The 224,001-nt window shown below is 59.3% G+C and carries 212 protein-coding genes, 8 tRNA genes, 3 rRNA genes, 2 pseudogenes, 2 riboswitches and 2 other annotated features (1 of these 229 only partly in view); of the genes and pseudogenes, 119 read left to right on the forward strand and 106 right to left on the reverse strand.

Going from position 1 to position 224,001, the window contains the following annotated elements; all coding sequences use genetic code 11:
* From SE15_RS00015 to SE15_RS00060, 10 genes are all read right to left on the reverse strand, one after another.
* Positions 1-311 (reverse strand): tetratricopeptide repeat protein (locus tag SE15_RS00015; RefSeq protein ID WP_152965481.1); only part of this gene is annotated, 311 nt, incomplete at its 3' end.
* Between the two features lie 42 nt (positions 312-353).
* Positions 354-1,562 (reverse strand): glycine C-acetyltransferase, encoded by a 1,209-nt coding sequence (locus SE15_RS00020; protein WP_054520076.1) that lies wholly within the window; start codon positions 1,560-1,562, stop codon positions 354-356.
* Between the two features lie 180 nt (positions 1,563-1,742).
* On the reverse strand, positions 1,743-3,380 hold the full coding sequence (locus tag SE15_RS00025; RefSeq protein ID WP_054520077.1) for a helicase-associated domain-containing protein: 1,638 nt from the start codon (positions 3,378-3,380) through the stop codon (positions 1,743-1,745).
* Between the two features lie 10 nt (positions 3,381-3,390).
* Positions 3,391-4,311: a diacylglycerol/lipid kinase family protein gene (locus tag SE15_RS00030; protein ID WP_054520078.1), complete on the reverse strand. Its 921-nt coding sequence runs from the start codon at positions 4,309-4,311 to the stop codon at positions 3,391-3,393.
* A gap of 218 nt (positions 4,312-4,529) precedes the next feature.
* Positions 4,530-4,895, reverse strand: coding sequence for a YrdB family protein (locus SE15_RS00035; RefSeq protein WP_054520079.1), 366 nt, complete (start codon positions 4,893-4,895; stop codon positions 4,530-4,532).
* Positions 4,896-5,006: 111 nt separating this feature from the next.
* Positions 5,007-5,885, reverse strand: a complete 879-nt coding sequence (locus tag SE15_RS00040; RefSeq protein ID WP_054520080.1) for a hypothetical protein — start codon at positions 5,883-5,885, stop codon at positions 5,007-5,009.
* Between the two features lie 282 nt (positions 5,886-6,167).
* Positions 6,168-6,662 (reverse strand): YbaK/EbsC family protein, encoded by a 495-nt coding sequence (locus SE15_RS00045; protein WP_054520081.1) that lies wholly within the window; start codon positions 6,660-6,662, stop codon positions 6,168-6,170.
* Positions 6,655-7,434, reverse strand: a complete 780-nt coding sequence (gene rlmB, locus SE15_RS00050; protein ID WP_054520082.1) for a 23S rRNA (guanosine(2251)-2'-O)-methyltransferase RlmB — start codon at positions 7,432-7,434, stop codon at positions 6,655-6,657. Before rlmB ends, SE15_RS00045 begins: the two co-directional genes overlap by 8 nt.
* Positions 7,435-7,450: 16 nt before the next feature.
* Positions 7,451-8,857 (reverse strand): cysteine--tRNA ligase, encoded by a 1,407-nt coding sequence (gene cysS / locus SE15_RS00055; RefSeq protein ID WP_054520083.1) that lies wholly within the window; start codon positions 8,855-8,857, stop codon positions 7,451-7,453.
* Between the two features lie 24 nt (positions 8,858-8,881).
* Positions 8,882-9,958, reverse strand: coding sequence for a PIN/TRAM domain-containing protein (locus SE15_RS00060; protein WP_083461579.1), 1,077 nt, complete (start codon positions 9,956-9,958; stop codon positions 8,882-8,884).
* 497 nt (positions 9,959-10,455) lie between these two features.
* Here SE15_RS00060 and SE15_RS00065 point away from each other — a divergent pair, with 497 nt between their 5' ends.
* Positions 10,456-14,301 carry a right-handed parallel beta-helix repeat-containing protein gene (locus SE15_RS00065; protein WP_054520084.1) on the forward strand — a complete coding sequence of 1,282 codons (3,846 nt, stop codon included), beginning with the start codon at positions 10,456-10,458 and terminating at the stop codon, positions 14,299-14,301.
* A 60-nt stretch (positions 14,302-14,361) separates the two neighbouring features.
* On the opposite strand, the gene SE15_RS00070 is transcribed toward SE15_RS00065, so the two are convergent.
* On the reverse strand, positions 14,362-15,036 hold the full coding sequence (locus SE15_RS00070; protein ID WP_152965482.1) for a sortase family protein: 675 nt from the start codon (positions 15,034-15,036) through the stop codon (positions 14,362-14,364).
* A gap of 95 nt (positions 15,037-15,131) precedes the next feature.
* Positions 15,132-15,227, reverse strand: a riboswitch (cyclic di-GMP riboswitch).
* A 163-nt stretch (positions 15,228-15,390) separates the two neighbouring features.
* Complete coding sequence (locus tag SE15_RS00075; RefSeq protein ID WP_054520086.1) at positions 15,391-15,801, reverse strand: Fur family transcriptional regulator; 411 nt, start codon at positions 15,799-15,801, stop codon at positions 15,391-15,393.
* Between the two features lie 245 nt (positions 15,802-16,046).
* Here SE15_RS00075 and SE15_RS00080 point away from each other — a divergent pair, with 245 nt between their 5' ends.
* Genes SE15_RS00080 through SE15_RS00090 form a run of 3 tightly spaced genes read left to right on the forward strand, consistent with a single transcriptional unit; the run spans position 16,047 to position 18,502 of the window.
* Positions 16,047-16,997 (forward strand): energy-coupling factor ABC transporter permease, encoded by a 951-nt coding sequence (locus SE15_RS00080; RefSeq protein WP_054520087.1) that lies wholly within the window; start codon positions 16,047-16,049, stop codon positions 16,995-16,997.
* 9 nt (positions 16,998-17,006) lie between these two features.
* Complete coding sequence (cbiQ, locus tag SE15_RS00085; RefSeq protein ID WP_054520088.1) at positions 17,007-17,780, forward strand: cobalt ECF transporter T component CbiQ; 774 nt, start codon at positions 17,007-17,009, stop codon at positions 17,778-17,780.
* 14 nt (positions 17,781-17,794) lie between these two features.
* Positions 17,795-18,502: an energy-coupling factor ABC transporter ATP-binding protein gene (locus SE15_RS00090; protein ID WP_054520089.1), complete on the forward strand. Its 708-nt coding sequence runs from the start codon at positions 17,795-17,797 to the stop codon at positions 18,500-18,502.
* Here SE15_RS00090 and SE15_RS00095 read toward each other — a convergent pair.
* Complete coding sequence (locus SE15_RS00095) at positions 18,499-19,323, reverse strand: M55 family metallopeptidase (protein ID WP_054520090.1); 825 nt, start codon at positions 19,321-19,323, stop codon at positions 18,499-18,501. The genes SE15_RS00090 and SE15_RS00095 overlap by 4 nt on opposite strands.
* A gap of 283 nt (positions 19,324-19,606) precedes the next feature.
* On the opposite strand from SE15_RS00095, the gene lipA reads away from it, so the two are divergent.
* Together lipA and SE15_RS00105 are read left to right on the forward strand one after the other, a co-directional pair.
* Entirely contained in the window at positions 19,607-20,566 is a 960-nt protein-coding gene (lipA, locus tag SE15_RS00100) for a lipoyl synthase (protein ID WP_083461580.1), read from the forward strand.
* A gap of 34 nt (positions 20,567-20,600) precedes the next feature.
* Positions 20,601-21,980, forward strand: a complete 1,380-nt coding sequence (locus SE15_RS00105) for a cryptochrome/photolyase family protein (RefSeq protein ID WP_054520091.1) — start codon at positions 20,601-20,603, stop codon at positions 21,978-21,980.
* An 11-nt stretch (positions 21,981-21,991) separates the two neighbouring features.
* Here SE15_RS00105 and SE15_RS00110 read toward each other — a convergent pair whose 3' ends face one another.
* Together SE15_RS00110 and SE15_RS00115 are read right to left on the reverse strand one after the other, a co-directional pair.
* Positions 21,992-22,909 (reverse strand): CAP domain-containing protein, encoded by a 918-nt coding sequence (locus SE15_RS00110; protein WP_083461581.1) that lies wholly within the window; start codon positions 22,907-22,909, stop codon positions 21,992-21,994.
* Between the two features lie 115 nt (positions 22,910-23,024).
* Entirely contained in the window at positions 23,025-23,444 is a 420-nt protein-coding gene (locus SE15_RS00115) for a CBS domain-containing protein (protein WP_054520093.1), read from the reverse strand.
* Positions 23,445-23,698: 254 nt separating this feature from the next.
* On the opposite strand from SE15_RS00115, the gene SE15_RS00120 reads away from it, so the two are divergent.
* The 4 genes from SE15_RS00120 to SE15_RS00135 all read left to right on the forward strand — a co-directional run bounded on the left by SE15_RS00120 (position 23,699) and on the right by SE15_RS00135 (position 27,291).
* Positions 23,699-25,030, forward strand: coding sequence for an NfeD family protein (locus SE15_RS00120; protein ID WP_054520094.1), 1,332 nt, complete (start codon positions 23,699-23,701; stop codon positions 25,028-25,030).
* 497 nt (positions 25,031-25,527) lie between these two features.
* A complete protein-coding gene (locus tag SE15_RS00125; RefSeq protein WP_054520095.1) occupies positions 25,528-25,932 on the forward strand; it encodes a DUF4332 domain-containing protein in 405 nt (134 codons plus the stop codon).
* 238 nt (positions 25,933-26,170) lie between these two features.
* Positions 26,171-26,243 (forward strand) — tRNA-Gly (locus tag SE15_RS00130).
* 49 nt (positions 26,244-26,292) lie between these two features.
* Positions 26,293-27,291: a zinc-dependent alcohol dehydrogenase family protein gene (locus SE15_RS00135; protein ID WP_054520096.1), complete on the forward strand. Its 999-nt coding sequence runs from the start codon at positions 26,293-26,295 to the stop codon at positions 27,289-27,291.
* Positions 27,292-27,299: 8 nt separating this feature from the next.
* On the opposite strand, the gene SE15_RS00140 is transcribed toward SE15_RS00135, so the two are convergent.
* Both SE15_RS00140 and SE15_RS00145 read right to left on the reverse strand, forming a co-directional pair.
* Positions 27,300-29,483 carry a heavy metal translocating P-type ATPase gene (locus tag SE15_RS00140; protein ID WP_054520097.1) on the reverse strand — a complete coding sequence of 728 codons (2,184 nt, stop codon included), beginning with the start codon at positions 29,481-29,483 and terminating at the stop codon, positions 27,300-27,302.
* Positions 29,476-29,880 carry an ArsR/SmtB family transcription factor gene (locus SE15_RS00145; protein ID WP_054520098.1) on the reverse strand — a complete coding sequence of 135 codons (405 nt, stop codon included), beginning with the start codon at positions 29,878-29,880 and terminating at the stop codon, positions 29,476-29,478. Before SE15_RS00145 ends, SE15_RS00140 begins: the two co-directional genes overlap by 8 nt.
* A 393-nt stretch (positions 29,881-30,273) precedes the next feature.
* Between SE15_RS00145 and SE15_RS00150 the strand changes: the two genes are divergently transcribed.
* The 3 genes from SE15_RS00150 (at position 30,274) to SE15_RS00160 (ending at position 31,837) form a co-directional block, all read left to right on the forward strand.
* Positions 30,274-30,687 carry a nucleotidyltransferase domain-containing protein gene (locus SE15_RS00150; protein WP_152965483.1) on the forward strand — a complete coding sequence of 138 codons (414 nt, stop codon included), beginning with the start codon at positions 30,274-30,276 and terminating at the stop codon, positions 30,685-30,687.
* Complete coding sequence (hepT, locus tag SE15_RS00155; RefSeq protein ID WP_054520100.1) at positions 30,684-31,142, forward strand: type VII toxin-antitoxin system HepT family RNase toxin; 459 nt, start codon at positions 30,684-30,686, stop codon at positions 31,140-31,142. Before SE15_RS00150 ends, hepT begins: the two co-directional genes overlap by 4 nt.
* 224 nt (positions 31,143-31,366) lie before the next feature.
* Positions 31,367-31,837: a GNAT family N-acetyltransferase gene (locus SE15_RS00160; RefSeq protein WP_054520101.1), complete on the forward strand. Its 471-nt coding sequence runs from the start codon at positions 31,367-31,369 to the stop codon at positions 31,835-31,837.
* Here the strand turns inward: SE15_RS00160 and SE15_RS00165 are convergent.
* The 11 genes from SE15_RS00165 to SE15_RS00215 all read right to left on the reverse strand — a co-directional run bounded on the left by SE15_RS00165 (position 31,834) and on the right by SE15_RS00215 (position 43,208).
* Positions 31,834-33,513 (reverse strand): hypothetical protein, encoded by a 1,680-nt coding sequence (locus SE15_RS00165; RefSeq protein ID WP_152965484.1) that lies wholly within the window; start codon positions 33,511-33,513, stop codon positions 31,834-31,836. The genes SE15_RS00160 and SE15_RS00165 overlap by 4 nt on opposite strands.
* 85 nt (positions 33,514-33,598) lie before the next feature.
* A complete protein-coding gene (locus SE15_RS00170; protein ID WP_054520103.1) occupies positions 33,599-34,927 on the reverse strand; it encodes an ABC transporter permease in 1,329 nt (442 codons plus the stop codon).
* Between the two features lie 39 nt (positions 34,928-34,966).
* Positions 34,967-36,745 (reverse strand): COG1361 S-layer family protein, encoded by a 1,779-nt coding sequence (locus SE15_RS00175; protein ID WP_054520104.1) that lies wholly within the window; start codon positions 36,743-36,745, stop codon positions 34,967-34,969.
* The gene (locus tag SE15_RS00180) at positions 36,742-37,482 is read right to left on the reverse strand and encodes an ABC transporter ATP-binding protein (RefSeq protein WP_054520105.1); all 741 of its coding nucleotides are present in this window, start codon (positions 37,480-37,482) and stop codon (positions 36,742-36,744) included. The genes SE15_RS00175 and SE15_RS00180 overlap by 4 nt, the downstream gene beginning before the upstream one ends.
* Positions 37,483-37,495: 13 nt before the next feature.
* On the reverse strand, positions 37,496-38,284 hold the full coding sequence (locus SE15_RS00185) for a YIP1 family protein (RefSeq protein WP_054520106.1): 789 nt from the start codon (positions 38,282-38,284) through the stop codon (positions 37,496-37,498).
* Between the two features lie 213 nt (positions 38,285-38,497).
* Positions 38,498-39,220: a hypothetical protein gene (locus tag SE15_RS00190; protein WP_054520107.1), complete on the reverse strand. Its 723-nt coding sequence runs from the start codon at positions 39,218-39,220 to the stop codon at positions 38,498-38,500.
* Positions 39,221-39,250: 30 nt separating this feature from the next.
* Positions 39,251-39,811 carry an RNA polymerase sigma factor gene (locus SE15_RS00195; RefSeq protein ID WP_054520108.1) on the reverse strand — a complete coding sequence of 187 codons (561 nt, stop codon included), beginning with the start codon at positions 39,809-39,811 and terminating at the stop codon, positions 39,251-39,253.
* Between the two features lie 139 nt (positions 39,812-39,950).
* The gene (locus SE15_RS00200; protein ID WP_201778028.1) at positions 39,951-40,793 is read right to left on the reverse strand and encodes an energy-coupling factor ABC transporter ATP-binding protein; all 843 of its coding nucleotides are present in this window, start codon (positions 40,791-40,793) and stop codon (positions 39,951-39,953) included.
* 6 nt (positions 40,794-40,799) lie between these two features.
* Positions 40,800-41,675, reverse strand: a complete 876-nt coding sequence (locus SE15_RS00205) for an energy-coupling factor ABC transporter ATP-binding protein (RefSeq protein ID WP_054520109.1) — start codon at positions 41,673-41,675, stop codon at positions 40,800-40,802.
* Between the two features lie 16 nt (positions 41,676-41,691).
* Positions 41,692-42,552 (reverse strand): energy-coupling factor transporter transmembrane component T family protein, encoded by an 861-nt coding sequence (locus SE15_RS00210; protein WP_054520110.1) that lies wholly within the window; start codon positions 42,550-42,552, stop codon positions 41,692-41,694.
* Positions 42,553-42,650: 98 nt separating this feature from the next.
* Positions 42,651-43,208, reverse strand: coding sequence for a hypothetical protein (locus SE15_RS00215; protein ID WP_054520111.1), 558 nt, complete (start codon positions 43,206-43,208; stop codon positions 42,651-42,653).
* 473 nt (positions 43,209-43,681) lie between these two features.
* Between SE15_RS00215 and SE15_RS00220 the strand changes: the two genes are divergently transcribed.
* Positions 43,682-43,912 carry a hypothetical protein gene (locus SE15_RS00220; protein WP_054520112.1) on the forward strand — a complete coding sequence of 77 codons (231 nt, stop codon included), beginning with the start codon at positions 43,682-43,684 and terminating at the stop codon, positions 43,910-43,912.
* Positions 43,913-44,081: 169 nt separating this feature from the next.
* Complete coding sequence (locus SE15_RS00225; RefSeq protein WP_054520113.1) at positions 44,082-44,771, forward strand: hypothetical protein; 690 nt, start codon at positions 44,082-44,084, stop codon at positions 44,769-44,771.
* A gap of 14 nt (positions 44,772-44,785) precedes the next feature.
* Here the strand turns inward: SE15_RS00225 and SE15_RS00230 are convergent, their stop codons facing one another.
* From SE15_RS00230 to SE15_RS00250, 5 genes are read right to left on the reverse strand one after another with little or no spacing between them, the layout of a single operon-like run.
* Entirely contained in the window at positions 44,786-45,571 is a 786-nt protein-coding gene (locus SE15_RS00230; RefSeq protein ID WP_054520114.1) for an Ig-like domain-containing protein, read from the reverse strand.
* Positions 45,572-45,584: 13 nt separating this feature from the next.
* On the reverse strand, positions 45,585-46,373 hold the full coding sequence (locus SE15_RS00235; protein ID WP_054520115.1) for an ABC transporter permease subunit: 789 nt from the start codon (positions 46,371-46,373) through the stop codon (positions 45,585-45,587).
* 2 nt (positions 46,374-46,375) lie between these two features.
* A complete protein-coding gene (locus tag SE15_RS00240; RefSeq protein WP_054520116.1) occupies positions 46,376-47,314 on the reverse strand; it encodes an ABC transporter ATP-binding protein in 939 nt (312 codons plus the stop codon).
* The gene (locus SE15_RS00245) at positions 47,277-47,894 is read right to left on the reverse strand and encodes a helix-turn-helix domain-containing protein (protein WP_054520117.1); all 618 of its coding nucleotides are present in this window, start codon (positions 47,892-47,894) and stop codon (positions 47,277-47,279) included. The genes SE15_RS00240 and SE15_RS00245 overlap by 38 nt, the downstream gene beginning before the upstream one ends.
* Entirely contained in the window at positions 47,881-48,792 is a 912-nt protein-coding gene (locus SE15_RS00250; protein WP_054520118.1) for a CPBP family intramembrane glutamic endopeptidase, read from the reverse strand. Before SE15_RS00250 ends, SE15_RS00245 begins: the two co-directional genes overlap by 14 nt.
* Positions 48,793-49,009: 217 nt before the next feature.
* Here SE15_RS00250 and SE15_RS00255 point away from each other — a divergent pair, with 217 nt between their 5' ends.
* The 17 genes from SE15_RS00255 to rplL all read left to right on the forward strand — a co-directional run bounded on the left by SE15_RS00255 (position 49,010) and on the right by rplL (position 60,092).
* Complete coding sequence (locus tag SE15_RS00255) at positions 49,010-49,993, forward strand: thiamine pyrophosphate-dependent dehydrogenase E1 component subunit alpha (RefSeq protein ID WP_054520119.1); 984 nt, start codon at positions 49,010-49,012, stop codon at positions 49,991-49,993.
* Entirely contained in the window at positions 49,986-50,969 is a 984-nt protein-coding gene (locus SE15_RS00260; RefSeq protein ID WP_054520120.1) for an alpha-ketoacid dehydrogenase subunit beta, read from the forward strand. Before SE15_RS00255 ends, SE15_RS00260 begins: the two co-directional genes overlap by 8 nt.
* 14 nt (positions 50,970-50,983) lie before the next feature.
* Complete coding sequence (locus tag SE15_RS00265) at positions 50,984-52,294, forward strand: dihydrolipoamide acetyltransferase family protein (RefSeq protein WP_054520121.1); 1,311 nt, start codon at positions 50,984-50,986, stop codon at positions 52,292-52,294.
* A gap of 99 nt (positions 52,295-52,393) precedes the next feature.
* Positions 52,394-53,794 (forward strand): dihydrolipoyl dehydrogenase, encoded by a 1,401-nt coding sequence (gene lpdA / locus SE15_RS00270; RefSeq protein WP_054521289.1) that lies wholly within the window; start codon positions 52,394-52,396, stop codon positions 53,792-53,794.
* A gap of 96 nt (positions 53,795-53,890) precedes the next feature.
* A complete protein-coding gene (locus tag SE15_RS00275) occupies positions 53,891-54,307 on the forward strand; it encodes a DUF2087 domain-containing protein (RefSeq protein ID WP_054520122.1) in 417 nt (138 codons plus the stop codon).
* Positions 54,308-54,453: 146 nt separating this feature from the next.
* Positions 54,454-54,526 (forward strand) — tRNA-Thr (locus SE15_RS00280).
* Positions 54,527-54,602: 76 nt separating this feature from the next.
* A tRNA-Tyr gene (locus tag SE15_RS00285) sits at positions 54,603-54,686 on the forward strand.
* Between the two features lie 49 nt (positions 54,687-54,735).
* Positions 54,736-54,808: transfer RNA gene (locus SE15_RS00290), tRNA-Thr, on the forward strand.
* Positions 54,809-54,878: 70 nt separating this feature from the next.
* Positions 54,879-56,081 (forward strand): elongation factor Tu, encoded by a 1,203-nt coding sequence (gene tuf, locus SE15_RS00295; RefSeq protein WP_054520123.1) that lies wholly within the window; start codon positions 54,879-54,881, stop codon positions 56,079-56,081.
* A 43-nt stretch (positions 56,082-56,124) separates the two neighbouring features.
* Complete coding sequence (rpmG, locus tag SE15_RS00300) at positions 56,125-56,295, forward strand: 50S ribosomal protein L33 (RefSeq protein ID WP_054520124.1); 171 nt, start codon at positions 56,125-56,127, stop codon at positions 56,293-56,295.
* A gap of 56 nt (positions 56,296-56,351) precedes the next feature.
* Positions 56,352-56,425: transfer RNA gene (locus SE15_RS00305), tRNA-Trp, on the forward strand.
* Between the two features lie 63 nt (positions 56,426-56,488).
* Positions 56,489-56,827 (forward strand): preprotein translocase subunit SecE, encoded by a 339-nt coding sequence (gene secE, locus SE15_RS14245; RefSeq protein ID WP_054520125.1) that lies wholly within the window; start codon positions 56,489-56,491, stop codon positions 56,825-56,827.
* Between the two features lie 131 nt (positions 56,828-56,958).
* Entirely contained in the window at positions 56,959-57,540 is a 582-nt protein-coding gene (nusG, locus tag SE15_RS00315; RefSeq protein WP_054520126.1) for a transcription termination/antitermination protein NusG, read from the forward strand.
* A 79-nt stretch (positions 57,541-57,619) separates the two neighbouring features.
* Positions 57,620-58,045, forward strand: coding sequence for a 50S ribosomal protein L11 (rplK, locus tag SE15_RS00320; RefSeq protein ID WP_054520127.1), 426 nt, complete (start codon positions 57,620-57,622; stop codon positions 58,043-58,045).
* A gap of 47 nt (positions 58,046-58,092) precedes the next feature.
* Positions 58,093-58,812 (forward strand): 50S ribosomal protein L1, encoded by a 720-nt coding sequence (gene rplA / locus SE15_RS00325; protein ID WP_054520128.1) that lies wholly within the window; start codon positions 58,093-58,095, stop codon positions 58,810-58,812.
* A 44-nt stretch (positions 58,813-58,856) separates the two neighbouring features.
* Positions 58,857-59,014, forward strand: a sequence feature (ribosomal protein L10 leader region).
* A 15-nt stretch (positions 59,015-59,029) separates the two neighbouring features.
* Complete coding sequence (rplJ, locus tag SE15_RS00330) at positions 59,030-59,563, forward strand: 50S ribosomal protein L10 (RefSeq protein ID WP_054520129.1); 534 nt, start codon at positions 59,030-59,032, stop codon at positions 59,561-59,563.
* A 142-nt stretch (positions 59,564-59,705) separates the two neighbouring features.
* Positions 59,706-60,092: a 50S ribosomal protein L7/L12 gene (gene rplL, locus SE15_RS00335; protein ID WP_054520130.1), complete on the forward strand. Its 387-nt coding sequence runs from the start codon at positions 59,706-59,708 to the stop codon at positions 60,090-60,092.
* Positions 60,093-60,174: 82 nt separating this feature from the next.
* Here the strand turns inward: rplL and SE15_RS00340 are convergent, their stop codons facing one another.
* The 4 genes from SE15_RS00340 to SE15_RS00350 form a co-directional block, all read right to left on the reverse strand.
* The gene (locus SE15_RS00340; protein WP_054520131.1) at positions 60,175-61,473 is read right to left on the reverse strand and encodes an NAD(P)/FAD-dependent oxidoreductase; all 1,299 of its coding nucleotides are present in this window, start codon (positions 61,471-61,473) and stop codon (positions 60,175-60,177) included.
* A gap of 29 nt (positions 61,474-61,502) precedes the next feature.
* A complete protein-coding gene (locus SE15_RS00345) occupies positions 61,503-62,537 on the reverse strand; it encodes a lysylphosphatidylglycerol synthase transmembrane domain-containing protein (protein WP_054520132.1) in 1,035 nt (344 codons plus the stop codon).
* Between the two features lie 53 nt (positions 62,538-62,590).
* A complete protein-coding gene (locus SE15_RS14410; RefSeq protein ID WP_160316628.1) occupies positions 62,591-62,728 on the reverse strand; it encodes a hypothetical protein in 138 nt (45 codons plus the stop codon).
* Positions 62,729-62,860: 132 nt separating this feature from the next.
* Complete coding sequence (locus tag SE15_RS00350; protein ID WP_054520133.1) at positions 62,861-63,145, reverse strand: FmdB family zinc ribbon protein; 285 nt, start codon at positions 63,143-63,145, stop codon at positions 62,861-62,863.
* 328 nt (positions 63,146-63,473) lie between these two features.
* Between SE15_RS00350 and SE15_RS00355 the strand changes: the two genes are divergently transcribed.
* A complete protein-coding gene (locus tag SE15_RS00355) occupies positions 63,474-63,848 on the forward strand; it encodes a nuclear transport factor 2 family protein (RefSeq protein WP_054520134.1) in 375 nt (124 codons plus the stop codon).
* Here the strand turns inward: SE15_RS00355 and SE15_RS00360 are convergent.
* Positions 63,845-64,936 carry a GGDEF domain-containing protein gene (locus SE15_RS00360; protein WP_054520135.1) on the reverse strand — a complete coding sequence of 364 codons (1,092 nt, stop codon included), beginning with the start codon at positions 64,934-64,936 and terminating at the stop codon, positions 63,845-63,847. The genes SE15_RS00355 and SE15_RS00360 overlap by 4 nt on opposite strands.
* Positions 64,937-65,150: 214 nt before the next feature.
* On the opposite strand from SE15_RS00360, the gene SE15_RS00365 reads away from it, so the two are divergent.
* Both SE15_RS00365 and SE15_RS00370 read left to right on the forward strand, forming a co-directional pair.
* On the forward strand, positions 65,151-65,795 hold the full coding sequence (locus SE15_RS00365; protein ID WP_054520136.1) for a response regulator: 645 nt from the start codon (positions 65,151-65,153) through the stop codon (positions 65,793-65,795).
* Positions 65,796-65,821: 26 nt separating this feature from the next.
* Complete coding sequence (locus SE15_RS00370) at positions 65,822-66,664, forward strand: inositol monophosphatase family protein (protein WP_152965486.1); 843 nt, start codon at positions 65,822-65,824, stop codon at positions 66,662-66,664.
* Here the strand turns inward: SE15_RS00370 and SE15_RS00375 are convergent.
* Positions 66,633-67,229 (reverse strand): nitroreductase family deazaflavin-dependent oxidoreductase, encoded by a 597-nt coding sequence (locus SE15_RS00375; protein WP_054520138.1) that lies wholly within the window; start codon positions 67,227-67,229, stop codon positions 66,633-66,635. The genes SE15_RS00370 and SE15_RS00375 overlap by 32 nt on opposite strands.
* A gap of 187 nt (positions 67,230-67,416) precedes the next feature.
* Here SE15_RS00375 and coaE point away from each other — a divergent pair, with 187 nt between their 5' ends.
* Genes coaE through der form a run of 4 tightly spaced genes read left to right on the forward strand, consistent with a single transcriptional unit; the run spans position 67,417 to position 72,120 of the window.
* The gene (gene coaE, locus SE15_RS13925; protein ID WP_083461585.1) at positions 67,417-68,556 is read left to right on the forward strand and encodes a dephospho-CoA kinase; all 1,140 of its coding nucleotides are present in this window, start codon (positions 67,417-67,419) and stop codon (positions 68,554-68,556) included.
* Between the two features lie 36 nt (positions 68,557-68,592).
* Positions 68,593-69,477, forward strand: a complete 885-nt coding sequence (cdaA, locus tag SE15_RS00385; protein ID WP_201778030.1) for a diadenylate cyclase CdaA — start codon at positions 68,593-68,595, stop codon at positions 69,475-69,477.
* Between the two features lie 3 nt (positions 69,478-69,480).
* A complete protein-coding gene (locus SE15_RS00390; RefSeq protein WP_054520139.1) occupies positions 69,481-70,743 on the forward strand; it encodes a CdaR family protein in 1,263 nt (420 codons plus the stop codon).
* A gap of 15 nt (positions 70,744-70,758) precedes the next feature.
* Entirely contained in the window at positions 70,759-72,120 is a 1,362-nt protein-coding gene (gene der / locus SE15_RS00395) for a ribosome biogenesis GTPase Der (protein WP_054520140.1), read from the forward strand.
* On the opposite strand, the gene SE15_RS00400 is transcribed toward der, so the two are convergent.
* Positions 72,117-73,241, reverse strand: coding sequence for a VIT1/CCC1 transporter family protein (locus tag SE15_RS00400; protein WP_201778031.1), 1,125 nt, complete (start codon positions 73,239-73,241; stop codon positions 72,117-72,119). The two genes, der and SE15_RS00400, sit on opposite strands and share 4 nt — an antisense overlap.
* 146 nt (positions 73,242-73,387) lie before the next feature.
* On the opposite strand from SE15_RS00400, the gene SE15_RS00405 reads away from it, so the two are divergent.
* On the forward strand, positions 73,388-74,578 hold the full coding sequence (locus tag SE15_RS00405) for a L,D-transpeptidase (protein ID WP_160316629.1): 1,191 nt from the start codon (positions 73,388-73,390) through the stop codon (positions 74,576-74,578).
* Between the two features lie 8 nt (positions 74,579-74,586).
* Here the strand turns inward: SE15_RS00405 and SE15_RS00410 are convergent, their stop codons facing one another.
* From SE15_RS00410 to pdxS, 6 genes are all read right to left on the reverse strand, one after another.
* Positions 74,587-75,939 carry a citrate (Si)-synthase gene (locus SE15_RS00410; protein ID WP_169786532.1) on the reverse strand — a complete coding sequence of 451 codons (1,353 nt, stop codon included), beginning with the start codon at positions 75,937-75,939 and terminating at the stop codon, positions 74,587-74,589.
* A 60-nt stretch (positions 75,940-75,999) separates the two neighbouring features.
* The gene (locus SE15_RS00415) at positions 76,000-76,818 is read right to left on the reverse strand and encodes an IclR family transcriptional regulator (protein WP_054520143.1); all 819 of its coding nucleotides are present in this window, start codon (positions 76,816-76,818) and stop codon (positions 76,000-76,002) included.
* Between the two features lie 121 nt (positions 76,819-76,939).
* Positions 76,940-77,815, reverse strand: coding sequence for an amino acid ABC transporter permease (locus SE15_RS00420; RefSeq protein WP_054520144.1), 876 nt, complete (start codon positions 77,813-77,815; stop codon positions 76,940-76,942).
* A gap of 69 nt (positions 77,816-77,884) precedes the next feature.
* On the reverse strand, positions 77,885-78,769 hold the full coding sequence (locus SE15_RS00425; protein WP_054520145.1) for a transporter substrate-binding domain-containing protein: 885 nt from the start codon (positions 78,767-78,769) through the stop codon (positions 77,885-77,887).
* A gap of 254 nt (positions 78,770-79,023) precedes the next feature.
* Positions 79,024-79,641: a pyridoxal 5'-phosphate synthase glutaminase subunit PdxT gene (pdxT, locus tag SE15_RS00430; RefSeq protein WP_054520146.1), complete on the reverse strand. Its 618-nt coding sequence runs from the start codon at positions 79,639-79,641 to the stop codon at positions 79,024-79,026.
* A 19-nt stretch (positions 79,642-79,660) separates the two neighbouring features.
* A complete protein-coding gene (pdxS, locus tag SE15_RS00435) occupies positions 79,661-80,548 on the reverse strand; it encodes a pyridoxal 5'-phosphate synthase lyase subunit PdxS (RefSeq protein ID WP_054520147.1) in 888 nt (295 codons plus the stop codon).
* A gap of 115 nt (positions 80,549-80,663) precedes the next feature.
* Here pdxS and icd (SE15_RS00440) point away from each other — a divergent pair, with 115 nt between their 5' ends.
* The 5 genes from icd (SE15_RS00440) (at position 80,664) to SE15_RS00460 (ending at position 86,907) form a co-directional block, all read left to right on the forward strand.
* A complete protein-coding gene (gene icd / locus SE15_RS00440) occupies positions 80,664-82,013 on the forward strand; it encodes an NADP-dependent isocitrate dehydrogenase (protein WP_054521291.1) in 1,350 nt (449 codons plus the stop codon).
* Positions 82,010-84,721 (forward strand): aconitate hydratase AcnA, encoded by a 2,712-nt coding sequence (gene acnA / locus SE15_RS00445; protein ID WP_054520148.1) that lies wholly within the window; start codon positions 82,010-82,012, stop codon positions 84,719-84,721. The genes icd (SE15_RS00440) and acnA overlap by 4 nt, the downstream gene beginning before the upstream one ends.
* Before the next feature lie 85 nt (positions 84,722-84,806).
* Positions 84,807-85,226, forward strand: coding sequence for a secondary thiamine-phosphate synthase enzyme YjbQ (locus tag SE15_RS00450; RefSeq protein ID WP_054520149.1), 420 nt, complete (start codon positions 84,807-84,809; stop codon positions 85,224-85,226).
* A gap of 7 nt (positions 85,227-85,233) precedes the next feature.
* The gene (locus tag SE15_RS00455; RefSeq protein WP_054520150.1) at positions 85,234-86,115 is read left to right on the forward strand and encodes a DNA-methyltransferase; all 882 of its coding nucleotides are present in this window, start codon (positions 85,234-85,236) and stop codon (positions 86,113-86,115) included.
* A 21-nt stretch (positions 86,116-86,136) separates the two neighbouring features.
* Positions 86,137-86,907 (forward strand): nucleoside phosphorylase, encoded by a 771-nt coding sequence (locus SE15_RS00460; RefSeq protein ID WP_054520151.1) that lies wholly within the window; start codon positions 86,137-86,139, stop codon positions 86,905-86,907.
* Between the two features lie 227 nt (positions 86,908-87,134).
* On the opposite strand, the gene SE15_RS00465 is transcribed toward SE15_RS00460, so the two are convergent.
* The 5 genes from SE15_RS00465 to SE15_RS00485 all read right to left on the reverse strand — a co-directional run bounded on the left by SE15_RS00465 (position 87,135) and on the right by SE15_RS00485 (position 92,860).
* Positions 87,135-88,352: a DUF3048 domain-containing protein gene (locus tag SE15_RS00465; RefSeq protein ID WP_054520152.1), complete on the reverse strand. Its 1,218-nt coding sequence runs from the start codon at positions 88,350-88,352 to the stop codon at positions 87,135-87,137.
* Positions 88,353-88,524: 172 nt separating this feature from the next.
* Positions 88,525-89,526 carry a hypothetical protein gene (locus tag SE15_RS14415; protein WP_054520153.1) on the reverse strand — a complete coding sequence of 334 codons (1,002 nt, stop codon included), beginning with the start codon at positions 89,524-89,526 and terminating at the stop codon, positions 88,525-88,527.
* Complete coding sequence (locus SE15_RS00475; RefSeq protein ID WP_054520154.1) at positions 89,514-90,746, reverse strand: signal peptidase I; 1,233 nt, start codon at positions 90,744-90,746, stop codon at positions 89,514-89,516. Before SE15_RS00475 ends, SE15_RS14415 begins: the two co-directional genes overlap by 13 nt.
* Before the next feature lie 75 nt (positions 90,747-90,821).
* Positions 90,822-91,442 carry a hypothetical protein gene (locus SE15_RS00480; protein ID WP_054520155.1) on the reverse strand — a complete coding sequence of 207 codons (621 nt, stop codon included), beginning with the start codon at positions 91,440-91,442 and terminating at the stop codon, positions 90,822-90,824.
* 779 nt (positions 91,443-92,221) lie between these two features.
* Positions 92,222-92,860 carry a hypothetical protein gene (locus SE15_RS00485; RefSeq protein WP_054520156.1) on the reverse strand — a complete coding sequence of 213 codons (639 nt, stop codon included), beginning with the start codon at positions 92,858-92,860 and terminating at the stop codon, positions 92,222-92,224.
* Between the two features lie 305 nt (positions 92,861-93,165).
* On the opposite strand from SE15_RS00485, the gene SE15_RS00490 reads away from it, so the two are divergent.
* The 6 genes from SE15_RS00490 (at position 93,166) to SE15_RS00515 (ending at position 98,150) form a co-directional block, all read left to right on the forward strand.
* On the forward strand, positions 93,166-95,565 hold the full coding sequence (locus SE15_RS00490; RefSeq protein ID WP_054520157.1) for a trehalase domain-containing protein: 2,400 nt from the start codon (positions 93,166-93,168) through the stop codon (positions 95,563-95,565).
* Positions 95,562-95,915, forward strand: a complete 354-nt coding sequence (locus SE15_RS00495) for a cyclic-di-AMP receptor (protein WP_054520158.1) — start codon at positions 95,562-95,564, stop codon at positions 95,913-95,915. The genes SE15_RS00490 and SE15_RS00495 overlap by 4 nt, the downstream gene beginning before the upstream one ends.
* Positions 95,916-95,918: 3 nt before the next feature.
* Positions 95,919-96,188 (forward strand): cyclic-di-AMP receptor, encoded by a 270-nt coding sequence (locus tag SE15_RS00500; protein ID WP_054520159.1) that lies wholly within the window; start codon positions 95,919-95,921, stop codon positions 96,186-96,188.
* 98 nt (positions 96,189-96,286) lie between these two features.
* Positions 96,287-96,691 carry a hypothetical protein gene (locus SE15_RS00505; RefSeq protein WP_054520160.1) on the forward strand — a complete coding sequence of 135 codons (405 nt, stop codon included), beginning with the start codon at positions 96,287-96,289 and terminating at the stop codon, positions 96,689-96,691.
* 106 nt (positions 96,692-96,797) lie between these two features.
* Positions 96,798-97,466, forward strand: a complete 669-nt coding sequence (locus SE15_RS00510) for a DUF4013 domain-containing protein (protein WP_054520161.1) — start codon at positions 96,798-96,800, stop codon at positions 97,464-97,466.
* Positions 97,467-97,634: 168 nt separating this feature from the next.
* On the forward strand, positions 97,635-98,150 hold the full coding sequence (locus SE15_RS00515; protein ID WP_054520162.1) for a DoxX family membrane protein: 516 nt from the start codon (positions 97,635-97,637) through the stop codon (positions 98,148-98,150).
* Here SE15_RS00515 and SE15_RS14755 read toward each other — a convergent pair.
* Both SE15_RS14755 and SE15_RS14760 read right to left on the reverse strand, forming a co-directional pair.
* On the reverse strand, positions 98,139-98,813 hold the full coding sequence (locus SE15_RS14755) for a phytoene desaturase family protein (RefSeq protein ID WP_160316630.1): 675 nt from the start codon (positions 98,811-98,813) through the stop codon (positions 98,139-98,141). The two genes, SE15_RS00515 and SE15_RS14755, sit on opposite strands and share 12 nt — an antisense overlap.
* Positions 98,807-99,628, reverse strand: coding sequence for a phytoene desaturase family protein (locus tag SE15_RS14760; RefSeq protein WP_083461589.1), 822 nt, complete (start codon positions 99,626-99,628; stop codon positions 98,807-98,809). The genes SE15_RS14755 and SE15_RS14760 overlap by 7 nt, the downstream gene beginning before the upstream one ends.
* A 72-nt stretch (positions 99,629-99,700) precedes the next feature.
* On the opposite strand from SE15_RS14760, the gene SE15_RS00525 reads away from it, so the two are divergent.
* On the forward strand, positions 99,701-100,120 hold the full coding sequence (locus SE15_RS00525; RefSeq protein ID WP_054520163.1) for a hypothetical protein: 420 nt from the start codon (positions 99,701-99,703) through the stop codon (positions 100,118-100,120).
* Between the two features lie 190 nt (positions 100,121-100,310).
* Here SE15_RS00525 and SE15_RS00530 read toward each other — a convergent pair whose 3' ends face one another.
* Complete coding sequence (locus tag SE15_RS00530; RefSeq protein ID WP_054520164.1) at positions 100,311-100,565, reverse strand: isoprenoid biosynthesis enzyme family protein; 255 nt, start codon at positions 100,563-100,565, stop codon at positions 100,311-100,313.
* A gap of 406 nt (positions 100,566-100,971) precedes the next feature.
* Here SE15_RS00530 and cysK point away from each other — a divergent pair, with 406 nt between their 5' ends.
* The 4 genes from cysK to SE15_RS14420 all read left to right on the forward strand — a co-directional run bounded on the left by cysK (position 100,972) and on the right by SE15_RS14420 (position 104,344).
* On the forward strand, positions 100,972-101,931 hold the full coding sequence (gene cysK, locus SE15_RS00535; RefSeq protein ID WP_054520165.1) for a cysteine synthase A: 960 nt from the start codon (positions 100,972-100,974) through the stop codon (positions 101,929-101,931).
* 30 nt (positions 101,932-101,961) lie between these two features.
* The gene (gene cysE / locus SE15_RS00540) at positions 101,962-102,723 is read left to right on the forward strand and encodes a serine O-acetyltransferase (protein ID WP_054520166.1); all 762 of its coding nucleotides are present in this window, start codon (positions 101,962-101,964) and stop codon (positions 102,721-102,723) included.
* A 220-nt stretch (positions 102,724-102,943) separates the two neighbouring features.
* A complete protein-coding gene (locus SE15_RS00545; protein ID WP_054520167.1) occupies positions 102,944-103,396 on the forward strand; it encodes an OsmC family protein in 453 nt (150 codons plus the stop codon).
* A gap of 297 nt (positions 103,397-103,693) precedes the next feature.
* Positions 103,694-104,344: a hypothetical protein gene (locus SE15_RS14420; protein WP_054520168.1), complete on the forward strand. Its 651-nt coding sequence runs from the start codon at positions 103,694-103,696 to the stop codon at positions 104,342-104,344.
* A gap of 6 nt (positions 104,345-104,350) precedes the next feature.
* Here the strand turns inward: SE15_RS14420 and SE15_RS00555 are convergent, their stop codons facing one another.
* Positions 104,351-105,091: a class I SAM-dependent methyltransferase gene (locus tag SE15_RS00555; RefSeq protein WP_160316631.1), complete on the reverse strand. Its 741-nt coding sequence runs from the start codon at positions 105,089-105,091 to the stop codon at positions 104,351-104,353.
* A 77-nt stretch (positions 105,092-105,168) separates the two neighbouring features.
* On the opposite strand from SE15_RS00555, the gene SE15_RS00560 reads away from it, so the two are divergent.
* Positions 105,169-106,797: an elongator complex protein 3 gene (locus SE15_RS00560; protein ID WP_236689962.1), complete on the forward strand. Its 1,629-nt coding sequence runs from the start codon at positions 105,169-105,171 to the stop codon at positions 106,795-106,797.
* Here the strand turns inward: SE15_RS00560 and amrS are convergent.
* From amrS to cobS, 3 genes are all read right to left on the reverse strand, one after another.
* Complete coding sequence (gene amrS / locus SE15_RS00565; RefSeq protein WP_054520170.1) at positions 106,788-107,915, reverse strand: AmmeMemoRadiSam system radical SAM enzyme; 1,128 nt, start codon at positions 107,913-107,915, stop codon at positions 106,788-106,790. The two genes, SE15_RS00560 and amrS, sit on opposite strands and share 10 nt — an antisense overlap.
* A 57-nt stretch (positions 107,916-107,972) precedes the next feature.
* The gene (gene cobU, locus SE15_RS00570) at positions 107,973-108,521 is read right to left on the reverse strand and encodes a bifunctional adenosylcobinamide kinase/adenosylcobinamide-phosphate guanylyltransferase (RefSeq protein WP_054520171.1); all 549 of its coding nucleotides are present in this window, start codon (positions 108,519-108,521) and stop codon (positions 107,973-107,975) included.
* A 76-nt stretch (positions 108,522-108,597) separates the two neighbouring features.
* Positions 108,598-109,341, reverse strand: coding sequence for an adenosylcobinamide-GDP ribazoletransferase (cobS, locus tag SE15_RS00575; RefSeq protein ID WP_054520172.1), 744 nt, complete (start codon positions 109,339-109,341; stop codon positions 108,598-108,600).
* Positions 109,342-109,398: 57 nt separating this feature from the next.
* On the opposite strand from cobS, the gene SE15_RS00580 reads away from it, so the two are divergent.
* The 8 genes from SE15_RS00580 (at position 109,399) to SE15_RS00615 (ending at position 116,977) form a co-directional block, all read left to right on the forward strand.
* On the forward strand, positions 109,399-110,049 hold the full coding sequence (locus SE15_RS00580; RefSeq protein ID WP_054520173.1) for a hypothetical protein: 651 nt from the start codon (positions 109,399-109,401) through the stop codon (positions 110,047-110,049).
* Between the two features lie 14 nt (positions 110,050-110,063).
* Complete coding sequence (locus SE15_RS00585) at positions 110,064-111,266, forward strand: MFS transporter (protein WP_054520174.1); 1,203 nt, start codon at positions 110,064-110,066, stop codon at positions 111,264-111,266.
* 68 nt (positions 111,267-111,334) lie between these two features.
* Positions 111,335-111,982: an MBL fold metallo-hydrolase gene (locus SE15_RS00590; protein WP_054520175.1), complete on the forward strand. Its 648-nt coding sequence runs from the start codon at positions 111,335-111,337 to the stop codon at positions 111,980-111,982.
* A gap of 11 nt (positions 111,983-111,993) precedes the next feature.
* Entirely contained in the window at positions 111,994-112,296 is a 303-nt protein-coding gene (locus SE15_RS00595; RefSeq protein ID WP_152965489.1) for a hypothetical protein, read from the forward strand.
* A 9-nt stretch (positions 112,297-112,305) separates the two neighbouring features.
* A complete protein-coding gene (mutY, locus tag SE15_RS00600) occupies positions 112,306-113,391 on the forward strand; it encodes an A/G-specific adenine glycosylase (protein ID WP_083461590.1) in 1,086 nt (361 codons plus the stop codon).
* Positions 113,392-113,528: 137 nt separating this feature from the next.
* The gene (locus tag SE15_RS00605; protein WP_054521294.1) at positions 113,529-114,227 is read left to right on the forward strand and encodes a protein-L-isoaspartate(D-aspartate) O-methyltransferase; all 699 of its coding nucleotides are present in this window, start codon (positions 113,529-113,531) and stop codon (positions 114,225-114,227) included.
* A 1,227-nt stretch (positions 114,228-115,454) separates the two neighbouring features.
* Positions 115,455-115,826, forward strand: coding sequence for a hypothetical protein (locus SE15_RS14255; RefSeq protein WP_152965490.1), 372 nt, complete (start codon positions 115,455-115,457; stop codon positions 115,824-115,826).
* Between the two features lie 95 nt (positions 115,827-115,921).
* Entirely contained in the window at positions 115,922-116,977 is a 1,056-nt protein-coding gene (locus SE15_RS00615; protein ID WP_054520178.1) for an alkaline phosphatase family protein, read from the forward strand.
* A 16-nt stretch (positions 116,978-116,993) separates the two neighbouring features.
* Here SE15_RS00615 and SE15_RS00620 read toward each other — a convergent pair whose 3' ends face one another.
* Positions 116,994-118,865 (reverse strand): VanW family protein, encoded by a 1,872-nt coding sequence (locus SE15_RS00620; protein ID WP_054520179.1) that lies wholly within the window; start codon positions 118,863-118,865, stop codon positions 116,994-116,996.
* 149 nt (positions 118,866-119,014) lie between these two features.
* Here SE15_RS00620 and nfi point away from each other — a divergent pair, with 149 nt between their 5' ends.
* The 20 genes from nfi (at position 119,015) to folP (ending at position 139,965) form a co-directional block, all read left to right on the forward strand.
* The gene (gene nfi / locus SE15_RS00625) at positions 119,015-119,707 is read left to right on the forward strand and encodes a deoxyribonuclease V (RefSeq protein ID WP_054520180.1); all 693 of its coding nucleotides are present in this window, start codon (positions 119,015-119,017) and stop codon (positions 119,705-119,707) included.
* Positions 119,708-120,234: 527 nt separating this feature from the next.
* Positions 120,235-121,739: ribosomal RNA gene (locus tag SE15_RS00630) — 16S ribosomal RNA — on the forward strand.
* A gap of 145 nt (positions 121,740-121,884) precedes the next feature.
* Positions 121,885-121,958 (forward strand) — tRNA-Ile (locus SE15_RS00635).
* Between the two features lie 13 nt (positions 121,959-121,971).
* A tRNA-Ala gene (locus SE15_RS00640) sits at positions 121,972-122,044 on the forward strand.
* A gap of 364 nt (positions 122,045-122,408) precedes the next feature.
* Positions 122,409-126,029, forward strand: a 23S ribosomal RNA gene (locus SE15_RS00645).
* 93 nt (positions 126,030-126,122) lie between these two features.
* Positions 126,123-126,239, forward strand: a 5S ribosomal RNA gene (rrf, locus tag SE15_RS00650).
* The 16S, 23S and 5S rRNA genes sit together here with 2 tRNA genes alongside, the layout of an rRNA operon.
* Positions 126,240-126,341: 102 nt before the next feature.
* Entirely contained in the window at positions 126,342-127,514 is a 1,173-nt protein-coding gene (locus SE15_RS00655) for a DUF362 domain-containing protein (RefSeq protein ID WP_054520181.1), read from the forward strand.
* A gap of 117 nt (positions 127,515-127,631) precedes the next feature.
* On the forward strand, positions 127,632-129,560 hold the full coding sequence (locus SE15_RS00660; RefSeq protein ID WP_054520182.1) for a formate--tetrahydrofolate ligase: 1,929 nt from the start codon (positions 127,632-127,634) through the stop codon (positions 129,558-129,560).
* Positions 129,561-129,714: 154 nt separating this feature from the next.
* Complete coding sequence (locus tag SE15_RS00665) at positions 129,715-130,593, forward strand: N-acetylneuraminate synthase family protein (protein WP_054520183.1); 879 nt, start codon at positions 129,715-129,717, stop codon at positions 130,591-130,593.
* A gap of 12 nt (positions 130,594-130,605) precedes the next feature.
* The gene (locus SE15_RS00670; protein WP_236689988.1) at positions 130,606-132,243 is read left to right on the forward strand and encodes a capsular polysaccharide export protein, LipB/KpsS family; all 1,638 of its coding nucleotides are present in this window, start codon (positions 130,606-130,608) and stop codon (positions 132,241-132,243) included.
* Between the two features lie 26 nt (positions 132,244-132,269).
* The gene (locus tag SE15_RS00675) at positions 132,270-133,232 is read left to right on the forward strand and encodes a glycosyltransferase family 2 protein (RefSeq protein WP_054520185.1); all 963 of its coding nucleotides are present in this window, start codon (positions 132,270-132,272) and stop codon (positions 133,230-133,232) included.
* A gap of 109 nt (positions 133,233-133,341) precedes the next feature.
* Entirely contained in the window at positions 133,342-133,809 is a 468-nt protein-coding gene (gene bfr, locus SE15_RS00680) for a bacterioferritin (RefSeq protein WP_054520186.1), read from the forward strand.
* A gap of 14 nt (positions 133,810-133,823) precedes the next feature.
* Complete coding sequence (locus tag SE15_RS00685) at positions 133,824-134,534, forward strand: gamma-glutamyl-gamma-aminobutyrate hydrolase family protein (RefSeq protein WP_160316632.1); 711 nt, start codon at positions 133,824-133,826, stop codon at positions 134,532-134,534.
* Positions 134,518-135,357: a glutamate racemase gene (murI, locus tag SE15_RS00690; protein ID WP_054520188.1), complete on the forward strand. Its 840-nt coding sequence runs from the start codon at positions 134,518-134,520 to the stop codon at positions 135,355-135,357. Before SE15_RS00685 ends, murI begins: the two co-directional genes overlap by 17 nt.
* Before the next feature lie 140 nt (positions 135,358-135,497).
* The gene (locus SE15_RS00695; protein WP_054520189.1) at positions 135,498-136,025 is read left to right on the forward strand and encodes a DUF3090 domain-containing protein; all 528 of its coding nucleotides are present in this window, start codon (positions 135,498-135,500) and stop codon (positions 136,023-136,025) included.
* Between the two features lie 27 nt (positions 136,026-136,052).
* Complete coding sequence (locus SE15_RS00700) at positions 136,053-136,787, forward strand: SCO1664 family protein (protein ID WP_054520190.1); 735 nt, start codon at positions 136,053-136,055, stop codon at positions 136,785-136,787.
* Positions 136,788-136,864: 77 nt separating this feature from the next.
* Positions 136,865-137,902, forward strand: a complete 1,038-nt coding sequence (locus tag SE15_RS00705; protein ID WP_054520191.1) for a homoserine dehydrogenase — start codon at positions 136,865-136,867, stop codon at positions 137,900-137,902.
* Positions 137,903-137,908: 6 nt separating this feature from the next.
* Positions 137,909-138,541, forward strand: coding sequence for a hypothetical protein (locus SE15_RS00710; RefSeq protein WP_054520192.1), 633 nt, complete (start codon positions 137,909-137,911; stop codon positions 138,539-138,541).
* An 18-nt stretch (positions 138,542-138,559) separates the two neighbouring features.
* Positions 138,560-139,099, forward strand: a complete 540-nt coding sequence (folK, locus tag SE15_RS00715; RefSeq protein ID WP_083461593.1) for a 2-amino-4-hydroxy-6-hydroxymethyldihydropteridine diphosphokinase — start codon at positions 138,560-138,562, stop codon at positions 139,097-139,099.
* 2 nt (positions 139,100-139,101) lie between these two features.
* Entirely contained in the window at positions 139,102-139,965 is an 864-nt protein-coding gene (folP, locus tag SE15_RS00720; RefSeq protein ID WP_054520193.1) for a dihydropteroate synthase, read from the forward strand.
* 74 nt (positions 139,966-140,039) lie between these two features.
* Here the strand turns inward: folP and SE15_RS00725 are convergent, their stop codons facing one another.
* From SE15_RS00725 to SE15_RS00735, 3 genes are all read right to left on the reverse strand, one after another.
* Positions 140,040-140,810: a hypothetical protein gene (locus SE15_RS00725; RefSeq protein ID WP_054520194.1), complete on the reverse strand. Its 771-nt coding sequence runs from the start codon at positions 140,808-140,810 to the stop codon at positions 140,040-140,042.
* Between the two features lie 76 nt (positions 140,811-140,886).
* Positions 140,887-142,059, reverse strand: coding sequence for an NBR1-Ig-like domain-containing protein (locus SE15_RS00730; protein ID WP_054520195.1), 1,173 nt, complete (start codon positions 142,057-142,059; stop codon positions 140,887-140,889).
* A 300-nt stretch (positions 142,060-142,359) separates the two neighbouring features.
* Positions 142,360-142,437: transfer RNA gene (locus tag SE15_RS00735), tRNA-Pro, on the reverse strand.
* 91 nt (positions 142,438-142,528) lie between these two features.
* Positions 142,529-142,671, forward strand: a riboswitch (cobalamin riboswitch).
* Between the two features lie 240 nt (positions 142,672-142,911).
* Here SE15_RS00735 and SE15_RS00745 point away from each other — a divergent pair.
* The 7 genes from SE15_RS00745 (at position 142,912) to SE15_RS00775 (ending at position 149,370) form a co-directional block, all read left to right on the forward strand.
* Positions 142,912-143,913, forward strand: coding sequence for an ABC transporter substrate-binding protein (locus SE15_RS00745; RefSeq protein WP_054520197.1), 1,002 nt, complete (start codon positions 142,912-142,914; stop codon positions 143,911-143,913).
* A 58-nt stretch (positions 143,914-143,971) separates the two neighbouring features.
* Positions 143,972-144,973: a FecCD family ABC transporter permease gene (locus tag SE15_RS00750; protein ID WP_054520198.1), complete on the forward strand. Its 1,002-nt coding sequence runs from the start codon at positions 143,972-143,974 to the stop codon at positions 144,971-144,973.
* A gap of 1 nt (position 144,974) precedes the next feature.
* Positions 144,975-145,808: a helical backbone metal receptor gene (locus SE15_RS00755; RefSeq protein ID WP_054520199.1), complete on the forward strand. Its 834-nt coding sequence runs from the start codon at positions 144,975-144,977 to the stop codon at positions 145,806-145,808.
* Entirely contained in the window at positions 145,805-146,725 is a 921-nt protein-coding gene (locus SE15_RS00760; protein WP_054520200.1) for an ABC transporter ATP-binding protein, read from the forward strand. The genes SE15_RS00755 and SE15_RS00760 overlap by 4 nt, the downstream gene beginning before the upstream one ends.
* A 134-nt stretch (positions 146,726-146,859) precedes the next feature.
* The gene (locus SE15_RS00765) at positions 146,860-147,972 is read left to right on the forward strand and encodes a response regulator (RefSeq protein WP_054520201.1); all 1,113 of its coding nucleotides are present in this window, start codon (positions 146,860-146,862) and stop codon (positions 147,970-147,972) included.
* Positions 147,965-148,723 (forward strand): DsbA family protein, encoded by a 759-nt coding sequence (locus tag SE15_RS00770; protein WP_054520202.1) that lies wholly within the window; start codon positions 147,965-147,967, stop codon positions 148,721-148,723. The genes SE15_RS00765 and SE15_RS00770 overlap by 8 nt, the downstream gene beginning before the upstream one ends.
* Positions 148,720-149,370 carry a deoxynucleoside kinase gene (locus SE15_RS00775; RefSeq protein ID WP_054520203.1) on the forward strand — a complete coding sequence of 217 codons (651 nt, stop codon included), beginning with the start codon at positions 148,720-148,722 and terminating at the stop codon, positions 149,368-149,370. Before SE15_RS00770 ends, SE15_RS00775 begins: the two co-directional genes overlap by 4 nt.
* A 38-nt stretch (positions 149,371-149,408) precedes the next feature.
* On the opposite strand, the gene SE15_RS00780 is transcribed toward SE15_RS00775, so the two are convergent.
* From SE15_RS00780 to SE15_RS00815, 8 genes are all read right to left on the reverse strand, one after another.
* Positions 149,409-149,669 (reverse strand): stage V sporulation protein S, encoded by a 261-nt coding sequence (locus tag SE15_RS00780; RefSeq protein WP_054520204.1) that lies wholly within the window; start codon positions 149,667-149,669, stop codon positions 149,409-149,411.
* Positions 149,670-149,840: 171 nt separating this feature from the next.
* Complete coding sequence (gene icd, locus SE15_RS00785; protein ID WP_054520205.1) at positions 149,841-151,250, reverse strand: NADP-dependent isocitrate dehydrogenase; 1,410 nt, start codon at positions 151,248-151,250, stop codon at positions 149,841-149,843.
* Positions 151,251-151,419: 169 nt separating this feature from the next.
* Positions 151,420-152,619: a pyridoxal phosphate-dependent aminotransferase gene (locus SE15_RS00790; RefSeq protein ID WP_054520206.1), complete on the reverse strand. Its 1,200-nt coding sequence runs from the start codon at positions 152,617-152,619 to the stop codon at positions 151,420-151,422.
* A gap of 33 nt (positions 152,620-152,652) precedes the next feature.
* Complete coding sequence (locus SE15_RS00795; protein WP_054520207.1) at positions 152,653-152,877, reverse strand: hypothetical protein; 225 nt, start codon at positions 152,875-152,877, stop codon at positions 152,653-152,655.
* Positions 152,865-153,875: a sugar phosphate nucleotidyltransferase gene (locus SE15_RS00800; RefSeq protein ID WP_083461597.1), complete on the reverse strand. Its 1,011-nt coding sequence runs from the start codon at positions 153,873-153,875 to the stop codon at positions 152,865-152,867. The genes SE15_RS00795 and SE15_RS00800 overlap by 13 nt, the downstream gene beginning before the upstream one ends.
* 56 nt (positions 153,876-153,931) lie before the next feature.
* A complete protein-coding gene (locus SE15_RS00805; protein WP_083461598.1) occupies positions 153,932-156,784 on the reverse strand; it encodes a cation-translocating P-type ATPase in 2,853 nt (950 codons plus the stop codon).
* A 175-nt stretch (positions 156,785-156,959) separates the two neighbouring features.
* Complete coding sequence (locus tag SE15_RS00810) at positions 156,960-158,282, reverse strand: glucose-1-phosphate adenylyltransferase (protein WP_054520208.1); 1,323 nt, start codon at positions 158,280-158,282, stop codon at positions 156,960-156,962.
* Positions 158,283-158,360: 78 nt separating this feature from the next.
* A complete protein-coding gene (locus SE15_RS00815; RefSeq protein WP_054520209.1) occupies positions 158,361-158,855 on the reverse strand; it encodes an RpiB/LacA/LacB family sugar-phosphate isomerase in 495 nt (164 codons plus the stop codon).
* A gap of 52 nt (positions 158,856-158,907) precedes the next feature.
* Between SE15_RS00815 and SE15_RS00820 the strand changes: the two genes are divergently transcribed.
* Positions 158,908-159,504, forward strand: coding sequence for a DUF3109 family protein (locus SE15_RS00820; protein WP_054520210.1), 597 nt, complete (start codon positions 158,908-158,910; stop codon positions 159,502-159,504).
* 120 nt (positions 159,505-159,624) lie between these two features.
* Here the strand turns inward: SE15_RS00820 and SE15_RS00825 are convergent, their stop codons facing one another.
* From SE15_RS00825 to holB, 4 genes are all read right to left on the reverse strand, one after another.
* A complete protein-coding gene (locus tag SE15_RS00825) occupies positions 159,625-160,941 on the reverse strand; it encodes a permease (protein ID WP_054520211.1) in 1,317 nt (438 codons plus the stop codon).
* A gap of 102 nt (positions 160,942-161,043) precedes the next feature.
* Positions 161,044-161,415, reverse strand: coding sequence for an ArsR/SmtB family transcription factor (locus SE15_RS00830; protein WP_054520212.1), 372 nt, complete (start codon positions 161,413-161,415; stop codon positions 161,044-161,046).
* A gap of 133 nt (positions 161,416-161,548) precedes the next feature.
* A complete protein-coding gene (locus tag SE15_RS00835; protein ID WP_054520213.1) occupies positions 161,549-161,737 on the reverse strand; it encodes a hypothetical protein in 189 nt (62 codons plus the stop codon).
* Positions 161,738-161,821: 84 nt separating this feature from the next.
* Complete coding sequence (holB, locus tag SE15_RS00840; protein WP_054520214.1) at positions 161,822-162,832, reverse strand: DNA polymerase III subunit delta'; 1,011 nt, start codon at positions 162,830-162,832, stop codon at positions 161,822-161,824.
* A gap of 106 nt (positions 162,833-162,938) precedes the next feature.
* Positions 162,939-163,224 (forward strand) — a binding site (T-box leader).
* A gap of 43 nt (positions 163,225-163,267) precedes the next feature.
* Between holB and pheS the strand changes: the two genes are divergently transcribed.
* From pheS to SE15_RS00860, 4 genes are read left to right on the forward strand one after another with little or no spacing between them, the layout of a single operon-like run.
* Positions 163,268-164,299, forward strand: a complete 1,032-nt coding sequence (pheS, locus tag SE15_RS00845) for a phenylalanine--tRNA ligase subunit alpha (protein WP_201778062.1) — start codon at positions 163,268-163,270, stop codon at positions 164,297-164,299.
* A gap of 32 nt (positions 164,300-164,331) precedes the next feature.
* Positions 164,332-166,863, forward strand: coding sequence for a phenylalanine--tRNA ligase subunit beta (gene pheT, locus SE15_RS00850; RefSeq protein ID WP_054520216.1), 2,532 nt, complete (start codon positions 164,332-164,334; stop codon positions 166,861-166,863).
* A 14-nt stretch (positions 166,864-166,877) separates the two neighbouring features.
* A complete protein-coding gene (locus tag SE15_RS00855) occupies positions 166,878-167,501 on the forward strand; it encodes an NUDIX hydrolase (protein WP_054520217.1) in 624 nt (207 codons plus the stop codon).
* A gap of 3 nt (positions 167,502-167,504) precedes the next feature.
* Complete coding sequence (locus SE15_RS00860; RefSeq protein ID WP_083461599.1) at positions 167,505-168,920, forward strand: extracellular solute-binding protein; 1,416 nt, start codon at positions 167,505-167,507, stop codon at positions 168,918-168,920.
* Here the strand turns inward: SE15_RS00860 and SE15_RS00865 are convergent, their stop codons facing one another.
* From SE15_RS00865 to guaB, 4 genes are read right to left on the reverse strand one after another with little or no spacing between them, the layout of a single operon-like run.
* Positions 168,921-169,916 (reverse strand): NAD-dependent epimerase/dehydratase family protein, encoded by a 996-nt coding sequence (locus tag SE15_RS00865; RefSeq protein ID WP_054520219.1) that lies wholly within the window; start codon positions 169,914-169,916, stop codon positions 168,921-168,923. It lies immediately after the preceding gene.
* 3 nt (positions 169,917-169,919) lie between these two features.
* Positions 169,920-171,137 carry a thiolase family protein gene (locus SE15_RS00870; RefSeq protein ID WP_054520220.1) on the reverse strand — a complete coding sequence of 406 codons (1,218 nt, stop codon included), beginning with the start codon at positions 171,135-171,137 and terminating at the stop codon, positions 169,920-169,922.
* Between the two features lie 38 nt (positions 171,138-171,175).
* On the reverse strand, positions 171,176-172,099 hold the full coding sequence (locus tag SE15_RS00875) for a Gmad2 immunoglobulin-like domain-containing protein (protein ID WP_054520221.1): 924 nt from the start codon (positions 172,097-172,099) through the stop codon (positions 171,176-171,178).
* A 13-nt stretch (positions 172,100-172,112) separates the two neighbouring features.
* Positions 172,113-173,561, reverse strand: coding sequence for an IMP dehydrogenase (gene guaB / locus SE15_RS00880; RefSeq protein WP_054520222.1), 1,449 nt, complete (start codon positions 173,559-173,561; stop codon positions 172,113-172,115).
* Positions 173,562-173,637: 76 nt separating this feature from the next.
* On the opposite strand from guaB, the gene SE15_RS00885 reads away from it, so the two are divergent.
* Complete coding sequence (locus tag SE15_RS00885) at positions 173,638-174,339, forward strand: DNA-3-methyladenine glycosylase (RefSeq protein ID WP_083461762.1); 702 nt, start codon at positions 173,638-173,640, stop codon at positions 174,337-174,339.
* Here SE15_RS00885 and SE15_RS00890 read toward each other — a convergent pair.
* From SE15_RS00890 to SE15_RS00915, 6 genes are read right to left on the reverse strand one after another with little or no spacing between them, the layout of a single operon-like run.
* A complete protein-coding gene (locus SE15_RS00890) occupies positions 174,330-175,556 on the reverse strand; it encodes an ABC transporter permease (protein WP_054520223.1) in 1,227 nt (408 codons plus the stop codon). The two genes, SE15_RS00885 and SE15_RS00890, sit on opposite strands and share 10 nt — an antisense overlap.
* Positions 175,553-176,245, reverse strand: a complete 693-nt coding sequence (locus SE15_RS00895; protein ID WP_054520224.1) for an ABC transporter ATP-binding protein — start codon at positions 176,243-176,245, stop codon at positions 175,553-175,555. The genes SE15_RS00890 and SE15_RS00895 overlap by 4 nt, the downstream gene beginning before the upstream one ends.
* 2 nt (positions 176,246-176,247) lie before the next feature.
* A complete protein-coding gene (locus tag SE15_RS00900; protein WP_054520225.1) occupies positions 176,248-177,654 on the reverse strand; it encodes an efflux RND transporter periplasmic adaptor subunit in 1,407 nt (468 codons plus the stop codon).
* A gap of 47 nt (positions 177,655-177,701) precedes the next feature.
* Entirely contained in the window at positions 177,702-178,778 is a 1,077-nt protein-coding gene (locus SE15_RS00905) for a DUF7544 domain-containing protein (protein WP_054520226.1), read from the reverse strand.
* Between the two features lie 18 nt (positions 178,779-178,796).
* Entirely contained in the window at positions 178,797-179,432 is a 636-nt protein-coding gene (locus SE15_RS00910) for an anti-sigma factor family protein (RefSeq protein ID WP_054520227.1), read from the reverse strand.
* A complete protein-coding gene (locus SE15_RS00915) occupies positions 179,429-180,001 on the reverse strand; it encodes an RNA polymerase sigma factor (protein ID WP_054520228.1) in 573 nt (190 codons plus the stop codon). Before SE15_RS00915 ends, SE15_RS00910 begins: the two co-directional genes overlap by 4 nt.
* Before the next feature lie 545 nt (positions 180,002-180,546).
* On the opposite strand from SE15_RS00915, the gene SE15_RS00920 reads away from it, so the two are divergent.
* Positions 180,547-180,876 (forward strand): hypothetical protein, encoded by a 330-nt coding sequence (locus SE15_RS00920; protein WP_054520229.1) that lies wholly within the window; start codon positions 180,547-180,549, stop codon positions 180,874-180,876.
* Entirely contained in the window at positions 180,767-182,041 is a 1,275-nt protein-coding gene (locus SE15_RS00925; protein ID WP_152965491.1) for a hypothetical protein, read from the forward strand. The genes SE15_RS00920 and SE15_RS00925 overlap by 110 nt, the downstream gene beginning before the upstream one ends.
* A gap of 347 nt (positions 182,042-182,388) precedes the next feature.
* Here the strand turns inward: SE15_RS00925 and SE15_RS00930 are convergent, their stop codons facing one another.
* The 5 genes and pseudogenes from SE15_RS00930 to dnaA all read right to left on the reverse strand — a co-directional run bounded on the left by SE15_RS00930 (position 182,389) and on the right by dnaA (position 188,721).
* Positions 182,389-183,309 (reverse strand): DMT family transporter, encoded by a 921-nt coding sequence (locus SE15_RS00930; RefSeq protein ID WP_160316633.1) that lies wholly within the window; start codon positions 183,307-183,309, stop codon positions 182,389-182,391.
* An 85-nt stretch (positions 183,310-183,394) separates the two neighbouring features.
* A complete protein-coding gene (locus SE15_RS00935) occupies positions 183,395-185,617 on the reverse strand; it encodes a cache domain-containing protein (protein ID WP_054520232.1) in 2,223 nt (740 codons plus the stop codon).
* A 25-nt stretch (positions 185,618-185,642) separates the two neighbouring features.
* Positions 185,643-186,512: pseudogene (locus tag SE15_RS14865) on the reverse strand (sigma-70 family RNA polymerase sigma factor); the annotation flags it as partial.
* 408 nt (positions 186,513-186,920) lie between these two features.
* Positions 186,921-187,445: pseudogene (locus SE15_RS14870) on the reverse strand (sigma-70 factor domain-containing protein); the annotation flags it as partial.
* Positions 187,378-188,721, reverse strand: coding sequence for a chromosomal replication initiator protein DnaA (dnaA, locus tag SE15_RS00945; RefSeq protein ID WP_054520234.1), 1,344 nt, complete (start codon positions 188,719-188,721; stop codon positions 187,378-187,380). The gene dnaA and the pseudogene SE15_RS14870, both read right to left, overlap by 68 nt.
* Positions 188,722-189,273: 552 nt before the next feature.
* Between dnaA and SE15_RS14260 the strand changes: the two genes are divergently transcribed.
* From SE15_RS14260 to SE15_RS00960, 3 genes are read left to right on the forward strand one after another with little or no spacing between them, the layout of a single operon-like run.
* Complete coding sequence (locus SE15_RS14260; protein WP_152965493.1) at positions 189,274-189,747, forward strand: MarR family winged helix-turn-helix transcriptional regulator; 474 nt, start codon at positions 189,274-189,276, stop codon at positions 189,745-189,747.
* Positions 189,744-190,541: an ABC transporter ATP-binding protein gene (locus tag SE15_RS00955; RefSeq protein WP_152965494.1), complete on the forward strand. Its 798-nt coding sequence runs from the start codon at positions 189,744-189,746 to the stop codon at positions 190,539-190,541. Before SE15_RS14260 ends, SE15_RS00955 begins: the two co-directional genes overlap by 4 nt.
* Positions 190,498-191,361, forward strand: a complete 864-nt coding sequence (locus tag SE15_RS00960; RefSeq protein ID WP_201778032.1) for an ABC transporter permease — start codon at positions 190,498-190,500, stop codon at positions 191,359-191,361. The genes SE15_RS00955 and SE15_RS00960 overlap by 44 nt, the downstream gene beginning before the upstream one ends.
* On the opposite strand, the gene SE15_RS00965 is transcribed toward SE15_RS00960, so the two are convergent.
* From SE15_RS00965 to SE15_RS00980, 5 genes are all read right to left on the reverse strand, one after another.
* Entirely contained in the window at positions 191,358-191,687 is a 330-nt protein-coding gene (locus tag SE15_RS00965) for a FeoA family protein (protein ID WP_054520236.1), read from the reverse strand. The genes SE15_RS00960 and SE15_RS00965 overlap by 4 nt on opposite strands.
* A 23-nt stretch (positions 191,688-191,710) precedes the next feature.
* A complete protein-coding gene (locus SE15_RS14425; protein WP_160316635.1) occupies positions 191,711-191,971 on the reverse strand; it encodes a hypothetical protein in 261 nt (86 codons plus the stop codon).
* Positions 191,964-193,901, reverse strand: a complete 1,938-nt coding sequence (feoB, locus tag SE15_RS00970; RefSeq protein WP_236689963.1) for a ferrous iron transport protein B — start codon at positions 193,899-193,901, stop codon at positions 191,964-191,966. The genes SE15_RS14425 and feoB overlap by 8 nt, the downstream gene beginning before the upstream one ends.
* On the reverse strand, positions 193,864-194,388 hold the full coding sequence (locus tag SE15_RS00975) for a Fur family transcriptional regulator (RefSeq protein WP_160316636.1): 525 nt from the start codon (positions 194,386-194,388) through the stop codon (positions 193,864-193,866). The genes feoB and SE15_RS00975 overlap by 38 nt, the downstream gene beginning before the upstream one ends.
* A gap of 156 nt (positions 194,389-194,544) precedes the next feature.
* Positions 194,545-195,804, reverse strand: coding sequence for an MFS transporter (locus tag SE15_RS00980; RefSeq protein WP_054520239.1), 1,260 nt, complete (start codon positions 195,802-195,804; stop codon positions 194,545-194,547).
* Positions 195,805-195,950: 146 nt separating this feature from the next.
* Between SE15_RS00980 and SE15_RS00985 the strand changes: the two genes are divergently transcribed.
* From SE15_RS00985 to SE15_RS01010, 6 genes are read left to right on the forward strand one after another with little or no spacing between them, the layout of a single operon-like run.
* Positions 195,951-196,367, forward strand: a complete 417-nt coding sequence (locus SE15_RS00985; protein ID WP_054520240.1) for a PPC domain-containing DNA-binding protein — start codon at positions 195,951-195,953, stop codon at positions 196,365-196,367.
* Between the two features lie 2 nt (positions 196,368-196,369).
* Positions 196,370-197,326: a nucleoside hydrolase gene (locus SE15_RS00990; RefSeq protein WP_054520241.1), complete on the forward strand. Its 957-nt coding sequence runs from the start codon at positions 196,370-196,372 to the stop codon at positions 197,324-197,326.
* A 31-nt stretch (positions 197,327-197,357) separates the two neighbouring features.
* Positions 197,358-197,969 (forward strand): ECF transporter S component, encoded by a 612-nt coding sequence (locus tag SE15_RS00995; RefSeq protein WP_054520242.1) that lies wholly within the window; start codon positions 197,358-197,360, stop codon positions 197,967-197,969.
* Positions 197,970-198,002: 33 nt separating this feature from the next.
* On the forward strand, positions 198,003-198,779 hold the full coding sequence (locus SE15_RS01000) for an energy-coupling factor transporter transmembrane component T family protein (RefSeq protein WP_054520243.1): 777 nt from the start codon (positions 198,003-198,005) through the stop codon (positions 198,777-198,779).
* Complete coding sequence (locus SE15_RS01005) at positions 198,770-199,639, forward strand: energy-coupling factor ABC transporter ATP-binding protein (RefSeq protein WP_054520244.1); 870 nt, start codon at positions 198,770-198,772, stop codon at positions 199,637-199,639. Before SE15_RS01000 ends, SE15_RS01005 begins: the two co-directional genes overlap by 10 nt.
* Positions 199,623-200,459, forward strand: a complete 837-nt coding sequence (locus tag SE15_RS01010; protein WP_054520245.1) for an energy-coupling factor ABC transporter ATP-binding protein — start codon at positions 199,623-199,625, stop codon at positions 200,457-200,459. The genes SE15_RS01005 and SE15_RS01010 overlap by 17 nt, the downstream gene beginning before the upstream one ends.
* Here SE15_RS01010 and SE15_RS01015 read toward each other — a convergent pair.
* Together SE15_RS01015 and SE15_RS01020 are read right to left on the reverse strand one after the other, a co-directional pair.
* Positions 200,456-201,274 carry an HAD hydrolase family protein gene (locus SE15_RS01015; RefSeq protein ID WP_054520246.1) on the reverse strand — a complete coding sequence of 273 codons (819 nt, stop codon included), beginning with the start codon at positions 201,272-201,274 and terminating at the stop codon, positions 200,456-200,458. The genes SE15_RS01010 and SE15_RS01015 overlap by 4 nt on opposite strands.
* Before the next feature lie 22 nt (positions 201,275-201,296).
* Positions 201,297-202,088 carry a DUF364 domain-containing protein gene (locus tag SE15_RS01020; RefSeq protein WP_083461604.1) on the reverse strand — a complete coding sequence of 264 codons (792 nt, stop codon included), beginning with the start codon at positions 202,086-202,088 and terminating at the stop codon, positions 201,297-201,299.
* A gap of 27 nt (positions 202,089-202,115) precedes the next feature.
* Here SE15_RS01020 and SE15_RS01025 point away from each other — a divergent pair, with 27 nt between their 5' ends.
* The gene (locus tag SE15_RS01025; protein WP_054520247.1) at positions 202,116-203,192 is read left to right on the forward strand and encodes an LCP family protein; all 1,077 of its coding nucleotides are present in this window, start codon (positions 202,116-202,118) and stop codon (positions 203,190-203,192) included.
* 5 nt (positions 203,193-203,197) lie between these two features.
* Here SE15_RS01025 and SE15_RS01030 read toward each other — a convergent pair whose 3' ends face one another.
* The 5 genes from SE15_RS01030 to SE15_RS01050 all read right to left on the reverse strand — a co-directional run bounded on the left by SE15_RS01030 (position 203,198) and on the right by SE15_RS01050 (position 208,807).
* The gene (locus SE15_RS01030; protein WP_054520248.1) at positions 203,198-204,868 is read right to left on the reverse strand and encodes an ABC1 kinase family protein; all 1,671 of its coding nucleotides are present in this window, start codon (positions 204,866-204,868) and stop codon (positions 203,198-203,200) included.
* A gap of 83 nt (positions 204,869-204,951) precedes the next feature.
* Positions 204,952-206,058: a DUF5667 domain-containing protein gene (locus SE15_RS01035; protein ID WP_054520249.1), complete on the reverse strand. Its 1,107-nt coding sequence runs from the start codon at positions 206,056-206,058 to the stop codon at positions 204,952-204,954.
* Complete coding sequence (locus SE15_RS01040; protein ID WP_083461605.1) at positions 206,051-206,602, reverse strand: RNA polymerase sigma factor; 552 nt, start codon at positions 206,600-206,602, stop codon at positions 206,051-206,053. Before SE15_RS01040 ends, SE15_RS01035 begins: the two co-directional genes overlap by 8 nt.
* A 65-nt stretch (positions 206,603-206,667) precedes the next feature.
* Positions 206,668-208,125: a sensor histidine kinase gene (locus SE15_RS01045; RefSeq protein WP_054520251.1), complete on the reverse strand. Its 1,458-nt coding sequence runs from the start codon at positions 208,123-208,125 to the stop codon at positions 206,668-206,670.
* A complete protein-coding gene (locus tag SE15_RS01050; RefSeq protein ID WP_152965496.1) occupies positions 208,103-208,807 on the reverse strand; it encodes a response regulator transcription factor in 705 nt (234 codons plus the stop codon). The genes SE15_RS01045 and SE15_RS01050 overlap by 23 nt, the downstream gene beginning before the upstream one ends.
* Before the next feature lie 142 nt (positions 208,808-208,949).
* On the opposite strand from SE15_RS01050, the gene SE15_RS01055 reads away from it, so the two are divergent.
* The 3 genes from SE15_RS01055 to SE15_RS01065 are packed head-to-tail and all read left to right on the forward strand — an operon-like array spanning position 208,950 to position 213,135.
* Positions 208,950-211,001 (forward strand): glycoside hydrolase family 2 TIM barrel-domain containing protein, encoded by a 2,052-nt coding sequence (locus SE15_RS01055; protein ID WP_201778033.1) that lies wholly within the window; start codon positions 208,950-208,952, stop codon positions 210,999-211,001.
* Positions 210,995-211,819 (forward strand): carbohydrate deacetylase, encoded by an 825-nt coding sequence (locus SE15_RS01060; RefSeq protein WP_054520254.1) that lies wholly within the window; start codon positions 210,995-210,997, stop codon positions 211,817-211,819. The genes SE15_RS01055 and SE15_RS01060 overlap by 7 nt, the downstream gene beginning before the upstream one ends.
* Positions 211,816-213,135 (forward strand): MFS transporter, encoded by a 1,320-nt coding sequence (locus SE15_RS01065; protein ID WP_054520255.1) that lies wholly within the window; start codon positions 211,816-211,818, stop codon positions 213,133-213,135. Before SE15_RS01060 ends, SE15_RS01065 begins: the two co-directional genes overlap by 4 nt.
* A gap of 9 nt (positions 213,136-213,144) precedes the next feature.
* On the opposite strand, the gene rsmG is transcribed toward SE15_RS01065, so the two are convergent.
* A complete protein-coding gene (gene rsmG / locus SE15_RS01070; protein ID WP_054520256.1) occupies positions 213,145-213,858 on the reverse strand; it encodes a 16S rRNA (guanine(527)-N(7))-methyltransferase RsmG in 714 nt (237 codons plus the stop codon).
* Between the two features lie 304 nt (positions 213,859-214,162).
* Between rsmG and SE15_RS01075 the strand changes: the two genes are divergently transcribed.
* On the forward strand, positions 214,163-214,507 hold the full coding sequence (locus tag SE15_RS01075) for a DsrE family protein (protein ID WP_054520257.1): 345 nt from the start codon (positions 214,163-214,165) through the stop codon (positions 214,505-214,507).
* Between the two features lie 38 nt (positions 214,508-214,545).
* On the opposite strand, the gene gatB is transcribed toward SE15_RS01075, so the two are convergent.
* From gatB to SE15_RS01095, 4 genes are all read right to left on the reverse strand, one after another.
* The gene (gatB, locus tag SE15_RS01080; protein WP_054520258.1) at positions 214,546-216,018 is read right to left on the reverse strand and encodes an Asp-tRNA(Asn)/Glu-tRNA(Gln) amidotransferase subunit GatB; all 1,473 of its coding nucleotides are present in this window, start codon (positions 216,016-216,018) and stop codon (positions 214,546-214,548) included.
* Between the two features lie 87 nt (positions 216,019-216,105).
* On the reverse strand, positions 216,106-217,581 hold the full coding sequence (locus tag SE15_RS01085) for a hypothetical protein (RefSeq protein WP_054520259.1): 1,476 nt from the start codon (positions 217,579-217,581) through the stop codon (positions 216,106-216,108).
* A 56-nt stretch (positions 217,582-217,637) separates the two neighbouring features.
* Complete coding sequence (locus SE15_RS01090) at positions 217,638-218,603, reverse strand: NAD-dependent epimerase/dehydratase family protein (RefSeq protein ID WP_054520260.1); 966 nt, start codon at positions 218,601-218,603, stop codon at positions 217,638-217,640.
* A 47-nt stretch (positions 218,604-218,650) separates the two neighbouring features.
* Positions 218,651-219,997, reverse strand: a complete 1,347-nt coding sequence (locus SE15_RS01095) for an FAD-dependent oxidoreductase (protein ID WP_054520261.1) — start codon at positions 219,995-219,997, stop codon at positions 218,651-218,653.
* Between the two features lie 115 nt (positions 219,998-220,112).
* Between SE15_RS01095 and SE15_RS01100 the strand changes: the two genes are divergently transcribed.
* The 5 genes in view from SE15_RS01100 to SE15_RS01120 are tightly spaced (at most 43 nt apart) and all read left to right on the forward strand, a layout consistent with a single transcriptional unit that may run on beyond the window.
* Positions 220,113-221,411 carry a M16 family metallopeptidase gene (locus SE15_RS01100; protein ID WP_054520262.1) on the forward strand — a complete coding sequence of 433 codons (1,299 nt, stop codon included), beginning with the start codon at positions 220,113-220,115 and terminating at the stop codon, positions 221,409-221,411.
* A complete protein-coding gene (locus tag SE15_RS01105) occupies positions 221,408-222,706 on the forward strand; it encodes a M16 family metallopeptidase (RefSeq protein WP_054520263.1) in 1,299 nt (432 codons plus the stop codon). The genes SE15_RS01100 and SE15_RS01105 overlap by 4 nt, the downstream gene beginning before the upstream one ends.
* A 4-nt stretch (positions 222,707-222,710) precedes the next feature.
* Positions 222,711-223,109, forward strand: a complete 399-nt coding sequence (gene acpS, locus SE15_RS01110) for a holo-ACP synthase (RefSeq protein ID WP_054520264.1) — start codon at positions 222,711-222,713, stop codon at positions 223,107-223,109.
* A 43-nt stretch (positions 223,110-223,152) separates the two neighbouring features.
* Entirely contained in the window at positions 223,153-223,869 is a 717-nt protein-coding gene (locus tag SE15_RS01115; protein ID WP_160316637.1) for a metallophosphoesterase family protein, read from the forward strand.
* On the forward strand, positions 223,832-224,001 hold the start of the coding sequence (locus tag SE15_RS01120; protein WP_054520266.1) for a DUF4032 domain-containing protein. It continues 799 nt past the right edge of the window; only the first 170 of its 969 coding nucleotides appear in the window; the start codon lies at positions 223,832-223,834; its stop codon lies beyond the right edge, outside the window. The genes SE15_RS01115 and SE15_RS01120 overlap by 38 nt, the downstream gene beginning before the upstream one ends.

Consider the following 224,001-nt stretch of genomic DNA (forward strand, 5'->3'; position numbering starts at 1 on the left):
GCTGGGCGTGGGGGCGGAGGCGGTGGGGAAACAGGTTCCTGGGGAGGAGGGGGTGGGGAGGGGGCGGATGCCAGCCGTGCGTTGATGATGCCTAGTGCTTTGGCAATATTCACGCTGCGCGGAAGGTGTTTTTGGGCTTCGCGCAGGACGCGCAAGCGGGCAGCATCATCAGGCTGGGTATCGGCCAACCACAGCCAGGCCGCCTCGTTGGTCGGTTCGGCCCGGACAATGTCTTCCAAAATTTCGCGCGCCGCCGTTTTGTGCCCGCTACGGGCCAGGTCAATAGCGCGGATCAGACGTTCGGAGGGCATAATGCTATTATAGCCCCGTTCATCCTTACCGGGAGTTCGTGCCTAGCCGGCGATGACCCCAAGGCGCTTGCCGACGCGGGCAAAGGCTTCTAAACCGCGGTCGAGGTCCTCGCGGGTGTGAGCAGCGGAGAGCATCACACGAATGCGTGCCTTGCCCTTGGGCACGGTGGGATAACCAATGGCCATGGCAAAAACGCCTTCGCTGAAAAGTTCGCGGCTGAATTGCTGAGCTAGCGGGGCTTCGCCCAGCATGATGGGGGTGATGGGGGTGACGCTCTGACCGGTGTCGAAGCCCAGGCCGCGCATCTCGGCTTTGAAGTAGCGTGCGTTCTCCCAGAGGCGATCCACCAGTTCGGTGGATGCTTCCAGTACGTCAATGGCGGCGATGGTTGCAGCCACATCGGCGGCGGGCACTGCCGAGGAGAAGAGGAAGGGGCGCCCACGCTGACGCAGCCATTCCACCACCAGGGAATTGCCGGCTACGGCGCCGCCAACCACGCCAAATGCCTTAGAGAAGGTGCCGACCTCCACATCTACCTTGCCGTGCAGGCCAAAGTGATCCACAATGCCGCGTCCGCCGTGCCCCAAGACGCCTTCCCCGTGGGCGTCATCCACCATCAGCATCAGGTCGTACTTACTGCTGATGGCGTAAATCTGGTCCAGGGGGGCAATGTCGCCGTCCATGCTGAAGACCCCGTCGGTGACCACCAGCCCCCGGCGGTAGGTCCCCTGGGCTTCCAGAATTTTTTGTTCCAGGTCATTGGGGTCGCAGTGGGCGTAGCGAATAATGCGTGCGCCAGAGAGGCGACAGCCATCAATGATGCTGGCGTGGTTGAGTTCATCCGAGAAGATGACATCCTCTTTGCCAACCAGGGCGGGGATGGCGGCCAGGTTGGCGCAGAAGCCCGATTGGAAAGTAACCGCGGCTTCAACATGTTTGAAGGTGGCCAGACGGCGCTCCAGTTCCAGGTGCAGGTCCAGCGTCCCGGCGATGGAGCGCACCGCAGCCGGGCCGACCCCGTAACGATCGAGCACCTCTCGCGCGGCGGCAACCAGGCGGGGGTGATTGGCCAGCCCCAGGTAGTTATTGGAGCAGAAGTTTAGCACGCGTCGGCCGTCCACCTCCAGCCAGGCTCCCTGCGCGGAGGAGATGGTGCGGATGGTGTTGTACAATCCGCTGGCTTTCAGGGCTTCCAGTTCGTCCTGAATCCAGGCCAGACGTTTGGAGACCTGTGCCTCTTGAGATGCCATGAATCACCTCGGAAAGAATCAAAGGGTTGGTCGGGGCGGAAGCCGGACACGCCTCCCACGGGCTGCCGACTTGCGCCGAACGGCTATGAATGATTATAGCAAGGATTGCGGAAACCGGGTTCACGGGGCGCCTTCCTGCGGGTCGGGGGCGGCGCCTTTTCAGTGCCTGAGCGTCTTCCCCTAGCCTTCCAGGTTGACTTCGGTCAGGTAGCCACTTTCGGCCAGGGCGCGGCGCAAGCGTTCAACCTGCCCCGGTCTGACCACAGCCAGGGTGGGCGCGAGGACTTCGGCCAGACAGCGGGCAGCCGGCCCACGGCGCAGTTCGGCTAGGATTTCGGGACGGCTGACGCGCAGGAGGATCACCCGCCGGATGTGGGCGGGGGTGCCCTGACTTTCCCAGCGCCGCAGGGCTTGCACGACTGCAGGTGGGATGGGGCCTGCCGCGTACTTCTGAAGCAGGCTCAGCAGGTGCTCTACCTTCAGCCCCTGCTGGCGCGCACGTTGCAGAGAGGTGGGGGTGAGGCGGTAATGGTGTCCCTGGGCATCTGGGGGCAACCACTCGCCAAAGCGCGCAATCTGGTAGCGCAACCAACGCGGGGTCAGCGGCGGCAGGGTCAGGCGGGCGTCGCTGTGAATTACGAGGTGTCCGTTCTCCTCGGCCAGTCCCTGCGGCGGCTGTCCGGCGAGGAGGGCGCTGGCCCAGGCGGAGAAGCGGAAAGCGGTGATGGGCGCAGTAGCTTCGGGGGCTGCGGCGGCCAGGTCGAGCAGGCCCAGCCAGTGCAGTGGCCCGGTGAGGATGAAGCGTACCAGCGCGCCATCCACTTCTTCCCAGTGGGCAAAACCGCGCAGGAACTGCTCGCTCCCGGCGCGGCGGATGAACCACGAGTCATAATCCCCGGCGGGGCGCTGAAAATCGGGTTGGGTTTCGCGCACCGCGGTAATGAACCCTTCCAGCGACCACCAGGTGGGTTGTGCGGCAAGAGGGCCGAGCAGCGATAGCAAGGCCGTCCGCGCGCGTAGCGGGTCGTTTTCCCACTGACCCTCAAACGCCAGGTGGGGCAGAAGGCGCAACTCGTTGAAGGTGCGGCTTCCTTGCCATGCCTGGAAAAGGACGAGCAGGGCCTCCCCGCGCGGGGCCTGCAAAAAGCGCTGTACCCCTTCTGGCAGAGGACGGGCGTGCTCATCCAACAGTCCGGCGCTCTGCAACAACGCCTGCAAAGCCGCTGTTGGAATATCGCCGAGTGCCTCTGGCAGGGGCAAGCCGCTGCGCAGGGCAGCCAGCAGGGTGCAGGCGTGATCCAGAATGGCATCGCTGGCCAAGCGGGGGTGCGCCGCTTCGGCAGGGGTGGCCGGGCGTACGTTCAGCGTGGGAGCAGGGGCCGGGGTGGTGTTCAGCCAGGCCAACCACTCATCGGGGATGTAAGCATACTCCTGGGGTTCGGCGGGGGGCAGATCCAGGAAAGCGCGTCCGATCAGGGCGCGGTACCACAGCATCTCAGCAGGTGAAACCGGATGAAGGTCGGGGCGCTCGCGCTCGCGCCGGGCGGCGCCCATCGGGCGGATATCGCCATAGCGCCGGCTGAAAGCCGCCCAGGGCAGACGGCCGCCGCGCTGGGCCAGGTCTTCCAGTGCCTGGCGAGCGGAAGCGGGCAGGCTTTCTACCATCTCCCAAAAAAGGGCCTCATCCTGTAGCGCGGCGATCAGACTCTGGAGGACGCTGCGTTTGTCCCCTTCCCCCGGGTCCACGCCCCACAGGCCGGCCACCAGATGCAGGAAGCCCAGATCGTGACCTTGTAGCGTTTGGTGTAAATCCGGCATGGCAGATGGACTAGCGGGCGTGAATGAAACGAATCGCCCCAGGGATGGATTCTACACTCAAGCGGTGAATCGTGGAATCGAAGCCGGCATAGATCTCGCCATCGGTGTGGATGTAGAGAGGGCGGTCGGCTTCCAGAATCAGGTGGCAGAAGGCCCCGTGGCGCGTGTAGGGCAGGTGGGCGTGCCGACCGCGCATGAAAAAGGGCAGGGTGTAGAGCATTTTGGGGCGCGAGATGGTGCGCACCCCGACGTAGTCAATCTGCCCATCGGTGGGGCTGCCCTGGGGCGCCATCCAGAACATCCCGCCCTGGCGCCGGCCGTTGCACAGGGTGAGCATGAGCAGGTCGTCTTCCCAAACCCGCCCATCTTCTTCCACCCGCAGGTGGTAAGGGTGGTGATTGAGCAAAATGGTTTGCAGTGCGGCCACCAGGTAGACCCCCAGGCCGCGCAAGAAGTCGCGCACCTGGCGGGTGCGGATATTGACCACGGCGTCAAAGCCGATGCCCAGGGTATTGGTCCAGTATTCGCTGTGGCCGCGGTCGTCGTAAATGCGGGCTACATCGGTGGGGCGGGGCGTGCCTTCCAGCGCCTGGCGCAGAGCCTCGGCAGGGCGCGGGCTGATGCCCAGGCTGGCGGCAAAATCATTGCCCGAACCCACCGGCACGATCCCCAGCGCGGGGCGCTCTTCGGGCGGAAAGGCCATCAGGCCGTTGACCACCTCGTGCACGGTGCCATCACCACCCATGGCGATCAGGCGCTCGACCCCCTCGGCGGCGGCTTGCCGAGCCAGGTGGATGGCGTGCTGGTAGTAAGCGGTCTCACACCATTCGGCGCCATAGTGATTGGTTGCCAGAGGGCGCAGGGCTGCTGCCAGGCGGGCGGCGCGCCCAAAATTGGCGTGGGGGTTGCAGATAACGCGCACGGCAGGCATGATGGGATTATTTCTCCGTTATGGAATGGGGGGTTCTGCATATTATAACCCCACGTCGGTGGAGCGTTGCGCCGGCCACCGCCTGCCCCGAGGGCGCCGTGCCGGAGGAGCGCGCGGCGCAGTCTTCCCCGTTGTGGATGTATCCCTTCATTGTTGAGGCACCACCCCGGCGGGGTGAGTGCCGAGGTGGTGTGTGCATCGTTTGCAGTTAAATTTTTTTAGCCTTTGAGAAGCCGAAGGACGCGGTCAAAGGAGAGCAGGTAATGAAGGGCAATAATGACTCCGAAAATCCAACTCAGCGTTATGGCACCTGAGCGGTAAAGTGCCCAGACCGAAAAGCCGAAAAATACCAGTTCAAGCCCAAGGCGTAACATACCCGGTATGGGAACAGGCACCCTCCCGCTGGGGCGATCATTGGCGACTCCAAAAGTTACCCAAATGGCAGCAGCAATGACCGGAATGCCTAGGGCTAACACAAAGCGGAGGACACCCCTGCCCTGATTCCAGCCCCAGACGCCCATGGCGATCAGTCCTGCCACCTCAAGTAAAAAACGAACTGCCAGGTTGATCGGGTTTGAAGCCATTAAATGCTCCTTGGTGAGGAAATATGGTTTCAGTACGCAAGGCCTGGCTTGCGTGCTTTGGGGTGACGTTGAGCGAAGGGGGCCTTTTCTATCCCGATCTCATTATTTTTTCTAGCTCGTAGGTCGGGCGGGTTTGTAAACAATCGGCATCCCCACGGTGATGACCAGGGCGGGGAAGAACCCGATGAGGAGGGCCAGGGGCAACGGCATGGGGGATAGAAAAAAGAACTGGTAGCCCAGGGGGACGAGGGTATCCACAGCCCAGAAGAGGAGGAAGACCTGCCACAAAGCCATTTTGTGCGCCAACCACCTTTTGGAGACCCCGAAGATGAGGATGACGTTGACGACGAACGCCACCACAAACATCATTTGCGTTCTCCAATCGGAGGCAGCGGCTTCCATGTCTATCTGAATCCGCGCTATGGCGGCGCTCAGCAAACTGCCGGCGGCGTAGCCCATGTAGGCAAAACAGGCCACCACCACGGCTTTGAGCACCTCACTTACGCCGGTGCTCGGGCGCGGCGCAGGGGCCGGCTGGTAGCGCCTTTTTTCCCACCAGGTCAGGAGAAGCGAAAAAGCCAGGGTTTGCAACAGCATTTCGGGCAATCCGATCAGATGGTACCAGAGGGGGAGTTTGGAGTAGATTAGGCCTTCCAGCGAAGAGGGGGCCGCCGCGGGTGTGCTCAGGATGCCAAACACGATGAAAATTCCCCACAGGATGAGCCACCCGCGTTTGTTTTCCAGGAGGGTGTTGCGGATGGGCCACAGCCCGATGGCGAAGAGCAGCCCGCGGATGGGTTGAAGGAGGGGGCCCAGGAGCGTGGCTGGGGAGTCAATGGGGCGCATAAACTCTCGAATGACGTCTTGCTGGAAAATGCTGCCGTAGTCAAAAAGGTTGGACATGATCAGGCCGAACACGAAGTAGGTGACCGTCTGGATCAAGGCCGCCCGTCCCGCGAAACCAAGAAATTCTTTGAACGAGTTTTTCATCACCGACTCATCTATCTGAATGACCCCCGGGCTGCAAAGGGGCACCACCCTGCTTTGGGGCAGGCGTTCGGTCCCAGGGACGCGCTTGTACTGCCATCCGGTTGGACGGGATGGGCCGGAGCGGCGCTTAACGGCAAAAGTGGTTGCTCAATGGACGGGGGAGGATAGGTTTTCTATCCCAATTATACATCCGGACCCTGGTGAAAGTTTCTCCCCGTTAAACCTGCCACCACTTTTGTGATTGCCCGGTTGTCTGCCAGCCCAAGGGAGGGTGCCCTTTATCTACGCCGTCACACGTATCACCCGGGCCTGGGTGATGCGTTGCAGGTCGGTGGGGGCGATGGGGAAGATGGCATTGGGCGTGCCGGCGGCGGCCCAAACGGTTGGGTACTGTAGCAAATCCTCATCCATGAACGTGGGAAGCGGAGTGACGTGCCCCAGGGGCGGCACACCGCCGATGACGAACCCCGTTACTTCACGCACAAAATCCGCAGCGGCTTTTTCCAGCGGCTCGCCGATTTGAGCGGCGGCGAGGTTCAGGTCCACGCGGTTGGCGCCGCTGGTGAGGATGAGCACAGCCTGCCCACTGTGTTGGCCGCGAAACACCAGCGATTTGACAATCTGACCGACGGCACAGCCCACTGCCTGTGCGGCTTCTTGGGCGGTGCGGGTGGAGACGGATAACTCCTGTACCGCAAGGGTCAAGCCGTGCGCGTGCAAAGCCGCCTGAACGCGTTGGGCGGCAGGGCTGAGGGAGGTGGGGGAGGGTTCAGCCATTGGGCGCCTCGCCGAGTGGGGCCGAAGATGTGCCAGGGCGAGCCTGGCGGGCCAGCAAGCACAGGTAAAGCGCAATGGAACCGGCCGCCGCCGCGTTCAGCGAATCCACCTGACCGCGCATGGGCAGGCGCAGTAGAAAATCGCACTGGCGGCGCACCAGCGGGCGCATCCCCTCGCCTTCGCTGCCTACCACCAGCGCCAGCGGGGCATCCAGCGGCAGGGCTTGCGGGGGTTGGGCGTCGGGGGCCATATCCAGCCCCACGACCCACACACCGGCGCTTTTCAGGCGCTCCAGCGCCTGGGCCAGGTTGGCGCGGGCAATGTGCAGGTGTTCGCTGGCTCCGGCAGATGCGTGCACCACCGCCGGGGTCACTCCGACGCTGCGCGCCAGGGGCAAAATCACGCCGTGCGCTCCCACGGCTTCGGCGGTTCGCAGCAAGATGCCCAGATTCTGGGGGTTCTGGATCAAGTCCAGGACGAGCAAGAGCGGGGGTTCGCCGCGGCGGCGCGCCTCTTCGAGGAGGGTGGGCAAATCGCTGTAGGGGTACTCCCCCACCTGGAGGGCCACGCCCTGGGGGTTTTCACCCAACGAGTCCACTTGCGGCCGCGGGGTGGTTTCCACGGGGATACCCCCACTGCTGGCCAGGCGCACAATCTTGGCCAGGCGGCCCTTGACCTCCGCCCCCTGGGCCAGGCGCAGGCGGTAGATCGGGCGGCGGCGCGCGCGCAAGACTTCGTAAACGGGATTACGCCCGGTGATCCATTCGCGCATGGCGGCGGGCCGGGGGTCAGGAAGTCTTCCAACGCCAGGTAGTGCCCTCGCGCGAATCTTCGAGGATCACACCCAGTTCGGCCAGGCGGTCGCGAATGCGGTCGGAGAGCGCCCAAAGTTTCTGCTTACGCAGTTCGGTGCGCACCTCGACCAGCAGGTCAATGAAGGGCTCGGCGGCGCTGGGAGCGGCGGTGGGTTCGGCCAGGGTCAGGCCCAGGACGCCGGTGAGTTCGCGCAGGGTGGCTTGAGCGGGAGCAAGTTGTTCGTTGGTTGCTCCCTCACTGCGCGCCTGGTTGATGGCGCGCACCAGTTCAAAGAGCGCCGCCAGCGCGCCGGCGGTGTTGAAATCATCGTCCATGGCCTCGATGAAGCCCTGGCGGGTGGCCTCGATCTGAGCCTGCAGCGCTTTCAGGGTGGCTTCGGGGGCACCGCCGGCATCCGGCAGGGCAGGGCGCAGCGCCGAGCGCAGGCGCTCCAGGGCGCGTTCGCTCTGCTGGACCACTTCTTCGGTGTAGACCAGCGGACTGCGGTAGTTGGAATTGAGCACCATCATGCGCAGGACATCTGCGGGGTGCTGGGCCAGGAATTCTTCAATGGTGATCAGGTTGCCCAGCGATTTGGACATTTTCTCGCCGCCCAGTTGTACCATGCCGTTGTGCACCCAGTAGCGCACAAAGGGTTTGCCGGTCAGGCTTTCGCTCTGGGCAATTTCGTTCTCGTGGTGCGGGAAGATCAGGTCGTTGCCGCCGCCGTGGATGTCTATCTGCTCGCCGAGGTGGTGCAGGTTCATCGCCGAGCATTCGATGTGCCAGCCGGGGCGGCCCATTCCCCAGGGGCTGGGCCAAGCCGGCTCGCCGGGTTTGGCGGCCTTCCACAGGGCGAAGTCCATGGGGTGCTCTTTGCGCTCATCCACCTCAATCCGCGCCCCGGCCTGCATCTCCTCCAGGCGCCGCCCGGAGAGTTTGCCGTAATCGGGATCGCTGGTCACGCGGAAGTACACATCCCCGTTTACCGCGTAAGCGTGCCCCTTCTCGATCAGCCCCTGGATCATGGCAATGATCTGCTCAATTTCCTGGGTGGCGCGGGGGTTGACCGTGGCGGGTTTGACATTGAGGGCTTGCAGGTTGCGGCGGTAATCTTCGATGTACCGCTCGGCCAGGCGAAAGGGGTCTTCGCCCAGTTCCTGGGCACGGCGGATGATTTTATCGTCCACGTCGGTGAAGTTCATGACGAATTTCACCTCGTAGCCACGGTACTCGAGGTAGCGGCGGATGATATCGAATACCAGCGCCGACATGGCATGCCCGATGTGGGCCTTATCGTAAACCGTGGGCCCGCACACGTACATGCGCACCTTGCCCGGTTCCAGGGTCTCGAACGGTTCTTTCTTGCGCGTGAGGGTGTTGTAAATGCGTAAAGCCATGGGGATCTCCTGCGTGAAATGGGCTTACTCCAGGCGTGCGAAAATCATCCGTCCAGCCGAGGTCTGGAGGACTTTGGTGACCACAACCGTCACCTGTTGGTTGATATAATCTTTTCCGTTTTCGACGACCACCATCGTCCCGTCATCCAGATATCCCACGCCCTGGCCGGGCTCCTTGCCCTCCTGGATGATGCGGATGGAGAGGGTTTCGCCGGGGAGCAGGGCGGATTTGACCGCGTTGGCCAGTTCGTTGACATTGAGGACGCGCACCCCTTGCAGTTCGGCCACCCGGTTGAGGTTGTAGTCGTTGGTGAGGATGGGGCAGCGCAACTGCCGCGCCAGGATGACCAGTTTATCATCCACCTCACGCACGCCCTCGACATCAATGTCGGTGATGCGCACCGGCACGCCGCCGGGTTCCTTTTGCAGTTGGGCCAGCACTTCCAGGCCGCGCCGCCCGCGTTGCCGGCGCAGACTGTCGGAGGAGTCGGCGATGTACTGCAATTCGTTGAGCACAAAACGCGGGATGAGCAGCGTGCCGGGGATGAAACCGGTGCGGGCGATATCGGCGATGCGCCCATCAATGATGACGCTGGTATCCAGCAGGATGTTGCGGTTTTCGTACCAGGATTTGGGTGACTCGGCTTCGCGGGCTCCGCCTCTGGTAAAACCCGAGAAGAGATTGAAGAGATCGTGCTGACGCATGACGAAGACGGTCACGCCCAGGTAGCCGAAAACCAGGACACCGATGAAGGGAAGGACTTCCCCCAAAGGGGAGGGCAGACGCGAGAGCGGAAAAGCCAGCAGCGCGGCAATGATCAAGCCGGCAATAAGTCCGAAAAGTGCGGCAAAGAGGGTTTGCGCCGAGACGCGGGTCAGGGTTGAACGAATGGCGCGCATGGGGCGCGTGGTGATGTAGGGGGTGAGGATAAGACCGACCAGGGCACCGACCATCCCAAGGGTGAGCGCATACTGCTCCACGGTGAAGGTGGTGGGTGTGGGATTGAGGTTGGCCAGTTGGCCGAGTTGGGTGCCCCAAATGACACCCAGAATACAAAAGACAACCATGCCAATGAGACGAGCAATGAAATCGGCGCTCATGATGACTCCTTTCTAAATAACCTCGGTTGTTAAGGTGCGGGATGAACGACCAGATGGAAAGATACAGAGGAATAATTCCGGAAGTAATTGAATCATAGCATGCCCGCGGGCCAAAGTCAATGACGCGCAGCAGGTTGAAAACCGGGCCGGGGTGGCGATGAAAGGGAGGAGCCAGGCGCCTAAAAGGGTAAAACGGAGGTATTAGAGGGGTTTGGTTAGATATTAGGTGTAAGTTAATGTTTTAAGTTTGTTTGGCTTGACAAGTCGGGTTTTTTTATGCTAAATTAAGGCTGTCTTTACGCCGCTTTTACGCATTTTTTATGGAGGTCCTCGGGGGTGTGTAAAACGCAAAGCCAGCCATCAGCCTGTCAAATGTGAATCGGTGTGAGAAGAACCCCTTGCTCGGCGAGGGGTGTTTGGGTATTGGGTCGAAAAGGGCGCATTGCCCTTAGGGCTATTCCAAACCATTTAGGGAGGTCATTAGAAGGAGGCTCAATATGAAAGGAACTGGTTGGGTGCGTTTTCTTGTTTTGGTTGTTTTGCTGGCATCGCTGGTGCTGGGGGGAGGTCACATCTACCGGGTGCAGGCAGAGGGTGCGCCAGTTACGGTGGTTTTAGGGATTGACCGAGCCCAGTTGGCTAACGCCAGTGCCGTGCAATTGTCAGACAGCCCGCTGGGAAAGGGGGCATGGTGGTTCAATAAAAGTGCCACCAAAATGGAATTGTACATAGATCCCACAATGTCACCGTTTGATGATATCCTGGGATCATTCACAATTGATGACATTGCCAGCATTTCATACCAGACTAAAAAGCCCGGTGATGCGGGGTCTGTAGATTTCTACCTGGCTATTTACACCACGCCGGATGGGGAAGATGATACTACCGGTTGGTACGGTTACCGCCTAAATGCCGAGCCCTATCTCTCAAACAATTTGAACGCCCCTGCCAATAACTGGAATACCTGGAGCACTGACGAGGGGTCCAATCAATTGACGTTCTTCGACACCGCGAAGACGGGAGGATACGGCTTCTACGGTCAGCCGACTCTGCAGGATCTGCAAGCGGGGGCGATTAATTGGTCCTCCATCCCAAATTGTGCACCCTCCTGTGTGGATCAATCCATTGATTACGGTGCGGAGACGGTCAAGTATATTTCCATACAAACCGGGAGCAGTTGGAGTAGCACCTTCGAGGGTTATCTGGATAACCTCTCAATCCGCTTGAAGGATGGCAAGAAGGTTACCATTGATTTTGAGGTCTTTTACGACCAAACCTGGGTAGATGACGATGCGGATGACCCATGGTACCTGGTTCCGAGTCACTTTAAGACCATTCAAAGTGCGATTGATGCAACTGCTCCGGGTGGGACGGTGTACGTGCACCCGGGGGAGTATCACGAGACGGCCACTAATCGAAAACTCTTCAATAACTCGGGCCCTTACCAATTTGGCCTCTTCATCGGGCAAGATAAAGCGGGCCTAAAGGTCATGGGCGTAGATGAGGACGGTAACCCCATTGCCGATTACGGGAATGTGGGGGCCCGCGTAACAACCTATGCCACTAACTCCTTTGGTTACTCCGGCATATTCGTAGAAGCAGACAATGTGACCTTACAGGGCCTGGAAATTAAGGACAACATTGTCAACGACCAGGTTAGCAACAATAAGACCATTGAGGTCATAGGAGACAACTTTACCCTGCGCTACTGCCACATCAACGTTGGAGCAGGAGAGGAGGACGGAGGCTCGGTTTACATTGGTGATTGGCGCTTTGACAAGAACACTTCCACCTCGCATATTCGTGGTTACACACTGGAATACAACTGGTTTGATCACGGCACCAGTGTAGATATTGCCAACGGTGCGGGAATTTCGGGAGAGGTGTCACAGCGCCAGATCGTCCATAATAAGTTCACCAACGACTCGGATGACTACTGGCCCTTTATTTCATTCAACGGCTCGGGAACCGGTGTGCCTTGGTTCGTGTACTCCGTGGGCGGTGCTACCATCAAGGATAATAACTTCACTTACAATTACAAAGGAATCGGTCCTGGAGTGGCTCATATCCGTGCTCGCGGAACTTACGATAATTCGCAATTTGACTGGGCTTCTTACTGGCAGGATAACACTTTCAATCAGGCAGTGGTGGCCGGGAGCAATCCGCCTGCCGATCTAAGCACTTATAGTTATGTCTCGGGGTCCTATCAATTCGACAACGTGCGCCGAATCGGGGTTACCATTCAGAACGAAGTGGAAAAGGCTACAAACGGCGATACCGTGCTGGTCAAGCCCGGCACTTACGAGGAGCAGGTAGTCATCAGCGGCAAGGACCTGACCTTGCAGGGGGCGGGGCAAACACCAGAGGACGTGGTGATTAAATCCCCAACCACGCTGACGGCTAAATTTACTACCCCCTCGGGGGATAACAAACCGGTTGTGCTGGTGCAGAGCAATGCCGATGTAACCCTGAGTAATCTCAAAGTGGACGGCGCCGGGAATGGTGGGAATAATTATCGCTTTGTCGGCATTGGCTTCTACAACGCCGGCGGCACGGTCGAGGGGGTCACCATCACCGGCGTGCGTGATAATCCCTTATCGGGTAGCCAGCACGGATTGGGGCTCTATGCCTACAATGGGGATGGGCAATCCCGCACGCTGACCGTGCGCAACGTCGCGGTGAGCGACTTCCAAAAGAACGGCATCACCGTGGTCGGCAGTGGCCTGGAGGTTACGATCGAAAACAACGAGGTGACGGGCGCCGGCAGCACCGATAAGATTGCCCAGAACGGCATTCAGGTCTCCTCCGGGGCCGCCGGAACGGTGCGCAACAACACCATCACCGGCATTGCCTACAGCGGCAAGGACTGGGTAGCCTCGGGCATTTTGGTTTACGGCGCTGGTAGCACCACGGTGGAAGGCAACACCCTGACGAACAGCCAGGCTAATATTTATGTAGTAGATTCCGGCGCCACCATCCGGGGCAACCGCATCGGTAACCCTGCCTGTGTGGGAGATGGGTGCTACGGGATCGTCGCCAGCGATCCGCTGACGGCGCACCCCAGCCCGCTGGAGGAGGCGCTCACCACCCCCGCCCTCCCGAGCCGCAGCGGCACCTTCGCGAGCCTGAGTGCAACCAACCCACTGGATGAGGTGACCGTCACCGCGAATGAAATCCGCGGAACCGCCTACACCCCGGGTGAGAGCGTGGGGTTGGGGATCTACGAGGGTTATGCGGATCGTGACCTGAGCGTCAGCGCCAGCCAGAACGTGATTTCGGGGTGGTCCCACGGGGTTTACGTGGGGACCTGTAGTGGGGACGGCTGTAAGAGTGGTCGCTTGCGCGCCCTGCTCCTCAACGAAAATGCCATCACCGAGAACGGCGTGGGCATGGTCACCGAACTCAGCCTGGGTCTCAATGCCGAACGCAACTGGTGGGGCTCGCCGCGCGGTCCGCAGGTGGCGAGCAACCCCGGTGGGGATGGGCAGTCCCTCCAGGGGAGCGGGATTGACTACGTGCCCTGGCTGTGCGATGGCACGGACGCCCAGCCGGGTACAATCGGCTTCCAGCCCCTGAGCAATGCGGCTACCTGCACCAACATCGCCACTCGCCTGCGCTTCGTGGTGCAGCCGCCGGCCACGGCCTTCACCAACGAGCCGTTTGACCCACAGCCGGTGGTGCGGGTAGAAGATAACGCGGGCAACCTGGCGATTAATTATGATTTTCCCGTCCGCATCGAGCTGGCTGTTAACCCCCCAGCCGGCCATTTGGGCGGCACGCTCTCGGTGGTGCCGGACAATGGTCTGGCAACCTTTGCCAATCTCTTCCTTGACAAGGCCGGCGCGGGCTACCGTCTGATTGCAACCTCGACCTCGGGCGGCCTCTACCCGGCATGGAGTGAGTTCTTCTCCGTTGTAGACCCCAGCGCGGATCTGGCGGTGAGCCTGAGCGCCCCGGCCAGCGTGAACGCGGGCACGGACTTTGCCTACACCCTGATGGTGAGCAACGCCGGGCCCAAGCCCGCCAACGCTCTGACCCTCACCCTGAGCCTGCCCACGGAGGTGGCTTACCGAAGCGCGAGCGGTAGTGGCTGGACCTGCTCGCACAGCGCCGGTACGGTTACCTGCACCTTGGGCAGCCTGGCCAAAGGCGCCCCCTCAACCCTGGTGGTGAACGTCACGGCGCCGGCTCAGGCGGGCGACCTGACGGCGAGCGCCAGCCTCCAGGCGGCGACCCCTCCGGATACCAACCCGGCCAATAACAGCGCCAGCGCCTCCACCACGGTAGTGGTCCTGCCCCCGACCGGCGGTGTGCAGGTGTACCTGCCGCTGATCATGCGCTAAGCCCATCTTTTCCCCATCCCGCCTAAGCCCCGCCGCAGCCCCCGCGGCGGGGCACCCTTTTTAAGGCTCCGGCTCGGCGATGACGAAGAGCCGTCCCCAGGTGCTCAGCCCATCGCGGGCGATGCAGGTTTGCAGGGTCAGATGGGCCGGGCCCATGTAGTGGCGGGCAAACACCTCGGCGGCGGTGAGAACCTCGCCGGTGGCAAGGTCTTTGAAATCGCTGGTGGGGCTGTTGGGTTGCAGGGCCTGGTACTCGTAACGCCGGCTGACGCGGTAGGCGTGGCTGCGCCCATCGCCCTCGATGAGCCAAACCTGCGCTCCCTCTTTTAGGTCAAAGAAGCGGGCGCCGGCCAGCGTGTTGTGGGCCAGCAGACCGATCACCGGGGGGCGGGCCAGGCCGAACTGGGTGACGGTATCCGGCTGGGAGGTGATGTACGTGTAATTGTCGGCCGGCTGCTGGTCCACACGGTAAGCCAGTACGTTCTCCACGTACACCCCACGCAGGACCCCGGCCTGACCATCGCTTACCTGGGCGATAAAAGCCTGCAAGGTGAGGACGGATTCGGCGTGTCCCCCGGTAGTGGGGATTTCATCGCTGTTGAGATTGAGGATGACGGGCAGGTAGAGGCGCTGCTCCCCGCCCTCCGCAGCGTGAGCAGTCAGCGGCCAGGCCACCACCAACCCGACTGCGAACACCCATCCCGTTATTAACCACTGCGCGAGGCGCTTCATCATTTCCCTCCTGGACGACAAGAGCGCCCCGCGGCGAACGGCACGGCAGTCCGGTCGGTTTCAGGCCGGCCTGGCGCGGGCACAAAAAACCGCTCGTTTTCGGCAGCCTGGCAATCATAGGCCTGCGTTGGATGCAGACCCTTAGACCCATGGCTTTGCGTCGCCGGCTTTCGCCGGGTTTGCCCTTGTCGAACGAGTCGTTACGACGTTATACGTTTGTAGGGGCGACCCGGTTAATTCGGGAGATTAGCCGGGAAACCCTCTATTTGCACTATAGGCTGTGCAAGGCGATTCTGAAGGGGAATTTTTGTAATCGGCCTTTACACTTTTGTAAGGCAGGTCGGTTTCTAAGGCGGCCTAGGCTTCCGGGGGTAGTGGTGTGGAGGATTGTGCCTGGCACGCCCGGCACAGCCCGAAGAGGATCAGGTGGTTGGTTTGCAGGCGGAAGGCGTAGGTATTCTCGATGGCGGCGAAGAAGGGCCCTACCTGAGAGTGGTCAATGGTTAATACCTGCCCGCACCCCGTGCAGACCAGGTGGTGGTGGAGGGGCTGGCCGACGCGTTCGTAGAGGGTGACCCCCTTGCCCATGTCTGAAACCGAGACCAGACCCTGCTGGGTCAGGCGCTCCAGGGCGCGGTACACCGTGGAGGGGGCGATGGCCGGCAGACGGGCTTTGAGGCGTTCGTAGATCTCCAGCGCGCTCAAGTGGCTGTCTCCCTCACCTGCGAGCACATCTAAAATGGCCAGTTGCACTGAGGATTGTCGCATCAGGATTATTTTATCCTAAGTTACCCACGGCAATCTCAAAAGGAAGCGTGCAGGATGTCATTTGAGTTTTGTCATTAATTGCATTTGCAAATTTTTGCATTATTTTTTATACTCGAAAGAGCGTTCGGAATGCCCCCTCACGCCGGGCTTTTTCCCTGACCGGCGAAGGAAGCGCTCCCTCATGAGGATAAGGGGCACCGAATGCATACCATAAAGCCATTATTTTTCCCCTGGAGGTATCTCCCATGCTTCCTCTCATTCTTGCCATGCATATCCCGGATGGCTTCTTATCCCTGCCGGTGGTGCTGGGGTGCTGGTTGCTGGCCGGCGTTGCCATTGCCTGGGCCCTGCGCGCGCAGGATGGGGATCTGGCGGCGCAGCGCCTGCCGCTGATTGGCGTCATGGCGGCGGCCATTTTTGCCGCCCAGATGCTCAATTTCCCCATTGCCGGCGGCACCTCCGGTCATCTGCTGGGGGCGGCTCTGGCCACCCTGGTGCTGGGGCCCCGGTCGGCCATGCTGGTGATGACCACGGTGGTGGGGGTACAGGCGCTCTTCTTCCAGGATGGGGGCTTGCTGGCGCTGGGCGCCAACCTGCTTAATATGGCCGTGATCGGGGTGTGGGTCACCTATGCGGTGCAGCGCCTGCTGAACCGCTTGCTGGGACGCTTTGCCTGGGGTCACAGGATCGGCGAATTTGCCGCCGCTTGGGCCTCCATCTTCACCGCAGCGCTGGCGTGCGGGTTGGAACTGGCGCTCTCGGGTGCCTCGCCAGCGGGGCTGGTGATCCCGGCCATGGGTGGAGTACATGCCCTGATCGGGCTGGTTGAGGGTGGTATCACCGTGGGGGCGCTGGCATTTTTAAGGGCGGCCCGTCCGGCGCTGGTGCAACCGGCACCGTTTTCTGCGGCCGAGCGAGGCGGGGTGATGATTGGGGGCGTGCTGATCACCCTGGTGTTGGTCATCGCGGCACCGCTGGCTTCCACTGCGCCGGATGGCCTGGAGCGCGTAGCCGAGGACCTGGGCTTTCTGGAGCGTGCCGCCCAGCCGCTTTACCATCTCTTGCCCGATTACACCGTGCCGGGGCTGGGCGAAGGGGCGCTGAGCACCATCGTGGCCGGCCTGATTGGGGCGCTGGTGGTGCTGGGGCTGGTCTGGGGGCTGCTGGCCGCACGCGTGCACCGGGCGAAGATGTGAGCTCCACCGATGCAGCGATTATCTCCTCCTACCCCTTCACGCCTGCGCGAGGTGGACGCTCGCCTCAAAGTGCTCCTGGGGCTGGCAACCCTGCTCGGCCTAGCGCTGACCCCGTCGGGGCGCTGGGGCGCTTTAGGGGGGTATGCGGTGTTGCTTCTGCTCATCTGGCGCTGGGGCGCTCCCAATCTACCGCTCCTGCGTGCCCTTGTCTGGTTTTCGCCACTGGTGCTGGCGGTGCTGCCCTGGCTGTGGCTCACGCCCGGTGATGCCTGGCTGAGCCTGGGTGGGAGCAATTGGCATCTGGTGATCACCCGGGAGGGGGTGATGCGCTCGGCCGGCCTGATTCTGCGCCTGGTGCTCTCGGGCACCGTGGCGGTGCTTCTCGTCCACACAACCCCCTGGACGGCCCTGTTGGGGGCGTTGCGTAACCTGGGGGTGCCCCAACCGCTGGTGACCACGGCCGGGCTGGCATTGCGCTACCTGAGCAATCTGGGGGAGATGGCGCAGGCCCTGCTACGGGCGCGGACGGCGCGTTCGACAGAGTTGCCCGGGCGGCGTGCGGGTGGGAGTCTGGCCTGGCGCGCACGGACCACCGGCGGCATGGCGGGCAACCTGATCCTGCGCGCTCTTGACCGCAGTGAGCGCATCTACGGGGCCATGCTGGCGCGCGGGTTTGATGGCCGCTTGCGCTCCCTACCTGCGCCGGCACTTGGCTGGCCTGCCCGGCTGGCGGGATTTGGGCTGGGACTTTTGATCCTTCTGCTCGGGCAGATACTCCCCTGAAAAGGTGCCCCCCCATGCTTTCCCCCGCCGTTGAGATCCTTCACCTTTCCTACACCTACCCCACCGGTCAGGTGGCTTTGCGGGATATTTGCCTGCGCATCCCGGTGGGTGAACACGTGGCGCTGGTCGGGCCAAACGGCGCCGGCAAATCAACCTTGCTTCTGCACCTGAACGGGCTCCTGACCGGGCAGGGGGAGGTGCGCATTTTCGGCGTCCCCCTCTCGCCCGCCACCGTGCGCCAGATTCGCAGCCAGGTGGGGCTGGTGTTTCAATCTCCTGACGATCAGTTGTTCTGCCCAACCGTCTTTGAGGATGTCGCCTATGCGCCAATTTATGCCGGTTTGTCGCCAGCAGAGGTAGAAGCACGGGTGCGGGCAGCGCTGGCGGTTGTGGGCATGAGCGCCCATGCCGAGCGCTCTCCATTTCACCTCAGCCTGGGCGAGCAGAAGCGCGTGGCACTGGCTACCGTGTTGGTGATGCAGCCGGCCATTCTGGCGTTGGATGAACCCACTGCCGGCCTGGATCCGCGGGGACGACGCGAGTTGATGGCGCTGTTAAGAACCCTACCCCAGACCCTGCTCCTGGCGACGCACGATTTGGACCTGGTGCGCCTGATTTGCCCGCGCACGGTGGTGCTGGAGAGGGGCGAAATTGTGGCCGATGGTCCCACCGAGCACGTGCTGAGTGACCCGGCGTTTCTGGAAGCGCACGGGCTGGCTTAGCGCACGGCCAGGGCGACGGCCGCGCGGAAACCCCGATAGGCGCTGAGGGCATCCGGTGCTGTGAAGGCGATGGTACGCCCGTCCACGCGCTCTGCGCCGGGCAGCAGCATGGCGCCATCTGCCATTTGGGAGGCCATGAACTCCACCTGCACCCGCAGTGGGGTTTCCAGGCGCAGTGGGCGCGGCCCTTGGCCTTCGCGGAAGCGCCGCACAGCCCGTTCCGCGCTCCGGGCAATGCGAGCCTGGGCCTCGGCCAGTGGTAGGCATTCGGCAGCCCAGCGCCCCACCGCCTGTTTGACCTGGGCGGTTTCCACCTCAGGCACCCATTCGCGCGCTTCGGCACACACGGCCTGATCCCCGGAGACCATCAGCACCGGGACGCCGAAGTGCCCGCATACCGCGGCATTAAAGCCAAACTCCCCGCACAGGCGGCCATTCAGCCACAGGTTGGTCACACGCGTGCTGGACCAGGTATGGTCGAGAATGGCATTCGGCGTGCCCGCACGCGCATGGTAGCCGATGAAAAGTGCTGCTTCCACGCCGCTTTCAACCCCCTGCACCATGGAAAGCGGCGCCGGAGTGCCGGCGGCCAGGTAGGCCCGGGGGTCCAGGGTTTCGATGAGCAGGTTGCTGCTATCCCAGTGCCCATCGGCAACGATGAAAGCGGTGGCACCGGCCTCGGCGGCGCCCCGAATGGCAGCATTGACATCCTCGGTCATGATCTTGCGGAAACGCTGGTACTCGGCATGGTCGGGGTTGACTTGATTCCAGTTCACCACCCCGGAGATGCCTTCCATATCTACGGCAATGAGCAATTTCATGGGGTTGTTCCTCCCGTTTCAGTATGTAAAGAGGGTCAAAGCATGGAAGAAGAGGGCAAGAGGACGAACGAAAACGGGTTAGCGAAACCAGCATAAGAAACTTGCGTGAGGATGGGCTCGGGCACGAGATGTTGCAGAGCGGTTCAATCTTACTCCAGAACGGGACGCAGAGCAAGCCCGGGGAACGCGAGTAAATCGGAGTAAAATTCTCGATGAAAAGGTGTGACAAATTCCATCCTGCGGCTGTGAATCATGTATAATCGGGGCAAGGAGAGAATGAGCGATGCCGAACGAAGCAACTCGTCAACGCGTTGATCCTCAAGTGATGGATACCACGCCGCGCCGCCGCCCGGAATGGATTCGCGTGCGTGCCCCGAGCGGCGAGACGTACGAATGGCTGCAAAAATTGATGCGCCAGAAGGCGCTGCACACGGTCTGCGAAGAGGCTGCCTGCCCCAATATGGGGGAGTGCTGGGGGGCAGGAACGGCCACGTTTTTAATGATGGGCGATATCTGCACCCGCACCTGCGGTTTTTGTGATATCAAGCGCGGCCGACCTAACGCGCTGGATTGGTTGGAGCCGGAACGCGTGGCGCAGGCGGTTAAGGCGATGAACCTGCAGCACGCGGTTATTACCAGTGTCAACCGCGATGATCGCCGCGATGGGGGCGCGCCCATTTTTGCCATGGTCATCCGCCGCATCCGCGAGATTCATCCGGGGTGCTCCATTGAGGTGCTCATCCCCGATTTCAAAGGCAGCGCTGAAGCCCTGCGCATCGTCATGGAAGCACGGCCCGAAATTCTCAACCACAATGTTGAGACGGTGCCGCGGTTGTTCAAAATCGTTCAGCCGCAGGACCGCTACGAGTGGGCACGCGCCACCCTTTCCAACGCTAAAGCCATGGACCCGGAGGTGCTGACCAAGTCCGGTATCATGGTGGGCTTGGGAGAGACCATGGACGAGGTTAAGGCGGTGATGGAAGACCTGCGTTCCTGGGGGGTGGATATCCTGACCATCGGGCAGTATCTCCAACCCAGTCGGCACCATTTGCCCATTGCGCGTTACTACACCCCGGAGGAATTTGCCGAACTAAAGGCCTTTGGGCTTTCGATTGGGTTTAAGTGGGTGGAAAGCGGGCCCCTGGTGCGCTCGTCGTACCACGCCGCCGAACAGGTCCGCGCACTGAGCATCGTTCATCGTAAGTTGTACGGTACCGCGATGACACAGGCGGCAACGGTATAAAAAGGGAGCGTTGCCTCGGGTTGAGGGTCAGGAGATGCCGCTTGCCATCTGGTGGATTCGCCGCGACCTGCGCCTGAGCGATAACCCCGCCCTCGCAACCGCGCTACGCGAAGGGTATGCCCCACTGCCGCTCTTCATCCTTGACCCTCGCCTGCTCCGGAACCGCTTTACCGCCCCAATGCGCCTGGGGTTTCTCATGGCGGGCTTGCGTGCGCTGGAGGCGGATCTGCGGGCACGGGGCGCCTACCTGCTGGTGCGTCGAGGGGACCCCGGCGAGGTTTTACATCAGGTGCTGGCCGAAAGCGGTGCCGAGCGCATTTTCGCCGAGGAGGATTACACCCCCTATGCCCGAGAGCGGGATGCCCGGGTGGCACGCGCTTTGCCCTTGCAGTGTGTTCTTGGGTTGACCGTGCATCACCCCTCGAATGTGATTAAGGCGGAGGGTGAACCTTATACCGTTTTCACCCCCTTCAGCAAAGCCTGGAAGGCCCTTCCGTTGCCTCGACCGCTGGGCGAGGTGCCTGCCCGCTGGCCTACCCTGCCCCGCCTGCCGGGAGAGTCCCTACCCGTGCTTCCCCCGCCCGCTTTGTTTCCTGCCGGCGAGGCTGAGGCACGCCGTCGTTGGCGCGCTTTTCTGGAGGATAGCATTTGTGATTATGCCAGGGCACGCAACCGCCTGGACCTAGAGGGTACTTCGCGCCTTTCCCCGTATCTGCGCTTCGGGATGCTCTCGGTACGTCAGGTGGTGCATGAGGCGCTGGAGTGGGCCTTAGAGCATCCGACCGCACGGCACGGCGTAGAGGCCTTTGTCAATGAGATTATCTGGCGCGAGTTTTATCAGGCCATCCTCTACCATTTTCCCCACGTCACCCGTGAGGCGTTTCGCCCTCAGTTTCGCCATCTGCCCTGGCGCGAAGCACCGGAGGATCTGGGCGCCTGGCAAGCCGGGCGTACGGGCTACCCCATCGTGGATGCGTGCATGCGCCAGTTACAGGCCACCGGCTGGATGCACAATCGTGGGCGAATGATAGCGGCTTCGTTCCTGGTCAAAGACCTGCTAATCAACTGGCAGGCGGGAGAACGCTGGTTCATGCAGCACCTTGTGGATGGCGATGTGGCTGCCAATAACGGCGGTTGGCAGTGGACGGCGGGGGTGGGCACGGATGCTGCCCCTTATTTCCGCATCTTCAACCCCGTCCTGCAAGGCCGCAAGTTTGACCCGGAGGGACGCTTCATCCGCCGGTGGCTGCCGGAACTGGCTCGCGTGCCCGCTGCTTATGTGCATGCACCTTGGACGATGCCGCCCGATTTGCAGGCACGGTTGGGGGTGCAGGTGGGGCAAGATTACCCTCTGCCCATCGTGGATCATGCGCTGGCCAGGGCGCGCGCTTTGAGCGTTTATCGTCAAGGATAACTTGCAAGGTTTTACTTGCGCCCGCGTAAACTGGAACCGATTACCACTGCCAGCCCCAGCGCACTGATGATCAGCAATCCCCAGCCCAGGTTGTGGCGCTGATCGGGATCATTGAGCACACTCGCAGGCAACCATGGGCGGGGGGTAGGCGTTGGCGTGAGAGTGGGAGTACGGGTTGGGGTGGGTGAGAGGGTAGGGGTGAAGGAGGGGCGTACAATGAGGTCCTGCCCGGCCCAGAGGATGGGGGTTGGTGCCAAGCGGTTGAGGGCAATCAAATCCGCGATTTTGACGCCGTAGGCAATGGCAATGCTCCATGCGGATTGGCCGGGCTGGACTTTATGGATCATCGAGCCATCAGCCTGGGGAGTCACGGTCTGGACCGGGATGATGATCTGGGGTGTGCTCGCACCGGTGGCGCCCGTGGCCGGTGCGCGCGGTGTGTAACCGCTGGCGGCACCGGCAAAGTAGGCTGCGTGCAAGACGTAGTAGGTGCGTCCATCACTGGCTTGCACCACCCCCGCTCCTACGTGCACGTAATTGGCGTTGGTCATGGGCAGCATGTGGGAGGCATCTGCCCAGTCCTGGTAGACTACTTGCTCCGCCGTGCGGTTGTAACCGCAGGAGATGTTTTCGGTGGCAAAGACGGTGGCGCCGCCGCCATAGCCGGCGGCTGCCACCCGCCCGCTGACATTGCCGATGTGGGCGCAAATGCCGCTGCTTGCCATGGTCTCTGCGGTCGCCTGGGCGGTGGCCATGAGGATGGGGTCCACGATCAGGGCAGGCAGCCCGTTGGCAGTGCGTATCTGATTGACCAGGTCTATGATCGCCTGGGCACTACCGGCCTGCGCCTGTACCTGAGGAGCAGAAGCCAACCAGCCCAACAGGAGCAGGCCGGGGATGAGGAAGCGGAGAATTGCGTGCCGCATCATGCCTGATGATTATAAACGAACTGCCGGGGTTTTTATGGCAAATGGCCAACCCCGGCAGTGGGTTTTTAATCTTTTTAATCAGAGAGCCCAAGTCGTTTGGGCAGAAGTCCGTGGCTCAGGAGAAAGCGCGGTCGCTGCCTCCATGCCCCATGGTCTCGGCAATGAAGAGAAAATCTGTGGCGGATATCATGCCAATCACGTTGCCATGTTCGTCAACGACCGGAAGATGGTGAATGCGCTTTTCCATCATCAACCTGGCGCAGTCCTGCACGGTGGCGTCCTTTGGCACGGTGATGAGGGGAGTAGTCATGATCTCACGCACTTTAAGTTCGGAGGGGTTGCGCCCGTGGGCCACGATTTTATCGCAAATGTCAATGGAGGTCACAATGCCATATTCGGGGTTGGTTTCGGTCTTTCGGACGATCAGGCTGTTGACGTAACGGCGGCGCATCAATTTGAGGGCTTCGGTGACGGTCACCTCCGGATCCACAAAGACAACCAGATCGTTCATCCAATCACGGACGGTGTTCTGCATGGTAACTCCTCTCCTTGGGGTGATTCAGGGTGACCCTGTGGGTCAAAATGAGTATAGCATAGGCGAGCCGGGAGCGCAAAGCGCCGACGGCGGAGAAACTTTTGCATGTGCTGGGGGAACGGTAGGCGATTTATTGCCACCCAGCCTGCCCTTAGCCCCGGAAAGCGCATGGCGGATAGGTTCGACACAGTCGGTAGGGCTATTGGTGGTAGGGGCGTCAGCGGCTATAATTGAGATACGGAAAGGAGCAGGCAATGCGCCGATTCTGGCTTGTACTGGCTTTATGGGTGGTGGGTTGGATGGGGTTGGTGGTGATGCCCACGGCGCCGGTGGCGGCCCAACCTTCTGGGGAGCAGCCCCTGGTCCTGGTGTTGACCGCTGAAGGCCCCCTAACTCCGGTATTGGTGGGCTACATTGAGCGCGGTGTGGAGACGGCGCAGCGCGAGGGGGCAGAATTGCTGGTGCTGCAATTAAATACCCCCGGTGGCAGTATTGACCTGATGAATCGCATCATCCAGATCATTCGGGGCAGCCCGGTGCCGGTGGTGGTTTACGTGGCTCCGCGCGGTGCAATGGCCGGTAGTGCCGGCACCTTGATTACTCTGGCCGGGCATGCCAGCGCCATGGCTCCCGAAACGGCAATTGGCGCGGCCAGCCCGGTGGGTGCTCAGGGGGAGGAACTGGGCGAGACCCTGGCCACCAAAGAAAAGGAAATCCTGCGTGCTACGGCGCGTTCGCTAGCCGAGCGCCGCCCTGCCGAGGCCATTGCCCTGGCGGAGGATACGATTGAAAAAGCGCGTGCGGCATCTGCCTCAGAAGCCCTACGGGTGGGGCTGGTAGATTTCATCGCCACCGACCTGAACGACCTGCTACGCCAGTTGGATGGTTATACCGTGACCGTTCTGGATTCCCCGCGTACGCTGCGCACTCAGAATGCGGTGGTGCGCCCGCTTGGTCTGACGCTGGTGGAGCAAGCGCTGCAATTGCTCACCAATCCCAACATTGTCTTTCTGCTGCTGACCATTGGGGTGCAGGCCATCTTGATTGAGCTTTCGAATCCCGGTGGGTGGGTGGCCGGGTTTATTGGTGTGGTCTGCCTGGCGCTGGCGATTTACGGCCTAGGGTTGCTGCCGGTCAATTTGTTTGGGTTGCTCTTCATCATCATGGCGTTTGTACTATTCGTGCTGGAAGTCAAGGTGGGGTTCTCCGGTGCGCTGACGATAGCCGGCGTGGCGTCTTTCATTGCCGGAGCGTTGATTCTATTCAATTCGGTGCGTCTGCCCGGCTTTCCCCGCATTTCCATCCCTCTGGTGGTGGGAACGGCAATCATTGTGGCAGTTTCTTTCCTCACCATTGTAGGCTTTGCCCTGCGCGCCTTGCGCCTGCCGCCTGGCATGGGCAAGGAAACTCTGGTGGGCAAGCACGGTGTGGTGCGCGAGCCTCTCGACCCGGTGGGTAATATCCAGCTGGAGGGCGAGTTGTGGACGGCGGAGGTGGTGGAGGGCGAAGCGCCGGTGCCGGTGGGGGCGCGGGTGGAGGTAGTCGGCGTTGAGGGCCTGCGCCTCAAGGTGCGCCGCGTGCGTTGAGGTTTTGAGGACGCCTTTTCGCCAGAAGGCCCTTCCCCTGAAATTGGGGAAACCATGAGCCGTATTTTTTCCATAAGCACGAGCAAGGGGCTGGCTCACTATGGGCTTCTCGATGTGCTTTGTGTGGGGGCGGGAATGGGGGTGCCCATTTTTGCATTTTGTTGGGGGCGCGGTGGGATGATACCTCGCCATGCGCATCACTCACCGCTTCTTCGATCTTCAATCGGTTCTAAGGCGAGTCATGGCGGGTCTCTTCGTGCTCCGAAACCGGGGAGCCAATTGGATCCTTCCGGGATGGCTTGGGTTGATCGGGGGCTTTTTCCTGCTGAATTGGGGACTCCGGCGCAGGTAAACCGGCTTTTACCCCTGTTTGAATATATCAAATCGGATTGACTTGCTTTCTTTTAGGGCTTCACTATAATGAAAATAAGCCCCTGGATGACAGGCAGGGGGGCCTAAACCAGGAATCGCCCTTTTCAGGGGCAAAGGAGGATAAGATGGCAAAATTAATTTATGTCGAGGGCATCGGGGAAGCCTATGCCCGCAAATTGGAAGCCATAGGCATTGACACCACGGACAAACTGCTCAAGGCCGGTTCAACGCCAAAAGGGCGCAAAGAACTGGCCGAAAAAGCGGGCATTTCGGAGAAGTTGATCCTGGAATGGGTCAATCACCTGGACCTGTTTCGCATAAAGGGGATCGGTTCGGAATACGCCGATTTGCTGGAAGAGGCCGGGGTGGATAGTGTGCCCGAACTGGCCCAGCGCAATCCCGAGAATCTGTTCAATAAATTGATTGAAGTGAATAAAGAGAAGAAATTGGTGCGTCGGTTGCCCACCCTCTCACAGGTGGAAGACTGGGTGGCCCAGGCCAAGCAATTGCCGCGGGTGATAGAGTATTAGGAGGGGTCTGTGGATAAAAGCCGGGTTCTGCTCCCTGGGAGTAGTCCCGGCTTTCCTATGGGCTTGAGGGACGCCTGATCCTGCAAAAAAGCATTGAGCGGTGGCGCGCATTGTTTGCCTTGAGGGATATCGAAGGCAACCCTGCGGAGGTCTGTTGCTACGAAAGCCCATAAAAGCCCGGCGCAGAGATATTGACGATTCTTTGACTTCTTGCTATACTTTGAAGCGCAGCAGGATTGCGGGCGTGGTTCAGTTGGTAGAACGTCTCCTTGCCAAGGAGAAGGTCGTGGGTTCGAGTCCCATCGCCCGCTCTGGCCCCCAAAAGGGGGCTTTTTGTTTCCTGACTTGTGGAGGTGAGCCATGCAAGCCTGGCAAGTGGTCCGGCCCGCTCCAATTGAAACCCACCCCCTGGTAATTGCAGAAATTGCAACGCCCCAACCCGGTCCCGGACAGGTGCTGTTGCGGGTGCGTGTCTGTGGTGTGTGCCACACCGATCTGCACATTGCCGAAGGCGATCTCGTCCCCCCGGCTTATCCGGTGATCCCAGGGCATCAGGTGGTAGCCGAGGTGGTGGCACGAGGAGAGGGAGTTGAGGGGGTGCAGGTGGGTCAGCGTGTTGGGGTGCCCTGGCTGCATTGGGCCTGTGGCGAATGCGATTTTTGCCGTCGGGGGGAGGAAAATCTGTGCCCCTCGGCACGCTTCACCGGCCTACAGGTAGGGGGCGGCTTTGCCGAATGGATGGTGGCTGAAGCAGCATTCGTACTTCCACTGCCCGACGTGCTCAGTGACGTGGAAGCCGCGCCGCTCCTCTGCGCCGGAATCATCGGCTACCGGTCGCTGCGCAAGGCAGAGGTCCAGCCCGGCGAGCGCTTGGGGCTATTTGGTTTTGGGGCCAGCGCGCATCTGGTGTTGCAAGTGGCCCGTCATTGGGGGTGTGAGGTTTACGTCTTCACCCGCTCAGAGGCCCACCGCCGGCATGCCCTGGAATTGGGAGCGGCCTGGGCGGGTGGGGCCGGGGAGACGCCTCCACACCCGCTGGATCGTGCCATCACCTTTGCCCCGGTGGGTGAGATTGTCCCCCTGGCCCTGGCGAAACTGCGCCCGGGCGGCACTCTGGCGATCAATGCCGTGCATCTGACACCCATCCCGCGCCTGGATTATCCGTTGATCTACGGCGAGCGCACCTTGCGTAGTGTGGCCAATGCCACCCGTCAGGATGGCGTGGAATTCCTGCGCCTGGCTGCGGAGATTCCCATTCGCCCGGCGGTGACCCTTTACCCATTTGAGGCGCTTAATCAGGCACTGGATGACCTGAAACACAGCCGTTTCAACGGCCAGGCTGTGCTCCAGGTGGGGTGAGAATGCTTTCAGGGCTCGTCCGTGGGCATCGTCAGGCCAAGTGGGCGCATGCCGTTGATGGCCACCAGCAGTGAGACACCCATGTCGGCCAGCACGGCCATCCACAGCGTGGCCTGTCCCAGGGCGGCTAGCAGGACGAAGGCTAACTTGGTGACCAGGCTGAAAGCCACATTCTGACGTACCAGGCGGTAGGTGAGATCGGCCAGGCGAAAGAGAAACGGCAGGGGCTTGAGGGTGTCGTTCATCAGGACCACGTCGGCGGTTTCCATGGCCTGAGCACTGTGTGCACCCCCAACGGCGATCCCTACCTGAGCCGCGGCCAGGGCGGGGGTATCGTTGACGCCATCCCCGACCATGGCCACCGCGCCGTAGCGCTGGCGCAATTCGCGCAGTGCCTGCAATTTCTCTGCGGGGAGCAGCGGCGCGTGCACCTCGCCTATCCCCAGAGCGTGTGCAATCGTCCGGGCGGCGGCAGGCTGATCGCCGCTTAGCAGAGCAGTATGCCGTCCATGGCGCTGCAGCCAGGCAACCGTGGCGCGGCTTTCGGGGCGAGGGCGGTCCATGAAGGTTAGATAACCGCGCACCTGACCGTCGAATTGGAGGAGCACGGCTGTATGGCCGTGGGCTTCCAGCGTGCGGACCTCCTGGCAAAGCGTTTCGGGATGAGGATGGGCCTCATCAAACCAGCGATGGTTGCCCAGAAGCGCCTCATGGCCGTTGAAGCGGGCTTTCAGCCCCAGACCTGGCAGTAGTGTGACCGCCTGCGCGGGTGGATGCTGCCTTTCTAGACCGCGTTCCACTGCGGCCTGCAATACTGCACGTGCCAGGGGGTGGCGACTCTCACGTTCCATGGCTTCTGCCAATGCCAGTAGATCGTCACAGCGGTCGCACCGCTCGCCTCCCCGGCAGTCCACCGCGCGCACCCGGGTGAGGTGCGGCGAGCCCAGGGTGAGCGTCCCGGTTTTATCAAAAGCGACCACCCGGACCTGGTGCAGGGCTTCCAGGTGGCGGCCTCCCTTGATGAGAATGCCACGCCGGGCGGCAGCCGTGAGGGCGCTGAAGTAGGTGATGGGGGTGCTCATGACCAGGGCGCATGGGCAGGCGATGACCAGTAGAGCCAGACCGCGGTAAAGCCAGCCGCGCCCACCTTCTGGGGGATTGAGAAAGGGCTGTCTAAAGAACAGGGGGGGCAGGGTAGCGATGAGCACGGCCAAGATCACCACAGCGGGAGTGTAATAGCGTGCGAACCGGTCCACAAAGCGCTGGAAGGGCGGACGTTGCGCCTGGGCTTCCATGACGCCCGCCAGGATGCGCTGCAAGGCGCTCTCGTGGGCAGGGCGAATGACCTCAATTTCCAGGCTGCCCCGTCCATTGATGCTGCCGGCGAAGACCTCGTCGCCCGGGTGTTTTTCTACCGGCAGGCTCTCCCCGGTAATTGGCGCCTGGTTGACCTCGCTGTTCCCCGCGCGTACGCGCCCATCTACGGGGATGCGGTCATCTGGGCGGATGCGCACGCGGTCTCCCACTCGCAGACTGGTGACCGGAACGCGCTCCTCGCCTTCAGGAGTGAGGCGGAGGGCCTCTTCGGGTAGCAGGGAGCGCAGGCTGTCGAGGGTACGCCGGGTGCGCTCGGTGGTGTAGCCCTCCAGGGCCTCAGCCAACGCAAAGAGGACCACCAGGGTGGCCGCTTCGGTCATTTCCCCAATGACCACCGCCCCAACAGCCGCCAGGGTCATCAGGGCGTTGATGCCGAGTTCACGGCTGTAAAGCCATCCCATCAAGGCATGACGGGCCAGCGGATAGCCGGCCAGGAGCAGTGCCGCCGCCTGGAACCATAAGGATAGCGGGCGCAGTGTGGGCCAGAGCAGCAAGGCGAGCCCGATGATCAGCAGGAGTGCCCCCCAGAGCGTCAGACGTGTTTCAGGGGTGACAAGAAGGTAACCCAAAAAGCCACCTGACCGTTTAGGACGTGCGGCTTGTGGAGATGGGGCCATTTCAAGCCGATAACCCAAGGCGCTCACCCGCCGCTCCACTTCCGAGGTGGGGATGGTTTCTCCTTCCAGGGAGAGCCATCCACTGGCAAAATCTACCTGCACCCGATGCAGGCCGGGTAGATCATAAAGAGCATGTTCAACCTCACGAGCGCAATCAGCGCAATCTAAGCCGTAAAGACGATAGCGATGTTCAGGCATGTGGGCGCTCCTCAGCAATGGATGGGGAGGGGGTTTGGTGGCGAATGTGCTCCAGGCCGCGTTCAAGCAGATCGCGGATGTGTTCGTCATCCAGGGCGTAGAACACGGTGCGCCCTTCTTTGCGGTAGCGTACCAGGTGCAGGGCGCGCAGGAGGCGCAACTGGTGTGAGACGGCGCTCTGACTCATCCCCAGGACCGCCGCCAGATCGTGAACGCACAGCTCGGCCTCGGCCAGTGCCGCCAACAGGCGCACGCGGCTGGGATCGCTCAAGGCGGCGAAGACCTCAGCCAGGCGGGTGGCCGTCAGCCCATCCAGCAAACTAGCCTGCACCTGGCGCACCAACGATTCGTGGATTTGATTATCTTCACAGTGGGGAGAAACCCCATTTTTTCCCATGCTTTCCTCTTGTAGATACAATGAATACATGAACAATTCTTCATATATTATAGGCAGAGAAAGGCCCCTGTCAAGGGGTAATCTGATTCTTGAACCGACGTCGGGACCTTGGGAATAAACGAGCCTCAAAGCCGGAAACTTTAGTCTGCTAAACTGGCGGGAGGTTCCTCGGGCCTAAGTTGAGGTGTGAATGGCACCGCCTAAAATCGGGCTGTTCGCACAGGGCATGAAGTGGTTCAAGAGGTCCCGGAAGGACCGATTAGTCCCGACCAAAGCGGGTGCTGAGGAACCGCGCTGCTCAAAAATTCCTGGCTGGTTTTTCACTTCTCTGCGCGCCAACCGGAAAGCCGCAGATCGAAGCCCAGACCGCGTACCTGTTATATAATTATGCATATGCTCTACAAACAACAACTTGCCGATTTGTGCAGGCAATTTTCTATAGAGATTTTATATGCCTTTGGTAGCCGTGGACGCGAGGCAGGCAGATTTGTATTGGAAAACCAACCGATGTTGACCAGCGACAGCGATCTGGATATTGGTGTGTTGCCCGCCCGCTCACTCAGCGCCCGCGAGAAAGCCGAACTAACCCTTTTGCTGGAGGATTTCTTCGGGGTCAACCGCGTTGATCTGATCGTCCTGCCCGAAGCCGATCCCTTTTTGGCGGCCAATATCGTTCGCGGGGAGCGTCTGTATGAGCGCGATGTCTACCTGGCCGATGAATATGAGCTGTTCGTTTTACGACGGGCGGGGGACTTAATTCCACTGGAACGTGAACGCTTGGCCTTGATCGAGGAACGGCTTAAATGAGGCCTGGTAAAGTCTCTCGTCGAATTGTCCTTGATCGTCTTGCCATGGTGGAGCAATTGCTGGCCCGGATCCGGGCTTTGCCGTTGGAGAATCGCGAAACCTTTTTCTCTGATGAGCGCAATCTTGATGCACTCGAATCTTGCTTGCGCCGCGCGTTGGAAGCCTTGTTGGATGTGGGGCGGTACATCCTTGCCAAAGGCTTCGCGATTGGCGTGACAGAATACAAGCAAATTGCGGTTGAATTACAGCGTGTGGGTGTTCTATCCGCCGAAGAGGGGCAAATCTTGCGCATAATGGCGGGATACCGCAACCGCATGGTGCATTTCTACCATGAGATTGGGCAAGAGGAACTCTATCAAATTGCCCAGGAGAATCTGGGGGATTTTCATCGCATCATTGCGGCTTACGGGCGCTGGATGGATGAACACCCACAAGCCTTGCACGATGACCTGTGATCCTCTTGCTCAAGCGTTAACAGCCGCCCTCACCGGGTGAGTGGAAACGGGGCTTTTCCGCGGCCTGGCTGTCTTTTCTTAGGCTCGCCCTCCTCCCCAACGTTCATCCCTGCATTTTGAGTAATACGCCGGCGGGCAAAATTGAGGGGAATCTTGCGGGGGTAAATGCGCTACAATGGCGATGGGCGGGTTGTTTGGACAGGTTATCCGGGGAGGCATGGGCGATGGAAGCGACGTTAACTTTTGAACTGGCAAAGGATGAGCAAATTGACGAATTCCTGGAACTGATGCGCCAGGAGGCTGCCGACTACGTGCATCCGACATTGGAGAAACTGGGCTGGTCGTGGGAAGAATTTACCCAACGAGCCCGAGGGGTGGGTTGGGTATATTGCATCTACCGTGCGGGGAAAAAAGTCGGTGCGTACTGGATCGAAGAGCGCGAGCGGGTGGTGCACCTGCACGGCATTGTGGTGGCCCCTGCCTACCAGGGGCAGGGCATCGGCACCCAAGCGTTGAAGCATTTGATGGCACAATATCGGGGTCGGGTGGAGGCCATTGAACTGGGGGTGCATGAATCCAATCGGCGCGCCAAAGCGCTCTACGAACGGCTGGGCTTTCGCACGGTCAGGGTCCTCCCCGAGGTAGGCTTTTACATCATGCAGTGCCCACTGGAGGCCACGCCTGCGCCGGATTAGGGGGTGTGAGTGGGTGGGTGGGCTTTAAGAACGAAAGGGCACCATTTCCGTCTTTGTGATGCCACCCAATCGCCCCAGACAAGTAAGGTCAGCCATCCCATCAGGCGCAACTGGACGCCGATTTGGGTGGCATGACGCTCAATCTCGAGCGGATTCCCATGCCAGGTGATGAGCATCAAGGGGTAGAGACTGACCAGAAGCACAGACACGACCCACCCGAGCGCTCGGAGATTTTTCCCGGTCCAATACCCCACCAGGCTTGCCAGGCTTAGTCCAATGAAGATGAGCAGAACCGTCATCTGGCGGGGATAGAGGATTCGGTCAATCAGTAAGAGGCGCTGGGGCAAGGCATCCAAGGGGCGGCGATATTCCCGATTATCGCCATTGAGCAGGTGGAAGGCCTGTTGCAAGGGTTCGATCAGGGTGGGTAGAGGACGCGAAAGCAGGTAAGCCAGATAGGTGGCACGCCCTTTTTGTTCAACCCAATCGCGAACAGATTGGAGTGCGGGCTCAGTGAACATGGCTTTTTGGTAATCACGTTGGGAAAGGGATTGAATCTCTAAGAAGCGAGGGGTAAGCGGAAGGCCAGCGTTAACAAAAAACGCGCGTGCACTAGGGTTGGGTATAATGCGGACTTTGAGATTGTCGTAAATGTGAATTTGCCAACGGTTGCCGTGAATGAGTGTGAAATTTTGGAATGCGAATAGTGCCAGTATGAACAGGGTTAACCCGATAAGAGGCCAGCGTAGGTGTAAAGTGACTCTTTTCAACATTGTCAATGCTGCGAGGGCTGCCGCCCCAATTAGCAAGAAGTAAAGGTTGGTATCGCGGGTGAAACTGTAGAGCCCCATCAACACCGCAATCACCAGGGTCAGTCCTGCTGTGGCCCCATGAGGTGGGCGTTGTAGAGATTCGAGGAGTAGCAAAAGCCCTAGCCAGCCAGCCAATGTTAACGCCAGGAGCGAAAGCGAAAGCGATTCGGAGAGGAGGAGGAAATCCCACAGGCTGACTTCCAGGCTGAGGCTAAAGCAAAGGATCAAGCCGAATCCAACCAGACGCACCCAACGGTTGCGTAATGCCATGGCGACAACGCTGGCGAGTATGCTCCAGGCAACGACCGAAAACCAGCGCTGCACCAGGGCCACTCGGGCCATAATGCCGGCATCTCCGTAGTTTGCAGTGTTGACCCCCAACATCTTGTAGAAGAGCGGTAGGGTAAAGGAGCGATCAGCGATCCAGAACGCAGAAGAGGTCAGAGGCTTTTCGGCTACGGCTACGTAGGAATAGGTGTCATAAAATGCCCGGGGTGAATCACTCCACCCGTAGGTTTTTTTCAGAGCGAGAAAAGCCCCCCAGCATCCCAAATAAGCCAGCCCAAGGCAGAGGGAATCTAATATGCGGAAGGCGGCGCTATGGTGATAAGCATGGACTTCTTCAGCCGGGACGTGCCACAGAGAGATCCAGGTCCGTTGGAGCGGTGAGTAGGTCAACAGGAACGCCAGAAGTGCCAGTACCAATCCCCCGCCTCCTAAGGCTTTCCAGTTTGTGAAGGGGAGGATGTCCACTCCCGGCAAGTTTTCCAGGATTACTAAACTAATCAGCCCCAGTCCCAGTAAAAAGATCAGATGAGGCCCCATGAGGGTAAGGTGGTGGCGCATTGAAGGAGAGCGGCTCATACGATGATTCCAGGCGTGCTTTGGCCCGACCTGCGTATACCGGGCATTTGGCTCCAATTGTAATGCACTCTGGAGGCAGGGGAGGCTATTCGTATTTTAGTGCGTTGACCGGTACCAAAGTGGCGGCACGCAGGGCGGGGTAAAGGCCCGAGATCAGTCCAATGAGGGTGGCGAAGGCCAGGGCAAAGAGCGGAAGCCACAGGGGGGTGAAAGTGGCCGTTGTCGGCGGCGGTCCTCCCTGGCTCTGGCTCGCCAGGTAGGTAATGGCCACCACGTTCAGCATGGCGCTGCCCAGCCACCCGATGAGGACGCCCCCCAGCCCACCCAGGAAGCCGATTCCCGCGGCCTCACCCAGGAAGATGCTCAGCACATCACGGTTGGTGGCGCCCAGTGCCTTCATCAATCCGATTTCGCGGGTGCGTTCCAGGATGGCCATGGTCATGGTGTTGGCAATGCCGATGGCGGCCACCAGCAGGGCAATGGCGCCCACGCCACCGAAGATTAACTGCAAGACCAGGTAGAAGTTGTTAATCCCCTGGACGAAGGATTGGGGGGTGGAGGCCATGTACCCCATGGCATTGATCTGATCGGCCAGTTCCAGCACGCGATCGGGGTCGCGGGCACGGACGATCAGCATGTTGTACCCCTCCCGGTTGCGGTTGATGCGCTGTCCGCGTGCCCACTCTTCCCAGGCGGTTGCCTCGTCCATGCGCACAAAGAGGGCGCCATCGGCTTCACTGCGGCTCTCGGCCAGAATGCCCACGATGCGCAGATTGACCGTTTTGGTGACCATCTGACCGTCTTGGGTCCACTTTTGCAAGACCAGGCGCACTTGTTGGTTGAGCAGATCCGGTTGGGGAGGGGGTTCCTGGCCGGGGCGCTGGCGGGGGTCATAGAACTGGCGCGCCGCCCAACTGCCGATGATGGCTGTGCCGCGTTCAAGGCGAGTGGTGCCCGCTTCAAGGGGGTAATCGAAGATGGCCAGGTCATCCGTGTCTACCGCCAGCAGAGAGGGGTAATTTTCCAGGCGACCCACTTTGAGCACAGCACTGACGCCCACCCAGTTGCGAGGGATGGCATACTCCACCCCTTCCAACGCGCGGATCTCCTCGATAGCAGCCGGGGTCAGCAATTTTTGCCCGCTTGGGCTACTACTACCGATGGCACCCGGCCCAATGGCTACCGCAACAGGGCCACCCTCGCCACCGCCATAGTTAGGGTAAACTTCAATGCGGCGTAGATCACTGATGCCCCACAACTGACTGGTGGCGTTGCGTTGTAATCCCAGGCCCAGTGAGACCAACAAAATCACAGCGGCGGTCCCAATGATGACCCCCAGGGTGGTCAGGGCTACACGCCCTTTGCGCCGTCCCAGATTGTAAAGTACCAGATTGAGTAGATCGCCAAAGCGCATGGTTTTTTATTCCTTATCCCACACTGCGCGCTAATTTATTTATCCCTTACCACCGGGCCTGGCAGGTAGCGGTACGGGCATCTCTTCTGGCGGCATTTCCGGAACCATGGGTGTGGGCTGTGGGCGCCCGCTGCCCAGGCCAAGCAGCCCCTTAATGAAGCGCCACACGATATCCCAAAAAGTTTCCGGAGCTGAGGGTTCAGCCGGTAAGCCCCCTTCCCCGGGGAACATTGGCGTTTCCATCACCGGGGCTTCCATCACTTCGATGGGCAGGCTCTGGGTGATGGTGCGGGGTTGGTTGAAATCATCGGTGTAGGTGATTGTGACAATGATGTCCTGGGGACCAGGCTGGAAGGGGGTGAAGTTAACGTCCAGAGTGAAGTAACCGCCTGGCTCCAGGGCGCCCACCAGAGAAACGTTGTTGCTCAGGTCGGCGTTTTCGGCACTTACTTTCATATTGCCCAGCACAGCCGATTTGCGCCCCAGGTTGGTGACCTGCAGAGGCAGCACGGTGGGCATACCTGCCTGGAACGGGCCCGGATCGCGGTAGAAACCCACCTCAATCTGAGGCAGTGAGTACACCAACAACGTGATCACCTGGTCATTGACCTGGCGGTTACCCTTTTCATCGTCGTAAACGAAGGAGATTTTGAAGGGATAGGCGCCGGGGTTGGCGTTGACGTTGACGATCAGTTGCACGGTGGTCTTGAGCGTTTGTCCCAGCGGCACATCCCCCAGATAGACAATGTTGGAACTACCTAACGGGGCAAAAGTTGAGAGGTCACTCCCGCTGGCGGAGATTCCCCCTGGCCCGGGCGTCCCGCTTTGATCACTGCTGGGGGTGCCGCCCCCCAGGATCATGGCTACGTTGCGCGCATTGCTGCTGCCCAGGTTTTGAATTTCCAGATCCAACGCGAAGGTGGAACCCGGTTGTAAGGGGTCTACACTGCTCTGGTAGCCCATCACTACCAGTTGAGGGCGACTGATGGCCGTCGGGGTGGCGGTTGGTCGAGCCGGTCCTGAAGCATAATAAGGGGGTTTGAGGTCAATGGTGATGGTGAGTGTGGTGGTGTACGCTGTGCTTGCCGGGTCATTGTAAGTCACGTTCACGGTAAGGGTGGCCAGAGTGCCGCTCAGGGTGGGGCTGGCAAGAAAGCGCTGAACCACATCCTGACGCTCGTTCGGGGCCAGACCGCTCAACGTGCGCATGCCGCCCGTGTTAAGAGGCAAAAAGCCCTCTCCGCTAAAGGTGAAGATGATATCTCTCGCAGCGCCCAGGCCCACGTTGGCCATGCGCAGGCGCAGCCCGAATTCCTGTCCGGGCGTGACTGGACCGCCTTCTTCAATGCCGTAAGATTCCATGACCACCAGAGGGCGCCCGCTAGGCGGGTAGGTTGGAGTGGGCGGAACCACGGCCTGGGTGGTCAAGGCAACGCTTGCCAGGCCGGTTGCGGTGGTGGCATCCAGAAACTGGACCGTGGTGACTTCGGTAGCGCCGTTGGTGGCGGTAGCCGGCACGGCTACGGCGACGATAACGTCCTTCTGCCCCCCGATCGGGAGGGTGAAGGTGAGAGGGTCGGTAGTAACTGCCCAGGTGTTCAGCCCCTGGGTGACCACTTTCAGGTTCAGGTCGGTACCCCCTGTGTTAACAACCGTCAGGGTGTAAAAGACCACACTGCCGGTGGGGCCGCTTTTCTGCGTGGCATCGGGGGTAATGGTGAGGGGGCTGGACTGGGCAAAAATTGGGTAGGATGGTATCAACAGCATCAGGCTCAGGGCCAGTATCAGCCAGGGAGAGGATGAGAACAAACGCTTCATGTGGCAGGTCCTCCTTGAGCAAGCGCGGCGAAGTTGGCCGCGGCTTCGTAATCTTCGCGCGTCACCACCCGCCCGTCCAGTAGGTAGACCAGGTGGGTGGCAAAGCGGTGCATGCGCGTATCGTGGGTGACCACAATAATGGTGTGGCCGGCACGGTGTAGTTCAGAGAGCAACTGCATGATGCTGTAGCCACTGGCCGTATCCAGGTTGCCGGTGGGTTCGTCGGCCAAGATGATGCGCGGTGAATGTGCCAGAGCGCGGGCGATGGCGACGCGCTGCTGCTGCCCGCCGGAGAGTTCGGTGGGACGATGATGGGCGCGATTTTCCAGGCCAACCTGGCGCAGGAGATGCAGCGCCATCTGACGGCGACGCGCTGGCGGTACCCCGGAGAAGCGCAGGGGAAAGGCCACGTTTTCCAGCGCTGTCATGGAGGAAACCAGGTTGAAAGCCTGGAAGATGAAGCCAACCATTTTACGCCGGTATTCGGCCAGCTGGTTCTCATCCAGCGTTTCCAGGCGCTGTCCGTTAACCTGGATGCTGCCTGCAGTTGGCCGATCCAGCCCGCCGACCAGGTGGAGCAGGGTGGATTTGCCCGAGCCGGAAGGCCCCATGATCACGGTGAAACTGCCTGCCGGGATGTCCAGGTCTACCCCGGCCAGTGCCTGTACCGCCTGCTGTTTCCCCATTGGATAGACTTTGCGCAAACCGCGAATGGCGATCAGGATGGATTCGCTCATATCCGTGGCCCGGCTAGAAAAAGAACGGACGTGTGACAAACAAATTACTCAAGCGGGCGGAAAAGTAGCCCGGCAGGGCCTGCAAGCCCAGGGTGAGGATCACCGCCAGCAGGGTGAGCAGCCGGGCTTTGGAGCGCTGGATCCCGGCAAAAAGGGGCGTCCCGATCAGCAAAAGGCCCACCATCCACAACCAGTACAGGTCTACCTGGGCCAGAAGTGCGCGCCCGTACAGAACCAGGCCGGTAGCATCGGCGGGAAGAAAGCCGGAGAGTCCGGGGGCATTAATCGGTTGGCGGGTGATGAGGAGGGCGATTCCCTGGACCAGGAAGCGCAGAGCCAGGGGGAGACTGCACCAGGCCACCAGATTGAACGTAGTGATGCCATTGCCGCGGCTCCCACCCAGGGTCAGTGCCAGGTGGAGCAGGCTGCTCAGGATCAGCCAGGGCAGCCATACACCGGCCAGGTTGGCCAGTCCCGGAAACACAATCACGAAAAGGGGGTTAGCGCGTTGCTGTTGGGCTTGAAAATATTGCTGTTGCTGCTCCTGGGGCCAGTATTGAAAATCTGGCGGTAGTTCGGAAACCACCTGAGCCTGTTGCTGGCGCGCCGGTGCGCTGGCCAGGGTCAGGAAGAGTGCCAGCAGGGTGAGGACCACCATGGGGGTGATCCACGTGGCGTTTTCTTGCTCGCGAAGGTTTTGCAGGGTGCGGCGCGGACGGAGGAAGAGGGCGGGGATCCATTCAAAGCGCCAGCGTCGGCGTGTCGCTTCAGGCGAAGGGGGGAGGGTTTCGATTTCACTCATAGAGTCTCCTCTGGTCGAGAGGTGGGGGAAGAGTTTCTGGCCGATCACCTATTTTATATAACGCACACCCCCGCTTGAAAGTTCCCGTTTCGTGAGCTGAACTCTATTTTACCCTGGTGGGGAAAATTTCAACACACTCCCTCATAAAGTAAAAATGGAATGGCCGAGCGTGTAGGCTCGGCTACGTTAGAGAAGGAGTTTAGGGTAAACCCTCTAAGGTGACGGCAGAGTTAATTCGAATTCAAACGGCCCAATGGGTGGGGGCGCAGAGATGGGGTTGAGTATCTGCAAGCCATTATTAGAGGGGGGTGTGCTATTTTCGGATGGGATCAGGGAAACAAGCGATCTTTTTGCATACACCGAGAAGTGGAGACTGGTGGGAACCCGTCTGCATGTATTCTTGAAAATAGCCAGGTAGGCCGTTTCGTTGGAGGAAGAACGCAGATTGAGGAAATCCGATTCTCCTACAAAGCCATAGGTTCCTTCCCAGGTGTAGCATGAAGTGCCTTTCAACTGCTCACGATAGGGCTCATAACGTTCCTCCTGTGGGCTGTGCAAAAGGTATCCGATGAGCACATACTTCTCATCAGCGTAGACCCATTTCACGCTCAGGTCAACTCCTTCCCATTTCTGTTTTAAGTCAAGCTGTACCCCGCGACTGACATCAATGGTGCTTAACCGATCATCGGATTGGAAAACCCGGGTAATGAAGGGAACGGCAGCCTGGACCTTGGGGTTAGAGACGGCAAAAGCCAGCAAACCGAAGATTATCACAACAATCCCAATCCAGCCCCAACGAACGAGAAATTTGGACATTTGCCGAGATGGGGTTTCATTTTCAAGCCGCTTGCTGAGCCTGGGCCACAGGTCCACAGGTTTAGAAACCCTTTGAGAGGCTAATTTGTGAAGCGCTTTTTGTAAGGATTGATCGTTCATACTCAAATCTCCTTTCTGTCTTTCCAGTTTTTATTCGGGGTTGATTTCCTCTCGTTGTAAAAATTGGCGTAGGCGTTTGCGTGCAATATGAAGCCGCCACTTGAGGGTGCCCAGGGCAATTCCCCAATGTGAGGCAATTTCCGCTTCGCTTAAGTTCAGGTAATAGCGTTGCACAAGTGCAGTTCGCTGCTCTGGGGTGAGCGCGCCGAGGGCTTGCCACAAGGCATTGAGCAACTCTGTGTATTCGAGGGACTCTTCAGGCCGCTTAAATTCGGGGGGATTGTGTACCCGCCTTTCTTCATTACTTTCATCCTCCAAGGAGCAATAGCGTTTACGGTTGTGGGCCGCTCGCCGAGACATGTTGAGGACAATTTTCATGAACCAAGGCTCAAAAGCGCGCTGAGCGTTAAATTGGTGGATGCACCGATAGACCTGTAGAAAGGCTTCTTCAACAATGTCTTCGGCCAGGTTTACATCCCGCACGATCAAATACGCGCTGCGGATGGCCTTGGTCTGGTATTGCCTTACTAAGTACTCCAACCCGCTGATATCTCCTTGCTTCAAGCGTTGGATGGCTTCATTTTCTTCCATCAAACTCCTCGGTCAGGCTTTCTGTATTTCTATAAGTAATATACATTCTCCCCCCAAAAGGTTGGGTTGGCCTTCAAATCAGAAAAAGGGCTATCGGATTTGCCGATAGCCCTGGCACACAGAAAAATTCTCAGAGTGATCAGGCGCCGATCAGACGCTGAAACTGCTCAAGCATCTGTTCCACGGTCAGCGTGCCGGGATCGAAGCCCAGGTGTTGGCAGCGTTGGGCCAGTTGGGTAATTTGAGGCGGTTCAAGATGGGTTTGAGCCAGCACCTCGTGCTGCTTGAAGACCTCGGCGGTTGGACCATCGGCCAGGACGCGCCCCAGCCCCATGACCACCACGCGGCGGGCATAATGCGCCACAATGGGCATATCATGGGTGATGATAATGATGGTATGGCCGTGGTTTTCATTGAGGTCCTTGAGGAATTCCATGATCTCGAACGACTGACGGGCATCCTGGCCGGTGGTGGGTTCATCCACAATGATCACCTTGGGGCGCAATGCCAGGATGGAGGCAATGGCCACGCGTTGGCGCAATCCTTTGGAGAGGAAGAAGGGATGAGACTCAAAGTAAGCCTCGGGTAAACCCACCACTCGTGCGGCTTCGATGACGCGTTCTTTGACCTCGTCCTCGGGCAGTAAAATGTTGCGCGGGCCGTAGGCAATTTCATCCCAGCAGGTGCTGTTGAAGAGCTGATGATCGGGGTTTTGAAACACATACCCCACCCGTTTGACCATCTGGACAATGGGGGTGGTTTTGGAGTTTAAGCCATCTACGATGACATCTCCCTGAGTAGGTTTTAACAAACCGTTCAGACACTTAGAGAGCGTCGTTTTTCCCGATCCATTTTGCCCGATCAGAGCTAAAAATTCTCCCTCGTGAATCTCCAGGTTGACATCGGTGAGCGCACGTGTGCCATCGGGGTAATCGTAGGTGAGGTGAACAACGCGAATGTAAGGTTGAGTTGTTTCCATCATCGCCTGTTACGATCCTTGATAAGTGGAATGGCGAGGCATCAAAACGTGTTCCAGCCTCTCAGCAGCCTCGTCCAGGGTGAGCGGAAGATCGCCGTTGTACCACTGCCTTTGGACAAGGCGGTAAAAGAATTGCATGGCTTCCGGTGGGTAGATGCCCTTCTCGAGCAGGAGAGCAATTTGTTGAAAGAAGGTCCGCGTCGGTCCTTGTAGAGCCACCTGGCCTTCGGAGAGCAAAATCATGCGGTCCGCCAGGGGGATCAGGTTTTCCAGGCTGTGCTCGATGACGATGACGGTGTTGTTCTGTTCGCGCTTAAGGCGGCCCAAGACCTCAAAAATGCGCTTGCGACTGACGGGATCGAGCATTGAAGTGGGTTCATCCAGCACCATGATCTTGGGCATCATCGCCAGTACCGCCGCCAGAGCCACGCGCTGCTTCTGGCCGCCGGAGATTTCATAAGGCGGTTTGGGAAGAAGGGATTTGAGCGCTGTGAGTTCGGTTACCCATTCCAGGCGCTCCCGGATCTCGGGAATGCTCAGACCGAGGTTTTCCAGCCCAAACACCAGTTCATCCTCTACCGTCATGGCAGTGAATTGGGCCTCGGGATCTGAGAACACCACGCCAACCTGGCGTTGTAATTCCCCGCGCGGGTAGGCTTCCACTTCTTTGCCCATCACTTTGACCGTGCCTTGCTTGACCCCGTGGTATTGGCCGGGAATCAAGCCGTCCAGGGAAAGCGCCAGGGTGGTCTTGCCGGCTCCGTTAGGGCCGATGATACCGACAAACTCTCCTTCGTAGATGTCTAGATTGATGCCGTTTAATGCGGGGTTCTCAGTATTCAGATATTGCCAGGAGTAATCACGGATTTCAATGATCGCTGACACAATGGCCTCCCTCAATTCACACCAGGACGGAGTATAACCAGCGAATAAACCAGGAATCATCCAGCCCAAAATAATTAAACCCATAGCGGGCAACCAACAGGGCAATGAAGGCCAGAGTGATAATGGCCGTGAAGACAAAGTCATGGGGTTTGAACGTATAGTGGGTCAGGATGTAATCGGCGCGTTTGACCCGACTGGCTTCGCCGGTGAAGGCATAGCCGCGTGCGACCAGGGCATTGGTGAATTCTTCCGAGCGACGCAGCGAAAGCGCGAAGAGCGGGATCATGTACATAATGTACTTGCGAATTTTGTACGTCAGCGGCTTGCCGGTGGTATCGAAGCCGCGCGCTTGTTCGGCCTGGCGCACAATTTGGAAGTCTTCCAGCACCATGCCGGCAGCGCGCAGGGCCATGGCAAAGACGTAGGTGACCACGAAGGGCAAACGAATCGTGCGCATGGCCACAATAATGTCGCGCTCGCGGGAGGTGCTGAGGAAAAACACCATGGTCGCGATCATGGGCAGGATGCGAAAATAGACCACCAGGGCATCCCGAATGCGTTCCCAGTAGATGGGAAGCCCAAACAAGTTGAAAACCACCTGAAACTCGGGGTGGCGTCCTCCCAGAATGGTGTAAGAGATCAAAATAATGCTTCCCATGGAGATCGCTACCGGGATGTAGATGCGCACGATGCGGATATCTACCCGGCTGATGACCATCAGTCCCAGGATGATCACCAGCAGGAGGAAATTCCACTCCGGTGCGGCCACAAACATGGGAAACAAACTAACAATGAGGAGGAAATACAACTTGACAAAGGGGTGGACTGCGTAAATGGGGGATTCTTTGGGCACATAGCCCAGCATGGTTTTGTTCATATGGCCTTCTCGCTATGAGAGTTAATCCATCTTATTTGCCCAATAAGCTGGATGGGGCAAAAATTGCCCCATCCAGCAAGCGCTACTGAGACGGTCAACTAAGCCCACCATCGCTTCACAAACGCAGGGGTGCGAATGACCACGGGAGAGAGCGCTTTGAGCAAGATAAAGTTGAAGACAATGCCCGCGATCATGTTGCCGCCAAACCAACCCCACACAAACAGGGGCAGCGATTCGGTGGTCAGCAGGCCAAAGCCGCGCAGAACGACCAGCGGAGACCACAAGGCGCCAAAGGCATTGGCTACCAGCATCGAAAGGAAGAGGATGAGGTAGTCGCGGCCGCTCTTCAAGCGCGGATCTGCCTTAAAGCGGCGGAAGGCCCAAGCAGGGAGGAAAGCCTGGACGGCATTAGCAGGTACGTACCCCAACGAAACGTAAAAGGGGGTGCCTGCAATGGCGTTGGAGAAGAAGGGGAAGATGGCGCCCGCCAGCACGCCCCAGCCGCCGAACCAGATTCCTCCGACCTGCTGCACGGCGATGCCGGTCCAGAAGAAATTGACGCCAAAGCCCAATGGGAAGGAAATGCTACCAAAAGCGCCTACCACGAAGCCAATGCCGATCAGCAGGGCCAAAATGACGATATGGATGACGCCCACCGAACGGCGCTCACCGGGCTGAACAAGTCCAGATTTGCTCAGCGGTCAGATCTTTAGATGTAGCCATGGGAAACCTCCGTTCAGGGTATGAAGATCATGAAGATACAGCCAAAGGGGGATGGTGCGATGAGGGCAGAAACGGTGAGATATGGACCAAAATTAAAAGGTTAAATGGGGCTTTCTAGATGAGCCTATCGGAGCGTTGCACCACCTCCTCCGGGGTTGAGAATGTATGAAGAGATGTAAGGATAAACGCCCCCTAAGCAAAGTGGGACTTTCCAACGCTTATTATAACAACCTCAACTTTCTTGTTCAAGTGATAATTGTCAGATATCTGAGGTGTGGTTAGAGGGATTGGGACTTTTATCCCGTACTTTCAAGACTAAAAGATTTGCTTTCCTTCCTGGCGGGTTATATAATGAGGATGTAAAACCTCTTCTTATAAACCAGATGAGTCCTGTTGAGAGGTAGCGATGGCGGAACGGCGTTGGGAAGTCCTAAAGGTGAAGTTTTGCGAACGGGCCGGGTGCGAGGTGGCGTTAGAGGCGCAGGTGGTTTATCCGGCGGAAGTGTTGCCCGATCAGCCACCACGCTTGATCTCGAAGCGCTGTTCGCGCGGGCTGGAGTGTAACTTCTGGGAGCATATGACCTGCGTGTGGGCGGGCACCAACCCGGTGTACGACCCGTTTGAAGAGTCGCGCTAGAAAAGCGGTGCCCCTATCCCAATACCCCCCTGATAAGGGGGATTCTCCCGAAACCCCGGTTTCAGGTGATTCGGCGGTTTTTTGCTGGCTTGTCGGGCGGTTTCTGTGCTATGCTATCATTAGATCAGCGTAGGAGATTCCGTCAGGGATTGCCTAAACGGAGGTTCATATGCCCAAGACGTTCGAACAGATCCTGAGCGAATTAGCGGTGCCGTTCCACAGCACCTCTGTTGAATGGAAACCCCAGGCCATCAGTGCGGATAAGAAGCGCGCGCTGGCCGCTGCCTATGTGGATATGCGCGATTACGAAGACCGCCTGGATAAGGTCTTCCCGCAGTGGACCTCGTCGGTGCAGTTTGTGATGACGGAGAAGAAGGTGGCGGCGATTGTCTCGCTGACCATTGCCGGGATCACGCGGGTCAATGTAGGCGAGGCCTCATTGGAAGATGAGAATGCTTTCACTTCGGCCTATGCTCAGGGCTTCAAGCGCGTCTGCTCAGACTTTGGCCTGGGGCGCTATCTCTACCGCTTGCCCCAGGTATGGTGCGACTACGATGAAAAGAAGCACGCCGTTATCGGAGTCCCCGAGTTGCCGGAGTGGGCACGTCACCCGGAGGAGGGGACGGCGCCCGAAGCCGCTGCCGAAGGGGCGCCGCCGTCCCCGCCTGAAGAGGTTCTCTCACCCCGTGAGCAGGTCATCCCCTTTGGGCGCTACAAGGGCAAGCGCCTGGGCGAAGTGGACCGGAACTGGTTGGAATGGCTGGCGCACAAGTTTGAGCCGCGCTCGCCGGCGGAGGAACGCCTGAAAGAAGCCGCGCGCGAGATCCTGGCGGGCGAAAAACCTGCGGAGGGGGCATAAACGCCCGAGGCGGGCTAATCCAGAAAGCGCGAACGATCCAGCAACTCGCGCAGGTGCTCTTCATCCGCCTGCGATGCAGTCGCGGATGAGGCGGAGCGGGTGACCTGCTGACGTTCGGCTTGCTCGGCGGCTTCTAAATCCATCTGGGCGGCGCGGCGCATCACGCTCCAGCCCCCACAGGCCTCACAGCGATCCAGGCGGTACGGTCCTGCGTGGATGGACCACCAGTGCAGGGGGGTGGCACGGCCGCAACGGGGGCAGATGGCGCCACCCAGCAAGCCGTAGTGACGCGGCGCGCCCAGGGGCAGGGCTTGCCCTGGCTTGCGACCCAGTGCCAGCATCTGGAGACCGACCCCAATCAGCATGACCACCAGCACACCCCCCAGCAGGGGTACTACGATGCGTAGCATGGCCTGGCGCTCAACCTCGGCGCTAACAAATTCAATGCGGTGTGGAAGTGTCTGGAGTACGCGCCCATCGGTGGTCGTCACTTCGGCGCTCAGTTCATGCCATCCCAGGGGGTAGTTGCCAGTGTTGAAGCGAAAACGAAACGGAGGCGCGGTGAGGGTTGCCAGGGGCTGTCCATCCATGAGAAAAGTGACCTGGCTGACCCCGGTCTCGGGTATCAGGCTGAGGGTAAAATCGCCGCGAATCTGGCTGCCTCCGCCATATCCGAAATTGCGCCGCAGTCCCAGCCGGTAGCCTTCGACGGAAGGTGTGGGGGTGGCTGCCAGCGCACTTATGATCAGCCCTGCGCTCAGGATTAACCCTGTGAGTATGGCTTGAACGCGTTGAGACATGGGAAAACCTCCTTTAGCGCCAGCGGGTGAGAATGGTTTCGCGCTGGAACAGACGGGCACCCAGGTAGATCAGCGCAATATCCACCAGGATCAGGATGGCAATCATCCCCAGCATGAGGGTGGGGTTGAGGATGATGATGCCGATGATCTGGGCGAAGAAAAGAGCCAGCAGGGGAACGATCAGCACGGCAGAGAGTTGCTCGGCCACCCGGGGATCGTTAACCCGTGAGGAGACGATGACCGCAAAATTGACCGCCGCCACCGCGATCAGCGGCCCAACCACAAAAATGCCCAACAACCAGGTGGTACCCAGGGCGTGGGCCCGCGCTGCCTCCCCCGTCCCTACCAGCGGCAGCCCGAGCAGGAAAATACCGAAGAAGAGCCAGGTGACCCCAATGGCGGGGATGACGGCGGCCAGCGCTTTGCCCGCCAGCAGGGTTTCGGTGGTAATGGGGGTTGCCAGCAATGGCTCCAGGCTGCGGGTGGTCTTCTCACCGACGATGCTGTAGGCCGCGATGGTGATGGGAATGATCAGGGGCATCATCATGTAGAGGAGCATGAATTGATCAATCAGGTAAATCTGCAAGCAATCCCGCGCCGGCAGGCTACCGCAGGCCAGCAGGAAGGCCTCGGGCACATCCGCGGCATCGGCGCCCTCCGCAACGCTTCCGCTGATGAAGTGCAGGCTGATCAGCGGAAGGGCGGTCAACAGCAAGGGCAGGACCACGAGGGTGAAGAACACAATTTTGTTCTTAAAGACCTCTGACCATTCTTTATCAATGATGGTGATCAGGTGCTGCATGGTTATGCTCCGTGTTGTCCTTGAATCGTGCGCAGGTAGACATCTTCCAGGGTGTGGCGCAGTTCACCCACAAATTGGATCTCGGCACCGGCTTCGACCAGGCGGCGCACCAGTAAGGGGTTTTGCCCCTCAGGATCGGACAACCCCACTACCAGGCGGTTTTCAAAGGCGCTCACCTCTTCGACAAAGGGGAAGGTGCGCAGAAGGTCCACAAATTGGGGTTGGACGTGACGCAGGTGAAAGACCACCTTGCGTCCGAAAAGGCGCTTGCGCAAGTTTTCCGGCGTGTCCACGGCGATCAGGCGGGTTTTGAAAATGGCCACGCGCTGGCACAGGCGCTCGGCTTCATCCAGGTTGTGCGTGCAAAGGATGATGGTGCGTCCTTCCGATTCAAGTTCTTCAATGAAATCGCGTACCAGTTTGGCGGCTTCCGGATCCAGCCCGCTGGTGGGCTCATCCAGGAAAAGCACGCGCGGCTCATGGAGCAGGGCGCGGGCGATGGCCAGTTTCTGGCGCATGCCTTTGGAGAAACTCCCCACCGGGTCAAAACGGCGCTCCCACAACCCCAGCATGCGCAGGTATTTTTCCACCTGACCCTTGACATCGTGCACGTTATAAAGACGGGCGTAAATAGTGAGGTTTTTCTCGGCGCTGAGGGCTTCGTACATGCCCGGCGCTTCGGTCAGCAGGCCCACGGCCTGGCGAATGTGGCGATCATCTCGCCCCACCTTCCAGGGACCAATGTAGGCTTCTCCTGAGGTTGGAGCGATCAGGGTGGTCAACATGCGAACGGTGGTGGTTTTGCCGGCGCCGTTGGGCCCCAGCAGGCCGAAGACCTCACCCTCGTTGATCTCCAGGGTGAGGTTCTCCACGGCCACAATGGGTGGCTGTTTGCGATGAGCGTTAAAAACCTTGGTCAGATTCTCGGTGGTGATCTTCATGGTGACTCTCTTCTCTGCGGGTTTCAGCATTTTGGGCGAATGCGGTAAATTCGACCGGCATCAGGATGGCGGCAAACAGGCGGGGCGTGCGCTCCGGTGCGGGTGCTTTTTCCAGGAAGGGGAGCAGAGCCTGATTGAGCGCACGGGCAAAAGCCCGGAATTCATCCTCGCTCAAAAACAGCACGTACTTATGATACCCCACCCCGTCGGCGCGCAGGTTGGGTGTGGGGCGTGCGGCGAGGTAGCGCGCGTAGTCGGCGAGCAGACTGCTCAGGAAAGTGCTGAAAAATTCCAAATGCTCCTCGCGGCTGAGACGGTTCAAGGTGGCTTCGTCCAGACTCAAGTGCTCTGTAACCAGGGCATAAATCTTTTCTACGGTACCGCGTACCGCATATTGCGAAGCCACTTTCACCAATCCGCCCTGCACCAGGCGGTGCAGATGGCGGTACAGCGTGGCCCGTGAGACCTGCGGGATGGCAGTGTGCAAATCGTCCACGCTACGCTCACCTTTCGCCAGTTCCAGGATCAGGCGCAAGCGCACCGGGTGCAGAACCAGTTCCAAACGATCACGCCATTCCATCTTCGGGCCAACGTGCTACGAAGAAGAGATACACGGCGATGAGCAACCAACCGGCTGAGCCGATCAGTGCAACCGGTAAGGGCCCCAAAATGGGGTTGGGCTGACCCCGCACGGCCAGGATGGCGGTGCCGCTGATGCCGTTGATCACCGCGTGCGCAATCACGGCCGGCCACACACTGCGGCCGCGTAGGGTGATCCAGGTAAAGAACACGCCCAGCAGGACGCAAGCCCAGGTCATGGTCAGGATGCCGAGCCAGGGGAACCCGGGATAATCCAGGCCGTAGTTATGCCCCATGGCGATGACCGGCGCGTGCCATACTCCCCAGATTAAACCGCTGATCAGGGCCGCTCTGCGCGCGCCCAGGGGAAGCAGTTTTTGCACCAGGTAGGCTCGCCAGCCGAATTCCTCGCCGAAGGTGAACAGGCTGTTGATGACCGTGGCGATCACCATTCCCTGCAGGGTCATCAGTAAAACCACCAGCCAGGGATTGAGGGTAGCCAGGGGACCGCTACCGGCCAGCAGGACCCGTAGTTGGAGCAAGTCGGGGTCGAAGTACTTTGGGAAGAGCGCGAAGAAGATTGCGGCTCCGACCACGGTGGCTACGAGGGGGGTGAACCAGGCCAGCAGCCAGATGCGCCAATGCTGGCGAAAGTGGGGGCGCAGCCAAAGGTCCTGCCAGCCTTCACGGGTGATCAGACGGGTGAGCAGGTGGGCCAAGGCAGGGGCCCACATGTAGCCAACGGCAATAAGCACAAAGGCCAGGCTGAGCCCACCGGGGATCGGGGGGCTGTTGGCAATGCCGCCGGTGAGCGCCACCACGCCACCAACCGCCCAGGCCAGGCCGAAGGCGAAGAGAACGAAAATCAATGTGCGCCGACGATCGAATGCGGGGTTCATGAAACCTCCTTTTATGATCATTGGTGATTATATTATCAAAAATGAAAACAATCAAGAAGTTGAAAAAGAAACGCGCTGTTCCCTGCGCCTTGAGCAACGCGTTACCTGAGCGCACCGGTGGGGTTTTAGGCTAGGGAAGGCGGTGTTTATAGTACACTATTTGTAGTGAGACACTCCACTTTTTGAAGTTGGATCGCATCAAAGGAGGCCGCGAATCATGCATTTGTCGGAACCCAAGCAGGTTGAGATGTTCTGGATGATGTTGCTGGCGCGCCGGCTGGATGAGCGGGCGTGGGTGCTCCATCGCCAGGGAAAGATTGCGTTTCATATTTCCGGCATTGGGCAGGAGGCCGCACAAGTGGGTGCGGCCTTTGCTTTGCGCAGGGGGGAAGATTGGGTGGTGCCTTACTACCGCGACCTGGCGCTGATGCTTTGTCTGGGCTACACCCCACGCGAGTTCATGCTCAGCCTGATGGGGAAACGGGAAGACCCCAGTTCGGGCGGGCGGCAAATGCCCAGTCATTGGAGCCTGCGCCGCGTCAATGTGGTCAGCCACTCGGCTCCGGTGGCCACCCAAACACCGCATGCGGTGGGGGTGGCGCTGGCCATTAAGCTGCGCCGTGAGGACAAGGTGGTGCTCACCACCATTGGCGAGGGCGCCACCTCGCAGGGCGAGTGGTACGAAGCGGTCAACTGGGCAGCCGTTCACCGTCTCCCGGTGGTCTTTATGGTGGAAAATAACGGCTATGCCATCTCCGAGCCGGTTGAGAAGCAGATGGCGGTGGAGGGGGCTGCGGCCCGGGCTTGCGGCTTGGGCCTGGAGGGAGTGGCGGTGGATGGCACGGACGCGCTGGCGGTCTATGCTGCCGTAGCCCGGTCGGTAGAAAAGGCGCGCTCCGGCGAGGGCCCCACGCTGATTGAGGCGCGCATGTATCGCCTGACGCCCCATTCATCGGATGATGATGATCGGACGTACCGCACCCGGGAAGAGGTAGAAGCGGCCAAGCGTCGCGATCCCCTGCTGCGGATGCGTCAACATTTGGAAGCCCAGGGTTGGCTCACCCCCGAAGGCCTGGAGCGCATGGAGGCCGAGGCCAAAGCCCTGGTGGAAGATGCAGTGGACTACGCCACCCGTGCCCCCTATCCGGCACCTGAGGAGGCTGCCTACCCCGTCTTTTCTGCGGAGGTGCGCCGTGGCTGAGATGACTCTGGTGGAAGCCATCCGACGGGCAATGGACGAGGAGATGGCGCGGGATGAGCGTGTCTTCATCGTAGGAGAGGATGTGGGGAAGCGGGGCGGCGTTTTTCGCGCCACGTTGGGCCTGTATGAGAAGTATGGTCCGGAGCGGGTCGTTGACTCCCCTCTGGCCGAGGCCTCCATTGTGGGGGTGGGAATCGGCGCCGCGTTGTATGGCCTGCGCCCGATTTGTGAGATCCAGTTTGCCGATTTTATTTTCCCCGCTTTCAACCAGATTGTGAGCGAGGCAGCGCGGATGTGCTATCGCTCCAACGGTGAGTGGACGGTGCCCCTGGTCATTCGCGCGCCGTACGGCGGGGGAATCGGGGGCGGGCTGTATCATTCGCAGAGCGTGGAGGCGTTCTTCGCCCATGTGCCGGGGCTCAAAGTGGTCATTCCCTCCAACCCTTACGATGCCAAGGGACTGCTCAAAGCCGCCGTGCGCGATCCTGATCCGGTGCTCTTCCTGGAACCCAAGAAGGGTTACCGCCTGCTGCGCGGCGAGGTGCCGGAGGAGGATTATGTCGTCCCAATTGGCCCGGCACACATTTCGCGCCCCGGTCGGGATATCAGCCTGTTCACCTACGGGATGATGCATTACTACGCTCTGCAGGCCGCCGAGATGGTGGCTGCCGAGGGCATCGAGGTTGAAGTGGTTGATCTGCGCACGCTAGCGCCGGTGGATCGCACCACCATCCTGGAGTCGGTGCGCAGGACTGGTAAGGCGCTCATTGTGCATGAAGATAACCTGACCGGTGGTTACGGCGCGGAGGTAGCGGCGACCATTGCCGAAGGCGCGTTTGAGTTCCTGGATGCACCGGTGCGCCGCCTGTGCGGGCCGGATGTGCCCGGCGTGCCTTTCAGTCATCCGTTACAAGATTGGTTCATGCCCAACGCGCAGAAGATTGCCGATGCCCTGCGCGCGCTGGCGGCCTACTAAGGAGGACGACAGATATGGCAACTCAAGTGATCATGCCGCAATTGGGAGAATCGGTGGTGGAAGGCACCGTCCTGCGCTGGTTGAAGCAGGTTGGCGAGCCGGTAAACGAACTTGAACCCCTCCTGGAGGTGAGCACGGATAAGGTGGATACCGAGATCCCCAGCCCGGCCAGCGGGGTGGTGATGCAAATTCTGGTGCCCGCGGGGCAAACTGTGCGTGCCGGCACCACCCTGGCCTGGATTGGGGAGCCCGGTGAGGCACCACCCACTGAGAATTCGATGGAGAAGCAAGGTGCTGCTTCGGTTGTGCCTGGCGGAGCAGCGCCGGCAGTTTCTGCGACCTTGTCCGAAGGCACCGCTGCCCTCGCCCCTGGGCGCGACCGTGACCTGGGGTTCATCTCGCCGGTTGTGGCGCGCCTGGCACGGGAGCACAACCTTGACCTGCGGGAGGTGACGGGCACTGGAGAAGGAGGGCGCATTACGAAAAAAGACGTGCTGCGCTATTTGGAAGCGCGCAAAACCGCCGCTGAACCGGCCCTGGCACCCTGGGAGACGCCAGGAGAAGGCGATCTCTTCCGCCCGACCGAAATGCTGACCTCCACCGAAGTGCCTTCGGCGTCACCCACCGCCCAGCCACCGACTGAGGGGCGCCTGCTCCCCCTGACCCCTATGCGTCAGAAGATTGCTGAGCGTCTGACCCACAGCGTGCGCACCATTCCGCATGTTACGACGATCATGGAAGCCGATCTCAAGCGAGTGGTGGCTCATTACACGGCGCACAAACCCCTCTTTGCGCGCGAGGGGGTCAATCTCACCTATACGGCCTACTTTGCGCTGGCTGCTGTGGCGGCGCTGCGTACTCACCCGCTGCTCAACGCCTCCTGGACGGAAGAGGGCATACGCATTCATGAATCCATCAACCTGGGGATCGCGGTCTCTCTGGGTGAGGAGGGTCTGGTCGTGCCGGTAATTCGCCAGGCAGATGGGCTTTCGCTGCTTGGCATGGCACGGGCAATCAACGACCTGACGGCGCGGGCGCGGGGACGGCGTCTCTCGCCGGAGGATGTGCAGGGTGGCACCTTTACCCTGACCAATCATGGGGTGGGAGGCTCTCTGTTTGCCACGCCGATCATCCTGCCGCCGCAGTGTGCCATCCTGGGGGTGGGTAAGATCACTCCACGTCCGGTGGTGGTGGAAGACGCCATTGCCATTCGCCCGATGGTTTATCTTTCCCTCACTTTTGATCACCGTATCCTGGATGGCGCGGCTGCGGATGCTTTCCTGGGTACGATTGTGCAAACTTTGCAGATCTGGCCGGAGGTCTGAGACGCTTGCAGGTATAATTAGCACGATTGAGCCTGCGCTTTTCTTCACCTTCTGAGGGGTGGAGGGAGAGCGGCGAGACCATCCTGCGGAAAGGGAGTGATTATGAGCGACTACGATGTCATTGTCCTGGGCGCCGGTCCAGGTGGCTACGTGTGTGCAATTCGCGCCGCCCAATTGGGGCTGAAGACGGCAATTGTGGACAAGCAATGGCTGGGTGGGGTCTGCCTGAACGTGGGATGCATCCCCTCCAAAGCCTTGCTCAAAAACGCTGAAGTGGCCCACACCCTGCGCGAACGGGGTAAGGAATTCGGTTTCTCGTTTGAAAACCTCCGGCTGGATTACAGCGTGGCGGTTAAGCGTTCGCGCCAGGTCTCGGATCGTTTGACGCGCGGTGTAGCCTTTCTGATGAAGAAAAACAACATTGCCGTGTACATGGGGACGGGGCGCCTGACCGCGCGGGATACGGTGCGGGTCACCGACAAGGACGGCAAAGAAACCGACCTGAAGGCCAGGCACATTGTGATTGCGACCGGAGCAAGCGTGGCCGTTCCCGCTGGCTGGCCGGTGGATGGCGAGAAGGTGGTTACCTACCTGGAAGCCATTTTGCAGGAAAAGTGCCCCTCCTCGGCCGTCATCATCGGGGCTGGCGCGATTGGGGTGGAGTTCGCCACCATTTGGAGCGCCTACGGCAGTCAGGTTACGATTGTGGAGATGCTGCCGCGGCTACTGCCTCTTGAGGACGAAGAGGTCAGCGCCGAACTCAAAAAGGCCTTTGAAAAACGTGGCATCCGCTGTCTGACCGGGCATAAAGTGGAAGCCGTGGAAACCACCCCGAACGGCGCGCGGGTGACCGTCTCCACCGATGGGCAGACCCAGGTGCTGGAAGCCGAGCAGGCGCTGGTGGCGATTGGTTTTCGCCCCAATTCGAAAGGGCTGGGCCTTGAAGAGGTGGGAGTGCGCCTGGATGCGCGCGGGTTTGTGGAAGTTGACGAACGCATGGCTACCAGCGTCCCCGGCATCTGGGCCATTGGCGATGTAACCGGGAAACTGATGCTGGCGCATGTGGCTTCGGCGCAGGGGATCGTGTGCGCAGAGGCCATTGCCGGGGTTGAGACGGTCTCCTTGGATTACCGCATGATGCCCCGTGCCACTTACTGTCAGCCGCAGGTGGCTTCGTTTGGGCTGACCGAGGCCCAGGCGCGCGCCGAAGGGTACGAGGTCAAGGTAGGACGCTTCCCCTTCCAGGCCAATGGTAAGGCGCTGGGGCTGGGAGAATCGGGCGGTTTTGTCAAGATCATCACCGATGCAAAGTACGGTGAGATCCTGGGGGCGCACATGATCGGCCCGGAGGTGACGGAACTCCTGCCCGAACTGACCCTGGCGCAGCGCATGGAATTGACGCCGGCAGAGATTGCGCGTAACGTTCACGCTCACCCAACGCTGAGCGAGGTGATCATGGAAGCCGCCCACGTGGCGGAAGGGCACGCCATTCACATTTAACGTGCTGGCCAGGCGGCCAAGTACAAACTCTGGAGCGGGGGTTGGAGTCGGCAAGGCCCCCGCTATTTTCTTGCTAACCGGAAAGCGAGTTTAACCATGGAATTACTGACATCATCCCAGTTTAAGCAACGGTTTACAGCCCTGGTGCTCAGCGCCAGGGATTGGCCGCGCCGACCGCAGGATCACCACGTCCTGCTAATCAGCGCTGTGGTGGGACTGGATCCCGAACGTTCCTATACCGAGGCGGAAATAAATCAACATTTGCAGCGCTGGTGCCTGCACTTTGGGCAGAATCTGCCCATTGACCATGTGAGCCTGCGGCGCTATCTCATTGACGCGGGGTATCTGCAGCGCGACAGCGCCGGTCAAACGTACCGACGGGCGCATGGGCCGCTCAGTCAGCCGTTTGATCCTGAGATTGAGACGCTGGATCTGGAAGATTTGATCTTCCAGGCGCAACAGGAGCGCGAAGCGCGGCGACGTGAGCACACAGGTGGAGCGGGTTCGCGCTGAATCCAGGCGTTAAATCCTTGACGTTTTAGGGGTGTTCTGATAAACTCTGCCCGCACAAAGGACAAGCCTTTGGCGGGCTATCTTGTCATGGCCTTTGGGCTTTGGTATAATAAAAACCGCCAGGCTGAAACTTAACAATTGAATGCGCCGACGTAGCTCAACCGGCAGAGCAACCGCCTTGTAAGTGGTAGGTTATGGGTTCAAGTCCCATCGTCGGCTCAGTTGTGGGCTGGCAGGTGGGGTTGGAGGCTTCCCAACCTCGCCTGCGAGCCGGCAACGGCTCACCTTAACATGTGGGCGGTTACCCAAGTGGCCAAAGGGGACTGACTGTAAATCAGTTGGCGTCACGCCTTCGGAGGTTCGAATCCTTCACCGCCCACCTGCTCGCAAGCGCGCCAGCGCAAGGCGGGTTATTTGGAGAACGGCAAGCCCTCATAGCTCAGACGGTAGAGCACGCCCTTGGTAAGGGCGGGGTCATGGGTTCAAGTCCCATTGAGGGCTCTTTTTGCCGATAGTCTCCGTAACCTTCTTTTGAGATCAAAAAAGAAGAGAGGAGTCAAGGAGAAACGACATGGCTAAGCAAAAGTTTGAGCGGACGAAGCCGCACATGAATGTAGGGACGATGGGTCACATTGACCATGGGAAGACGACCCTGACGGCGGCGATCACGAAGTACTGCAACTTGTTAGGGCGAGCGGAATTCAAGGCGTACGATCAGATTGACAATGCGCCGGAAGAGAAAGCGCGTGGGATCACGATCAACATAGCGCATGTTGAGTATGAGAGTGAAAAGCGGCACTACGCGCATGTAGACATGCCGGGGCATCGTGACTACATCAAGAACATGATTACGGGGGCGGCGCAGGTAGACGGAGCGATCCTGGTGGTAGCGGCGCCGGAGGGGCCGATGCCGCAGACGCGGGAGCACGTGCTACTGGCGCGGCAGGTAGAAGTGCCGTATATCATTGTGTTTTTGAACAAGATCGATCAGATGGATGACCCGGAGTTATTGGAGTTGGTGGAATTAGAGTTGCGGGAGATGCTGAAGGAGTACGGGTATCCTGGGGATGAGACGCCGATTATACGCGGGAGTGCGCTGAAGGCGTTGGAGAGTCCGTCGAAGGATCCGAACGCGCCGGAGTATGCGTGCATCAAGGAATTGTTGGAGACGATGGACAGTTACTTCCCGGAGCCGCAGCGGGATGTAGACAAGCCGTTCATGATGCCGATTGAGGATGTGTTCTCGATCAAAGGGCGTGGGACGGTGGTGACGGGGCGGATTGAGCGTGGCCGGGTGAAGGTAGGGGATCCGGTGGAGATTGTAGGGTTGCGGGATCGCAGCCTGAGTTCGGTGGTGACCGGGGTAGAGATGTTCCACAAGACGCTGGATGAAGGGATTGCGGGGGACAACGTTGGGTTGTTGCTGCGCGGGATTGAGCGGACGGATGTGGAACGTGGGATGGTGGTAGCGAAACCCGGGAGCATCACGCCGCACAAGCGGTTCATGGCGGAAGTGTACGTGTTGCGGAAAGAAGAGGGGGGGCGGCACAAGCCGTTCTTCAGTGGGTATCGGCCGCAGTTTTACATTCGGACGATGGACGTGACGGGGACGATCAAGTTACCGGAAGGGGTGGAGATGGTGATGCCGGGCGACAACGTGAACATGGAAGTGGAGTTGATCGTACCGGTAGCGTTGGAGCAGGGGTCGAAGTTTGCGATCCGCGAAGGTGGCTTGACCGTGGGTGCCGGCGTCATCACCAAGATTCTGGATTAGGGTAAACGAATGTGCCCGTGAGGGCTGAACGAGGTGAGAGAGTATGGCTTCTAAGAAGAAGGACATTCGCCTGGTGATCACGCTGGCGTGCACTGATTGCAAAGAACGCAACTACACGACCGAAAAGAATCGCCGCAACGATCCTGGGCGTCTTGAGATCAAGAAATACTGTCCGCGCTGTCGTAAGCACACCTTGCACCGCGAGACAAAATAGCAGGATTCAGGCACGTTACAACTCAATTTTTGAGTTATAATAATGTAACGCAATGCAGGCCAGTAGCTCAATTTGGCAGAGCGCCTGTCTCCAAAACAGGAGGTTGTGGGTTCGAGTCCTGCCTGGCCTGCCTCAATGAAGGGGACGCCGTCGGTGAGGTGACGGCGTCTGCCCTGAAAACAAGGAGTATGTCGTGGCTGAGAAAACGGTGAAGTCCAAGCCCAATACGAAACCCAAGGCTGCAGCCCAACCTGCGGTGGCTGAGAAACCGAAGGCGGTTGAGAAGGCGCGGGTCGCCGAAAAGCCTAAAGCCGCTGAAAAAGCCAAGTCGCCAGAGAAGAGCAAACAGCCCAATGCGTTGGTGCGCTGGTGGCGCGAGACCATGGGCGAATTGCGCAAGGTGACCTGGCCAACTCCGGAGGAGGCCTGGCGCTTGACCAAGATTGTCCTGGTGGTCATGTTCGGAATGAGCGTAGTACTGGGGTTGTTGGACTTCCTGTTCTCCTGGCTGATTCGTTTGATTCTGAGTTGAACGATTGGATTTGAGCGGGCATATAGGTGATGATGGTGTCGGAAGCCGAGACGACTGAGAAGAAGCGAAAATCTTCGCGACGGAAAGCCCAGGAGGTTGTGCCTGAGGCGACTTCTGACCTTTCTGCGAAGATGGAAGGTGGCGGTGCGTCCGCAACAGAGGGCTATGAACCTCTGGAGCAGACCAACAAAGAGCGCGCCTGGTACGTGATTCACTGCTACTCGGGCTACGAAAATAAGGTGCGCCACAACCTCGAGCAGCGCATTGAAACCATGGGGATGAAAGACAAGATTTTTGAGGTCATCGTCCCCACCCAGGAAGAGATTGAGGTGAAGGACGGCAAGCGGCGGGTAGTCGAGCGCCATGTCTTTCCGGGATACGTCCTGGTCAATATGATCCTGGATGATGAATCCTGGTTTGTGGTGCGCAATACGCCCGGTGTGACCGGGTTTGTGGGGATGGGCAATCAGCCTACCCCCCTGCGGCCCGAAGAGGTGGCGCAGATCCTCAAGCGGATGGAGGCTGAGGCGCCGCGGGTCAAGGTCACCTTTAAGGTGGGAGAACGGGTGCGCATCATTGATGGGCCGTTCAATGATTTCCGCGGCACGGTGGCTGAGATTGACCAGGAGCGCAACAAAGTGCGCGTGATGGTGAATTTCTTCGGCCGTGAGACGCCGGTGGAACTGGACTTTTTGCAGGTGGAGAAAGCGTAAACAACGGGCGCCAGCCCGTTTTTAGTGGGAGGGTGATCCCTCAAACACCCGCTAAAACCACGAAAGGAGTAAGGTAAAAGTGGCGAAGAAACTAAAAGCAGTGGTACGGTTGCAGTTGGTGGCGGGTAAAGCCAATCCGGCCCCGCCGGTCGGGCCTGCCCTGGCCGGGCATGGCATTAACATTATGGCGTTCTGCAAAGAATACAATGCTCGCACGCAGAACCGCGCGGGAGAGGTGATCCCGGCCGAGATTAGTATCTACTCGGATGGGTCGTTCACCTTTGTTCTGAAATCGCCGCCCGCTTCGGTGTTGCTGAAGAAGGCTGCCGGGATCGAGAAGGGCTCTGCGGCTCCGAATCGGCAGAAGGTGGGCAAGGTAACCCGGGCTCAGATCCGCGAAATTGCGGAGATCAAGATGAAGGACATGAACGCCGTTGATCTGGAAGATGCCATGCGCCAGATCGAGGGTACGGCCCGTAATATGGGCATTGTTGTCGTTGACTAATCTTAGGTGGGAGGGCGTTTCGCCCGTCAGAACCACGAGGAGAGACTATGGCAAAACACGGAAAGAAATACCTGGCTGCAAAAGCAAAAGTGGATGCTGGTCGCGCCTACTCACCGGAAGAGGCGTTGAAACTGGCAAAAGAAACCTCGATTACCAATTTTGACGGTACGGTGGAAGTGCACCTGCGCATGGGGCTGGATCCACGCCAGGCCGATCAGCAGGTGCGCGATGTGGTGGTGCTCCCGCATGGCCTGGGTAAGACCGTGCGTGTGCTGGTTTTCGCCCAGGGCGAAGCCGCGAGTATTGCCCAGCAGGCCGGCGCTGACTATGTGGCCGACAGCGATGAGTGGATCACCAAGATCCAAAACGGCTGGACGGACTTTGATGTGGCAATTGCGACGCCGGACATGATGAGCAAAGTGGGGCGCTTGGGGCGCGTACTCGGCCCGCGCGGTTTGATGCCGAACCCCAAAGCCGGCACGGTGGTGCCTGCCGACGACCTCCCGCGCGTCATTCGTGAGGCAAAGGCGGGGCGCGTGGAGTTCCGCATGGATAAGACCGCCAACATTCATGTGCCGATTGGCAAGGTTTCGTTCGATGTGGATAAACTTTACGCCAACATGGCCGCACTGATGGACGCAATCAAAAAAGCCAAGCCCGCGGCGGCCAAAGGCACCTATATCAAGCGTGTGACGGTGACAACCACCATGGGGCCTGGCATCCGGGTGGACCCGGTGCAGGCGCAATCTATGGTCGTCAAGGAGTGAGGTTAAGGCATAGGAACGAGCGGATCGTTCGTCCTGTGATTAACAATTGAAATTGTGCTTCACCGTAGAAAGCAGGTGCCCCTCCTGGGGCTTAATATCCCGCCGAGGTGGAGACCGGAAGTGTGTGAAAGCGGCTACCTTTGAGGTAGTTTCCAGGTCTTTGCCCGGCGCCCTGCAGGCAAAGACCTTTATTTTTGTGGAAAGGAGGTGACATTCATTGGCCTTTACAAGGAAAGAAAAGACCCAAATGGTGGCGCGCTACGTCGAATGGATCAAGGCCAGCCAGGCAATGATCGTGCTTTCGTTCACCAAGATGAACATGAAAGAGATTGATGCCTTGCGGGCTAAGGTGCGTGAGGCGGGCGGCGAGCTGCACGTGGTCAAGAACACACTGGTCAAACTGGCGCTCCAGGAAGTGGGCTACCCGACCGATGGGCTGTTCGAGGGCTCATCGCTGGTGGGCTTTGCCTTCCAGGATGCCCCGGCCCTGGCCAAGGTGCTGAACGAGGCTGTGCGCAACTCGGAAATTTATGCGCTCAAGGGTGGGTACTTGGGCCCGCGGCGCATCACCGCCGAACAGGTCAAAGCCCTGGCCGATCTACCGCCGTTGCCGGTCATGCGAGCACAGTTGCTGGGCGTTATCACCGCGCCTGCCGCACGTCTGGTTCGCACGCTGGCCGAACCGGCGCGCGCCCTGGCTTCTGTGGTCAAGGCCTACTCCGAGAAGGAAGCCCAGCCCACAGCCGCTTAAGTGTGTCGTTCAATCCGGGCGAGCGGCGGTACTTCAACCGCCCAAGGGCCTGGCATGTCGTGTGTGAGTTTACAAACTAACCTGATCACGTTTTAGGGTGAAAAATCTTAAAACAACTAGAAACTAAAGGAGATGTATAACCATGGCTGATCTGGAAAAACTGGTCGAAGAACTGAGCCAACTGACGGTTTTGGAAGCGGCCGAACTGGTCAAGAAACTTGAGGAGAAGTGGGGCGTCTCGGCGGCGGCGCCGGTCGCAGCAGTGGCTGCCATGCCCGCCGCAGGTGCGGCTGCAGCGGCTGAGCCGGTCGAGGAAAAGACCGAATTTGATGTGGTGATCAAGGATGCCGGCCCCAAGAAGATCGAGACCATCAAGGTCATCCGCCAGCTGACCAACCTGGGTCTGGTTGAGGCCAAGCAGATGGCCGAGACCGCGGGCGCCAAGGTGCTCACCGGCGTGAGCAAAGAGGTGGCGCAGGACGCCAAGGCCAAACTCGAGGCCGCTGGCGCTGTGGTCGAGATCGTCTAAGCCGATCCCACGATTTCCCGGAATCAAAAAGCGGGCTACCTGGGTTCAGGAAAAGCCCGCTTTTGTGTTTTAAGATCTGCCCTCAGGCGGCCAGATCGCTTAATATGAGGCGGGCCGCTTGTCGGGCAATTTGTACGGCAAAATTGGTGCCCCGGTCCCAGGGATATACCTGGCTCATGCTGGCAAAGTACAATCCGCGCAGGGGAGTGCGGATGGCCGGGATGTTGCGGCTGTGGTTGAGCAGGGGGATGGGTTGTGCGTAGGGGGTGCGGAAGAGCCAGGATTGGCGCACCCAGTCGGGTGAGAAATTAGGGTTAAAGCGGGTGAGGCTGGGGAGAAAGCGTGCCAGGAGTTCCTCATGGCTGAGGCGGAAGTACTCGTGATCGGGATCAAGGTAATCGCCGCAGTAAACGATGTGATCGCCTCCGAAATGCTCCGGTGAGACGAAGTTGGTGTGTTCCACAAGCGCCAGGAAGGGAAAACCGGCGCTCTTGGGCAAGTTGAACCAGTAGTAGCCCTCCTCGGAGAGACGGTGGCGTAGTGCCAGAACCAGTGCAACTGCGCCCATGCTCTTCAGGCGCAGCAGGCCGTCCAGGTAGTTGGCGGGCAAATCCGGAGCAAGGCGAGCCAGGATGGAGGGACCTACCGTGACCAGACAAGCGGCGAAATCCTCGTGCCCGCCGCCGGGCAGTTCCAGGGTTAGCCCTCCTGCGGGGTTGGGGCGGATGTGCTCAACCGGGGTGTTCAGGCGCACGGCCACGCCTTGGCGTTGCAGATGAGCGGCAAAGGCGTCGGCAAAAGCCTGGAAGCCTCCTTCGAAGGTGCCCAGACGCGTCGTGCGGGCTTTGAGGCGTGCCCAGAACCAGGCCATGTTCACTTCGGCGTAGTGAGGACCGAACTTACCCACCAGCAATGGCTCGTAGAGAATGCTGTAAAGGCGTGCCCCGTAGTACTTGCGCAGCCAGGCATCGGCGGTGTATCGCTCCAGGGGCTGCCAGGGCGCCAGGTAGCGCAGGTAAGCCGTCACAAGACCAAAGCGGGCCTTATCCAGGAGGGTAAAGCCGGGAAAAAGTAGGGCGGCCAGGGGCGAATCAAGCGGATAGAAACGCCCATTGTAGTAGACCACAGTCTTGGGGCGGGGAAAGATGACCTTATCCTGCCACCCCAGTTCGCGAATCAGGCCCAACATGTCGCGGTCGCTTTGGAACCAGTGGTGGTAAAAACGCTCGACCGACCAGGACCAATGCGGGGCTTTGAAACCCGCCGAAAGCCCCCCCACGTAGTCCGCGGCCTCGAAGATAGTCACCTCGTGACCGGCTTTGCGCAGGTCATAGGCTGCGGCCAATCCACCAAAACCCGCTCCGATGATCGCAATCTTCATGCAAAATTCCTCGTCTGGATGGGATGGTTTCAGACGGTTACCTGACGCTCACCGCGCATTTGCTCCACTTCTTTACCCCAACGCAGCGGTTGCCGCAGGTAGTAGTAAAACCCCAATGCAGTGATCGGCAGCCATAATGCGGCATGCAGCACCAGGGTGTAGCCAGCCGCAATTTCTCCCGGAACGCCGTAGGCGACAAGCAAGGCAATACCCGGCGCATCGAACGTACCCACATACCCCGGCGCCGAGGGGAGCGTTGTTGCCAGATTGACAATGCCGTTCATCAGCATCAGGGCAAAGAAAGAGACTTCAAACGAAAAAGCGTGCATGACAAACCAGTATTTGCCGGTTTCCAACAGCCAGATGATCACCGTGGTGATGAAGATCATCAGGGCTTCCAGCGGCGAACGCAGGGCCTCCAGCCCGCTGAGGAAGCGCAGGGCCAGATCAAGCACACGTGCACGCAGACGCAGGGGGAGCAGGTGGTTGACCAGCCAGGTGATCAGCCGTTCGGCGGGTTTGGGAAACATGGCCGCCAGCAAAAATGCCAGCAACGCCCCTACGAAAATGGTGGTTCCCCAAAGCGCTACGTCTCGGATGCTCAGCGCGCCGATCACCCCCGAGCCGTGTGTGAGGCGCGCCAGTTCGGGCAGGTTAAGGAAAACGAAAGCCAGCATGACCACCCCGTCGTAGATGCGTTCAACGATGATGGTGGCCAGGGAAGCAGAGATGGGAACACCCTCACGCTGCTTGAGCACCGCGGCCCGCAAAACCTCACCGGCACGGGCGGGGTAGATATTGTTGCCCATGTAGCCAATGGCAACGATGGGGAACATGACGCGTGTGGAGATGGGCTTGAGCGGGCGCAAGAGGTAGTGCCAGCGCCAGGCACGCACCCACACGCCGAGAAAGTACACTGCCACACCGGGCAAGATCCAAATGTAAGCGGCTTGTTTGACCGTCTGCCACACCAGGGGCAGGTGGAGGTTGCGCAGCGCCAGGGTTAAAAAGACCAGGCTGATCACCAGCCCGAGCCAGAACTGCCAGCGTTTGAGGATGTTCATGCCGTGGCTTGTTCCGAATCAGTGAGATAAGATGAGCGGCGCGGCAAATCGGCCTAAAACTGCACAACGGCGGTGATGATCATTGCCAGGATGATCATCACCGCAAGCGCGGCAAAGACGTATTGCTGGATTCGCAGACGCCGCTGTTCGGCCTCTTTACGCGAAAGTTTCGGGCGTGATTTGGATGCCATCAGTTAACCTCCAACGGGACTGATTCTACCCCAAAATGATCCCGCGCGGGCAAATGAAGGGGCGGGGCATGAAAAGACCCGGGTGTGCCCGGGTCCGGATGAAGCAGAGATGAGTAAGGGTCGGTCGCGAGGTCAATCGTTGGTGTTGCTGGCGCTGCCGGTTTTGCCGCTTTCTGCCGTGCTTTCGGACGCCTTGCTCTCGCTGTGGTGAGAGGTGGAACGGCTTGCCCCTGAGGGCGAACGATGATCGGTGGCGTAAAACCCCGAACCCTTGAAGATGATGCCCACCGGGGCATACACTTTGTGGAGAGACTTCTTCCCGCACTCGGGGCACCAGCTCAGAGGCGGATCGGAAAAGCGTTGATTGCGTTCGAACTGAACACCGCAGTTTTCACACCGATAGGTATAGACCGGCATACGCTCACCTCCTTAAAAAAGCCAGTCAAAAAGACCCTGACACAGGCATAAATTGTAAGACGTTTGTGTCAGATTGACAAGGTTTTTAACGTTTCAATCCCCTTACAATATAGACACAATGCCTCTGCTTTTTGCACTTACTTCTAAAAAGCATCCTGGCTGGTATCTGCGGCAAGAGGATGCCTTCACGCCCCCGTGAAGCCGTTCTAGTGGGGCTATAATTTTGGTTGGAAAGGCGCACTAATACCGCAGAGTCATCCCTGGAGAGCTGGCCTTCTTCTTACCTTCCTTTTTGCGCCCGGCTCGGATCTAAAAGGAGGTGTGGGCGATGAGAATGGCTCGTGTGGAGGCGGCCACCCGTTTGGTCCTGGCTTTCAACGAGGCTTTCAACCGGCATGATGTGGATGCCATGATGGCCTTGATGAGCGAGGATGTGGTGTTTGAAAATACCAGCCCGGCACCGGATGGGAGCGTGTACCACGGCAAGGAAGCCGTGACCCGCTTCTGGGAGGAGTTCTTCCGTCAATCGCCGCAGGCACACATTGAAATTGAAGAGATTTTTGGAATGGGCTTTCGGTGTGTGATGCGCTGGCGCTATACCTGGGTGGATGCGAGTGGGGCAGCGGGACACGTTCGTGGCGTAGACATTTTCCGTATCAAGGAAGGACGCATTTGCGAAAAGCTTTCTTACGTGAAGGGTTAGGGGGCTTCCCACTCCACCCGATTGCGCCCGTTGTGTTTGGCGCGATACAGCGCCAGGTCGGCGCGCTTAATCAGGCTATCAGGGGTGTCCTGCTCGCGGCTCAGGGTCACTCCAAACGAAGCCGTTACCGGGATGCCCTGGTTGAAATCAAAGCCTTCCACCGTTTCGCGCAGGCGCTGTGCCAGTTGTAGGGCGCTTTGCGCCTCTTGCTCGGCTGCCAGGATTAGAAATTCCTCACCGCCCCAACGCCCGATTACATCGCCAGCACGGATTTGGCGTTGCAAGCATTCTCCCACCTGGCGCAGAATGACATCACCACTTTCATGTCCGAAGGTGTCATTGATGAGTTTGAAGTGGTCAATGTCAACCAGGATCACCGTGAAGGGTTTGCGGCGGGCGAGATGCTCTTCCAACAGGCGATTCAGACCGCGCCGGTTCGGCAATTGGGTCAAACTGTCGGTGTGTGCCATTTGGTGCATCTGGTTGGCCGCCAGTAGGGTTCGGCTGAACTCGTCTTTGGTGCGGGCAAGCACGAAGAGTAAGAAGGAGAGCCCGGCGATGCGCACCTCTAGTCGCAGGAATTCAACCCCGAGCAGGCTGGGGCCGTCCCAAAAACGCCACAGGCCGAGTACCGAGGTGACTACCAGGTGAAAAACGCTTAACCCCAGGGCCAGATGGCGCGGCAGGGCGATGTAACCGATGACAAAGATGAAGGCAAAGACCCAAAAAACGGCTTCGACCTCAGCCCAGACGCTGGCCAGATTCGGGGTGAAAAACAGCAGGTACACCAGTTTGCTCAGGAAAAGCAGGCTGATGGTGAGCAAAACCGTGCGTTCAATCCATGCCAGGGGAATGCGCGGCCAGAGCAGGGCGGCGCTCCAGGCCAGGCCAGCCAGGATCAGCACCGGGTACGTGATGGCAATGAAAGGGTTATCGGTATGGTGCTGAAGCCAGACGGCCAGGATAGATGGAATGCCTGCCAGGCTGGCGAAAAGGTAAAAGTAGCGCCGTCGGCGTTCCCAACGTCGGGTGATCTCGAAGGGGGTTTCGGCGGGAGCGGGAATCTCGGAGGAGGGCCTATCGGTCATGCAGAGGGATGCTATCCAGGGTGTTTTGCGTGATGCTATTATCGCACAGGAGTAGGGGGTTGCACAAGATGCGATTATTACGATGTGAATAGTGTTATATATGATCGAGGGCTGAAAGTAACTTCTGTCAGGGGGGCACATTGCAAAATTGTAAGGTGTGCCTGTTGTGGTCGGGTGCTTGCCCCTCTGGTCAAAGCAGGCTAGAATAGAGGGCATGAACATTCCTTATGGCCCGATCCTGGTTGTTGAGGACAATCCCAATGTGCGGGAATTGCTCGAGGTAACCCTGCACTTTAAGGGCTACCCGGTGGTGTCGGTGGAGAACGGGCAGGCAGCACTGGAATTCATTGCCCGTGAGCACCCGGCGTTGATCGTAACCGACATCCTCATGCCGAAAATGGATGGGTTTGCGCTGGTGCACACGCTGCGCAAAGACCCGCGCACCACGCGCATCCCCGTCATTTTTATCTCAGCCACCTACATCACCCCCGAGGATAAGGCCTTTGCCATGAGCCTGGGGGCGGTGCGTTTTATTGAGAAGCCCATTGATACCGAGGATTTTTTGCTCACGGTGGCAGAGGTGCTGACCGAAGATCTGGCCGTTATGCCGCCACCGTTGGATGACCTGGAATTCTACCGCGGTTACCGGGAGCGCTTGGAGCACAAACTGCGCCACAAGCAGATGCAACTGACGCGCATTGAGCGCCTGCTCCAGACCCTACCGGAGGAGCAGCGTCCGGCTTTTGAGTTGCTGCGAGCACGCACCCTGGAGGACCGCGATCAGATTCAACGTGAACTCAATCAGCTTTACCGCATTCTGGATGAACAGGGGCGCTTATCCGCCGCCGGTTCTTTCTAATTCCTTGTCAAACTTAGAGGTGGAACATGCCGATGCTTCCGAACGTGGAAGAGGTGATTGCCTGGGCGCGTGAAGCCGGAAACCTTCTGCTGGAGGGATTGGGCCGTGCCCATGAAATTCGTTATAAAGGGGTGACCGATCCCGTTACCGAGATGGATCGCGCTTCAGAGGCTTTGCTGATTCAGCGCATTCGCAGTGCCTTTCCGAACCACACCCTTATCACCGAGGAGAGCGGCACGCTGGGCGAGGAGAAGGCGCAGTGCTGGTACATTGACCCGCTGGATGGCACGGTCAATTACGCGCATGGCTTGCCCATTTTTGCCGTCTCGGTGGCTTATGTGGAAGCCGGGGTGCCCCAGGTGGGGGTGGTCTTTGATCCGACCCGCGATGAGTGTTTCTACGCTGTGCGCGGCCAGGGCGCTTACTTGAACGGCCAGCCTCTGCGCCCGACCGAGACGGCGGATTTGATCCACAGCCTGCTGGTGACGGGCTTCCCTTACGATATGAGCGGGCGCGAGCCAGATAACCTGGATTTGTACGCCCACTTTGCCCGCCGCACTCAGGGGGTGCGGCGCCTGGGTTCGGCAGCCCTGGATTTGTGCTACGTGGCGGCGGGCCGTCTGGATGGTTACTGGGAAATGGGTGTGGCGCCCTGGGATATTGCCGCTGCAATGGTCATTGCCGAGGAAGCGGGGGTCGTCGTGACGCGCCTGACCGGCGAGCCGGACCCCTTGCGCTCCCCGTGCAACCTGCTGGCGGCGAATCCGCGTCTTTATCCTTCTCTGCTGGCGGAAATTCGCGCCGTCCTGGGCCTTGCGGAGCCTCTCTCCACCGAGATCAGGCGCGGCGACGGCCGCGGCGCGCTTTGAGCCAGACCCACAGTGTAATCAGCGGCCACACCCAGGCCAGATCGCCCGGGCCATTGGCCCCGGTGCGCGGTGCCACCCGGCGTAAGCGAATTACCCGGTAGTGGGCAGTGCGTGAGGAGAGGGCGGTTTCATCTTGGGGGGAGGGGGCACCGAAGAGACGTGCCATCAGGCCGCCGGAGGCCAGCACGGCTCTAATGGCCTCCTCGCGCAGGGCCGGCTCGAGAATCTCTTCGGCCAGGCCCACCCACCAGCCATCCGGCAGCCACAATTCGACCTGCGGGTTGGCAAGAAGGTTGCGGTACCAGTCGCTGGTGGGGCCAAAGCCAGTGACACAGTAAATCTCGCCGTTGAGCAGGGCGTAGTTGAGTGGGGTGAGGTAGCGTTTTCCGCTTTTGCGTCCGCTGTGGATGAGGATCAGGATGCGTCCGCTCAGGGCAGGCCAGAAGTTGAACCAGGGCCCCAGGCCCAGCCGCCACAACAGGACAATTAAGGTGTTGAGACGGTGCAGAAGGCGCGCCAGCAATGGGCGCTTATCAAGTTTAACCTTTGGGGATGTCTCCATCATAAAATTTATTGTACCTGCTTTCGGGCTTTCTTTTACTTAACAAGGGGCATTTTTTCACTTTGACATTCTGACCGGGGAAGGCTAAAATCAGGCATGAGGACGCTCAGAGAGGGGGGCCGTGGCTGGTGGGGCTGCCATTCCTGCAAGAGCAAATGGGTGCGTTGCCCGGGAGGTTGTGAGAGAAGCCGTGAGTCAATGGCCTGGTAAGTATGTCATCGGGTTGACCGGTAATATTGCCACCGGTAAGAGCGTGGTGCGGCGCATGCTGGAGCACCTGGGTGCCTACGGCATTGACGCCGATGCCCTCGCGCATCGCGCCATCGCACGCGGGGCGCCGGGGTATCAGCCGGTTGTGGATCTCTTCGGGCGCTACATCCTCGGCCCAGATGGGGAAATTGACCGACGCCGCCTGGGCAAAATTGTTTTCAATGATCCGGTGGCGTTGGCCGATCTGGAACGCATTGTGCATCCGCTGGTGGCCCAGGCCATTGATTTTCTGGTGCGCCGCGCCAGCCAGCCGGTGGTGGTGATCGAGGCCATCAAACTGGTTGAGGCCAATTTGCACCGCGCTTGTGATAGTTTGTGGGTGGTGTATGCGCCGGCGGATGTGCAACTGGCACGCCTGATGCGCACCCGCGGCCTGACCGAGGCCGAGGCCCGTCAGCGCATGGCCGCCCAACCCCCGCAGGAGCAAAAGATGGCGCTGGCGGATGTGATCATCCGCAATGCGGGCACGTTTGAGGACACCTGGAAGCAAGTGGTGGCCGCCTGGCGGCGTCTGGTGCCGATGGCCGAGGCGGGTGCCCCGGCGGCAGAGACGGTGAGTACCACCCCGGTGGCGTTAGAGGTGGTGCGTGGGCGCCCGCGAGATGCGGCTCAGATTGCCGCACTCATTAATCGCCTGCGCCCGACAAACCCACCGCTTGCGGCGGATGATATTATGGCGGCGTTTGGCGAGAAAGCCTTTCTCCTGCTGCGCGCCGGTAAGACCCTGCGGGGGGTGATGGGCTGGCAGGTGGAGAACCTGGTGGCGCGCACCACGGATATCCTGCTGGAAGCCAACCTGCCGCTGAAGTCGGCCCTTGCGCTGTTGATCCAGGAGATGGAGCGTGCCTCCAAAGACCTGCAGTGTGAGGCCTCCCTGGTGTTTGTCACGCCGGAACTGGCGCGGCAGGATCTCATCTGGCGCGAACTGGGGTACGTGCCGACCACGCCGGAGCAACTGGAGGCTCTGGCCTGGCAGGAGGCGGCCCGCGAATCCATGCCGCCGGGGACAATCCTGCTGTTCAAAAAACTGCGTCAGGAGCGCATCTTGCGCCCGATTTAAGGTCGTAGATTCTGATGGGCGAGGAAAAGGGTTGCCGTGCCGGATATACTGGGTGAACTGCTCTTCATTTTCCAGCGCTTCAACTGGCTAAGCGCCCTTGACCTGTTTCTGGTGACCTTGGTGTTCTTCGGCATTCTGATGCTGCTGCGGGATACCCGGGCCCTGGTGCTGATGCGGGGTGTGCTCTTGCTGATCGTCTCGCTTAGTCTGGTCACCAGCCTGATTGACCTGCCGGCATTCTCGTGGCTCATCCGCACCGCCCTGCCGACCCTGGTGCTGGCAATCCCGGTCATTTTTGCGCCGGAGATACGGCGCGGTCTGGAGCGCCTGGGGCGGGCCGGTTCGGCCCAGGGCTGGCTCTGGCGCGCCCCGACCTCGACCGAGGCTGCGCAACGCACCATTCGGGCGGTGGTGAGCGCGTGTGCTCGCCTTTCGGCACGTCAGCACGGTGCGCTAATCGTCTTTCAGCGCGGCGATAGTCTGGAGGAGTACGCCCGCACGGGGGTTCCCCTCAATGCGGAGGTGACGGCAGAACTCCTTCTGCAAATTTTCTACCCCAATACCCCGCTCCACGATGGGGCGGTGATCATCGCCGATCAGCGCATTGTGGCGGCGGCCTGTGTGATGCCGCTTTCCTCTAGCGGCATTCTCAATCACTCGCCTGAGCGTCAGATGGGCTTGCGGCACCGCGCGGCCCTGGGTACTTCGGAGGCCACGGATGCGGTGGCGGTCGTGGTCTCTGAGGAGACGGGAGCGATCTCGGTGGCGCACGGCGGGCGTATCATCCGCCGCCTGGATGCTGAACGTCTGGAGAACATCCTGCTGGCGTTTTACCAGCCGGTGCAGAGCTCGCGCAATCTGCTGGATATGATCCGTGCCGCGCGGCGCTCCACCCCTACGCGACCGCGGAAGGAGGACTGAGCCATGGTTTGGAACTGGCTACGGCGTGCCTGGCGCATGGTTCCGGCGTTTGTGACGGCCTTCCTTCTGGCGCTGGCAGTGTGGGTCTCGGCTGTGACGGCCAATGATCCCAATGAAGAGGCGATATACCCACGCCCTGTTTCTATTAGTGTGGTGGGTAAAGACCCGAACCTGATCCTCAGCCCGGAAGATCTTTCACCGGTAACGCTGACGCTGCGGGCGCCACGCTCACTATGGAATGCGCTGACCAGCGAACCGGAGGCCGTACGGGCTGTGGTGGACCTGACCGGGCTGGGGCCCGGGACGTATGCCGTGCCGGTTCAAGTTCAAGTCGGCCTGCGTCCGGTGCGTGTCATCTCCTACTCACCTAAGACGGTGACCCTGACGCTGGAGCGCCTAGAATCGCGCGAGATGCCGATCCGACTGGTGGTCAACGGCACACCGGCAGGCGGGTTTAGCGCTGAGGCTCCTGTGCTGAATCGGGAGAGGGTGGTGGTGAGCGGCCCGGAATCCCGCGTCAGCAAGGTGGCCGAAGTGCAGGCCGTCCTGGATATCAGCGGGGCCAGTGAGAGCCTGACCCGCACGCTCCCTCTCCAGGCTTTGGATGCCAGCGGCAACCCGGTTAGCGGGCTGACCCTGGTGCCGGATCGAGTGACGGTGAATGTGGCCATCCGTCAGCGTTTCGGCTACCGCAATGTGGTGATCAAGGTGGTGCTCCAGGGGCAGGTGGCCAGTGGCTACCGCCTGACCAACATCGCCGTTTTCCCGCCGGTGATCACAGTGTACTCGGACAATCCGCAGAGCGTCACCGATTTGCCGGGCTACATCGAAACAATGCCGCTGGACATCACCAACGCCAAAGATGATCTGGATGTGTTGGTGCCGCTCAACCTGCCACCGGGAGTTTCTGTGGTGGGAGATCAAACCCAGGTGCTGGTGCGGGTGGGCGTTGCGGCCATTGAGAGCAGTGTCACCCTACCCAATCTGCGCGTGGAGGTCAGCGGGTTGGCGCCGGGGTACACGGCGACCGTTTCTCCGGAGGCGCTGACGGTGATCCTCAGCGGGCCGGTGGCGCTGCTAGACCGTCTCCAACCGGGCGATGTGCGGGTGGTGGTCAACGTGCAGGATCTGCCGCCTGGCACGCATCAGGTAACGCCCACGGTCGAGGTGCTGTTGAGCGATCTTCGGGTAGAATCCATCCAGCCGGAGACGGTGGAGGTGGTGATCAGTCGCGCTTCGGCCCCCACCCCCACCCGCCGACCCTGAGATGGAGGAGATGATATGGCGAAACCCCTGGTAGCCCTGGTGGGTCGCCCGAATGTGGGCAAAAGCACGTTATTCAATCGCCTGGTAGGCGAGCCGCTTGCCATTGTGGATGGCGTTCCCGGCACCACGCGTGATCGCCTGATTGCCGAGGCCGAGTGGACGGGCCACCCCTTCCTGGTGGTGGACACAGGGGGCATTGACCCGCGCGTGGGGGGAGAGCGCCCCCTTTCGGTGGGTTCGGCGGAGTACATTGAGCAGATTCGCGCCCAGGCCGAGATGGCGATTGAAGATGCGGATGTGGTGCTTTTCCTGGTGGATGCCAGCAGTGGCGTGACCCCCGCCGATATGGAGGTGGCGAATCTGCTGCGGCGCAAACAGCGCATTATTGAGGGGAAACCCCACCCGCCAGTGCTGTTGGTGGTCAATAAAGCGGATCATGAGAGTTTACGCCAGCAGGCGGCGCAGTTCTACGAGCTGGGGCTGGGCGAACCCCACGCCATCTCGGCACTGCACGGGCTGGGCATCGGCGACCTTTTGGATGAGGTGGTGGCGCACCTGCCGCCCGCGGCTGAGGCCGAGGAGGAGGAAGCGGTCAAAATTGCCATTGTGGGGCGGCCCAACGTGGGCAAGTCCAGCCTGCTCAACCGTCTGGTGGGAGAAGAGCGCGCCATCGTCAGCCCCATTGCCGGGACCACCCGCGATGCCATTGATACGCCCATTGAGTACCAGGGCATCCCGATCACGTTGATTGATACGGCGGGCATTCGCCGCCGCGGGCGCATTGAGCCGGGGGTGGAGAAATACAGCGTCCTGCGCACCCTGCGCGCCATTGAGCGCTGTGATGTGGCACTGCTGATGCTGGATGCCACAACCGGCGTCACTGCCCAGGATGCCCACATTGCTGGCTACATTCTGGAAGCCAATAAGAGCGTGGTCGTCCTGGTCAACAAATGGGATGCAGTGCCCAAGGACAGCCAGACCATGCAGGAATACACCCAGCGCATCCGTCAGGAATTGAATTTCATGGACTACGTGCCGATTTTGTTCATCTCGGCAAAAACCGGCCAGCGGGTGGACCAGGTGCTTCCGCTGGCGCTCAAGGTGCAGGAAGAGCGCCTGGCACACCTGCCCACGGCCCACCTCAACCGCATTTTGCAGGCGGCACAAGACGCGCACACCCCCACTTCACGGACGGGCAAGAGCCTGCGCATCTACTACGGCACGCAGGTGCGCACCGACCCGCCCACCTTCCTGATTTACGTCAACGACCCCAAACTGGCGCACTTCACCTACCTGCGCTACCTGGAGAACTGCATCCGCCGCGAATATCCCTTCACCGGGACGCCGATCCGCCTGGTACTCAAGCCGCGCCGCTAGCCGGCAATGCTCACGCCGATGAGGCGACCAATGCCGAAGGTGACTGCGGCGGCCAGCAGACCGAAGATGACCATGCGCAGGCCGGAGTAGAGCACCGAGCGCCCGGTGAAGAGGGTGATGGCCGCGCCTAGCCCGAAAAGGGCCAGAATGCTGAAGAGGATGCTGGCGATGACGGCGCTGAAGCCGCTAAAGAAGGCGAAAGGCAACACCGGAAAGATGGCGCCGAGGGCAAAGAGCACGAAGGAGGTCAGCGCGGCTTCCCAGGCCGAGCCGCCCAGTTCCTGCGGATCCACGCCGAGTTCTTCGCGTGCCAGGGTGTCCAGCGCATTTTGCGGGTCGCTCAGGATCTGCGTGGCCAAGGCGCGGGCCTGTTCGGGGGCCAACCCGCGCGCTTCGTAGATGAGCGCCAGTTCCTCAGCCTCTTCTTCCGGAGCGTGGGCAATTTCTTCGGCTTCGATGGCGATCTGGTGGCCGTAAAGTTCGCGAGCGCTTTGCACCGAGAGCCACTCGCCCAGGGCCATGGAGATGGCGCCGGCCAGCAGGCCGGCCAGCCCGGTAATGAGCACGGTGCGATTGTCCAGGGCAGCCCCGGCGACGCCCATTACCAGGCTAAGGTTGGAGACCAGGCCGTCATTGGCGCCGAGCACTGCCGCGCGCAGGGCGTTGCCGCCGGTGGCACGGTGGCGGCCCTCCAGTTGCGCCAGGGCGCTGCCCGAAAGCCCGCCGCGAGCCAGGCGGGCAATCTGCCCCAGAACCAGGGCGTGGCTCTGCTCCTGGCGGCTCATGGCCGCCGGGGCGCCCTGCTGGGCGTAGCCGCTGGCGCCGCCGCGTTCCATGCCCTGCAGAGCGGGCAAGATCAGGGCAGGGCCGAAGCGCGCGGCCAGCCAGAGCAGCAGGCGCGTGCGCAGGGGTGGGTGGAAGGTGGGCACCTGGCCGCCGGCCGCGCGGATGCGCTCGGCCCAGGCCGCGGCATGGCGCTCTTCGGTTTCGGCCAGGCGCTGGTAAATTTCGCGCAGGCGCGGGTCGGCTTCAGCGGCGGCCAGATAGCGGTAGATATGCGCGCTGTTGCATTCATCCAGGTAGTTTTCGATCAGCGTGGGAAGGGGCAGGAAAGCGTTCACGGCTCAACATCCTCGGGGAAAAATTTGGGTACGCCTCTGATTCTACCCGCTGTGGGCGCGGGTGGGGTGAAAAAGGGGGTATAACTTGACCCCCGCGCCGGGCTATGTTTATAATGAGCCCACGGATGATGGAGGACGAGGTGAGCATGCGACGACGAAAGCGCATGAGGTGGGTGGTGGGAGTGATTCTGGTGCTGGCGCTGGGACTGGCGGGGTGGGTGGTAGCGCCCGTCCGCGCGGAAGATGCCCCCTGGCGCGAATCCTACGGCGGGCGCCCACTGTGCCTGCCGGGGGTGTACCTCAGCGACCCCGGCGATTGCCTGCCGTTGGGGCCGGCCCAGCGCCTGACCGAGTGGGCGCGCCTGGGGCTGACCCTGCCCCCGCGGCCTCTCCCGGCCACTTCCCCCGATCCGGCCCTGAATGAGAGCCCGGCGCTCATCGCCCGCATCAACCTGCCGGCCGAAGAGCCCGCTCCCCTCTACGCCAGCCTGGAGGATGCCGTGGCGGGACAGAACCCGGTACGCTTCATTGACCCCGGGCCACTGCGCTACGTCTCTTACGTGGAGGTGCAGCGCGTCAACGGCAAGCCCTTCGTGCGCCTGCGCTCCGGTGAGTGGCTGCGCGCCTCACCCATTGCCTACGCCACCTTCCAGGGGCTGGTCTTCCACGCCACGCCGACGCACGATTTTGGCTGGATTGTGGATCTGGCCGGCCCGGCGGAGGTGCGCGCGGCGCCGGGTTATGCGGCGCCCAAGACCGGCACGGTGCTTAAACGCTACCAGGTGGTGCCCATCTACACCGTCCAGCGCGTGGGCAACATGGATTGGTACATGATCGGCCCCGATCAGTGGATTGAGCGCACCTTCATCCGCCAGGTGCGCGTCAACCCCACCCCGCCACCGGGCGTGGAAGGTAACCGCTGGATCGAGGTCAACCTCTACGACCAGACCGTGGCGGTTTACGATGGGGGGCGGTTGGTCTTCGCAACCCTGATTGCCAGCGGAGGCGAGCCGTTCTACACCCGGCCGGGGCTGTTTAAGATCTACAAGAAGAAGATGACCGAGACGATGAGCGGCGCATTTGCCGCCGACCGCTCGGATTACTACTACCTGGAAGATGTGCCGTGGACGATGTACTTTGATGAGGCGCGCGCCCTACACGGGGCTTACTGGCGGGCGTGGTTCGGCTTTCCGCAGACCCACGGCTGCGTCAACATGTCCCTCGGTGATGCCCACTGGCTCTTTGAGTGGGCCCACGAGGGGGATTGGGTGTACGTGTGGGATCCTTCTGGCCAGACGCCGACCGATCCTTCCCTCTACACGCCGGGCGGGGCCTGAAATCGCCCTCAGGCCACCGGGGTTGAGGCTAGTGGCGCCGGCGCGGTCTCATCCGCCTGGGCGATCATGGCCTCCAGCATCTGGCTGGTGATGGACTTGGGGCGCTCCAGCGGCTTGTAAAGCCCACGCGACCACACCGTCTGGGCGGTGACTCCCAGCATGCGGCTGATGCCGAAGAGGACGGTGTAGAAATCCAATTGGCGCACGCCAAAGTGATAGAGCAGGGCGCCGCTGATGGCATCCACGTTGGGCCAGGGGTTCTTGACCTTGCCCAGAGAAGCCAAAACGCGCGGCACCACCGCATAAACGCGCTTGACCAGGCGGTAGAGGGTATCCTGCGGGAAGTAGGTCTCGGCCAGATCGGCCAGCGCGGTAAAGCGGGGGTCCACGGTGCGCAGGACGGCGTGCCCGTAGCCGGGGATGGTCATGCCCCGTTCCACTTGCTCACGCACGTAAGTTTCCAGTTGCTCTTCACTGGGCAGTCCGCCAAAGTGGTGCAACACCCGCAGCAGCCAGCGCGTGCACTCCTGATTGGCCAGGCCGTGCAATGGGCCGGCCAGGCCGTTGATGCCGGCGGATGCGGTGAAGTAAATATCGGCCAGCGAGGAGGAGACCACGTTGGCCGAGTAGGCGGTGACATTGCCGCCCTCGTGGTCGGAGTGGAGCACGAAGTAGAGGCGCATCAGTTCAACGAAGATGGGGTCATCGCTCCGCCCGATCATGTAGGCGAAATTGGCGCTCCAATCCAAATCGGGATGGGGTGGAATGTGCTCACCCTGCCGGTATTTGCGGTTGTAGATGTAGGCGGCCAGGACGGGCAGTTTGGCGGTGAGGTTGAGGCTGTCTTCCAGGTAGTAGCCCCAGAAAGCCGGTTTGGAGATGCCCTCCTCGTAGCGGCGGGCAAAGATGGATTCGGTTTGCAGAGCCAGAATGGCCTGCGAAAGGAGCGTCATGGGATGGGTCTGGTGCGGCATGGCATCAATCACCCGAAAGACGTGCTCGGGGACGGCCATGCGTTCTTTCCAGGTTTCTTCAACTTCCCAGGCCTCGGTCTCGTCCGGTACCTCGCCCGTCATCAGCAGGTAGTAAAGCCCGCCAGCCAGGGGAAAGGCCGAATTGCGGGCCTTGGGCAGTACCCGGAGCAGTTCAGGGATGGTAAAGTCGCGAATGCGGATGCCCTGATGAGGATCTACGTAGGAGGTGTCGGTGATCAGCAGAGTGACCCCGCGTATCCCGCTGATGATCTGCTCCAACGTGACTTCACTGATTTTGAACTGCCCGTAGTGCTTCTTGAGGTAGTCCAGACGCTGGCGCTGCTCATTGAGGTGATAGGCCAGGCGTTCTTTCATTCTGTGGCTCATGCGGCATTCCTCCTGATGGAAAAATGATAAAGGGGGGTGGTTTGAAGGTAGGAGATGGTCTTAACGGGCGTGCTCATGGGCACCTCCGGCCGTGGCCAGGGAGGGAAAGAGCGGGTTGGGGCGCCAGCCCATTTCCAGTGAGATCTCGCGGGCGGCGGCCAGCAGTTGCGGCAGGTGGGCGGCAATTTTCTCATCCGTCAGGCGCTGGGCCGGGCCGGAGACGGTGATGGCGGCGTGGATGGCGTGAGTGCGGTCGAAGATGGGCACCGAAACGCCATTGGCTTCGGCGATCCATTCGCCGTGGCTGATGGCATATCCCTGGGCGCGGATGAGTTCCAATTCCTGCAAGAGGGCGCGGCGGTCGGTGATGGTATAGGGGGTCAGGGGCTGCAGGTCGGTTTGTTCCAACAACGCCTCCTGTTCGGCGCGGGGCAGGAAGGCCAGCAGCACTTTACCGGCCGAGCCTGCGTAGAGGGGCAGGCGTTGCCCTAGTGGGGCGACCAGGCGCAGGCTGTGGGGACTTTCCAGGCGTTCGACGCAGATGCGTGCATCGCCATCCAGGATGTAGAGACTGACGGTCTCCATGGTCTCGCGGTGCAGGGTCTGCAGGTGGGGCAGGGCCAGTGTGCGCACATCCAGGCTGGCCAGGTAGGCATCGGCCCAGGAAAGCACTCGCGGCCCGATCCCGTAGAGCGAGGTGGTGGGGTCCTGCACCAAAAGCCCCATTTCGCGCATGGCTTGCATCAGTCGGCCGGTGGTGCTGACGGAGAGGTTGATTTTGCGTGCCACCTGTCGTACCCCCATTTGGCGTGATTCGGCATTAAAGCAGTCCAAAATGCAGGCAATACGCTCAAGGAGTTGCACTTTTTCGGGTAGCATGCTTGCGCTCCTCAGTCAGCCGGCGTCCCACAGAGAGGGACGCTGTCCCGGTGACTTAAACACATTATAGAGAGGCCCCTGATAAAAGTCAACAAAAATCATCCTAATTGTTCTAAATTTCTCAAACCCGGTGCATGCGCTTTTCAATGGCCTTGACGATGAACGATAGCACCATGGTCATGGTCAGGTACATGACGGCCAGTGTGGTATAGGCTTCCTGGTACTGGAAGGACCGTGCAGCGTAGAGGCGGGTGACCTGGGTAATATCGCGCACGGCGAGCACGGAAACCAGCGACGAATCTTTGAGCATGGAGATGAAATCATTGCCCAGAGCCGGCAGAATATTGCGCACGGCCTGAGGCAGGATGACGAAGCGCATGGCCTGGCCGTAGGTCATGCCGAGTGAACGCGCCGCTTCCATCTGGCCCTTGGGGATGGATTGAATGCCGGCACGGAAGACCTCCGCCAGAAAAGCGCCGTAGGTGATGGAAAGGGCGGTGATGGCACGCACGCCCATAGAGATGGCATTGTTTTCCAGGCTGCTCAGACGGCTGCCCAGCTCGCCGGCCCCCACCCCGCTCAGCCAGTGTCCCAACTGGTTGAGCGCGCTGACCACCCCGGGCATGCCAACCAGGGCAATGTAGAAAATCAGGACCAGCATGGGAATGCCGCGCACCAGTTCAATGTACAACGTAGCGAGGTTTTTGAAGAGGAGGTTATTGGACAAACGCCCCAGCCCGGTGATCAGACCGATTACCACGGCGATGCCAAAGGCAAAGAGGGTGGTGCTGAGGGTGATGCTCAGCCCGACCTTGATAAAATCAAAGGCTTGGCGGTACGAGGGACGGCTGTAGATGGTAATGGCGGTGTAGATGGCAATCAGGCCCATTGCCACCAACCACCAGGGAATGGCCTTCAAGCGCGCACCCCAGTGCAAGCGCGGCCACGACACCCCAAAAATGGCCTGGAACCACTTAATAGATAAGCGATTAAGCATTGCCTCCTCCGTTTGGCAACCGTATGGGGCTACCGCCTGCGGGCAAGGCAGGCGGTAGCAAGGGGAGCCTTAAGGTTGTTTGAAGTCCGGGCCGAAGTATTTGAGATTGTATTTTTCCAGCGTGCCGTTGGCTTTCAGAGCGGCGATGGCCTGGTTGACCGGGCCGACCAGGTCACTGCCTTTGGGGAAGGCAAATCCCAGTTCATCGCTGGAGATGGGCGGGCCGATGAGTTCAAGTTGATCGGCGTTTTCGCCCACGTAGCCCAATCCGATCACCTCGTCCATGATCACGGCGTCCACATCGCCAGAAAGCAGGGCTTGCACGGCAAAGGGGAATTGCTCAAAGCCCTTGATGCGCGTTTCCGGTAGGTACTTGGTGGCGGTTTCGTAGTTGGTGGTGGCAATCTGGGTGCCCAGGATCAGGCTTTGATTAGCCACAAAGGTCTCTAGGCTGTCAAAGCGATTTTCGCCCTTGCGCACCAATAAACGCTGCTGAATTTGCAGGTAGCCATCCGAGAAATCTACCATCTGCTTGCGTTCTTCGGTGATGGTAATGCCATCCGCGGCCACATCGTACTGCCCCAGGGAAACGGCTTGGATCAGCCCATCCCAGGCGGCTTCAACGAAGACGGGGGTGCAGTGCAGGAGGGTGCAGATCTCGCGCCAAACGTCGTAATCCCAACCGCCCGGTTCACCGGTTTGGACGGAAATGTAATTGAAGGGTGGGTAGGCGTTTTCCACCGCAATGGTGATCTTGCGGCAGTTCAGATCTACCAGGGCCGTCTCCGCACTGCCCAGACAGCCTTCAGGTTGAGCAGCGGTTGTTGGGGCGACTGCGGTCTGGGTTGAAGCCGCCGTGGGCGAGGGGGGCACCGGGGTGGCGGCAGGCGCACAGGCTGAGAGCAGGATGGCCGCCAGGGTTATTCCAACCAGGATCTGTCGAAAAGTTTTCATTGCTGTCTCCTCCAGAGGTACACCGAAATATAAGAAATATAAAAGCCCTTCCTTTGGCTTCGGAAGGGCTTGTTGCACCACGTTGGATCAAATCGGTAACGGCTTCAGCCAAGCGGCACCAGCCCTTCCACGGGAAGGGTCTTTGGCTTTGGTTGACGCTTGACTTCGAGCCCGATTAACATGCCATTTTTATAGCAAAGGTTGCGTGCTTTGTCAACCGCTGACGCGATTTTTTAAGGTGAATTTTGTCTTATTCAGCGGGACACCGCCGCATCCTGATGGAGTGGGGTTACCTCCTGCACCATCTTCAAGAAGAAGCGGTGAAAGCGCGTGTCGTCCGTAAGTTCGGGGTGGAAGGAGGTGGCCAGCCAATGTCCCTGGCGGGCGGCGACGATGCGTCCATCTGAGAGAGTGGCCAGGATTTCAACCTCTGCTCCTACTCGCTCAATGATGGGGGCGCGGATGAAGACGGCGTGGAAGGGACGCGCCGTCTCTTCAACCTGGCGCAGGGCAGGCACGTCGAGATCTATCTCAAAACTTTCCACCTGTCGCCCGAAGGCATTGCGCTGCACCTCGATGTCCATCAACCCCAGCAGAGGCTGGGGGCGACGCGCATCTTTGGAGAGAAAGATGGCGCCAGCGCAAGTGCCCCACACGGCATGGGAGCGGGCGAAGGCGCGCAGGGGTTCCATCAGGCCGAAGTCGGTGGCCAGTTTACCGATGGTGGTGGATTCGCCGCCGGGGATGATCAGACCATCCAACCCTTCCAGATGGGCAGGCAAGCGCACCTGGCGCGTTTGAACGCCCAGGCGTTCCAGAATGTGCTGATGCTCGATGAAATCCCCCTGGAGGGCGAGGACGCCGATGTGCATACTCACCTCCTCCCAGGGCTTACCAGCCGCGCCCGGCCATCATCTCATGTTCGGCCAGGCTGGCCACCGTGCGCCCGACCATGGGCTCGCCCAGGTTGCGGCTGACCTCGGCCAGGATGTGCGGTTCGTTGTAGTGGGTCACCGCTTTGACGATGGCGGCGGCGCGCTTGGCCGGATCGCCGGATTTGAAGATGCCCGACCCGACAAAGACTCCATCCATGCCCAGTTGCATCATCAGGGCAGCATCGGCGGGGGTTGCAATGCCACCAGCGGCAAAATTGACCACCGGCAGGCGACCTAAGGCGCGGGTTTCCATGACGAGTTCGTAGGGGGCGCCAATCTCTTTCGCGTAGGCCATCACCTCTTCTTCGGGTAGGCTCTGCAGATGACGGATTTGCCCCAGGATGCGCCGTGCATGGCGCACGGCTTCCACCACGTCGCCGGTGCCGGCTTCGCCTTTGGTGCGGATCATGGCGGCTCCTTCGCCGATGCGTCGCAGGGCTTCACCCAGATCGCGCGCGCCGCAGACGAAGGGCACCTTGAAAGCGTGTTTGTTGATGTGGTGCTCTTCATCGGCGGGGGTGAGCACCTCGGATTCATCAATGTAGTCCACCCCAATGGCCTCTAGAATTTGGGCTTCGACAAAGTGTCCAATGCGCACTTTGGCCATGACCGGGATGCTAACTGCGTCCATGATTTTGAGGATCAGTTCCGGGTCGCTCATCCGCGCCACCCCGCCCTGAGCGCGAATATCCGCCGGAACGCGTTCCAGCGCCATCACCGCGACTGCCCCGGCATCTTCGGCAATGCGCGCTTGTTCCGGCGTGACCACATCCATGATGACTCCCCCTTTCAGCATTTGCGCCAGCCCAACCTTGACCTTGAACGTGCCTTTTTCTGCGTTCATGAGAGTCACCTCCGTTTTCAAATCCTGCGATTGACTGACATTTTACCACTCTAATGAAAGATTGGCGCTCTTTCATTATGACCCAAGCGCTCCACTTTCGCGCTATAATTTGGGCATGGCTTACGAATACCCTTCCCCTCCCCCTCATGGCGAACCCATCACGCATGCAGATGGGCGCTGGCAGGTGCCGGATCGCCCCATCTTGCCCTTCATTGAGGGCGATGGTTCCGGCCCTGAGATCTGGCGCGCTACGCGCACGGTCCTGGATGCGGCTGTAGAGGCGGCTTATGGAGGCCGCCGTCAGATTCAGTGGTACGAGGTCTTTGCCGGTCAGAAGGCTTTTTGGCGTTTTGGGGTGTGGCTGCCGGAAGAGACCCTGCGCGCTTTTGAAACCTACAAGGTCGGCATCAAGGGGCCACTGGCCACCCCCATTGGCGAGGGGGTACGTTCGGTGACGGTGGCACTGCGGCGCACCCTGGATCTCTACGTCTGCCAGCGACCTGTGCGCTGGCTGCCCGGCGTGCCCTCGCCGGTGCGCCACCCCGAAAAGGTTAACATGGTGGTGTTTCGCGAGAACACCGAAGACCTGTACGCCGAGATCGAATTTCCTGCCGAAAGCGAGATTAACCAGGCGTTTCAAGCCTGGTTGCAGGCTCATTACCCCGAAGCCTATGCGCGCCTGCGCTTCCCGGCCAGCACTGCCTTCAGCCTTAAGCCGATCTCGCGCCATGCCACCGAGCGCCTGGTGCGCGCCGCCATCCGCTGGGCGCTGGCCAACCGCCGCCGTAGCGTGACCCTGGTGCACAAAGGCAATATCATGAAGATGACCGAAGGTGCCTTCCGCAATTGGGGGTACGACCTGGCCGAGCGTGAATTTGGTGATCGGGTGTACACCCAGCGCCAGTGGGAACGCACCCGCCTGGCTTACGACGAGGCCACGGCCAATCAGGAACGCCAGGCTGCCCTGGAAGCGGGAAAATTGTGGGTGAAAGAAGTGATCACCGATGCGGCATTTGAGATTGCCATTACGCGCCCGCATGAATTTGATGTGCTGGCCACCCCGAATTTGAGCGGCGATTACCTCTCCGACGCGCTGGCAGCGCTGGTGGGTGGGCTGGGTATTGCGCCGGGTGCCAATTTCAACGAAGAGACGGGGGTGGCGATCTTTGAAGCCACGCACGGCACCGCGCCCACCCTGGCGGGCAAAGATGTGGTCAACCCCACCTCGCTCATTCTTTCGGGCGAGATGCTGTTGCGGTATATCGGCTGGCATGAAGCCGCCGATCGGGTCATCGGTGCGCTGGAGAAGGTGATTGCGGCCCGCCAACTGACCCAGGATTTGTACCACCTGACCGAGGGCGCAACTCTGCTCAAGACCTCGGAGTTTACGCGTGCGCTGGTGACTGCCATTTATGAGAACTTCTCGGCAGATGAGAGATCTGGTTTGGAAGAGGTGGACGGATGACAACCTTACCCCAACCCGCAATTCTGACTCTGGAAGACCGCTCTTATCGTTATTATCCCCTGGAGGCGTTGTTGTCGCCGGATCGCCTGGTGCGCCTCCCCTTTGTGATACGCATCTTTCTGGAAGGTGTGGTGCGGCAAGCCGCGCAGGGGCGAGCCGGGCTCGAGGATGTGGAGCATTTGGTGGCCTGGCAGCCCCAGGCGGAGCAACGCCCTAGCCTGCCCTTCTTCCCCGGGCGGGTGGTGATGCAGGATTTCACAGGTGTGCCGGTGCTCAACGATCTGGCCGGGATGCGCGCCGCGGTAGCACGATTGGGCGGTGACCCGGCGATGGTTAATCCGCAGGTACCGGTGGACCTGGTCATTGATCACTCTGTGCAGGTGGATTACTACGGCATGCCCGATGCCTTTCGACTTAATGCGGAGAAAGAGTTTGAGCGCAATCGCGAGCGCTATGAGTTCTTGCATTGGTGTCAACGAGCCTTCAAGAACCTGCGCATTGTACCGCCCGCTTCGGGCATCGTGCACCAGGTCAACCTGGAGTACCTTGCGCGCGGTGTGCTGACCGTTGAGGAGGCGGATGGGCTGCCCATGGCATTCCCGGATACCCTGGTGGGTACCGATTCGCACACCACCATGATTAACGGCCTGGGAGTTGTTGGCTGGGGGGTTGGCGGGATTGAGGCCATTGCCGCCATGCTGGGTGAACCCATTGAGATTGTTGCGCCGGATGTAATCGGTTTTCGCCTGAGCGGAAAGTTGCCCGAGGGCACCACCCCCACTGACCTGACTCTGACCATTGTGCAGATGTTGCGTCGCTTCGGGGTGGTGGACAAGGTGGTCGAGTTTTTTGGACCTGGCCTGGATCATCTGACCCTGGCCGACCGGGCCATGATCGCCAACATGGCGCCTGAAAGCGGTGCCACCATGCTTTACTTCCCGGTGGATGCCCAAACGCTGGATTACCTGCGCTTTTCGGGGCGACCGGAGGCGCTGGTGCGCCTGGTTGAAGCCTATTACCGTGCCCAGCACCTCTTCCGCACAGCGGAAACGCCCACCCCGACCTACACGGCGGTGCTGGAACTGGATATGGGGCAGGTGGAGCCCAGTCTGGCCGGGCCGCGTCGTCCCCAAGATCGCGTGGCGCTGGGAAACGTGCCGGCTAGTTTCCGTCAGGCGCTTACGGCGCCGCGCACGGCGAACGGCTTTGGGGTGCCAGAAGCCGAGCAGGCGGCCGAGGTTGCGGTCAACCTGGATGGGCAGACGATGACCCTGCGCCACGGTTCGGTGGTGATCGCGGCCATAACCTCCTGCACTAACACTTCCAACCCGTATGTGATGGTGGCCGCCGGGCTGCTGGCAAAGAAGGCTGTGGAGCGCGGTCTGCGCACTCCCCCTTACGTCAAGACCAGCCTGGCGCCAGGTTCGCGTGTGGTGGTGGATTACCTGGCAGCAGCCGGGTTGCTCAAGCCCCTGGAGGCGTTGGGCTTCCACCTGGTGGGTTTCGGTTGTACCACCTGCATTGGCAATGCCGGACCATTGCCCGAGCCGATTGTGGAAGCCATCAAAGCCCAGAATCTGGTGGCGGTGGCGGTGCTTTCGGGCAACCGCAACTTTGAGGGGCGCATCAGTCCCCATACCCGCGCTAACTATCTGGCTTCGCCGCCGCTGGTAGTGGCCTATGCGCTGGCCGGTGAAATTGGGCGCGACCTCACACGCGAACCGCTTGGTTACGATCCACAGGGACAGCCGGTCTACCTGCGCGATCTCTGGCCTTCAAGCCAGGAGGTGTTTGAGACCATTCAGCGGGCAATCACACCGGAGTTGTTTGCGCGAGATTACGCTGACCTTTATGCCGGCAACCCGCTCTGGAACGCCATCCACAGCGGTGAGGGATTGCTTTATACCTGGGATGCGCGCTCGACCTATCTGCAAGAACCGCCTTTCTACGAGGTGCCGCAGGAGGCTACCTGGGTGGCCGATATCCGCGGTGCGCGGGTGCTGGCACTGCTGGGCGATTCGGTGACCACTGATCACATTTCGCCGGCTGGCACCATCCCGGTGAACACCCCTGCCGGGCAGTATCTGATTGCGCAAGGCGTGCCACCTTCGGAGTTTAACTCCTACGGCTCACGGCGCGGCAATCATCAGGTCATGGTGCGTGGGACGTTTGCCAACATCCGCCTGAAAAATCTGCTTGTGCCGGGGGTCGAAGGGGGCTACACCCGTCATTTTCCCGAGGGTGAAACGATGACCATTTACGAGGCGGCCATGCGCTACCAGGCTGAGGGCGTGCCACTGCTGATCCTGGCGGGCAAGGAGTACGGCACCGGCTCCAGCCGCGATTGGGCGGCCAAAGGCACGCGCTTGCTGGGCGTGCGGGCGGTCATTGCCGAGTCTTTTGAGCGCATCCACCGTGCCAACCTGGCTGGAATGGGGGTCCTGCCTCTGCAGTTCCTGCCCGGGCAGAACGCCCAGAGCCTGGGACTGAGTGGCGAGGAGGTTTATGATCTTCGCGGTCTGGCCGGGAACCTATTCCCGGGAGCCCGGCTGGAGGTGCGGGCACAGCGTGCAGATGGCAGTGAAGTACGCTTTGAGGTCATCCTGCGCCTGGATACCCTCAACGAGGTGCGTTATTACCGTCAGGGCGGGTTGCTGCCGGCGGTGCTCAACCACCTGTTGGGGCAGCGGGCGGCAGCCAACCCCTGAAAGGTGCCCACGCAGTCCGTTATTATGTTAAAATCCAACGGCGTAGAGCCTCTACGCCGTTGATTTTTTGCTGAGGGGTTGAAGGATGAAGAGTTATCGCAAAGAACTGTGGTTCAACGTGCCCTCACGACGGGCGTTTATCAACATCACGCCGCAGGTGGAAGCCTGTGTGCGCGAAAGTGGGGTGAAAGAGGGACTGGTGCTGGTTAATGCCATGCACATCACCGCCTCGGTCTTCATCAATGATGATGAGCCGGGTCTGCACCAGGATTTCGAACGTTGGCTGGAAAAACTGGCTCCGCATGAGCCGGTTTCACAGTACCGCCACAACGATACGGGCGAGGACAATGCCGATGCTCACCTCAAACGTCAGGTAATGGGGCGAGAGGTCGTGGTGGCGATTACCAACGGAAAACTGGATTTCGGACCGTGGGAGCAGATTTTCTACGGCGAGTTTGATGGACGGCGTCCCAAGCGGGTGTTGGTGAAGATCATCGGCGAGTGAGGCCCTGATGTGCACGGAGCGTCCCCCCCGTGGCTGGGTCTATTTTGGGGATAATCTGCCCATTTTGCAGGCCTTGCCCTCCGAGACGGTGGATCTCATTTACATTGATCCGCCGTTTAACACCGGGCGGGTGCAGGCGCGCCCCCGCCTGCGCACCATTCAGGCGGAGAGCGGGGATCGGGTGGGATTCGGGGGGCGGCGCTACCTGACGGTCAAACTGGGTCAGCAGGCCTATGCGGATGTTTTTGACGATTACCTGGGTTTCTTGGAGCCGCGCCTGCGCGAAGCCTACCGCCTGCTTAAGCCGCATGGTAGCCTGTATTTTCACATTGATTACCGTGAGGTGCACTACTGCAAGGTCCTGCTGGATACCATTTTCGGCCGCGAATGCTTTCTGAATGAGATTATCTGGGCTTATGATTACGGCGCACGCACGCGGCGTAAATGGCCGCCCAAGCACGATAACATTCTTTTTTACGTCAAGGACCCCAGGCACTACACCTTCAACTACGAAGCGGTGGAGCGCATCCCCTACATGGCGCCGGGGCTGGTCGGGCCGCAAAAGGCCGCCCGGGGCAAATTTCCCACGGATACCTGGTGGCACACCATTGTGCCGACCAATGGCAGTGAACGCACCGGCTACCCAACTCAGAAACCGCTGGGCATCTTGCGGCGCATCATTCAGGCCTCTTCTAATCCGGATGATCTGGTGTTGGATTTCTTTGCTGGGAGCGGCACCACCGGGGCTGCCTGCCTGGAGTTGGGGCGGCGCTTCATCCTGATAGACAACAATCCGCAGGCGCTTGAGGTCATGCGCCGACGCTTTGCGGGAGTGGAAGACATTCAGTGGATCTTGCCGGAGGCATCCTCCGCGCCGACGTCATTTTAGTCTGCCAACGGAGTCACCAAGATGTCGGATCTACCTCCCTGGCCCATCCTCGAATACGACCCCGACCCACGCGCCATTCTGGAACCCTCACCCCCCTTACCCGCTGCGCCAGTGCCCCGGCGGGCGGTGCTGTGCTTCTTCCAGGAGGTGCTGGAGCAATTGCAGGCATGCAAACGGCTACGCGTGATCGGTCAACTTAAATCTGAGATCGGCCCTAACCCGCTTTACCTGCTGGAGGGAGAGGCTGAGCCGGTGCTGGTGCTTCACCCGGGGGTGGGGGCGCCGCTGGCAGCGGGGTTCCTGGAAGAGGTGATTGCACTGGGGGTGCGCAAGGTCATGGTGTGCGGCGGGTGCGGAGCCCTGACCCCGGAGATCACCGCCGGGCATGTGATCGTCATCACGGCTGCGGTGCGCGATGAGGGTACGTCGTATCACTACCTGCCCCCGGCGCGTGAGGTGGTGGCTGATCCGCAAGCCGTGGCGGCGCTGGTTGCAACGCTGGAACACCATCGGGTGCCTTACCGCCTGGGTAAGACCTGGACGACCGATGGACTTTATCGCGAGACGCCGGGCCGGCGCGCCCGGCGGGTGGCTGAAGGCTGCCTGGTGGTGGAAATGGAAGCCGCTGCGCTGATGGCGGTTGCGCGTTTTCGCGGGGTGCCGTTAGGGCAAGTGGTTTATGGGGGCGATCTGGTCATCCCTGAAGGTTGGGACGAGCGGGAGTGGTATCTGCGTGCCAGTGACCGCGAACGGCTCTTCTGGCTGACGGTAGAGGCCGTGCGGCGCCTTTAAAGGCAAACCGCCCACGCGGGGCGGCTTGCCGGGGGTCGGGCTGCGGCTCCCTAAACGATCAAGAGGAGGGATGCCGCAGCCCTTCGTTGACGACTACTGTCCATTGCTCGACATCACCTCCTCTCGTTTGGGATGGCATTTTCAGGTGCAGGGCGAACCCTGCTTGCGGTCAGTATCCCATAAAACGGGGTGGCTGTCAAGCCGAAACGCGCTAGGGTTGTACAGACTTACCAATCCCGCCCAAAGGTGAAGCGCCAGGTGTTGCCATCATTCTGGACGCGGGTGGAAAGGCCCATCACCTCAAACCAGGTCTGCCCGGGCTTGAAGGGCACCGGGTGCCCGGCATCATCCACCAGTGTCAGCACGTCTTCCTCGCGCAGGCGCTGCCAGTTGACCTTGTAGATTTGCCCGTCTCGCGCCAGGTATGCCGGGCCGATGCCCATGAGTTTGAAATCCAGCACCTCCACATCGGGGCGAGGATCCACTTCTTCATAGCGCACCAGGAGAATGACCACGTTATCGGCGGTTATGGGCTGTTTGGTCAGTGCGTCGGTGAGGGGTTCATAGACCTCATTACGCTGATCTATATCGTTTTCTTTATCTACGAAGCGCTGATAGCGTCCGGTGGTAGGGTCGTAATCCCAGCGGTTGTAAATAGCGCCGGAAAAGCGAGCAAAGACGCGCTCGGCGGGCTGGCCGCCCGTGGGCGGGGTGAGGTCGAAGGCCATGCCATCTAGGTTGGGGCGCGTATTATCAATTCCACGCTTGCTCAGCAGGGCCTGCAGGGCTTGGGTGTTGGCGGCCAGGTAATTGCGTCCGTTGGGGTCGTAGCGGCACAATGCAGGGCAGGTATCACTGCCTTCGAGGATGAGCCGCTCGCTGAATTCAGAATTGGCCAGGCGGCGAAAGACCGGTTCGTAGGCACTGCCGAAGACAAACACGGCTTTGTACATGCGGATCAGGTTAACATCCGGGTAACGCGCCGAGCGGATCGGCATGACACGCTCGGCATCCTGGCCGTAGAAGAGCGCCGCGTAGCGGGTTGAACCGTACTCGGTGTAGAGTTCATAAACGATATCGGCGCGCGAAAGCCCCGATTGGGGGCGATCGCTGCGCGGCAGGTTTTGCACCTTGATCAGGATGGGGCGGCGGTTGAGCAGGGCCGGGTCACTGGCGGGCAGGCCGGTGAGCGGGTTGATATTGGGCGGGAAGTTGGTGGGGCCGTAACCCTCCGGTGGATAGGGCGGGGTCGCCGTAACCTCCGGGGTGGGGCTGGCGGCGGGGGTTGCCGTGACGTTCGGGTGGGTGGGCAAAGTTGGGCCGGGTTGAAACGGCGTGGGTGAGGGGCTTGGGGTAGGCTGTGGCGTGGGGGCAGTGCAGGCGCTCAACAAAGCAATTAGCCATAACCCCACCACACCTGCATGCAGACGAATTTTCAACCTCATCGGGACATCACCTCCGGCGTTCCAGGGGGGTACCAGGGAGAGCAGATGCCTGTATGGTAATGCGGAGGGCAGGCTTTGACAAGGGAAAAAACGCACCCTGCGGGCGGCTGGGAGCCCGCAGGGATGAACGGGTGCGCCACAGCGGGAAGCGGCGCTTTCCGGTGAGGGTGTGCTAATCGCTGGGCACAGGTTGAGGTGGGCCGACCGGTGGTACAGGGGTTTGGGTAGGGGTGGGGGTTTCAGCAGGCGTCGGGGTTGGAGGCGGAGTCTCAGTGGGGGTGGGGGGAACTGTGGGCGTTGAGGTGGAATTTGGTGTGAATGGAGTGGGGGTTTCGGTAGGAGTGGGTTGTGGGGTGAGGATCTCGGTGGATGTGAGGGTGGGGGTGGGTGTGAACGTAGAGGTGGGAGTGGGCGAGAACGTTGGGGTGGCACTGGGCTGCCAGCCGCGCGGCAGAGGCGCCTCAATGTCGCCCTCATCGCTCGGCGCGGTCTGGGTGGGCCCGGGGATGATCTCCCCCGTGGTGGGTGGCTCAAACCCGGCGCGGCAGGTGGGCCCAAAGGGGCACGCTTCTGGGCCGGGGCAGTGCTTTCCACCCGGCAGCCACCCCGAATGATTGAGGATGGTCGTTTGGGCGGTGTTGCGGTAGGCAGTTCGCTCCATCCATGGCACGGCGATTTCGTAATCAAAGCAGCGCATCTCACCAGGGGCAAGTTGTTCGGCTGGAGCGATCTCCAGACGTGCATTTTCCAGAGGTTGCCAATCGCCTTGTTGGGGCTTGATCTCCACCTGATCTAGAATGCGCAGGCCAACGGTGGGGTAGTCGCCCTCGTTGGTAACACAGATCTGGCCGTAGACGATGAAGATGGAAAAGTTGGTGCCTTCCATCCAGCGCGTTTGGGCAGTTTTGGTGGCTTCCAAAGTGGTACCAGCCTGGGCAAGCCACGTGGGTGTGGAAGTTGGGGTGGGGGTCTCAGTGGGGGTCTCGGTAAATATCCATTGGCCGGTTTGAACCTCACCTGAGATGGTCAGCACCTCGGCCCACAGAGTCTGTCCGACCGGTATAAGGAAGGTCAGTATCCAGAGCACCAGCACGCCCAGTGCCAGGCTCCACAGCGGGGGTGTGTGGATGAGACGGGAATGAGATAAACGGCGTAAAAAGGTTAGAAGAGCCATTGCAGCACCCGTTTAAGCACCAGGGTGGGCCAGCCAATCTTGGGAATGACCAGCACAACTTTGCCCTGCACCTGATCGGCGGTGACGGGATCATCGTCCACGTTGTTGTTGTCACCGCGGGTGATAAAGGTGAGAGTGCCGTTTTCGGCCCGAATGGTTTTCACCCGGTGCACCACCGAGCCACTGAGGACTCGGAACTGAATGATGTCGCCCTCACGAATGGTCTCGGGAGCAGTCGGCTGGATGATCACCAAGTCGCCAGCCATCAAGGTGGGTTTCATGCTGTAGCCGCTGACCACGAAGGGGCGCACTCCAAAGAAGCCAGTGTTGAACCAGAAAGCGGTCAGGGCGATGAGGAGCACCCACCACCAGGCATTCAGGGTGGTAGAGCGCGAAGGTGAGGCGGGGGCCTCGGCTGAGGGTGCGGAGGCCGTGGCCTCAGGGGCCGGTAGAAAGCCCTGGAGGTAAAAGAAGCCGATCAGAGGCGCCAGGCTGCCGATGAACGCCTGCACCAGCCAGGTCAGGTTGGGTAGAACGGGAGAGAACCATTCGAAGAGCAGGGGCAGGGCACGGTAAAGCAAGGCTGGGAAAGGCCCACCCAACCAGGCCAGCAAGGCGGCTACCAGTCCCTCGGCCAGAGAAGGGAGCAGGCGCGCGCCCGTAAAGGCGATGATGGTCTGGGGGGTGCTCAACGTGGTCCAGCGGGTCAAGGGAACGATGTACAAGGCGGGGATGAACGCTCCCAGTGCCACTGCCAGAAAGAGCGAACGCTGTCCCACATAGCGGACCAGGGTGGCCCGAGCGGTCTCCAGCCCGACCAGGCCGGCAGCCAGGTACCACAGGTTGCCCAACACGGCCGGAAAGCGGTGGGCATAGGGGGAATGTCCCAATCCGAAGAGGAAGCCTGTCAGCAGAAAGGCGGCGGTCTGGATGAGTCCAAGCAGAAGGGCAAAAATGAAGAGCAGGCGACTCGGGTGTGGCCAGTCAACCCACCCGCCCCAGGCCAGGAGAAAAGCCATCCCGCCCAGCATCACCCAGGCCAGGGGCTGAAGCAGGTACATGTCGAGGCCGGGGGGCAGGCGTGGCGCCACCAGATTGACCAGCAGATAAGTCAGAAAAGCAGCCGCCAGCAGTACCACCAATCCGTACCGCTCAATGGCTGGCCGCCAGATCGGTGGCAAGGAGATTGGGGTGGGGATGGTAGTAAGCGGTTTGTGCATTAACACACCTTGTGGGCTGGGGCGGGGGATGGGTGAAAGCACCCGGATCCCCCGCCAGTTGCGCGGCTCAGCCGATCACTCGTTCCATTGCTTGGCGAGGATGGTGTATGTGAAAGTATAGGTTGCGTTCTCTGCAACCCCGTCTTCGTTATCAAAGTGCACTTTCAATTGGCAGCGTACTTTTTCACCCTTGTGCAACTGGATATAGGACGGGGGTTGTGGAGGCCAGCCCCAATTCAGTTCCTCGGAAGCGCTTTCACTGGCCGTATAAGATTTGGTGAAATCACAACTAATCTCAGGCCATGTTGGATTGCCTACTGCTCCCTTGGGCTTGAAGACGTGCACCGGCACCGAGCCAACGCTTTGGATGTAGAATTCTACGTAGCAGCGCCAGGAAGGATAGGCGCCTTCGGCTGTGACGACCAATGTTTCTTCATCGGTGCCAGCATCCTGGATGAACGATGTGCAGTTCGCGGCATTTGCTTTCTTTTCTGGCTCATCAATTTCTTTTCCAAGGTTATAGTCATACACCTTTTCCCAGGTTTTGACGTCAGCGAACTGCACATCCACATTACCAGTGTAGACCGTGCCGCTAACGGTCAGGGTCTCCGACCACAAACCGTAGGCCACGCCCAGGCCCGCCAGCAGGACGATCAACAGGACGGCCAGAAACGCCAGAGGCAAACGCTTCGTCATGGCTCAAATCTCCTTTCTTTTGTCAAAATTTTGAAGGTCAGTTTTTATGAAGGTACATGCGTTTCGCAATGCCGGCTTAAATCAAACATCCCGTCACTTTCCCTGTTATCGAGCGGTGTCTCACCTCCTCTCATTGCTCTGGGATTGGGACGGGCAGCAGGCCTCTGGCGCCTGTAGGGGGGGCGGGGGTGCCACGGCCGGTCCGCCACCCGGCCGGGCGATTGCCTACGCCTGGCGCTCGTGCTATAATCAGAAGATGCACAGAGGGCGCTACCCGTGTCCCTGTGTCCCTGCCCTTGCCGGGGCCGCCACCCACGGCAAGGGTTTTTTGATGGAAAAGTCTGTTAAGGTGCGCGGGGTAAAATTACCTGTGCGGTGAGGGATAACTGCCCCCTCGCGCTCCCGGTCAGGTCGGTGGCCCCCCTCCGCCGCTTTGCTTGTTTAGTCCATAGAGACCAAAAAACCGGCCTGTGCTGTGGCCGGTTTCGCCATTGGCTCCCTGCGGGATGTACCCCCTCTCCCTGGGCGGATCGGCGACCAGAAACACCACCCCGCAGTTAGTCGCCGCCACATTGACTTACTCTAGTTGCACCCCATCTGCATATTATGTTAGCAAGTGCTAAGGGGCTTGTCAAGCATTGTGGAAAAATTCTAAGAAAGTTCTAAGAATTTTTTGTACAAAAGAGAGTTGATTCATAATTATTTGAGATAGAGGTTCTAGCCAACCTGGAGCCTGGGCCGACGTTTAGGATCTCAGGGGACGGTCGGGTGGGAGGCCCTCAGGGACAATCGCCGTAAGGCAGCAGCGGCACATCCAGGGGGTCAGGTCCCCAGGCAATGGCAAAGGGAATGGTTATGGGGGGCTTTTCGCGGCATACGACGGTAAGTGTGCCCTGGCCTGTGCTCCCCATGACCACGCTGGCGCGTCTTTCCTCCGAGTAGAAGGTGATTTCATACCGCAGAGGATCATTGACGGCCGGGATGCTGCAACTTGACCCGGCAACGCTCCCACTACCGCTGAAGGGTGCTTCCCCCATGACCGAAAGGCCTTCCGGCGGGAGGCTGAACTCAAACTTGCCCTCGCCGGTAATGACCATTTGTCCGGCGCTGAGCGTGATTTCAAAGGCGCCTGCCCAGGGCCCGGCTATGCCACTGCAGGTGTGGGCGGCAACGTGCAGCGTTGCCATTCCGCTGGAGACCTCCCGAGTGAATTCCAGGAGCCATCCAGCGGCTGGCGAAGGCGCAGGACGCGTCGGTGTGGGTGCCTGGGGGAGCGGGATCAGAGTGGGGGTGGGGGTGAGAGTGGGGGTGAGGGTCGGCGTGAGGGTGCTTGGTGAGCGGCCGGGAACGCAGGCGGTAATGGTGCTCATCCCCACCAGGATGAACAGCCCCAATCGCCATCTCCATGGGTGGCGCATTGCCTCCCTCCTTTCTTCGAACACGTCGTGTTCCCCTGCTGTGGGGGATGGTCTCCCTTGCCAGCAGGTCTTCTGCTCGCAGCGGCAGGAGAGGCGGGGGCTCCACACGGGCGCAGGGCATCAGAAAGGAATGGCATGGAATTGGGGAGGCGTGAATCTGGTGGCACGCCGGATCGTCCCACCGCCGAGGGCTATGGTCATTATGACTCACTTCGATAGGGATTTCAACCTCTCTCCAGCCGTTAGGAGTATTTTGGGATCGGTGGTTTGACCTGTACTACCAGGCCGACTAAAATAAACCTGAGATGTTCCCCTCAGACTGGTCATTTGATGGCTGGCGATTCATCCTGGCGGCAGATGCGCGCCTGGGGACGGTCTGTTATGCTGATGATGGCATCTGGGAGTGGGAATTGGGAGGGGGAGAGTTACCCTCTTTAGCACTTCGCACCAGTCTGGGGCTGCGGGTGCGCGACCTGCGCCTCTTTCCTCGCTTTGTGCAGGGGCGCTGGGCGGTGAGCGATCCGCGGCGGTTTTATCGTCCGCCGCAGGTTGAGGAGATCCAGGCAGCGTACGCGCGGGTGCGCTGTGCCCCTTTCCCCGGCCTGGAAGTGCGGTTAGAGACCTGGGTGCCCGATTCATTCCGCCTGGTAGGGCGCCTCACCCTGCACAACAGCGGGTTGACTTCGCGCACACTACGGGTGGAGTGGGCCGCGGTGGTGCGTTTACTGGATGTTGGACGCCCCTTCCGCCCACGGCGCAGTGGTGGGCGGTGGTGGCTCGAAGGTGAGGGTCAGGGGCAGGCCTGGGTGGTGGGGCTCAGTGCACCCGCGATCCAGGCAGTAGAGACACCCTGGGCGGCGCTGGGCGTGGAGATGACATTGGCGCCGGGGCAGCAAGAGGTATTGACCTGGGCGCTGGGGCGCGGCACAACCGCAGCAGAAGCGCGCCAGCGTGCCCAGGCAGGGCTGCAGGCGCCCTGGGAGGCGCACATAACCCGCTTGCGCGCTCAGCAGGCTGCTCAGGAGGTGCACGTTGTTACCGGCAACCCCACCTGGGATGCCGTGCTGCGCCAGACACAACGCACAGCGTGGGGGTTTCTGTTCCCGGCCAGCCAGCACTTGCCGCAGGCTTCGTTTGTGCGCACCCGCCAGCCAGATGAGGGCTTTTCGGCGCGCGGTGATGGCGGTGATTACTCTTACCGCTGGGCCGGGCAAACGGTTTTGGAGGCGTGGTGGTTGAGCCGCAGTCTGCTGCCGGGCGGAGCGGCGTGGGTGCGCGGGTGGGTGGACAATTTTCTGGCGATTCAGGCGCCGGACGGCTTTGTGGATTGGCGGCCGGGGCTGGGCGGGCAGCGCGGTCGCTTTCTGGCTCAGCCTTTGCTGGCAACCCTGGCCTGGGAACTCGGACCTTACCTGGATGACCCCACGGCCTGGTGGGAGGAGATTTTTCCGCACCTGCTGGCCTTCTTTCAGACCTGGTTCACGCCGGCACATGATCGCGATCAGGATGGGTTCCCGGAGTGGGATCATGCTTACCAATCGGGGCTGGAGGCAGCCCCCATTTTTTACCGGCCGGGTGCGGCGGGCTACGGTGCCGGCACTCCCTGGGTGGAAAGCCCGGCCCTGGCGGCCTGGCTCTACCAGGAGGGACGCTCTCTGCTACGCATGGCGCAACACCTACAGGTGGAAGATCCCCTACCCTGGCTAAAGGCGCGCCTGGCAGCACTGCGCCAGGAGGTCGAAGCCGCCTGGGATGGCGTAGTGGCCACCTATCGTTATCGCGATACCTTCACCCACCGCTCACCCTCTGGCGAGGTACTTCTGGCCTTTGAGCGGGAGGGGGTCTTTGGCCTGGAGCGGGCCTTCGCGATCCCTCAACGGATCACCTTGCTCGTGGAGGGGGGTGAGGGCACCACGCAGCCGTTGACTCTGGTGCTCCGTGGCGAGGGCCTGGCGGGGGCCTGCGAGGAGACAATCTCCCCGCGGCAGTGGTCGTGGCGGGGGGGCTACGGGATGGCCATTGTGCCTTCGGCCTTCACCCGGTTGGATTTCGTTGAGGTGCAGGGCCTGGCCAACGGGATGCGCGGGCGGGTCATTGGGGCGGATTACACGTTCGAGGATGTGAGTTTGCTCCTCCCGATGTGGGCGGGCATTCCCTCACCGGCGCGGGTGGCTCAGCTGGTAGAGCAAACGGTAAAGTCGCGCTACCTGCGCCGCTACGGGTTGAGTCTGTGTCCGTCGGGTGGGCATGCTAGTGAGGCAGAGCAATTTGTTTGGCCCCTCTGGAACACTTTTGTGGGAGAGGGGTTATTGCGGTACGGCTACTGCGACCTGGCGGCAGACCTGGTGGGGCGATTGTTGGATGGGATTGGGCGCTCGCTGGCGACCAGCGGGGATTTCTACTCAGCCTATGACGCCGAGCGCGGGCAGGGCCAGGGAGAGCAGCATGCTGTGGACGGTCTGGCACCGCTGAGCCTCTTTCTGCGCACATTGGGGTTGGTAGCAATCACGCCGGAGCGCGTCATTTTGCAGAATGGAAACCCCTTCAATCGACCAATTACGGTACAATATCAGGGAATAACGGTGCAATTTCATAGCAATCAAACCTGGGTGACGTTCCCGGGGCATTCTATAATCAAAGTAGAGGGTCCGGGCACGTATCAAGTAGTGCGGAGTCGTTCATCCCAAGTGCGGAGGCTGCTGTGAACCCCGAAGCGAACCCCACTTTCCCTGTGGATCGGCTCTTGATGGTGGTGGTGCAGGCTCAAGATGCCGATAGTGCGGTCATGGCCCTGGAGCGGCATGGTTTTACCATCACTCGTTTGCCCAGCCAGGGCGGTTTTTTGGGACGGCGGAACGCAACCCTTTTGATCGGGTTACCTGCGGGCCGCGAAGAACAAGCCTTGCAGGACCTGCGGGAGAACTGCCGTCAACGTGTGGAGTACATTGCTGTTCCACTGGAGAGCGCTCCTCTGGCTCTGCCCGTTCCAACCCCGATTACGGTGGGTGGGGCGACCGTCTTCAGCCTGGTGGTGGAACACTTCGAGGAGGTTTGAGCCATGATGAAGATGATCATTGCAATTGTGCGCGATGTGGACAACGATCCGGTCTCACGGGCGCTGACGGCGGCCGGCTTTGGGGTGACCTGCATTGCCTCGACAGGTGGGTTCTTGCGCCGTGGCAAGTCCACCTTACTGGTTGGGGTGGAGGCCGAACGAGTGGAGGCGGCTCTTCAGGTGATTCGCCAGGCTTTGACTTCCCCGACGGAGCCAGGCGAGCAACGCGCTATCATCTTCGTACTGCCCATTGAACGTTTTGAGCATTTTTAACCCCGCCGTGTGCAACCCTGAGGGGGTTTTTACGTAGATACCTCTGGAAGCCCCACCTGGAGGGGCCATTTGATCAACCTGAGAGGAGTTTGGAAATTATGAGCGAATTTTCGTCATATCCTTCCACCCGGCCGCCGCTGGAAAAGCCGGGCATGGTGACAGCCTTGGGAGTGCTGACCCTGGTCAGCGGTATCGTTAACATTCTCACCGGGCTGGGGCTAACGGGAGGCCTCGTGCTGGGCACCTTCGGGATCGGGCTACTGTGCGCACCGATCACGGTGCTGCCGGCGATACTGGGGGTTTTCGAGATCCTTTACGCCATCAAGATTTTGGCGAACCCACCGGTGCCGGTGCAGTTTTCCCAGACGATTGCCATTTTGGAGATCTGCTGCATCCTCTTTGGCAATGTGATTGCGCTGGTGGTGGGTATTCTGGCGCTGGTGTTTTACAGCGACGCTCAGGTGCGGGGCTACTTTGACGCCCTGAACACCCCGGCGGCGTGACGTCTTCGGCTGGGCGTAAGAGCGGGTGCAAGGCGTCAAGACTTGCGCCCCAGTGCGTTCATTGCTATGATGAAGACATCATCTTGATTTTTTGGAGGAGGCAGCGATGGATTTTGGAATGGCATTTGGATTTGTTTTTCAGGATAAGGATTGGTTGCGCAAGGTTCTCATTGCGGCTCTGGTGAGTCTGATCCCGATCATTGGGCAACTGGTGGTGCTGGGGTGGGGGCTGAGCGTGACCCGCCGGGTAATGGCACGTGACCCGCAACCCCTGCCGGATCTGGATTTCGGTAACGATCTGGCGCGGGGATTTCAAGCCTTTGTGATTGGGATTGTGTATAGCCTGCCGATCATTCTGATCTCTGTGATGTTCGGCCTGTTCGGTTCGCTCCTGGGCGTAGATAGCGGCAGAGTTTCGGATGCCGTGAGGGTGCTTTATACCTTGCTTTCGGTCTGCTTTGGCCTGTTCAGCCTGGTGTATGCCATTTTCATGGCGCTGGCGCTGCCCGCGGCATATGCTAATTTCCTGGCCAAAGGATCGCTGGGGGCCGGGCTGGCTTTCGGAGAGGTCTTCCGTCTGGTGCGGGCGGCACCGGGGGCCTACTTGCTGGTGCTCCTGGGTCAGTTCATTGTTGGGTTGATTGCGCCCTTGGGATCCATTTTGTGCTTTATTGGGGTGTTCCTCACGTATGTCTACGGCCTGGCCGTCATGGGGCATCTCTACGGCCAGGCCTACAACCAGGCCGTTGAAAACCTCGGATTGGCGACTGCCTGATTCCAGATAGATTTTTGGGGCTTTGCCGCCCACTGCCGACCCCGGTGGGCGGCTTTTTTTTTCGCCCAGACATACTTTATAAATAACCTCAAAAATGTCTTGATTGCAAACGTTTTTTCGAGTACACTTTTTGTGCGGAATATCACAAATAGAAGTAGAGGAGTTGCAATGAAAGCACGTTGGTTGGCCGTGTATCACCAAATAGATCCGCTTATTACCGGCTGGATGGCCCGTTACGGCATTTCTCTATTACGCATCAGCCTCGGGATTGTCTTTTTATGGTTTGGCGTGCTCAAGTTTTTCCCAGGGCTCAGCCCAGCGGAAAGCCTGGCAACCCGCACCATTACCACCTTGAGCCTGGGCCTGCTCTCGGCGGATGCAGCACGCATTCTGTTGGCCCTGCTGGAAACCCTGATCGGTTTGGGGCTAATGCTGGGGCTTTACCTGCGGGCAACGCTGTTTTTGCTCTTCTTTCAAATGCTGGGTACGATCACCCCGATTTTCCTCTTTCCCCATGAGGTGTTTACGCATATTCCCTACGCCCCCACGTTGGAAGGGCAGTACATTTTCAAGAACCTGGTCCTGGTCAGTGCGGGGTTGGTCATTGGGGCTACCGTGCGCGGTGGGCGGTTGGTGGCAGAGCCGCCTCGGGAGGGGGAGGCGCGGGGTGAGTCAGGGAGTTAGCCCCCAGGCTTCGCAGATGCGCGTGGCGGTGTGGCGGGCCGAAACCAGTGCGGTCGGCATGCCGGTGCCGGGGTGGGTACTGGCGCCGGTAAAGTAGAGGTTGGTGTAGTGTGGATGACGGTTGCCGGGGCGCAAGTAGCCCAGTTGGGTCAGGTTGTGGCAAAGCCCGTGGGTGGCTCCCTTGCTCAGGTTATAGCGCTTTAACCAGGAGGGGGGCGCGAATACTGTTTCAAATTGGATGTGCGCTTCCAGGTCGGTGATTCCCAGCAGAGACAGGCGGCGAAAAACCGCGCGACGTGCCTGGTGGATCAGGACGGCCCAATCTTGAGGGTTGTGCTCATTTATGTGGCCTACTGGGACGATGGCGATCAAGGTATCCTCACCGGGTGGTGCCATGCCCGGGTCTAACCGCCCGGGTGCATGGAGGTAGAGGCTAGGATTGGCGGGCAGGTCAAGACGCTTCACGATGGATGCAAAGTTTTCCCGGTAATCATCGGCCAAAAACAGGGTGTGCGGGCCCAGGGCAGGATAAACGCGGTCCAGCCCCCAGAAGAATGAAATCACCGAGCAGGAGTAGCGTTTGCGTCTCATGCGCATCGCGTGGGAATCCGGAGGAAGCAGGTGGGTGTAGACGTAGGGAAGGTCAGCGTTGGCTACTACCAAATCTGCCTTGATATGCAGACCATCCCTAATCGCACTCCGCTGGTTTGCTGCCCCTGCACCCCGATTTGCTCCACCCGCGTAGAAAAGGCGAATTCCACCCCCGCTTGACGGGCCATTTCGAGCAGGGCTTCCACGATCTGGTACATCCCCCCACGCGGGTACCACACCCCGTGGGCGATCTCGGTGAAGGGCATCATGGAAAACGTGGCAGGTGCCTCAAACGGGCTGAGCCCCATGTAAACATCCTGGAAAGTGAAAGCAGCCTTGAGACGCTCGGTGCGGAAGTAGGTTGCCATGTGGGCGTAATGAGGCACCAGTGGCTTAAGCGTGAAAAGAAGGGGAAGGTTGCGCAAATTGAAAAACTCACTGGCGGTACGAAAATCGCGATTGACCAAAGCGGTCATCGCTTGGTTGTAGTGGCGGTAGCCCTCGTCCAGGTAGCGGAGGAATCCCCGAAACGCACCCGGCTCCAGAGCTTCTAGTTGATCGTGCATGTCTTTCAGGTCGGAGGTCAGGGTGAGGCTCTGCCCATCGTCAAATACCAGACGGTAAGTGGGATCTACGCGTTCCAGGTCAAGCAAATCGTGAAATGGCGTGCCCAGAGCCGCAAATTCGGCCTCGAAGACGTGGGGCATGATCAACAGGGTGGGACCGGTGTCGAAGCAGTGTCCCTGGCGGGAAAAGCGGTCCACACGACCGCCTGCGTGAGTGTTCTTCTCCAGCACAGTCACATGGATACCGTGCCGTGCCAGATGGATGGCGGTGGCCAAGCCCCCCAACCCTGCCCCCACCACAAGTGCGGAGATTTGAGACATGGAAAGTTAACTCACTTTCTAATTCTAAGGTTGAAGTGCGCTCCGGCGAGGGGCAGGCGGGAAGAGAGCCTGATGAAGGGCGCGAGTCAGCAGGCTCAGCACGGTGCGCAGATGCGTGCGTTCGGGGTATTCGGGGCGCAGCAGGTAGCCTTCGTTTTCGATGCTTCGCAGCACACACTTAAACCGACCGATGTAGGCAAAACCAGCCAGCCGGCAGCGCAGATTTTGAATCCGGGACAGGTAAATCTTACCTTGCCCAAAGAGATGCCGCGCCTGAGAGACCCTATACCTGACCCACTCCCGGTAGGGTGGGCTATGGAAATCCTGGGGGGTGATGTGGCCGGCCTCGGCTACCTCGCGTGGAAGATTGTAATAACCCAGGCAGGTGTCTTCGAAGGTGTCTCAAAGCATGTGGACGATGTGAGCCGCGGTGACGGCCTGGTAGCGGGTTTCATCGTGGGGGGTGGGGCAGCGGTGACCAATAAAAAATAATGCAATGCCTCGGTGACGGCCACGGCTAGCCAGTGAGTGTAGGTTCCCAGTTCGTCTTGCGTGATCATTCGACCGCGCCGCTCAGTATCGAAGCGCATGACAGCCATCATATTCTGAATGTAAGCCCGTAACCCGCTTTGGGGGTTGGGGTCGGAGCGTAGAAGATCCACCAGCAATTTTTCCTCGGCGCTCAGGTTGGAGGGAAGTTGCCCCACTCGTACTGCTTGACCAGATCTTCCTGGCGTTTAAGGAAGGCCAAACGCTCGGTTTGAGAGCCAGCCGGCTGATCCAGATGGTCATCTACCCAACGAAAGTAGGCATAGGCTCGAAAAGCCTCAGCAACCCGTTCTCGATCCACCAAAAGGCGTATGGTCAGGTAGGTCTGATGGCTGCTGCGCCGTGTGATGGCAACCGCCAGAGCTGAATTTGAAAGATGCACATACATGGCACGCCACTCCCAGGGGAAACTTTGGAAATCAGGCCCATGACGGGTGGTATGGAATGACCGAGCACGACCTCCCCCCAGTTTCCCTCGCTCATCATATCACATAAGAGAGGAATTTTCTTGACAACTTACCACTTTTGCCTATAATAGGCTTTGATGATTATGAAGACAATTATTGTAAGATTAACGATGTTTCGGAAGCGCCAGTGCGCGTGTCCAGGGCGGGGCTGCGGATAGTCGCCGCCTTGCTCTGAGCGACCGCGCTTTCTGTTTACGATAAGCGACCAACAAGCCAGGTGGTGAACCGCAGCCCCGCTTCACAGCGGAAGAGAGGTTGCGGTTCACCCCTTTTAAGGGCTTGTTGGTTTTTTATTATCTCAGTTCATCTGTTCAAGGAGGCTCAACCATGAAGATTTATCACGATGTGACCGAACTTGTCGGCAATACTCCGCTGGTGCGCCTGAATCGGGTGACCGAGGGGTGTGTGGCCGAGGTCGTTGCGAAGTTGGAGTTCTACAACCCGGCGCACAGCGTCAAGGACCGCATTGGGGTTTCCATGATTCAGGCCGCCGAACGCGAGGGCAAGATTGGCCCAGATACGGTGATTGTAGAGCCGACCAGCGGCAACACGGGCATTGCGCTGGCCATGGTTTGCGCGGCGCGCGGTTATCGCTGCATTCTCTTTATGCCCGAAACGGTGAGCAAAGAACGCCGTTTGGTATTACGGGCCTACGGCGCCGAGGTGGTCCTGACCCCCGGCAGCGAGGGAATGCCCGGCGCCATCCGCAGGGCTGAGGAACTGGTGGCCAGCGACCCTCAGCGCTACTTCATGCCTCAGCAGTTCAAAAATCCGGCCAATCCGGAGATTCATCGCCGTACCACTGCTGAAGAAATCTGGCGCGATACCGACGGCCAGGTAGATATTCTGGTCGCGGGGGTGGGCACCGGCGGGACGATCACCGGTGTAAGCGAGGTCATTAAAGCCCGTAAACCCTCGTTCAAGGCGATTGCTGTGGAGCCGGATGCTTCGCCAGTGCTCTCAGGTGGACAGCGCGGACCGCACCCCATCCAGGGCATCGGTGCGGGCTTCATCCCCGAGGTGCTCAACACCTCAATTTACGACGAGGTGATTCGCGTCAAGGCTGAGGATGCTTTCAGCACGGCGCGTGAACTGGCGCGCAAAGAAGGTTTGCTGGTGGGCATCTCTTCGGGTGCGGCAACCTGGGCCGCCCTCCAGGTGGCACGCCGACCGGAGAATGCCGGTAAATTGATCGTGGTCATCATCCCCTCGTTTGGCGAGCGCTATCTGAGCACGCAACTCTTCGCCGATTTGGTGGAGGAGATGACTGCAAAGGTGGCTTCGTGAGGAGTGCGGTGAGAAACCATGATAGGAAGGATGGTGCAACTCTTGCGTGAGGATATTGCGTCCATCTTTGAGCGTGACCCGGCGGCGCGCACCACGCTCGAGGTACTGCTGACTTACCCCGGCTTGCATGCTATCTGGCTGCATCGCCTGGCGCATTGGCTGTGGCGGCATAACCTCAAGTTGTTGGCGCGCCTGCTTTCGCACTTTAACCGCTTCCTGACCGGGATTGAAATTCATCCCGGTGCCCGTATTGGCCGGCGCTTTTTCATTGACCATGGCATGGGAGTGGTAATCGGCGAGACGGCTGAAATTGGCGACCATGTGACCATGTACCATGGAGTGACCCTGGGCGGCGTCAGCCTGGAAAAGGGCAAGCGCCATCCCACCATTGAAGATGATGTGGTCATTGGGGCTGGGGCGAAGGTCCTGGGTAATATTGTGGTCGGGCGCGGCAGCCGTATTGGAGCCAACGCGGTGGTCGTTAAGTCCGTACCGCCCAACTCGGTGGTTGTGGGCGTGCCGGGACAGGTGGTGGTGCGCAGTCAACCGCGCCCGGCGACGCCGGATTTAGACCACAACAAACTGCCCGATGCCATTGGTCAATCGCTGGCCTCGGCGCTGGTGCGCCTTGATGCGCTGGAAAAGCGGGTCCAGGAACTGACGGCGGTGCTCGCCCCTCAGGTTGAGGGCAGAAATGGGAACGGCCATCGTCTCATTGGTGGTTTAGATCAGCCGCCCCTGGTGCATCCGCCGGAGTACGGCTACTGGCGCGGCGAGGATTTTAGCATTTAGGCGAATCGGGTCCTTCAAGGCACGCCGAAAGATGGAATGAGCGGGAATCCTGGTGGCCTCTCAGCGAGCCACGAGGTGCCCCGAGGGTCGAATCTTGCTGGTGGACGGCACCATCCTCGGTTGGGAGTCCTCTCAAAGGTTTATCAGTAAATGGGAACCTGAAAGGCGCAGGCTCAATCATTAACCTAACTTCTGAGCATAAAAAGGAGGAGCGATAGCCATGACCCTTAAAACCGTCGTTGTGGATGCGACTCAGGTGCATGGGTTGAAAATCGAGACCCGTGCCCGTCACCATGTCATCGTGGTGGACCAACCCCCTGAGATGGGTGGAACTGACACCGGGCCAACCCCGTTGGAATTCCTGCTCATTGCTCTGGCCAGTTGCTTGCTCACCGTTGGAAAAGTTGTCGCCCAACAGCGCGGTTTGCCAGTACGCAGCCTATCGGCCCACGTGGAGGGGGACATTGATCCGGATGGATTCCTGGGCAGGAATCCCGAGGCGCGGATAGGAGCTTCCCAAATCCGTGTGCGCCTTCAGATAGATGGAGATCTGAGCGAGGAGGAAAAGGCGGCCTTTGTCCGCGAGATTGAAGCCCGTTGCCCAATTTCGGACAACCTCGGTAATCCGACGCCGATTCGTTTTGAAGTGGCCTTAGAAGCCCTCCTGGCCTGAGCCCCTTCGATATCCATGGGCCTGCCTCAGCCGATCTCTAAGCCTGCGCGCCGGCGGGGCAGTCCTTCTCGTCCCCGGCCATACCTTGTAGCGGCCCCTGCCAGCCCGCTCGCACAAAAGAGCACCCTCTGGCAGGGGCTTGCGACTTTGCAGGACTGCCGGAGGGGTGGCGCTTTGTGGCGGGATGAGCAGGCACCGGGCGTTTGCCCGATTGGGTGGAGGCTGGGCGCGGTATAATGGGGGTAGGCTTCAGCGGAAAGCGTAAGGAGGGGCCCCGCCGGAGCCGGAGATGAGACCATGAAAGAAAAAGCGTTGGCTCCCTGGTTTTCTCTGCTCCTGGTTGTGCTGTTGGTCGGGTTGGGCATTGGCCTGGGCATTTATTCCGGACGCCGGGCAGCGGCTGCTTCTCAGGAATCCCCTTCCTGGCAGCAGCGCATGCTGGCGCAATTCACGCAGACGCTGGCGGTGGTGCAAGATGCGGAACAGCGCGCCTTCCTGGAAGCAAAAATTGCGCCGTTGCAGACGCAGGAGGCTGCGCGGCAGCAGGCCCTGGCGCAGCCTGCACCGACCAAGCCCGCCAACCCTGAGGCAATGCGCCCGCCGGAACCGCTGGCCGTACAGCAGGCATCCCGCGAGCCGGGTATTCAGGAGGGGGTGGCCGCGCCGGTGAGTCCGGATGACTTTACCACCCTCAACGCCTGGCAGGGTGAAGTGGATGGGCAGTGGGTGCGTGTTTTTGCCGGTGTGCGCACCTACCAGCCGGAACAGGGGGCGCTGATTATGCTGCCCGAAAATGCAGCCGTTGAGACGTGGGTGGATGGGCCTTCCGGCGCAGGAGCGCTGCGCATTGTGGCAAAGGTGGATGAAACATTGCTCGTTGAAGCCGCCGATGGCAGTCGCCTGACTTTTGACCTGCGCACGCACGCCCTGACCCCAGTGAGTCCCTGAGGGAGATTAATCGGGCCGCCAGATTTGATAAAGCCCCAAACGCCCGCCCTCACCATCCGACTCGAAGGTCTCTTCCACTTCGAAGCCACTGGCTTGTGCCAGGTGGTGTAATTCTTCGTGGGAGAAGGCGTGCACGTAGCGCAATCCGACTTGCTCACGCTGGCCGGGCAGGGCATGACGCCAATCCAGCAGGGTGTCGCCGGGTTCTAAGTCGGCAGTATCTATGCCAACCCGCGCCCAGGGTTGGCGGCGGGCGAGGAGACGGGGGCTGTTTTGGAACTGCCATACCGAGAGCACCAGATGCCCCCCTGGATTCAGCCGCGTGCGTACCTGGGCCAGCAAACGCTGGCGATGAACCTGGCCGGGGAGATGATGCAAGACGGCGAACATCAAAACCTTATCAAAACGTCGGTCTTCCAGGGCCTCAACCCAGGCCGGATGGCCCAGATCGGCCTGGCGGAATGCGAAGCGAGCCGCGAGATCGGGCTTGAGATGGGCGGCCCAGGCCTGGGCCTCGGCCAGCAATGCCTGGCTGAAATCTAAGCCCAGATAGGTGCCCCCGAAGTTGTGCTGTGCCAGCCAGCGCGCGATGCCGCCATGAGCACAGCCCAAATCGAGCCAGTGCCCCTCGAGGGGCCACCGAGAAAGCACACGCAGAATGCCCGGTTGGAGGCGCTGACGGGTGCTGGCAAAGGCCAGCCCAAAGGTTTGATAAAATTGGGCATTAAGCGCGAGTAATTTGCTCACAATCTCGGCTTTCACGTTTGAGATTATACTTGGATTGGCAGAGTACTTAGCGGTGGAATGAATGGGGTAGTGGCAAGATGATTGAGGAACGTTTTGAAATGATCGGTGAGAAAATTCGACGCTGGGAACATCACTACGCTCTGACACCAGAGCGTCTGGCATTGGCGCAGAAGATCATCGCGGCGGTGCAAAGTGGCGAGGAGGTGGCGCAGGCCATTCGTCGTCATCCGCTGCCGGAGGGTGGGCATCTGGCGAAATCGGTTCTGGTGGCAGCATACCGCTATCTGGTACAGCAAGGTAGTCTCGCGGATGATCCCGACCTGCTGGCTCGCCTGCGCATGAAGCCGGTGCGCACCCTATCGGGGGTGACCACGGTGACGGTGCTGACCAAGCCCTACCCATGCCCTGGCAAGTGCATCTTTTGCCCGACGGATGTGCGGATGCCCAAAAGTTATCTCCCTGATGAGCCGGGGGCTCAGCGAGCCCTGCAGAACGAATTCGATCCTTACCGTCAGGTACGTTCACGTTTGCTTTCCTACGAGGCCAACGGTCACCCGACGGATAAGATTGAACTGCTCATTCTGGGTGGCACCTGGAGTGCCTATCGTCGGGATTATCAAGAGTGGTTTATCAAGCGCTGCCTGGACGCGATGAACGAGGTGGAGTCGGCGGATCTGGCCGAAGCCCAGCGGCGCAACGAGACCGCACCGCATCGGAACGTGGGCCTGGTGATTGAGACGCGCCCGGATGAAATCACCCCGGATGAGTTGCGCTGGTTACGTTACCTGGGCGTGACCAAGGTGCAAATGGGGGTGCAGTCGTTGGATGACCGCATTCTGGCGCTTAACCAGCGGGGGCACACGGTGGCCGAGACCCTGCGCGCAGCGGCGCTCTTACGCGCAGCCGGGTTCAAAATCGTGATGCACTGGATGCCCAATCTGCTGGGCGCCACACCCGAATCCGACCGTGCCGATTTTGCCCGCCTGTGGACGGATTTCTGTCCAGACGAGATCAAGATTTACCCCACGCAGTTACTGGCGAACACCGAGCTTTACGCTTACTGGCAACGTGGGGAGTATGAACCCTACACGACCCAAACCCTGATTGATTTGATCGCCGACATCAAGCCCACCATCCCGGAATACTGCCGGGTCAATCGGGTGGTTCGTGACATTCCCTCAACCTACGTGGTGGCGGGCAATCGGCGCACCAGCCTGCGCCAGGATGTGCTGGCCGAACTGGCGCGGCGCGGACAGCAGTGTCGCTGCATTCGTTGTCGTGAAGTGCGCGACCGCCCGGTGGCTCCGGAGCATCTGACTTTCAAAGATATGACGTACCGCGCCGCCTATGCTGAGGAGCACTTCCTGCATTTTGTGACGCCCGATGATCGCATTACCGGTTACTTGCGCCTTTCACTGCCCCTGCCGGAGGCCCCACGGCTCCCGTTTGCCGAACTTGAAGGCGCCGCCCTGATTCGGGAAGTGCATGTGTATGGCCAATCGCTGCCGGTTGGCGCAGAGCAGCGCGGTGCGGCTCAGCACATTGGCCTGGGAACGCGTTTGCTGCGGGCGGCCGAGGCGGTGGCGCGCGAGCGGGGATTCCGTCGCCTGGCCGTCATTGCGGCGATTGGGACGCGCCAGTATTACGAGCAGCGTGGCTTTGACCGTGGCGAGTACTACATGGTGCGATCCCTTGCTCAGGGATAGATCAGGCGGCGCACCGGGCGGGGAAAGCCCCAACTGTGCAAGCGCACTTCACGTGGGTCCTTAGGCCAGATGCCCGGGATCTTGTGGCCACATTGAGGGCAGGTGCCTTCGGCGGTGAGACGATAATCCAGGATGACGTAGCCGCGCCGTTCGATCAACAGTGCCTGGCAATGAGGGCAGTAGGTGTTTTCCAGGCTGCCAACACGGCCTGGCAAGTTACCTGCATAAACGAAATGCAGGCCTGCCTCCTGCCCGATTTCGGCGGCACGCAGCAGGGTGCGCGCGGGGGTGGGGGGTGGATCGGTCATCTTGTAGTCGGGATGAAAAGCGGTTACGTGCCAGGGGATGTCGGGCGAGACCGAAACCAGAAAACGCGCTGCTTCCCATAGTTCCTCCGGGCTATCGTTGAAGCCGGGGATGACCAGCGTGACCACCTCCACCCAGAGTCCCAGCTCATAGGCATTTTTGATGGTATCCAGCACGTGCTGCAGCACGCCGCCCAACTGACGGTACTGTTTGTCCTGCATGGTTTTGAGATCCACCTTGTAAGCATCCAGATAGGGGCGCAGGTACTGCAACACTTCGGGCGTGGCGTTCCCGTTCGAAACGTAGGCACACAGCAGACCGGCTGCGCGCGCTTGCTTGAAGATGGCCACTGCCCATTCGGAGGTGATCAGGGGCTCATTATAGGAGGAAACGATGGCCGCAGCACCGGAACGGCGCGCGAACTGTACCATTTCCTCCGGGGTGACTTCCAGCAGGGATTCCACGGGGATACCAGCAGCGGGGTCGCGCAGGGTTTGTGAGGTGAGCCAGTTCTGGCAAAAACTGCAGTGAAAATCACAACCCAACATGCCGAAGGTGAGCGCATCGCTGCCGGGCAACACGTGAGCAAAGGGTTTCTTTTCAATGGGGTCTACCTGTAAGGCCGCCACGTACCCCCAGGGCACGTAAAGCACCCCATCCCGATTGAAGCGTACCTGACAAATCCCGCGCCGCCCGGGTTTGATCCGACAGCGGTGGGCACAGGCGTAGCACTGAACCGTATTATCCTCCAGGCGGGTGTAAAGCTCGCCGGGGTGCGTCATGGCATCTAAACGGTCAGCCAGAGTGACCATTTCAGCCTCCTTTCCTCTGAATTTATTATACTGCCGGGGTCAAGGGGGTGGATGCGGTCAGCCTTTGAGGCGCATGGGCAGGCCGGCGACCATGAAAATGACCTCATCGGCAACCCCGGCCAGGCGTTGATTGACGCTCCCCAGCAGGTCGCGGTAAAGCCGCCCCAGAGGGTAAGGTGGGACCAGCCCCATCCCCACTTCATTAGAAACAAAGATCCAGGCGGCACGGCTTTGCTGAATACACTCCAGGAGACGCTCGGTTTCGGCCATCACCAGCGCAGTAGCCGCCGAAGGATCCGGGGGATTGGGCAGGCTAAGGAGGAGATTGCTGACCCACAGGGTGAGGCAATCCACGAGGATAAGGGCAGGTTCGGGCTGCCAGGCCGAAATAGCCGCAGCCAGGCGGCGAGGTTCTTCTAGCGTGTACCAGTGAGAGGGCCGGGCAGCGCGGTGAGCGGTAATGCGGGCTGCCATTTCTTCATCGCCAGCCTCCGCCGTGGCAACGAAAAGCACAGGAGAGGTGGCCGAGGCTTCGGCCAGGTTCTGCGCATAGCGGCTTTTCCCACTGCGCGCTCCGCCCAGGATAAGAGTTATTCGGGTGGCCATAGGACATTCATCGGTTTATTTCGGTTTTTCCCAACACGGGGTAATCCCAGAGTCATCGGTTGGGGGCTCTTTACAATCATGGAATTGAGAAGGCTAACAACGTCAGCACCTCGCTGACCTCAATGGCGGCCCCCAGTACATCGCCGGTCACGCCGCCGAGGTAGCGTCGCGCCAGGCTTCCCAATGTAGTCGTGGCCAGAGCGGCTAAAAGCAGCGCCACCCCACTGCGCCAGCCCCCCAGGGGAAGCAGGATCAGAGGCAGCAGACTGCTTACCCCCAAAATGCGCGGGGTGACCGCACGGGCAAAGGCGGCGCCTAGTCCCTCAGGGCGGGCGGCGGGTAGCAGACCCAGCCACAAGACCAACCAGCGTCCCAATACCGGCGCCAGCAGCAGGCCAATGGGATGCAAACTCAGGGTAGATAGCAGAGTTGCCACCTTGAGTAACAAGTGTAGCACAAGCCCGGTGACGCCGAAGGCGCCCAGATGAGGATCTTTGAGCACCTGGTGACGCTTCTCGGGGGGCAAGGGTGGAAAGAGGGCATCCCAGCAATCCGCCAGGGCATCCAGATGCAGGAAGCCGCTCAATCCAGCCCAGGCAAAGACCCCCAGCACTGCCGCAATCAGGGGTGAGATGACCAATTGGGCAGCCTGGACCAGGCCGAAGAGGATGGCGCCCATGCCCAATCCCACCAAGGGGAACCAGGGCAAGGCACGGGCAAAATCAGTTCCAGCGTGGCTAGGGGAGGGCAGGGGCAGACGAGTGAGAAAAGCCAGTGCCTGCCGAAGGTCGTTCCAGAAAGAAGGTGAAGGGGAAGACATTGAAAATGCTCCGGAAACGAGGGCACGAGGCGGTAAAATTATACCCGGAGGTTGGTTTTGACGTTGGCATCTCTGCCTCTTGACCCTTTGGCTTTTCGCCAACGGCGCTACCTTTTCGGTGCCTTAGTTACCTTGGGGATCATTGCCCTGGTGGCCGTATTGGGGCCCAGCGAACGTGTGCTGGGGGCAGCTTTGCGCCTGGTGCTTTTGCACGGCGCCTGGGTGTGGGTGGGAAAAGTGGCCTTTGCCCTGGCCGGGCTGGTGGGGCTGGGTTTCTGGCTGATGCGGCGACCGGCCTGGGCCGCGCTTTCTCAAGCGCTGGCGTGGACGGGTTTTTTGTTCTGGTCCACCTATCTTCCCATGTCCTTGTATCTACAGGTTCGTATCTGGGGAGGGGTGTTCTGGGATGAACCACGCTGGCGGGTGCCGCTGATGCTGTGGGGGGTGAGCCTTTTGCTTCAGGTGGCGATGCTGGTGATGCGCGAGCCGGGCCTGGCGGCGGTTGTAAATGCGGGGTTTGCGGGGTTGTTGTGGTGGCAATTGGGGATGACCGGGACGGTGTTGCACCCGCAGTCTCCTGTCTTTGGCGGAGACGCGCTCCGCATTCAGATCCACTTTGTTGTGCTGCTGGGACTGTGTGGTGGGCTAATGGTGCAGATAGCGCTCTTGCTGTGGCCCTATGCCCGTCGCCTCTTTTATCCTGCATAGAATAGGATCAAACCATGAAACGATCATCGCTTTCCTTAGGGGTCCAGGTTGGGCTTTTCACGCTGATTCGAGTGCTGATCAATACCAGTTATCGCATGGTATATCCGTTTTTTTCGTTCTTCCAGGGTGGGTTAGGGGTTTCCGTGGCCGCTTTCTCGTGGGTGCTGACCTTGCGTTCGTTCAGTGGGGTGGTGGGGCCGCTACTGGCCCCCCTGACCGATCGTTATGGCCGACGGCCGGCCATGCTGGCAGGCATGGGGTTATTCGTCCTGGGGAGCGGCATGGTGGCGCTTTTCCCCCGCTATTTGAGTTTTTTAATCGGCTTATTTCTAATGGCGAGCGCCTACCAGATTTTTCTACCGGCCATGCAGGCCTTTCTAGGAGATCGGGTGCCGTATGCGGGTCGCGGACGAGTGATGGGGCTCACCGAGTTGGGCTGGTCGTTGAGTTTCATTCTGGGCATCCCGGCTGTGGGCTGGCTGGTGGAGCGGGTACGGCTGTGGTGGGTGCCGTTTGGGTTTTTTGCGCTGGGGGGCATACTCTTGTTGGGAGCGCTTTTGTGGGTTGTGCCGCGCGATCCACCCGGAGAACGGCACTCAGCGGCCATGTCGCGGTTGCAGATTCGGGGTCTGCTGCGCGCGCCACATGTGTTGACTGGGCTGGCGATGGGGCTGGCGCTGACCAGTGCAAATGAGATGGTCAACCTGGTATTTGGGCTGTGGTTGGAATCGCGCTTTGCGCTTCAACTGGCGGCGCTGGGGGCGGCTTCGATGGTCATCGGGGCTTCAGAATTACTGGGAGAGGGCATCTCTGCCCTGTGGGTGGATCGGTTGGGCAAGCAGCGTGCCGTGGCAGTGGGCGTGGTACTGAATAGCCTTGCCGCGGTAGCGCTTTTTCTGCTGGGCAGGACGGTGGCCGGAGCATTGATCGGGTTGTTCTTTTTCTACCTGACTTTTGAGTTTGCGCTGGTCAGTTTTTTGCCGCTGATGTCGGGCACGTTCCCCGCGATGCGGGCAACTGTGATGGCAGGGACGATTGCTGCTTTCTCGCTTGGGCGAGCGGTGGGGGCGCTTTTAGGCCCACTGACCTATCAGGTGGGTTTTGGCTTAAACTTGGGAGTGGCGATCCTGTTCAATACATTGGCTTTGCTGGGACTCAGGCAGGTCCATGTGGCAGAACCTTCCCACGCGCTAGATGGGTTGGGAGGAGAAGATTAGTGCACGGTTAGTGGCAGCCGGATAAGAGATGCTTTATTGGTATAATCATAGCGAACGTTGGAGGACGCATGGAGATTACCTGGTACGGTCATTCTTGCTTTCGAATTGTGGAGCGCAACCTGGCTACGCTGGTTACCGATCCTTACGACCATCGTGCCGTGGGGTATGCGCCGCTTAAGCTCAAAGCCGATATTGTGACGGTGAGTCATGCCGCGCCTGGGCATAATTACCTGGCGGCGGTTAAAGGCGAGCCCTACGTGATCACGGGGCCGGGGGAGTATGAAATTGGTGGGGTGTTCATTACCGGGCTGCAGACGAACGGCACGAAGAAATCCCTGGACGAACCTCGCAACACGTTATATCTGATTGAGTATAATGGAATTAACATTCTCCACCTCGGCAATCTTAACCGCGTGCCTACCCAGGCGGAGGTGGAAGCGCTGGGGCCCGTCCACATTGCGCTAGTGCCCGTCGGTGGGGGAAGCACGCTTAACGCCGCCAAGGCAGCGGAGGTGGTCAGCCTGCTGGAACCGAATATTGTGATCCCGATGCACTATGCCACGCCGGAAAGCAACGTAAAACTGGATGGATTGAATAAATTCCTCAAAGCCATGGGATTGAATGAAGTTAATGCGCAACCGACGCTGAAGATCAACAACGTGAATGCTCTGCCTGAAGAAACGCAGGTGATTGTTCTGGAGTATCAGCATCATTAGAGGAGTTAGCCTTGGCCGTCAAGTTGTTGATGTCGTGGGATATCCGCCCTGATCGCGAACAGGAATATTTTGAATTCGTGGTGCGCGAGTTCATTCCTGGGGTGCAGCGCTTGGGGTTTGAACTTAGCGATGCCTGGGCAACTGTCTTTGGGGATCACCCTCAGATCCTGGTAGGAGCCGTGGCGTCCTCGGCCAGCAAGGCGCGCCAAATCTTGCAGTCGGATGAGTGGAAAGCCCTCAACAGTCAGTTGCAAGATTTTGTTAAGAACTACTCCTTCAAGATTGTAGAAGCCCGGGGTGGTTTTCAGTTTTAGAGCGGGGGAATGGTGAGCGAACTGGCGCAGCGCCTGCTGGCCTGGTTTGACCAGAATGCTCGAGCTCTGCCCTGGCGTGAATCTCCACCTCATCCTTATCGGGTGTGGGTTTCAGAGGTCATGCTCCAGCAGACCCAGGTAGAGACGGTTTTGCCCTACTATCAGCGCTGGATGACGCGCTTCCCCGATTTGGAGACGTTGGCCGCTGCCACAGAGCAAGAGGTACTGCGCCTGTGGGAAGGATTGGGCTACTACCAGCGCGCGCGGGCACTGCACCGGGCGGCGCAAATCCTGGTCCGGGAGCGGGATGGCTGTTTTCCGCAGCGGGCAACGGAGTGGCAAACCCTGCCGGGGATCGGACCCTACACCGCGGCCGCCATCGCTTCTATTGCCTTCGGCGAGGTCGTTTTGGCGCTGGATGGCAATGTGCGGCGGGTGCTGGCGCGCTTGTTTGACCTGGATCTGCCTGTGGATAGCCCGGCAGGTGAACGCGAATTGAGACGCATTGGGCAGGTGCATGTGCCGATTGACCGCCCTGGCGATTTCAACCAGGCGTTGATGGATCTGGGTGCAACGCTGTGTCGCCCTCAGACACCCCAGTGTGAGGTTTGTCCGGTGGCGGGGTTGTGTCTGGCGCGGGCACGGGGAACCCAATCCCTTCGTCCGGTTCGGCGGCGCGGCGGGGCTGTGCCTCACTACATTGTGACGGCTGCCGTCATCTGGCGTGGTGAGCAGGTGCTGCTGGCGCAACGCCCACCCCAGGGGTTGCTGGGCGGTCTGTGGGAATTCCCCGGGGGTAAACAAGAGCCCGGCGAGAGCCTGGAAGAGGCGCTACAGCGTGAAATTCGAGAGGAATTGGGGACCACTATCGTAGTTGGGGAGAAGGTGGGCGTCTTTCGGCACGCCTATAGCCACTTTCGGGTCACTTTGCATGCTTTTCACTGCTGCCTGGTTGGCGGGGAACCCCAACCTCTAGAAGCCACAGCACTGGAATGGGTTCCTGTGACGCGCCTTACCCATTACCCAATGGGAAAGCTGGACCGTCAAATTGCCCAGACCTTAATGCAGGCCCGTCCTTCGGCCTCGGCGGGGTAAAGCCGCAGAGCGACTATCCAACGAAGAGGGTATATCCCCAACCTTTGGAATTATGTACAATATCAAAGGGAGGGGGGCTTTCCTGTGTGGGTTGCGAATGGGTACAGGATGGGGTGATGGCTCAAGGAGAAGCCGGCATGACGGACGAAACGATCTTTGCTGAGTGGCGCGAAGCCATGGTGATCGAGCAAATTGAGCGGCGCGGGATCCGGGATCCGCGCGTTTTAGAGGCCTTCCGGCGTATTCCTCGCCATGAGTTTGTACCGCCTGCGCTTCGCTCGCGTGCTTACGATGATGGGCCACTACCGATTGGCAAGGGACAGACCATTTCACAGCCCTTTATCGTAGCGCTGATGACCTCCTTACTTCAACTCAAAGGGGATGAGAAGGTGCTGGAAGTGGGAACGGGTTCGGGGTATCAGGCGGCGATTCTGAGCCTGCTGGCGAAGTGGGTGTATACCATCGAACGGTATGATGTGCTGGCCCGACGCGCGGAAGCCACGTTCAAGCGCCTGGGCCTGAAGAACATTACGGTGATATGCGGTGATGGTACACTGGGTTATCCGGAGGTTGCACCTTACCAGGGCATCATTGTCACCGCGGCAGCAGCGGCGCCTCCGCCTCCACTCCTGGAACAACTTGATGAGGGAGGGCGCCTGGTGATACCCATTGGTGATTATCTGGGGCAGATACTGCAGGTCTGGACCAAGAGTGGTGGACGGGTGGATTATGAGGATATCTTGCCGGTTAGTTTTGTGCCCTTACGGGGGCGCTATGGATGGAGCCCTCAGGCCTGGGAGCGTTACGAGGAAAATGACTTTGAGGCCGACGAGTAGACGGAATAAAACCTGATTTGGGTGTAGATGAATTCGCCTTTATGTCCGAAAACCCCTGATAAGTTCCAGAACGAAGTTTATTTACAAAATACGCCATATGAATTTATTTACTTTACGGCTCCGATATGAAAACCGCTATCTTAAAAAATTATGGTCAGATAGGAGAGAGGCATTTTCTATCTTTACCATCTCACTAATCGGATTGATTTTACGTATATATAAGCTCGGAAAAAACAGTTTGTGGTTTGATGAAATTGGTGTCGCATTAGCGATTCAGCCAAGTGACTTTGAAACGTTATTGGGCAACGTGCGTTCTCATGTTATGGCAATGCCGCTGGATTATGTTGTTAGGTGGGTATTTTCGAGACATTGCCTGAGTGAGGCTTGTTTACGATTTCCATCGGCTTTATGGGGTTCGTTGACGATACCCATTAGTTTTTTTCTGTTTCGGCGTTTAGTTGATACTAGGAAAGCCATTATTTCAACGTTGTTCTTAACCTTAAATCCTCTTCACCTTTATTATTCACAAGAATTACGTTTTTATTCACCGTTGTGCTTTTTTACATTCTTTCCACCCTAGCCCTTCTATCTGCAACACAGAAACCTGTTTTTATAAATTGGTTGCGTTTTGTATTGATATATGTTGTTGGGTCGTATTTTCATGTTTATGTAGTTCTTTCCCTCCTGAATGGTGTTTATTGGTCATTATTTTCTGAAAATCGTTACTCCGACCAGAGAAGGGTTTTCAGGGGCTTGTTGGTGAGTGCTTTTGTTGCGTTTCTTGTAATTTTTCCGGGTTATTTGTTTCTTAGATCTACCGTTGAGTATCAAATGTTTTCGTTTTCTGAAGCGATCGTGAATATATTGATTGGCCTTGGTTGGTTCCCCATTAACCTAATGTCGCCACAGCACATCTATGTTTTTCATCTCCTCAATATATACTTTCAGGTTCTTGGTCTGTGGTTGTATGTAAAGACAAATAATAAGAGGACTGTCTCATGGGTCCTATCCAGTTTATTCCAGGTTCTAATGATTTTTTTAGTGAATCTTTCCACGGGTTATGCTTTTCGAGCAAGACAGCTCATATTTGTACTGCCAGTTCTTTGTCTTTTATCTGCAAGCGGGGCTATTGACATATATCAACGCGGATATCATTTTATAAAAAGGTGTTTTCTGATAAAGGTGTCGAGGTTTTTCAACATTAAGCACATCTATGTGTTTTGCGTAATGATTATTGTGTTGGGTATTTCTGGCAGTTGCTTGCAGGAGTACTATCGTTTAGAAAAGAGCAGCAGACGGGAAATCAGTATTGAGTTGATACAACGATGGAAGCCAAATACGGTTATTTGGACTACGCCGCATTGGGAAGATCAGTATTATTCGTTCTACCTTACATTACTAGGACATCCTGAAGTTAAAAACGCAATATTTGGAAAAGAGAATATTCAAGGCTCAGAAGATGTAACCCTACCAATTTGCTGGATAACAGATGGAAATATCTTACCTGAGGAAGAGGATATTATGAAAGAAATGGGTTTTGAGATAGTTCCACTTCGATCCAGTCCAATCCTTGATGCCCAAATTCTTTGGTGCCGTTGATGGGTTGGGCTTTGTTTTGACCGAGAAGTTCATCTTTCCCCACAGGGATCGTCGGTGCTAACGTTGGGAACTGGGGCAATGTTCGGGAGGTGCCCATGTCTCGTATGCGCTCTGGTTGGTACATCTCTCCCATGGTCATAGGGGGGATGATATTAGGATGGCTCCTGGTTGCCTGCTCCCCGCCCGGACTTGCTCAGAATACTCCTACTCCGTCCCTTGCGGTCACGTTGGGGGTGACGGTGTTGCCCACCCCGGCGCCGGCAACCGCCTCCCCCGCGCTGTCTCCAACTCTGCTGCCGACCTCAACGGTGACCCTCACACCCACTCCCCAGCCCCTGGTGCCGGCCTTTCGCCACATTGTCATCTTAATCTTTGAAAATCGTGAGATCACCCGGGTAATTGGCAACCCGCAAATGCCGGTATATAACCGATGGGCCAACGATTACACCCTGCTGACCCGCTACTATGCTATCACCCATCCGAGCCTGCCTAACTACCTGGCGCTCATCGGGGGCGATACTTTTGGCATTCGGACCAATTGCATAGATTGTTACATTGATGCCCCCAGCCTGCCGGATTTGATTGAGGCCAGCGGGCGCACTTGGAAGACCTACCAGGAGGCCATGCCTGCGCCGTGCTACCTGCAGTATACGCTCCGTTATGCGCCCAAACACAACCCTTTTATCTACTTTGATCCTATTCGCACCGATCCGGAGCGCTGCCAGGAGCGGGTGGTGCCGCTAAGCGAATTGGAGGACGACCTGCTGCAGGGCCAGTTACCCGATTTTGTCTTCATCACTCCCGATCTGTGCCATTCGGGGCATGATTGCGGACTGGATGTGGTGGATGCGTGGTTGGAGACATGGTTGACTCGCTTGTGGGCATACCCGCCCTTAGCCGAGGAGGGATTGGTCATCCTTACCTGGGATGAGGGTCAGGGAGAACAGGGATGTTGCGGCTTTGAGCCAGGCGGGGGACGCGTGGCTGCCGTGCTGATCTCTGCTCGGGTAAAGCGTGGTTTCCAGGACGAAACGCCCTACACCCATTATTCCCTGCTGAAAACAATCGCCACAGCCTGGAACCTGCCTCTATTAGGCCATGCAGCAGATGCCCAGACAGCGCTGATCCAGGCGCCCTGGCAGGGGCCATGAGACTTTCTCTCAGGGACTAACCGCCCTCACTGGCGGGGGTTGGTACCTCGGTACCCGGGCCGTACTCATAAACGGCCTGCCAGGGGCGATAATGGGTCTTAAAGGTGTCCCGCAGATAGACTTCGCCGTTGCGGTAGACGGTGCGTGTGACGATCACATCGGCGCCCTGGGCTTCCCAATCTACCTGCTTAATCTCGCCGGTGGCGAGGTCGGGGTTTTCGCGGTAGAGCGGTGGGGGTGGATCCACGACATTAATGGGGCCAGTCGTATCCCACTCTACCCGGCGGCCATCTGAGGTGGAATAGAACTTCCAGGTGAGCGTGCTAGCGGCAGGGTTGACGTAAGTTTCCATCAGCAGCCAGTAGGGGGTATCGTTTTTGAATTTGAAATCCACCAGCGGGACGAAGACGGTGGCATCCAGGCCTGCCAGACGCGGGTTAATGCGATTGCCAGCGACTTTCTCGTAGTAATAAACGCGGTAAGCGTGCGCATGACGTTCGACGATGGGAAAACCGGCAAAGAAAGCCGCCCGGAAGAGGGTGGTGCTCACCTGACACACCCCTCCGCCTACCCCTTTGATGGTTTGGTTGCCCACAATGATCAGGGCTTCGGCGTAACCGTTGTCCAGGGTGATATCACCCAGAGCCTGGGCCATGGAAAAGACCTCACCTGGGGCAACCAGCAGTCCATGGAAGCGCGCGGCAGCGGCCTGGATGTTCTGCACCCGTTCGCGACTGGAGCCGTAAAAGTAACTGGTTTCTGCATGGATCAATTCGCGAATTCCCAATTGCTCGGCAGTGGCTTCGTCGGTCACTGGGGGTGGGTTGTAATCGAACACCAGGGGAATGGTGTGCTCGCCCTGCGTTGCTTTTTCCTGGATGGTACGCAGGCTTGCCTCGATGTTGAGGCGGCGCCCGATCACAGCATGCTGAATGAGTTCAAGTTGCCGTGTGTCGTCATTGAAGATGAAGCGTGCATTCTGAGGGTCTTTGGCCAGTGTCGGGGCCAAATTGCTCAGGAAGTTGAGCAGAGCCTCACGCTGCAAGGTGACCCGGTAAGTGGCGCTATGTTCATCCTGAACCCGCTCGATGGCCAGCATGCCGGCTAAAGTAGGGGGATCAAACACCCAGGGACCCACTTGACCGTAGTCGGGCTGGTCCTCGGGCAGGGTGATGGTCAGGGGCTGGCTGAGGATGCGCCGGGCCACTTCAGCCTGGGCGCTGGCATCCAGAATAAGGGGTGGGGTTTCGCGCACGATCAGCGGAACCACCCCGTCTTTTAGTGTTTGCAGTTGGGTGGTGAGCAGAATCAGCGAGGATTCAACATCCAGGGTACGGCCGATTTCGCCCGAGCGCACGATGACCTCAGTGCCCTGGAGCCCTAGGCTGGCTTCAATCACCGGGCGATCAATCTCTTTGGCCAGGGTGAGTAACTGCTGTTGAGCAATGCGTTGGTCAAAGATGAGGACTGGTGAGAGCGTTTTACCGGAATAGAGAGCCTGAATTTGATCTCCCAGACGCTCCAAAAGCGGGCCGGAGCGCCCCAGGCGGAAGGCCTGCTGAGCAGAGGCCTGGGCGTCCAGAAACAGCCCCAATTCCTGGGGGGTGAAAAGCCAGATTTTATCCTTATCCTGAAGCAGGACGCGCCCGCTCTGAGGGAACGTCCACTCGGCGGCCAGGCGCTGAGCAGCCGCAGTGGGGGTGAGGCCGCCCAGGGGTACGCCTGCCACGCTTACGCCGGGGAAAATGCGCCCAGCGAACCAGAGTTGGAAAAATAAAGTGGCTCCAAGTGCCAGGCCGATAAATGCCAATGCGGCGGTTGCCAGAATCACCAGCGCCTGGTGCAGGCGAGAATCGAGTTGAGGGAAGGAAAGCGGTTCAGCGCGCATAAGTATCCTGAATTATACTTTGAGAGAGCAAATCTTTATTAGAGACGTTTCTCTTAAGCCGGGGGTTCCCCCAAATGAACTGCAATCTGCGTGCCAGAACGAGATGGGAGCCAAGCCAGTCCTAGATGAGCGATGAGGGTTCGAGACCTATGCCTCTACCGCATGTTCCTCCTCATGCCTGGGAGGTAAGCCCGGAAGAAGCGGTAGCCATTCAGATGCAATGGCGCGAACGGGTTATTCGTGTGGATTGCCTGGGCGAGGTCCGAACCATTGCAGGGGTAGATGTGGGGTTTGAGGATGAGGGACGAGTAGCGCGCGCGGCAGTGGTCGTGTTGGATTTCCCAGGGCTGGTCATGCGAGAGCAGGTGCTGGCCAGGCGGCCGGTTACCTTCCCTTACGTTCCGGGATTGCTCTCCTTTCGGGAGGCGCCGGTGATTCTGGAGGCACTGGCTCGTTTGCGCCTCTGGCCGGATGTGTTGCTGGTGGATGGGCAGGGAATAGCCCACCCGCGGCGCCTGGGCATTGCCAGTCATTTGGGGGTGTGGTGCGACCTGCCCACCGTGGGGGTGGCGAAATCGCGTCTGGTGGGACAGCACGCCCCGGTGGCCGAGGCCGCGGGGGCATGGCAGCCGCTTTATGAGGGGGATGAGGTGATTGGAGCCGCCCTGCGTACACGGGCGGGGGTCAGGCCGGTTTATGTCTCGATTGGTCATCGCGTGAGTCTGGAAACGGCGATAGATCTGGTCATGCGTTGTACGCGCGGGTATCGTCTACCGGAGCCACTGCGTTTGGCCCATCATCTGGCTTCAGTAGTTGAAAAAGGTGGAAAAGAGGGCCGTTAAAACCCTTGACATAAGCAAGCGGGAGAGTATAATCAAGCCCGCTGCCTCGGAAAGAGGCCCATTTCGCCGGGCAGCCGGCAAATGGATGACAAGTGGATAAAGAGGGCCCAGCCTTCCCGCTGGCGGAGAAAGAGCGCCAGGGTGAGCAGAGCGCCGAGCAAAGCGGCAGACATCGCAAATAGGCGCGTGAACCTCTTGACAGCCTGAAGGGAACTCGGTACAATAAGAGTCCCAAGGTGAGGGCGATCTTGCTCGCAAAGAGCGGATCGGTAACAAGTGAACAGGTTGTCTCAAGAGGGACCAGGCCTGACAAGGGTGTCGTGCGAGAAGCCGGTGTTGACCCCGCTAGACGAAAGAAAAGCGAAGGATTGACATCGGCGGTTTTATCGGCAGACCTTGACAGGAGCAAAGAGGATGGGTAAAATCTGGCCCTCGGAGACCAGCACCTTAACAACTGAAGAGTGGTAGGAAGACACCTGTCGATCCGGCGAGTTTAACCTTGACGCCTGAAAAGGCGATATCAAACTCTTGCGGAGAGTTTGATCCTGGCTCAGGATGAACGCTGGCGGCGCGCCTAATACATGCAAGTCGAACGGAGTGTGTTCTCGTAACGCACTCAGTGGCGAACGGGTGAGTAACGCGTAGGTGACCTACCCCGAAGAGGGGGATAACAGCCCGAAAGGGCTGCTAATACCCCATGTGGTTCTGTGGGTTAGAGGCCGCAGAACTAAAGGCGTAAGCCGCTTCGGGATGGGCCTGCGTCCCATCAGCTAGTTGGTAGGGTAACGGCCTACCAAGGCGATGACGGGTAGGGGGCCTGAGAGGGTGGCCCCCCACACTGGCACTGAAACACGGGCCAGACACCTACGGGTGGCAGCAGTAGGGAATATTGGGCAATGGGCGAAAGCCTGACCCAGCGACGCCGCGTGCGCGATGAAGGCCTTCGGGTTGTAAAGCGCTTTTGGAGGGGATGAGGAAGGACAGTACCCTCCGAATAAGCCTCGGCTAACTACGTGCCAGCAGCCGCGGTAAAACGTAGGAGGCGAGCGTTATCCGGATTTACTGGGCGTAAAGCGCGTGTAGGCGGTCCGGCAAGTTGGATGTGAAATCTCTCGGCTCAACCGGGAGAGGTCGTTCAATACTGCTGGGCTAGAGAGCGGTAGAGGGGGGTGGAATTCCGGGTGTAGCGGTGAAATGCGTAGATATCCGGAGGAACACCAGTGGCGAAGGCGGCCCCCTGGACCGTCTCTGACGCTCAGACGCGAAAGCTAGGGGAGCAAACGGGATTAGAGACCCCGGTAGTCCTAGCCGTAAACGATGTGGACTTGGCGTTGGTGGGTTAAAATCCATCAGTGCCGAAGCTAACGCGATAAGTCCACCGCCTGAGGACTACGGCCGCAAGGCTAAAACTCAAAGGAATTGACGGGACCCCGCACAAGCAGCGGAGCGTGTGGTTTAATTCGATGCAACACGAAGAACCTTACCAGGGCTTGACATGCAGGTGGTAGGGATCCGAAAGGTGACCGACCCTTCGGGGAGCCTGCACAGGTGCTGCATGGCTGTCGTCAGCTCGTGTCGTGAGATGTTCGGTTAAGTCCGCCAACGAGCGCAACCCTCGCCGCGTGTTACATGTGTCACGCGGGACCGCCGGCCTTAAGCCGGAGGAAGGTGAGGATGACGTCAAGTCAGCATGGCCTTTATGTCCTGGGCTACACACACGCTACAATGGTCGGTACAATGGGTCGCGAAGCCGCGAGGCGGAGCCAATCCCCCAAAGCCGGCCTCAGTTCAGATTGCAGGCTGCAACCCGCCTGCATGAAGACGGAGTTGCTAGTAACCGCAGGTCAGCCATACTGCGGTGAATACGTTCCCGGGGTTTGTACACACCGCCCGTCACGTCATGGGAGCTGGCAACACCTGAAGCCGGTAGCCTAACCCGCAAGGGAGGGCGCCGTCGAAGGTGGGGCTGGTGACTGGGACGAAGTCGTAACAAGGTAGGTGTACCGGAAGGTGCGCCTGGATCACCTCCTTTCTAGGGAGCGCAGAGCAACCCTCTGCGGAGGGGCGCTCAACCGCGCAAACTGTGATCCTCTAAATCCTCGCAGCGGTGGCGAGGTCCGGTCGCAGGACGATCTTCCTATCACTTCTCAGTTGTTAAGGTGCGGGCGGCACCGGATGGGCCTTTAGCTCAGCTGGTTAGAGCGCGCCTCTGATAAGGGCGAGGTCTCAGGTTCGACTCCTGAAAGGCCCACTGCCCCGAGCGCGGGGATGTAGCTTAGTTGGGAGAGCGCCGCCTTTGCACGGCGGAGGTCAGGGGTTCGAATCCCCTCATCTCCACTGAGTTACACGGAGGAGGCCGGAAACGGTCGAGATTGACGAACGAGGTGTTTGGATAGCGTGAGTCGGAACGAAGCGCAGGTCTGAGTTACAAAGGCGAACCGCAAGGGATCAATTGTAGACGACCCGGCGGTGAGCCGGGTCGCCGTGTGAAAATTAACAAGGGTATAGGGTTGTTAGGTTGGCTTGTGCTGAGTGGTCCTGACCGTAAGGGTGAGGGGCACTGAGCGCCAGCCAACGGCGCCCGATCGCAAGATCGGAACTGCACCTTAAAAAGTGAATAGTGTGATGTAGGCCAAAACAACGTAAGGCCCAATTTCGACGGGACAAAAAAACAAAGAGTCCTGGGTTCTCCGTATCACGTACGGAAGCTACTAAGGGCTTACGGTGGATGCCTAGGCGCCAAGTGCCGATGAAGGACGTGGGTCACTGCGATAAGCCTCGGGGAGCCGTGAACAGGCGTTGATCCGGGGATCTCCGAATGGGGAAACCCGCCAGTGTGAACCACTGGCATCGCCCGCTGAACACATAGGCGGAGCGAGGGGAACCTGGGGAACTGAAACATCTAAGTACCCAGAGGAAAAGAAATTATTCCCTGAGTAGTGGCGAGCGAAAGGGGAAAAGCCCAAACCATCTCGGCTTGCCGGGGTGGGGTTGTAGGGCCTGGCGTATGGGAGTGACAAAGCAATTCGCTAGCAGAAAGGTGTGGGAAAGCCTGCCAGAGAGGGTAATAGCCCCGTATGCGAAAGCGAGTTGCCTCCCGCCAGGACCCTGAGTACCGCCGGGCACGCTAATCCGGCGGGAAGCTGGGGAGTCCACTCTCCAAGGCTAAATACACTTGGCGACCGATAGTGAACAAGTACCGTGAGGGAAAGGTGAAAAGTACCCCGGCGAGGGGAGTGAAATAGAACCTGAAACCGTAAGCCTACAAGCAGTTGGAGGGCTAATGGCGGGTCGGTGCTCCGGCGAAAGCCGGGTGCGCGCCGCTAGGCCTGACAGCGTGCCTCTTGGAGAATGAGCCTGCGAGTTAATCTCTGTGGCGAGGCTAAGGGAGTGACACCCGGAGCCGTAGCGAAAGCGAGTCTGAATAGGGCGTTGAGTCGCAGGGATTAGACCCGAAACCGGGTGAGCTACCCATGGCCAGGGTGAAACGAGCTTAACCGCTCGTGGAGGCCCGAACCCACTAACGTTGCAAAGTTAGGGGATGAGCTGTGGGTAGGGGTGATATGCCAAACGAACCCGGAGATAGCTGGTTCTCCCCGAAATAGCTTTAGGGCTAGCGCCACGCGTTCAGTAGCGGAGGTAGAGCACTGAATGGGCTAGGGGGCTTATTGCTTACCGAACCCAATCAAACTCCGAATGCCGCTACTCCATAGCGTGGCAGTCGGACTGCGGGTGATGAGATTCGTGGTCGAGAGGGAAACAGCCCAGACCATCGGCTAAGGTCCCAAAATTCAGGCTAAGTGGGAAACGATGTGGGGTTACTGAAACAACCAGGAGGTTGGCTTAGAAGCAGCCATCCTTTAAAGAGTGCGTAATAGCTCACTGGTCTAGTGACCCTGCGCGGAAAACTCAACGGGGCTAAGCCTGATACCGAAGCCATGGGTCTCAGCGAAAGCTGAGGCGGTAGGGGAGCGTTCTACTCGCGGGGAAGGTCGACCGGAAGGACGGCTGGAGCGAGTAGAAGTGAGAATGCAGGCATGAGTAGCGTAAAACACGTGAGAACCGTGTTCGCCGTATGTCTAAGGTTTCCGACGCCAGGTCAATCCGCGTCGGGTTAGTCGGGCCCTTAGCCGAGGCCGAAAGGCGTAGGTGATGGACATCCGGTCAACATTCCGGAACCACTCGAGAGGAGCGATGGAGGGACGCAGCGAGGTAGGCCAGCCTGCGATTGGTCGTGCAGGTGCATGGCGTGTCAGGCGATGAGGCCGGCAGGCAAATCCGCCGGCTGAGCTGAGATGCCGTGGCGGGCCGTAAGGCGAAGTGAGCTGAGCCTTGCTGCCAAGAAAAGCTTCTAAGCGTTGAATCTCGAGTGCCCGTACCGCAAACCGACACTGGTAGACGGGTAGAGTATACCCAGGCGAACGGGAGAACCCTCGTTAAGGAACTAGGCAAATTGGCCCCGTAACTTCGGGAGAAGGGGTGCCTTCTGGCGTGAGCTAACCGCGTAGCGCCGGGAGGTCGCAGTGAAATGGCCCTAGCGACTGGTTACCAAAACCACAGGTCTCTGCTAAGCCGTAAGGCGATGTATAGGGGCTGACGCCTGCCCAGTGCCGGAAGGTTAAGGGGAGGGGTTAGCGCAAGCGAAGCTCCGAACCGAAGCCCCGGTGAACGGCGGCCGTAACTCTAACGGTCCTAAGGTTCATTCGCGAGCCTTAGTAAAACCGAACTATATGCGGGAAACTCCTCGTACAGCCACGCGGTACTCGTTCATCCTGAGGATGGGCAGTAAAAATCCGCTGGACATGGGGACAATCCGCAGGGAAGGCTTCCATGAATGACACAGAGTGGAATGAAAATTTGGAAGAACCCTCAGAGACTTTACGTTCGGTCCCGTCTGGTATGAAACTTGAGGCGCAGTGGGTAGTGGGCTTTGTGGATGGCGAGGGATGCTTCTATGTGGGCATCAATCCGCATCCGGAGACGAGCACGGGCTATCAGGTGCTGCCGGAATTCACGGTGGTTCAACACGAACGTGATGTGCAGATCCTGTATGCTCTCAAGCAGTTCTTTGGGTGTGGGGTGGTGCGGCGTAATCACGGTGATCGAATGGCGTACCGCGTACGCAAGATTGAACACCTGCGTGAACGGATCATTCCGTTCTTCGAGAAGCATCCGCTTAAAACCAAAAAGCACCTGGATTTTCTCAAATTCCGTCGTGTCTTGCTCCTGATGGAGCGCAATGAACATCTCACGGCGGAGGGCATTGAAAAAATCCGCGCCATTGCTGCCACGATGAATACCGGGCGGGAAAGATAAAGTCCGGCTCCTCTGGAAACAGAGCGAGGTAAACCGAGCGAAATTCCTTGTCGGGTAAGTTCCGACCCGCACGAATGGCGTAACGACTAGGGCACTGTCTCAACGAGGGACCCGGCGAAATTGAAATGGCTGTGAAGATGCGGCCTACCCGCAGCAGGACAAAAAGACCCCGTGGAGCTTTACTGCAGCTTGGCATTGAGTTTGGGCATGGTCTGTGTAGGATAGGTGGGAGGCTGAGAAGCTGGGGCGCCAGCCTCGGTGGAGCCGCCGGTGAAATACCACCCTGACCATGTTTAGACCCTAACCCCACGCCGTTAACCGGGTGGGGGACCGTGCCAGGTGGGCAGTTTGACTGGGGCGGTCGCCTCCTAAAAGGTAACGGAGGCGCCCAAAGGTTCCCTCAGGCTGAATGGAAACCAGCCGTAGAGTGTAAAGGCACAAGGGAGCTTGACTGCAAGACCAACGCGTCGAGCAGAGACGAAAGTCGGGCTTAGTGATCCCACGGTACCGAGTGGAAGGGCCGTGGCTTACCGGACAAAAGCTACCCCGGGGATAACAGGCTGGTGAGGTCCAAGAGTTCACATCGACGACCTCGCTCGGCACCTCGATGTCGGCTCATCGCATCCTGGGGCTGGACAAGGTCCCAAGGGTCGGGCTGTTCGCCCGTTAAAGCGGTACGCGAGCTGGGTTCAGACCGTCGTGAGACAGGTCGGTCTCTATCCGCTGTGGGCGCAAGGGATTTGAGGGGAGCTGCCCCTAGTACGAGAGGACCGGGGTGGACAGACCTCTGGTGTGCCAGTTGTCGTGCCAACGGCATCGCTGGGTAGCCATGTCTGGCAGGGATAACCGCTGAAAGCATCTAAGCGGGAAGCTCGCCCCAAGATGAGATCCCTGTAATCCCGTCAAGGGAGTAAGGCCGCAGGTAGACTACCTGCTTGATAGGCGGCAAGTGTAAGCGCAGCAATGCGTTGAGCTTAGCCGTACTAATGGCCGAGGGCTTCCGACGTGGTGCGGAGAACTCAGGTCTCTTTGACCGGTTGGGTCTTAGGTAGGCCCACTCACACTATTCACGGCAACTTAACAAACGACCAAAAAGTCTCTTGGTGACTTGAGCGACGGTGGTACACCCGGTTACATCCCGAACCCGGTCGTTAAGCCCGTCAGCGCCGATGGTACTTGGGGGGCGACCCCCTGGGAGAGTAGGTCGTTGCCAAGAGACTTTTTTGGTTTAAAAGAGAGCCCCCTGCGGGGCTTCTTTATTTGCATTTCCCGTTTTATACTATCCTCAAACTCCATAACCCTTTAGCCGAGGTGAGAGATGAGCCCTGCAACGGTCTATTTCGGTTCACCCCGTCAGGCCCGCCTGGATTGGCGCGAAACCCTGCCGGCGAAACTGGATTTGATTCTCGAGCGCCTGAACCTGCGCGAGCGTCTCAAGGATGAATTGGTGGTCATCAAGATGCACACCGGCAACAACGTGGGCTATTCGACCGTGCACCCGGTTTTTGTGCGCCGGGTGGTGCAGGCGGTGAAGGAGGGCGGCGGTAAGCCCTTCATTGCTGATGTCTCTTGGGATGTGGCGGGTGCGGAAACGCGCGGTTATACGCCTGAGGTGGTGGGATGTCCGATCTACCCCGCTGCCGGTCCTCAGGAACGCTACTACTACGCGCATCACCGGCCCTACAAGAACATTCAAGACTGGAAAGTGGCCGGACTGATCGAGGAGGCAACTTTCCTGATCAACCTGGCCCATGCCAAGGGGCATCCTTCCTGCGGCTATGGCGGTGCAATCAAGAACCTGGCGCTGGGCTGCATGGTTGCCGAGACGCGCAGTGCCATGCATGATGTCTGTCATTATGATCCCTACTGGTTTCCGGAAAAGTGCCCCGACCCGGCTGTGCGCCAGAAGATCATAGAATCCTGCCCCCATGAGGCGCTGGTGCAAGATAAAGAACGCCCGGATCATCTGCACCTCCACGTGGATAACTGCAATCAGTGCGGGCGCTGCTTGCAGGTTGCGCCTCCGGGCAGCCTGAAGATTGACCCGGTGAACTTTGCTTCGTTTCAAGAAGCCTGCGCTATCAGTGCCTCAATTGTGATGTCTACTTTTGCGCCTGGCAAAGCCGTGCACATCGTCTTGGCCACCCACATGACCCCAGTTTGTGATTGTTTTGGTTTTACTGGCATGCCCATCTTGCCCGATGCCGGCATTTTTGGTTCGGATGATCTGGTTGCCTTGGATCAGGCCGTGCTGGATGCAACAGCACGCACACCCCTCATCGAGGAGAATATCCCCACCTCAATGGAAGTGCATACACGTGAGGGCCACCCCTTACGCTGGCTGCATGGGCCCTACAAGGATCCTTACCTGGTCACCCAATATGCAGAAGCCCTGGGCGTGGGTACCCGCCAGTACGAACTGGTGGATGTTCTACCGGTTGAGTCGTTTGTGCGTGGTCCTCTGCCGTATGTTTCGGCTTCAGGACGATAGACATTCCTCATAAATATGTCAGACAAATTACCCGGTTTTCTTGATTTTCTTCCTATCCTGGGAGATAATATGAAGTAAAGCCGTAAAGCCAAAAATTTACCCCAGGAGAAAGCAGCCATGTCACAAAAAGCCGGCCTCATTAAGCGCCGTCCGTTTCAGCCTACACCCCTGAAGCGGCGCAGTCCTGTTCCGCCTGATTTTGAAATTGCTCAGGAAGCCGAATTAAAACCCATCACCCAGGTGGCTGAAGAACTCGGTCTCTTACCTGACGAGATCGAGCTTTACGGCCCGTATAAGGCAAAGGTGCGCTTGGAGGTGTTGGAACGTCTTAAGGACGTGCCCGACGGCAAGTATATTGACGTGACGGCCATTACTCCCACTCCCCTGGGAGAGGGGAAAACCACCACCACGGTGGGGTTGAGTCAGGCGCTGGGTGCTCATCTGGGTTATAGCGTGGTGACCTGTTTGCGTCAGCCCAGCCAGGGCCCGACTTTTGGGATCAAAGGTGGGGCGGCAGGAGGGGGGTACAGCCAGGTCATCCCCATGGAAGAATTCAACCTGCATTTGACCGGTGATATTCATGCCATTACTGCGGCTAACAACCTGCTGGCAGCCGCCATTGATGCGCGCATCTTACACGAAGCCGGTGCCACGGATGAGCAGCTTTTTGAGCGCCTTTTCCCCAAGGATAAGAACGGCAAGCGCCATTTCGCCCGCAATATGTGGAACCGCTTGCGCAAATTGGGAATTGACAAAACCGATCCCGATGAGATGACCCCCGAGGAGCGCAGTCGGTTTGTACGCCTGGATATTGACCCCGATTCCATTACCTGGCGGCGGGTCATTGATACCAGTGATCGCTTTCTGCGGGCCATCACCATTGGCCAGGGCCCCGAAGAAAAGGGTATGGAACGTAAAACCGGCTTCGATATCACTGTGGCCAGTGAATTGATGGCGATCCTGGCCCTGACCACCGACCTGGCGGACATGCGCCGCCGTATTGGGCGTGTGGTGATCGGCACCAACCGCAAAGGCGAACCCATAGACGCCGATGACCTGGGCGTTGCAGGCGCTATGACCGTCCTAATGAAAGATGCTATTAAGCCCACGCTGATGCAAACCCTGGAAGGGACGCCGGTTTTTGTCCACGCTGGCCCGTTTGCGAATATTGCCCATGGCAACAGCAGCATCATCGCGGATAAGATTGCCCTCAAACTGGCCGATTACGTGGTCACCGAATCCGGCTTCGGTTCGGATATGGGCATGGAGAAGTTCTTTAACATCAAATGCCGTTACTCCGGCTTGGTGCCCAATGTGGTGGTCATGGTGGCAACCGTGCGTGCGCTCAAGATGCACGGCGGGGGGCCCAAGGTGGTGGCCGGCAAACCCCTCGATCATGCTTATACCGAGGAAAACCTGGATCTCCTACGCGCGGGTTTAGGCAACCTGCTGGCGCACATCGGCATTGCACGCAAATTCGGTGTGCCAGTGGTCGTGGCGATCAACGCGTTTGCCACCGATACCCCGGCTGAATTGGAACTCATCCGCAAGGTTGCGGTTGAAGAAGGCGGGGCTGAGGCGGCGGTGGTCTGCCGCCATTGGGAACTGGGTGGTGAAGGTGCGGTAGAACTGGCGGAGGCGGTGGTCAAAGCGGCTGAAAAGCCCTCTCAATTCCGCTTCCTCTACCCGCTGGATTTGCCGATTAAGGAAAAGATTGAGATCATCGCCCGCGAGGTTTACGGCGCGGATGGAGTGGATTATCTGCCCGAGGCGGAGGCCAAGATCGCCGAATACACCCGCATGGGGTTTGATAAACTGCCCATCTGCATGGCCAAGACCCATCTGAGCCTGAGCCACGACCCCAATTTGAAGGGTGTGCCCAAGGGCTTCCGCATCCCGGTGCGGGATATCCGCGCTTCGGTGGGAGCGGGCTTCCTCTACCCGTTGCTGGGTACCATCAGTACCATGCCCGGTTTGCCAACCCGTCCCGCCTTTTTCGATATTGATATTGACCCTGAGACCGGGCGCGTACTGGGGCTTTCTTAATGGCTTGATGCATCGTGCAAGCGCCCGCCTCCGTTGGGGCGGGCGCTTTTTATCCCGGTTTGGCCGGACAAGCCCGCCGGGCATTGACGATTGCCCTTGGGGACGGTATGATTCTGCCCTGCTTGAATTTGATACCTAATCTTGAGGAGAGATCATGGCCAGAGCAATTAAAATCGGCGACCAGTGGGTGGGAGAAGGTTACCCAACCTACATCGTGGCCGAAATTGGGATCAATCATAATGGCGATATTGAGATTGCAAAACGGTTGATGAACGCCGCGTACCTAGCGGGCGTAGATGCGGTCAAGTTCCAGAAGCGCACTCCCGAGTTGTGTGTACCCCCCGACCAGCAGAATGTGATGCGGGAGACCCCCTGGGGGTATATTACCTACCTGGAATACCGCCGCAAAATGGAATTTGGTGAAGCAGAATACCGTGAGATTGATGCTCACGCGCGTGAACTGGGGATCACCTGGTTCGCTTCGGTCTGGGATGAACCCTCGGTGGATTTCCTGGAGGCTTTCAATCCGGTGGCCTATAAAATCCCCTCGGCGGCTTTGACCGATCATGGGTTGTTGCGCAAGGTGCGCGCAACGGGTCGGCCAATCATCCTTTCAACCGGTATGTCCACCTTTGAGCAAATTCGAGAAGCCGTCAAGTTGCTGGATGCCGATAACCTGCTGATCTGCCACACCACCAGCACCTACCCCTGCCCGCCGGAGGAACTCAACCTGCGCATGATTCAGACCCTGAAGCGCGAGTATCCTGACATCCCTGTGGGCTATTCCGGGCACGAGGTGGGACTGATTCCCTCGGTGGTGGCCGTAGCGCTGGGCGCCTGTCTGATTGAACGGCATATTACCCTGGATCGGGCAATGTGGGGGAGCGATCAGGCGGCCTCGGTAGAACCGGGCGGGTTCGAGCGTTTGGTCAAGTACATTCGCGTGACCGAGCAAGCGCTGGGCGATGGTGTTAAGCGCGTGTATGAAAGCGAGTTGCCCTCTCTGCGTAAACTACGCCGCTTTGGAGTTTAGCCCTTGCCTGCTGTGCTTCAGAGGGTGAATCGGTTACCGCGGGCTCTGCGCACGCGAGCGCGCCGCTGGCACTATAACCTGCAACTGCGCCTGCTGGCACGCCGGGTGGCGGCTCAGGCTCCTGCCGAAGCGCGCACGCCGCCGGTGATTCTATTCAATGCCTCAACCCGTTTGGTGGGAATGAGCCTCAATGCCGCGTTTTCACTGCTCACCGGCTGGGCTTTACGCCTGAGCGGGACGCCAGTGGTGCATTTTGTCTGTCAGGGGGGGCTGCAGCCGTGTGTGTTGGGCACTCAGCGCGATGACCCTGCCCAACCGCCGCCGTGCGCGGCCTGCCAGGCCCAATCGCGGGCCACTTACGCCCACGCCGATGTGGCGACGTTTGTCTATCAGGAAGATGCGGAATTACAGCAAGCCATTCGTGATCTGCCTCTTCCGGCGCTGATGAACTTTACTTACCACGAGATGCCGTTGGGGGCGTTGGTCTTGCCAGCCATCCGCTGGATTTTGCGCCGCCACACCCTGGAAGATGATGCGCCTACACGGTTGCTTTATCGTCGTTACATGCTCTCGGCATGGAGTCTGGGACAGCAGTTTGCGGCGCTCCTGGAACGCGTTCACCCCATGGCCGTGGTGGTCTTCAACGGGCAGTTTTACCCCGAAGCCACTGCTCGCTGGATCGCCCGGCAGCGCGGCATTCGTGTGATCACTCACGAGGTGGGGTTGCGTCCTTTTTCGGCTTTCTTCACCGAGGGCGAAGCCACGGCTTATCCCATTCACATTCCTGAGGATTTTACCCTTACGCCCGAACGGGAGCACCGTCTGGAGGCGTACCTTTCCCAGCGTTTTCAGGGGCAGTTCACCATGGCCGGCATTCGCTTCTGGCCCGAGATGCGCGACTTGGATGCAACCTGGCAGGAGCGGTTGAGCGCTTTTCAGCAGGTTGTGCCCGTCTTTACCAACGTGATTTTTGATACCAGTCAGCCCCACGCCAATACCCTCTTCCCGGATATGTTTGCCTGGTTGGATGCGGTGCTGGAGGTGATGCGCGCCCATCCTGAAACCCTTTTTATCATCCGTGCGCACCCGGATGAATTGCGCCCTGGCAAAGAAAGCCGCGAGACGGTAGAAGCCTGGGTGGAACGCCGGGGGGTGCGCACTCTCCCCAACGTGGTTTTTGTGGGCCCGCGCGAATACCTCAGTTCTTATGCGTTAATCCAACGCTCGAAGTTCGTCATGGTTTACAACTCCTCAATTGGTTTAGAGGCCTCTATCATGGGGGTGCCAGTGTTGTGTGCCGGACGGGCACGCTACACCCAATATCCAACGGTATTCTTCCCACCTACGGCAGAGGCCTATCTGCATCAGGTGGAGGATTTTCTGCGTGCCGAACACATTGAGGTGCCGCCGGAATTCATTCGGGAAGCGCGGCGTTTCCTGTACTACCAGTTATTCGTGACCTCATTGCCCTTCGATGCCTATCTGGAAGAAGATAGCATCTGGCCGGGCTTTGTGCGTCTCAAGCCGTTCGCCTGGTCGGCGCTGCTGCCCGAAAATTCACCCACACTGAAAGTGATCGTAGAGGGCGTCCGTGATAGGAAGCCCTTTATTCTCGAGGAGATGTCGGCGTCTCTGTCGTTATCGGGGTAAATTGGGTTGGGAGCGAGGACCTAGCCATGCCGTTGTGTTCAGTGGTTATTCGCGCCTATAATGAGGCCCAACACATTGGGCGGCTGCTGGAAGGCATTCGCCATCAGACTGTGCGCGATGTCGAGGTGATTCTGGTTGATTCGGGCTCAACGGATTCTACGGTTGCCATTGCAAGTCGCCATGGGGTTAAGATCACCCACATCAGCCCGCAGGAGTTTACCTTCGGACGTTCGCTCAATTACGGCATTCGTGAAGCAACGGCGCCGTTCATTGTGATTGCCAGTGCTCATGTGTACCCGGTTTATCCGGACTGGCTGGAGCGTTTGCTGGAGCCCTTCAATGATCCACAGGTAGCGCTGACCTATGGCAAGCAGCGCGGCCATCCGGTGACCAAATTCTCGGAGCACCAGATTTTCCGCCGCTGGTATCCCGATCATTCCATTCCTCGCCAACCGCATCCCTTCTGTAACAATGCCAATGCGGCAATTCGACGGTCGTTGTGGGAACAGCATCCTTATGACGAATCACTGCCCGCGCTGGAGGATCTGGCCTGGGCACGCTGGGCGCAGGCACAGGGGTATGCCATCAGTTACGTGGCCGAGGCCGAGGTCATTCACATCCATCGCGAGACCTGGCACGGGGTGTATAACCGCTATCGTCGGGAGGGAATGGCTTTCAAGCAGATTTACCCGCATGAGCGCTTTGGCATCCGGGATTTACTACGCCTCTGGCTGAGCAATGTGTGGAGCGATTGGCAGGTGGCCAGGCAGGAGGGAGTCTGGCGGCGGGAGTGGTGGAACGTTGTGCGCTTCCGCTGGGCGCAATTTTGGGGGACCTATCACGGCTACCGTCAAAGTGGACCGCTCACCTGGGCACTCCGTCAGACGTTTTACTATCCCCAAATGCCGGCACCCGCGCAGCAGAGGACGGAAGTGCGCCGTGAGGTTGCCCCGATCCCCTATCACGAGGTAGAGGATTGGGAGGTCTGAGGTGCAGGGGCACAACTGGCTTGGGATTATAATAAATATAATAAAAAAAGAGGGGTCAGTAAAAAACCTTGATTGTCCGTCCAAATTCAGTGAGGGAAAGGAGTGAGCCATGAAAGGAAGTCCGAAGGTCATCGAGGTTCTTAACCACCTGCTGGCGGATGAATTGACCGCCATTAATCAGTACATGGTGCATTCGGAGATGTGTGCAAACTGGGGGTATGCGAAATTGCATGAGGCCATTGAGAAACGCGCTATCACCGAAATGCATCACGCTGAAAAATTGATCGGGCGGATTATCTTTCTGGAGGGTAAACCCATTGTCAGCCAGTTAAATCCGCTCTATATCGGGGAGGATGTGGAATCCCAGTTGAAGGATGACTTGCAAGCCGAATATGAAGCGGTAAAAGCCTATAATGCCGCTATCCGGCTGGCCGTGGAAGAGAGTGACCACGGCACTCGGGCTTTGCTGGAGAGTATCCTTCAGGATGAAGAGGAGCATGCCGATTGGATCGAAGCCCAGTTGGATCAGATTGCTCACATGGGATTGCAGAATTACCTGGTTGAGCAAACCGATTAGTCAAGGCGCTGGGTGTGATTAAGCCGCTTATTGGTATCACATTAGGATCCAGACAAAAAGAATCTGAGCGCTCGTTCGTTTTGAATGAGTTGTATGTAACGGCCATCGAGCAGGCGGGAGGCATTCCAGTATTGCTTCCCGCCTTGCTCGAAGAGGCGGCGGTTCGCGAAGCCCGCCGGCGGCTGGATGGCTTGCTGTTGACCGGTGGAGCGGATGTGGATCCCACCCTATATGGGGGAGCGCTACATCCCAGGGTGTACGGGGTGGATGCGCGCCGCGACACCACCGAAATTGCTCTGGTGCGCCTGGCCGTTCAAACCGGCTGGCCTTTCCTGGGAATCTGCCGCGGCATTCAGGTCATCAATGTAGCGCTCGGCGGCACGCTCTATGCGGACCTCCCCGATCAGTTGGGCCAGGTAGTAAACCACTGGTCGGAGGAGACAGGGCATTCGGTGCGGGTTGAGCCGCAAAGCCGATTATCGAGCCTAGTGGGGGCGGGCGAGTTCAATGTGAATAGTTACCACCATCAGGGCATTGAACGCCTGGCACCGGGGCTGAAGCCCGTGGGCTGGGCGCCCGATGGTCTGGTCGAGGCCGTGGAGATTCCGGATTATCCTTTTGCAGTGGGGGTGCAGTGGCACCCCGAGCGCCGGCAGAATTCACCCCAGCATCGGGTGCTGTTCGAGGCACTGGTACAGGCGGCGCATGATGGGCGACGGGGTTAAACCGGCTTGCATTGGGGTATTTGATTCGGGAGTGGGAGGGCTTTCGGTCCTGCGCGCCATTCGCGCCCTTTTGCCCCAACACCCGGTGCTTTACCTGGCCGATCAGGCGCATGTGCCCTACGGCCCACGCACGCTTGAGGAGGTGCGTGGGTTTGCCGAGGGAATCACCCGTTTCTTGCTGGCGCAGGGGGCCCGGGTGATTGTGGTGGCGTGCAATACGGCTTCGGCCGCGGCTTTGCATTATCTGCGTGCAGCTTTCCCGGAGGTACCCTTTGTTGGCATGGAGCCTGCGGTTAAACCCGCTGCTGAGCAGACCAACAGCGGTCGTGTGGGGGTGTTGGCTACTCCGGCTACCTTTCAGGGGGCACTGTATGCCTCGGTGGTGGAACGCTTTGCCCGTCACGTTCGTCTTTATCAGGATACCTGCCCGGGCCTGGTTGAAGCCATTGAGGCCGGCGATTTGGAAGGAGAGCGCGCACGTCACATACTCGAACAAGCCCTGAAGCCCATGCTGGCGGAGGGAATTGATACGGTGGTTTTAGGATGCACGCACTACCCCTTCGTCATCCCGCTCATTCAAGAAATCGCTGGGCCGGGGGTGCGTGTGATTGATCCGGCGCCGGCGGTTGCCCGCCAGACCCGGCGCGTTTTGGAGATGCGGGGGTGGCTGGCTCCCGAGGGAGGCCGTGCGCCGATGCGTTTCTTTACCAGCGGCGATGTGGACAGGTTGCAGGCGCAGGTACGGCGCCTTTTGGGGGATGAGCCTTGTGAGGTTGAAGGCGTGCTCTGGGAGCGGGGGGACTTAAGGCGGGCACCTTTCTAGAAGCCTTTGAACAACACACGTTACAAGCGGGCCATACTCTCAGAGGGGTGGATACGTTAAGCAAGTGCGTGTTTAAGGGCGCGAGGTCGGGTATACTGGGTATACTATATAAACAGGACTAAGGAGGCTCAACTTATCCTATGCCGCGCACTGAAATTGATTTAGATCCCGTAACGCACATAACCGCGGATGCGATTGGCAAGCCCGGGCAACGCGTCTTTTATCTGCAAGCCTGGCAGGGAGCGCAATCGGTCACCCTGCTGATTGAAAAGATACAGTTGCAGACTCTGGCGCTGGGTGTGACCCAGTTTCTGGAAGAATTGAGCCGTCGTTACCCTGACCTGCCCCCGGCCTCGCCGCTTTATCAGGAGGCAGCAATGCACATCCAGCCACCAGTAGATCCGCTGTTCCGTGTGGGTGAAATGGGACTGGCTTACGATCCTGAACGTGATCTGGCTTGTCTGGTGGCTTATGAACTGGTGACCGACGAGCGTAGTGAGGAGGAGGGCTCGGTGGTGCGGTTCTGGTGTACGCGCTCCCAATTACTGGCGCTTTCGGCATGGGGGCTGGAAGTGGTGAATCGGGGTCGTCCGATTTGTCCGCAGTGTGGCGAGCCCATGGACCCGGAGGGGCATTTTTGCCCCCGCCGCAACGGGCATAAACACTGATGCCGAGGTGGCTGACCGAAATCAGGGATGAGTGAAGGTCAGGAGGTAGTGCCCATCATCCAGGCCCTGGAGCAGGGAGAGATTACCCTTCAGGGGGAGTTGCTACTGGGCTCCAATTACACCTTTCTGGTCCGGGTGGTCCATCAAGGGGGCGAGTTTCTGGCGGTGTACAAGCCCACGCGGGGCGAACAACCCCTGTGGGATTTTCCACCCGGCACACTGGCGCTGCGCGAGGTGGCGGCCTATGTGGTCAGCCAGGCGCTTGGCTGGGACCTGGTGCCACCAACGGTATATCGTCGGCGGGGGCCCCTGGGCAGGGGTTCGCTTCAACTCTATATTGAGCACGATCCGGAGTACCACTACTTTACTTTTACTCCCGAGGATCGCCAGCGCCTGCGCCCGGTAGCATTGTTTGATTACCTGGTCAATAATGCAGATCGCAAAGGCGGGCACATTCTCTTCGATTCCGAGCACCATCTGTGGCTAATTGACCACGGAATCTGCTTCCATGTTGAAGATAAGTTGCGCACGGTGGTGTGGGATTTTGCAGGTGAACCCATCCCGCCAGAATACTTGCAGGCCATTGAGACCTTTGGCGCTGGTTTGAAGGACATCTCCAGCCCGCTGAACGCAGCGCTGGAGCGATTACTCAGCCCGGCAGAGGTGCGGGCGCTGGCCCGGCGGGCTCAACGCCTTCTGGAGAGCGGGCGCTTTCCTCTTCCCCCTGCAGGACGGCGCTATTACCCATGGCCGCCGGTCTGAATTTGACATTCTGGGGGTTTGTGGTACAACATGCATGACATTTGCTTCGATCTCAATGATGTGGAGGGCAAAATACGATGGCGCGACAGGTGACCCTGGCAATGGTTGGTTTCGGTAATGTTGGACGAGCGTTTGCGCGTCTGCTTTTGCGCAAGCAGCCCGAACTGCTTAAGCAATTCGGCTGGCAGGTCATTGTGACGGGAATTGTCACAGGGCGACATGGGGCGGCCATTAACCCCGGGGGCATCAACCTCAACCATGCGCTGGAATTAAGCGAGCGCGGTCAGTCGCTGAATGTGCTTTCGGCACAGCCGGTGCCACAAAACACGCTGGAATTTCTGTATGCCAGTTCGGCAGAGGTGATGATTGAGACCTCGCCCGTGAATCACCTGACCGGCCAGCCCGCCATTGACCATATCAAGGCGGCGCTGCAGAAGGGCATGCATGCCATTACCGCCAATAAGGGTCCGGTGGTGCACGCTTACAAAGAGTTGACCGAAATGGCCGCGACGCGGGGGAAGCGTTTTCTCTTTGAGGCCGCCGTCATGGATGGAGCACCGATTTTCTCGCTTTTCCGCGGGTCGTTGCCGGCGGTGAACTTACTGGGCTTTCGCGGCATTCTCAACTCCACCACGAACTACATTCTTGGGGAGATGGAGCAAGGGCGTACCTTTGAGGAGGCCGTGCGCCAGGCCCAGGCCATTGGTATTGCCGAGACCGATCCCAGCGCGGATGTGGATGGCTGGGATGCGGCGATTAAAGTGGCGGCACTGGTGACGGTGCTCATGGGCATTCCGCTAAAGCCCCAGGAGGTGGAACGGCAGGGAATTCGCGACCTGACGCCGGAGCACATTGCAGAAGCCCGCGCAGCGGGTGAACGCTGGAAACTGGTCTGCACAGCGCGTCGCCAGGGTGATCTGCTGCTAGAGGCACGCGTGCGCCCAGAGCGTGTCTCGGCGGATTCGCCCCTTTACGCTATTGGCGGCACCAGTTCTTACGTGGAGTTTCAACTGGATGTACTGCCGGGTTTGGGGATCGTAGAAAGCAATCCTGGCCCTGAGACCACCGCCTACGGGCTGCTTGCCGATCTGATCAACGCGCTACGTCATCAATAGGGGCTTATGGGTGAGGCTTACTGGGTTGCGGGCGGGGTTGCCACCGAGGCCGGGCTGGTACATGCCCTGGCAGAGGCCGGTTTGCGATCTGCTTGGATGGAAGAAAGTCATGTCTGGGGCGTTCCGCTCGCACAAGCCCTGCCCGGCCTAATGTATGCCTGGCCGTTTCTGCCTGCCCCCAGCGCATTGCGGTGGCTACAAAGTCAGGTCGCTGCGCTGCGGCACGGTGAACGTGAGTGGCTTCTCTTGGTGCAATCAGAAGAGGGCAAGCCACTTGTTTGGAGTGCCCTGGCCAGCGCAGGAGGGGTAGGCCGTTACAATGTGCTTCCACGGACGCGCTTACGTGATCTTCCCCCCTGGCAGTTTCAGGCCTCTCCGCAGGCCTGGCGGGACTGGCTTGCAGAGGGTGGGGTGGAGGCGGCCCACCTCCGTTACCTGGTCGCCTTGGGGGCGCCTCCGGCTTTGCCCGGCGAGGAAGAAATGGCCTTGACCCGCCTCTCAGTGCCCTGGCCGGGAGACTCCTTGCCGGCTGTGCTGACGCAATGGGGTGAACGGGTTGAACACGAAGCCCCTGCCGTTGCGCTGATGATGAGCCAGGTTGGTGGGGCCATGGTTGCCGTGATTCTGGAAGCGGTTTAGTCCAGTTGGGTTGGTCCTATGGGAAGATATCCGATCATCGTTTATCTGGCACTGGGGACGAACCTGGGGGATCGGCTCCAGAATTTGCGGCAGGCGCTGGCGGCCCTACCGCCGGTGGCTCAACCGCGCCGGGCCTCGGCGGTTTACGAAACCCTTCCCTGGGGTATTACTGACCAGCCCCTCTTTCTCAATATGGTAATTGAAGCAGAGACCTATCTTGCCCCTCAGGCTTTGCTGGGCGAACTTAAGGCTCTGGAACGGCGCCTGGGACGAAAGGAAGGGATACGATACGGCCCGCGCTTGATAGACCTGGATATTTTGCTCTACGATGAGGCCGTCATTGATCTGCCCGATCTTTGCATTCCGCATCCTCGCATGGCGGAGCGTGCCTTTGTGCTGGTGCCGTTGTGCGATCTCTATCCCCACGGACGTCATCCCCACTTGGGGGAGACGTTTGAGGCGTTGCGGGCGCGCTTGGATTGCAGTGGAGTGAGGTTTTGGGCGGGACCGGAGGCCGTGTGGCCGTTTGGGCCATATTCTGAGCAGGAGGTGACGTAATCATGTTTGCTGTTCCTCTGCCACGCTGGGGAGAGCGTACCTATACCATGGGAATCCTCAATGTGACGCCAGATAGCTTTTCGGGAGATGGCTTGCTAACCGAGGGTCAAGTAGTGGAAAGGGCGTTGGAACAGGCTCGCCGCTTTGTGCAGGCAGGGGCGGACATTTTAGATATTGGCGGGGAGAGCACGCGCCCGGGATCAAGGCCGGTCAGTGCCGAGGAGGAGATGGCACGGGTCCTGCCGGTCATTGAGGCTTTGGTCAAACAGGATTGGGGGGTGATCCTTTCGGTGGATACCTACAAGGCTGTGGTGGCGGAGGCCGCTCTGCGTTTGGGGGCTCACTGGGTGAACGATGTGTGGGCAATGCGGGCGGATGAACGCATGGCCGAAGTCGTGGCGCGATACGGGGCAGTGGTGATTTTGATGCACAATCGTAGTCAGCCCGAGAACGCGGAACTTCGTGAACGGCTGGGCGGGCGCTATGTGAATATCGCCTACACTAATCTGATCGAGGATATCAAGGCGGAATTACTGGCAAGCGTGGATCTGGCGCTTGCGGCCGGGGTGCCCCGTGAGCATATTATCCTCGATCCGGGCATTGGGTTTGGTAAGACGGTGGAGCAAAACCTGCATTTGATCCGCCACTTAGATGCTTTCAAAACCCTGGGTTTTCCCCTTTTGTTGGGACCTTCACGAAAATCGTTCATCGGCTATACCCTCAATCTCCCACCCGATCAGCGTCTGGAGGGAACGTTGGCGGCGGCGGTGCTGGGGGTGGAGCGAGGTGCAGACATCTTGCGCGTGCACGATGTGGAAGCCGTGGTGCGGGCTGTGCGCATGACCGAGGCCATCCTGCGCGCGTGATCGAGCAAACTCAGTGCGGGGGTATCGCTGAGGGCGGTCCTTGCGCCGCCCTCAGCGATTTTGGGGTTTGAGTTTTACGGCGCGATATTGTTCCAGAACCAGTTGAAGGCGTAGTAGCCAGCGGGGCTATCCAGGCGGATGGCAATGCGGGTCTGGCCTTTCAACTCAGCCGGGATGGTGTAGGTGAACTCCAGTCTGCCTCCCGTGCCCGAGTCGCTGATCCCAACTACAATGCCGCCAATGCCTTTCGTGCCATATTTGCCCATGCGCACGGTAAAGGTCTGGTTGGCAGGGAAGTTGTTAGTGCGGATGGTGACCTTATCATCCTTTACAACGCTCAAGATGGCAAAGGTGGGAATTCCACTGTAACCGCTACTGGTGGGTTTGGGTGTGGGGGTGGGGCCGGGGGTGGCCGTTGGGCCGGGGGTTGCGGTGGCGGGGGTGCTCAGATTGTAGAACCAGTTGTAGGCATAGTAGCCGCCCGGTTTGCTATCCATGCGGATCGAGATCTGGCGCAGTCCTTTAAGGGCAGCGGGAATGTTATACGTCAGAGTCTGAGTACCACCGCTTCCTGAGGTAAACTGCCCCACCTCAATACCGCCTATGGCGCGGGTGCCAATCTTGCCCATGCGCACAGTGAAAGTTTGATTGGGGGGGAGATTGACGGCTTTGATGGTCACCGATTCGTCGGGCTTGACCGAGACAATGTCAAAGGTGGGGTAACCGGTGTAGGCCTGCACCAACCCGGTGGGCAGCACCAGGGGGAGAGCCAGGGCAAGGATGAGGCCCCAACCGATCCAGAAGCGGCGGTTAAGGCGCACACGGAAAAAAGAAAGGGGTTTCATGGGTTTACTCCTGGGCACTCAGGCCCACTTTGAAAATTCCGGCCCCCGTTGTTGCAGAGGGCCGGGTGGAAGGGTTTTAGCGCACCACACGTGGCGCCAGCCAGAAGGCCAGGTCATCCTGGGAGTTGCCGTTGTTGAGCACTTTGAGGATAAACTGCACCGACTTGCCATCCAGGCTGCTCAGGTCCACATCCAGGCTCTCCCATTTGCCGTCGTAAGTCTGCGTCCAGGAGCCCAGGTTTTGTTCAGCGCCACCATCGGCAACGTAGTTCAACTGGAACATCACGTTGCAATTCGAGGCGCCATCCAGACAGCCGATGATGGCCTTGAAGCGATCCCCTTTGGCGACTTTGAAAGTCGGGAACTTCCCACTGATGAAGCCTCCATCCCCGGCAGAAGGCACGGTGATGAGGGCCGGCTCATCTTCCTGGCGGCCTCCTTCCAATTTGGGAGCGTTGTTGATGGTGATGGAGCCGTTGGTGGTGTCAATCCCGCTTGAGGGGCAGGTGAGCACACCGGCGGAAGTGCGCCATTCGGCTGCACAGTAGTTTGCTGCCAGATCAAAGGCCACCTGCGAGGGTTCCCGCACTTTAATCTTGACCCAGAAGGGCTGGCTGGCATCGCGGCCCAGGCCAAAGATGACGCCATCGGCGCTGCGCAGTTTCCAATTGCCGGTATAATCGCCGGGTTTTGTCGGAGCCTTGAGGTTGACGGAGATATCAACCGTCTCGCCCGGGCGCACGGTGGTGCCAAGTTTTTGTGAGGCCGGGCCGTCCATGGCGTTGCCGCTGGCGAAGACGAGGGCGTATTCTGCCGTCCAGGTACAAGAACCGATGTTCTGCAAGCGCCAGGTCTTGGTGAAGGCTTCACCCGGGCGGAATTGGGCGCCATCGGGCACGGTTACGTCCTTGACGAACTTCGCCCAATTGCAGGGGATGGGGGTCGCCGTGGGTGTGGGCGGCACCAGAGTGGGCAGAGCGGTGGGAGCCGTCGTTGGGGGTGCTGGGGTTGCGGTGGCCTCCTGCGGGCCAGGGGTGGCGGTTGGGAAGGGACTGGGAATGGCTGGCGTTACTGTCAGTTGAGCGATGAGGGTTTGTAGGGCCATCTCGGTCAGGCGGGCTTCCACGGTTTGCGCCGCGTAGGTGGCAGCCTGGTTGGTGGTGGGGCGCGGCTCACGCGGGAAGCACCCGCTAACCAGCATGGCCAGGATCAGGATGCTCAGTGTGAGCCATGGGAATGCCTTTTTCATAATCTTCTCCTCCTTGCCTTCCAGATATTGGCATCATTATTCAGGATAAAAACACGGGATCTTTATCTAAATAATGACGTTGGATCCCCAGCAATAGTTCCATTGGGGGTCTTGTGAATGATTCAGGAAGAAGGGGAAATGCAAGTTGCGATGCCCCCGCTAACAGGATTATAGCAGAGTAAAGGGTGGAGGAGCGAGGGAATCGGATGCTGGGATATGGAGGGTGCAAGCGGGGTGGAGCAAAGGGATAAAAAACAAAAGCCCTTTGGCTTTTTGATTCATCCACCAAAGGGCTCTTCCTGGTCGGGGCGCTGGGATTTGAACCCAGGACCTCTTGCACCCCATGCAAGCGCGCTAGCCGGGCTGCGCCACGCCCCGTGACGACCTTTATTATAGCCGGGAAACCCGGATTTGGCAATCCTTTCTTGACAATACCCCTTTCCCTGCTTACAATCACTTTAGTTTGACAACCTCATAACACCTGCCGGGTGCCAGTCTTCCCGGATGGAGCGGCTTAAAGGCGAAACCGGTGCAAGTCCGGTGCTGTCCCGCAGCTGTAAGGAGGGCGAATGCCCTCCAAGCCAGATCGCCCGCCCGGTAGGGGTTCGCCAACCTCTCGCGGAAAGGAGGTGGGAACCGATGCTCTGGCGGCCTTGGTCTCTCACCTCCCTGTCCTCACGACAGGGAGGTTCCGTTTTGATTGCCGGAGCCGCGGCCAAGATCATACCTATCCTCATGTAACCCCCACCTGGTCAGTTGGCCCGCTGGCCGGGGGCAGTATGCCTTACGAGAGGGCCAAACCTTAGTAAACCGACACGATTGCGTTGGTAAATGCAAAAGGAGAAGTGGACAATGAAGCGATTTTCTCAACTTTTGATCATCTTCGTGTTACTTGGGTGGGTCCTTGGCGCGTGTGCTCCTGCAACACCCGAGGTATCTACGCCAGGCCCAACCCTCACTGAAACGGCGGTTCTCCTGGCAACGGCAACGCCAGCACCAACGGTTACGCCGGTAGCGCAGATCTCGGCCACTGATGGGCTGGGACGTGAGGTGACTCTGGAAGCACCTGCCCAGCGCATCATCTCTCTGGCGCCCTCAAATACCGAAATCCTATTCGCGCTGGGGGCAGGGAGACAGGTGATTGCCCGGGATGCGTTCTCCGATTATCCTCCTGAGGTTGCCTCTGTGACGGATATTGGCTCCACGTGGGAGGTGCTTAACCTGGAGCAACTGGTTGCATTGCAGCCCGATTTGGTTCTGGCTGCGGGCATCCAATCTCCAGAGCAGGTAAAAGCCATGGAAGAGGCTGGATTGACGGTGTTCCTGGTCCCCAATCCTGTAACCCTGGAGGACCTTTATGCCAATCTGGACGTGGTAGGACGACTGACCGGGCACGAGGATGAAGCCGCCGCTCTCATCGAGAGTCTCAAGGCGCGAGTGGCTGCAGTAGATGCGAAGATTGCGACGGTGAGCCGGAGGCCCAGAGTTTTTTATGAATTGGATGCTTCGCAAGACCCAACCAAACCCTGGACGGCAGGGCCAGGCTCGTTCCACGATGCGCTGATTGCTCGTGCGGGTGGGATCAACATTGCAGCAGTGTTGGATAGCTCCTGGGCGCAGATGAGCCTGGAACAAATCGTGGCTGCCGATCCTGATCTGATTTTGCTTGGGGATACCAAATGGGGCACCACACCCGAGGCGGTGGCACAGCGCCCTGGCTGGGGCAATCTGCGTGCAGTGAAAAGTGGACAGGTCATTCCCTTTGATGATGACCTTATCAGCCGGCCCGGCCCGCGTTTGGTGGATGCCCTGGAGAATCTGGCTAAAATCTTCCACCCCGAATTGTTCAAGTAAAAGACGCTGGACCCCATCCCGAACCCCGGGTTTGGGGTGGGGTCAACCTGATATGACGATGAAAAAAACAATTTCCTGGTATGTGCTTCTGGTTGGGTTGGGACTGGCGCTTGGGCTCAGCGCTGCAATGGGTTCGGTGAGCATTCCGCTGCCGGAAATCTGGCGCACGCTCATCGGGCAGGCCACTCATGCGGCCCACCACACCATTTTGTGGGAGATACGTTTGCCCCGCACGGTGCTGATTGCGTTGACCGGGGCGGCGCTGGGCGGGAGTGGAGCGGCCTATCAGGGGCTTTTCCGCAATCCGCTGGCCGATCCCTACTTGATTGGGGTGGCCTCGGGAGCCGGGCTGGGTGCGGTTGTGGCAATGAGCCTGCGCTGGCCCTACTCATTTTGGGGGTTGATGGCTGTGCCGGCCATGGCTTTTGTTGGGGCCATGTTGACCGTGCTGGTGGTCATGGCATTGGCCCGCAGTGGTCACGCTCTGCCTACCGCCAACCTGATTCTCGCGGGTGTAGCGGTCTCCTCGTTTGCCTCGGCATTGACCTCCTTTTTGATGTTGCGTTCAACTGGTGAGTTACGGCGGGCCCTGGCGTGGCTGTTGGGAGGCGCCGCTCTGGGGGGGTGGCCAGCGGTGGGGGGCATGCTGCCTTATCTGATCGTGGGGCTAGGTGGTCTGATGATCAGCGGGCATGCGCTGAACGTGCTCCAATTTGGTGACGAGCAGGCTCAGCAATTGGGGCTGAACGTGTCTCGGGTGCGAACCTGGATTCTGCTTGCCGCAGCGCTCAGCACGGCTGCCGCAGTCTCGTTTGCGGGCATCATCGGCTTTATCGGGCTGATCGTGCCGCATGTGATGCGTCTGATCTTCACACCGGATTATCGTTACCTGATCCCGTTGAGCGTTCTGGGTGGATCAACAGCATTGCTACTGGCGGATGTGCTGGCACGAGTGCTTTTAGCCCCTCAAGAACTGCCGGTGGGAATTATCACCGCATTAGCGGGGGCACCGTTCTTTCTCTGGCTTTTGCGCCGCAGCAAGGTGCAGGGAGTGGGATGAGATGGCGACTAAATTGCGCTTGTTTTGTGATCCATTGGGGCAGAGGGTGGAACTGGCTTTTCCGCCTCAGCGGATTGTGAGCCTGGTGTCGGGGCTGACTGAGGCGCTTTTTGCACTGGGGTGTGGAGAACGCGTGGTGGGGGTTTCAACCTACTGTCGGCGCTATGTTCCGGACCTACAGGCCGAGGTAGTGGGGGATTACCTTAAAGTGGATCTGGATCGCTTGCAAGAAGTGCGTCCGGACCTGATACTACTTACCACTGGGGTGCAGCGATCATTGGCGCTCCACCTGGTGCGGCAGGGGTGGCCTGTGTTTGTGTTGCCACTGCCCAACAGCGTGTACGGGATTTGGGAGAATCTCGTGATGCTGGGGGGATTGGTAGGGGCGGTACAGGCCGCGCGCAACCTGGTGGCGCGCTGGCAGGCTTGTTTTGCCGACCTGGCGACGCGGGCGCTTCAGCCGCGCCCACGGGTCTACGCTGAACTCTGGTTTGGCCCTCATCCACGCACACCGGGGGCGCTAACGTTCATCCACGATTTGATTGAAGCGGCGGGAGGGGAGAATCTTTTTGGGTCTCAGCCTGCCGGGTATCTCCCTCTGGATTTGGATGCTGTGATGCAGCAAAAACCCGATATATGGTTGCTTTTCTCGGAGCCAGAGTATCCGGTTGATGCGGCGGCGCTTATGCGGATGCGTGGGTGGGATGTCGGCTTACCGGATATGCGGATTGTGGTCTCAACGGTGCAACGAGGGCAAAACCTGATCCATGATGGGCCCTCAATGATGGAGACGGCAGCCTGGTTGCAGGCTCGTTTTGCGGAGGTTGTGGCATGAACACCCCATTGAAATCAGAAAATGCTTCCCAGGCCGATGTAGGTCGGCTATACCTGGAAGGGGTGACAGTCATCTTGCAGGGGCAACACATCCTGGAGGATGTGTCTATGAGCCTTGAGCGAGGGCAGGTGGTAGCCCTCATTGGGCCAAACGGCGCCGGCAAATCCACCCTGATTCGGGCTATCAGCGGCCTGATCGCCCCCCAGGCAGGGGTTATTCGAGTGGGTGACTTGGACTTGATACGTGCGACCCCCTGGCAACGTGCCCGGTATCTGGCAGTAGTGCCCCAGGTCAATCAGTTACCACCTGCTTTCACCGTGTGGCAGACGGTGCTCCTGGGGCGCACTCCCTATCTGAATTTCCTGGGGCAGGTTTCTCCGCGTGATGAAGCCATGGCCCGCCAGGCCCTGGAGCAGGTGGAAGCCCTGCATCTGGCGGAGCGTTGCCTGTCCGAACTTTCCGGCGGAGAGTTGCAACGAATTTTGCTGGCGCGCGCGCTGGCTCAGCAGACGCCTTTCCTGCTTTTGGACGAACCGACCACGCATCTGGATTTGCAGTACCAGATTGCCTTACTAACCCACCTGCGTCATCTGGCGGATAACAGCATGACCTCAGATCTCCCCCGTCGAGGGGTGCTGATGGTGCTGCATGATCTGAATCTGACGGTACGCTACGCTGACTGTGTGGCGCTTCTGGTCGGAGGTCGCCTGTGGGCCTGGGGCACAACCCGTGAGGTCCTCCAGCCGGGCTTGCTGAGCCGCGCTTTTGGGGTACCGATTTCGATGACCGAGACCTCACCCGATGGCTACCCGTTATTCGTGCCACTCTCCCCGGCCCAAAGCGGGATAGAGCATCTTTCTGCCCATCCGGAGGCTGAGGGGGTGCTGACTTTTGCCGAACTGCCCCCATCCGCATAGAAAAGTGTTCCGATGCGGTCTGTCTGAAGGTTTAGGGGTAATTCACCTGCTCGAGAACTCCTTCCTTGAGGGGCGTTCTGCGGCGGTAAAATCCTGTATAATAGGCTCAACCGAACCTTGCCAGGGGAGTGCCTATGGCCGTGCGCCGGGTATTGATTGTCGAAGATACGCTAGAACTGGGGCGCATGTTGCGCAGCGCCCTGCTGACCCTTGACCCCGCTCTGGATATCCAGGTAATGCCCTCGGCAGAGGAAGCCCTGTTGGAGATATCGCGCCAGCATGCCGATCTGTTGATCGCTGATATTCGCCTTCCGGGAATGTCGGGGCTGGATCTGGTCAGCAAATTACACCAGCGTTTTCCTCAAACTCCCTGCATTCTGATCACGGCATTAACGGAGGAGGGATTGGCGCACCGTGCTCAGGAGGCGGGCGCGGTGTATTTTCTGCGCAAGCCGCTGAGCATGGGCACGTTTCTAGATGCGGTTGCCAAGGTACTGGGAATAACCCCGTCTGCGCCGTCGCTTGCTGAAGCCAGGGTAGAGAAGGAAGAAGGTCCTCGTCTCTCGATGCGGTTGGGGCGTTTGCGCCAGACCTTAAACGCGTTAGCCGTGTACTTGCTGGATGATCGCGGTCACATTGTGGCCCAGGCGGGAGATTGGTTACCCTCTTACTTCGAGCCCGAGTGGATCCCTCCACTGATGACGGCGCTCAGTGCGGGAATCAAGGTCTCACGCCTGATTCGTCCCGGCCCACCCCAGGGGGTGATGGCCTTCAAGGGCACTGAAGTAGATGTGATTTTTGCGCCGGTGGGGGTCTTTGGACTGGTGCTGGTGACCCCGGCCGCGGAGAGCACCGTACGTCTGCCGCTGGCTTTTGAGGCGGTGCTCCAGGCGGCGCAGGAGGTGGCGCGGATCTTGGACGAGATGGGCGCACCCTATCTCACCGTGACTACCGCTACACCGCCTCCTGAACCGCCCCTGACCCTGCCCCCCGGTGTGGAGGCAGAGGTCATTCCAGAAGAAGTTCTACCGGCCGAAGCACCCGAACTGGAGCCTTTGATGGAAAGCCTGCAGCAGCCCCCTCTACCGGGTGATCCGCAAGCGATTGATGCCTTCTGGGAGGCTGCTGTTGAAGGGGAAGCGGCGCCTCCGCTCACGCCCGAGGCTCTGACCTACGAGCAGGCACGTCGTTTGGGCCTGGCTCCTGAAAGCGAATCTGAAACCGAGGATGACGACACACATGAGTGAATCAATGCCGCTACCGGAGACTCCCGACTCATTCAGTCCCCCTGTTTCTACGCCACAGCCCAGGCCTTCCCGGCGTTGGGTAGTGGTGGGGCTTGGCCTGGCCGCTTTCCTGCTGGGATTGGCGGCAGGTTATGGAATCTGGGGGCGCGAGGTTGCCAGTCTGAAAGCCCAACTGGCTGCTCAACAAGCCGAGGCGGACACACCGCGTCAGGTGACTCGTTACGATGTGCCGGTGGATGATGACCCGGTATATGGACCGGCGGATGCGCCCATCACGATCATTGAATTCAGCGACTTTCAGTGCCCGTACTGCCAACGTTGGCATGTTCAGGTCTGGCCGAAGATTCAGGCGGCGTATGGGGATAAGGTGCGCCTGGTGTATCGCGATTTTCCGCTGTATAGTATTCATCCGGAGGCTGGGCCGGCTGCCGAGGCGGCGAATTGTGCCAACGAGCAGGGCAAATTCTGGGAGTTCCACGACCTGCTTTTCAGCGGGGAACTTACTTTGGGGCGAGAAGCCTATTTGGCCTATGCCGAGCGCCTGGGCTTGAAAATGCAACAGTTCACCACCTGTCTGGATGAACGGCGCTACCAGGGCGAGGTGGAAGATGATTACGCCTATGCGGTTGACCTGGGCATCAATTCCACCCCCACCTTTTTCATCAACGGGATTGCCCTGCTGGGCGCACAGCCGTTTGAGGTCTTTCAGCAAGTGATCGAACTGGAACTGGCAGGGAAACTCAGCAAATGAAAAAATATATCATTGTGGCAGGTAATATTGGGGTGGGAAAATCTACCCTGGTGCGCTTGTTGTGCGAGCGCATGGCCTGGCAACCTTATTACGAGCCGGAGATCGAAAACCCCTACCTGAGCGATTTCTACCGTGATATGCAGGCGTGGGCGTTCCATTCGCAGGTGTTTTTCCTGGCTCATCGCCTGCGCATTCACCTCCAAATTCAACGTAGTCCTCATTCAGCCGTGCAGGATCGCAGTCTGTATGAGGATGCGGAGATTTTTGCTCACGGGCTTTTCTTGCAAGGGGCGCTAAGTGAACGTGATTATGCTACGTACTGGGCGCTCTACCAAGCGGCATGTGATTGCCTGACCCCGCCCGATCTGATGATTTACCTGCGCGCCTCAACCGCGACCCTGCAGCGGCGCATTGCTCAGCGCCACCGTCCCTATGAACGAGAAATCCCACTCGGTTACCTGGAACGGCTCAATGCGCTTTATGAGGCGTGGGTGGCAGGTTTTACCCTCTGTCCGGTCTTGACGGTACCCGCCGATGACCTGGACTACGTTGCACGCCCCCGCCATTTTGAACTGGTCCTGCAAAAGGTTCAGGAGAAACTAACCGGTAAGGAAGAAGTACGGTTTGATCCGGCAGAGGTCGCCTGAACTTTGCTGGTTCACTGCGCGCTCAGGGGAGGCAGGGTTCAGCGTGGTTCAACAATCAGTTTAATCGCGGTGCGGATTTTCCCTTCGATGTCCACATCCACAAACTCGGGGATGCACACGATGGAGATACCATCCTCCATCAGATACCCCCTGGCCAGCACCAATGCTTTGATGGCCTGGTTGACGGCGCCGGCGCCGATGGCCTGCACCTCGGCACGTTTGTGCTCGCGGACTACGCCAGCGATGGCTCCTGCTACGGCTGCGGTGCGGGAATTTGCCTTGACCTTGATGACGTCCATTGCGCGCTCCTTTTCTTCGGTGTCTAGCCCACGTGCAACATGCTCCCTGCATGCAAATTTAATGTGTATTTCATTGTAGCGAAAATATTTTGTGCATTCAAGTCAAAATGCGCAGGAATTTTTTTGGGCCGCCTCTTGCCGCGCTGGCCAGGGGGATCTCCTTGCTCTGCCTTAATCTGCCATATGGTGGATGATGGCATCGCCAAATTCGGAGCAGCGCACTTCGGTGGCATCGGGCATTAAGCGGGCAAAATCATAAGTCACCGTGCGGGCTGAAATGGCGCCCTCCATTCCCTTGATAATCAGGTCTGCGGCTTCGTGCCAGCCTAGATAGCGTAGCATCATCTCCCCCGAAAGAATCACCGAGCCCGGGTTGACTTTATCCAGGTCGGCGTATTTGGGGGCAGTGCCGTGGGTGGCCTCAAAGATGGCATGGCCACTCTCAAAGTTAATATTGGCACCGGGGGCGATGCCGATTCCGCCTACCTGTGCCGCCAGGGCATCGGAGAGGTAATCCCCATTCAGATTGGGGGTGGCTAGGACGTCGAAATCGCGTGGGCGGGTCAGCACGTGCTGGAAGGTTACATCGGCGATGGTATCTTTGATGAGCAGGAGGTGCTTCCATTTGCCGTCCCCATGGGTGGGCCAGAGGGTGGCCAGGGTGTTTTCAACTTCCGCTCGTATTGCTGCTTGCTGGTCAGGAGGGAGCATATCGTAGCCCGGTTCGATCAGGCGGGCATTCTCCTCGATGCTCAGATTGGGATTCTGCTCGCGGTTGGAAAGAATCCAGGCTTCGCGTTCGGTGACGATTTGGTGCCGAAACTCCCGCTTGGCCAGGGCGTACCCCCAGTCACGAAAGGCTCCCTCGGTGAATTTCATGATGTTGCCCTTATGCACCAGCGTCACACTGCGGCGGCGGTTTTCCAAAGCCCAGCGAATGGCGGCGCGCACCAAGCGCTCGGTACCCTGCACCGAGATGGGCTTGAGACTGAAGCCAGCGGTCTCTGGAAAGCGGATTTTGGCAAACTGATCGGGGAAGTGCTCTCGCAAGAGGGCCTTAAAGCGCTCGGCGTCGGCGGTACCGTGCTGAAATTCGATCCCGGTGTAGATATCTTCAGTGTTTTCACGGAAAATGACCATATCTACCAGTTCGGGCTGGCGCACCGGCGAGGGAACGCCTTCGAAGTAGCGAACCGGACGCAAGCAGACGTAAAGATCAAGAGCCTTGCGCAGTGCCACATTCAGGGAGCGGATGCCGCCCCCGATGGGTGTGGTGAGCGGACCTTTGATCCCTACTCTGAATTCTTGAAAGGCTTGCAGGGTTTCATCCGGCAACCAGGTGTGGAACTGGCGGAAGGATTTCTCGCCGGCATACACTTCCATCCAGTAAATCTTGCGTCGGCCGCCGTAGGCGCGGGCAACGGCAGCATCAAAGACGCGCACGGCGGCGCGCCAGATATCCCGCCCTGTGCCATCTCCCTCCACATAGGGAATGATGGGGTTATCGGGAACGTGAAGTCGTCCTTCTGAGAATTGAATGGCTTCCCCGGCGGGGGGAACCTGAATCAATTGGTAGGCCATGACACCTCCTCCAAGCCGTGATTTAACCGCGGATTATATCACGGCTGATTGGGTCAGATTAGCCCGTATTCGGTTGACCGGGGATGAAGCAACCGGAAAAGCCACCTGGGGAAGATGCGGGGCTCGTCGCACCCCATTCTGCTACCGGGTGGAGGTGCGCTCGGCACTTTTATAGTCGTTTCAGGAAGCGCTCAATGCGGCGCAGGGCTTCCTCGATCTTCTCGTAAGCGGTGGCATACGAGCAACGCACAAAGCCCTCCCCACCGGCTCCAAATGCTGAACCGGGCACCACGGCAACGTGTTCTTCCTGGAGCAGGCGCTGGGCGAAGGTTTCATCATCCAACCCGGTCACGCTGACCTTGGGAAAAGCGTAGAAGGCTCCCTTGGGTTCAAAGGTGGGCAGCCCCATGCGATTTAGTTCGCTGACGATCAGACGGCGTCGGCGGTCGTATTCTTCAACCATCATCTGCACTGCCTCATCGCGGTCGTAAAGGGCCGTCAGTGCGGCAATCTGCGACATGGTCGGGGCCGACATCACCGTGTACTGGTGCACACGGAGCAGACCCTGCATCAGATGCTGGGGACCACAGGCATAGCCGATGCGCCAGCCGGTCATGGCGTAGTCTTTTGAGAATCCCCCCAGCAGGAGTGAGCGTCCTTTCATCCCTGGCAAGGAGGGGAAGCAGACGTGCTGATGACCCGCATAGACCAGGCGGTCGTAAATCTCATCTGAAATGACGATCAAATCGTGTTTCTCGGCCAGGCGGGCGATCTCCAGCAGGCGTTCACGGGTGGCGACGGCTCCGGTGGGGTTGTTGGGGAAGCCAATCAGGATGGCTTTGGTGCGCGGAGTAATGGCCGCCTCGATGGCTTGCGGGTTTACATCGAAGTTGTCTTCCATGCGGCAGGGAATTTCAATGGGTACCCCACCCGCCAGGTATACCTGGGCCTGGTAGGAGACAAAGCAGGGTGTGGGGATGATGACCTCATCACCCGGGTCAAGCAGGGCGGTGGCCGCCAGATAAAGAGCTTCCGACCCACCCACGGTAATGATGATCTCGGTTTGGGGATCGTAACTCACGCCGTAAAGCCGTTCCAGATGGGCGGCCAGGGCCTGGCGCAATTCCAGGATGCCGGCATTAGAGGTGTAATGGGTTTGACCACTGCGCAAGGCCTGAATACCCGCCTCAATCACCGAGGGGGGCGTATCAAAATCGGGTTCGCCGATGCCCAGGGAGATGACGTCTTTCATGGTGGCGGCAATGTCAAAAAAGCGCCGAATGCCGGAGGGCTTGAGGCTGGCCACGCGCTGTGAGAGGTAGGTGGTGCGTGTAGAGGCGGTGGGAAAGGTGGAGGAAGTGGAAGACATGGTGCTCTGGCTCCTTCTTACAATAATGAGATCTTATAACGGATTAACCCGCCACTCGTCGTAAAGTTCGCCGTAAAACAACTCAAAACGCCGTCCATCGCGAACCCGAATGCGAAAACACTTTCCACCGGGGATGCGCCAACGCTCCTCGATGACGTCAACCTCCAGGCGTTCCCCTTCCCAATGAATGGCGATAGGGCGTTCGGCATATTCATAACCGGAATGACATTCCACCGGCTCGGGGTTCATCTCACCCATGCATCATCTCCCAGATTCGCGCGCTGGGCCGATCCCTCAACGCGCGTGCGTCGCCCCAGCAAGGAGGCTTTCAGCACGACCTCGCGTACCTGGGCTTCCTCATCTAAAATGCTATCGCTGATCACGCACGACTCCAAAACGCACCCACGTCCCACCGATACGTGTGGCCCGACGACCACGTTTTGCAGGTGGGCTTCGGGGTGAACAAAGACTGGCGGGATCACGGCCACGCCGGGGCGTTGCGCCACCTCGGCGCTGTTGTCATGCCCGTGTTCGAGCAAGTAGCGATTGGTTTCCAGCAGGGCATCGGGGATACCGGCATCCAGCCAGACCTCAACGGTCTGGGTGCGGAAGCGCGCGCCGCGCTCGAGAAGAATGTTGATGGCATCTACCAGGAAGAACTCATTGCGCAGTGCCAGTCCGCGCCGCATTTGCTCCTCAATGGCCTCTACCAGCGCCTCGCCGCTGCGGAAGTAGTAGAAGCCCACCACCACCAAATTGTTCGAGAGGTCTTGGGGCTTCTCAACCAGCCGGGTGACCCAGCCCTCGGCGTTGACCTCAGCCACGCCAAAGCGCCGTGGATCCGGCACCGGTTTCACCCAGGCGATCCCGTCTACATCGGTGTGTGAGAGGAAGGATAGATCGGTTTCAATGAGGGTATCGGAGAATGCCATCAGCACGGGGCCGTGCAAGAACTCGCGCGCCAGGTAGAGCGCATCTGACTGTCCACGCATGACCTCCTGCACCACGTAGTGCACCTTCATGTCGGGGTGGTGCTGGCGCATGTGGGCTTCTACCGGCGCCTGCTGACCGGGACCTACGATGAACACATACGTCACGGAATAGTGGGAAGGCACGGTATTGAATTGGGCCAGCACATAATCCAGAACGGTCTTACCCGCCAGAGGAAGAAGGGGCTTGGGTTTGTTCCAGGTGTGGGGGCGCATGCGAGTGCCGAAGCCGGCCATTGGGATGGTGATCGTGAGCGTCTGAGTCAAGCCTGCCTCCAAAGATGAGGAATGAGAGGGATGTGTGTTAATTGTATCATTGCCGCTCAACGTTGTACCTTACGCATTCCTAACACTGCTTTGGTGATCTCGGCTACCACAGCAGGCAGAAAGATCAGGGGCAAGATGAGTTTCCAGTGCTCCCAGGTGAGAGGAACCGTGGCAAAGATGGGGTTAAAGAAAGGCACATACACCACCATCAATAGCAGGGCCATCGAACTGAGTACCGCCAGGTTCATCCAGCGATTGCTGAAGACCCCGATTTTCAGCAGTGGGTAGCGCTCGGAGCGGGCGGTGTAGGCGCGCAGTAATTCCGAACTGGAGAGGGTGACAAACGCCAGTGTCCCTGCCAGGGTGGTGTCCTGGCGCAGGCCCAGGCTAAAAGCAAGCAGGGTGGCAGCGGTAATGGCAACCGTTTGCGCGGCTACCCCGATTTGCATGAACCGGTTGATAATGGGCTCCTTGGGGGGGCGAGGTGGGTGGTCCATGATATCGGGTTCGCCTTTCTCCGTGCCCAGCGCCAGCGCGGGCGCGCCATCGGTGATGAGATTGAGCCAGAGCAGTTGGATGGGCAGAAGCGGTGAGAGCACCCTTCCCGCCACGGGGAAGAGCCAGCGTCCAAAGGCAGTGGGAAGGAAGATGATAAATATTTCAGCCAGATTGCACGAGATAAGGTAATAAACGAATTTGCGGATGTTGCTGTAAATAATGCGCCCCTGCTCTACCGCGGCGACGATGCTGGCGTAATTATCGTCCATCAGTACCATGTCGGCGGTCTCTTTCGTAACATCTGTGCCGGTAATGCCCATGGCAATGCCAATGTCGGCCCGCTTGATCGCCGGAGCGTCGTTGACGCCGTCGCCGGTCATGGCTACGATTTCCTCATTAGCCTTGAGGGCTTCAACGATGCGCAATTTGTGTTGGGGCGAGACGCGTGCGAAAACATCCGTGCGCTGCACTTCATGTTGTAGGGTGGCATCGTCCATGGCATCCAGTTGCGCACCCGTCAGCACTTGATGGTGCGGGTGCAGTAAACCGATGGCCTCAGCAATGGCGCGGGCTGTATTGGGGTAGTCGCCGGTGATCATGAGGGTGCGGATGCCGGCACGGGTGGCCTTCTGCAAAGCGGGGATCACCTCGGGGCGAGGCGGGTCAATCATTCCGATCAGGCCCACAAAGACCAGATCGTGCTCCAGGGCTTCAGGCTCGGTGTGCTCCGGCAGAGTGGGGACCACGCGGTAGGCCACACCCAAGACCCGCAATGCCTCGCGGGTCATGGCGTCATTGGCTTGCAAGATGCGCTGACGACTCGCTTCATCCAGTGGTTGGGGCTGGTCGTAACGATCCTGGTAGTAGCGGCACAAGCGCAACACCTCATCGGGTGCCCCTTTGACGGTAATTACATGCACGTTAGGGGAGATCGTCTCATTAAAGGGGGAAGCATCATCAGCACGAGGGGCGCGCACGGCGTGGACGGTTACCATGCGTTTGCGCACCGAATCGAAGGGAATTTCGTCCTCGCGTGGGTAAGCCATCTGCAGTTGCTCTGGAAGCGCGCCGGCTTTGGCCGCTGCCACCAGCAGAGCGCCCTCGGTGGGATCGCCCACTACGCGGTAGGCATTTTCGCCGTTGTTGGGATTGACCTCAAGCACAGCATCATTGTTGAGAGCGCCGATCCACAGCGCGGTAAGGACGGCGGGGTACTCATTGAAATCAACGGGTTGGCCGTTGATGGTGAATTCTCCTTCGGGCACATATCCCCTGCCGTTGATCTCGATGAAGGTCCCATCTACCCATAAGCGGGTGACGGTCATGGCGTTTTGAGTGAGCGTGCCGGTTTTATCTGAACAAATGACCGTGGCAGAGCCCAGTGTTTCTACCGAAGAGAGGCGGCGGATCAGCGCGTGGCGCCGGATCATCTCACGCATACCCAGGGCCAGGCTGATCGTCACAATGGCCGGCAGACCTTCCGGTACGGCGGCAATCGCCAAACTGACTGCCACCATGAACATTTCCAGGATGTTGCCCCCTTGCAAGATGCCGGTGAGGAAAACCAGCCCACAAATGACCAGCGCAGCAATGCCCAGAGTCCGGCCCAGTTGATCCAGTTTGCGCTGCAAGGGGGTTTCTTCTTCTTCCATGCTCTGAAGCAGGGTGGCAATCATGCCTAGTTGGGTGCGCATTCCGGTGCTGACCACGACCCCGCGCCCGCGGCCATACACCACCAGGGTGCCCATGAAAGCGGTATTCTTACGATCGCCAAGCGGTGCGTTTTCCTGGAGCAGGCTGGTCGCGTCCTTCTCGACTGCGATGGATTCGCCCGTTAGTGCAGCCTCTTCAATGCGCAGGTTGATGGCTTCAAGCAGGCGCAGGTCAGCCGGGACGTAGTTGCCCGCTTCCAGAAAGACAATATCACCGGGTACCAGATCACGTGCGGGGATGGTCTGGCGTCGTCCATCTCGCAAGACCTGGGCTTCCGGCGCTGCCAACTGGCGCAGGGCAGCCAGAGCCTGCTCGGCACGGCTCTCCTGGATCACCCCCAGCACAGCATTGAGGATCACAATGGCAATGATGGCCGCCGAATCTACCAGAGGCTCATGTTGTGAAATGCTGATGATACCCGAGATCACCGCGGCCACGATGAGCAGGATAACCACAAAGCTCTTTAGTTGGGCAACGACCATCTGCAGGAAGGTACGACGCCTGGCTTCGGCCAGCTGGTTAGGCCCAAACTGCGCCAGACGGCGCGCCGCTTCTTCGGTGGTCAGCCCGCTCTCCAGGGGAGTGCGCAGGCGTCGAATGGTTTCATGTGCGTTGAGGGCGTGCCAGGCAATGTTTAGGTCAGCGGGTGGCAGCGATGAAGCCAGTGAAGGGGTGGGGGTGAGTGAATTAGCCGTCATGCGCAATCTCCATGTCGTAATCGCTGAAGCAGGACAAAAGGAAGGCTTCCCTCAGGGAGGTAACCTGGGGCGCCCCAACGGTTAATTCTACTCTCATCTGCCGGGAATGAATACCACCACCCCACCCGCTGTTGGTAGGGTTTCTCCCTATAAACGTTGTTGGGATTGAAGGAGGTCAGGCTTTTTCTCCTGCCACCTGCACCTTTGGTTCTGAGGGTTTGAGTTCCGGGCCAATATAAGTTCCGGGTTTGATCAAAGCGTCTTTGGGAATCACCACGATGCCATCACGCACCACCCAGCCATCTCCATCCAGGTCGGTACCGCGCGGGAAGGGGCGGATAATCACGCCACGCCCAATGCGGGCGTTCTTGTCAATAATTGCACCCGAGATTTCGCAGCCGGGTCCAATGCCGATGGGAATGATCCCCAGCATGGTTTCATCGTAATCCTCACAACCGACCTTCTCATAATAATCGGCCCCCATGAGCACGGTGTTCTCGATGCGCGCTCCGTTGCGGATGCGACTGCGCAGGCCGATGACCGAACGGCGGATCTCCGCGTTGCGAATGCAGCACCCCTCTGCCAGGAGCACGTTTTCCAGCACACTGCGCTCAATGGTTGAACCGGGGAGAAAGCGAGGATGGGAATAAATGGGAAATTCTGGGTCGAAGAAGTTGAAGGGTGGATTCGGATCGGTCAAGGCAAGGTTGGTTTCATAGAAGGAACGGATGGTTCCAATGTCTTCCCAGTAGCCATCGAAATCGTAGGAGTAGACATGATGATAATTAATGGCATAGGGAATGACCTCCCCGCCGAAATCATCGAATTCCGGATGCTCTTCCAGTAGTTTCACCAGCACTTCAGTGTTAAAGAGGTAAATGCCCATAGAGCCGATATAAGGGCGTTCGGGATCGTCGCGGCTCACCATTTCAGCCAGCAAGTCGGGGTCTTTGGGCTTTTCGGCAAAGCGCACAATGCGCCCGGTCAGGTCGCGCTTGAGAATGCCGAAGCGTGGGGCTTCGGAGGTGGGCACGGGTTTGACGGCCACGGTGATTTCAGCCCCGCTCTCCAGGTGCTGGCGGAACATGGGCGCGTAATTCATGCGGTAAAGGTGGTCACCGGCCAGGATGAGTACATACCGTGCTCGGGTGGCGCGGATTTCAAAGAGCTGTTTGCGCACTGCATCGGCTGTACCCTGGTACCAATCACTGCTGGAAAGGGTTTGTTCTGCCGCCCAAATCTGCACCCAGCCGCGATGGAAGTTATCGAATTGGTAAGTATTGGTGATGTGACGATGCAGAGAGACGGAGTTGTACTGAGTGAGCACGGCAATGCGGAAAATGCCTGAGTTGATACAATTGCTAATGGGAATATCAATCAGGCGGTACTTGCCAGCAATGGGTACGGCCGGTTTGGAGCGCAGCAGGGTGAGCGGGAAAAGACGGGTACCCCGCCCGCCTCCCAAAATCACGGCTAAAACCTCATCTAATGCAGGCATGGGGCCTCCTTTTCAAACCGTTTAACCTTATTTTACAGATTTTTATCCCCCTAGCACAACCGGGTATGGGGCGATTTTTTATGTCAAATCGTTCCCGGCCGAGGGCGCAGTTGGGGTCTGGCGCGCTTCCAGTTCGGTAATCTGTGCCAGGCAAGCATCATCGGTGGGGTTGGGCTGATAGCGGGTTTGAAACCAGGTCGTGAGGATTTCCTTCGCCACTGGCCAGGAGGTAAGGCGCAGCGACAAGCACAGCACGTTGGCATTGTTCCAAAGGCGGGCGCCCCGGGCCGTTTCGGCATCCACACACAGCGCGGCGCGAATGCCGGGTACCTTGTTGGCGGCGATGCTAACGCCGGTACCGGTCCAGCAAAATAAGATGCCCTCATCTGCCGCCCCGCTGACTACCGCTTCGGCTACGCGGCGGGCCACTGCGGGCCAATACGTCTCGGGTGTGGTGTAGCTTTCACCCACCGGAGGCCCATAATACGTGACCTGATGGCCTTCTGCCTCTAAGTACTTAAGCACCTCTTCAACCACGTAGATCCTTTCATCTGCTCCAACCGCCAGTTTCATCTTGACCTCCTTCTCGGCCTACGCTTAAAAAGTACGATAAAATAGGAGCGCTATGCGCGAGATCCACCCGCGTCTTCTGGCAAGCGAACCCCTTCGTCGCTGTGACTGGCCGCAGTGCAAAGCGGCGTGTTGTGCCTACGGAGTATGGCTGGATGAAGGCGAATGGCGGGAGATCCTCGCCCATGCGGCTTTAATCATACCGCATTTACCGCCGGGCTGGCGCGATCCGGCTCGCTGGTTGGATGGTCGTCGTGAGGCGGATGCCTTTGTGCCCAGCGGGTGGGTATTACATACACGGGTGCGACCCGATCCCGGCCACTATGCGGGGAGTGCGTGCGTATTCCTGCGCTCCGATTATAAATGTGCACTTCAGGTGGCGGGCGAAGCGGCGGGTCAGCACCCCTGGCGCTTTAAGCCCTTTTATTGCATTCTGCATCCGCTGGACCTGGACGAAGATGGCCGTATCACGCTGGATGAGGCGGCGGCATTGGCTGAGGAGCCGGGCAGTTGCCTGCGCTGGGCAGACCAGGCGCAGCCTCTTTTAGACCTCTTCGAGGAGGAACTGCGCTATTTGTTGGGGGATACGGCATACCAGAACCTGCGCACCCGGCTCAGCCCTAAGGAACACACGTCTGGATCAGAGGATTAGCCCAGGGTTTGGCGGCGCAAATCCCACCCCTGATGGCTGCCCTTAAGGTTTGTGCGGCTGGAGTGGGCAGGAAGGAGCGGTTTTTTAGAGAGACTTTCTAAGAACGGGTGTTAGCCTCTTTCAGCGCGCCAGAACAGCACCAAAGAGATAACCTGCCAGGGTACTCAGGACTGCTACCAGGCCAACATAAGTGGCGGTCTTTTTCCCCTTCATAATCCCGTTGAGCACCAGAATGGACTGGAGAGAAAGTTCCGGGTCAGCCAGCAAGTAGGCCAGGAGCGGCCCTCTGGCCATGCCGAGATCCAGGAACATGCGTGCAACCGGCACCTCTACCAGGGTCGGGAAGTACATGAACACACCAAAAAGCACCCCGGCCAGGTTCGCCCAGAGGGTGTTCTGGCCTGCCACGGCCCGCACCCAGGCCTCGGGGATTAAGGCTTTGGCAGCGCCGGCTAGAAAAACACCTACAATCAGCAGGGGAAAGATTTGCTTGACGAACTTCCAGGTTTCAGCAATCCAGTTGCTTATCTCGTCTCGGTCAAAAGCGCGTGTGGCCACCCAACTTAAGGCGATGACAAGCGCCAGAAGGGCAAAAAACCGCCCTGTCAACCCAATGGTCAGGCTTCCGCTTTGAGTCACTGTTGCTGCCAGTAAGATGGTTGCGCCGATGGCAAGGATGGCGCCCACGGCCCAGCCCGAGAGGCCTCTTTCAATGGCCTCAAAACCCCTCCACGCCAGAAAGGCGATGAGAAGGAGTAGGCCAATCAGCCCCGCACCCTGGATTGTCAAGTGGGCCTGTTCCAGCGCGGTGAGAAGCCCCGGTGAGAGATGCCAGGGAAGGTGCAGGGTGGCGTAAACACTCGTCAGGGCCGGTATTTGCAGGGTTCCGGCAATCAAGATGGCGATTAGCAACCCAAAGACCACCCAAATCGCCGGACGCACCTTGACCTCGCTTTCAAAGAGTGCGGTGCCTGTTCGGGCGAGCGTCTCTTCTTTGCGGAAGAGCCAGGCCATGATCAAGCCGATAATGATTCCGAAGAAGATGGACAGGATCAAGCGGGCGAGCGCCACATCAAACCCAATGGCGGCACCTGTGTAGGTAAGTGCCAGGATGTTAATGGCCGGGCCTACGAAGAGAAACGTTACGGCGGGTCCCAGGCCGGCCCCGCGCTTCCAGATGCCGGCGAAGAGGGGGAGAATGGTGCATGAACAAACTGCCAGGATGAAACCCCCGAAGGCGGCTGCAGGGTAACTGACCCACTTAGAGGCTTGAGGACCCAGGTAGCGCGTGATGGCTTCCTTGGGGATCATTGCGCTCATATAGCCGGCAATTATGAAAGCCGGTAAAAGACATAAAAGGACGTGGGCAGCCAGGTAATCGAGCAGGCTGATCCATCCCGACCAGAAAACAGACTGTAAAGTGGAGCCCCAATCCATGAAATTTCTCCTCGATGCGTTTTGTTTAAAATAATCTTCGCAAAAAGATGAGCCGGTGGGATCTCTGCCGGCTTCAACCGTATGGATGCGTACCCCCAGAAGTCACTGCATCTGGGGAGCAATACGGCATTTCGGACAGGTGCACTGGCTTGCTGGTGTGCGCGGTAGAGGTGGGAGCGGGGCGGGCAGCATGGCTCGGGCCTGATCCAGGACCTCGAAAACGCGCGGGTCGCTGATGTAGTAAAACACGTTCCAACCCTGACGCCGCATGCTCACCAACCTGCTCTGACGCAGGAGCATCAGTTGCTGCGAAACGTAAGCCTGGCGGAGCCCCAGCAACGTCTCAATGTGGCACACGCAGGCTTCGCCCTCGCGCAGCACCTCTAAAATCGCCAAGCGTGCCGGGTGAGATAAGGCGCGAAAGAGGGCAGCAAGCGAATCATAGGGATCGGTAAAGGCGCTATTCTCATTCATATTCATCATATTGAATGTTATCTTAAATCTAAACGGCGCTGTGTCAAGCGCCGTTTATCACCGAAATAGGGTGAGGTTTGACCCGTTCCCCGCGTTCTGGGGAGATCGGGCCATCAGACCATGTTTGGGGTGGCTAGGCGACCTGGCGCAATTCGGCCAATTCGCGTTCCACCGCCTCGATTTCAGCACGCAGTTCGCGCAGGTAGGCTTCCAGGCGCTGGATATACTCTTCGCGCGTGAGGGCAATCATCGCCCCGTGCTCACCGCTGCAACCACACTGACCACCGCAACCGCAAGCATCGAATTCAGCCTCTGGGTACATGAGCGGGCTCCTTTTAGGGTCGGGTTAATAGGACCGTATTTATCGTAATTATATCATGTCTTCCTGGCTTTGCCAGGGTGATTTTCATGCCCGAATCTCGTCTGTGATCATGGTGAGGTGGGGCCAGCCGAGGAGCAGAGTTTCTCCCAGCAAACGGGCGTTTAGATTGGCATCCAGGTAGGCAATCCCTTGCTCCAGCGCCGCCAGACATCGCGCCGCCTGTCCCTCATCCAGGGAATGGGCTAGCGTACGGATGGAGGTCTCGAAGGCCAGGTTGGTCAAAGGTACTGGGGCATTCGCGGCGCATAACCAGAGATCCCGCCAGAGCGTGGTCCAGGCTTGAAATGCGGCGCGCATTTTCTCGCGGTCTCGGCTGAGATTTTCAATGTACTGAAAGCGTTCCAACCGCTTTTGACCTAGCAGGTAAAGCCCATCGTGAATCCAGCGTTGGTGTTCTTGATAGCGCTCCGGCTCGGTGTAAAAACGCAGCGCCAAACCGGGGCGTCCACCCGCAAGGTGGGCCAGTTCGCGGGCGTATTCAGGGGGCAGACCCTGAAGGGTACAAAGCATGGCCTCAAGGTCAGCAATCGGTAGTGGGCGCAGGCGCAGGACTTCGCAGCGCGAGACAATTGTGGGTAATAATGCCTCAGGGGCTTCGGCGGTGATCAGGAGAATCACATGGGCGGGGGGCTCCTCCAGCGTTTTCAGGAGGGCGTTTTGGGCGCTGGGAGTGGCCCGTTCCAGGTTGAGTAGCAAGGCAACCCGGTAGGGGCTTTCGTAGGGGGCCAGTTGCAGATCGTGCTGAAGGGCACGCACCTGCTCGACCTTGAGCATGCCACCGCCTTCGGCCTGGACAGGGAATAAATCCGGGTGGGCCATTTGGGCAATCTGGCGGCAGGTGCGGCAGGTGCCGCAGGGCTGTCCGGCTTCCGGGGCCGCGGGGCAGTTAAGTGCTTGAGCGAAGCGCAGTGCCAGAGTGCGCCGGCCTACCCCCGTCGGTCCGCAGAAAAGATAGGCGTGACGCAAGCGCTGTTGGTGTAAATGCCCCTGTAGCAGGTTAACCGCCCAGGTATGGCCCCAAATCTCCCAACCCATAGCGTTACGATTTTAGCCCAAGGGGTGGGTTCTGGCAACGTCTTTCCCTTGACAACCCCCGGCTTTTGCCGATAATAAAGCCAGGTTTTCTAACACCCCTAGGAAGTGAATGGCGCTGACGGAGGAAAGTAAGTCGGCGGAACGCGCCAGAGAGGCTGGGGCAAGGGCTGCGACCCCGGCTCGCCGGAAACCGACCGAAGTTCCCTCCTGAGCCGCTCAGGTGAAACCTGCCCAGAGATGGCACTGTACCGCGCAGGCAAGTAGTCTGAGCCGATTGGCCCCCGTTAATGGGCACACCAATCGCCACCCCCAGGTGGCCGTTGGGTTGAGCGGGCTGTGTCGCTTCACAGCCAATCAGGGTGGTACCGCGGGCATGTAACCCCGTCCCTGGCCGGGACGGGATTTTTATTTCGTGGAGGTTACTCGATGAGTGAGATTCCCGAGATCAATGAACTGGACGCCTTACAAACGCGTGCCCTGGAAGAGTTGAAAATGGTCAGCGACGAGGCGGCTTTGCAGGCCTGGCGCGTGGCACATTTGGGAAGGAATGCACCTCTGATGCAGGTCTTCTCGCGCCTGGGCCAATTGCCTAAAGAGTTGCGCCCCCAGGTCGGTCAGCGCGCCAACCAGGTTAAGCAGGCGCTGGAGGCGGCACTGGAAGAGCGCGCGGCAGCCCTTCGGGCCGAAGCCCTGCACCGTGCACTGGAAAGTGAGCGCCTGGATGTGACCCTGCCGGGGCGGCGGCCAGAGCAGGGGAGACTGCATCCCACTACCCGCACCCTGCGCCGCATTGTGCGCATCTTTGCCGAAATGGGCTTTCAGGTTTACCGCAGCCGCGAGGTGGAGAGCGATGCATATAACTTCGAGTTGCTGAACATGCCGGCTCATCATCCGGCGCGCGACCTGTGGGATACCTTTTACACAACGATCCCCGGCGTGCTACTGCGCACCCACACTTCGCCGGGGCAGATTCACGTGATGCGCGAGCGGGCACCCGAGCCGGTTCGGGTGATCCTACCGGGGATGTGTTACCGCTATGAGCAGATCAGTGCTCGCTCCGAGATCCAATTCAACCAGGTGGAGGTGCTGGCGGTTGGGCGGAACATCACCTTCAGCGATCTGAAAGGCACTCTGAATACCTTTGCCCGCCGTCTCTTCGGCGAGCAGGCGCGCACTCGATTGCGTCCCTCTTACTTCCCCTTCACGGAACCCAGTGCCGAGATGGATGTGGAGTGTTTTGTGTGTGGGGGTAAGGGGTGCACGGTGTGCAAAGGTTCAGGCTGGTTGGAGATCTTGGGCTGTGGGATGGTCCACCCTACCGTGCTCCAAAACGGCGGTTATGACCCGCAGGTCTTCAGCGGATTTGCTGCTGGGATGGGGCTGGAGCGAATCACCATGTTGCTCCACCGAATTGAGGACATTCGCTACTTCTGGGCGAATGACGTGCGCTTCTTGAATCAGTTCTGATCGGTTATCTTCTCGCATGGCATGGAGGTCACATGAAAGTTCCTCTCTCGTGGTTGAAGGATTTTGTGGAGATTGATCTCTCGCTGCCCGAATTGGCTTATCGTCTGACCATGGCCGGGCTGGAAGTGGAAGAAATTCGCCTGGTGGGATTGCCCATGCCCGAAGGGGCCCACGAGTTTAAGATCGAAGGCCTCTCGTGGGATCCGGATAAGATTGTAGTTGCGCAGATTGAAGAGGTCATGCCGCATCCCAACGCGGATCGTCTGGTGCTGTGCCGCCTTAACGATGGTCGTGAGACGCTTACCGTGCTCACCGGTGCGCCTAATCTGTTCCCGTATAAGGGCCAGGGGCCACTGCCCAGGCCGTTGAAGGTCGCCTATGCACGCGAAGGGGCGCGTATTTACGATGGGCATCAGCCAGGTTTTGTGCTGACCACTCTCAAGCGGGCTAAAATCCGCGGCATTGAATCCTTCTCAATGGTATGTTCGGAGAAGGAATTGGGAATTTCCGAAGAACACGAGGGCATCATTATTCTAGATGAGGAAGCCCCTGTGGGGATGCCGCTGGTGGATTATATGGGGGATGCGGTGCTGGAGATCGCCATCCTGCCCAATATGATTCGTAATGCCAGCATCCTGGGCGTGGCGCGTGAACTGGCGGCTCTGACAGGCAAACCCCTGCGTCAACCACCCCTGCCTCCTTTTGAACGGGGGGCTTCCATCGAAGGGCGAGCAGCGATCCAGATCACCGATCCTGAGCTCAACCCGCGTTTTGTGCTGGGGCTGATCGAGGGGGTCACCCCGCGCCCCAGTCCCTATTGGGTGCAACGGCGTTTGCGCCTGGCAGGTATGCGACCGATTAACAGTGTGGTGGATGCGACCAATTACGTCATGCTGATGCTGGGCGAGCCGCTGCACGCTTTCGATTACGATGTGCTCACCGCCCGCGCCGGGGGCAAGCCCCCCACCATTATCACACGGACGGCTCGGGAGGGGGAGCGCCTGACCACTTTGGATGGCGTGGAGCGTGTGCTGGAGCCCTACATGATCCTGGTTACCGACACGGCCGGTCCCCTTTCGCTGGCGGGCATCATGGGAGGGCTGGAAAGCGAGGTGACCGAAAACACGCACAATGTGCTCCTGGAAGGAGCAACCTGGAATCCGGTCAATGTGAGGCGTACGGCGTCAGCCCTGCGTCTGAGTTCTGAAGCGGCTTACCGCTTTGTCCGCGGTGTGCACCCTGCCCTGGCCCCCGAGGCAGTGCGCGTGTGCCTGGCTTACATGGCGGCCTGGAGCGGTGGTCGGGTGGCGGAGGGGCTGGTGGACGCCTACCCGAAACCTCAGGTGGATCCGGAAGTTACCTTGAGCGAGGCGGAAGTCCAGCGCTGGCTGGGGATTTCACTCCGGGCTGAGGAGGTAGCGGATCTCTTGCGGCGTCTGGAATTCACCTGCCGGGTTGAAGGCGAGACGGTGGTTGCAAGGGTCCCGCCGCATCGCCTGGATATTGGGGAGGGGGTGATTGGCAAGGCAGATCTGATTGAGGAGATCGCGCGCCTGTACGGTTACGACCGTTTACCGGAGACCCTGCCCGCCGATCCCCTGCCGTGGCAGCGCAACCAGCCTTTATTAGAGGCCGAGGAGGCTTTGCGTGATGTCCTGGCAGGGCTGGGATTGCAGGAGGTCGTCACCTACCGGCTGACCTCGCCGGAGCGTGAGGCGCGCTGGTTGGCGCCTGCCGAGGGTGAGTACTTGCCGCCAGATTACGTGCGCCTGGCTAATCCGATTGCACCGGAGCGGAGCGTCATGCGCCGCAGCCTGCTCGCGGCGGTACTGGAAGTGGCTGAGCGTAACGCCCGCCTGACTGAGCGGCTGGCATTTTTTGAAATCGGGCCGATCTTCTTGCCGTTGGCCGGGCAGGACCTGCCTGAAGAACCCTTGCGTCTGGCCCTGGTGCTCAGTGGAATGCGTCATCTGCCCGCCTGGGATCGGGCTGAGCCCCCATTGGCCGATTTCTTCGATCTCAAAGGAATTTTAGAGGGGATGGCAGAGGCCTTGCATGTGCCTCAATGGCGCATTGAACCTGCTTCTCATCCCGGCCTGCATCCTGGCAAGTGCGCTGCACTTTACAGCGGTGAGCGTGAATTGGGCTACCTGGGTGAGTTGCACCCTCTGGTTAAGGCGCGCTACGACTTTGGGCCGGTGCCTGTGCTGGTGGCTGAACTGGATGCCACGGCGTTGCTTTCCCTGGTCCCGGAGCGCTTTGAGGTCCAGGGGGTGCCGGTTTACCCGCCCGTGATTGAGGATATTGCGGTGGTGGTAGATGAGGCGGTACCGGCTGCTCAGGTGGAAGCGGTCATTCGTCAGGCGGGTGGAAAATTGCTGACACGGGTGCGCCTGTTTGATGTTTTCCGCGGGGAGCAAATTGGGGTCGGAAAGAAGAGCCTGGCGTATAATTTGACCTATCAGGCGCCGGATCATACCTTGACCGATGCCGAAGCGGCGCAAATTCGCCAAAAGATCATCCGTCGCCTGGAGCAAACCTTGGGTGCACGCTTGCGCGGCTAGGAAACGGGAGGCTTATGACGGATCTCAAGTGGTTGAATTGGGCGCAGCGCATCCAGGCGCTGGCCCAATCCGGCCTGGCATACACCCATAACCCCTATGATGTAGAACGCTATCGCGCTTTGCAGGCCATTGCGGCGGAGATCATCGCCGCTCACAGTGACGTTGAGCCAAAGGCGGTGGCCAAGGTGCTGATGCGTGAGGCGGGCTATGCCACGCCCAAAGTGGATATCCGTGGGGTGGTTTTCGACGACCAGGGGCGTTTGTTGCTGGTCAAAGAGCGCGTGGATGGCGGTTGGACGTTGCCTGGCGGTTGGGTGGATGTGGGTGAGCCTCCCAGCCATGCTGTGGAGCGCGAGGTGTGGGAAGAGTCGGGATACCGCGTGCGGGCGGTCAAATTACTAGCACTGTACGACCATAAGCGCCATGGGCACACACCCTATATTTTCCACCTGTATAAAATTTTCATCCGCTGCGAGATTTTAAGCGGTGAACCCCAGAGCAGTTTGGAGACGGATGGGGTGGGCTTTTTCGCTGAGGATGCCATTCCAGCGCTCTCGCTAGGGCGCACCACACCGGATGAGATTGCACGCATGTTTGCTCACTACCGCCACCCCGAATGGCCGGCCGATTTTGATTGAGCCATGAGGCGGCGGTGTTCCCTTGCGTACGTGGCGCTACTTCTCTGGCTAATTGGGCTGGCAGCCTGCCAGGGGCCTCAATCACCCACGCCTCCCCTCCCTTCCCCACCCGCATCCACCACTGTGTCGCCTCGTTTGCCCTCCCCCTCGCCGGAGGTAGGGGTGACGCCAACCCTTGCTGTCGAGAGCCTGCGGGGAGTGGAGGTGCACGTCTGGTATCCCTGGGTGGGAACTCTGGACGAGGTGATGGGACGTCTGGCAGAGCAATTCACCCGTGATAATCCCTGGGGTATTCGCGTGCACGTGCGTTCGGCAGGGAGCAGCATGGTGCTGGCCGACTGGGTGGAGAGCGGTCAACCCGATGGCGAAACTCCGCATGGAGTCGTGGCGCCCCCGGCCACCCTGCTGACCTGGCACCTGCGGGATGGGCGCATGCGCCCGCTCAATGATTGGCTCAACGATGGCGAACTGGGGCTGAGTGAGGCGCGGCGAGCAGAGATTCCGCTGGTTTTTTGGCAGAGCGATCAGGTGGATGGCTGGCAGATTGGCCTGCCTGCTCAGCGCAGTGCGACCGTGTTGGTTTATAACCTGACCTGGGCCGCTGAACTGGGCTTCCATGCCCCGCCCCAAACGCCCGAGGAATGGCGAGAACAAGCGTGTGCTGCGGCGGCGGCCAATCGCCGTGATGCCGACCGCACCAATGACGGCACAGGGGGCTGGCTGGTGAACACCGATCCCCTGGCGGCGTTGACCTGGATGCGCGCCTTTGGCCTGCGACATGAGTGGGATGCTTCCACCGAGCGCCTGCGCTTCAATCAGCCTGCTGCGCTTGCCGCGTGGACCTTCCTGCGCGATCTGGTGGATAGCGGCTGTGCCTGGGTGGGGCGGGATCCTTCTCCTTACGCTTACTTCGCACAGCGTCGGGCGCTTTTCTACAGCGGGGAGGTGCTGGATCTGGCCTTTCAACAGCAAGTCATGAGGCGCCAAGAAAGTGTGGATGTGTGGACGGTGCGCCCCTACCCGGGGCAGGACAAGCCTCTGGTGATGATAAGCGGACTTTCGTACGGCATCCTGCGCACCACCCCGCAGACCGAGCTGGCGACCTGGCTTTTCATTCGCTGGTTGATGGAACCCGCCCAGCAGGCGGCGCTGGTGAGAGCCGGTGGGGGCTACCCAATGGGGCCATCTACGGCCGCACTGCTGGAGGATTACCGAGCGTCCCTTCCTGTGTGGAACGAGGCATTAGGCTTGATCCCCATTGCGCAGATCCCCCCAAACACCCCGGCGTGGCGCCAGGCACAGTGGGTATTGCAGGATGCCTTTGCCCAGGCACTTCAGGGTACAACCCCGCGGGAAAGCCTGCCGGCCATTCTGGAAGAATTGGATGCTACTCTGGCCGAGGTGGTGCAGGGGTTTTGATTATCGTTCCCCCTGAAACCAGGCCCAGGCTTCGCGAATGGCCGTTTCTACGGTGTATTGCGGAGTATAGCCGAGTTCGGCCTGGGCTTTGGCGTGGCTGTAGTAGAAATAATATCCGGCCAGGGCGAGCGTACGTGCCTCCACAGGTAGGTTTACATAGGCCTCTAATGCTCTTAACGGGAGGCTGAGAGCACGAAGCAGCCCGGCTGGCCATTCTAGAGTGGGGGCTGGAACGCCGCACACCCCGGCGATGGTGGCGACCAGCGTGCCCAGGGTGAGGTTTTCACCGCCCAGCAGGTAGCGCTCCCCGCAGCCTCCGCGCTCCAGTGCCAGCAGGTGACCCTGAACCACATCCGCAACGTGGACGGCATTCAGGCCACCAGAGGTAATAAAAGGCAACCGTCGCCGGGCGACCTGGACAATGATGGAGCGGGTGCGACGGTAGTGGTCGCCGGGGCCGATGACCAGGGTGGGGTTAACGATGACTGCATCCAGCCCCAGTGCCACCGCACGCTGCACTTCCATCTCGGCCAGGTATTTGGCATAGGCGTAGGGCCAGCGTTCCGGCGGGTAGTTCCAGGTATGGGTCTCGTCCATCAGATACAAATTTGGGGCCTCGTTTGCGCGAGGCGGACCGGGGGGAATTCCCAATGCCACGGCGGAACTGGTGTGAACAACCCGCTGTACCCCGGCGCGCAGGGCGGCCATGAGCAGATTACGGGTTCCCTCTACCGTCACGGCGTAGTGCTGGGCCGGGTTGGCCCGATCGCCCAGGAGAGCCGCGGTGTGGAAGACCACCTCCACACCTTCCAGCGCGGACTCCACGCTCTCGGGCTGGGTCAAATCGCCCACAACGTGCTCCACTGGCAGGTCGGCCAATAAACGCAATGAACTGGTGGGGCGGTGAAAAGCGCGCACGGCATGCCCGCGTGCGATCAATTCGCGGCACAGATGCCCACCGATGAACCCGCTGGCACCAGTCACCAGGACGCGCATGGCTCAATCCACCCATTCCACCAGCGTGGCCTCGCCCTGGCCCACGCCCACGCAGAGGGTGGCCAGGCCGTAGAAGGGGCGCGGCATTTCCGAAGCGCGGCGGCGCATTTCATGCACCAGGGTGGTCAGGATGCGTGCACCGGAACAACCCAGCGGGTGGCCCAGGGCAATGGCACCACCGTTGACATTGACAATCTCTTCATTGAGCCCTAATTCCCGTATGACTGCCAGGGTCTGGACGGCAAATGCTTCGTTAATTTCTATCAACCCGATCTGATCCAGGGCCACGCCGGCTCGCTTTAGGACCTTACGCGTGGCCGGCACCGGCCCCAGGCCCATCAGGCGCGGCACGACTCCGGCAGCGGCGCTGGCAAGGATGCGTGCCAGGGGGCGCAGGCCCAGGTCCCGGGCGCGCTCCTCGCTCATGATGAGCAAAGCCGCCGCTCCGTCGTTCAGCCCGGAGGAGTTGCCGGCTGTCACCGTGCCCCCCGGACGGAAGGCGGGCTTGAGCCGAGCCAGGGCTTCCAGAGTGGTATCGCGGCGCGGGCGCTCATCCGTGGTTGCCAATACGGGTTCTCCCTTGGGTTGAGGAACCGGCACCGGAATAATTTCTTCGGCAAAACGACCCGAGTCAATGGCGGCGATGGCGCGCTGATGGCTGCGCAAGGCAAAGCGATCTTGCTCTTCGCGTGTAATACCTGTCATCTCGGCAATGTTTTCAGCGGTCTCGCCCATGGACTCAATGCCGTACATTTCCACCATGTGAGGATTGGGGTAACGCCACCCCAGTGCGGTATCCCAGGCGGTCAGGTTGCCAAAGGGGAAGGCTTTTTCGGCTTTAGGGATGGAGTAGGGTGCCCGGGACATGCTTTCAACCCCGCCAGCGATGAAAATCTCACCTTCCCCCACGCGAATGGCACGCGCGGCCATGTTGACCGCCGTTAGGCCCGAGGCGCACAGGCGATTAAATGTCACCCCAGCCACTTCTACTGGCAGACCTGCCAGTAACCCGGCCATGCGGGCAATATTGCGGTTGTCTTCTCCGGCCTGGTTGGCACAGCCGAAATAGACTTCCTCGATCTGGGTGGGGTCAAGGTGATTGCGTTCGACGATGGCCCGGATGACCAAAGCGGCCAGGTCGTCCGGGCGCACGGCGGCCAGAATGCCGCCCAGGTTGCCGATGGGGGTACGAATGGCATCCACGATGACAGGGGTAGGCATAGGAGATCCTCCGGAAGGGAAGCAATTGGAATGGGTCTTTAAGGAATCCTGAAGCGTGCTGTTGCCAGCGCCAGGATGCGTCCATCCGCTGCGCTCAGGTCGGCAATTTCAAGCACGTACTCATCCGCAGGCAGGTTGCCGATTTGCAGACTCTCGTCGAAAGTCCCCGGCGCGCCAGGGTCAGCGGCGTCCACCATGAGTGGCCCCACCTGCCAGGTACTGCCCTGGGCGGTGCTGAGGCGATAGCGCAGGGTATTTTCAAAGGGGGCAACGGTCACCCGACCGCGCACACGCAGGGTGCCCCCGCTTATCACCGCGCCGTCAACGGGTTCATTCAGATCAATGCGGCGCTCCTGGCCCGTGGGGGTTTGCGAGGTGGCCTGAGTGAGCATTAAGTTGTTTCCCACCAGGCGGAAGGTATACGTCATGGGCAGGGCCGGGCAGCAACCGGGGTCATCCGGGCCGTGCACCGTGGCCGCCAGGTGAATAAGCCCCTTGCGAATGTCCAGTGATTCCAGGATGGGGCGGTCATCAATAAAGTAAGAGGCCACGTGACGGGGCAACCCGTTCTGGTTGAGGAGGGCCACGAGATTGACAAAAACGCCGGTTCCCCCGTAATTTTCGGCAATGGTTGCCACGGCATCTCCCAGTCCATCGCCATTGAGATCTCCAAAGGCCATTAATTCACCCAGGCGCACCGTCCAAAAGTCGGGTTTAGCCGGGTCATTGCCTGTCTGGTAGGTCCCGTCGCTCAAACGGATGGTGCGTGGGTTGCCGCTAGAATCCAGGAGGGTGTATTCGGCATTGAGCAGGTCCAGTGCGGTCAGTGGGGCGAAGACAGGGGTGGCGGTGAGGGTGGGTGTGGGAGGAAGCGGCGTAGGCGAAGGGGAGAGATATGTGGGCAGGCAAGCCACCAGGGAAAGTGAAACAACCATCCAGGTAACCAGGGTGCGAAAGCGCATTTTTATCTCCGGATTAGATCAGTTCCACGTCGTGGGCGCCGGATTCGACTTTACCGGCCGGCGTAATGCGGATGAACTCGGCTTTTTCCCACAATTCGGGGAGGTTGTGAGCCCCCACGTAACTCATTCCAGAGCGCACTCCGCCAACTATCTGATGGAGAATGTCTTTGACCTTGCCGCGGTAAGGCACCAGAGCCTCTACACCTTCGGGGACGACCTCACTCCATTCTTCTTCCTCCACGTCTTCCTCATTGCGTTCCAACCGACGACGCTGAACATTGGCAGTGAGAGAGGCCATACCACGCACGATTTTGTAGCGGCGCCCCTGGCGCACGACCTCGGGCCCGGGGCTTTCCTCGGTGCCGGCGAGCATGTTGCCCAGCATCACGGCGCTGGCCCCGGCGGCCAGGGCCTTGGTGACATCACCCGAGGTGCGCATCCCGCCATCGGCAATGATGGGCACGTTCAGACGGTGCCCTTCGGCAGCGCACTCGGCAATGGCGGTGAGCTGGGGCACCCCGCATCCGGTCACGATGCGGGTTGTGCAGATGGAACCTGCCCCCACCCCCACTTTCACCGCATCGGCCCCTGCTTTGACCAGATCGCGCACGCCCTCGGCAGTTGCGACGTTGCCGGCCATGAGCGGCATGTTCGGGAATCTCTGTTTCAGCGCACGCACCATGCGCAGGGCGTGCTCGGAGTGCCCGTGGGCAATATCCAGCACCAACAGGTCAGCACCAGCCTCCACGCAGGCCTGAGCACGTTCGATCTCTTCTGGCTTCACCCCAATCGCCACCCCCACACGTAAACGTCCCAAGCCGTCTTTGGTTGCGTGAGGATGTTCCTGAATTTTGACAATATCCTGAACCGTGATCAGGCCGGCCAGGCGATCTTCGGCATCTACCAGAGGCAGTTTTTCAATGCGGTGGGTGTAGAGTTTGTGGCGCGCGGCTTCCAGTGTTTCGTTTTCGCGGGCAACGATCAGGCGCTCGCGTGGGGTCATCACCGTGCTGACCGGGGCACTGGCATCGGGTGCCAGGAGCACGTCCCGCGTGGTGACCAGCCCCAGCAAGTGCTGGTGCTCATCCACGACCACCAGCCCGCCAATGCCTTCTTCGGCCATCAGGTGGCGCGCTTCGGCAACACTGGCGCTGGGGAGAATGGTCAGGGGTGTCAGGACCACCATGCTCTCGGCCCGTTTGACTTTGCGCACCATCTCGACCATGCGCTCAATGCTCATGAAGCGATGCAGCACACCCAGCCCGCCTTGCTGGGCCATGGCGATAGCCATGCTGGCTTCAGTGACGGTATCCATGTTGGCCGAGAGGATGGGGATGTGCAGGCGAATGCCCGGGGTCAGCCAGGTGCTGGTATCCACGTCTTTACGGCTGCGAATATCAGAATATTTGGGGACCAGCAGGACATCATCAAACGTCAAGCCGGGGTCGGGGCGCAAGTTCATGGACACCTCACAAACTGTAGAGTGGCTTTTTCATTATAATGCTTCCACTTATTCCAACACCGAGATTAGAAAAAATATGCGACCGTTGCCTGCGGATTTTTACCTGGATGACGTCACTCGCGTGGCGCGGGCGCTGTTGGGTCAGCGCCTGGTGCGCATTCTGGAAGATGGACGCCGCCTGGCCGGCTACATCCTCGAAACAGAAGCCTACGCTGGTGAGGAGGACCAGGCCTGCCATGCCAGCCGCGGGCGCACACCGCGCAACGCGGTGATGTTCGGCCCGCCCGGACGCGCCTATGTCTATTTTACCTACGGCATGCATTGGTGCCTGAACGCCGTGGTCGGCCCGGAGGGTCAGCCGGCGGCGGTGCTGATCCGTGCGATTGTGCCCTGCGAGGGGGTGGAGCAGATCGCTCACAACCGCGCCGGGCGGCCGCCTGAGGAATGGACGAATGGCCCGGCGAAGATCTGTCAGGCGCTGCAGATTGACGGACGTCTTAACGGCTGTGACCTGACTATTCCGGAAAGCCCCCTGCGTATTGAACCCGGCTTTGCCGTGCCGGAGGCATGGGTGCGGGTGGGCCCGCGGGTGGGCATTGACCGTGCTCCCGAACCCTGGCGTTCCATCCCCTGGCGATTCATCGCCCGCCTTCCCGCTGAGGCTTACGTTGCCTGGGGCCTTCCGCCGCTCGTCTGGCCCGAGCGAGAAAAGATGACCCCCCGGCGGCGAGAGCAACACCGGGGGGCAAAGCACGAGGAGCCAGGTGATTACTCGTAGCGCAGGGCTTCAACAGGTTCCAGGTTAGCGGCACGGTTGGCCGGGTAAAGCCCGAAGAACAGACCCACAGCGGTGGAGAACATGGTGGCCAGCAAGATGGCATCTATGCCCACCTGGGGGTTGAGCGGGGTGTTATTGGCGGCGGCAATCTGCCCCACCACAAAGGCGATCAGCCAGCCAAAGGCAATTCCGATCAACCCGCCGAAGAGGCTGAGCAGTGAGGATTCGGTGAGAAACTGGATCAGAATATCGCGCTTGCGAGCACCAACGGCCTTGCGCAGACCAATTTCGCGCGTGCGCTCGGTCACCGAAACCAGCATGATGTTCATAATCCCAATGCCCCCCACCAGCAAGGAGATGGCCGCAATGCCCCCCAGGAAGATGGTGAGCACCCCGGTGATGGTTTGAGCAGTGCTGACGAAATCTTGCTGGGAGAAGATGGTAAAGTCATCCACCCCCAGTTCGGTGCGGTGACGGGTGCGAAGGACCTGTGCAATCTCCTCGATGGCCTGGGGGACGAGTTCAGGCCTGCTAACCTGGGCGTAGATGAGATCCACGCGGTTGCGGTCGCGCCGCAGGACGCGCACCTGCGCCGTTGTCAGGGGAATGAGGACAATATCATCCTGACTGCCGAAACTGCTCCCGCCCTTGGGGGCGGTGACGCCAATGATACGGAAGGGTTGCCCTTCAATGCGAATCGCCTCGCCGATCAGTCCCTCGCGGTGGCCAAACAGCCGATCCGCGACTTCCGGGCCGATCACGGCAACCGAAGCCTGCCCCAGGATGTGCTCTTCATTGATAAATTCGCCTTCCAGTAGGCTGTAGTTGCGCACGGCTGCATAGTTCGAGGTGACCCCAAAAATCTGCACGCTGGTGCGCTCGCTTCCGAATGTCACTTCACGCGTGCCGCTTAATACGGGCGCCACCGCCGTGACCGAAGGAACCTGAAAGGGATCTGCCAGAGCCTGCGCATCTGCCAGGGTGAGGGGCTGGGGATTACGCACGCGTTCGGTGAAGTTGCCGGGGAAGATGAAGAGCAGGTTGCTGCCCAGGCCGCTGATGGAGCCGGTGATGACGTTCTGGGCGCCGGTGCCGACCGCCAGCATGGCGATCACGGCAGCCACGCCGATCACGATGCCCAGGATGGTGAGGCCGGAGCGCAGTTTATTGGCGCTGAGGCTTTCCAGGGCTTCCAAAATAGCCTGTCCCAGGTTCATAATCCATCCTCCACCACTAATCCATCCTGAATGCGGATGATGCGCTGGGTTTGCTGTGCCACCGTAGGATCGTGGGTGACGATGATCACGGTAGTGCCCAAATCACGGTTCAGGCGCAGGATCAGTTCCAGGATTTCTTTGCCCGATTTGGAATCCAGGTTTCCGGTGGGCTCATCGGCCAGGATGATGGCCGGATCGTTGACCAGGGCGCGGGCGATGGCCACCCGTTGTTGCTGGCCGCCGGAGAGCTCAGTCGGACGATGGTGCAGACGGTCGCCCAGCCCCACCGCCTCCAGCGCCTGACGCGCGCGCTCACGACGGTTGCCGTTGTAACCCGCGTAGCGCAGGGGCAGTTCCACGTTGGCGAGGGCGGTTGCCCGCGGCAGCAGGTTGAAGTTTTGAAACACAAACCCCACCTTGCGGTTGCGGATGCGCGCCAGATCGTCGTCTTTGAGACGTGAGACATCCTCGCCGTCCAGGATATAGGTGCCGCTGGTGGGTTTATCCAGGCAGCCCAGGATGTTCATCAGGGTAGATTTACCCGAGCCGGAAGGCCCCATGATGGCAACCACCTCACCACGACGGATGCGCACATCCACGCCGCGCAGAGCGTGCACCTCAATCTGCCCCATTTTGTAGACTTTAGTCAGGCCGTAGGCCTCGATGACCCAGTCCTGCTGTTCCACCATGGCTATTGCTCTCGACTAAAAGGAGGTTGGCCGCCGAACGTCGTTGTCGTGGGCGGGTTCAAAATGACCAAATCGCCCTCGCGCAGGTCCCCTTCCAGCACCTGGCTGTAAGTCTCGGAAGTGGCGCCCAGGCGGATAGGCACGGGTGTTGGCAGGCCATTGCGCAGCACATAAACCACCCGCTGGCCCTCGCGCAGACGCACAGCGCGGTTGGGTACCAGCAAGACATCTTCCAATTGCTGAACCAGAATGGTCACGGCTGCGGTCATACCGGGTTTAACCTGCTCATCGGCATCGTTCAATTCCAGAGTGACGTTGAAGTTAACCACACCATTGACCAGGGTGCCTACGCGCCCCACCTCAACCACCTTGGCGGCGTACTCCTTACCGGGGATGGCGTCGAAGGTCAGTTTGGCCGATTGGCCAACCCGAATGCGGTTGATGTCCACCTCCAGTACCTGGACCTCCACTAACAGGCGGCTGAGGTCGTCAAGGCGGAAGGAAACGGTGCCGGGGGCCACCTGATCCCCGACCTTGGAGCGCACCTCGGTAATCACGCCTGTGAAAGGCGCCTCCAGGCGGGCCAATTTGAGGGTAGCTTCAAGCGCGGCAATGCGTGCCTGCGCAGCCTGAATATCCCGCGGGTCAGGGCCGTTTTTGAGCCGTTCCCACTCGCGCTGGGCGTCTTTGAGTCTGGCTTCTGCCAGCGCCACGTTCGCGTCGGCCTCAGCCACTTCCAGATCATTGGGTTTGCCCAGCAGGTAGTTCAAATTCGCCAGGGCACGGTCGCGAGCGCGTTGGGCGTTGGCCAGATTGGAAAGCGCCAGAGCCCGGCGCGGATCATCCTCAGGCAGGCTGGCAAAGCCTTCGTAAATTTCTTTCTGCTTTTCATACTCATTCTGTGCCAGGATGTAGTTGGCGCGTGCCTCATCAATGGTGGCCTGGCTGGCACGGGCGTAATCCTTGCTCTGACGACGCTTTTGCGCGTCTTCCAGGTTCTTCTGCGCCTGCACCAGGGCCAATTGTGCCTGTGCGCGTGCCAGATCGGAGTTGAGCAGTTCCTCCAGGTTGCGCCTGGCAGCGACCAGGTCGGCTTCGGCCAGGATGATGTTTTGCGCGAGCGAAGATTTTTCCAGTTCAGCCAGCACCTGCCCGGCGGTGACGGTATCGCCGACTGCCACGGTGATCTTGCCAATCTGACCGCTGGTTTGCCAGGCCAGGAGAGCGCTTTGATTGGCCCGCACACTGCCGGTGGCACCGACCGAGGCGGTCAGGTTACCGCGCTGGATGGGTTCGGTTTGAAAGGCGGTGTTGAGGGCTGCACGGGCATTTTGCCAGGCACGCAAGCCCAGAAATGCCGCAGCAATGATGCCTGCAATGACCAGGTAGAGAATCCACTTCCGCTTCATAGCGTTGCTCCCTTGTTTCCCAGATCTACCTCTTATTATTACCACAATTAATCAGCCTGGGCTGAGCCATTTACAGGGTTGGCGGTTTCGAGCGCCAGGATCTCACGGTAGGTGAGTGTCCACAGGCTGGAAAGGAAGACGTGCTCCCATCCTCCCAGCAGCCCCAGCGGTGCGAACACGATCAGGAAGAACAGCGGAAGCACCAAAATGAGGGTGGTGAGAACGGCCAGAGGTTGGGCCAGGAACAGCGAAGTGAGACCGTAGATCAGCAAGCCGGGCAGGCCGGCCACAATCAAAGCCGGGAAGGCGAGGAGAAGGTAGAGGGGGATGAGCAGGAAGAGAAGAATCAGCGTCACAATGCCCAACCCAATTCCCAGTCCAAACACGACCAGCCACATCAAGCCGACGTTCTTCCACTGGCGACGGATCAGGCCAAATGCCTGCCCCAGCGCGTCCAGGACGCCTCTCTCTTGCAGTACGCAGATTCGACGGGCCATTTCCCCGACGACATTGAGCACAACGCCAACCACGATGAGCAAAAGCACCAGCACCACGAGCGCCCCGATGCCGATGAGCACGGTGGGCACGGTCACCACGGGGGTTTGGGCAGAGGCACCGGCAATCAAAAGTCCAACCACCAGCAGCATCAGTACCACCAGGAGAAAGATGGGCACGCCAAGCAGAAGGTCAATCAGGAAGAGGCGCCAGGCCGAACGCGACCACCCAAGGCGCCAGCCCTCGCGGAAGGGGAGCCGCAGGCCCCGGGCTTCGTAGTCATCCACCAGGCGGATCAGGGCGACCCGGCTGACATAAGCGGCTATGGTGAACAGAACCCCCACCAGCAAAAAGACGCACAGCAAGGCCATTCCAATGCCGATCAGAGTGGAAATCAACCGCTCTTCGGGAATCTGGGCCAGCGGGGCAAAGAAGTTCTCCAGCCAGCGCTCGAATTCACTGAGCGGGGGCTGACCGCTTTCACGGTAGGAAAACAGGTTGCTGAAGTTGCCCCCATTCCCGCCGCCTCCTGAGGTGGTTAGCGCCAGGATCAGCCCAAAGAGCCAGAGTGTGCGGTAATTCCAGAGGATGTGCCAGGAACGCTTTAAGAGTTTGATCGGGTCTATCATGGTATCTCTCCTTTTTCACTAAGCCAGAAGGGTTCCGTTGGTCTTACTCGGCACCGAGGGGGTGCGCGGGTGGCGCAGGAGGCAGAAAGCTAACCAGAGCCAGTAGAGGAAGATAATCCGCCCCTGCCAGGTCAGCACCCCCAACCAATCCCCCAACCAGCGGTCGGCTTGAAGTAGCCAGTGCAGTACCGGTTGCAAGCCGGGCGCAGGGGCTGCGCCTCCCAGAGCCGAGAGCAGGCCAACCCACAGGCTGTTGCTCCCGGCAGGGCGAAGGCCGGGCAGCAGATGGCTCAGCCAACCGCTGGACACTCCTAGTTGAAGCCATGCGTTCAGGATCGAGATGGCTTGCAAAAGGCCCCAGGCCAGCAGCAGGATCAGGGGCAGTGCCCAGGGAAGGAGATTGGGCGGTGTGGAGGCGACGGGAGTGCGGCGCGCGGGTAAGCGGAGCATGACCTGGGCGGTGAAGCGCTCGGAGGGCGTGAGGGGTAGGTCGGCGGGAAGATCACGTAACCAGGCGCTCAGGGCCTGGCGAGCGGCGAGTTCCTCCCGACACGCTGAGCATTCGGCCAGGTGGGCTTCCACCTTTCTGCGTTGGGAGGGGCGCAGTTCTCCATCCTGGTAGGCATCCAGCCAGGCAGTGACATGCTCGTTCATGAGGTTACCTCCTGAAGGGCGAGCCAGGGCGCCAGTTGCTCACGCAGACGTTGGCGGGCAGCACTGAGGCGCGACATCACCGTGCCAAGCGGAATATCCAGCGCCTCGGCGATCTCGCGGTAGGAAAGACCGCCGTATTCCCGGAGCACCAGCACGGCGCGGGTTGCCGGTGGCAGGGCCAGGATGGTCTGGCGCACCCGGATCTCGCGCTCTTTCTGTTCCAGGTGTGCCTGGGGGTCGGACTGTCCATCCCGCACGTCTGAGGTCGCATTGAGGCTGCGCAGGTGGCGCTCGCGGCGCAGTGTGTCCAGAGCCGCATTGATGGCAATGCGGTAAAGCCAGTTGCGCCAGGGCATGAGGGGGCGGTAGGTGTTAAGGTTCAACCAGGCTTTGATGAAAGCCTCCTGGGCGGCGTCTTCGGCCAGTTGCAGGTCTCCGCACAGGCGGTAAACCACCCCGACCACACCGGGGTGGTAGCGGCGCACCAGTTCGGCAAAGGCACTGCGATCCCCTTGCTGTGCCCGGTGCACCAGGTCCGCATCCTGTGCAGAGAGGGGGGTGATCTCCATGCCTGACCCTTTCGGCTTGCCTGATAGCTTCATAGGATTAAACGAATATTACCCTCGATTTATTCAGGAGGATGGAGTCTGCGGGGATGTTGCCTGAAAAATCGGATTTTTTAATCCAATCTGCTTGCTTTTTGGGTGCCATCCCTTAATAAAAGACCTTACAAAATTGTAAGGTCGGAAACCTGAGGATCGTACCGATTAGCCCTGGAAAGGGGTGCAGATTAAGGCGCTGACTACATTGATAAACCGAATAGATAACTTGTTAGTTCTTCTAACGTTACGATCCCAACGAGACGTAGCGGAGTGGGTGCTTTGTATTGGCCCCGACTGCCGGAAGCCGGAAAGGGGGTGATGTAAAACGGGAAAAGGGAAGTATCAGGTTTTACCCCACCACTTCAAGTGCCTCTCAGGGAGGCGATGATCTGATAACTCCATTGGTCGTACGAAGTTATCAGGGAGCCAAAGTGAAACCGGCCCGTTGTATCGGATTGTTGTTTCACCGGCGAAAAAAATTGGTCTGGAATCTAAAAATTAGGAGGTAAGCCATGAAAGACAAGGTAAAGATCTTCCTCAGCCTGGCGCTGACGCTGATGCTCCTGGCGGGCTATGTAGGTGCCGCGCTGGCTTTTGACTCGGGAGGAACCCCCGAAGCCACAGGCCCTGATACCATTACCTGGACAGGGCAGGGAACCCAAAATGGTCGGTTGGAGGACGTAAAGTGTTCGTCAGACTACACCCCCTACCTGCACTGGATCCTCACCACCGATGGCGGTTCTGCAGACTCGGCAACCCTCTACCTTGGTGGCACGGGAAGTGGTACCTACTCTGGCAGCAATACAGGTGGGGCTTTCCATTTCGAGACACCTTATTTTTGATCTTAGCGGGCTTACGGCTTACGCGGGGATCAATGTTACCGATACGGGGGAAGGTGCCTGGATCTTGACCATCAGCCACGGCTGTCCGGGTAAACCGGACTACGAGAAACTGACCGTTTCTAAGACCGTCACAACCTCCTACACCCGCACTCACAATTGGTCCATTGCGAAGTCGGTTGATCCGAGCGACATTTATCTCTACATGCCCGGTCAGGGGGCTAATAAGCCCAGCCAGGCGACCGCCACCTGGACCGTTGATGTGACCTACGAAGGCTATACCGACAGCGATTGGAACGTTTCCGGCACAATCACCATTAAGAACACCGGCACGCTGGACGCCGTCATCACCGGTGTGGAGGATGTTCTGGCGGGCACTTCTATCAGCGTGAACTGCGGGGTGGGCTTCCCCTATACCCTTCCCAAGGGCAGCACGCTTACCTGCACTTACAGTGAAGATGGCTACGTTACGGGCTCTAATGTGGTCACCGTTACTACTGAGCGTGCGACTTATTCTGATGAGAAACCCATCGTTTGGGGCGCTCCCACCAAGGAAATCAACAAGACCGTTACCATCAAGGATAATGGCACTGAACTGGGTACGGCCACTGCCCCGAATGACGCGCAGTTCAGCTACACAAAAACCTTTGAATGGGGAGATTATGGGGAGGCCAACTGCGGAGATCACACCTACGCCAATACCGCCAGCGTAATCAGTGATAATGGTGAGGTTCTCGCTTCGGCCACCGCTACGCTCACCGTTCATGTGCAATGCTACGTGTACGAAACCGCCTACGGCCAGGGGAGTGGCTCCATCTGCTTTATCCCCACCTTCTCCAACTGGGGCTGGACCACGCCCATTGCTCCTGGATCTACCACGGTCTTGGACCTGTGGGCCGGGGCTGGCCAGTGCGACACCGGCAAGGGCACCCCAGTCGGTAGCGTGGAGGTCACGTACTATAATGGTTACGTAACGGCATACTACAGTGTCTCCTCGCCTCACATCATCAAGGAAACCCACTTCTACGCCGGCACTACGCCGTTCCCGAAGTTCGGTAAGAGCTACACGGTCGCGCCGGGACAGTACACCAATAAAGGGCCGTTCTCCGGTACGGTCTACGTGATCGCCCATGCGAAGGTCGGAATACCTGACCCGAACTTTCGGTAGGGCTTAGGCCCCTGATCCCCGCGGGTGCGGCCTGCCGCGAGGATTGAAACAGCCGGATTCCCCCTCATTGGGTGAGCCGGGCAGCGGTGAGCATGGATTGCCGCCGCTGCCCCGGCTTTTAAAGCCGCGCCTTTCGCCGTTGTATCTTCGCCGGCGGCAGGGGGCAGCGACCGGAAACCCGCGGCCGCTCCGCGTTTGCACAGTGCGGTTTTGCCATGGCGATCTTGCCGGGCCCCCATGGCGAAGCCGGTTTGCTGTGGCGCCGGATCCCCCTCTGGCCTGAAGGGACGGACCTGGGAACCCGGCTGAGGAGCGGTTGCCCGGGGCACTTTTCGGGAGGGGGGCTCTCAGGGTTCGGAGAGGATTGTGGTGGCGTTGCGCGCCGGCTTCGGCGCGGGCGTGCTCAGGTTGACCAGGTAGATGCCGCTCAGCACGATCATCCCGCCCAGGATTTGGGTCAGGTTGAGCGGCTCACCCGCCAGGGGGATGGCCATCAGGGCGGTCAGCACGGGCTGGGCGACCATGGTGGGAGCAACCACTGCCGCGGGCAGGTGGCCCAGGGCATATGCCACCGAAAAGTAGCCGATCACCTGTGAAACCAGCCCGGCGCCCAAAAAAGCCAGGTAGGTGCGGGGGGCAAAGCCGATGAGCGGCTGGTGGGTGCCCAGGTTGATGCCCAGGAGCACCAACGAGGCAGTCAGGGTCACCAGGAAGATGTAAACCAGGGCCGCAAAGTGCTCACGGCCGCGCTGGGTGGTTAAAAAGTAGGCGGCGTAAAAAAGGCTGGAGCCCAGCGCAAGGAAGTTCCCCTGATTAAACTGGGGGCGGTAGATGAAATCGCTCCCCAGCACCAAGGTGGCGCCGCTCAGCGTCAGCGCCAGCCCCAGCCAAAAGCGCCCACCCAGCGCCTCACGCCAGATGAGGGCGGCAAAGAGCCCCACCCAGAGCGGTGCCAGGTTGTTCATCAGGGTTGCCGTGGCGATCCGGGTTTCGTGCAGGGCCGTGCTCCAGGTGGCATGATCCAGCGCGGTAAAGGCGCCTCCAAGGAGTGGCAGGAAGAGCCAGCGCCGGGCATTGCCAAGCCCCCGCATTTGCACTTCGTGGATGAAGAAGGGGGCGAAAACCGCCGAGGCGACGACCATGCGGTAGAAGGCGGTGACCGTGCCGGGGGCATCGCTGGCCCAGCGCACGAAAAGTGAGGACAGGCTGAGCGCCAGAATGCCGCTCAAAAGGGCCAGATAAGGCAACCAAGGACGCCGCGGTTTCATCTCCATAGCGATCCTGCGCGTAAAATGGCCATGATGGGCACGATTATACGCGGGCCAGGGGCATTGTGCCAGGGGGAAATGAAAATCACAGCGTAAGGGCAGGCGCGTCTGCGGTAGGGGGCTTGGGCAGCAGCCGATAGACTTCAATGGGCTCCTGCTTGCCGGGCACCCGCTGCTGACCCAGGGACTGAAGATCGAAAGCCCGGGCGTGCTCGGCCAGGGCCGTGTGGGTGGCGTGGCTGATCAGCACGCCACTGCCCTGAATGAGGGTGCGGGTCAGGGCTTCGATGCGCTGGGTGGTGTTCACCGTGTCGCCGATGATGGTGTAATGCAGGCGGTCCCGCGCGCCCAGGCCGCCGGCGATCACCATGCCGGTGTGGATGCCAATCCCGGTGATCAGAGGTGGGTCCCCCCGCTCGACACGCTCGCGGTTGAGGGTTTCCAGGGCTTCCAGCATGCGTGCCGCGGCGCGGCAGGCGGCCAGCGCGCTCTTCTTGGGGCTGAGGATGCGCGGCAGGATGCCGAAAAATGCCAGCAGGGCATCCCCGTCGAATTTATTCACCACACCCCCCTCTTCAACGATGATCGGCACCAACCGGTCGAAGTATTCGTTTAGCCATGCCAGCACGCGCGCCGGTTCCACCTGCTCGGAGAGGGTGGTAAACCCGCGGATGTCGGTCATCAAGACGGTGGCAACGGCTTCCTGACCTTCCAATCGCAGGTTGCCAGAAGCGAAGGTCTGGCGCAGTTGTTCGCGCACCTCCGGTGAGACGGTGCGCCCAAGCAAATCGCGGTAGATTGAGCCTTCTTGCAGACCGGCGATCATGGCGTTGAAGGCGTGCCCCAGGAGGGCCAGTTCGTCGTTGCCGGGCAGGTTGACTTTGATGTCCAGGTTTCCCTGGGCCACCTGGGCCGAGGCCTGCACCAATTGGGCCAGCGGGCGGGTGATGCGGTTGGCCAGGTAAACGCCGATCAGCACGACCAGGAGGATGGCGATCATCACCAGGCCGAATACCTGCCAGCGGGTGGCCTGGCTGGTGCGGAGGACAAAGGTTTGGGGCAGGGCAATTCCCAAAATGCCGAGGTCTTCGCCGCCACGGGCTTCCCAGGGGCGGAGGAGTTCTCCGTAGGTGAGACTGCCCAGCCTCAGGGTGCGGCTCAGGCTCTGCTGATCCTGGTGAATCAGGACCTGGGCTACCTCATCCAGCCGCAGCGGGAGGGCCGGCTCGGCCTGATACAGCGTGGTGCTGAGCAGCTGGCCGTTAAAATCGTAGAAGGTGACTTCGCCGAACAAGTCTTCCCGCATCTCACGCGCCAGGCTGGCGATGGACTTGCCGACCACGACCGCTCCCACGCGCTCATTCCCGGCGTTGAAGACCGGCCCGCTGACAAAGAAATAGCGGCCCCAGGGGGTAAGCAGACTGCCGGCAAATTTATCCCCCTGGGCGTCCACCAGCCCTTCCAGGACCTTCTGAACGAAACCGGCGGACTGAAACGTGGGGTCCTCGCGCACGGCCTGATAGGTGGCCGGGGGACTTCCTTCGGGGTGAACCAGCACCAGGGTGGCAAGCCCTTGGGGGTTGATCAGTGCCACGATTTCTTCGTTGCTGTTGATGGCCAGCGGGAGCGCGCGCAGGCGCAGGGCTTCCGCATCGTTGGCTTCCAGTGCGGCCGCTACCCCTTCACTGTTGGCGACCAGACGCAGGGTACCCAGCAGGCGATCCTCCTCGTTGGCCAGCCAATTCTGGCTTTGCTGGGCCGTGCTGATTAACTGATTCAAAAAGCGTTCCTGGACTGACTCAAAAACCACACGGGTAACCACGTACGCTGCAGCCAGGGTAAAGAGGACGGCCAGAATGAGGTAGGGTAAGATAATCTTCAGGCGCACCGGGATGCGCACCCCAGCCCGGCCTTGAGCCTGCAGGAGGCGCGCCGAGGGTTGGGTGGCGGCCCCCACGCCCTCGGCACGGCGCAGGGCTGCCTCGATCCAGCGCGGGGTAAAGGGCTGGCGCAGGAAGTTGTTCACGCCGTAAGCCCGGGCCTGCATCTCGCGTTGTAGGTCGGGGTGACGGCTGGTGAGGATGAGGCGCACTTGCGGATGATCCTGGCGCACAAAGCGCAAAGTTTCCAACCAGGTTTCACCCGGAAAGTGAAGATCCAGAAATACCAGATCGGGGTCTATGGCGGCCCACTGAGCGCGGATCTCATCCGGTTGGGCGCTGACCCATACCTGGTGGCCGCGGCTGCGCAAATAGCGCGCCAGCCCCTCACAAGCGCGGAGATCGTTTTGCAGCAGCAGGACGCGCACGCCGTCTCCGGGAAGGGGGGTGGAATCAGGTCAGGTATTCGCGCAGGTGGCGGCTACGGGTGGGATGACGTAACTTGCGCAGGGCTTTGGCTTCGATCTGGCGGATGCGCTCACGAGTCACATTGAAGTAGCGGCTCACTTCTTCAAGCGTGTGGTCCTTGCCGTCAATGAGGCCAAAGCGCAATTCGAGCACCTGGCGCTCGCGTTCGGTCAGTGCTCCCAGCGCATTTTGCACCTGTTGGCGCAGCATCTCGCGGGCGGCGGCATCCATGGGCTCCAGGGCTTCTTCATCTTCAATGAAATCGCCCAATTGACTGCTTTCTTCATCACCGACCGGGCGCTCCAGGGAGACAGGCTCCTCAGCCGATTGGAGGATGCGCTGGACTTTTGCCGTGGCGGCTTCCCACCGCCGCTGGAGTTCGGGGTCGAGGGGTTGATTACGTGAGCGGGCCAGGAGAATGGCCTGCACATCCTCTTCGCTGAGCAGTCCCGATTCCAGGGCCAGTTCCTCGTAGGTGGGTTCGCGCCCCAGTTGCTGGATCAGCGAGCGCTGAACGCGGAGTAGGCGGGTGATGGCCTCGAAGAGATGCACCGGAATGCGGATGGTGCGCGCTTGCTCAGCAATGTAGCGGCTGATGGATTGGCGAATCCACCAGGTGGCGTAGGTGCTGAACTTGTAACCCCGGGTGGCGTCGAATTTGGCGACGGCGCGCAGCAATCCCAGATTGCCTTCCTGGATCAGGTCGAGGAAGGAAACTCCCCGTCCCAGGTAGCGTTTGGCGATGCTGACCACCAGGCGCAGGTTGGCGCGGATGAGCACGTTGTTGGCTTCTTCAGCGTTCTGGTGAATCTCCTCGCGCTGTGCGCGCAGGACCTCTTCATCGCTCAAATACGGGAAGAAGAAGGACAAATCGGGCAATTCCTTCTCGCTCTCCATGCGCTGGCTCAGGGCATTGGCTGCCTCTGCGGGGAGGAGGTAGAGATCCAGGAAGAAGTTGAAGACATTGCGCACCAGCCCGTCCCAGAACGTATCGCGTCCCCAGGGGCCGCTATCCATGTAGGAGCGCACGTAGGAGGGGGATTTGCTCTGCCAGGTTTGGCGCAGCAAGCGTGCCTCGGCCAGCACCAGTTGTGGGTCGGGGGGCAGGGTATTCTCCAGGCGGGCAGCATCTTGCTTGACACGCTCCCACGAGGTGAGCAGATCCTCGCACACAGCCAGGAAGAGGGCTTTGTAGCGCCCGTTTCCATTACCGCGCGCGTCAATGTGCTTTTGCAGTGCATCCAGGCGTCGGTCGGCTTCGATGCAGGTGGCCAGGCGGAACTCGCTATCGGCATCCAGCAGACCAATCTGGCCGATTTCGCGTAGATAGAGCCGCACCGGGTCTTCTGAGAGTTCGGCGGCCAGCGCGGGATCCTCTAAAATCTCCAGCGGATCTTCCAGAGCCAAGTCCGACCAATCCTCGCTGGAAGGAGCGGCAATTGGTTCTTCTAACTCGGCGGCAAGCCCTTCTTCCTCGCCTTCACCCAGGACCTCGGGCAGTTCGTTTTCATCGGGGTGAGGGGCTGGCTGAGAGCCGATTGCCCCCGCCTGAGGCTTACGCGTGTTCTTGCCCTTGGAGGTTTGAGATCGCGTTCCAGAGGTGGTCTTTTTTGCCTGTGACATGTTTAAAATCATACCATGAGGCCGAAATTTGGGCAAAAGAAAACCCGCGCCAATTTTCTGGAGCGGGTGGCGGGTGTTTCTGAATCCCATCCAGGACTTATCCGGCCATGCTGCGCCCGTAGAGAGCCTCGCGCACCTGGGAGACCCGGCGGCGCAGGTAATCATCACGCTCGATCATATCGGCGACCTTCTCACAGGCATAGAGCACGGTGGTGTGATCACGTCCTCCCAGCACTTCGCCGATCTGGGGGAAAGACACGTTGGCTTCCTCACGCAGCAGGTACATGGCCACCTGGCGTGGAAGCGCCACTTCGCGCGAGCGCTCGCGGCTGAGCAGACGCTCGCGTGAGATGCCGAAAACCTGTGCTACCGCATTGACCACCTGGCCGGGGTCAATCTGGCTGCGCTGGGGGATGAGATCGGCCAGGGCGATTTCAACCAGCGCCGGACTGAGCGGTCGCCCGCTCAGGTCGGCGTATGCCAGCACACGCGTCAATGCCCCTTCCAGTTCGCGGATATTGGATTGAATCTGACGCGCAATGGTGTACAGGATTTCCACGGGCACTTCTCGCCCGGCGCGCTCGGCCTTGGAGCGCAGGATGGCTACGCGGGTTTCCAAATCCGGTGGCTGTATATCTACGGTCAGTCCCCACTCAAAACGGGAGCGCAGACGTTCTTCCAGGGTCATCATGGCCTTTGGAGGCCGATCGGAGGAAATGACCAATTGTTTTTCCTGACCGTAGAGCGTATTGAAGGTGTGGAAAAACTCTTCCTGGGTGGATTCCTTGTTGGCAATGAATTGAATGTCGTCAATCAGCAGTACATCAATGTTGCGGTAGCGCTCTCGGAAGGCGGTTGTGGTGTGCGTGCGGATGGCATTAATCAAATCGTTGGTGAAATCCTCTGCCGATACGTAGAGGACGTGCAACCCGCGTTCAAGCGTAGCGTTGCCGATGGCGTGGAGCAGGTGGGTTTTACCCAACCCCACGCCGCCGTAGATGAAGAGCGGATTGTAGGCCCGGGCGGGATTCTCGGCCACGGCCAGGCAAGCCGCATGAGCCAGGCGGTTGCTGGCCCCGACCACAAAGTTCTCGAAGCGGTAGCGGGGGATGACGGTGCGGGGCTGAGGAGCATCGTTGCGCCCATTAGCCGGGGCAAATGCCGGGGCATTGGGGGAGGCCTCGAGCGGTGCCTCTTTATGCCAGACAATAAATTCAACCCGTTGGGGCGATTCCATGAGCCCGCTGAGCAAACGCGTAACGGTGCTGGTTAGGCGGTTTTCTAACCAGTCTCGCGCGTAGGCGTTGCGGACGCCGATGGTGAAACAATTATCGTTCCATCCCACCAGTTCGGCATTCTTCACCCAGGTGTCGAAAGCGGCTTTGGACATCTCCATTTGCAATTGGCCCAAAACGACTTGCCAGGCTTGTTCGGCTTCCATGGCTTCTCCTCCGCTCAGCATTGAATGTGCGCACCCCAGCGCGGCGCAATAGCCAACAACACCCCCTGCGCCTTTGCAGAGGGTCCACCCAAAGCAGGTCTCGTTTGGGTTGTTACCAGGAAAAGGGGGGACGTCGGTCCGCCCTAAATAATCGGTGTGTGAGTTATTCTAGCAAATCTCACCGTGACTCACAAGTCGGAAAACCTACGCTGACCTAAAAAATTGATGATCTTTAAAGTGCCGCAACCTTAAAGAGCGCCAGGCAAAATTCATTCGCTCTCTGGCTCAGCATGCACATTTGTTCTTGCCATGCTTTCCAAATGTCTTCTCGGATACCCCCACATATGGGGGGTGGTGGTTGGTTTTTCCAATCTCTCCGCCAAATTCAAAAGATTCTTAGATTCCTTGCCCGGGGATTTGGCACGGCTCAAGACCAAGGCTGTGAATCTGGCTGGCAAAGCCTTTTTTAAGGTTTCAGGTGGGGGGTAACCCTTGACATTCCCCTTCGATTGAGATTATAGTTAGAATATCTAATCATTAGGAATTCGAACTATGACTGCTGATCTTGAGCACTGTGTGCAGGAAGTGGTTGACGTGGTGATGGGAGTCAGCCGTGTCATCCGCAGTCAGATGCGCCGTCATCGCGATCCACGCATGAGCGTGCCGCAGTTTCGGGCGTTGATCTTCATCCGCCGGCAGATGGCCTCAGTTTCAGACCTGGCGGAGCACTTGGGGTTGACCCGACCCACCACCACCGCGTTGGTGGATAAACTTGTCCGTATGGGCTGGGTGGAGCGGGTGGGCGATGCTCGCGATCGCCGCCGCGTGCGCTTGCGCCTGACCCAGGCCGGGGAAGCCATTCTGGCTGCTGCCCAGGCGCGGACCCAAACGTACTTCCTCAGTTTACTGGCCGGGTTGTCGCCGAGCGAGCGAGATTGCGTGCTTCAGGCCATGCAGATTCTGCGGCGGTCTGTGCTCACCGAGGCGCCCGAAGTTCCCTCAAGAATAGAAGGGGAGGTGGCATGATCCTGCGGACCCAAAACCTTACCCGACGCTACGGGACCCTGGTCGCCGTGGATCACCTGAATCTGGCCCTTGAAGAGGGTGAGGTGTTCGGGCTTCTGGGGCCCAATGGAGCCGGGAAAAGCACCACCCTAAAGATGCTGACCACTCTGCTCCCACCGAGCGAAGGAAACGCTTGGGTGGCCGGATTCGACATTCGCCGCCAGGCGGCGCAGGTGCGGCGGATGATCGGCTATGTACCTCAGTTAATCTCCGCCGATGGGGCTTTGAGCGCATACGAGAATTTACTCATTGCGGCCAAACTCTACGATATTCCTCGGGGCGAACGCGAACGGCGCATTGTTGAGGCGCTGGAATTCATGGGGTTGCACGAAGTGGCAGATCGCCTGGTGCGTGAGTTCTCCGGCGGAATGTTCCGCCGCCTGGAAATTGCCCAGGCCATTTTGCATCGTCCGCGCCTTCTCTTCCTGGATGAGCCAACGGTGGGTCTGGATCCGGTGGCGCGCCATCTGGTGTGGGATTACATCCGTCAGATCCGCCAAAATTTGGGCACCACCATTTTGCTGACCACTCACCTGATGGACGAGGCAGATGTTTTGTGTGATCGGGTGGGGATTATGCACCTGGGGCGCTTGGTGGCGTGTGATGCCCCCCAGGCCTTAAGGGTCGCCATCGGGAAGCCCGAGGCGACTCTGGACGAGGTTTTTATCTACTTCACTGGCAATCAACTACAAAATACCGCAGGAGGTTATCGTGAAGCCGTCCGAACACGGCGGGTCGCCCGTCGTCTGGGTTGAATCTGCTTCAACGCCACCGACTGCGCTGGGCTTTCGTCCCTGGGCAGTCCTCTGGGAATTTTTGTACAAGACCTGGGTGATTGCGGAACTGGAAGCGCGCAAGTTGCGCCACGATCCCACTGAGCTTTTCACCCGGGCAGTGCAACCGGCACTCTGGTTGTTAATTTTTGGGCAGGTTTTTGCCCGTGTGCGCGCCATCCCGACGGGAGATCTTTCCTACCTGGATTTCATGGCACCGGGTATTCTGGCGCAGAGCGTTCTGTTCATTGCCATCTTTTACGGTATTTCGGTCATCTGGGAACGTGATTTGGGAGTCCTGCACAAGATCATGGCCAGCCCGGCCCCGCGGGCGGCTCTGGTGAGCGGAAAGGCGCTTTCGGCGGGAATTCGCGGGTTGACGCAGGCCGTGATCATCTATGCCTTGGCAGCGATCCTGGGAGTGGGTTTGAACTGGCAGCCCCGGGCCCTGCTGGGGGTCACGGTGGCCGTGATTCTGGGCGCGGCCAATTTCTCGCTCTTCTCGCTCATCATCGCCTGCCTGGTCAAGACCCGAGAGCGCTTTATGGGAATTGGGCAGTTGCTCACCATGCCGCTCTTCTTTGCCAGCAATGCCATTTATCCGATTGCCATCATGCCGGACTGGTTGCAAGTGCTGGCGCGAGTCAATCCACTGACTTATATCGTAGATGCGCTGCGAGCACTGATGCTCTCCAACGGTGCGCCGACCTTTCCGCTGGGGGTGGATTTTGCAGTGATGAGCGCAACTACCCTGATTCTGGTCATCGTCGCCGCTCGCCTTTACCCCCGTGTCATCGTCTAGGGAGTTGGCGGATTGGTTTCCTCCGAGGGCGTTTTTTCACTGACGGGGCTGACCAGGATACAGCGCGCAATTTGGGGTTCGAACGCCAGTTCGGTGTGCTCCACCTGCACGATGGTCACCGGGCGCTGTGCCAGTACACGCACAGTGCGCCCGGGCATCAGGCCATAGGCTTGCAGGTAGTGCTGGAAATCCGGGGGAAGGGCTTCAAACCCGACTATGGTGACCTCCTGACCTGGGGAAGCGTGCCACAAAGTGGGGCGAGCGGGGTGTCGGCCCTGCCCATGGCGGTGGCGACCACGATGCAGACGAAACCGGGGAATAAGCATTGCGCGAAGCCTCCATTTCCGTTTCATAAGTGTGGGGTACCTTTGGGGGTAGAGGATGAGCGGCGTGGTTTGAGCAGGTGCTCGGCCCAACGTGCCCATCGGGAAGCCCGGGGATTGATCACGCTGGCGCCGCAGTTTGGGCAGCAGGCCATTTGACACCCTGCGTGCAGGGGACAGTGGGCGCAGGCCGGGCGCTCACCCGCCTGGAAATGGGTTCCACAAACCGGGCAGGTCAATTCGGTGAAGTCGTCAGTTAAAGAGGCGCTTAAAAGTGGTTTATCCATGCCAACCTACCAGGCTCAGGAAGCGGTAGAGCACCCCCCCTACGAACAGGGCAAATGGGAAGATGAACACTAGCATTCCCAGTGCTGTTTTCAGCCCCCGTTCCTTGATGATCATGAACACGCTGGCGATGCAGGGCACAAAAAGGGTGATGGTTACCATGGCCACAACTACCTGGATGGGAGATAGCAAGCCCTGGGATTCCATGACAAAGAGGTTGGTGGCGGCGAAATCGCGACGGAGGAATCCCAGCAGAAAGGCAGCAGCGGCTTCGGGAGGTAGGCCCAGCCAGTGAGTGACAATGGGTTCGGCGGCGTGAATGAAGCCCGGCAAAAGGTGAAACCAATCCAGCAAAAAGAGCAAGAAAGTTCCCAGCAGGAAGAGCGGTACTGCTTCCTTGATGTACCATTCCAGCCGTGCCAGGGTCTTGATCAGCACATTGGAGAAGAGCGGCCAGCGCAGGGGTGGAAGTTCAACCATAAGGGGGGTGCGCTCGCCGGGTAGAAGGCGAGCCGCCAGCCAGCCAACGGTCAGCAGAACCAGCACCACCACTCCCGCCCAAATCAGCGTGGCACTAAATGAAATTCCCGCCAGCATCCCCATGACCACGCCTAACTGGGCAGAGCAGGGGATGGCCAGCGCCAGCAAAAAGGTCACCAGGATGCGCTCGCGAGGCCGGTTGAGGATGCGCGTGGTCATGGTGGCCATGGTTACGCAACCCAGGCCGAGCACCATTGGGAGTACAGCCTGCCCGTTCAAGCCAATGCGACTGAAGAACTGGTTGGTCAATACGGCCAGGCGCGGCAGGTAGCCTGAATCTTCCAGGATGCCGAACGCAATGAAGAACGTAACCACAATCGGGAGGAGCAGGGCCAGGGCATAGGTGATGCCCATGGTCCACAGGCCGTACTCGCCTACCAGCATCTGGCTCAGAAACGGCCAGGGGATCCAGCGTTCCAGATGGCTCACCATCCAGGGATTAATGATCTTTCCGAACAGTGTTTCCTCCAGAAAACCGACCAGCGTGCCGGCGCCGAAGACGCCTACAAACCAGTAGAGCGCGTACAGCACCAGTGCCAGGATGGGAATGCCCCACAGCGGATGCGTGGTCAGATGCCCCAAGCGCACACTGAAAGGCTCCTCACCTCGTTGCTCCTGCGCAAGAGTGCGGCCGACCAGGTTGCGGATGAAGTGCTCACGCGTGCGTTGGAGTACACTGGTAATGGGTTCGGGCAGGCGGGCGCGCAAGTCTTGGCGGATCTGCTCCAGGAGCGCGTAGTCGGCGGAAGAGAGGTGATCGCGGAGCCACGTCTCCACACTGGCATCTCCGCTCAGGAAAAGCAAGGCCAGTCCGCGGCCAGCCACTGGTGCGGGGGGTAAATGGGGGATAAGGGCTTCCAATGCCTCCTCAATGGGCGGTGGGTAGGTGAGGTGGAGCAGGGTGGGTTGTACCTTTTCTAATGCGCGGAGCAGTTCTTCCACTCCCTGACCCCGAGTTGCCACCGTGGTGATAACCGGAATGCCCAGGGTGCGGCGCAAGGATTCCAGGTCCAGCTGCATGCCGTAGGCTTGTGCTTCATCGACCATGTTGAGCACCAAAATCAAGGGCAGGCCGAGTTCGGCCAGTTGCAGGGTGAAGTGCAGGGTGCGCCGTAGATTCTTGGCATCTCCCACCTGAATGACGGCATAATGCTCATCCTCCAGCAAGGCACGCACAGTGACCTGCTCATCCTCACTGCGGGCAGGAAAAGTGACAATGCCGGGAGTATCCACTACCAACTGATCGGGGCGGGTGCGCAGAGCGCCTTGCGCGACCTCGACCGTTGTACCGGGATAATTGGAGACAATGACATACTGCCCGGTCAAATGGTGAAAAAGGGCTGACTTTCCAACGTTAGGATGCCCGACCAGTAGAATGCGAGGGTCTTTCATGAGGACCGGTGATGGCGTTGGGGTTGAATGACAATGGGCCATAAGTTTCTACCTTTTGTAAGCAGGATTCACACAACCCGTAAAAGATAAGCGAGGCACTTTCAATAGTGCCGCCGTAGTGGGTGATGAAATCTTGTTTGAGCACCTCTAACAGCGGTGCGGGAAACTCAATGATGGTATTGCACAGGCGACAGCGGAAGTGGTGATGCTCGGGTTGGGCCGAGACGGCGGGATCGAAGCGCTCCTGAGGGCGTTCGCCTTCAAAGCGCTGGGTGCCCACCACGCCCAGGTCTTCCAGCCAGCGCAGGGTGCGGTACACGGTGGAAAGATTGAGATCGGGGGCGCGTTGGCGGGCTCGTTGGTAGATCTCCTCCGCCGTTGGGTGATCGGTGCACTGGGCAAGGGTTTCCAGAATTAAACGCCGTTGGGTGGTCATGCGCCCACCGGTAGCGCGCAATCGTTCAGCAACCTGGGTGATCCAATCCATGTTGTAGCCCATTATTGCAAATTATTTGCAATTAGTGTCGCCCCCTATTGTAGGCGCCTTCTCTTGGGGAATGAAGTGTATTTAATCCCCCTGTGGCGTGCTAAATGTCACTCGCAATCTCAGGGGAAATCCCCAAAGTATCCCGGCTTTCGGGGATTAAGCCTGTTCTTTGAGCAACGTGACTGCGCGGGCCTGCTCCTGCTGAATGCGTTGAGGGCGCACGGTAAGCCAAATAATGGGCAGGGTTATCAGGAGCATCAACGCGTTGATAACAAAGGGCCATTGGGGGCTCAAAACCTCCCACATCAGTCCTCCTAGGTAAGGCGCAGGGAGGGAAAAGAGCCCTAACGTGGTGGAAAGCAGTCCAAAGGCCAGTCCTCGCAGGTGACGCGGTGCGACTTTAGAGATGAGCGCATTGAAGGCTGGGGAGTAAAGAGCCTGTCCTAAGCCGAAAAGCCCCCACACCAGTGCCTGGAGCGGAAAAGCACCACCCCCCAGGAAGAGCAGAGTGGCCACAGCAAAGATGCCCAGCCCGCCCACCAGCCCCCAGCGCTCACCGTACCGGTCTGACAGCCACCCACCAAGGGTGTTGAAGAGCGCGGCGGTAAGGCCCATAATGGTGTATAGGGACCCCACGTTGGTGGGGCTGTAACCGTAGAGGTCCTTGAGGTAAATGGGGTAGAACTGGTCGCTGAGGCGGAAACTGAAATCCTGCAGACCATCAAAGACCAGAATCCAGGTGATCAGGGTGCCAGCCGTCGCTAATCCGATCATCTGAACCAGGTTGGCTTTAAGTTGGCGCAGGTTGAGGTGCCCTTTGGGTTCCTGGGCAGCCGCGCGGGCAAGCCGGCTCATGCTCACGCGAATGAAGGTTGCGGTAGCATACAGCCCGGCGGCGACAATTAGCATGCCCCGGAAGCCCAGCCGATCCGCCAGGAAGCCCCCCAGCGAGGGTCCCAAGATGTTAACCACACCAAAAACACTATCGAACATACCATAGACCTTCCCACGGTTGTCCTCGCTGGTATGTTCGGCAATGAAAGCGCGAAAGGTGGGCGAGATCAGTGCACCGGAGATGGAGGCGGCAATAATGGCGACCAGAGCCCACTCCCATGAAGGTACAAAAGGCAGCCACAGAGAGCCAACCAGGCCGATGAGACTACCAATAGCGATGGTGCGCAGGTAGCCTAGGGAATCCGAAATCCATCCCCCGAATACTTGTAAGAGGAGCGGAGCAAACATGCCGACGGTGAAGAAAAGCCCAACCTGTTCCACGCTGGCGCCCAGATTGCGCAGGTAGAGTGAGAGCATGGGCGATTCCATGCGCGAGGCAATGTTGGCAAGGATCATGGCAAACATAAATAGCGCGAGGGTGGGGGATAAAGCGCGCAAAGCCGATATATTTAGCCTTTTCATGGATGCCCTTCGACATGGGAGAATGGTATTTCTGAGATAGGGGCAGCAGGGTGGGCGGCGTTGGTATAATTATAGTCACACTTTGAAGATTGTTTTTTATAAAAAGTTTTCTGTTTGTCTTCTTTGTTCTCCTGTGGAGTGTGTCGATGAATCCGGTTGACCTTCAAGTCGTGGCGCTTCGCCTGCGCCCTGGCCAGGATCTTAAGCAGAGTCTGGATGCCTGGGCGCGTGTACAACACATCGAAGCCGCCATCGTGCTCACCTGCGTGGGGAGTTTGCGGCAGGCGGTGTTACGTCTGGCTGATCAATCTGCCCCGACTTCCTACATTGGTAAGTTCGAAATCGTCTCCCTGACCGGCACACTTTCCGTCCATGGGTCGCATTACCACATTGCCATTTCAGATTCAACTGGACAGACGCTGGGCGGGCATCTGATGGAAGGCAGTCTGGTGTACACGACAGCGGAAATCGCTCTCGGCATTTTACCGGGAGTGCATTTCGAACGGCGCTTCGATTCGGCAAGTGGTTATGAAGAACTCTATGTTGCCTGCGAAGGAAATTGACCATGTCCATGCCTCAACGCATCCTGATTGACACCGATCCAGGCATTGATGACGCTCTGGCGATCCTGCTGGCTCTGGCCTCTCCCGAGGTACGGGTGGAGGGTATCAGTGTGGTCTTTGGTAATTGTGCGGTGGACCAAGGCTTGCGCAACGCATTGGCCATACTTGATCTGGTCCGTGCGCCTCAAATTCCGGTTGCGCGGGGGATGGATCGTCCGCTGGTACAGCCCCTCTTGCTGGCACCTGAAACGCACGGTGACACGGGGCTGGGGTATGCCCGCCTGCCAGAACCTACCCGCCAGCCCGATCCGCGTCATGGAGTGGACCTGATCATTGAAAAGGCGCGTATGGCGCCGGGTGAACTGACGCTGGTGGCGTTAGGACCGCTGACCAATCTGGCTATGGCGCTCCGCCGCGAACCACGCCTGGTGGAGTGGCTGCACCGGGTGGTTATCATGGGAGGGGCAATTCGTCATCAGGGGAATACCACACCGCTGGCCGAATTCAACGTGTACTGCGACCCGCATGCGGCACACATTGTCTACCACTCTGGGCTTCCCATCACCCTGGTGCCGCTGGATGTGACCTACCAGGTGGTGCTCAGGCCGGAGCACGTTGAGGCTTTGCTGGCGCTAAATTCCCCTGTGGCGCGGTTTATCGCCGAAGCCACGCGTTTCTACATGGAATTTCACGATGCCTACCAAAACATCGAGGGTTGTGTCATCAATGACCCGCTGGCGCTGGCGGTGGTTTTTGCCCCTGATTTGGTGGGTGTGGAGAGACACTACGTGGATGTAGATATCAGCGGGGGGGTAAGCCTGGGGAAGACCTTTGCCGATTTTTATCGGCTGACGGGAAAGCCTGCCAACATGGAGGTGGCGCTTAAGGTCGAGAGCGAACGCTTTTTGAATCTTTTCATGGACCGGATGGCGCAGTTATGTCGAGCGCTTTCGGAGTAGGAATTCAGATTCAAACCCAGAGGAGGATGCGATGAAACTGATTGACTCCATTAAGAAAGATTTCAACACCATGACACTGGTCCTCATCCCGGTGGCCATTGCCATCAATGTGGTGATTGGGCAAATTGTGGTACTGTTACGCCTGCCAGTCTACCTCGATTCCATCGGTACAGTGCTGGTGGGGGCGATTTGCGGACCCTGGGCAGGGGCGCTGACGGGTACTCTCTCTAACATCATTTGGGGCTTGCTGATTGATCCCAATGCCTTTCCTTGGTTCCCTGTGGCGCTGTTCATCGGATTTGTCTCGGGCTGGTGTGCCCGCTTTGGACTCTTCCGTACCTGGTGGGGGGTCATCATCACGGGTTTTCTGGTGGCCATCACTGCTGCTGTGGTGTCCACCCCCATTGCGGTTTACCTCTACGGGGGGATTACCGCCAGTGGTTCTTCCTTTATCACCGCTTTCCTGCTTCAAACCGGGCGCGATTTGGTCACTGCCGTTTTGAGCACTAATTTCCTGGTGGAGCCGGTGGATAAGATTGCCACGGCATTGCTGGCTTATGCCATCATTCGCGGCCTTTCGCGGCGGTATCTGATGCGTTTCCCGCGCGCCGAAAACGTGCTGCCTGCTGAGTCCAAGAAATAACCCTCTTTTTCGACCCGGCTTACATCCAGGCACATGGTGGAGCGTCTTTCTTTTTACCTGGAGCGGAGCAGTCCGCTCCACCGCTTGAATCCCACCACTAAATTGGTGGTGGCTTTCACCCTGATTCTGGTAGCGTTTCTGGGGCCGGGCTTGCTTCTGCCCAGCCTGATCTTTCTACTGATTTTGACGCCGTTGAGTTTCGTGGGGCAGGTGGGGCGCGAATTTTTGCGCACCACCGTGCGCCTGCTTTTGCCTCTGTTCGCGTTTCTCTTTGTCATGCAGAGCCTGTTCTACCCGGGTGGCAAAACCGTGCTCTTTGGGTTTTGGATTTTCTCGGTCAAATTGGAGGGGGTGCGCTTTGCTTTTTTGACGGCTACGCGGGTGCTGGTCATGGTATCCTCGTTCCTGCTCTTGTTGTTCACCACCCACCCCGGTGTGTTACTGCTTGACCTGACTCAGCGCGGGCTGCCGGCTTCGGTGGCCTATATCCTGGCCTCCACTCTTCAGATTATTCCGCAGATGCAGGCTAAAGCCGCCACCATTCTGGACGCACAACGATCGCGCGGGCTGGATACGAGCGGAAGTTTGGGACGGCGCATTCGAGCGCTGTTGCCCCTGGTGGGACCGCTGGTGTTTGGTTCACTGGTGGATGTGGAAGAGCGTGCCATTGCTATTGAGGCGCGAGGGTTCCGTTCCTCGCGTCCCAAGACCAGCCTGGTTGAGATTGAGGATCGCCCGTTGGAGAGAGCCCTGCGCTGGCTTTGCCTGCTAGCGATCATCCTGGCCCTGGGGAGTCGCCTATGGCCGTGATTGAGATCCAAAACCTGACCTACACTTACCCGGCCACGAGCCACCCGGCCCTGCGCGAAGTCAGCCTCACCGTTGAAGCGGGAGAGTTTGTGGCCATTATTGGGCCGAATGGTGCGGGAAAATCCACGCTTTGCTACACCCTGGCGGGTTTCATCCCGCACTTTTTCAAAGGGGAATTGCAGGGAGAGGTCCGTGTTGCCGGCCAGGACATTCGCCGTGTACGGCTGGAAGACTGGGTGCTTAAGGTGGGTCTGGTCTTTCAAAATCCCTTCAACCAGATTTCGGGGGCCAAATTCACCGTATATGAAGAGATTGCGTTCGGCCTGGAAAACATCGGTGTCCCGCGTGAGGAGATGAAGCGCCGGGTAGAGGAAGTGATGGCGCTGACCGGCATTGAAGACCTGGCTGATCGTTCTCCCTATGCGCTTTCAGGAGGGCAGCAGCAACGGGTGGCACTGGCCTCGATTCTGGTGATGCAGCCAGAAGTGCTGGTGCTGGATGAACCCACCTCGCAGCTGGATCCGATCGGTACTCGGGAGGTTTTTCAGGTTATTCGACGGCTGGCACATCAGGGAGTGACCATCATCATGGCCGAGCATAAAGTAGAATGGATTGCTGAATACGCTGACCGGGTCATTGCGTTGGCCGAAGGGCGGGTCATCGGTACCGGAACGCCAGCCGACGTTCTAACCGACCCGCGTTTGCCAGACTATGGGATAGGCATCTCGCGTTATACGGCAGTGGCGCGCCGTGCGGCGGGGGAAGGCCTCTGGCCTGCGGAGCGGCGCCTGCCGGTTACCCTGGATGAGGCTGAAGCCGGTTTTCGCGCGGTGGAGGAAGCTCATGCGCATCTCCATTGAGGACGTGCACTTTGTTTATCCGGGGGGCGTGGAGGCCCTGCGAGGGGTTTCGCTGAGTATTGAACCGGGTGAGCGGGTGGCAATCGTTGGGCAAAATGGGGCTGGCAAGACCACCCTGGTCAAGCATCTTAACGGCCTGCTCCGCCCGACCCGAGGGCGGGTCAGGATTGGGGATTGGGATACCGCGCAGGTGGAGGTGCATCGCCTGGCCCAGCGGGTGGGGTATGTCTTCCAGAACCCGGATGGTCAGCTTTTCTGCCGCACGGTGGCGGAGGAGGTGGCTTTCGGTCCCCGCAACCTTGGGTATACGCCGGAGGAAATTAGCCAGCGGGTCGCGGAAGCCCTGGCGTTGGCTGAGTTGGAAGATAAGGCCGAAGCCAATCCGTATGACCTCTCCCCTTCGTGGCGTAAAATGGTGGCGCTGGCGTCGGTCATTGCCATGGATACCCCAATTGTGATTTTTGACGAACCGACCACCGGTCAGGATGTGCGCACCATTCGGCGCATTGAGCGCATGATTGAGATGCTAAGCCAACGGGGTAAAACCATTCTCACCATTACCCATGATATTGACTTTTGCGCGGAAAATTTTGAGCGCGTGGTGGTCATGGGGCAGGGGCGCGTGCTCCTGGATGGCCCCAAAGAAATGGTGCTGGGCATGGAGGCCATCCTGGCCCAAACCTACGTTGAGCCCCCTCAGTTGACGCGGCTGGGCATGCGTCTGGGGTTTGAGAAGACGGTGTGCACCTCAGAGCAGTTTCTGGAAACCCTGCGCCGCCGATTGGATCATCCCCAGTCAGATCCACGCGCCGAAGGTTAAGGGTCTAACCATCCTTCCTGGCGAAGCAGGTCCAGCACTGGGGTGAGTAGCCCGTGCGGCCGGCGGTCAATCAAACGATGGGCGTGAGAACGCGCCAGCGGTGAGGCGTTAAGTGGGGCAATGGCCAGATCGGCGCAGGAGAACATGGGTACATCGTTGTCTCCGTCGCCGACGGCAACAAGCCTGGCGTGTGTCAGACCTAAGCGCTGTAAGAGGATGCGGAGCCCGAAGCCCTTATGAACTCCCTGGCGAGTGACTTCGTAGATCACATCCAGACTGTAACTGCCCTCTACGGGCAAATGGCGGGTTGCGGCGGCAAAGGCTTTCAGCACTTCCGGCCGGTCTGAGAGGCACATCAATTTACCGAAGCCTTGCCCGGCCGGGGCCTCGCTCAGGGGGCGGGGGAGGAAGCCAAATCGCCCCGCGGCTTGCAGGCCAAAGGGTGTGATCTCCTCAAGGTAGGCGCCATCCAGCCCTTGCCAGAGGAGGGCGGCCTCGGAAAACTGGGGGGCCAGGGCGTGTAATTGGGTCTCGGCTTCGGGAGGAATGGGAAAATAATCTTCGAGCACTTCTTGGGGACGGTAAATGGCGGCTCCGTTTTGCAGGACCAGCGGAAAAGGCAGTGGCTCGTGGCGATAAAGGCCCGCGCGCTCCAGCACGCGCCGCGCGCTTTCGAGGGATCGGCCGGTAGCCAGAATGAGGGTCACTGGCAGCGGATGATGGAGCAGGTGAACGTCTTCGGGATGCACTTCTCGCTCTTCGATGAGCAAAGTTCCATCCAGATCTATGCTGAGGACAATGGGGGTGGTTGTCATGGAGGTCTTCCAGGCTTCGGATTCAGGGTGCATTTGTCCCCGATTTTAACCCAGTCTCTGGCTGCTTCGGATGCACGTTTTCGCGTTTCAGGGTTAACAGTTGTACGCCTTGTACCTGCGGGAATATTGCACCCTGTTGAATGGTCAGCAGAGCGGCTTTTTCATCTACCACACGTGCTCCTGAAAGCATGGCAAACCCGAAGTCGAAGAGGCGGGGGGTGAGCGGTGTGCTGGGACCGAGGAGCATCCGCCATGCGTGGGGAGAGCACAGATCCAGCAGATCATCCAGCGTATGGTTGATGAGGGTGGTTGCGGTAATGGCAACCACATCTGCCTGAGGCAGGACCTCTGGAGCAGCCGTTGCGGGCAGATCGCCGGGGGCAGGGTGCAGTTCGAGCACCCACAGGTTGCGCGTGAACGGGCGCAACTCTTCGATGAAAGGGAAATGCCCGACGATGGCAACGTTTCGGCCAGCTCCCTGTTTTTTAAGCACCTCGACCGCGTTAATCGCCTCAAAGACGAGACCTTCAATCTCCAGGAGGGAATTATAGGCCGCCATTCCAATGCTGGCTTCGAGGGGGTTCTCAGAAGCCAACCAGGTGGCCAGTTCTTGGGCGCTGTGGGTGTGCAATCGCCCTACCTCACGCACCCGCTGATGACCATGGGGAACATGGGCATCCGTGAGGGTGGCGGCCAGGCCGCAGTGAAGCGAACATACCATTGTCCAGTGCACACCCACATAGACCCCGCGCACGGGGATAGGGATTGGGGGCATATCCGCCAGCAGGGCTTCAATGATTTTCGTTGGGCTCACGTTCTCTCTCCTTGCGGGGATCTCGTTATGCCGATTATAGCCGAAGGCTATGCTGGGGATGAAGATCAGAGGAGGGTTCAGGCAGGGCAAACAACCGGGAAAGGGCTGAGGATTTTGCACTTCTGGCGCTTTGAGGTACAATTTGGCTCTGTGATGAACCCAACTGAAATTGATCCCGGTTTAACCCAACCCGCGGCCGGACGCGGACCCGAGGGCGAAAAGACGCGCCCGCGCCTGACCGAACCCATGGCGCGCTTCCAGCCGGTGCCGATTAAGCGGCGCCGCCGTCAACCCGGATTGGGGTGTTTGGGCCTTCTTCTAATTCCCCTGGTGGCGCTGTTTGCGGCGTATTTTCTGACTCCATTCCAAACGCGCATTTTGCTGATGGGGGTGGATCGTGCTCCTGAGGGCAGCATGGTGGCCCGCACGGATACGATCATTCTAGTGGGCATTGAGCCGCTCCAGCCCCGCGTGCGCATGCTTTCCATCCCCCGTGATCTGTGGGTAACCATTCCCGGCGAGGGCGAGAATCGCATCAATACCGCTCACTTCTTTGCAGAGGCCAAAGTGCCCGGCAGCGGTCCACGTGCCTTACAGGAGACACTGCGTTACAATTTCGGCCTGAATGTTCCTTTTTACGCCCGGGTGCGCTTTGAGGGGTTTGTGGCTCTCATTGATGCGATGGGCGGGGTTACCCTGGATTTACCCGAACCCATGGCCGGTTATGATGCCGGCCAACATCATCTTGATGGAGCCCAGGCGTTGGCTTTTGTGCGCAACCGCACCGGCAGTGATGATTTCTTCCGCATGGCGCATGGGCAATTGCTGCTCAAGGCGGCTTTTCGCCAGATGCTCAAACCCGCTTCCTGGCCACGCTTGCCGGCGGTCTTGCTGGCGGCAACTCAGGTGGTAGATACCAATGTGCCCTCGTGGTTGTGGCCGCGCCTGGGGTTGGCGCTCTTGCGGGCCGGCCCGGATGGAATTGAAACTCATGTCCTGGGGCGCGAGATGGTTACCCCCTTTACCACCAGTGGAGGTGCGAACGTGCTCCTGCCCAATTGGGATGTCATCCGCCCCATGGTGCAGGAGATGTTCGGTTCCTAGTTGGGTTAACGTGGGAAGAGCGTCAGCAGTAAAGCGATCAGGGCGCCCAGGCCGGCCAGGGCAGCCACCAGGTAGCGTTCGTTCAAAGCCAATTGGGTGGCGCTGAGGAGTAAGGCGGTAAACACCAGGGCAGTGCTGATCTGCCGGGCCGAATGTTCCAGGCGCTCAAGCCGGCTGCGCAGAACAGGATCACTGATCTCCAATCGTCCTTGAGCCAGGCGTGCCAGCACGGCGTCGGCACGCTGGGGCAGAGCAATCAGTGTTCGCAGTAATTGTAGTGAGGTTTTGAGCAGGGGGCGAAACAGGTTTTCCTGTTCGGCACGCATCAACCGCTCGGCATAAGGGACGACGCTCTCCCATACGTTGAACTGGGGGTCGAGCCCCAGGCAGATCCCGTTGAGAATGGAAAGGCAGCGCCCCAAGAGAAGCAGATTTTGGGGCAATTGGAAGGGCATCTGATAGAGCAATTGCCGAAACTCCACCAGCAGGTTGAGTATTTCTTCCTGGCTCATGCTGATTTCCGCCAGGGTCTTGCCCCAAAAGCGGTCGAAGACCTCTTGAGTGGCTTTTTCGATTAACTGCAAATCGGCATTGGGGAGCAAAATGCCCATGCGCTGGTAGGCCTGCACCAGGCGCGCGGCATCGCGGCTGGCTACCCCAACCAGCACTTCTTGCAAGGCCTCCATTAGATCCGGTGGAACGGTGCCGGTCATGCCGAAATCCACAAAAACCAGTTGCCACTCGGGGGCGGGTTCAGGTTCTGCTTCCTCTGCACCGGCCAAAGGATGCACAAAGAGGTTGCCGGGATGAGGGTCGGCATGGAAGAAGCCATCTTCAAAAATTTGCTTGAGGTAGGTGGCAATCAGGCGCTTGGCGACTTGGGCACGGTCAATTCCCGCTGCCTCGATGGCCGGGTAGTCTGTGATTTTGATGTCCCCAACATCCTCAAGGGTAAGAACGCGACGGGTGGTGTACTCCCAATATACTTTGGGAATCCGCACTTCGGTATGCCCGGCAAAATTGGCGGCAAAAATTTCAGCGTGGCGGGCTTCACTGAGGTAATCAATCTCTTCGCGCAAAATGCGACTGAATTCATCCACCAGCGCAGGCACGTCCGCCCGTCGCCGCACCGGGGGAAAGAGGTTGACCCAGCGTGCTACGACGCGCAGGGCTTGTAAATCGGTTTCCACGATCATTGGGATATTGGGACGTTGTACTTTGACCACCACTGCCAGGGGCAAGGACTCGACCGCCCCTGCGGGGGGAGCGAGTAGGGCGCGATGCACCTGCCCAATGGAGGCGGCGGCAAGGGGAGTTTCCTCAAAGGCGAGGAAACGGGTTGCCAGCGGAACACCAAATTCGGCCTCCACTACGGCGCGGACAGCCTCGAACGGTTCAGGGGCAACTTCGTCTTGTAAACCGCTCAATTCCTCGGTGATCTCCGGGGGCAGGACATCAATGCGGGTTGAGAGGAATTGCCCAACCTTGATCATCACCCCACCCAGTTGGATGGCTAACCGACGGAAGGAGGCAGCCAGGTGGTGCAGGCGTTGGGGACGGGTTTGGCGGGTCAGACGCCCCAAGCCCAGCCTGGGCAGGAGAATATCCCAGGCCAGCAGGTGCAGGATGACCCCGGCAAAAAAACGCAAAATGCGGCGGTAGCGCGCACGTAGCATCTCGTTAGGATTATAGCATTCAAACCAAACGCCGCCCCTGAGTCTTTTCTGCCAGGGGCGGCGTTTCAGGCTTCTAGGAAGCGCTAGGGTCGCGCAGGGCTGTTCCCATGGCGTGGAGGCTGAGCGGTAGGCATCATGGGCCCACCAGCGGGAGTACAGGTTGCTTCTGGGCCGGGGCCGGGTCCGTAGCCACTGCCGGGGGTGGGGGTGTCCTGGGTCCAGGGGTTACCGCCCTGCCCGCTTCCATAACCACTGCCGGGGGTGGGGGTGTCCTGGGTCCAGGGGTTACCGCCCTGCCCGCTTCCATAACCACTGCCGGGGGTGGGGGTGTCCTGGGTCCAGGGGTTACCGCCCTGCCCGCTTCCGTAACCACTGCCGGGAGTAGGGGTGTCCTCAGTCCAGGGGTTACCGCCCGGCTGTCTGCGGGTGGGCGGCATCTCTTCAGGCATGCCCTGGCGCAGTCGCTGGCGCAGTAACTCGGGGTCTTGCAGACCTTCCTGAACGGCTTGCAGGTGGGTTTGGATCATCGCGCGGGTGCGCTGGAGTACGGCGCGGGCGGTTGGGTTGGAGATGTTGGCCTGTTGCATGAGGCGCTGATACTGAACCTCCAGGCGTTGGCGGATCCGTTCCAGCGCCTGAATGGCTTGAGCATCATTCTGAGCCGCGGCTAACTGCAAAGCTGTTTGCAGATGGGTTTGTAAACGCTGGAGGACAGGTTCCGGGGGTACCTCCTCGCGGTCCAGCATCTGGGAGATCTCAGCCGTGCGCCGTTCAGCCAGTTCAAGGTTAAGGTTAATGCGTGCCTGAGGGGTGCGCGTTAACTCACTCCGCAGGTCTTCACTCCAGGTCTTAACCGGGTAGAGCCAGTCTTCCGGTAGGCTGGACTGCGCCGCGGCTACGGTGATGCCGCTCCCACCCAGCAGCAGGGAAACCACCAGCAAAATTGTCGTCAAGGCACTGAACATTGGTGAAACCTCCTTTCGGGGATGGGTTAAGCCTATCCAAAAGGCTTTCCACTGATTCAGACGCCGTGGTGAGGATTCAGATACGGCCAGACGACGGGCTTCAGCCAAAAAGGCGGTGCGGGCGCGTGCGGCTGCGGTTGGATCGCGCGGGGGTACCTCGCGTAGGGCATCCAGATGAGCGCGCACCTCAGGATCGGGTTGGGGGTCGGACCAGGTCTTAGACATGCTCTACCTCGGGTTTCAACAGGCGTTTCAGGGCGGCCAGCGCGCGGTGTTGCAGGGCTTTTACGGCGCCTACCGGTTTTTGCAGGGCGGCGGCCACGGTTTCATTATCCAGGCCCTCCACAAAGCGTAGCAAAATCGCCTGACGTTGCTCCGGCGTGAGTTGCCACAGGGCCCAGCGCAGGCGCTGGCGCATCCATTGGGCCTCAGCAGCCTCTTCAAGTGGGGGGGCCGGGTCGCTTAATGGGTGGATTTCTATGTTCAGGTTGGGCGGAGGCTCGCGGCGGTAGCGATCCGTGATCCAGTTGTGGGCAATGCGGTAGAGATAGGCCTGAAGATGCTGACGCGGCCCGTGCCCGGCATGCAGGGCCTGTAAAAAGCGTGCAAATGTCTCTGCGACGCACTCTTCTGCTTTATCGGCATCTCCCAGTAGGCGCATAGCATAGGCATAAAGGCGCGGGCTGTATTGATCATAGATAGCCGCCAGCGCCTCCATGTCAAAGCGCTGCGCCGCCTGCAACCACTCTTGCTCCTCAGGTGAGTTCATTCTCTGTCAATTCAGACGCCAACGCCGCAAAAAAGATACGCCTTCGGTGGGTGAAATAAAGCGGTTTAGGGAGTCTGCCGGGGAAGCGTGAATTGCAGACGAGTTCCGTATCCCCGGCCTTGAGCATCGGTGTAGATAGGACTTTCAGCACTTACCTCACCCCCGTGCAAGTGCACCAGTTGCTTCACAATTGCCAGACCCAACCCTGAGCCACCGCTGGCGCGGGCGCGCGATTTATCGGCCCGGTAGAAGCGTTCAAATACGTGGGGTAAGTCCTCGCGCGGGATGCCTGGCCCACTGTCGGCTATGGAGATGCTCACTGTGCGCTCATCGGCTCCGGGAACGACCTCAATGCGGATACGCCCGCCAGCGGGGGTGTAGCGCAACGCATTATCCAGCAGGTTGACCAACACCTGTTGAATGCGCTGGGGGTCCAGGAGAAGCGGGGGCAGATTTTCGGGGGCGCTGATCTCGAGGGTTACTCCCTTCTGGGCTGCTGCGGCTTCAAATTGCCCAATCACTTTTTGGATGAGCGGAATCAACGCAGTGGGTTGCTTTTCCAGGGCTAGGTGTCCGGATTCGGCCAGCGAAAGCAGACGTAAATCGGCCACCAGGCGGTTAAGCAATTGCACCTGATCGTAGAGCACCTGGACCTGTTCCAGGTCCATTGGCAGCACTCCATCTTGCATGGCTTCCAGGTTGGCCTGTAGAACGGCCAGGGGGGTGCGCAGTTCGTGGGCAACATCGGCGACCATCTGACGACGGGCTTTCTCGGCGCGTTCCAGGCTGGCGGCCATCTCATTAAAGGCCAGCGAGACCTCGCCCAGTTCATCATGGGTGAGGATTGGCACCCGTTGTGAGAGATCCCCTTTGGCGATGGCCTGAGCAGCACGTTGCAGGCGACGTAAGGGTGAGATTACCCGGTAAACCACCAGCGCCACCAGGAGCAGGGCAGCCGCACTGGCGATCACGACAGCACCGAGAACGGCGCGGTTCACAGCACTGAGGAATTGGCTTTCCAATGTGATGACACCTGCCTCTCCCGCCGGCAGGACCAGCAGGGTTCCCACCTGAGCATTTCCAACCCGGATCGGCGCTCCCACTGCCAGGGCATCGGCGGGTACGGTCTGACCTTCCCAGACCCCTTGGGTGTCCAGGATCACTTGCCCATCGGCATCCACCAGAACCAGCCGCTGAGCCAGTACGCGGCCCAGGAGGGCACTCTGGAATTGGGTCATGTGGCCGGGGAGGTTATTGCCCATCATTCCCTGACCCATGTGCCCTCGCGGCCACATTTCCGCCATATGCAGGAATATATCCACCCCCGCCCAGGAGCCAGTGCGTTGGTAATAATCGGCCAGGACGGGGGCCAGACGTTGGGCCCAGGCCTGGGCACTGCGTTCGGTGTAGGTGCCAAAAGCCAGCCGGGTAGCCCGGCGGGTTAGAACGACGGTGAGCACGGCCACCAGGAGCAGCACCCCCAAAAACGCAGCGACCAGTTTAAGGTAAAGGCGGCTGGGCATCTTCGACGACCTCCAGTTTGTACCCCACACCGAAAACGGTCTGGATGTAAGTGGGACGGCGGGGGTTTGGTTCGATTTTGGCGCGCAGGTTTTTGATGTGGGCGTCAATGGTGCGCTCGTAGCCGGGGTAATCGGTACCCAGCGCCTGTTCCAGCAGTTGCAGGCGGGTAAAGACCCGACGCGGGTGACGGGCCATGGTCACCAGTAGCGCAAACTCGGTTGGGGTGAGGTTTACCGGTTTCCCGTCCACGGTGACCGTCCGCTGGGTGAGATTAATTGCCAATTTGCCCACGCATAGGAGTTCGTTCTCCTGGGCGGTTTCTGCGGCACGCCGGAAGATGGCACGTACTCGGGCGACAATCTCGCGGGGGCTGAAGGGCTTGGTAACGTAGTCATCCGCGCCCAATTCCAGCCCGGTGATGCGATCCACTTCTTCTACTCGCGCCGTGAGCATCAGAATGGGCACATTAGATTCGCGGCGGATGGCGCGAGCCACATCCAGGCCATCCATGCCCGGTAAATTCAGATCGAGGATGACAAAATCAGGATGTTCGCGGTGGAAGAGGCTCAACGCTTGCTCGCCATCCCCGGCCTGAACCACCTGAAATCCGGCTCGCTCCAGGTAACCTTGCACAACGCGCACAATTTGGGGTTCGTCATCCACCACCAGAATTTTCTTCATCTCCATACCCTACGATTTTAAGGGGAAGTTGTGAAGAAAGCGTGAATTTTGGCAGGCTTTTGCATTGTCAGTCGGAATCGGATTGAATATACTAAAATTATCGCATAAACAGGTATTGATGGTCCCCCCGGAGTTGCTCCCCATGGAAGAGGCATATTTCATCTCTCACGAGGCGACCCACCCCCAGGCTTTACCGACGGAGGGCTGGCGACAGGTTACCCTGCCGCATCAGTGGACGCTAGAGGGTCTGGAGGCCGAGGTGGGGTGGTACCGGCTGGATGTGCCCCCCGCAGAGGCGGGTCAACGGCGCTGGGTGCGCTTGTGGGCCGATTATTATGCCGAAGCATGGCTGGAAGCAACGTACCTAGGCCAGCATGAGGGCTACTTTGAACCCTGGATTCTGGCTTTGCCTTCTACCGGCACAAGGCTATGGGTGCGTGTGGCGGCGCCGCGGGAGCCCTATGGTGAGGTGTGGCCACGTTTCAAGCGCCAGATCAAAGGCGTTTTTGGACAACACGATTGTCGGCCCGGCGGGACAGGCCCGCGTGGGCAGGAGCGTGGCACGGGTGGGCTGTGGGGTGGTGCGGAGGTGATGCTCAGCGGGGCTGTTGCGCTGCTGGGGCTGCGCGTTTTGCCCCTGCGCATCGCGGGGGGCTGGCGCCTGCAAATTGAAGCCGAGGTAGATAGCCCTCATGTTCAGACGGTGCGGGCCTATCTCGAACTGACACCGGAGAACTTCGGGGGAGAAAGTTTGTACAGTGAGCGGGAGTTGACCCTGGCGCCGGGTCGCCAGCGCTTGCGCCTCTTCTGGCAGGTGCCGGATCTCCCCACCTGGGAGGTGTGGGAGCGCGGCTTTCCGCACCTCTATCGTCTGACCTTGCGGGTGGAGGAGGCCGAACTCGCGGTCACCACCGGGCTCCGCACGGTGTCGCTTGAGGGGGATTGGGTGTGCCTGAATGGCCGCAACCTTTTCTTGCGCGGGACAAACATCATCCCCACCCAGTGGCTGGCCGGTTATACCCCGGCTCAAGCAGAATCCGATGTGCATCTGCTCAAGGAGGCGCATCTCAATGCCGTGCGTGTGCACGCTCATGTGACTCACCCCTCCTTTTACGAGGTTTGCGACCGTGAAGGGGTGTTGGTTTGGCAGGATATGCCTCTGCAGTGGGGCTACGCCCTGGATGATGCTTTTACCCAGGAGGTGGTACGCCAGGCGGAGGCGCTGACCTGGATTTTGGGCAGTCACCCCTCAATTTTTCTGTGGTGTGCCAGCAACGAACCCACTCACAACCGTCATACCACGGTTCCAGCCGTGGCAGCAGCGTTGCGTGGGAGTGATCCTACCCGCCTGGTCAAAGAAGCCTCCGACTTTCGTGAGCACACCTACCCGGGCTGGTACTGGGGGCATTGGCGGGATTTCCTGGCGCTGCCGGCGGCACCTCTGCCCTCCGAGTTTGGCGCTCAGGCACTGCCCCGCGTTGAGACGCTGCAGCGCACTTTGGCAGAAAACGCCTGGCCGCCGCGCTGGGAGGTGTGGGCTTACCACAATTTCCAGGCTGAGCAGACTTTTCGTGTTGCGGGGGTGGAAATGGGTCCCAGCCTGGAAACTTTTGTGGCCAATTCCCAAGCCTATCAAGCACGACTGCTGCGTTTTGCCATTGAAACCTACCGCCGGGCCAAAGGGAAGGTAACGGGTTATTTCCAGTTCATGTTCGTTGAACCCTGGGAGGGGATTACCTGGGCGGTCGTTGAGGTGGATCGCACGCCAAAGGCCGGGTACTACGCCCTCAAAGAAGCCTCCAGCCCGGTGCTGCTCTCGCTGGTTCCCTACCGTGAGGTGACTGAAATTGGCCAACCGCCAGTAAGCGAGATTTGGCTGATCAGCGATCTAGATCGTCCTCTAGATGTGCTGGTGCGGTTACGCCTGGAGGGACCCGTGAGTGGCGATTTGGGAGAACTACCGGCTCAACTGGCTCCGCAGGAAGCACGCTGTCTGTTCAACCTGATGGAGGGGTATGAAATGCCGCCGGGGGAGGGGGAGTGGATGGAACGCGTTGCTCGGTTTTTACGCAGCCTGGTGCCGGGGGAGTATCGTCTGATCGGAGAGGTGTGGGAGGGTGAGACCCTGCTTGCCACTTCCACATTACCTGTGACCTATCTTCCTCCAATTGTGCCAACGGGGAGTGCATGGTGAGCCATCTCTGGGAGTCGCTAGGTCTGCATGGAAAGCGGGTGCTGATTTTGCACCATGATGATTTGGGCTTATTACACGCCCAAAACGCGGCATACGAAGTACTTGGGTTTCCAACCGGTTCGATCATGGTACCGGCTGGCTGGGGGGCCCAATTGGCGCATCGCCCGCACCTGGACCTAGGTGTGCACCTGACGCTCACCAGCGAATGGCGGGCACCGCGCCTGCGACCGTTGACCACCAGTGCCAGTTTGCGGGATTCCAGCGGCCACTTCTGGTCAACTGTCGAGGAGGCCTGGTTACACATCCGGACCGAGGAAGCCGAGGCTGAATTGCGAGCGCAGATTCACGCCGCGCTGGCCATGGGCATTGATGTGACCCACGTGGATACTCACATGGGCGCCGTTCTGCGCCCTGACCTGGCGGAGATTTACTTGAAACTGGCGCTCGAGTTTCGCCTCCCTGCTTTTATTCCCGAATCCCTGGAGGCCATCAACCTGCCGGCTCCGCTGCGTCTGCCGATTGAGAGCCTGCTGGATCGTGCACCGCTGCCCAAGGTGCGCTGGCTGGATAGTTATCCGGTTCCCCCGGATCAGCGGCGGGCGTGGTATCTGGATACCCTGAGTCGGGCTGGGCCGGGGGTTTATCATCTGATTCATCACTCAGCCCTCCCCACTCCCGAGGCCCAAAGCCTGCCGGATTGGGAAAAACGTAAAGCGGATTATGAAGCCCTCCAGGATGCCGAAGTGCGGCGGGTGATTGGGGAATTTACGTTGCTCACCTATCGCCAGGTGCGGGAGGCGTTGCGCAGGGTTGGATGATCCGCGAGGGGCCGGCTTCGACCTATCGTGCTAATCCCTGGCGTTATGCGCTGGGAGAATTTGGGCTGAGCCTGCCCGGCTTTGCGATCGGTACCTACCTGGTCTTCTTCTACACCGATGTCCTGGCGCTGCCGGTGACGCTGGTCGCTGTGGCACGGGCCATCAATTCCGTGTGGGATGGTTTCAATGATCCTATTTTTGCCCACCTCTCCGACCGCACGCGCACTCGCTGGGGGCGCCGCCGCCCGTGGCTGTGGCTGGCCCTGCCGTTAAATCTGATGGTCTGGATAGCCTTGTGGATGCCGCCGCAACGGGCTGGGATGGATGTTCTATTCATCTGGTTTCTGGTGTTTCTGCTCGCCTCTGAAACGGTTGCAACCCTCAGTTGGGTGAATTACAATGCGCTCTTTCCGCGCCTTTTCACCTCAGAGGCGCAGCGCGTGCGCGCCAATGCCGTGCGCAAAGCCCTGGGCCAGGTGGCGCTCATCGGTGGGATTGCTCTTAGTCCTCTGCTTTACAGTCGCTTTGGGTTTGCCAGCATGGGTGCAATTTGGGCTGGTGTAGGGGGGCTGGCGTTTTTGCTTTTCCTCCTGGATTTTCGCGAGGATGCAGAGGCCTTACCTGAGACGCCGCCGAATTTTCTCCAAAATATTTGGGACTTGCTTAGAAACCCGGCTTACCGCCTGTATCTGGGCATTTTTATGCTGAGCACACTGGCCAACTCATTACTCATGGCCGGGATGCCATTTTACGCCAAATACGCGCTGGGGCTGGCCGAGGCCCAGACCTCCTTGCTGTTTGGGGCAGTCTTCGTGACGGCCATCCCGGGTGTGGCGGTCTGGATTTATATCACCCGGCGCTTACGCGCCACCCGGGCCTGGCAGGCAGCGCTGGGCTGGCTCATGCTGGCTCTCCTGCCCCTCATGCTCATTCGCTCGCTTGGAGGGAGCCTACTCACGGCAGCAGTAATCGGACTGGGATTGAGCGGGGGCATGGTCTTGGGCGATGTGGTGTTGGGGCGGATCATTGACGAAGATGCTCGTCGTCACGGGCAACCGCGCGAAGCCATGTTTTATGGTTTGGCGGCTGTGTTGGCGCGGCTCTCGGGCTTGCTCAACGCACAAAGTTTTGTGCTCCTGACCTGGTTGTTTGGGTATGTGAGCGGGGAACACCCCGGCCCGAATCCTGACCTAGCGTTTCGGTTCTTCATGGTGGTGATTCCGGGATTGGCATTGCTCCTGGCGGTAGTCCTGGCGGGATGGTTGAGCCGCCGGCTTGACTCCAGTGGCAAATTGGGGAAAGCCCTCTTGGATTAACGGATGATTTCACTGAATAGGTTTTTTGGCGGGCAGGCCAACTCGACGCGGATAGCCGGGTGGGGTAGCGCTCTGCTTACGGATTACGATCAGGTAGCGCTCCTCGACCACGCCCGGTAGATAAACCGGCAAGATTTGCTGCAACTGCCCCCCAAGAATGTGAATAGCCCGCTCTGCCACCTGGGTTTCGGCAGGGCCGCTGGCGCCCTTCTGTGCCAGCGCAGCACCCCCTATGCGCACCAGGGGCAGAAGGTATTCCACCAGGACCGGCATGTTGGCTACCGCGCGGGCCACGGCCCAGTCATAGCGTTCGCGGTGTGCTGGGGTTTGTCCCAGTTCTTCAGCGCGCCCCTGGATTAAGGTCACTTTTTCCAGTTTTAATACTTCCACCATGTGGCGGCAGAAAGCCAATTTTTTACCCACCGAATCCACCAGCGTCACTTCCAAGTGGGGCAGGAGGATCTTAAGGGGAAGGCCGGGAAATCCGGCACCGGTGCCAATGTCAATGAGTGTCTGAGGCGGGTTATTGCGCCAGGCCAGGATGCAGGTGAGCGAATCCAGGAAGTGCTTAGTGCGAATGCTTTCAGGATCTCGAATGGCGGTGAGATTAAAACGTGCGTTCCAGGCCAGTAATTCTTGTTCGTAAGTAGCAAAAGCCGCGATCTGACGCGGCGTCAGTTTGATCCCTAAAACACTCTGCACATCCTGGGCGAACTTCTCCATGCGCCGCCATTATACCGAAACTTGGGCACTTTGGGGCTTTGAACTCACGATTTTATCGCGGGTGTGGTTATAATCTGAGCATATTCCTTTGTTGGAGGCCGGCCACGGTGAACGCACCTAAACACTGAATTTCAGATGTGCGGGTACAGGAGCGTACCCTCAGGGCGGACACGCCTGTGGCGGCCAGAAGGGCCCGGAAGGAGCAGGGAATTGACAGACCTTCTGCCAGATCATGGGCCGAGATGGGGCTAGAGGCGGTCTGCTCAAACAAGAATCAACCATTCTCACTGGCAGGAGGTTGGGTATGTCTACATCCGATACGGTGTGGCTTTTCACCCGTTATGGTCTGGGTGAGGGGCCAGCAGAATTACAACAGCAACTGGTTGTCAAGTACCTGACGCTGGCACTGGAAGCGGGAGAATTACCGGCTAAAGTGCTCTTTTACACCCACGGAGTGCGGTTAGCCTGTGCGGGTTCTCCGGTACTGGATCTATTGCGCGAATTTGAGAAACGCGGCGTTGAATTGGTTCTCTGTCACACCTGTTTGAGTTACTTTGGTTTGCTGGACCAGGTGCAGGTAGGTGTTGTGGGAGGCATGGGAGATATCCTGGAAGCGCTTAATCGTGCTTCCAAGGTGGTTGCCCTGTAAGAAACAAACAGTTGCTTTTCCGTGGCCGGCCAGATCTTTCAGGACGTTTGACGCGCTTTTAACTCGGCTAGCTGACGCTCCAGTTCGGCGCGCAGGACTTGGGGGTTGGCCTTGCCGCCCACTGCGCGCATGACCTGGCCGAAGAACCAGTGGGCCAGGGTTTCTTTGCCCCGCAGGTAGGATTGTACCTCGGCCGGGTTTTCAGCAAGGACCTGGGCCACCAGAGCACGCAGGGCCTCAGCATCCGAGACCTGGCGCAAGCCGCGCGAATTAATAATGGCTGCGGCGCGTCCTCCGCTTTGCAACATTTCCAGAAGCACAGCCTTGGCGGTGGTCTGGTTGATCTCGCCACTCTGGAGGTACTCCAGCAATTCGACCAACGCCTCGGGGCCCGCTTTCAATTGCTCGATACTCTCACCGCTCTCGTTCATCCAGGCGAACAATTCGCCCAGGACCCAGTTGGCAATCATGCGCGGGGGCAGGTGAGGCGCTGCCTTGACGGCTGTTTCGTAATACTCAGCGACAGCGCGTTCGCCGACCAGGAGTGACGCATCGGTGGGAGAGAGCCCGTAGGTTTGGATGAAGCGTTGACGCCGTGCATGGGGTAATTCCGGCAGACCGGCGCGTATTTCGTCAATCCAGGCGGTTTCAACCACCAGCGGAGGCAGGTCGGGCTCGGGGAAGTAGCGGTAATCATGAGCCTCTTCTTTGCTGCGCTGAGAGTAAGTGCGGGCGTTGGCCTCATCCCAGCCAAGGGTCTCCTGCTCGATAGGCTGACCTTGACTGAGCAACCGACTTTGTCGCTCAATTTCGTAGGCCACGGCACGTTCCAAGGCACGGAAACTGTTGAGATTTTTGATCTCGACCCGTGTACCTAATTCGGAACTGCCCTTGGGACGCACGGAGACGTTAGCCTCAAAGCGAATGACCCCTTTTTCCATGTCACCTGAATTGACGCCCAGGTAGCGCAGTAATGTGCGCAAAGCCATGGCATAAGCACGCACCTCCTCGACGCTGAACAGGTCCGGCTCCGAGACGATCTCAAGCAGGGGCACGCCTGCGCGATTGAGGTCCACCAGCGAATAGGTTTCACCCTCTGGTGTGGTGACGTGGGTGAGTTTGCCGGTATCTTCTTCGAGGTGTACGCGGCGAATGCGTACGGCGCGTTCACCAGCGCTGGTAAAGATGGGCAACCGGCCATGCTGGGCCAGGGGGTATTCATACTGGGAGATCTGGTAGCCTTTGGGCAGGTCGGGGTAAAAGTAGTTTTTGCGTGCAAAGAGACTGTGGGTGGCGATTTCGCATTCCAGCGCCAGCGCCACTCGCAGGGCATACTCCACAGCGCGCTGATTAATGACCGGTAAAACTCCCGGCATGCCGGCACAGACCGGGCATACGGCAGTATTTGGCTCGGCTTGAGTGGCATCTACCACCGGGCAGGCACAAAACATTTTAGAGCGGGTTTGGAGTTCGGCGTGGACTTCTAAACCAATGACGGGCTCATATTCCATGATTCCCTCACCATGCTAAACTTTACCCCACCTCCCTGCTGGAAGGCTCGCGGGTGATTTTACCACTAAACCCAGCCTTGCCGCGGCTTATTGATAATTCCAGATCAGATAACTGTCGCTGGTGCAAATAGGCTGATCGGAGGGCAGGGAGAGGCAAACCTGGTAGGCAATGACGCTCCCATTCGGTTGCTCGGGGATCAGGGGGGCTATACTCAGGTGTGCCCGCCCCTGGGTATCCGTGGGGGGCAGGCGATATTCCAGACGCGTGCCGTCGGCCAGGGTGAGCCACAGACGCGATTCAATCCCTGCCAGCGGGCGCTGGTCGCGCGCATCCAGGACAATGATCTCAAACGACTGGGGTTGATCGGCCGGCACTCGGCTCGAGGCAGCCGTGGCAAAGAGGCGAATGGTCTGGGGAGAATAGAGCAGGGGCAACGCACCGCTTTCATGCTGGATGCGGCGCAGGTACTCCAGCCCCAAGGGGAGCAGGCGCACGCGCAAACTAGGGGCGGCAGTATGGTCGTAGAGCAGGCAGTAATTTTCGAAGCATTGACGGTAGCGCTTCTCACCCACGGCGGCAATTTCTTCCAGCGGATTGCCCGAAATCTCTCGCCCGCCGTGCTGAGCGATGAACTCATCGAACACCCGCGGGACGTGGAACCCAAGGTCACCGTGAACGGGATAAAAGACCATCCCATCGGCTTCCCCGTAGATTTGGGGCCCGGGTGGATAATCGGGGAAACCCAACATCCGACTGAGTGGGCGCAGGCGCATGGCGTTAGGATTATCGGCGGGGGCATAGAGCACAACCGTCTCATAAATCTGCTCGGTGGCGCCATCGGGCGCGGTGTAGGGCTCACTCAGCGGACGCCCAAAGGCTGCCAGTCCTCCCAGACGCGCCAGGCGCGAGAGGAACGGTTGCGCCACCTGGTTGGAAAGCGGGGTTACAATCCCGTTGAGGGGCGCCTGATAGCGGCAGTAAGCATCACAGGCATACACCCCATAAGCGAGCAAGCGCACATTCCCGGGCGGTTCATCCAGGCTGCGATAAAAGCCCACGTTTTCAAAGTATTGTTCAATTCGGTTGTGAGTGGCGTTGTAGCGGGGTTGGGTCAAAGGGCGACCGGCATACAGTGAGCCCCCTAAGCGGTCGTAAAGCGGTACAAATTCTTCGTAAATCAGGTAGCCGTTGACGAGGGGACCTTCACCGGAGACCACGCCCGGATCTTCACGCAGGTTGAGCACCTGTCCAAGAGGAAAAAGGTAAAAGCGCCGGCGCTCTTCGGCATAGGGATTGAAGCACATCAGCGCGTTTTGGGTGTACTGGCATAAATCGGCCTCGAAGCGGAACGCACGGGTAATGGCAGGACCCAAAATTGTTTCACCCCCCAGCATGCGGTAGAATTCGCGGAATACCGGGTCAACCTCGAAAATCCCGGGGTGAGAAGTGGTCTGCGATCCGTAAGAAGAGCATCCGCCCAGGATGAGGATGACAACCAGCACAAGCCATCGGTGCCACGAGCGTATAAGATCAGATGTGGGTTTGCTTTCCCCGCTTCTCATTCCCACTCTTCCTCAAACTTGTACCAAAATAGGGTGGCGCCGCGCCGGAGAATGTTTCATGTTGCCCCCTGCTCCCCGTGTTTGGGGGTGCCATTGCGCCGCCTCAGGCGCGGATCGCGTTCCAAGGTCAGTCGCAACCCCTCTTCCAGACTTATGCGGGGTCGGTAGCCGAGTTTTTCGGCGGCCAGGTGGATATCGGCACACATTCGCGGGGGGCCACCATCTGCACGCGGGTTATAGACCACTTCGGGCTGGGTACCGGTTACTTCGAGCACCAGCCGCACCAATTCGCGCACGCTGGTTTCACGCCCGCTTCCTACGTTGATGATGGCCTGATTCACCTCCCTGGCTGTTGCCGCCGCGACCATGGCTTCAACCACATCGTCTACGTACACATAATCACGGGTCTGGGAGCCGTCACCATGGACGACCAATGTGCCCTCTTGAATTGCCTGGCGCAGAAAGTTGGGGACAACCGGGGCATGGACGGGAGGGAGATGCTGGCCCGGTCCGTAGGCGTTGAAGACGCGCAAACATATGGTTTCAATGCCCCACAGGGCACCGATGGTGCGCACGTAGTACTCGGCAGCCAATTTAGAGACGGCATAGGGTGAACGCGGGTTGGGGATGGCATCTTCGCGTACCGGTTGGTGTTCCTGATAGCCGTATACGGCGCCGGAGGAAATAAACACCACCCGGCGCACCCCCACGTCGCGCATGGCTTCCATCAAGGTGACGGTACCGCCCACATTGACGAGGTTGTATTCGCGAGGGTAAAGAATCGATTCGGGCACCAGTACGCGTGCGGCCAGGTGATAGACGCAATCCACTTCCTGAAGCAGTGTCCAGAGCTTGGGGCGGTCGTTAACATCCCCGCGGGTAAAGTGAACCTCCGGGGAAAGGCTGGCCGGGTCCCCGGTGGAACAATCATCCAGACCGATGACGGTGTGACCCTCGGCGACCAAACGATTTGAGAGCGCTGATCCCAGGAATCCGGCGGCTCCGGTAACCAGAAAACGCATTGAACCTCGTTGGGTATAGGCTAAAAATTATTATAGCATCGGCTTGGTTAGTGTACCACGCCCAGCAGTCCCATGGTCTCAAGCATTTCCTCATTGGTGGCAAAGCGATATTCCTCCAGGCCGAGTGCCTGGGCACGTTCAGCCTCAGCCTGATACAAGCGTGCCAGATGCTCTTTGGTTACCACGGGGTGGGGTAAATCCTGGATGGCCTGTTCAATGGCAGGCAGTAGAGGGGTGGGCAGGGGGGTAAGGTTGCCGAGGTATTGAAGCATGGCCCGTGCGGCATTGACCCCGTCCCTACGAGCCACTCCCACCAATCCGCTGCTGGCTTTGCGCGACCAGCCGGCTACGAAGACCCCTTCAATGGGCTCGTTGCGCTCACTATCATAGGCTTCGTAAGATTCGCCCTCGATGGGGAAGCGCGGGTGGGGGTTTTTGTCGAATTCGTAGCGGTGGACGGGCAGACCAATGCTTTCATCTACTCGATCGCCGATGGCAAAGATGAGGGTATCCACCGGCATCACCCAGGTGTGACCTAGCCCCTTGGCAACAACCTCGCCATTTTGAAGCACCAGGGTGTTATCCTCCAGTTCAACACCCCCGACGGCACCTTGTCCGTTATCCAGGATGCGGCGCGGGGAAGCCAGGAAACGGATCCACAGACGGGTGGTGGAGCGGCGAGGACCGGCCTTGGCGATGGCTGCACGCACGAATTCGCGTGAGGTTTCGGGGTCCTGCCCAAGCGCGCGCATGATTGGCGCCACGCGTTCAAGTTCAGCCTCAAAGGCCTGCCAGTCCAGGTTGGCCGCTACGCTCTCCAGTTCACGGCGGTCAAATTTAACCTCTTTGGGGCCGCGGCGCACAATGACCACTACCTCACCCACTTGGCGAACCTCAATCAGGTAGCGCGCCACGTCCACCATCACGTTGCCTCCGCCGACAATGGCCACCTTATTCCCGATCCGATACGTGCGCTGGCTATATGGAGGGAGTTTGTTATAATGGTACACAATATCCTTGGCGTGATAAACGCCTTCCAGGTTTTCGCCAGGGAGACCCAGCCATTTGGTGCCCTGAGCACCGACGGCGACCAGGATGGCCTGGAAGCCCAGGCGGCGCAGGTCATCTAGAGTGAAATCACCATCTCGCCCGATGCGGACATAACCATAGTAATGCACTTCGGGCAAAGAGAGGATTTGTTGGAATTGAGCACGCAGGCCGTTTTTGAGGCGCAGTTTATCGGGATAGATACCGTATTCGGCCAACCCCCCTGGCCGAATGTCGCGGTTGAACAGGACAACCTGAATGCCGTGTTCGGCAAGGTGCTGTGCGGCGTAGAGGCCGGCAGGTCCAGCACCGGCGATAGCAACCCAATAACGGTTTTCAAGGTTCATCGCATGCTCCTGAGCGGCAATTTGGGCATTCCCTCTTTATTATAAATGGTCTTTGAATTGGAGATCACGGGTAACTTGGGTGTGATTCAGATGAAATGAGGAGGTTTCGATTTTTATGACGAACGAGGCATCGGTCACGCGGGCACAATTATCCAATAGATTGATGGTGTTGCTAAAAGAGGTGCACACCGCGCCGCTGATCAGTTTCTGGGTCTGGTACCGGGTGGGCTCACGCGATGAATTGCCCGGCAAGACCGGTATTTCGCATTGGGTGGAACACATGCAGTTCAAGGGCACCCCGCGTTTTCCCTCCGGATTGCTGGATCGGTGGATCTCGCGGGAAGGGGGCATGTGGAACGCCTTTACCTACCTCGATTGGACGACTTACTTTGAAACCTTGCCGGCGGATAAGATTGACCTGGCCCTGGACCTGGAAGCAGATCGCATGGTCAATAGCCGCTTCGACCCTGAGGAGGTGGAGGCAGAACGTACGGTGATCCTTTCGGAACGCGAGGGAAGTGAGAACGAACCGCTTTTCTTGTTGGGGGAGGCCGTGCAGATGGCAGCCTTTGACCGGCACCCTTACCGCTACGAAGTGATTGGCTTGAAGGAGGATCTGCGCCGGCTGACTCGGGATGATCTTTACCAGCATTATCGGCGCTACTACACACCTGCGAACGCACTCATTGCCGTGGCGGGCGATTTTGAAACCACCCTCATGCTCGAAAAGATTGAGAAGGCCTTCGGTGGTCTTCCGGCGGGTGAAGCGGTGAAGCGGGAGATCCCCCCTGAGCCGCCTCTTGAGCAGGAGCGCCGGATCACCGTAAAGGGGCCGGGATCCACGGTCTTCATGCATCTGGCTTATCGTGCGCCTGCTGCCAGCGATCCGGATTTCTTTGCCTTTACGGTGTTGGATAGCCTGCTTTCAGGACCAAGCAGTTTGAATATGTTCGGCGGGGGTGGTGTTTCGAACAAGACCTCACGTCTTTATCGGGCGCTGGTCGAACGCGAACTGGCGGTCAGTGTGGGCGGTGGGTTGCATGCCACGATTGATCCATACCTCTACGATTTGGTGATCACCATCCACCCCGAGAGTTCACCCGAAGCGGTCCTGAAAGCCATTGATGCCGAAATCCAGCGCCTGCAGGAGGAACGTGTGCGGGAAGAAGAGATCCAGCGTGCCCTCAAGCAAGCGCGTGCGCTCTTTGCCTACGGCAGTGAAAACATCACTAATCAGGGATTCTGGTTGGGGTTCTCGGAGATGTTTGCCACTTACGATTGGTTTGCCCACTATGTGGAGAATCTTTCGGCAGTGCAGGCTGAGGACGTACAGCGCATTGCCCAGACCTACCTCCAACCCCAGCGGCGCGTTGTCGGCATTTATCAACCCACCGGAGAGGAGACCCCGGCATGATGGCGACCCTTTCACCTGCAACCTGGCGTTCCCTTCCCGGGCCAGAGGATATTACCCGGGTTGAACTTCCCAATGGCATTGTGGTGCTGACGCGCAGTAATTTCAACAGCTCTTCAGTGGTCATTAATGGTTATCTCCCTTGTGGCAGCCTGTACGACCCACCCGATAAACTCGGGCTGGCGGGTTTTACAGCGCGGGCGTTGATGCGTGGGACGGCACGCTACGATTTCCAAGCCCTTCATGAGGCCCTCGAGTCTGTGGGGGCCAGCCTGGGGTTCAGCGCCAACGTGCACACCATTACCTTTGGGGGCAGGGCGCTGGCCGAAGATCTGCCGCTCTTGCTGAACCTGCTTTCCACCTGCGTGCGCGAACCCACTTTTCCCCATGACCAGGTGGAGCGTTTGCGTGCTCAGCTTTTGACCAGCTTGGCAATTCGGGCACAGGACCCGGCTGAAATGGCCGAACTCACCTTCGATGCCCTGCTCTTTCCTGATCATCCCTATGGACGCTCCGAAGATGGTTACCCGGAAACGGTCAAATCAATTCGCCGTGAGGATTTAGAGGCATTTCATCGTGCCTACTTTCGGCCTCAGGGGATGGTATTGGTTGTGGTGGGGGCAGTTGCGGCTGAGGAGGTCATTGCCCAGGTTAACGCCGTACTGGGGAATTGGCTCGCTACGCCGGCCGACGAAAATCGCATTGTGCCTCCGGTGGCACCCCCGCGTCAGACTGTGCGCCAGCACGTTCCCCTGCCTGATAAGGTCCAAACCGAATTGGTGATCGGCACCTTAGGGCCTAAGCGCAACCACCCCGACTACCTGCCAGCCTCGTTGGGCAACAACATTCTAGGGCAATTCGGCATGATGGGACGCATTGGCGAGGTGGTGCGCGAGAAGGCGGGGCTGGCCTATTACGCCATGAGCAGTCTGAATGCCTGGATGGTTGCCGGTTCCTGGGAGGTCAACGCTGGGGTGAATCCGGCTAACCTGGACCGGGCCATTGAACTGATCCGGGAAGAGATCCGACGCTTTGTTAGCGAGCCGGTCACCGAGGAAGAGCTCAGCGACACTCAGGCCCATTTCATCGGGCGACTTCCGCTTTCGCTGGAATCGAATGCGGGGGTGGCCGGTGCACTGCTAAACATGGAGCGTTTCCAACTGGGGTTAGACTATCTACAACGTTATCCACAACAGGTCCTTGCCGTTACGCGGGAGCAAATTCTGGAGGTGGCGCGTCGCTATCTGGATCCGGAGCGCCTGATCATTGTGAGCGCGGGACCGCCGGCCGAGGGGTGACCCGATGACCTTGCGGTGTGGAATTGACCTGGTTGAAATTCGGCGTCTGGAGCACCTTGATCCTCAAATTCGCCAGCGCTTCCTGCACCGCGTCTTCACCCCGCAGGAACTCGATGATGCTCAAGAGGATCTGATGGTGTTGGCGGGGCGCTTTGCGGCAAAAGAGGCTGTGGCGAAGGCGCTGGGGTGCGGCATCGGCCCAATTTCCTGGCAGGAAATCGAGGTGCAACGTGGGCCGGAGGGTCAGCCCTTGCTTCGTCTGCATGGTCGGGCGGCGGAACGGGCCGCGGCGCTTAACCTGTGCGAATGGTCCATCAGCATCACGCATACCCGAGATCTGGCAATGGCTATGGCCGTGGCGCTGGGACCATCCGGGTCGCCTTCGGACCTACCAGGGGCTTGAGCCCCATTGAATGGTGTGCTATGATGAAGGCGCGGATGGCCATATGAACATCCTGGCGGTCAGTGATGTGGAACTTGGGTTTATCTACGACGCGAACATTGTGAACCGTTTTCGCCACATTGATCTGGTGATCAGTTGCGGCGATCTACCCCATTATTATCTCGAATTCATTGTTAGCATGCTGAACCGCCCGTTGTATTACGTATTGGGCAATCACGTTAGTAAGACTGAGGTGGGGGTAGGAGGTGAACGCCGGGCTCCCTGGGGGGCTATTAATCTGCATCGGCGCGTGATTCGCACGCCGGAGGGTTTGCTACTGGCCGGTATTGAAGGGTGCTTGCAGTATAATTACGGGCCGCACCAGTACTCTCAGGCCGAGATGTGGGCGCTGGTGCTGGGGCTGGTGCCGGGCTTGTTAATCAATCGCCTGATTTACGGGCGCTACCTGGATATTTTTGTCACTCACGCGCCACCCTGGAAGATTCACGATTTGGACGATCGTCCGCATCGTGGCATTAAGGCTTTCCGCTGGCTGATTGAGACCTTTCAGCCGGCATATCATCTGCACGGTCATGTGCATGTTTATCGCAATGATATTCCCACGGTCACCCGCGTGGGTAAAACTGTGGTGATCAATGCTTATGGGTATCGAGAGATAACCTATGAAGTGCCGGCTCCACGGCCATGGTTCTGGCAGCGGCGCGTGGCACAGGAGGCTCTGCATGAGCGAAATACCCCCTCGGGACGAATCACTGATTGAGCAAATCGCCAAAGCCGATTTTGAGGCGGCATTGCGCAAAGGCTTCTGGCGTTCGGTACTTTCGTGGTTTTCTCAATCCAGCAACCGCCTCTTGCCTTTCGATGAGGTACGGGCCCGCCTTCCAATGCGCGG

Origin of the sequence: Thermanaerothrix daxensis (genome assembly GCF_001306145.1) — a bacterium.
In the GTDB taxonomy this organism is placed as follows: domain Bacteria; phylum Chloroflexota; class Anaerolineae; order Anaerolineales; family Anaerolineaceae; genus Thermanaerothrix; species Thermanaerothrix daxensis.

Excerpts from the sequence above, each read along its gene's own strand:
- SE15_RS00375 (WP_054520138.1), bottom strand. The coding sequence starts at position 67,229 with ATGATGGAGACATCCCCAAAGGTTAAACTTGATAAGCGCCCATTGCTG.
- mutY (WP_083461590.1), top strand. The coding sequence starts at position 112,306 with ATGGTGAGCGAACTGGCGCAGCGCCTGCTGGCCTGGTTTGACCAGAAT.
- SE15_RS00820 (WP_054520210.1), top strand. The coding sequence starts at position 158,908 with ATGCGCGAGATCCACCCGCGTCTTCTGGCAAGCGAACCCCTTCGTCGC.
- SE15_RS00525 (WP_054520163.1), top strand. The coding sequence starts at position 99,701 with ATGAAGGGCGCGAGTCAGCAGGCTCAGCACGGTGCGCAGATGCGTGCG.
- SE15_RS00725 (WP_054520194.1), bottom strand. The coding sequence starts at position 140,810 with ATGAAACCCCTTTCTTTTTTCCGTGTGCGCCTTAACCGCCGCTTCTGG.
- rplL (WP_054520130.1), top strand. The coding sequence starts at position 59,706 with ATGGCTGATCTGGAAAAACTGGTCGAAGAACTGAGCCAACTGACGGTT.
- SE15_RS01040 (WP_083461605.1), bottom strand. The coding sequence starts at position 206,602 with ATGAACTCACCTGAGGAGCAAGAGTGGTTGCAGGCGGCGCAGCGCTTT.
- SE15_RS00915 (WP_054520228.1), bottom strand. The coding sequence starts at position 180,001 with ATGGAGATCACCCCCCTCTCTGCACAGGATGCGGACCTGGTGCACCGG.
- SE15_RS00770 (WP_054520202.1), top strand. The coding sequence starts at position 147,965 with ATGAGTGAATCAATGCCGCTACCGGAGACTCCCGACTCATTCAGTCCC.
- SE15_RS00460 (WP_054520151.1), top strand. The coding sequence starts at position 86,137 with ATGTCGGATCTACCTCCCTGGCCCATCCTCGAATACGACCCCGACCCA.
- SE15_RS00415 (WP_054520143.1), bottom strand. The coding sequence starts at position 76,818 with ATGCTACCCGAAAAAGTGCAACTCCTTGAGCGTATTGCCTGCATTTTG.
- cysS (WP_054520083.1), bottom strand. The coding sequence starts at position 8,857 with ATGGCTTTACGCATTTACAACACCCTCACGCGCAAGAAAGAACCGTTC.
- SE15_RS14415 (WP_054520153.1), bottom strand. The coding sequence starts at position 89,526 with ATGGCTCTTCTAACCTTTTTACGCCGTTTATCTCATTCCCGTCTCATC.
- SE15_RS00080 (WP_054520087.1), top strand. The coding sequence starts at position 16,047 with ATGCTTCCTCTCATTCTTGCCATGCATATCCCGGATGGCTTCTTATCC.
- SE15_RS01090 (WP_054520260.1), bottom strand. The coding sequence starts at position 218,603 with ATGCGTTTTCTGGTTACCGGAGCCGCCGGATTCCTGGGATCAGCGCTC.
- SE15_RS00665 (WP_054520183.1), top strand. The coding sequence starts at position 129,715 with ATGGCCAGAGCAATTAAAATCGGCGACCAGTGGGTGGGAGAAGGTTAC.
- SE15_RS14760 (WP_083461589.1), bottom strand. The coding sequence starts at position 99,628 with ATGTCTCAAATCTCCGCACTTGTGGTGGGGGCAGGGTTGGGGGGCTTG.
- SE15_RS00490 (WP_054520157.1), top strand. The coding sequence starts at position 93,166 with ATGTTCCCCTCAGACTGGTCATTTGATGGCTGGCGATTCATCCTGGCG.
- SE15_RS01045 (WP_054520251.1), bottom strand. The coding sequence starts at position 208,125 with ATGCCCAGCCGCCTTTACCTTAAACTGGTCGCTGCGTTTTTGGGGGTG.
- SE15_RS00745 (WP_054520197.1), top strand. The coding sequence starts at position 142,912 with ATGAAGCGATTTTCTCAACTTTTGATCATCTTCGTGTTACTTGGGTGG.
- SE15_RS00560 (WP_236689962.1), top strand. The coding sequence starts at position 105,169 with ATGATTGAGGAACGTTTTGAAATGATCGGTGAGAAAATTCGACGCTGG.
- SE15_RS00140 (WP_054520097.1), bottom strand. The coding sequence starts at position 29,483 with ATGCCTGAACATCGCTATCGTCTTTACGGCTTAGATTGCGCTGATTGC.
- SE15_RS00125 (WP_054520095.1), top strand. The coding sequence starts at position 25,528 with ATGGCAAAATTAATTTATGTCGAGGGCATCGGGGAAGCCTATGCCCGC.
- SE15_RS00890 (WP_054520223.1), bottom strand. The coding sequence starts at position 175,556 with ATGAACCTGGGACAGGCTATTTTGGAAGCCCTGGAAAGCCTCAGCGCC.
- dnaA (WP_054520234.1), bottom strand. The coding sequence starts at position 188,721 with ATGGAAGCCGAACAAGCCTGGCAAGTCGTTTTGGGCCAATTGCAAATG.
- SE15_RS00920 (WP_054520229.1), top strand. The coding sequence starts at position 180,547 with ATGAAAGACAAGGTAAAGATCTTCCTCAGCCTGGCGCTGACGCTGATG.
- SE15_RS00925 (WP_152965491.1), top strand. The coding sequence starts at position 180,767 with ATGGCGGTTCTGCAGACTCGGCAACCCTCTACCTTGGTGGCACGGGAA.
- folP (WP_054520193.1), top strand. The coding sequence starts at position 139,102 with ATGTTTGCTGTTCCTCTGCCACGCTGGGGAGAGCGTACCTATACCATG.
- SE15_RS00955 (WP_152965494.1), top strand. The coding sequence starts at position 189,744 with ATGATCCTGCGGACCCAAAACCTTACCCGACGCTACGGGACCCTGGTC.
- SE15_RS00235 (WP_054520115.1), bottom strand. The coding sequence starts at position 46,373 with ATGCAGCACCTGATCACCATCATTGATAAAGAATGGTCAGAGGTCTTT.
- SE15_RS00825 (WP_054520211.1), bottom strand. The coding sequence starts at position 160,941 with ATGGATTGGGGCTCCACTTTACAGTCTGTTTTCTGGTCGGGATGGATC.
- SE15_RS00700 (WP_054520190.1), top strand. The coding sequence starts at position 136,053 with ATGAGTGAAGGTCAGGAGGTAGTGCCCATCATCCAGGCCCTGGAGCAG.
- SE15_RS00900 (WP_054520225.1), bottom strand. The coding sequence starts at position 177,654 with ATGAAGCGGAAGTGGATTCTCTACCTGGTCATTGCAGGCATCATTGCT.
- SE15_RS01105 (WP_054520263.1), top strand. The coding sequence starts at position 221,408 with ATGATGGCGACCCTTTCACCTGCAACCTGGCGTTCCCTTCCCGGGCCA.
- SE15_RS14410 (WP_160316628.1), bottom strand. The coding sequence starts at position 62,728 with ATGGCATCCAAATCACGCCCGAAACTTTCGCGTAAAGAGGCCGAACAG.
- holB (WP_054520214.1), bottom strand. The coding sequence starts at position 162,832 with ATGGGTTGGGAGATTTGGGGCCATACCTGGGCGGTTAACCTGCTACAG.
- hepT (WP_054520100.1), top strand. The coding sequence starts at position 30,684 with ATGAGGCCTGGTAAAGTCTCTCGTCGAATTGTCCTTGATCGTCTTGCC.
- pheT (WP_054520216.1), top strand. The coding sequence starts at position 164,332 with ATGAAAGTTCCTCTCTCGTGGTTGAAGGATTTTGTGGAGATTGATCTC.
- SE15_RS00905 (WP_054520226.1), bottom strand. The coding sequence starts at position 178,778 with ATGATAGACCCGATCAAACTCTTAAAGCGTTCCTGGCACATCCTCTGG.
- SE15_RS00190 (WP_054520107.1), bottom strand. The coding sequence starts at position 39,220 with ATGAACGATCAATCCTTACAAAAAGCGCTTCACAAATTAGCCTCTCAA.
- SE15_RS00500 (WP_054520159.1), top strand. The coding sequence starts at position 95,919 with ATGATGAAGATGATCATTGCAATTGTGCGCGATGTGGACAACGATCCG.
- SE15_RS01000 (WP_054520243.1), top strand. The coding sequence starts at position 198,003 with ATGGTGGAGCGTCTTTCTTTTTACCTGGAGCGGAGCAGTCCGCTCCAC.
- SE15_RS01025 (WP_054520247.1), top strand. The coding sequence starts at position 202,116 with ATGCCGATTATAGCCGAAGGCTATGCTGGGGATGAAGATCAGAGGAGG.
- SE15_RS00790 (WP_054520206.1), bottom strand. The coding sequence starts at position 152,619 with ATGTCTTCCACTTCCTCCACCTTTCCCACCGCCTCTACACGCACCACC.
- SE15_RS00170 (WP_054520103.1), bottom strand. The coding sequence starts at position 34,927 with ATGCGCTTTGGCGATCTACTCAATCTGGTACTTTACAATCTGGGACGG.
- SE15_RS00605 (WP_054521294.1), top strand. The coding sequence starts at position 113,529 with ATGACGGACGAAACGATCTTTGCTGAGTGGCGCGAAGCCATGGTGATC.
- amrS (WP_054520170.1), bottom strand. The coding sequence starts at position 107,915 with ATGGTCACTCTGGCTGACCGTTTAGATGCCATGACGCACCCCGGCGAG.
- SE15_RS00160 (WP_054520101.1), top strand. The coding sequence starts at position 31,367 with ATGGAAGCGACGTTAACTTTTGAACTGGCAAAGGATGAGCAAATTGAC.
- SE15_RS00220 (WP_054520112.1), top strand. The coding sequence starts at position 43,682 with ATGGCGGAACGGCGTTGGGAAGTCCTAAAGGTGAAGTTTTGCGAACGG.
- der (WP_054520140.1), top strand. The coding sequence starts at position 70,759 with ATGGCGAAACCCCTGGTAGCCCTGGTGGGTCGCCCGAATGTGGGCAAA.
- SE15_RS00870 (WP_054520220.1), bottom strand. The coding sequence starts at position 171,137 with ATGCCTACCCCTGTCATCGTGGATGCCATTCGTACCCCCATCGGCAAC.
- SE15_RS00350 (WP_054520133.1), bottom strand. The coding sequence starts at position 63,145 with ATGCCGGTCTATACCTATCGGTGTGAAAACTGCGGTGTTCAGTTCGAA.
- SE15_RS00180 (WP_054520105.1), bottom strand. The coding sequence starts at position 37,482 with ATGAGCGAATCCATCCTGATCGCCATTCGCGGTTTGCGCAAAGTCTAT.
- SE15_RS00930 (WP_160316633.1), bottom strand. The coding sequence starts at position 183,309 with ATGAAACCGCGGCGTCCTTGGTTGCCTTATCTGGCCCTTTTGAGCGGC.
- SE15_RS00405 (WP_160316629.1), top strand. The coding sequence starts at position 73,388 with ATGCGACGACGAAAGCGCATGAGGTGGGTGGTGGGAGTGATTCTGGTG.
- SE15_RS01035 (WP_054520249.1), bottom strand. The coding sequence starts at position 206,058 with ATGTCTAAGACCTGGTCCGACCCCCAACCCGATCCTGAGGTGCGCGCT.
- SE15_RS00750 (WP_054520198.1), top strand. The coding sequence starts at position 143,972 with ATGAAAAAAACAATTTCCTGGTATGTGCTTCTGGTTGGGTTGGGACTG.
- SE15_RS00695 (WP_054520189.1), top strand. The coding sequence starts at position 135,498 with ATGCCGCGCACTGAAATTGATTTAGATCCCGTAACGCACATAACCGCG.
- SE15_RS00075 (WP_054520086.1), bottom strand. The coding sequence starts at position 15,801 with ATGCGACAATCCTCAGTGCAACTGGCCATTTTAGATGTGCTCGCAGGT.
- SE15_RS00150 (WP_152965483.1), top strand. The coding sequence starts at position 30,274 with ATGCTCTACAAACAACAACTTGCCGATTTGTGCAGGCAATTTTCTATA.
- SE15_RS00465 (WP_054520152.1), bottom strand. The coding sequence starts at position 88,352 with ATGAGGTTGAAAATTCGTCTGCATGCAGGTGTGGTGGGGTTATGGCTA.
- SE15_RS00755 (WP_054520199.1), top strand. The coding sequence starts at position 144,975 with ATGGCGACTAAATTGCGCTTGTTTTGTGATCCATTGGGGCAGAGGGTG.
- rplA (WP_054520128.1), top strand. The coding sequence starts at position 58,093 with ATGGCAAAACACGGAAAGAAATACCTGGCTGCAAAAGCAAAAGTGGAT.
- SE15_RS01115 (WP_160316637.1), top strand. The coding sequence starts at position 223,153 with ATGAACATCCTGGCGGTCAGTGATGTGGAACTTGGGTTTATCTACGAC.
- SE15_RS00230 (WP_054520114.1), bottom strand. The coding sequence starts at position 45,571 with ATGTCTCAACGCGTTCAAGCCATACTCACAGGGTTAATCCTGAGCGCA.
- SE15_RS00185 (WP_054520106.1), bottom strand. The coding sequence starts at position 38,284 with ATGAGTGAAATCGAAACCCTCCCCCCTTCGCCTGAAGCGACACGCCGA.
- SE15_RS00025 (WP_054520077.1), bottom strand. The coding sequence starts at position 3,380 with ATGCCGGATTTACACCAAACGCTACAAGGTCACGATCTGGGCTTCCTG.
- SE15_RS00175 (WP_054520104.1), bottom strand. The coding sequence starts at position 36,745 with ATGAAGCGTTTGTTCTCATCCTCTCCCTGGCTGATACTGGCCCTGAGC.
- SE15_RS00895 (WP_054520224.1), bottom strand. The coding sequence starts at position 176,245 with ATGGTGGAACAGCAGGACTGGGTCATCGAGGCCTACGGCCTGACTAAA.
- SE15_RS00795 (WP_054520207.1), bottom strand. The coding sequence starts at position 152,877 with ATGGGTGAGATGAACCCCGAGCCGGTGGAATGTCATTCCGGTTATGAA.
- SE15_RS00145 (WP_054520098.1), bottom strand. The coding sequence starts at position 29,880 with ATGGGAAAAAATGGGGTTTCTCCCCACTGTGAAGATAATCAAATCCAC.
- bfr (WP_054520186.1), top strand. The coding sequence starts at position 133,342 with ATGAAAGGAAGTCCGAAGGTCATCGAGGTTCTTAACCACCTGCTGGCG.
- SE15_RS00265 (WP_054520121.1), top strand. The coding sequence starts at position 50,984 with ATGGCAACTCAAGTGATCATGCCGCAATTGGGAGAATCGGTGGTGGAA.
- SE15_RS00505 (WP_054520160.1), top strand. The coding sequence starts at position 96,287 with ATGAGCGAATTTTCGTCATATCCTTCCACCCGGCCGCCGCTGGAAAAG.
- SE15_RS01015 (WP_054520246.1), bottom strand. The coding sequence starts at position 201,274 with ATGACAACCACCCCCATTGTCCTCAGCATAGATCTGGATGGAACTTTG.
- guaB (WP_054520222.1), bottom strand. The coding sequence starts at position 173,561 with ATGAACTTGCGCCCCGACCCCGGCTTGACGTTTGATGATGTCCTGCTG.
- SE15_RS00860 (WP_083461599.1), top strand. The coding sequence starts at position 167,505 with ATGAGGCGGCGGTGTTCCCTTGCGTACGTGGCGCTACTTCTCTGGCTA.
- acnA (WP_054520148.1), top strand. The coding sequence starts at position 82,010 with ATGACAACCTTACCCCAACCCGCAATTCTGACTCTGGAAGACCGCTCT.
- pdxT (WP_054520146.1), bottom strand. The coding sequence starts at position 79,641 with ATGCACATCGGCGTCCTCGCCCTCCAGGGGGATTTCATCGAGCATCAG.
- SE15_RS01060 (WP_054520254.1), top strand. The coding sequence starts at position 210,995 with ATGGTGAGCCATCTCTGGGAGTCGCTAGGTCTGCATGGAAAGCGGGTG.
- cobS (WP_054520172.1), bottom strand. The coding sequence starts at position 109,341 with ATGTCTTCCCCTTCACCTTCTTTCTGGAACGACCTTCGGCAGGCACTG.
- cobU (WP_054520171.1), bottom strand. The coding sequence starts at position 108,521 with ATGGCCACCCGAATAACTCTTATCCTGGGCGGAGCGCGCAGTGGGAAA.
- feoB (WP_236689963.1), bottom strand. The coding sequence starts at position 193,901 with ATGAAAGACCCTCGCATTCTACTGGTCGGGCATCCTAACGTTGGAAAG.
- SE15_RS00030 (WP_054520078.1), bottom strand. The coding sequence starts at position 4,311 with ATGCCTGCCGTGCGCGTTATCTGCAACCCCCACGCCAATTTTGGGCGC.
- SE15_RS00990 (WP_054520241.1), top strand. The coding sequence starts at position 196,370 with ATGTCCATGCCTCAACGCATCCTGATTGACACCGATCCAGGCATTGAT.
- icd (WP_054520205.1), bottom strand. The coding sequence starts at position 151,250 with ATGGCCTACCAATTGATTCAGGTTCCCCCCGCCGGGGAAGCCATTCAA.
- SE15_RS00730 (WP_054520195.1), bottom strand. The coding sequence starts at position 142,059 with ATGAAAAAGGCATTCCCATGGCTCACACTGAGCATCCTGATCCTGGCC.
- SE15_RS00340 (WP_054520131.1), bottom strand. The coding sequence starts at position 61,473 with ATGAAGATTGCGATCATCGGAGCGGGTTTTGGTGGATTGGCCGCAGCC.
- SE15_RS00250 (WP_054520118.1), bottom strand. The coding sequence starts at position 48,792 with ATGAACCCCGCATTCGATCGTCGGCGCACATTGATTTTCGTTCTCTTC.
- SE15_RS00370 (WP_152965486.1), top strand. The coding sequence starts at position 65,822 with ATGCCGATGCTTCCGAACGTGGAAGAGGTGATTGCCTGGGCGCGTGAA.
- cbiQ (WP_054520088.1), top strand. The coding sequence starts at position 17,007 with ATGCAGCGATTATCTCCTCCTACCCCTTCACGCCTGCGCGAGGTGGAC.
- acpS (WP_054520264.1), top strand. The coding sequence starts at position 222,711 with ATGACCTTGCGGTGTGGAATTGACCTGGTTGAAATTCGGCGTCTGGAG.
- SE15_RS14255 (WP_152965490.1), top strand. The coding sequence starts at position 115,455 with ATGATTATTGTGTTGGGTATTTCTGGCAGTTGCTTGCAGGAGTACTAT.
- nfi (WP_054520180.1), top strand. The coding sequence starts at position 119,015 with ATGCCTCTACCGCATGTTCCTCCTCATGCCTGGGAGGTAAGCCCGGAA.
- rsmG (WP_054520256.1), bottom strand. The coding sequence starts at position 213,858 with ATGGAGAAGTTCGCCCAGGATGTGCAGAGTGTTTTAGGGATCAAACTG.
- SE15_RS00345 (WP_054520132.1), bottom strand. The coding sequence starts at position 62,537 with ATGAACATCCTCAAACGCTGGCAGTTCTGGCTCGGGCTGGTGATCAGC.
- SE15_RS00995 (WP_054520242.1), top strand. The coding sequence starts at position 197,358 with ATGAAACTGATTGACTCCATTAAGAAAGATTTCAACACCATGACACTG.
- SE15_RS00485 (WP_054520156.1), bottom strand. The coding sequence starts at position 92,860 with ATGCGCCACCCATGGAGATGGCGATTGGGGCTGTTCATCCTGGTGGGG.
- folK (WP_083461593.1), top strand. The coding sequence starts at position 138,560 with ATGGGAAGATATCCGATCATCGTTTATCTGGCACTGGGGACGAACCTG.
- SE15_RS00590 (WP_054520175.1), top strand. The coding sequence starts at position 111,335 with ATGGAGATTACCTGGTACGGTCATTCTTGCTTTCGAATTGTGGAGCGC.
- SE15_RS00245 (WP_054520117.1), bottom strand. The coding sequence starts at position 47,894 with ATGGAATGGCGTGATCGTTTGGAACTGGTTCTGCACCCGGTGCGCTTG.
- SE15_RS01030 (WP_054520248.1), bottom strand. The coding sequence starts at position 204,868 with ATGCTACGTGCGCGCTACCGCCGCATTTTGCGTTTTTTTGCCGGGGTC.
- SE15_RS00510 (WP_054520161.1), top strand. The coding sequence starts at position 96,798 with ATGGATTTTGGAATGGCATTTGGATTTGTTTTTCAGGATAAGGATTGG.
- SE15_RS00475 (WP_054520154.1), bottom strand. The coding sequence starts at position 90,746 with ATGCACAAACCGCTTACTACCATCCCCACCCCAATCTCCTTGCCACCG.
- SE15_RS00655 (WP_054520181.1), top strand. The coding sequence starts at position 126,342 with ATGAGCCCTGCAACGGTCTATTTCGGTTCACCCCGTCAGGCCCGCCTG.
- pdxS (WP_054520147.1), bottom strand. The coding sequence starts at position 80,548 with ATGAACGCAGAAAAAGGCACGTTCAAGGTCAAGGTTGGGCTGGCGCAA.
- SE15_RS00110 (WP_083461581.1), bottom strand. The coding sequence starts at position 22,909 with ATGATGCGGCACGCAATTCTCCGCTTCCTCATCCCCGGCCTGCTCCTG.
- cysK (WP_054520165.1), top strand. The coding sequence starts at position 100,972 with ATGAAGATTTATCACGATGTGACCGAACTTGTCGGCAATACTCCGCTG.
- SE15_RS01050 (WP_152965496.1), bottom strand. The coding sequence starts at position 208,807 with ATGAAGAAAATTCTGGTGGTGGATGACGAACCCCAAATTGTGCGCGTT.
- SE15_RS00455 (WP_054520150.1), top strand. The coding sequence starts at position 85,234 with ATGTGCACGGAGCGTCCCCCCCGTGGCTGGGTCTATTTTGGGGATAAT.
- nusG (WP_054520126.1), top strand. The coding sequence starts at position 56,959 with ATGGAAGGTGGCGGTGCGTCCGCAACAGAGGGCTATGAACCTCTGGAG.
- SE15_RS00165 (WP_152965484.1), bottom strand. The coding sequence starts at position 33,513 with ATGAGCCGCTCTCCTTCAATGCGCCACCACCTTACCCTCATGGGGCCT.
- SE15_RS00090 (WP_054520089.1), top strand. The coding sequence starts at position 17,795 with ATGCTTTCCCCCGCCGTTGAGATCCTTCACCTTTCCTACACCTACCCC.
- SE15_RS00070 (WP_152965482.1), bottom strand. The coding sequence starts at position 15,036 with ATGATGAAGCGCCTCGCGCAGTGGTTAATAACGGGATGGGTGTTCGCA.
- cysE (WP_054520166.1), top strand. The coding sequence starts at position 101,962 with ATGGTGCAACTCTTGCGTGAGGATATTGCGTCCATCTTTGAGCGTGAC.
- SE15_RS00620 (WP_054520179.1), bottom strand. The coding sequence starts at position 118,865 with ATGCGCGCTGAACCGCTTTCCTTCCCTCAACTCGATTCTCGCCTGCAC.
- SE15_RS00585 (WP_054520174.1), top strand. The coding sequence starts at position 110,064 with ATGAAACGATCATCGCTTTCCTTAGGGGTCCAGGTTGGGCTTTTCACG.
- SE15_RS00095 (WP_054520090.1), bottom strand. The coding sequence starts at position 19,323 with ATGAAATTGCTCATTGCCGTAGATATGGAAGGCATCTCCGGGGTGGTG.
- SE15_RS00410 (WP_169786532.1), bottom strand. The coding sequence starts at position 75,939 with ATGAGCCACAGAATGAAAGAACGCCTGGCCTATCACCTCAATGAGCAG.
- SE15_RS00365 (WP_054520136.1), top strand. The coding sequence starts at position 65,151 with ATGAACATTCCTTATGGCCCGATCCTGGTTGTTGAGGACAATCCCAAT.
- gatB (WP_054520258.1), bottom strand. The coding sequence starts at position 216,018 with ATGGAATATGAGCCCGTCATTGGTTTAGAAGTCCACGCCGAACTCCAA.
- SE15_RS01085 (WP_054520259.1), bottom strand. The coding sequence starts at position 217,581 with ATGAGAAGCGGGGAAAGCAAACCCACATCTGATCTTATACGCTCGTGG.
- SE15_RS00210 (WP_054520110.1), bottom strand. The coding sequence starts at position 42,552 with ATGAACAAAACCATGCTGGGCTATGTGCCCAAAGAATCCCCCATTTAC.
- SE15_RS14260 (WP_152965493.1), top strand. The coding sequence starts at position 189,274 with ATGACTGCTGATCTTGAGCACTGTGTGCAGGAAGTGGTTGACGTGGTG.
- SE15_RS00255 (WP_054520119.1), top strand. The coding sequence starts at position 49,010 with ATGCATTTGTCGGAACCCAAGCAGGTTGAGATGTTCTGGATGATGTTG.
- SE15_RS00815 (WP_054520209.1), bottom strand. The coding sequence starts at position 158,855 with ATGAAACTGGCGGTTGGAGCAGATGAAAGGATCTACGTGGTTGAAGAG.
- SE15_RS00965 (WP_054520236.1), bottom strand. The coding sequence starts at position 191,687 with ATGCTTATTCCCCGGTTTCGTCTGCATCGTGGTCGCCACCGCCATGGG.
- SE15_RS00710 (WP_054520192.1), top strand. The coding sequence starts at position 137,909 with ATGGGTGAGGCTTACTGGGTTGCGGGCGGGGTTGCCACCGAGGCCGGG.
- SE15_RS14425 (WP_160316635.1), bottom strand. The coding sequence starts at position 191,971 with ATGGATAAACCACTTTTAAGCGCCTCTTTAACTGACGACTTCACCGAA.
- SE15_RS00450 (WP_054520149.1), top strand. The coding sequence starts at position 84,807 with ATGAAGAGTTATCGCAAAGAACTGTGGTTCAACGTGCCCTCACGACGG.
- SE15_RS01005 (WP_054520244.1), top strand. The coding sequence starts at position 198,770 with ATGGCCGTGATTGAGATCCAAAACCTGACCTACACTTACCCGGCCACG.
- SE15_RS00225 (WP_054520113.1), top strand. The coding sequence starts at position 44,082 with ATGCCCAAGACGTTCGAACAGATCCTGAGCGAATTAGCGGTGCCGTTC.
- tuf (WP_054520123.1), top strand. The coding sequence starts at position 54,879 with ATGGCTAAGCAAAAGTTTGAGCGGACGAAGCCGCACATGAATGTAGGG.
- rlmB (WP_054520082.1), bottom strand. The coding sequence starts at position 7,434 with ATGCGCGAATGGATCACCGGGCGTAATCCCGTTTACGAAGTCTTGCGC.
- SE15_RS01075 (WP_054520257.1), top strand. The coding sequence starts at position 214,163 with ATGTCTACATCCGATACGGTGTGGCTTTTCACCCGTTATGGTCTGGGT.
- SE15_RS00240 (WP_054520116.1), bottom strand. The coding sequence starts at position 47,314 with ATGAAGATCACCACCGAGAATCTGACCAAGGTTTTTAACGCTCATCGC.
- SE15_RS00135 (WP_054520096.1), top strand. The coding sequence starts at position 26,293 with ATGCAAGCCTGGCAAGTGGTCCGGCCCGCTCCAATTGAAACCCACCCC.
- SE15_RS00775 (WP_054520203.1), top strand. The coding sequence starts at position 148,720 with ATGAAAAAATATATCATTGTGGCAGGTAATATTGGGGTGGGAAAATCT.
- lipA (WP_083461580.1), top strand. The coding sequence starts at position 19,607 with ATGCCGAACGAAGCAACTCGTCAACGCGTTGATCCTCAAGTGATGGAT.
- SE15_RS00040 (WP_054520080.1), bottom strand. The coding sequence starts at position 5,885 with ATGAAAAACTCGTTCAAAGAATTTCTTGGTTTCGCGGGACGGGCGGCC.
- SE15_RS00480 (WP_054520155.1), bottom strand. The coding sequence starts at position 91,442 with ATGACGAAGCGTTTGCCTCTGGCGTTTCTGGCCGTCCTGTTGATCGTC.
- SE15_RS00975 (WP_160316636.1), bottom strand. The coding sequence starts at position 194,388 with ATGGATTGGATCACCCAGGTTGCTGAACGATTGCGCGCTACCGGTGGG.
- SE15_RS00765 (WP_054520201.1), top strand. The coding sequence starts at position 146,860 with ATGGCCGTGCGCCGGGTATTGATTGTCGAAGATACGCTAGAACTGGGG.
- SE15_RS00780 (WP_054520204.1), bottom strand. The coding sequence starts at position 149,669 with ATGGACGTCATCAAGGTCAAGGCAAATTCCCGCACCGCAGCCGTAGCA.
- SE15_RS00275 (WP_054520122.1), top strand. The coding sequence starts at position 53,891 with ATGGAATTACTGACATCATCCCAGTTTAAGCAACGGTTTACAGCCCTG.
- SE15_RS01095 (WP_054520261.1), bottom strand. The coding sequence starts at position 219,997 with ATGAACCTTGAAAACCGTTATTGGGTTGCTATCGCCGGTGCTGGACCT.
- SE15_RS00855 (WP_054520217.1), top strand. The coding sequence starts at position 166,878 with ATGACGGATCTCAAGTGGTTGAATTGGGCGCAGCGCATCCAGGCGCTG.
- SE15_RS00810 (WP_054520208.1), bottom strand. The coding sequence starts at position 158,282 with ATGCCTGCATTAGATGAGGTTTTAGCCGTGATTTTGGGAGGCGGGCGG.
- SE15_RS00420 (WP_054520144.1), bottom strand. The coding sequence starts at position 77,815 with ATGCTTAATCGCTTATCTATTAAGTGGTTCCAGGCCATTTTTGGGGTG.
- SE15_RS00545 (WP_054520167.1), top strand. The coding sequence starts at position 102,944 with ATGACCCTTAAAACCGTCGTTGTGGATGCGACTCAGGTGCATGGGTTG.
- SE15_RS00830 (WP_054520212.1), bottom strand. The coding sequence starts at position 161,415 with ATGAATGAGAATAGCGCCTTTACCGATCCCTATGATTCGCTTGCTGCC.
- murI (WP_054520188.1), top strand. The coding sequence starts at position 134,518 with ATGGGCGACGGGGTTAAACCGGCTTGCATTGGGGTATTTGATTCGGGA.
- SE15_RS00675 (WP_054520185.1), top strand. The coding sequence starts at position 132,270 with ATGCCGTTGTGTTCAGTGGTTATTCGCGCCTATAATGAGGCCCAACAC.
- SE15_RS01055 (WP_201778033.1), top strand. The coding sequence starts at position 208,950 with ATGGAAGAGGCATATTTCATCTCTCACGAGGCGACCCACCCCCAGGCT.
- SE15_RS00615 (WP_054520178.1), top strand. The coding sequence starts at position 115,922 with ATGTCTCGTATGCGCTCTGGTTGGTACATCTCTCCCATGGTCATAGGG.
- SE15_RS00390 (WP_054520139.1), top strand. The coding sequence starts at position 69,481 with ATGGTTTGGAACTGGCTACGGCGTGCCTGGCGCATGGTTCCGGCGTTT.
- SE15_RS00035 (WP_054520079.1), bottom strand. The coding sequence starts at position 4,895 with ATGGCTTCAAACCCGATCAACCTGGCAGTTCGTTTTTTACTTGAGGTG.
- SE15_RS00515 (WP_054520162.1), top strand. The coding sequence starts at position 97,635 with ATGAAAGCACGTTGGTTGGCCGTGTATCACCAAATAGATCCGCTTATT.
- SE15_RS00805 (WP_083461598.1), bottom strand. The coding sequence starts at position 156,784 with ATGACGGCTAATTCACTCACCCCCACCCCTTCACTGGCTTCATCGCTG.
- rpmG (WP_054520124.1), top strand. The coding sequence starts at position 56,125 with ATGGCTTCTAAGAAGAAGGACATTCGCCTGGTGATCACGCTGGCGTGC.
- SE15_RS01100 (WP_054520262.1), top strand. The coding sequence starts at position 220,113 with ATGACGAACGAGGCATCGGTCACGCGGGCACAATTATCCAATAGATTG.
- SE15_RS00355 (WP_054520134.1), top strand. The coding sequence starts at position 63,474 with ATGAGAATGGCTCGTGTGGAGGCGGCCACCCGTTTGGTCCTGGCTTTC.
- SE15_RS00060 (WP_083461579.1), bottom strand. The coding sequence starts at position 9,958 with ATGAGCGCCGATTTCATTGCTCGTCTCATTGGCATGGTTGTCTTTTGT.
- SE15_RS01065 (WP_054520255.1), top strand. The coding sequence starts at position 211,816 with ATGATCCGCGAGGGGCCGGCTTCGACCTATCGTGCTAATCCCTGGCGT.
- SE15_RS00120 (WP_054520094.1), top strand. The coding sequence starts at position 23,699 with ATGCGCCGATTCTGGCTTGTACTGGCTTTATGGGTGGTGGGTTGGATG.
- SE15_RS00980 (WP_054520239.1), bottom strand. The coding sequence starts at position 195,804 with ATGAAAAGGCTAAATATATCGGCTTTGCGCGCTTTATCCCCCACCCTC.
- SE15_RS00530 (WP_054520164.1), bottom strand. The coding sequence starts at position 100,565 with ATGTATGTGCATCTTTCAAATTCAGCTCTGGCGGTTGCCATCACACGG.
- SE15_RS00195 (WP_054520108.1), bottom strand. The coding sequence starts at position 39,811 with ATGGAAGAAAATGAAGCCATCCAACGCTTGAAGCAAGGAGATATCAGC.
- icd (WP_054521291.1), top strand. The coding sequence starts at position 80,664 with ATGGCTTACGAATACCCTTCCCCTCCCCCTCATGGCGAACCCATCACG.
- SE15_RS01010 (WP_054520245.1), top strand. The coding sequence starts at position 199,623 with ATGCGCATCTCCATTGAGGACGTGCACTTTGTTTATCCGGGGGGCGTG.
- SE15_RS00105 (WP_054520091.1), top strand. The coding sequence starts at position 20,601 with ATGCCGCTTGCCATCTGGTGGATTCGCCGCGACCTGCGCCTGAGCGAT.
- SE15_RS00885 (WP_083461762.1), top strand. The coding sequence starts at position 173,638 with ATGCGACCGTTGCCTGCGGATTTTTACCTGGATGACGTCACTCGCGTG.
- SE15_RS00115 (WP_054520093.1), bottom strand. The coding sequence starts at position 23,444 with ATGCAGAACACCGTCCGTGATTGGATGAACGATCTGGTTGTCTTTGTG.
- SE15_RS00360 (WP_054520135.1), bottom strand. The coding sequence starts at position 64,936 with ATGACCGATAGGCCCTCCTCCGAGATTCCCGCTCCCGCCGAAACCCCC.
- SE15_RS00760 (WP_054520200.1), top strand. The coding sequence starts at position 145,805 with ATGAACACCCCATTGAAATCAGAAAATGCTTCCCAGGCCGATGTAGGT.
- SE15_RS00705 (WP_054520191.1), top strand. The coding sequence starts at position 136,865 with ATGGCGCGACAGGTGACCCTGGCAATGGTTGGTTTCGGTAATGTTGGA.
- SE15_RS00835 (WP_054520213.1), bottom strand. The coding sequence starts at position 161,737 with ATGTACCCAGAGGCTGAATTCGATGCTTGCGGTTGCGGTGGTCAGTGT.
- SE15_RS14420 (WP_054520168.1), top strand. The coding sequence starts at position 103,694 with ATGAAAGAAAAAGCGTTGGCTCCCTGGTTTTCTCTGCTCCTGGTTGTG.
- SE15_RS00045 (WP_054520081.1), bottom strand. The coding sequence starts at position 6,662 with ATGGCTGAACCCTCCCCCACCTCCCTCAGCCCTGCCGCCCAACGCGTT.
- SE15_RS00020 (WP_054520076.1), bottom strand. The coding sequence starts at position 1,562 with ATGGCATCTCAAGAGGCACAGGTCTCCAAACGTCTGGCCTGGATTCAG.
- SE15_RS00875 (WP_054520221.1), bottom strand. The coding sequence starts at position 172,099 with ATGCGCTTTCGCACCCTGGTTACCTGGATGGTTGTTTCACTTTCCCTG.
- SE15_RS00910 (WP_054520227.1), bottom strand. The coding sequence starts at position 179,432 with ATGAACGAGCATGTCACTGCCTGGCTGGATGCCTACCAGGATGGAGAA.
- SE15_RS00065 (WP_054520084.1), top strand. The coding sequence starts at position 10,456 with ATGAAAGGAACTGGTTGGGTGCGTTTTCTTGTTTTGGTTGTTTTGCTG.
- SE15_RS00200 (WP_201778028.1), bottom strand. The coding sequence starts at position 40,793 with ATGATGGAAACAACTCAACCTTACATTCGCGTTGTTCACCTCACCTAC.
- SE15_RS00660 (WP_054520182.1), top strand. The coding sequence starts at position 127,632 with ATGTCACAAAAAGCCGGCCTCATTAAGCGCCGTCCGTTTCAGCCTACA.
- SE15_RS00425 (WP_054520145.1), bottom strand. The coding sequence starts at position 78,769 with ATGAAAACTTTTCGACAGATCCTGGTTGGAATAACCCTGGCGGCCATC.
- SE15_RS00865 (WP_054520219.1), bottom strand. The coding sequence starts at position 169,916 with ATGCGCGTCCTGGTGACTGGTGCCAGCGGGTTCATCGGTGGGCATCTG.
- SE15_RS00985 (WP_054520240.1), top strand. The coding sequence starts at position 195,951 with ATGAATCCGGTTGACCTTCAAGTCGTGGCGCTTCGCCTGCGCCCTGGC.